Source organism: Vibrio jasicida CAIM 1864 = LMG 25398, assembly GCF_000400365.1.
Lineage (GTDB): Bacteria > Pseudomonadota > Gammaproteobacteria > Enterobacterales > Vibrionaceae > Vibrio > Vibrio jasicida.
The window spans coordinates 1-230,686 of the sequence record NZ_BAOG01000025.1 but is presented as its reverse complement, the minus strand read 5'-3'; the positions used below and the strand labels follow the sequence as shown (position 1 = coordinate 230,686).

The 230,686-nt window shown below is 44.8% G+C and carries 226 protein-coding genes and 1 pseudogene (1 of these 227 cut by a window edge); 138 read left to right on the top strand and 89 right to left on the bottom strand.

The features are described 5' to 3' along the window. Positions 1–679, bottom strand: the 5' end (the start) of a protein-coding gene (locus tag VJL_RS08165) for a hypothetical protein (protein ID WP_038869943.1). It extends 797 nt beyond the left edge of the window; only the first 679 of its 1,476 coding nucleotides appear in the window; the start codon lies at positions 677–679; its stop codon lies beyond the left edge, outside the window. 25 nt (positions 680–704) lie between these two features. Next, positions 705–2,063 carry a serine/threonine-protein kinase gene (locus VJL_RS08160; protein ID WP_038877066.1) on the bottom strand — a complete coding sequence of 453 codons (1,359 nt, stop codon included), beginning with the start codon at positions 2,061–2,063 and terminating at the stop codon, positions 705–707. Positions 2,064–2,294: 231 nt separating this feature from the next. On the opposite strand from VJL_RS08160, the gene VJL_RS08155 reads away from it, so the two are divergent. The 4 genes from VJL_RS08155 to VJL_RS08140 all read left to right on the top strand — a co-directional run bounded on the left by VJL_RS08155 (position 2,295) and on the right by VJL_RS08140 (position 5,179). Further along, positions 2,295–3,302 carry a LacI family DNA-binding transcriptional regulator gene (locus VJL_RS08155; protein WP_038877063.1) on the top strand — a complete coding sequence of 336 codons (1,008 nt, stop codon included), beginning with the start codon at positions 2,295–2,297 and terminating at the stop codon, positions 3,300–3,302. A 37-nt stretch (positions 3,303–3,339) separates the two neighbouring features. After that, positions 3,340–4,266: a LysR family transcriptional regulator gene (locus tag VJL_RS08150; protein ID WP_038877062.1), complete on the top strand. Its 927-nt coding sequence runs from the start codon at positions 3,340–3,342 to the stop codon at positions 4,264–4,266. Between the two features lie 203 nt (positions 4,267–4,469). After that, on the top strand, positions 4,470–4,847 hold the full coding sequence (locus VJL_RS08145; RefSeq protein ID WP_038877060.1) for an SMR family transporter: 378 nt from the start codon (positions 4,470–4,472) through the stop codon (positions 4,845–4,847). Between the two features lie 2 nt (positions 4,848–4,849). After that, positions 4,850–5,179, top strand: a complete 330-nt coding sequence (locus VJL_RS08140; RefSeq protein WP_005429986.1) for an SMR family transporter — start codon at positions 4,850–4,852, stop codon at positions 5,177–5,179. Between the two features lie 77 nt (positions 5,180–5,256). On the opposite strand, the gene edd is transcribed toward VJL_RS08140, so the two are convergent. Beyond that, entirely contained in the window at positions 5,257–7,053 is a 1,797-nt protein-coding gene (gene edd, locus VJL_RS08135) for a phosphogluconate dehydratase (protein ID WP_038877058.1), read from the bottom strand. Then, a complete protein-coding gene (locus VJL_RS08130; protein ID WP_038877056.1) occupies positions 7,050–7,571 on the bottom strand; it encodes a gluconokinase in 522 nt (173 codons plus the stop codon). The genes edd and VJL_RS08130 overlap by 4 nt, the downstream gene beginning before the upstream one ends. Positions 7,572–7,723: 152 nt before the next feature. Here VJL_RS08130 and VJL_RS08125 point away from each other — a divergent pair, with 152 nt between their 5' ends. Then, the gene (locus VJL_RS08125; protein ID WP_038877054.1) at positions 7,724–9,100 is read left to right on the top strand and encodes a GntP family permease; all 1,377 of its coding nucleotides are present in this window, start codon (positions 7,724–7,726) and stop codon (positions 9,098–9,100) included. 9 nt (positions 9,101–9,109) lie between these two features. Further along, a complete protein-coding gene (locus tag VJL_RS08120; RefSeq protein WP_005430025.1) occupies positions 9,110–9,721 on the top strand; it encodes a bifunctional 4-hydroxy-2-oxoglutarate aldolase/2-dehydro-3-deoxy-phosphogluconate aldolase in 612 nt (203 codons plus the stop codon). A gap of 84 nt (positions 9,722–9,805) precedes the next feature. Here the strand turns inward: VJL_RS08120 and VJL_RS08115 are convergent, their stop codons facing one another. The 4 genes from VJL_RS08115 to VJL_RS08100 all read right to left on the bottom strand — a co-directional run bounded on the left by VJL_RS08115 (position 9,806) and on the right by VJL_RS08100 (position 16,493). Further along, the gene (locus VJL_RS08115; protein ID WP_038877052.1) at positions 9,806–12,991 is read right to left on the bottom strand and encodes an SIR2 family protein; all 3,186 of its coding nucleotides are present in this window, start codon (positions 12,989–12,991) and stop codon (positions 9,806–9,808) included. A gap of 219 nt (positions 12,992–13,210) precedes the next feature. Further along, entirely contained in the window at positions 13,211–14,566 is a 1,356-nt protein-coding gene (gene gorA / locus VJL_RS08110) for a glutathione-disulfide reductase (RefSeq protein WP_038877049.1), read from the bottom strand. Between the two features lie 241 nt (positions 14,567–14,807). Next, entirely contained in the window at positions 14,808–15,506 is a 699-nt protein-coding gene (locus VJL_RS08105) for a glutathione S-transferase family protein (RefSeq protein ID WP_038877102.1), read from the bottom strand. 147 nt (positions 15,507–15,653) lie between these two features. Beyond that, a complete protein-coding gene (locus tag VJL_RS08100; RefSeq protein WP_038877048.1) occupies positions 15,654–16,493 on the bottom strand; it encodes a 23S rRNA (adenine(2030)-N(6))-methyltransferase RlmJ in 840 nt (279 codons plus the stop codon). A 403-nt stretch (positions 16,494–16,896) separates the two neighbouring features. On the opposite strand from VJL_RS08100, the gene prlC reads away from it, so the two are divergent. Further along, on the top strand, positions 16,897–18,939 hold the full coding sequence (gene prlC / locus VJL_RS08095) for an oligopeptidase A (protein WP_038877045.1): 2,043 nt from the start codon (positions 16,897–16,899) through the stop codon (positions 18,937–18,939). An 83-nt stretch (positions 18,940–19,022) separates the two neighbouring features. On the opposite strand, the gene asnC is transcribed toward prlC, so the two are convergent. After that, a complete protein-coding gene (gene asnC, locus VJL_RS08090; protein ID WP_038869962.1) occupies positions 19,023–19,487 on the bottom strand; it encodes a transcriptional regulator AsnC in 465 nt (154 codons plus the stop codon). A gap of 115 nt (positions 19,488–19,602) precedes the next feature. Between asnC and VJL_RS08085 the strand changes: the two genes are divergently transcribed. The 3 genes from VJL_RS08085 to VJL_RS08075 all read left to right on the top strand — a co-directional run bounded on the left by VJL_RS08085 (position 19,603) and on the right by VJL_RS08075 (position 24,412). Then, a complete protein-coding gene (locus VJL_RS08085) occupies positions 19,603–22,728 on the top strand; it encodes an EAL domain-containing protein (protein WP_038877043.1) in 3,126 nt (1,041 codons plus the stop codon). 105 nt (positions 22,729–22,833) lie between these two features. After that, the gene (locus VJL_RS08080) at positions 22,834–23,613 is read left to right on the top strand and encodes a class I SAM-dependent methyltransferase (RefSeq protein ID WP_038877041.1); all 780 of its coding nucleotides are present in this window, start codon (positions 22,834–22,836) and stop codon (positions 23,611–23,613) included. 205 nt (positions 23,614–23,818) lie between these two features. After that, entirely contained in the window at positions 23,819–24,412 is a 594-nt protein-coding gene (locus VJL_RS08075; RefSeq protein WP_038877039.1) for a hypothetical protein, read from the top strand. A gap of 76 nt (positions 24,413–24,488) precedes the next feature. Here VJL_RS08075 and VJL_RS08070 read toward each other — a convergent pair whose 3' ends face one another. Both VJL_RS08070 and uspA read right to left on the bottom strand, forming a co-directional pair. Then, positions 24,489–25,367, bottom strand: coding sequence for a carboxylate/amino acid/amine transporter (locus VJL_RS08070; RefSeq protein WP_038877037.1), 879 nt, complete (start codon positions 25,365–25,367; stop codon positions 24,489–24,491). A 73-nt stretch (positions 25,368–25,440) separates the two neighbouring features. Beyond that, positions 25,441–25,866, bottom strand: coding sequence for a universal stress protein UspA (gene uspA / locus VJL_RS08065; RefSeq protein WP_038869971.1), 426 nt, complete (start codon positions 25,864–25,866; stop codon positions 25,441–25,443). A gap of 219 nt (positions 25,867–26,085) precedes the next feature. Between uspA and ftnA the strand changes: the two genes are divergently transcribed. From ftnA to VJL_RS08050, 3 genes are all read left to right on the top strand, one after another. After that, positions 26,086–26,613 carry a non-heme ferritin gene (ftnA, locus tag VJL_RS08060; protein WP_038869973.1) on the top strand — a complete coding sequence of 176 codons (528 nt, stop codon included), beginning with the start codon at positions 26,086–26,088 and terminating at the stop codon, positions 26,611–26,613. Positions 26,614–26,703: 90 nt separating this feature from the next. Beyond that, positions 26,704–27,027: a universal stress protein UspB gene (gene uspB, locus VJL_RS08055; RefSeq protein ID WP_038869975.1), complete on the top strand. Its 324-nt coding sequence runs from the start codon at positions 26,704–26,706 to the stop codon at positions 27,025–27,027. Positions 27,028–27,443: 416 nt separating this feature from the next. Beyond that, positions 27,444–28,637: a BaiN/RdsA family NAD(P)/FAD-dependent oxidoreductase gene (locus tag VJL_RS08050; RefSeq protein ID WP_038877035.1), complete on the top strand. Its 1,194-nt coding sequence runs from the start codon at positions 27,444–27,446 to the stop codon at positions 28,635–28,637. 51 nt (positions 28,638–28,688) lie between these two features. Here the strand turns inward: VJL_RS08050 and VJL_RS08045 are convergent, their stop codons facing one another. The 4 genes from VJL_RS08045 to VJL_RS08030 all read right to left on the bottom strand — a co-directional run bounded on the left by VJL_RS08045 (position 28,689) and on the right by VJL_RS08030 (position 33,265). Then, positions 28,689–29,129, bottom strand: coding sequence for a hypothetical protein (locus VJL_RS08045; protein ID WP_038877032.1), 441 nt, complete (start codon positions 29,127–29,129; stop codon positions 28,689–28,691). Between the two features lie 2 nt (positions 29,130–29,131). Next, on the bottom strand, positions 29,132–29,575 hold the full coding sequence (locus tag VJL_RS08040; protein WP_038877030.1) for a hypothetical protein: 444 nt from the start codon (positions 29,573–29,575) through the stop codon (positions 29,132–29,134). 138 nt (positions 29,576–29,713) lie between these two features. Further along, positions 29,714–32,161 carry a sensor domain-containing protein gene (locus VJL_RS08035; RefSeq protein ID WP_038877028.1) on the bottom strand — a complete coding sequence of 816 codons (2,448 nt, stop codon included), beginning with the start codon at positions 32,159–32,161 and terminating at the stop codon, positions 29,714–29,716. Between the two features lie 195 nt (positions 32,162–32,356). After that, entirely contained in the window at positions 32,357–33,265 is a 909-nt protein-coding gene (locus VJL_RS08030) for a DMT family transporter (RefSeq protein ID WP_038877026.1), read from the bottom strand. Between the two features lie 169 nt (positions 33,266–33,434). Between VJL_RS08030 and rmuC the strand changes: the two genes are divergently transcribed. From rmuC to tatC, 7 genes are all read left to right on the top strand, one after another. Next, positions 33,435–34,967 carry a DNA recombination protein RmuC gene (gene rmuC / locus VJL_RS08025; RefSeq protein WP_038877024.1) on the top strand — a complete coding sequence of 511 codons (1,533 nt, stop codon included), beginning with the start codon at positions 33,435–33,437 and terminating at the stop codon, positions 34,965–34,967. A 78-nt stretch (positions 34,968–35,045) separates the two neighbouring features. After that, positions 35,046–35,825: a bifunctional demethylmenaquinone methyltransferase/2-methoxy-6-polyprenyl-1,4-benzoquinol methylase UbiE gene (gene ubiE, locus VJL_RS08020; RefSeq protein WP_038869997.1), complete on the top strand. Its 780-nt coding sequence runs from the start codon at positions 35,046–35,048 to the stop codon at positions 35,823–35,825. A gap of 11 nt (positions 35,826–35,836) precedes the next feature. Continuing rightward, positions 35,837–36,472, top strand: a complete 636-nt coding sequence (locus tag VJL_RS08015) for a ubiquinone biosynthesis accessory factor UbiJ (protein WP_038877021.1) — start codon at positions 35,837–35,839, stop codon at positions 36,470–36,472. Continuing rightward, on the top strand, positions 36,469–38,103 hold the full coding sequence (gene ubiB, locus VJL_RS08010; protein WP_038877019.1) for a ubiquinone biosynthesis regulatory protein kinase UbiB: 1,635 nt from the start codon (positions 36,469–36,471) through the stop codon (positions 38,101–38,103). The genes VJL_RS08015 and ubiB overlap by 4 nt, the downstream gene beginning before the upstream one ends. 48 nt (positions 38,104–38,151) lie before the next feature. Next, on the top strand, positions 38,152–38,400 hold the full coding sequence (tatA, locus tag VJL_RS08005) for a Sec-independent protein translocase subunit TatA (protein ID WP_038877017.1): 249 nt from the start codon (positions 38,152–38,154) through the stop codon (positions 38,398–38,400). Between the two features lie 3 nt (positions 38,401–38,403). After that, a complete protein-coding gene (tatB, locus tag VJL_RS08000) occupies positions 38,404–38,802 on the top strand; it encodes a Sec-independent protein translocase protein TatB (RefSeq protein WP_038870003.1) in 399 nt (132 codons plus the stop codon). 68 nt (positions 38,803–38,870) lie between these two features. Then, on the top strand, positions 38,871–39,623 hold the full coding sequence (tatC, locus tag VJL_RS07995; RefSeq protein ID WP_038870004.1) for a twin-arginine translocase subunit TatC: 753 nt from the start codon (positions 38,871–38,873) through the stop codon (positions 39,621–39,623). Positions 39,624–40,706: 1,083 nt separating this feature from the next. On the opposite strand, the gene VJL_RS07990 is transcribed toward tatC, so the two are convergent. Continuing rightward, positions 40,707–41,471, bottom strand: coding sequence for a TatD family hydrolase (locus VJL_RS07990; protein WP_038877015.1), 765 nt, complete (start codon positions 41,469–41,471; stop codon positions 40,707–40,709). Between the two features lie 185 nt (positions 41,472–41,656). On the opposite strand from VJL_RS07990, the gene hemB reads away from it, so the two are divergent. The 4 genes from hemB (at position 41,657) to spfP (ending at position 46,918) form a co-directional block, all read left to right on the top strand. Then, positions 41,657–42,718 (top strand): porphobilinogen synthase, encoded by a 1,062-nt coding sequence (hemB, locus tag VJL_RS07985; protein WP_038877013.1) that lies wholly within the window; start codon positions 41,657–41,659, stop codon positions 42,716–42,718. 125 nt (positions 42,719–42,843) lie between these two features. Beyond that, positions 42,844–43,278, top strand: a complete 435-nt coding sequence (locus VJL_RS07980) for a GNAT family N-acetyltransferase (protein ID WP_038877011.1) — start codon at positions 42,844–42,846, stop codon at positions 43,276–43,278. A gap of 606 nt (positions 43,279–43,884) precedes the next feature. Continuing rightward, on the top strand, positions 43,885–46,677 hold the full coding sequence (polA, locus tag VJL_RS07975) for a DNA polymerase I (RefSeq protein ID WP_038877009.1): 2,793 nt from the start codon (positions 43,885–43,887) through the stop codon (positions 46,675–46,677). Between the two features lie 193 nt (positions 46,678–46,870). Continuing rightward, a complete protein-coding gene (gene spfP, locus VJL_RS30540; RefSeq protein WP_438356636.1) occupies positions 46,871–46,918 on the top strand; it encodes a small protein SpfP in 48 nt (15 codons plus the stop codon). A 515-nt stretch (positions 46,919–47,433) separates the two neighbouring features. Here the strand turns inward: spfP and yihA are convergent. Beyond that, the gene (gene yihA, locus VJL_RS07970; RefSeq protein ID WP_038870014.1) at positions 47,434–48,096 is read right to left on the bottom strand and encodes a ribosome biogenesis GTP-binding protein YihA/YsxC; all 663 of its coding nucleotides are present in this window, start codon (positions 48,094–48,096) and stop codon (positions 47,434–47,436) included. 159 nt (positions 48,097–48,255) lie between these two features. Here yihA and VJL_RS07965 point away from each other — a divergent pair, with 159 nt between their 5' ends. The 5 genes from VJL_RS07965 to hemN all read left to right on the top strand — a co-directional run bounded on the left by VJL_RS07965 (position 48,256) and on the right by hemN (position 52,884). Continuing rightward, a complete protein-coding gene (locus tag VJL_RS07965) occupies positions 48,256–48,873 on the top strand; it encodes a c-type cytochrome (RefSeq protein WP_038877007.1) in 618 nt (205 codons plus the stop codon). A 757-nt stretch (positions 48,874–49,630) separates the two neighbouring features. Then, positions 49,631–50,269, top strand: a complete 639-nt coding sequence (locus tag VJL_RS07960; protein WP_038877099.1) for a class I SAM-dependent methyltransferase — start codon at positions 49,631–49,633, stop codon at positions 50,267–50,269. Then, positions 50,269–50,811 (top strand): Der GTPase-activating protein YihI, encoded by a 543-nt coding sequence (gene yihI, locus VJL_RS07955; protein WP_038870017.1) that lies wholly within the window; start codon positions 50,269–50,271, stop codon positions 50,809–50,811. The genes VJL_RS07960 and yihI overlap by 1 nt, the downstream gene beginning before the upstream one ends. A 7-nt stretch (positions 50,812–50,818) precedes the next feature. After that, complete coding sequence (locus tag VJL_RS07950) at positions 50,819–51,307, top strand: DUF2489 domain-containing protein (RefSeq protein ID WP_038870019.1); 489 nt, start codon at positions 50,819–50,821, stop codon at positions 51,305–51,307. Between the two features lie 185 nt (positions 51,308–51,492). Continuing rightward, positions 51,493–52,884 carry an oxygen-independent coproporphyrinogen III oxidase gene (hemN, locus tag VJL_RS07945; protein ID WP_038870022.1) on the top strand — a complete coding sequence of 464 codons (1,392 nt, stop codon included), beginning with the start codon at positions 51,493–51,495 and terminating at the stop codon, positions 52,882–52,884. Between the two features lie 68 nt (positions 52,885–52,952). Here the strand turns inward: hemN and add are convergent, their stop codons facing one another. The 6 genes from add to glnA all read right to left on the bottom strand — a co-directional run bounded on the left by add (position 52,953) and on the right by glnA (position 61,595). Then, a complete protein-coding gene (gene add / locus VJL_RS07940; protein WP_038870023.1) occupies positions 52,953–53,957 on the bottom strand; it encodes an adenosine deaminase in 1,005 nt (334 codons plus the stop codon). A gap of 151 nt (positions 53,958–54,108) precedes the next feature. Beyond that, positions 54,109–56,655, bottom strand: a complete 2,547-nt coding sequence (gene gepA / locus VJL_RS07935) for a phosphodiesterase GepA (RefSeq protein WP_038877004.1) — start codon at positions 56,653–56,655, stop codon at positions 54,109–54,111. 112 nt (positions 56,656–56,767) lie between these two features. Further along, the gene (gene glnG, locus VJL_RS07930; protein WP_038870027.1) at positions 56,768–58,171 is read right to left on the bottom strand and encodes a nitrogen regulation protein NR(I); all 1,404 of its coding nucleotides are present in this window, start codon (positions 58,169–58,171) and stop codon (positions 56,768–56,770) included. A gap of 59 nt (positions 58,172–58,230) precedes the next feature. Next, on the bottom strand, positions 58,231–59,277 hold the full coding sequence (gene glnL, locus VJL_RS07925; protein ID WP_038877002.1) for a nitrogen regulation protein NR(II): 1,047 nt from the start codon (positions 59,275–59,277) through the stop codon (positions 58,231–58,233). Positions 59,278–59,406: 129 nt separating this feature from the next. Continuing rightward, positions 59,407–59,988 carry a DUF4124 domain-containing protein gene (locus VJL_RS07920; protein ID WP_038877001.1) on the bottom strand — a complete coding sequence of 194 codons (582 nt, stop codon included), beginning with the start codon at positions 59,986–59,988 and terminating at the stop codon, positions 59,407–59,409. Between the two features lie 197 nt (positions 59,989–60,185). After that, a complete protein-coding gene (gene glnA, locus VJL_RS07915) occupies positions 60,186–61,595 on the bottom strand; it encodes a glutamate--ammonia ligase (RefSeq protein WP_038870033.1) in 1,410 nt (469 codons plus the stop codon). A gap of 529 nt (positions 61,596–62,124) precedes the next feature. On the opposite strand from glnA, the gene typA reads away from it, so the two are divergent. Beyond that, positions 62,125–63,954 carry a translational GTPase TypA gene (typA, locus tag VJL_RS07910; RefSeq protein ID WP_038870035.1) on the top strand — a complete coding sequence of 610 codons (1,830 nt, stop codon included), beginning with the start codon at positions 62,125–62,127 and terminating at the stop codon, positions 63,952–63,954. A 77-nt stretch (positions 63,955–64,031) separates the two neighbouring features. Then, on the top strand, positions 64,032–64,574 hold the full coding sequence (locus VJL_RS07905; protein WP_038876999.1) for an AAA family ATPase: 543 nt from the start codon (positions 64,032–64,034) through the stop codon (positions 64,572–64,574). A 31-nt stretch (positions 64,575–64,605) separates the two neighbouring features. On the opposite strand, the gene VJL_RS07900 is transcribed toward VJL_RS07905, so the two are convergent. Beyond that, the gene (locus tag VJL_RS07900) at positions 64,606–65,247 is read right to left on the bottom strand and encodes a DUF2959 domain-containing protein (protein ID WP_005434517.1); all 642 of its coding nucleotides are present in this window, start codon (positions 65,245–65,247) and stop codon (positions 64,606–64,608) included. Between the two features lie 35 nt (positions 65,248–65,282). On the opposite strand from VJL_RS07900, the gene VJL_RS07895 reads away from it, so the two are divergent. The 3 genes from VJL_RS07895 (at position 65,283) to VJL_RS07885 (ending at position 67,658) form a co-directional block, all read left to right on the top strand. Continuing rightward, positions 65,283–66,227, top strand: coding sequence for a virulence factor BrkB family protein (locus VJL_RS07895; RefSeq protein ID WP_038870039.1), 945 nt, complete (start codon positions 65,283–65,285; stop codon positions 66,225–66,227). Continuing rightward, complete coding sequence (gene dtd / locus VJL_RS07890) at positions 66,199–66,633, top strand: D-aminoacyl-tRNA deacylase (RefSeq protein ID WP_038870041.1); 435 nt, start codon at positions 66,199–66,201, stop codon at positions 66,631–66,633. The genes VJL_RS07895 and dtd overlap by 29 nt, the downstream gene beginning before the upstream one ends. A gap of 107 nt (positions 66,634–66,740) precedes the next feature. Continuing rightward, the gene (locus VJL_RS07885; protein WP_038870043.1) at positions 66,741–67,658 is read left to right on the top strand and encodes a bifunctional GNAT family N-acetyltransferase/hotdog fold thioesterase; all 918 of its coding nucleotides are present in this window, start codon (positions 66,741–66,743) and stop codon (positions 67,656–67,658) included. Here VJL_RS07885 and VJL_RS07880 read toward each other — a convergent pair. From VJL_RS07880 to hslR, 4 genes are all read right to left on the bottom strand, one after another. Continuing rightward, on the bottom strand, positions 67,644–69,821 hold the full coding sequence (locus VJL_RS07880; protein WP_038876997.1) for an AsmA family protein: 2,178 nt from the start codon (positions 69,819–69,821) through the stop codon (positions 67,644–67,646). The two genes, VJL_RS07885 and VJL_RS07880, sit on opposite strands and share 15 nt — an antisense overlap. 174 nt (positions 69,822–69,995) lie before the next feature. After that, on the bottom strand, positions 69,996–71,624 hold the full coding sequence (gene pckA, locus VJL_RS07875) for a phosphoenolpyruvate carboxykinase (ATP) (RefSeq protein WP_038870046.1): 1,629 nt from the start codon (positions 71,622–71,624) through the stop codon (positions 69,996–69,998). Positions 71,625–71,961: 337 nt separating this feature from the next. Next, complete coding sequence (gene hslO / locus VJL_RS07870; protein WP_038870048.1) at positions 71,962–72,837, bottom strand: Hsp33 family molecular chaperone HslO; 876 nt, start codon at positions 72,835–72,837, stop codon at positions 71,962–71,964. Positions 72,838–72,868: 31 nt separating this feature from the next. Beyond that, positions 72,869–73,255 carry a ribosome-associated heat shock protein Hsp15 gene (gene hslR, locus VJL_RS07865; RefSeq protein WP_038870051.1) on the bottom strand — a complete coding sequence of 129 codons (387 nt, stop codon included), beginning with the start codon at positions 73,253–73,255 and terminating at the stop codon, positions 72,869–72,871. A gap of 253 nt (positions 73,256–73,508) precedes the next feature. Here hslR and gspC point away from each other — a divergent pair, with 253 nt between their 5' ends. The 12 genes from gspC to VJL_RS07805 are packed head-to-tail and all read left to right on the top strand — an operon-like array spanning position 73,509 to position 84,849. Next, positions 73,509–74,432: a type II secretion system protein GspC gene (gene gspC / locus VJL_RS07860; protein WP_038876995.1), complete on the top strand. Its 924-nt coding sequence runs from the start codon at positions 73,509–73,511 to the stop codon at positions 74,430–74,432. Positions 74,433–74,468: 36 nt separating this feature from the next. Continuing rightward, a complete protein-coding gene (gene gspD, locus VJL_RS07855) occupies positions 74,469–76,496 on the top strand; it encodes a type II secretion system secretin GspD (RefSeq protein WP_038870055.1) in 2,028 nt (675 codons plus the stop codon). After that, the gene (gene gspE / locus VJL_RS07850; protein ID WP_038870057.1) at positions 76,489–77,991 is read left to right on the top strand and encodes a type II secretion system ATPase GspE; all 1,503 of its coding nucleotides are present in this window, start codon (positions 76,489–76,491) and stop codon (positions 77,989–77,991) included. Before gspD ends, gspE begins: the two co-directional genes overlap by 8 nt. Further along, positions 77,991–79,211, top strand: coding sequence for a type II secretion system inner membrane protein GspF (gspF, locus tag VJL_RS07845; RefSeq protein WP_038870059.1), 1,221 nt, complete (start codon positions 77,991–77,993; stop codon positions 79,209–79,211). Before gspE ends, gspF begins: the two co-directional genes overlap by 1 nt. A 60-nt stretch (positions 79,212–79,271) precedes the next feature. After that, positions 79,272–79,715, top strand: a complete 444-nt coding sequence (gene gspG / locus VJL_RS07840; protein WP_005430189.1) for a type II secretion system major pseudopilin GspG — start codon at positions 79,272–79,274, stop codon at positions 79,713–79,715. A gap of 31 nt (positions 79,716–79,746) precedes the next feature. Further along, positions 79,747–80,352, top strand: a complete 606-nt coding sequence (gene gspH / locus VJL_RS07835) for a type II secretion system minor pseudopilin GspH (protein WP_038876993.1) — start codon at positions 79,747–79,749, stop codon at positions 80,350–80,352. Beyond that, positions 80,339–80,728 (top strand): type II secretion system minor pseudopilin GspI, encoded by a 390-nt coding sequence (gene gspI, locus VJL_RS07830; protein WP_258070277.1) that lies wholly within the window; start codon positions 80,339–80,341, stop codon positions 80,726–80,728. Before gspH ends, gspI begins: the two co-directional genes overlap by 14 nt. 22 nt (positions 80,729–80,750) lie before the next feature. Further along, entirely contained in the window at positions 80,751–81,413 is a 663-nt protein-coding gene (gspJ, locus tag VJL_RS07825) for a type II secretion system minor pseudopilin GspJ (protein ID WP_095760558.1), read from the top strand. Then, complete coding sequence (gspK, locus tag VJL_RS07820) at positions 81,406–82,416, top strand: type II secretion system minor pseudopilin GspK (RefSeq protein WP_038870065.1); 1,011 nt, start codon at positions 81,406–81,408, stop codon at positions 82,414–82,416. Before gspJ ends, gspK begins: the two co-directional genes overlap by 8 nt. Beyond that, the gene (gene gspL / locus VJL_RS07815) at positions 82,385–83,587 is read left to right on the top strand and encodes a type II secretion system protein GspL (protein ID WP_038870067.1); all 1,203 of its coding nucleotides are present in this window, start codon (positions 82,385–82,387) and stop codon (positions 83,585–83,587) included. Before gspK ends, gspL begins: the two co-directional genes overlap by 32 nt. 7 nt (positions 83,588–83,594) lie before the next feature. Then, the gene (locus tag VJL_RS07810) at positions 83,595–84,086 is read left to right on the top strand and encodes a type II secretion system protein M (protein WP_038870069.1); all 492 of its coding nucleotides are present in this window, start codon (positions 83,595–83,597) and stop codon (positions 84,084–84,086) included. Position 84,087: 1 nt separating this feature from the next. Then, the gene (locus tag VJL_RS07805) at positions 84,088–84,849 is read left to right on the top strand and encodes a type II secretion system protein N (RefSeq protein WP_038876991.1); all 762 of its coding nucleotides are present in this window, start codon (positions 84,088–84,090) and stop codon (positions 84,847–84,849) included. 288 nt (positions 84,850–85,137) lie between these two features. On the opposite strand, the gene cysQ is transcribed toward VJL_RS07805, so the two are convergent. From cysQ to VJL_RS07785, 4 genes are all read right to left on the bottom strand, one after another. Then, on the bottom strand, positions 85,138–85,965 hold the full coding sequence (cysQ, locus tag VJL_RS07800) for a 3'(2'),5'-bisphosphate nucleotidase CysQ (RefSeq protein WP_038870073.1): 828 nt from the start codon (positions 85,963–85,965) through the stop codon (positions 85,138–85,140). A gap of 44 nt (positions 85,966–86,009) precedes the next feature. Then, complete coding sequence (gene nudE / locus VJL_RS07795) at positions 86,010–86,579, bottom strand: ADP compounds hydrolase NudE (protein WP_038876989.1); 570 nt, start codon at positions 86,577–86,579, stop codon at positions 86,010–86,012. A gap of 190 nt (positions 86,580–86,769) precedes the next feature. After that, on the bottom strand, positions 86,770–87,354 hold the full coding sequence (gene nfuA, locus VJL_RS07790; protein ID WP_038870077.1) for a Fe-S biogenesis protein NfuA: 585 nt from the start codon (positions 87,352–87,354) through the stop codon (positions 86,770–86,772). A 97-nt stretch (positions 87,355–87,451) separates the two neighbouring features. Next, complete coding sequence (locus VJL_RS07785) at positions 87,452–88,177, bottom strand: amidophosphoribosyltransferase (protein WP_038876988.1); 726 nt, start codon at positions 88,175–88,177, stop codon at positions 87,452–87,454. Between the two features lie 84 nt (positions 88,178–88,261). On the opposite strand from VJL_RS07785, the gene bioH reads away from it, so the two are divergent. After that, a complete protein-coding gene (gene bioH, locus VJL_RS07780; RefSeq protein ID WP_038870125.1) occupies positions 88,262–89,026 on the top strand; it encodes a pimeloyl-ACP methyl ester esterase BioH in 765 nt (254 codons plus the stop codon). Positions 89,027–89,161: 135 nt separating this feature from the next. Continuing rightward, positions 89,162–89,626: a hypothetical protein gene (locus VJL_RS07775; protein WP_038876986.1), complete on the top strand. Its 465-nt coding sequence runs from the start codon at positions 89,162–89,164 to the stop codon at positions 89,624–89,626. Between the two features lie 124 nt (positions 89,627–89,750). Here the strand turns inward: VJL_RS07775 and VJL_RS07770 are convergent, their stop codons facing one another. After that, entirely contained in the window at positions 89,751–92,072 is a 2,322-nt protein-coding gene (locus VJL_RS07770; RefSeq protein ID WP_038876983.1) for a Tex family protein, read from the bottom strand. A gap of 210 nt (positions 92,073–92,282) precedes the next feature. On the opposite strand from VJL_RS07770, the gene VJL_RS07765 reads away from it, so the two are divergent. Continuing rightward, on the top strand, positions 92,283–94,166 hold the full coding sequence (locus VJL_RS07765; protein ID WP_152436635.1) for a putative ATP-dependent zinc protease: 1,884 nt from the start codon (positions 92,283–92,285) through the stop codon (positions 94,164–94,166). A gap of 72 nt (positions 94,167–94,238) precedes the next feature. On the opposite strand, the gene greB is transcribed toward VJL_RS07765, so the two are convergent. Continuing rightward, on the bottom strand, positions 94,239–94,724 hold the full coding sequence (greB, locus tag VJL_RS07760; protein ID WP_038870087.1) for a transcription elongation factor GreB: 486 nt from the start codon (positions 94,722–94,724) through the stop codon (positions 94,239–94,241). A gap of 524 nt (positions 94,725–95,248) precedes the next feature. Between greB and ompR the strand changes: the two genes are divergently transcribed. Beyond that, on the top strand, positions 95,249–95,968 hold the full coding sequence (gene ompR, locus VJL_RS07755; RefSeq protein ID WP_038870089.1) for an osmolarity response regulator transcription factor OmpR: 720 nt from the start codon (positions 95,249–95,251) through the stop codon (positions 95,966–95,968). Between the two features lie 124 nt (positions 95,969–96,092). After that, positions 96,093–97,385 (top strand): two-component system sensor histidine kinase EnvZ, encoded by a 1,293-nt coding sequence (gene envZ / locus VJL_RS07750; RefSeq protein WP_038876979.1) that lies wholly within the window; start codon positions 96,093–96,095, stop codon positions 97,383–97,385. Positions 97,386–97,462: 77 nt separating this feature from the next. Here the strand turns inward: envZ and VJL_RS07745 are convergent, their stop codons facing one another. The 14 genes from VJL_RS07745 to VJL_RS07680 all read right to left on the bottom strand — a co-directional run bounded on the left by VJL_RS07745 (position 97,463) and on the right by VJL_RS07680 (position 115,577). Continuing rightward, positions 97,463–98,854 carry a uracil-xanthine permease family protein gene (locus VJL_RS07745; protein WP_038876977.1) on the bottom strand — a complete coding sequence of 464 codons (1,392 nt, stop codon included), beginning with the start codon at positions 98,852–98,854 and terminating at the stop codon, positions 97,463–97,465. A gap of 252 nt (positions 98,855–99,106) precedes the next feature. After that, positions 99,107–101,092, bottom strand: a complete 1,986-nt coding sequence (locus VJL_RS07740) for a S9 family peptidase (RefSeq protein WP_038876975.1) — start codon at positions 101,090–101,092, stop codon at positions 99,107–99,109. Positions 101,093–101,325: 233 nt separating this feature from the next. Further along, the gene (gene recG / locus VJL_RS07735) at positions 101,326–103,407 is read right to left on the bottom strand and encodes an ATP-dependent DNA helicase RecG (RefSeq protein ID WP_038876973.1); all 2,082 of its coding nucleotides are present in this window, start codon (positions 103,405–103,407) and stop codon (positions 101,326–101,328) included. 211 nt (positions 103,408–103,618) lie between these two features. Then, a complete protein-coding gene (gene trmH / locus VJL_RS07730) occupies positions 103,619–104,302 on the bottom strand; it encodes a tRNA (guanosine(18)-2'-O)-methyltransferase TrmH (protein ID WP_038876971.1) in 684 nt (227 codons plus the stop codon). A 52-nt stretch (positions 104,303–104,354) separates the two neighbouring features. Next, entirely contained in the window at positions 104,355–106,475 is a 2,121-nt protein-coding gene (spoT, locus tag VJL_RS07725; protein ID WP_038870099.1) for a bifunctional GTP diphosphokinase/guanosine-3',5'-bis pyrophosphate 3'-pyrophosphohydrolase, read from the bottom strand. 39 nt (positions 106,476–106,514) lie between these two features. Then, on the bottom strand, positions 106,515–106,787 hold the full coding sequence (gene rpoZ, locus VJL_RS07720) for a DNA-directed RNA polymerase subunit omega (protein ID WP_005379346.1): 273 nt from the start codon (positions 106,785–106,787) through the stop codon (positions 106,515–106,517). 163 nt (positions 106,788–106,950) lie between these two features. Then, positions 106,951–107,574, bottom strand: coding sequence for a guanylate kinase (gmk, locus tag VJL_RS07715; protein WP_038870100.1), 624 nt, complete (start codon positions 107,572–107,574; stop codon positions 106,951–106,953). A gap of 363 nt (positions 107,575–107,937) precedes the next feature. Then, the gene (locus VJL_RS07710; RefSeq protein WP_038876967.1) at positions 107,938–109,152 is read right to left on the bottom strand and encodes a tetratricopeptide repeat protein; all 1,215 of its coding nucleotides are present in this window, start codon (positions 109,150–109,152) and stop codon (positions 107,938–107,940) included. 11 nt (positions 109,153–109,163) lie between these two features. Continuing rightward, positions 109,164–109,796: an energy transducer TonB gene (locus tag VJL_RS07705; RefSeq protein WP_005529132.1), complete on the bottom strand. Its 633-nt coding sequence runs from the start codon at positions 109,794–109,796 to the stop codon at positions 109,164–109,166. A 4-nt stretch (positions 109,797–109,800) separates the two neighbouring features. Beyond that, positions 109,801–110,208 carry an ExbD/TolR family protein gene (locus tag VJL_RS07700; RefSeq protein WP_005430119.1) on the bottom strand — a complete coding sequence of 136 codons (408 nt, stop codon included), beginning with the start codon at positions 110,206–110,208 and terminating at the stop codon, positions 109,801–109,803. 25 nt (positions 110,209–110,233) lie between these two features. Further along, positions 110,234–110,761: a MotA/TolQ/ExbB proton channel family protein gene (locus tag VJL_RS07695; protein ID WP_038870102.1), complete on the bottom strand. Its 528-nt coding sequence runs from the start codon at positions 110,759–110,761 to the stop codon at positions 110,234–110,236. A gap of 9 nt (positions 110,762–110,770) precedes the next feature. Next, positions 110,771–112,132, bottom strand: a complete 1,362-nt coding sequence (locus VJL_RS07690) for a MotA/TolQ/ExbB proton channel family protein (RefSeq protein WP_038870104.1) — start codon at positions 112,130–112,132, stop codon at positions 110,771–110,773. A gap of 3 nt (positions 112,133–112,135) precedes the next feature. Further along, entirely contained in the window at positions 112,136–112,900 is a 765-nt protein-coding gene (locus VJL_RS07685) for a DUF3450 domain-containing protein (RefSeq protein WP_038870106.1), read from the bottom strand. A gap of 73 nt (positions 112,901–112,973) precedes the next feature. Then, complete coding sequence (locus tag VJL_RS07680) at positions 112,974–115,577, bottom strand: TonB-dependent receptor plug domain-containing protein (protein WP_038876964.1); 2,604 nt, start codon at positions 115,575–115,577, stop codon at positions 112,974–112,976. Positions 115,578–116,397: 820 nt separating this feature from the next. On the opposite strand from VJL_RS07680, the gene VJL_RS07675 reads away from it, so the two are divergent. The 8 genes from VJL_RS07675 to VJL_RS07640 all read left to right on the top strand — a co-directional run bounded on the left by VJL_RS07675 (position 116,398) and on the right by VJL_RS07640 (position 124,337). Continuing rightward, a complete protein-coding gene (locus VJL_RS07675; protein WP_005434432.1) occupies positions 116,398–117,423 on the top strand; it encodes an ABC transporter permease subunit in 1,026 nt (341 codons plus the stop codon). 1 nt (position 117,424) lies between these two features. After that, a complete protein-coding gene (locus tag VJL_RS07670; RefSeq protein ID WP_038870110.1) occupies positions 117,425–118,468 on the top strand; it encodes an ABC transporter permease in 1,044 nt (347 codons plus the stop codon). Between the two features lie 37 nt (positions 118,469–118,505). Continuing rightward, positions 118,506–120,332: an extracellular solute-binding protein gene (locus VJL_RS07665; RefSeq protein WP_038876962.1), complete on the top strand. Its 1,827-nt coding sequence runs from the start codon at positions 118,506–118,508 to the stop codon at positions 120,330–120,332. 9 nt (positions 120,333–120,341) lie between these two features. After that, a complete protein-coding gene (locus VJL_RS07660; protein WP_050566714.1) occupies positions 120,342–121,199 on the top strand; it encodes an ABC transporter ATP-binding protein in 858 nt (285 codons plus the stop codon). Between the two features lie 36 nt (positions 121,200–121,235). Continuing rightward, complete coding sequence (locus tag VJL_RS07655) at positions 121,236–122,075, top strand: ABC transporter ATP-binding protein (RefSeq protein WP_080774273.1); 840 nt, start codon at positions 121,236–121,238, stop codon at positions 122,073–122,075. 141 nt (positions 122,076–122,216) lie between these two features. Continuing rightward, positions 122,217–122,642 carry a phosphate-starvation-inducible protein PsiE gene (locus tag VJL_RS07650; RefSeq protein ID WP_038870113.1) on the top strand — a complete coding sequence of 142 codons (426 nt, stop codon included), beginning with the start codon at positions 122,217–122,219 and terminating at the stop codon, positions 122,640–122,642. 166 nt (positions 122,643–122,808) lie between these two features. After that, positions 122,809–123,183 carry a hypothetical protein gene (locus tag VJL_RS07645; RefSeq protein WP_038876960.1) on the top strand — a complete coding sequence of 125 codons (375 nt, stop codon included), beginning with the start codon at positions 122,809–122,811 and terminating at the stop codon, positions 123,181–123,183. Positions 123,184–123,383: 200 nt separating this feature from the next. Next, the gene (locus VJL_RS07640) at positions 123,384–124,337 is read left to right on the top strand and encodes a DMT family transporter (RefSeq protein WP_038876958.1); all 954 of its coding nucleotides are present in this window, start codon (positions 123,384–123,386) and stop codon (positions 124,335–124,337) included. Between the two features lie 54 nt (positions 124,338–124,391). On the opposite strand, the gene VJL_RS07635 is transcribed toward VJL_RS07640, so the two are convergent. The 3 genes from VJL_RS07635 to VJL_RS07625 form a co-directional block, all read right to left on the bottom strand. Next, complete coding sequence (locus VJL_RS07635; RefSeq protein WP_038876956.1) at positions 124,392–124,868, bottom strand: hypothetical protein; 477 nt, start codon at positions 124,866–124,868, stop codon at positions 124,392–124,394. 177 nt (positions 124,869–125,045) lie between these two features. Continuing rightward, positions 125,046–126,461 (bottom strand): winged helix-turn-helix domain-containing protein, encoded by a 1,416-nt coding sequence (locus VJL_RS07630; RefSeq protein WP_038876954.1) that lies wholly within the window; start codon positions 126,459–126,461, stop codon positions 125,046–125,048. A gap of 126 nt (positions 126,462–126,587) precedes the next feature. Next, positions 126,588–127,454: a YicC/YloC family endoribonuclease gene (locus VJL_RS07625; protein WP_038864819.1), complete on the bottom strand. Its 867-nt coding sequence runs from the start codon at positions 127,452–127,454 to the stop codon at positions 126,588–126,590. Between the two features lie 175 nt (positions 127,455–127,629). Between VJL_RS07625 and rph the strand changes: the two genes are divergently transcribed. After that, positions 127,630–128,346, top strand: coding sequence for a ribonuclease PH (rph, locus tag VJL_RS07620; protein ID WP_005430192.1), 717 nt, complete (start codon positions 127,630–127,632; stop codon positions 128,344–128,346). Positions 128,347–128,587: 241 nt separating this feature from the next. Next, a complete protein-coding gene (gene pyrE, locus VJL_RS07615; RefSeq protein WP_005379384.1) occupies positions 128,588–129,229 on the top strand; it encodes an orotate phosphoribosyltransferase in 642 nt (213 codons plus the stop codon). A 70-nt stretch (positions 129,230–129,299) separates the two neighbouring features. On the opposite strand, the gene VJL_RS07610 is transcribed toward pyrE, so the two are convergent. From VJL_RS07610 to coaBC, 3 genes are all read right to left on the bottom strand, one after another. Beyond that, a complete protein-coding gene (locus VJL_RS07610) occupies positions 129,300–130,250 on the bottom strand; it encodes a Kdo(2)-lipid IV(A) acyltransferase (protein ID WP_038876951.1) in 951 nt (316 codons plus the stop codon). Positions 130,251–130,255: 5 nt separating this feature from the next. Next, complete coding sequence (gene slmA, locus VJL_RS07605) at positions 130,256–130,846, bottom strand: nucleoid occlusion factor SlmA (protein ID WP_005434407.1); 591 nt, start codon at positions 130,844–130,846, stop codon at positions 130,256–130,258. A gap of 160 nt (positions 130,847–131,006) precedes the next feature. Next, positions 131,007–132,206: a bifunctional phosphopantothenoylcysteine decarboxylase/phosphopantothenate--cysteine ligase CoaBC gene (gene coaBC / locus VJL_RS07600; protein WP_038876947.1), complete on the bottom strand. Its 1,200-nt coding sequence runs from the start codon at positions 132,204–132,206 to the stop codon at positions 131,007–131,009. 341 nt (positions 132,207–132,547) lie between these two features. Between coaBC and radC the strand changes: the two genes are divergently transcribed. The 5 genes from radC (at position 132,548) to mutM (ending at position 135,511) form a co-directional block, all read left to right on the top strand. After that, the gene (radC, locus tag VJL_RS07595; protein WP_038877097.1) at positions 132,548–133,222 is read left to right on the top strand and encodes a RadC family protein; all 675 of its coding nucleotides are present in this window, start codon (positions 132,548–132,550) and stop codon (positions 133,220–133,222) included. Between the two features lie 303 nt (positions 133,223–133,525). Continuing rightward, complete coding sequence (gene rpmB / locus VJL_RS07590; RefSeq protein WP_005467944.1) at positions 133,526–133,762, top strand: 50S ribosomal protein L28; 237 nt, start codon at positions 133,526–133,528, stop codon at positions 133,760–133,762. Positions 133,763–133,775: 13 nt separating this feature from the next. Then, the gene (rpmG, locus tag VJL_RS07585) at positions 133,776–133,946 is read left to right on the top strand and encodes a 50S ribosomal protein L33 (protein WP_004410866.1); all 171 of its coding nucleotides are present in this window, start codon (positions 133,776–133,778) and stop codon (positions 133,944–133,946) included. A gap of 177 nt (positions 133,947–134,123) precedes the next feature. Beyond that, on the top strand, positions 134,124–134,600 hold the full coding sequence (locus VJL_RS07580; protein ID WP_038864824.1) for a hypothetical protein: 477 nt from the start codon (positions 134,124–134,126) through the stop codon (positions 134,598–134,600). Between the two features lie 101 nt (positions 134,601–134,701). Next, the gene (gene mutM, locus VJL_RS07575) at positions 134,702–135,511 is read left to right on the top strand and encodes a bifunctional DNA-formamidopyrimidine glycosylase/DNA-(apurinic or apyrimidinic site) lyase (protein ID WP_038876943.1); all 810 of its coding nucleotides are present in this window, start codon (positions 134,702–134,704) and stop codon (positions 135,509–135,511) included. Positions 135,512–135,535: 24 nt separating this feature from the next. On the opposite strand, the gene VJL_RS07570 is transcribed toward mutM, so the two are convergent. From VJL_RS07570 to VJL_RS07550, 5 genes are read right to left on the bottom strand one after another with little or no spacing between them, the layout of a single operon-like run. Beyond that, positions 135,536–136,462 (bottom strand): glycosyl transferase family 90, encoded by a 927-nt coding sequence (locus VJL_RS07570; protein WP_038876941.1) that lies wholly within the window; start codon positions 136,460–136,462, stop codon positions 135,536–135,538. Further along, entirely contained in the window at positions 136,459–136,938 is a 480-nt protein-coding gene (gene coaD / locus VJL_RS07565; protein ID WP_038876940.1) for a pantetheine-phosphate adenylyltransferase, read from the bottom strand. Before coaD ends, VJL_RS07570 begins: the two co-directional genes overlap by 4 nt. Beyond that, positions 136,935–137,966, bottom strand: coding sequence for a glycosyltransferase family 4 protein (locus tag VJL_RS07560; protein WP_038876937.1), 1,032 nt, complete (start codon positions 137,964–137,966; stop codon positions 136,935–136,937). The genes coaD and VJL_RS07560 overlap by 4 nt, the downstream gene beginning before the upstream one ends. A 1-nt stretch (position 137,967) precedes the next feature. After that, entirely contained in the window at positions 137,968–138,750 is a 783-nt protein-coding gene (locus VJL_RS07555; protein WP_038876934.1) for a glycosyltransferase family 2 protein, read from the bottom strand. Between the two features lie 38 nt (positions 138,751–138,788). Beyond that, a complete protein-coding gene (locus VJL_RS07550) occupies positions 138,789–139,844 on the bottom strand; it encodes a glycosyltransferase family 9 protein (RefSeq protein WP_038876931.1) in 1,056 nt (351 codons plus the stop codon). Positions 139,845–139,947: 103 nt separating this feature from the next. On the opposite strand from VJL_RS07550, the gene VJL_RS07545 reads away from it, so the two are divergent. Genes VJL_RS07545 through VJL_RS07480 form a run of 14 tightly spaced genes read left to right on the top strand, consistent with a single transcriptional unit; the run spans position 139,948 to position 151,533 of the window. Continuing rightward, on the top strand, positions 139,948–140,352 hold the full coding sequence (locus VJL_RS07545; protein WP_020195869.1) for a diacylglycerol kinase: 405 nt from the start codon (positions 139,948–139,950) through the stop codon (positions 140,350–140,352). A 27-nt stretch (positions 140,353–140,379) separates the two neighbouring features. Continuing rightward, positions 140,380–141,096 carry a 3-deoxy-D-manno-octulosonic acid kinase gene (locus VJL_RS07540; protein WP_038876927.1) on the top strand — a complete coding sequence of 239 codons (717 nt, stop codon included), beginning with the start codon at positions 140,380–140,382 and terminating at the stop codon, positions 141,094–141,096. 3 nt (positions 141,097–141,099) lie between these two features. Beyond that, the gene (locus VJL_RS07535) at positions 141,100–141,825 is read left to right on the top strand and encodes a glycosyltransferase family 25 protein (RefSeq protein ID WP_038876926.1); all 726 of its coding nucleotides are present in this window, start codon (positions 141,100–141,102) and stop codon (positions 141,823–141,825) included. 1 nt (position 141,826) lies between these two features. Beyond that, positions 141,827–142,306: a serine acetyltransferase gene (locus VJL_RS07530; RefSeq protein ID WP_038876923.1), complete on the top strand. Its 480-nt coding sequence runs from the start codon at positions 141,827–141,829 to the stop codon at positions 142,304–142,306. Positions 142,307–142,308: 2 nt separating this feature from the next. Beyond that, complete coding sequence (locus VJL_RS07525; RefSeq protein WP_038876921.1) at positions 142,309–143,499, top strand: UDP-N-acetylglucosamine 4,6-dehydratase; 1,191 nt, start codon at positions 142,309–142,311, stop codon at positions 143,497–143,499. 12 nt (positions 143,500–143,511) lie between these two features. Beyond that, on the top strand, positions 143,512–144,660 hold the full coding sequence (locus VJL_RS07520; protein ID WP_038876918.1) for a LegC family aminotransferase: 1,149 nt from the start codon (positions 143,512–143,514) through the stop codon (positions 144,658–144,660). A 2-nt stretch (positions 144,661–144,662) separates the two neighbouring features. Beyond that, complete coding sequence (locus VJL_RS07515) at positions 144,663–145,577, top strand: ATP-grasp domain-containing protein (RefSeq protein WP_038876916.1); 915 nt, start codon at positions 144,663–144,665, stop codon at positions 145,575–145,577. Then, a complete protein-coding gene (locus tag VJL_RS07510; protein WP_038876914.1) occupies positions 145,574–146,203 on the top strand; it encodes an HAD family hydrolase in 630 nt (209 codons plus the stop codon). Before VJL_RS07515 ends, VJL_RS07510 begins: the two co-directional genes overlap by 4 nt. After that, entirely contained in the window at positions 146,200–147,366 is a 1,167-nt protein-coding gene (neuC, locus tag VJL_RS07505; RefSeq protein WP_173400269.1) for a UDP-N-acetylglucosamine 2-epimerase, read from the top strand. The genes VJL_RS07510 and neuC overlap by 4 nt, the downstream gene beginning before the upstream one ends. Positions 147,367–147,386: 20 nt before the next feature. Continuing rightward, positions 147,387–148,058, top strand: a complete 672-nt coding sequence (locus VJL_RS07500; RefSeq protein ID WP_038876911.1) for a PIG-L deacetylase family protein — start codon at positions 147,387–147,389, stop codon at positions 148,056–148,058. Then, a complete protein-coding gene (gene neuB / locus VJL_RS07495; RefSeq protein WP_038876908.1) occupies positions 148,055–149,131 on the top strand; it encodes an N-acetylneuraminate synthase in 1,077 nt (358 codons plus the stop codon). Before VJL_RS07500 ends, neuB begins: the two co-directional genes overlap by 4 nt. Continuing rightward, positions 149,124–149,762, top strand: a complete 639-nt coding sequence (locus tag VJL_RS07490) for an acetyltransferase (RefSeq protein WP_038876905.1) — start codon at positions 149,124–149,126, stop codon at positions 149,760–149,762. The genes neuB and VJL_RS07490 overlap by 8 nt, the downstream gene beginning before the upstream one ends. A gap of 14 nt (positions 149,763–149,776) precedes the next feature. Continuing rightward, positions 149,777–150,838 (top strand): nucleotidyltransferase family protein, encoded by a 1,062-nt coding sequence (locus VJL_RS07485; protein WP_038876902.1) that lies wholly within the window; start codon positions 149,777–149,779, stop codon positions 150,836–150,838. Next, entirely contained in the window at positions 150,838–151,533 is a 696-nt protein-coding gene (locus tag VJL_RS07480; RefSeq protein ID WP_038876899.1) for an acylneuraminate cytidylyltransferase family protein, read from the top strand. Before VJL_RS07485 ends, VJL_RS07480 begins: the two co-directional genes overlap by 1 nt. On the opposite strand, the gene VJL_RS07475 is transcribed toward VJL_RS07480, so the two are convergent. The 9 genes from VJL_RS07475 to VJL_RS07435 all read right to left on the bottom strand — a co-directional run bounded on the left by VJL_RS07475 (position 151,511) and on the right by VJL_RS07435 (position 160,945). Continuing rightward, entirely contained in the window at positions 151,511–152,509 is a 999-nt protein-coding gene (locus VJL_RS07475) for a hypothetical protein (RefSeq protein ID WP_038876896.1), read from the bottom strand. The genes VJL_RS07480 and VJL_RS07475 overlap by 23 nt on opposite strands. 4 nt (positions 152,510–152,513) lie before the next feature. Beyond that, a complete protein-coding gene (waaA, locus tag VJL_RS07470) occupies positions 152,514–153,779 on the bottom strand; it encodes a lipid IV(A) 3-deoxy-D-manno-octulosonic acid transferase (RefSeq protein WP_038876893.1) in 1,266 nt (421 codons plus the stop codon). After that, the gene (waaF, locus tag VJL_RS07465; RefSeq protein WP_038876890.1) at positions 153,773–154,831 is read right to left on the bottom strand and encodes a lipopolysaccharide heptosyltransferase II; all 1,059 of its coding nucleotides are present in this window, start codon (positions 154,829–154,831) and stop codon (positions 153,773–153,775) included. The genes waaA and waaF overlap by 7 nt, the downstream gene beginning before the upstream one ends. Next, complete coding sequence (gene lpxM / locus VJL_RS07460) at positions 154,828–155,817, bottom strand: lauroyl-Kdo(2)-lipid IV(A) myristoyltransferase (protein ID WP_038876887.1); 990 nt, start codon at positions 155,815–155,817, stop codon at positions 154,828–154,830. The genes waaF and lpxM overlap by 4 nt, the downstream gene beginning before the upstream one ends. 115 nt (positions 155,818–155,932) lie before the next feature. After that, the gene (gene rfaD / locus VJL_RS07455) at positions 155,933–156,874 is read right to left on the bottom strand and encodes an ADP-glyceromanno-heptose 6-epimerase (protein WP_038876885.1); all 942 of its coding nucleotides are present in this window, start codon (positions 156,872–156,874) and stop codon (positions 155,933–155,935) included. A 152-nt stretch (positions 156,875–157,026) separates the two neighbouring features. Next, on the bottom strand, positions 157,027–159,225 hold the full coding sequence (locus VJL_RS07450) for a YjbH domain-containing protein (protein WP_038876882.1): 2,199 nt from the start codon (positions 159,223–159,225) through the stop codon (positions 157,027–157,029). 2 nt (positions 159,226–159,227) lie between these two features. Beyond that, positions 159,228–159,983 carry a capsule biosynthesis GfcC family protein gene (locus tag VJL_RS07445; protein ID WP_038876879.1) on the bottom strand — a complete coding sequence of 252 codons (756 nt, stop codon included), beginning with the start codon at positions 159,981–159,983 and terminating at the stop codon, positions 159,228–159,230. Next, a complete protein-coding gene (locus VJL_RS07440; RefSeq protein ID WP_038876876.1) occupies positions 159,980–160,654 on the bottom strand; it encodes a YjbF family lipoprotein in 675 nt (224 codons plus the stop codon). Before VJL_RS07440 ends, VJL_RS07445 begins: the two co-directional genes overlap by 4 nt. A gap of 69 nt (positions 160,655–160,723) precedes the next feature. Further along, positions 160,724–160,945, bottom strand: a complete 222-nt coding sequence (locus VJL_RS07435; RefSeq protein WP_038876874.1) for a hypothetical protein — start codon at positions 160,943–160,945, stop codon at positions 160,724–160,726. Between the two features lie 653 nt (positions 160,946–161,598). Between VJL_RS07435 and VJL_RS07430 the strand changes: the two genes are divergently transcribed. The 17 genes from VJL_RS07430 (at position 161,599) to VJL_RS07350 (ending at position 181,616) form a co-directional block, all read left to right on the top strand. Continuing rightward, the gene (locus VJL_RS07430; RefSeq protein WP_038876872.1) at positions 161,599–162,114 is read left to right on the top strand and encodes a porin family protein; all 516 of its coding nucleotides are present in this window, start codon (positions 161,599–161,601) and stop codon (positions 162,112–162,114) included. A gap of 68 nt (positions 162,115–162,182) precedes the next feature. Continuing rightward, a complete protein-coding gene (locus VJL_RS07425; protein ID WP_038876870.1) occupies positions 162,183–164,873 on the top strand; it encodes an SLBB domain-containing protein in 2,691 nt (896 codons plus the stop codon). A gap of 281 nt (positions 164,874–165,154) precedes the next feature. Further along, positions 165,155–166,147 (top strand): Wzz/FepE/Etk N-terminal domain-containing protein, encoded by a 993-nt coding sequence (locus tag VJL_RS07420; protein ID WP_038876869.1) that lies wholly within the window; start codon positions 165,155–165,157, stop codon positions 166,145–166,147. A 147-nt stretch (positions 166,148–166,294) separates the two neighbouring features. Then, positions 166,295–166,753 (top strand): glycerol-3-phosphate cytidylyltransferase, encoded by a 459-nt coding sequence (tagD, locus tag VJL_RS07415; RefSeq protein ID WP_038876865.1) that lies wholly within the window; start codon positions 166,295–166,297, stop codon positions 166,751–166,753. A 127-nt stretch (positions 166,754–166,880) separates the two neighbouring features. After that, the gene (locus VJL_RS07410) at positions 166,881–168,422 is read left to right on the top strand and encodes a lipopolysaccharide biosynthesis protein (RefSeq protein WP_050568828.1); all 1,542 of its coding nucleotides are present in this window, start codon (positions 166,881–166,883) and stop codon (positions 168,420–168,422) included. Continuing rightward, positions 168,422–169,480, top strand: a complete 1,059-nt coding sequence (locus VJL_RS07405) for an NAD-dependent epimerase/dehydratase family protein (RefSeq protein ID WP_038876863.1) — start codon at positions 168,422–168,424, stop codon at positions 169,478–169,480. The genes VJL_RS07410 and VJL_RS07405 overlap by 1 nt, the downstream gene beginning before the upstream one ends. A gap of 10 nt (positions 169,481–169,490) precedes the next feature. Beyond that, positions 169,491–171,224, top strand: a complete 1,734-nt coding sequence (locus VJL_RS07400) for a thiamine pyrophosphate-binding protein (protein ID WP_038876862.1) — start codon at positions 169,491–169,493, stop codon at positions 171,222–171,224. Next, positions 171,225–172,337 (top strand): polysaccharide pyruvyl transferase family protein, encoded by a 1,113-nt coding sequence (locus VJL_RS07395; RefSeq protein ID WP_038876859.1) that lies wholly within the window; start codon positions 171,225–171,227, stop codon positions 172,335–172,337. A 16-nt stretch (positions 172,338–172,353) separates the two neighbouring features. Then, positions 172,354–173,394 (top strand): glycosyltransferase family 2 protein, encoded by a 1,041-nt coding sequence (locus VJL_RS27530; RefSeq protein ID WP_081634935.1) that lies wholly within the window; start codon positions 172,354–172,356, stop codon positions 173,392–173,394. Continuing rightward, positions 173,384–174,454, top strand: a complete 1,071-nt coding sequence (locus tag VJL_RS07385) for an EpsG family protein (protein WP_038876857.1) — start codon at positions 173,384–173,386, stop codon at positions 174,452–174,454. Before VJL_RS27530 ends, VJL_RS07385 begins: the two co-directional genes overlap by 11 nt. Before the next feature lie 5 nt (positions 174,455–174,459). Then, the gene (locus tag VJL_RS07380; RefSeq protein WP_038876855.1) at positions 174,460–175,512 is read left to right on the top strand and encodes an acyltransferase family protein; all 1,053 of its coding nucleotides are present in this window, start codon (positions 174,460–174,462) and stop codon (positions 175,510–175,512) included. A gap of 7 nt (positions 175,513–175,519) precedes the next feature. Beyond that, positions 175,520–176,713 (top strand): CDP-glycerol glycerophosphotransferase family protein, encoded by a 1,194-nt coding sequence (locus VJL_RS27525; protein ID WP_081634933.1) that lies wholly within the window; start codon positions 175,520–175,522, stop codon positions 176,711–176,713. After that, positions 176,713–177,750 carry a polysaccharide biosynthesis protein gene (locus VJL_RS07370; protein ID WP_038876853.1) on the top strand — a complete coding sequence of 346 codons (1,038 nt, stop codon included), beginning with the start codon at positions 176,713–176,715 and terminating at the stop codon, positions 177,748–177,750. The genes VJL_RS27525 and VJL_RS07370 overlap by 1 nt, the downstream gene beginning before the upstream one ends. Next, positions 177,751–178,854: a UDP-2-acetamido-2,6-beta-L-arabino-hexul-4-ose reductase gene (gene wbjC, locus VJL_RS07365; protein WP_038876851.1), complete on the top strand. Its 1,104-nt coding sequence runs from the start codon at positions 177,751–177,753 to the stop codon at positions 178,852–178,854. A gap of 20 nt (positions 178,855–178,874) precedes the next feature. After that, entirely contained in the window at positions 178,875–180,005 is a 1,131-nt protein-coding gene (gene wecB, locus VJL_RS07360; RefSeq protein WP_038876849.1) for a non-hydrolyzing UDP-N-acetylglucosamine 2-epimerase, read from the top strand. Then, complete coding sequence (locus VJL_RS07355; protein ID WP_227741124.1) at positions 179,990–181,204, top strand: glycosyltransferase family 4 protein; 1,215 nt, start codon at positions 179,990–179,992, stop codon at positions 181,202–181,204. The genes wecB and VJL_RS07355 overlap by 16 nt, the downstream gene beginning before the upstream one ends. A 1-nt stretch (position 181,205) precedes the next feature. Beyond that, positions 181,206–181,616 (top strand): WbuC family cupin fold metalloprotein, encoded by a 411-nt coding sequence (locus tag VJL_RS07350; RefSeq protein ID WP_038876843.1) that lies wholly within the window; start codon positions 181,206–181,208, stop codon positions 181,614–181,616. 76 nt (positions 181,617–181,692) lie between these two features. Here VJL_RS07350 and wecA read toward each other — a convergent pair whose 3' ends face one another. After that, on the bottom strand, positions 181,693–182,766 hold the full coding sequence (gene wecA, locus VJL_RS07345) for a UDP-N-acetylglucosamine--undecaprenyl-phosphate N-acetylglucosaminephosphotransferase (protein WP_038876841.1): 1,074 nt from the start codon (positions 182,764–182,766) through the stop codon (positions 181,693–181,695). A 174-nt stretch (positions 182,767–182,940) separates the two neighbouring features. On the opposite strand from wecA, the gene VJL_RS07340 reads away from it, so the two are divergent. Beyond that, positions 182,941–184,107, top strand: a complete 1,167-nt coding sequence (locus VJL_RS07340; RefSeq protein WP_038876840.1) for a nucleotide sugar dehydrogenase — start codon at positions 182,941–182,943, stop codon at positions 184,105–184,107. Between the two features lie 68 nt (positions 184,108–184,175). On the opposite strand, the gene VJL_RS07335 is transcribed toward VJL_RS07340, so the two are convergent. Both VJL_RS07335 and tpiA read right to left on the bottom strand, forming a co-directional pair. Continuing rightward, positions 184,176–185,525 carry an MBL fold metallo-hydrolase RNA specificity domain-containing protein gene (locus tag VJL_RS07335; protein ID WP_038876838.1) on the bottom strand — a complete coding sequence of 450 codons (1,350 nt, stop codon included), beginning with the start codon at positions 185,523–185,525 and terminating at the stop codon, positions 184,176–184,178. 298 nt (positions 185,526–185,823) lie between these two features. Then, positions 185,824–186,594, bottom strand: coding sequence for a triose-phosphate isomerase (tpiA, locus tag VJL_RS07330; RefSeq protein ID WP_038876836.1), 771 nt, complete (start codon positions 186,592–186,594; stop codon positions 185,824–185,826). A gap of 515 nt (positions 186,595–187,109) precedes the next feature. Here tpiA and VJL_RS07325 point away from each other — a divergent pair. The 3 genes from VJL_RS07325 to VJL_RS27780 all read left to right on the top strand — a co-directional run bounded on the left by VJL_RS07325 (position 187,110) and on the right by VJL_RS27780 (position 188,680). Next, positions 187,110–187,457 carry a 5-carboxymethyl-2-hydroxymuconate Delta-isomerase gene (locus VJL_RS07325; RefSeq protein WP_038876834.1) on the top strand — a complete coding sequence of 116 codons (348 nt, stop codon included), beginning with the start codon at positions 187,110–187,112 and terminating at the stop codon, positions 187,455–187,457. Between the two features lie 63 nt (positions 187,458–187,520). Continuing rightward, the gene (locus VJL_RS07320; RefSeq protein WP_038876833.1) at positions 187,521–187,943 is read left to right on the top strand and encodes a DUF805 domain-containing protein; all 423 of its coding nucleotides are present in this window, start codon (positions 187,521–187,523) and stop codon (positions 187,941–187,943) included. A gap of 449 nt (positions 187,944–188,392) precedes the next feature. Beyond that, positions 188,393–188,680, top strand: a complete 288-nt coding sequence (locus VJL_RS27780; protein ID WP_081634931.1) for a GIY-YIG nuclease family protein — start codon at positions 188,393–188,395, stop codon at positions 188,678–188,680. On the opposite strand, the gene VJL_RS07315 is transcribed toward VJL_RS27780, so the two are convergent. The 3 genes from VJL_RS07315 to glpX all read right to left on the bottom strand — a co-directional run bounded on the left by VJL_RS07315 (position 188,677) and on the right by glpX (position 191,448). Next, positions 188,677–189,039, bottom strand: coding sequence for a DUF3135 domain-containing protein (locus VJL_RS07315; protein ID WP_152436633.1), 363 nt, complete (start codon positions 189,037–189,039; stop codon positions 188,677–188,679). The genes VJL_RS27780 and VJL_RS07315 overlap by 4 nt on opposite strands. Before the next feature lie 120 nt (positions 189,040–189,159). Continuing rightward, complete coding sequence (locus tag VJL_RS07310) at positions 189,160–189,774, bottom strand: helix-turn-helix transcriptional regulator (protein ID WP_038876829.1); 615 nt, start codon at positions 189,772–189,774, stop codon at positions 189,160–189,162. A 666-nt stretch (positions 189,775–190,440) separates the two neighbouring features. Next, the gene (gene glpX / locus VJL_RS07305; RefSeq protein ID WP_012126871.1) at positions 190,441–191,448 is read right to left on the bottom strand and encodes a class II fructose-bisphosphatase; all 1,008 of its coding nucleotides are present in this window, start codon (positions 191,446–191,448) and stop codon (positions 190,441–190,443) included. A 345-nt stretch (positions 191,449–191,793) separates the two neighbouring features. Between glpX and zapB the strand changes: the two genes are divergently transcribed. After that, positions 191,794–192,036, top strand: coding sequence for a cell division protein ZapB (zapB, locus tag VJL_RS07300; RefSeq protein WP_038864886.1), 243 nt, complete (start codon positions 191,794–191,796; stop codon positions 192,034–192,036). Positions 192,037–192,117: 81 nt separating this feature from the next. On the opposite strand, the gene rraA is transcribed toward zapB, so the two are convergent. From rraA to priA, 7 genes and pseudogenes are all read right to left on the bottom strand, one after another. After that, on the bottom strand, positions 192,118–192,651 hold the full coding sequence (rraA, locus tag VJL_RS07295; RefSeq protein ID WP_038876827.1) for a ribonuclease E activity regulator RraA: 534 nt from the start codon (positions 192,649–192,651) through the stop codon (positions 192,118–192,120). 75 nt (positions 192,652–192,726) lie between these two features. Then, complete coding sequence (locus tag VJL_RS07290; RefSeq protein WP_038876825.1) at positions 192,727–193,644, bottom strand: 1,4-dihydroxy-2-naphthoate polyprenyltransferase; 918 nt, start codon at positions 193,642–193,644, stop codon at positions 192,727–192,729. Between the two features lie 310 nt (positions 193,645–193,954). Beyond that, positions 193,955–195,286, bottom strand: a complete 1,332-nt coding sequence (hslU, locus tag VJL_RS07285; protein ID WP_038876823.1) for an ATP-dependent protease ATPase subunit HslU — start codon at positions 195,284–195,286, stop codon at positions 193,955–193,957. A gap of 29 nt (positions 195,287–195,315) precedes the next feature. Beyond that, on the bottom strand, positions 195,316–195,867 hold the full coding sequence (hslV, locus tag VJL_RS07280; protein ID WP_038864894.1) for an ATP-dependent protease subunit HslV: 552 nt from the start codon (positions 195,865–195,867) through the stop codon (positions 195,316–195,318). A gap of 115 nt (positions 195,868–195,982) precedes the next feature. Then, entirely contained in the window at positions 195,983–196,534 is a 552-nt protein-coding gene (locus tag VJL_RS07275; protein WP_038864896.1) for an SPOR domain-containing protein, read from the bottom strand. A 151-nt stretch (positions 196,535–196,685) separates the two neighbouring features. Continuing rightward, positions 196,686–197,696 (bottom strand): annotated as a pseudogene (gene cytR / locus VJL_RS07270) (DNA-binding transcriptional regulator CytR); the annotation flags it as partial. Positions 197,697–197,899: 203 nt separating this feature from the next. Next, positions 197,900–200,101, bottom strand: a complete 2,202-nt coding sequence (priA, locus tag VJL_RS07265; protein ID WP_038876820.1) for a primosomal protein N' — start codon at positions 200,099–200,101, stop codon at positions 197,900–197,902. A 296-nt stretch (positions 200,102–200,397) separates the two neighbouring features. Here priA and rpmE point away from each other — a divergent pair, with 296 nt between their 5' ends. The 29 genes from rpmE to rplQ all read left to right on the top strand — a co-directional run bounded on the left by rpmE (position 200,398) and on the right by rplQ (position 214,735). Continuing rightward, entirely contained in the window at positions 200,398–200,616 is a 219-nt protein-coding gene (gene rpmE, locus VJL_RS07260; protein WP_010445294.1) for a 50S ribosomal protein L31, read from the top strand. A gap of 458 nt (positions 200,617–201,074) precedes the next feature. Then, on the top strand, positions 201,075–201,386 hold the full coding sequence (gene rpsJ, locus VJL_RS07255) for a 30S ribosomal protein S10 (RefSeq protein ID WP_004410492.1): 312 nt from the start codon (positions 201,075–201,077) through the stop codon (positions 201,384–201,386). 14 nt (positions 201,387–201,400) lie between these two features. Next, positions 201,401–202,030 (top strand): 50S ribosomal protein L3, encoded by a 630-nt coding sequence (rplC, locus tag VJL_RS07250; RefSeq protein ID WP_005435072.1) that lies wholly within the window; start codon positions 201,401–201,403, stop codon positions 202,028–202,030. A 17-nt stretch (positions 202,031–202,047) separates the two neighbouring features. After that, positions 202,048–202,650 (top strand): 50S ribosomal protein L4, encoded by a 603-nt coding sequence (gene rplD, locus VJL_RS07245; protein ID WP_006878388.1) that lies wholly within the window; start codon positions 202,048–202,050, stop codon positions 202,648–202,650. Next, the gene (gene rplW, locus VJL_RS07240; protein WP_004398471.1) at positions 202,647–202,949 is read left to right on the top strand and encodes a 50S ribosomal protein L23; all 303 of its coding nucleotides are present in this window, start codon (positions 202,647–202,649) and stop codon (positions 202,947–202,949) included. The genes rplD and rplW overlap by 4 nt, the downstream gene beginning before the upstream one ends. Positions 202,950–202,964: 15 nt before the next feature. After that, on the top strand, positions 202,965–203,789 hold the full coding sequence (rplB, locus tag VJL_RS07235) for a 50S ribosomal protein L2 (protein WP_005435076.1): 825 nt from the start codon (positions 202,965–202,967) through the stop codon (positions 203,787–203,789). A 21-nt stretch (positions 203,790–203,810) separates the two neighbouring features. Next, a complete protein-coding gene (gene rpsS, locus VJL_RS07230) occupies positions 203,811–204,089 on the top strand; it encodes a 30S ribosomal protein S19 (RefSeq protein ID WP_005435078.1) in 279 nt (92 codons plus the stop codon). A 10-nt stretch (positions 204,090–204,099) separates the two neighbouring features. After that, a complete protein-coding gene (rplV, locus tag VJL_RS07225; protein ID WP_005528535.1) occupies positions 204,100–204,432 on the top strand; it encodes a 50S ribosomal protein L22 in 333 nt (110 codons plus the stop codon). Positions 204,433–204,450: 18 nt separating this feature from the next. Further along, the gene (gene rpsC, locus VJL_RS07220; protein ID WP_038864899.1) at positions 204,451–205,149 is read left to right on the top strand and encodes a 30S ribosomal protein S3; all 699 of its coding nucleotides are present in this window, start codon (positions 204,451–204,453) and stop codon (positions 205,147–205,149) included. An 11-nt stretch (positions 205,150–205,160) separates the two neighbouring features. Continuing rightward, positions 205,161–205,571 (top strand): 50S ribosomal protein L16, encoded by a 411-nt coding sequence (gene rplP, locus VJL_RS07215; RefSeq protein ID WP_005379577.1) that lies wholly within the window; start codon positions 205,161–205,163, stop codon positions 205,569–205,571. Then, on the top strand, positions 205,571–205,762 hold the full coding sequence (gene rpmC / locus VJL_RS07210) for a 50S ribosomal protein L29 (RefSeq protein ID WP_004410456.1): 192 nt from the start codon (positions 205,571–205,573) through the stop codon (positions 205,760–205,762). The genes rplP and rpmC overlap by 1 nt, the downstream gene beginning before the upstream one ends. After that, entirely contained in the window at positions 205,762–206,016 is a 255-nt protein-coding gene (gene rpsQ / locus VJL_RS07205; RefSeq protein WP_038864900.1) for a 30S ribosomal protein S17, read from the top strand. The genes rpmC and rpsQ overlap by 1 nt, the downstream gene beginning before the upstream one ends. A 162-nt stretch (positions 206,017–206,178) precedes the next feature. After that, entirely contained in the window at positions 206,179–206,550 is a 372-nt protein-coding gene (gene rplN, locus VJL_RS07200; RefSeq protein ID WP_005489425.1) for a 50S ribosomal protein L14, read from the top strand. 13 nt (positions 206,551–206,563) lie between these two features. Beyond that, complete coding sequence (gene rplX / locus VJL_RS07195; protein WP_005435084.1) at positions 206,564–206,881, top strand: 50S ribosomal protein L24; 318 nt, start codon at positions 206,564–206,566, stop codon at positions 206,879–206,881. A gap of 23 nt (positions 206,882–206,904) precedes the next feature. After that, positions 206,905–207,444, top strand: coding sequence for a 50S ribosomal protein L5 (gene rplE, locus VJL_RS07190; RefSeq protein ID WP_005528536.1), 540 nt, complete (start codon positions 206,905–206,907; stop codon positions 207,442–207,444). A 17-nt stretch (positions 207,445–207,461) separates the two neighbouring features. Beyond that, positions 207,462–207,767 (top strand): 30S ribosomal protein S14, encoded by a 306-nt coding sequence (gene rpsN, locus VJL_RS07185; RefSeq protein ID WP_004410442.1) that lies wholly within the window; start codon positions 207,462–207,464, stop codon positions 207,765–207,767. A gap of 29 nt (positions 207,768–207,796) precedes the next feature. Then, positions 207,797–208,189, top strand: coding sequence for a 30S ribosomal protein S8 (gene rpsH / locus VJL_RS07180; protein ID WP_005450567.1), 393 nt, complete (start codon positions 207,797–207,799; stop codon positions 208,187–208,189). A 12-nt stretch (positions 208,190–208,201) separates the two neighbouring features. Further along, positions 208,202–208,735: a 50S ribosomal protein L6 gene (gene rplF, locus VJL_RS07175; RefSeq protein WP_038864901.1), complete on the top strand. Its 534-nt coding sequence runs from the start codon at positions 208,202–208,204 to the stop codon at positions 208,733–208,735. A 9-nt stretch (positions 208,736–208,744) separates the two neighbouring features. After that, positions 208,745–209,098, top strand: a complete 354-nt coding sequence (gene rplR / locus VJL_RS07170) for a 50S ribosomal protein L18 (RefSeq protein ID WP_005435088.1) — start codon at positions 208,745–208,747, stop codon at positions 209,096–209,098. Positions 209,099–209,112: 14 nt separating this feature from the next. Further along, on the top strand, positions 209,113–209,616 hold the full coding sequence (gene rpsE, locus VJL_RS07165) for a 30S ribosomal protein S5 (protein ID WP_005435090.1): 504 nt from the start codon (positions 209,113–209,115) through the stop codon (positions 209,614–209,616). Positions 209,617–209,623: 7 nt separating this feature from the next. Further along, the gene (rpmD, locus tag VJL_RS07160; RefSeq protein WP_000201159.1) at positions 209,624–209,800 is read left to right on the top strand and encodes a 50S ribosomal protein L30; all 177 of its coding nucleotides are present in this window, start codon (positions 209,624–209,626) and stop codon (positions 209,798–209,800) included. 6 nt (positions 209,801–209,806) lie between these two features. Next, a complete protein-coding gene (gene rplO / locus VJL_RS07155; RefSeq protein ID WP_038876817.1) occupies positions 209,807–210,241 on the top strand; it encodes a 50S ribosomal protein L15 in 435 nt (144 codons plus the stop codon). Positions 210,242–210,261: 20 nt separating this feature from the next. Further along, positions 210,262–211,596, top strand: coding sequence for a preprotein translocase subunit SecY (secY, locus tag VJL_RS07150; RefSeq protein ID WP_005435093.1), 1,335 nt, complete (start codon positions 210,262–210,264; stop codon positions 211,594–211,596). Between the two features lie 39 nt (positions 211,597–211,635). Continuing rightward, positions 211,636–211,749, top strand: coding sequence for a 50S ribosomal protein L36 (rpmJ, locus tag VJL_RS07145; protein ID WP_000868186.1), 114 nt, complete (start codon positions 211,636–211,638; stop codon positions 211,747–211,749). Positions 211,750–211,898: 149 nt separating this feature from the next. Beyond that, entirely contained in the window at positions 211,899–212,255 is a 357-nt protein-coding gene (gene rpsM / locus VJL_RS07140) for a 30S ribosomal protein S13 (RefSeq protein ID WP_038864904.1), read from the top strand. Between the two features lie 18 nt (positions 212,256–212,273). Then, positions 212,274–212,663, top strand: a complete 390-nt coding sequence (gene rpsK, locus VJL_RS07135) for a 30S ribosomal protein S11 (protein WP_001118870.1) — start codon at positions 212,274–212,276, stop codon at positions 212,661–212,663. A 27-nt stretch (positions 212,664–212,690) separates the two neighbouring features. Beyond that, positions 212,691–213,311 carry a 30S ribosomal protein S4 gene (gene rpsD, locus VJL_RS07130; RefSeq protein WP_005383146.1) on the top strand — a complete coding sequence of 207 codons (621 nt, stop codon included), beginning with the start codon at positions 212,691–212,693 and terminating at the stop codon, positions 213,309–213,311. Between the two features lie 24 nt (positions 213,312–213,335). After that, a complete protein-coding gene (locus VJL_RS07125; protein WP_005383143.1) occupies positions 213,336–214,328 on the top strand; it encodes a DNA-directed RNA polymerase subunit alpha in 993 nt (330 codons plus the stop codon). A gap of 26 nt (positions 214,329–214,354) precedes the next feature. Further along, positions 214,355–214,735, top strand: coding sequence for a 50S ribosomal protein L17 (gene rplQ, locus VJL_RS07120; protein WP_005383141.1), 381 nt, complete (start codon positions 214,355–214,357; stop codon positions 214,733–214,735). 176 nt (positions 214,736–214,911) lie between these two features. Here the strand turns inward: rplQ and VJL_RS07115 are convergent, their stop codons facing one another. Then, positions 214,912–215,391 carry a DUF2780 domain-containing protein gene (locus VJL_RS07115; RefSeq protein WP_038864906.1) on the bottom strand — a complete coding sequence of 160 codons (480 nt, stop codon included), beginning with the start codon at positions 215,389–215,391 and terminating at the stop codon, positions 214,912–214,914. Positions 215,392–215,557: 166 nt separating this feature from the next. Beyond that, positions 215,558–216,178: a BamJ family beta-barrel-assembly machinery protein gene (bamJ, locus tag VJL_RS07110; RefSeq protein ID WP_038876815.1), complete on the bottom strand. Its 621-nt coding sequence runs from the start codon at positions 216,176–216,178 to the stop codon at positions 215,558–215,560. A 232-nt stretch (positions 216,179–216,410) separates the two neighbouring features. Here bamJ and VJL_RS07105 point away from each other — a divergent pair, with 232 nt between their 5' ends. After that, positions 216,411–217,010: a LysM-like peptidoglycan-binding domain-containing protein gene (locus VJL_RS07105; protein ID WP_038864910.1), complete on the top strand. Its 600-nt coding sequence runs from the start codon at positions 216,411–216,413 to the stop codon at positions 217,008–217,010. A gap of 104 nt (positions 217,011–217,114) precedes the next feature. Here the strand turns inward: VJL_RS07105 and VJL_RS07100 are convergent, their stop codons facing one another. Next, the gene (locus tag VJL_RS07100; RefSeq protein ID WP_038876812.1) at positions 217,115–217,960 is read right to left on the bottom strand and encodes a DMT family transporter; all 846 of its coding nucleotides are present in this window, start codon (positions 217,958–217,960) and stop codon (positions 217,115–217,117) included. Further along, positions 217,961–218,413 (bottom strand): GNAT family N-acetyltransferase, encoded by a 453-nt coding sequence (locus VJL_RS07095; protein WP_038876810.1) that lies wholly within the window; start codon positions 218,411–218,413, stop codon positions 217,961–217,963. It abuts the gene before it with no gap. A gap of 146 nt (positions 218,414–218,559) precedes the next feature. On the opposite strand from VJL_RS07095, the gene dbpA reads away from it, so the two are divergent. Next, positions 218,560–219,939 carry an ATP-dependent RNA helicase DbpA gene (dbpA, locus tag VJL_RS07090; protein WP_038864916.1) on the top strand — a complete coding sequence of 460 codons (1,380 nt, stop codon included), beginning with the start codon at positions 218,560–218,562 and terminating at the stop codon, positions 219,937–219,939. A gap of 63 nt (positions 219,940–220,002) precedes the next feature. On the opposite strand, the gene VJL_RS07085 is transcribed toward dbpA, so the two are convergent. The 3 genes from VJL_RS07085 to cpdB all read right to left on the bottom strand — a co-directional run bounded on the left by VJL_RS07085 (position 220,003) and on the right by cpdB (position 223,182). Next, positions 220,003–220,350, bottom strand: a complete 348-nt coding sequence (locus VJL_RS07085) for a hypothetical protein (protein WP_038876808.1) — start codon at positions 220,348–220,350, stop codon at positions 220,003–220,005. A gap of 205 nt (positions 220,351–220,555) precedes the next feature. Continuing rightward, complete coding sequence (locus VJL_RS07080; RefSeq protein WP_038876806.1) at positions 220,556–221,131, bottom strand: Crp/Fnr family transcriptional regulator; 576 nt, start codon at positions 221,129–221,131, stop codon at positions 220,556–220,558. 86 nt (positions 221,132–221,217) lie between these two features. Beyond that, a complete protein-coding gene (gene cpdB, locus VJL_RS07075) occupies positions 221,218–223,182 on the bottom strand; it encodes a 2',3'-cyclic-nucleotide 2'-phosphodiesterase (RefSeq protein WP_038876805.1) in 1,965 nt (654 codons plus the stop codon). Positions 223,183–223,457: 275 nt separating this feature from the next. Between cpdB and cobA the strand changes: the two genes are divergently transcribed. From cobA to cysC, 5 genes are all read left to right on the top strand, one after another. Beyond that, positions 223,458–224,333: a uroporphyrinogen-III C-methyltransferase gene (gene cobA / locus VJL_RS07070; RefSeq protein ID WP_045422181.1), complete on the top strand. Its 876-nt coding sequence runs from the start codon at positions 223,458–223,460 to the stop codon at positions 224,331–224,333. 59 nt (positions 224,334–224,392) lie between these two features. Then, positions 224,393–225,301 (top strand): sulfate adenylyltransferase subunit CysD, encoded by a 909-nt coding sequence (cysD, locus tag VJL_RS07065; RefSeq protein ID WP_038864925.1) that lies wholly within the window; start codon positions 224,393–224,395, stop codon positions 225,299–225,301. Between the two features lie 18 nt (positions 225,302–225,319). Then, positions 225,320–226,750 carry a sulfate adenylyltransferase subunit CysN gene (cysN, locus tag VJL_RS07060; protein WP_038864927.1) on the top strand — a complete coding sequence of 477 codons (1,431 nt, stop codon included), beginning with the start codon at positions 225,320–225,322 and terminating at the stop codon, positions 226,748–226,750. 209 nt (positions 226,751–226,959) lie between these two features. Further along, a complete protein-coding gene (locus tag VJL_RS07055; protein WP_038876803.1) occupies positions 226,960–228,684 on the top strand; it encodes an SLC13 family permease in 1,725 nt (574 codons plus the stop codon). Between the two features lie 24 nt (positions 228,685–228,708). Beyond that, positions 228,709–229,326 (top strand): adenylyl-sulfate kinase, encoded by a 618-nt coding sequence (gene cysC / locus VJL_RS07050; protein WP_038864931.1) that lies wholly within the window; start codon positions 228,709–228,711, stop codon positions 229,324–229,326. Between the two features lie 91 nt (positions 229,327–229,417). Here the strand turns inward: cysC and VJL_RS07045 are convergent, their stop codons facing one another. Further along, on the bottom strand, positions 229,418–230,323 hold the full coding sequence (locus tag VJL_RS07045) for a TIGR03899 family protein (protein WP_038864933.1): 906 nt from the start codon (positions 230,321–230,323) through the stop codon (positions 229,418–229,420). Positions 230,324–230,686: the final 363 nt, after the last annotated feature.

Below are 230,686 nucleotides of genomic sequence, written 5' to 3'. Positions count from 1 at the left end.
GGCGATAACGTGGATGATGTTGGTAACGAATATCAAATGCACAAGCGCGGCCTTGCCAGTCCTTTTTCTTGATGATGATGTTCTTAAAGCGCACGTTTTTGGGCTCAAAGATGATTTCATTCGAAGCAAAGTTTTTCTCAATATAGGTTTGGCTTTCATTGAGATGCTCCACCGCTTCTTCTACCGAAACCCAATCTAAGTTGAGCTGATGTTTGGCATTATCAATGACATTGAGATCGAGGCGTTTGAGTTGCGCTTGGAAGGCTGGGTCAGAGAGAACCTTGTTGGCTAACACAATCTCTTGACGATTTTCTGGTGTGCTATCGAGAGAAAGCAACAAGCGGGTCATATTGATACTGCGACTTGGCTTGGTGGTTGCCATGGTTGGAGTCAAGACTTCTTGGCTGGACATAGTCGTCAGTAGATAGCCTTTGTCGTCATTACCGAGGAAAAAGCTGATGACATCACCTGGATGATAATCAAATGCACCTTTCTGTGTAAAACCAGAAAGGTTGGAGGTCGTTTTGTAATACAGTCCCGTCACCGGAGAGTCGATGAAAAAACCTTGCTTGATGGTAGGCGTGACTGCTTCTGACACCTCGGGTGCAGAAGTCATGTTCGCCCAAGCTGGGGCCATCGCTAAAGCGGATAGCCAAATCGCCATGGAACGTGTGTACATCTTTGTGTTTAAGCCTTTTTGTGTTTTAGCCTTTCTGTTTAGTGCGAATATCAGGCGCACAATTTGGCTGACAACTTATTGCGTTTGTTAGGTGCTTCTCTGGCACCGGTGTCATCATCGCCAATAACATTTTTTGTTTTATGTGTTTGGGGATATCTGGATTAGACAGAATCCGCCTACGTGTCAGCTCCATCATGGCACTGACGGACATATGCTCGACATTTTGCCCCTTGGCATGGAAGACAAGGCGTGTTACTTCGTACATGATGTCTTCTGCAATCTTCTTCTCTTGTTGCAGTTGGATGTTCTTTTGAATCAGAGTGTTACTGAACAACAAACCAGATAACACTAAGATTGCGGACAATACCGATGGCAGCGGTCGGCGCTGTACTAGACGAAGTATGCTGTACAGCGGCCAGTGCTTCTTTTGTTCGATTGGACGGTGCTCAAGAATGTTCTCAATATCTAACCGTAAGGTGCGCACATCGCGGTAGCGTTGCTTTGCTATAGAGCGAGTTGCTCGACGGATCACCCAATACACATCAGACCAAACTGGTGTGTTTGGAAACATCAGCGCCAGAATCTTACCCAGTGAATACACATCACTTTGCTCCGTTAAGAACTGGCCTTTTTGTTGTTCGGGGCTGGCGTAATGTTCACTAAAGGCGATTAAGCCTGAATGCGATTCTTCAGAATTCGACTGTGCTTTTTGTGTTAGGTTAAAATCGAGCAGTTTTGGCCGCTTGTTGCGATCAATCAGAATGTTTTCCGGTTTGAGATCCGCATGCAAGATCTGATGCTGGTGGGCGTGTTCCATGGCCTCACAGATCTGCTTGAACAGCAGTAACTTATCGTCGCCTTCCATTGGCAGTAACGAAAGGTAATCGTCCAGGGTTTGGCCAAAAACGCGTTCCATCACGATGTAAACCGAATCATCGTGTAGACCGCCATCGAACACTTTGGCAATGTATGGGTGATTCAAGCGAGCCAGCAACTGCGCTTCATCAAACAATGCTCGTTGTCCTAAAACCTGACTCAAATTGCTTTGGATAAACTTGATTGCAAGGTCTTGCTCAAACGTCTCATCAGCGCGCTGTGCCGCATAGACTACCCCCATACCACCACGACCTAATTCATGGGTAAGGCGATATTTACTGATCACTTCTCCACTTAGATCGACTTCATGGCTCGTGGCCTGATGCGCGCAAAAACCGAGCAACTGAGTGAGTTGTTCCTGTTGTTGGTCGATAGCCAAAAGAGGGGCGATTTGGAGGTAAAGCTCAGGTTGACTCTTCTGCAATGTTGCTAGGTATTGCTGTTGTTGAGAGTCGTCCAGATCAAGCAGGTGATAGTAAATCTGGGTTTTGCTGGAGCCTAACTGCACTATACTTTTTATCTTATTTTTTTAGGTACGGCAGTTTATAAGAAACTTAATATTAATGTCATTTATTTATTCGGCTTTGAATCACAATTATGAGAGCGCAATTTGGTTACTGTGTTTTTATTAAGCTTATGATTTTGTTGATTATATGGTGAATAATCTCTACTTGGCTTGTCGCGAGCGGGCGTATTGGTCATAATGTTACTAGTAACATTACTGATAAATTAGATATTTATGGCTCAACATAATAAAAAATCACGAACGACATTGCAGGATGTCGCAGACAAAGTTGGCGTAACTAAGATGACGGTATCGCGTTATATGCGTAATCCGGAATCTGTGGCAGAAAAGACTCGAGTAAAGATTGCCGCAGCGATTGAAGAGATGGGCTATATCGAAAACCGTGCTCCGGCGATGTTATCTAAGTCTTCCAGTAAAGCGATTGGTATCTTACTGCCTTCACTGTCCAACCAAATTTTTGCTTCTTTTGTTCAGGGCATTGAAACGGTCACTAAAGCTAATGGTTACGAAACACTGCTCGCACACTTTAGTTATGACGAATTGGAAGAAGAACGCAAAATCGCGTCGCTGCTCTCTTACCAAGTTGATGGCTTAATCCTAACCGAAAGCCACCATACCCAACGCACTTTACAGATGATCAAGAACGCCGGTGTGCCCGTGGTCGAAACCATGGAACTGCCAGAGCAGCCGATTGATATGGCGGTCGGCATGGATCACGAAGATGCCTCTTACAGCGTCGTAAAGCGTATGTTGGAATCTGGCAAGCGCACCATCGTTTACTTCGGCGCTCGCTTGGATACGCGAACAAAATTGCGTATGCAGGGCTATGACCGCGCAATGACTGAAGCGGGTTTGGAGCCAAAACACGTCCTAACGGGTGATCACTCAAGCTTTTCGCTAGCGCATGATTTATTAGAGCGTGCACTTGCAACCTACCCTGCTCTTGATGGCGTTTTCTGTACCAACGATGATATTGCTATTGGTACCTTGTTGAGTGCTCAACAACGTGGCATCAAAGTACCAGAACAACTTGCGGTCGTTGGCTACAACGCTTTAGACATTGGCCAAAGCATCAGTCCAAAACTGACCAGCGTGGATACGCCGCGTTTTGAAATTGGTGAAAAGAGTGCAGAGTTGTTGATTGCGCGTCTAAAAGGGGAAACTCAAGAAGACAAAATGGTCGATATGGGTTACCGAATTACCGCAGGCGAGAGCGTTTAGTCCGCCATTATTTCAGTTTCATCACTAGGGTGCCGTTATGCCACATCAACTTGATGCGCTAGACCTCAATTTAATGCGCTTACTCAAAGCCGTGGTGGATAACCGCAGCATCAAGTTGGCGGCGATGCAGCTTGGTATTTCGCAACCCAGTGCCAGCCGTGGTGTGATGAAGCTGAAAGACGTGTTTGATGATCCATTGTTTGTGCGTAAAGCGCACGGGGTGGAGCCATCCCCAATGGCAATTAGCTTAGCTGCGGAGTTTGATAACATGCTGTCGCCGCTAGAAAAAGTGGTCCAGGAGTTTTCGGACTTTGACCCGCTCGAATACCAAGGTCAGATTGCGATTGTGACCGACCCCTATTTGATGGATGAACAAGGTCAGCGTTTATTGCGCGGTTGCCATCAAGCCTTTCCTCAAGCTTCGTTTGTCTTCTCTAGTTGGAATATATATTCCCAAGACGAGATGTTAGAGGGTGAGCATGACTACTGTATTCTCGACCAAGAAACTGAGTTGTCGAAAGACATCTACATGCGTCCATTGTTTGTCGAAAAACGGGTGATTTTGGCTCGTAAAGACCATCCAACCTTATCTCAAATCAGCAATGACTGGGATACGGTGTCGGAATTGCCACTGGTCTCTCTGCCTGCTCCTGCGTCTTACAATCCACTTTGTACAGTTGAATCTGAGTATCGCCGTATGGGTTACGAGCCTGTCGTACTACTTAAATCCTACAATTTGCGCGTCGCTTGCCAAATGCTGCTTGAGACCGATGCCATCATGTATGCCAGCCAAAGTACTGCACATTTGATGCACGAGCTTGCCTCTTATCCAATGCCGATGGTCAACCGAGAGTTCAGCCAGTTTGTTGTTTCGGGGGGGTATTTACAGACCTACCGTAACCACCCATTGCACCGCCATTTGCACCAAGTGGTGCAGCAAACCCTCAATACGCCATTAACGTGATCGGATAAGCAAACTGTCCTTTGAGATATTCAAAAATGAATATCTCAATTACCTGTCTGTTTTACTGAAGAAGGGCTAATCTGACTGCAAATAGTCAGGAGAAGCGGCTCTTTTTATATAATCAATTCTTTGAATGTCTGATTCTTAAAGGACATTCACCATTCTCCGTTATGCAGTTTTTTAATTTCTGGGGAGGATGAATCATGCTCATTGCACGTCTATTTTTATTGCTTGCCATTGTTGCCGAAGTTGCTGGCACCAGCACCATGTCGTATATCGGCGAAAGTAATGCGTGGGAAGGCTATCTGGTGATGTACGTTCTGATCGCCATTTCCTATTACTTCCTGTCGAAAGCAGCAAAGAAAATCTCTATCGGTGTCGCGTACGCAACGTGGGAAGGCTTGGGTATCGCCTTGATTACCCTAGTTTCTATCGTTTTATTTGATGCCAACTTAAGCGCGCAGCAGTTGCTTGGTTTGGCGTTGGCAGTGGTCGGTATCGTGTGTGTGACGCTCGGTGAATCACACGGTCAGCCTCAACAAAAAGATGAGTTGTCACGCTCATCGAATGCGAAGTGTTAATCATGAGCCAATTTTTTACTGTTTCATTTGGATTTGTTGTTATGGCGGCGTTGGTCGACATCATGGCGAACATGGCGCTGACTCGTTCTAAAGGCTTTAAGCACAAAGGGTGGGGCATCACTGCGATTGTATTGGTGATGGCGGCGTTTACGTTGCTTGCTCAAGCGGTAAAAGAGATTGACCTTGCGATCGCATACGCCTCTTGGGGCGCGATAGGTATCTTAGGTACCGCGATTGGTGGCGCTTTGCTGTTCAAACAAAAGCTTAAGCCAATTGGCTGGTTTGGTATCTTTGTGGTGATTGCAGCAGTTGTGGTGATGAAGACGGCTTGATGATTGAAAGTTATCTACGAAGCAAAAAGCGGAGTGCACAACACTCCGCTTTTTCTGTTTTTGAGGGGCTTCCCACCCTACACAATAAAGCTTGCGCCTTCTTCTGCGCTCGAAACGCTCTGACGAATCACGCTAAAGAAACCACGACCCCAAGTCTGTTGTTTCGCTTCAGTGTCCATCTCTAACAGTTCACGACCCGCAACGTCGCTTAGGTTATTCAACTCGCCAGTTTGGCAATCAACGCGGATGATGTCGCCATTGCGCACCAAGCCAATCGCGCCGCCACGAATCGCTTCTGGAGATACGTGGATTGCCGATGGAATCTTACCGGATGCACCCGACAGTCGACCGTCTGTCACTAGCGCGACTTTAAAGCCCGCTTTCTGCACGTTGCCGAGAATTGGCATCAGTTTATGCAGCTCTGGCATGCCGTTCGCTGCAGGACCGTTGTGCGTCACGACCACGATGCAATCTTGGTTTAGCTCACCGCGTTTGTACGCTGCTTCCACTTCGTGTTGGCATTGGAATACGATTGCTGGTGCTTCGATGATGCGCTGATCTTCTTTCACCGCAGACACCTTCACTACTGCTTTACCCAAGTTACCGTTGAGTACGCGAGTACCACCGGTGTTTTGGAAAGCTTGCGTTGGCGCAGCAATCACTTCGCCGTCTTGGCTGCCATCACATGGTGTCCAAGTCAGTTTGCCGTCAACTAGCGTAGGTAGCGTCATTTGGTCTTCGAATTCGCCGAATACCGGTTTCACGTCACGATGAAGCAAGCCCGACTCGTCCAAACGATGCAATAGCGCAGGTACGCCGCCCGCTTCTTGGAATGCGTTCATGTCAGCTGGACCATTCGGGTAAACGCGCGCCAACAGTGGCACGACTTCAGATAGGTCACTGATGTCTTGCCATGTCAGAATCAAACCTGCTGCACGCGCCACTGCCAACATGTGGATAGTGTGGTTGGTGCTACCGCCCGATGCCAACAGCGCAATAATGCCGTTGATTAGGCTCTTTTCTGTGACCACTTCAGACAATGGACGGAAGTTGGCTGAACCCGCATTCATTGCCGCGACTTTCAGAGCTGTATGATCGGTTAGCGCCTTGCGTAGCTCAGTATGTGGATGGATGAAGGCCGAACCTGGTAGCATCAAACCCATTGCCTCAAACACAAGCTGGTTGGTGTTTGCGGTGCCGTAGAAAGTACACGTGCCCGCTGAGTGGTAAGCGCGACACTCCATATCAAGCAGTGCGTCTTTGCCAACTTCGCCCGCCGCGTATTTTTGGCGAACGTCGACTTTCTCTTCATTGCTGATGCCCGTTGCCATCAAACCTGCTGGCACAAATGCCGTTGGTAGATGTGCGTAAGACAGCGCGCCCATCAATTGTCCTGGTGCGATTTTGTCGCAGATCCCCAGAAGCAAAGTCGCATCGAACACGTTGTGGCTCAGTGAAAGTGCCGTAGATTGGGCAATTAAGTCACGAGAAAACAGCGACATGTCCATGCCAGCTTGACCTTGAGTCACGCCATCACACATTGCTGGAACGCAGCCAGCAACTTGCGCAGTGTGACCGTAGCCAGACAGCACTTGTTTGATTTGATCAGGGTAGTGTTGGTAAGGCTGGTGGGCACTCAGCATATCGTTGTAAGCACTGATCAGCGCCACATTCGAATGAGTGAAATCCAGAATGCTTTTCTTTTCTGAAGAACAAGATGCCGCAACGGCGTGCGCCAAGTTACCGCAAGACAGACCGACACGACCTTTGCCGGCTTCTGCTTGGACTTCAGTGCGAGCAAGAAACGCCGCACGCGCCTCTTGGCTGCGCTCTACTAAGCGTTGAGTAACATCTAAAATTACTTGATGAGTCATACGGTCACCTCATTTTGAGCTCGAATGAGTTCAGCTGCGTTAGCTACCACTTCTTCGATCGTGGCATCAATATCAACAAAAATGGTACGAGGTTCGTTCTCTGGGCGCTCAAGCGTTTCAAACTGGCTGTTGACCATGTTCTCTTTCATGAAGTGACCTTGGCGAGCACGCATGCGTTCAAGGATCAATTCTTTGCTGCCGTCTAGGAATAGGAAACTAACGTTTTCGTTACCGTCGCGGATTTGGTCACGGTAAATCTTTTTTAGTGCCGAGCAGACAATAATGCCGTGCTCGTTTTTGCTTTCTAAGCTATAAGCAGCGTCGCGGATACGTTCTAGCCATGGTTTGCGGTCGTCGTCATTCAGAGGCTGACCTGATGCCATTTTCTGAATGTTTGCTCGTGGGTGAAGGTTGTCTCCATCAATGAATTTACGTCCTAGCTTTTCTGCTAAGTGCTCACCAATTGTGGTTTTGCCACTCGCACAAACGCCCATAACGACGACACTACTACCAGCCATAACTTATCCTCATAACAAATTTGCGCGTGATCTCAATTTTTGAATTCACTTTAAAATATGGGTTTATCTTATTCATGTTATCGGTAACATGTTACCGGTAACTCAAATAAATGTGAACCACGACACAAACAATAATTCTTAAAGGTGAACCCATGGAACAGCTAACCCAAGCTCCAGACCCTACGTTCCTACTAACGATTGCCGTCCTCGCGATTGCAGCGTTACTTGTATTGATTATTAAGCTAAAAGTGCATGCTTTCGCTTCCCTAACTATGGTGAGTTTAGGTACTGCGATTGCCACTGGCGTTTCTTCTGATCAAGTTGTCCCAACCATGATGAGTGGTTTTGGTGGCACACTGGCATCAGTTGCATTGCTGGTTGGTCTTGGCGCAATGATCGGTAAGATTTTGGAAGTGACTGGCGGTGCAAAAGTACTGGCAGACACTTTGATTGGACGCTTCGGTAAAGAGCGCGCACCGTTAGCATTAGGTGTGGCATCATTACTGTTTGGTTTCCCAATCTTCTTTGATGCTGGCCTAGTGGTTATGATGCCAATCATCCTAAGTGTGGCTGCACGCTTTGGTGGTTCGCCAATCAAATACGCGCTACCAGCGGCGGGTGCATTTGCTGTAATGCACGGTTTTGTTCCTCCGCACCCAGGTCCTGTTGCAGCCGCTGAATTCCTAGGCGCAAACATTGGCCTACTGCTTGTTGTTGGTATTCTAGTCGCTATCCCAACTTGGTACCTAGGCGCTTACCTATTTGGTTTGTACGCAGGTAAGAAATTCGATATTCCACTATCAAAAGCGTTCTTCAACGGTGAAACACAAGTTGATGAATCTAAGCTGCCAAAATTTGGCACAGTAATGACCATCCTAGTACTGCCTGTACTGCTAATCTGTCTAGACACAGTACTGAACACGCTAGCGGTTGCGGGTGTGATTGATGGCAAAACAGCTCTGGTTGAGTTCCTACGTATGCTAGGTAAAACACCAGTAGCACTTCTGATTACGCTGCTTGTAGCTCTTGCGATATTCGCAAAAGACTACGGCATGGCAAAACTTGAGAAGCTGTGTGGCGACTCATTAGCTCCAATCTGTGGCGTTATCCTAGTGACAGGTGCGGGTGGTATGTTCGGTGGCGTATTGCGTGCAAGTGGCATCGGTGATGCGCTAGCAGACGTTCTGACTGATACAGGTATGCCAGTAATCGTAGCAGCGTTTGTTATCTCTACCTGTCTACGCGTTGCTCAAGGCTCAGCAACCGTAGCACTAACGACAACCGCAGCACTTATCGCGCCGGTCGTAGCAGCATCAACAGGTTTGAGCGAGCTAGACCTATGCTTTATCGTTATCGCGATTGCAGGTGGTGCAACAGTGCTTTCTCACTTCAACGACTCTGGTTTCTGGCTAGTTTCTCGTCTACTAGAGATGGATGAGAAAACAACGCTAAAAACTTGGACGGTAATGGAAACGTTACTTGGTAGTATCGCGTTTATTATCGTAGCAACATTAAGCTTTATTCTTTAGAGGTTACCCATGACAACACTTGAACAACGATTAAGAGAAATCAAAATCGTCCCAGTTATCGCAATCAACGATGTAGCACACGCTCTGCCACTGGCAAAAGTGTTGGTAGAAAACGGTTTACCATGTGCGGAAGTGACATTCCGCACTGAAGCGGCGGCTGAGTCGATCCGCATTATGCGTGAAGCGTACCCAGAGCTGTTGATTGGTGCTGGTACCGTGCTGACAACAGAGCAAGTGGACATCGCGATTGAAGCGGGCGTGGACTTTATCGTGAGCCCAGGCTTCAACCCAACGACAGTGAAATACTGTCAGCAACGTAACGTGACAATCGTACCGGGCGTGAACAACCCAAGCTTGGTTGAACAAGCGATGGAAATGGGTCTACGTACTCTGAAGTTCTTCCCTGCTGAGCCATCAGGTGGCGTAAACATGCTTAAAGCACTAACGGCAGTTTACCCAGTGGAGTTCATGCCAACAGGTGGTGTAAGCCCATCTAACGTGGAAGATTACCTAGCGCTGAAATCGGTTGTCGCTTGTGGCGGTACTTGGATGGTGCCAACCGCTATGATGGACAACGGCGATTGGGAAGGTATTGCTGAATTGGTTCGCGCAGTTAAGTAAAACGCGCAAGCGGCTCCGAAATACCCCCGAACGTTTTAAAACGTGAATAGAAAAAGGGTCATCAAGTAATTGATGACCCTTTTTTTATATTGCTTCACTAGTCGCTTTTGAGGATATTTGTCTTACTCTAAACGTAACATATTTGTATTTTGATAAATCTATAGTTCGAGGTAATAATCCCGAGATTATCGGAGATAATAAAGAACTATATTTATTTTCTTTTTCTGAATTATCATAGATTCTCCAGAATAGAGAGCTTTGTTGAAACAACTTCATTAAAACAGGGTAATTGCCCAAATTTTGATAGTAAGCCCATAATTCTTTGTGAGATGAGTTGAATAATGATGTCATTTTTTGAGAAAAACTATATACGTAACTGGAATGTAATAGTTTTAATTCAACTTGATTAAGTTTATCGATATCATTACTTCTGTCTAATAGACTACCTTTTCTAGTCACAGCGCGGAATTTGTTATACTGATCATCTTTGCTTTGTAATACCTTGTTCAACCATTTCATTTTTTCTTTTGAAGATTTTTCTAAGTCATATAATTTTATACATATGTTATTTGCAGTAATGGTATTATTGGTATTCCTAAAGTGCTCTTCCAGTTCTTTGAGTTCTTGAATGCTAGTATGTTCTGATGTTGATGCAACTATATACCTAGCTCCAACATGATTCTTATCTATTGCTAATAGTTCATTCGCGAATTTATTAGCGTTATCATAATCTTTATTAAACTCATATAGTAATGCTATGCTATCCAGTAATGATTTTAATAATCTTTTTTGTGGATGTTCTTTTTCTTTTAACCTCTCATATGCATAAAGAAGGGTTTCTTCTGCTTTTTCATCCTGATCTAACATTCTAAGCGCTTCACCTAAATTAACATCCATTTGTATTGATGTTTTTGCTTTTTCATTTTCTTTTATGATCGCTTTTATTTGCTCAGTAAATTTAATTAATTCTCTATGTCTGTTATTTCTTGACAAATACTCTCCATAAGCTTCACTTATAACTAAGGCAGAGTTAAATCCACGAGTATTGTTCAATTCAATTGAGCATCTTAATAAGTGCAAAATTATAATGTGAGTACTTCCAATATTAGTAAGCATATCTTTAGATATTGCACATAAATTAAGGTTTCCACTTTGCCACTTTTTACCAAGGTGCACGTTAGCAAGTTGCTTTACAATGCTGTATACTTCTTTAGTCGTCAATTGACCATAAACATAATGTCGAACTATTGGTGGAAGTGAGTGTATTTTTTCATCACCTAAATATGATGTTGTTTTTAAAAAGTTCTTGCTTACATTTACAGATTCTACCAATTCTAAACTATATAATTCCTTTAAGTGGGAAGCTTTGAAGTTAAACTCAGAATTTGCTTGTTTTAGATTTGTAAATGAATCTCCATTTTCTAAAACAGAAAGTATTTTAACTAACTCATAACTACGTAAAGAATGAGTCTCATCACTAGATAATAAAGACTCTATACGTTTTCTTAGCTCGTTGGGGACTGATCTATCCGGGTCATTTTTGTATGTTTCTGGGGAAAAGTGGGCATCATAGAGCTCATCTATTGATAAAATTTCTAATTCACCTATGTATTTATCTAGGAGAGCAGGAATGCCCTGAGATAGCTCTAGCAAAGACTCATATACATGTTCATCTGGTTTAGAATGGATTGCTGGGTGATGGCTTATATATGAGCGAACGTCAAACTCCTCTAGTGCGTATAATTTTACTGCTGGAGTTTTAGAGTTTAAAAAGCTTTTACTACAAATTATAATCTTACAATCTAAGTTAAACTCAGTAACAACATTAATAAGCCATTCAATAGTAATTAATAACTTGGCTTTATCGCCATCTCTTAATGTTGAGTCAAAATTATCTAAACATAGAACTGATGGAGAAGAACTCATGCCACTAATAAAGTCTTGTAGGCCAAAGCCATAGCTTAACTCTATTCTATCTAAAAGATCTTCTTTTGTTTGTACGTCCTCTAAATCTATTCGATATAGATGTGAATTTAATATCGGTGAATACGTGTCATTAATTAGTGATAATATAAATTCATCTTTTCCTAAACCCCAATCACAAACAAGATTTAATACTCTAGATGTTTGAATTATCTCAAAGCAACTTGCTCTTTCTACTTCTCTTATATGCTGATGAGCATTGTTAAAATTAACATCCCAAGTAGGTGTTGTAATTAAAATATCTCTAAATAATATATTATCATCGGAAGAGTTAGATATAGAAGTTTCTTTTTTATTTATATTGCATATGGTTTTGTTACTTTTTTCTGAATTTAATATATAATTAGATAGTTCTGGAATGAATTCATGGCAATTAATTCCACCATAAATTCTAAATCTATTTCTCCCTATAGCTGGCTGTACTGATTTTATTAGCTTTTCATATCTGTTATTTATAATGCTTTCCTCATTTTCAAAGAAAGCCCAAATAACATTGAAATTCGCACTATCATCATCCATTAAGTCTCTTAGTGCTTGCATAAATATATCATCCCAACCACCATAACCTATTACAAATAGAGTCTTATTTTTTAGTATGTTGGATAATGAAGTTTTTAGCTTAGGTCTATTTAACCTGAGTTGGCTCTGTGTATGCATAGTATCTGATTTTATCCAGTCACCATGCATATGAACTATGTTAATTATATCGGATTGAAATTGTTCTAAACTACCATCACCATGCAATACAACCTTGTTTGACTCACAAGATATTTTTCTTAACGCTATTGATATCAAAGGATCAAAGTTTGTGGTAAGAACTGGCCCTGATTTGAATTTTTGCGATGTTAATATTTTTGCCAATGACTCTATAGTTTCTGAAATATGCCAAGATGAAGAGTCATTTTGTAAGGATAGTAAATTTTCATGATCTAATAAATCATAGTCTTCTGAATTAGAATAGTTTGCCTGCAGTACTGCTTTTCTGACGATTAAGTTTAATGTGTCGGGATCTGTATAATCAGCGAGAAATTCAAATGCTTTCTGGTATTGAATAGTATCATCTTGATATTTATCTATGACTTCATCGACATATTCATCTTTAAGATCTAACTCTTTGTCGACGTAACTTTCAATTATATCGAGTACCCCTTTTACACCAGGGACACCTTTTTGACCTTGCTTGGCTGGAGATGATAAAGGTGCACCAACTAGCAGGGCTATTTCTTTCCTGCTTTGTTTCAGAGCACTCATCAGAGCTTTTTTGCTCGCTACACGAAAACTACTCACTAGAAACCTCACTACGTATTGCGATATCTCAAATAGTTATCGCGATTTTTATGCAATTAGTTATCTAATATACTACTACGTGCATTTAGAGAGATCTTTGAAGTTAACGTGGTTTATTGAGCTATCTGTTTTATCTTGGTTCGCAGGTTAAATTTATTGATTTGCAAAAACCGATTAGAGATAACTCTAATCGGTTTACTCTTTTTAGAACTTATACTTTTAACGCATTGTCACGAACTCTTCTGAGCCCGTTGGGTGGATAGCCACAACAGAGTCGAAGTCTGCTTTGGTTGCGCCCATCTTCATTGCTACGCCGAAGCCTTGAATCATTTCATCAACCGTGAAGCCGATGCCGTGTAGACCAACAACCGTTTCTTCTTCGCCAGCACATACTAGCTTCATCTTACATGGTTGACGGTGCTTAGTAACCGCTGTGTACATCGCAGTAAAGCCAGACGTGTAGACTTTGATGTTGTCTTTGCCGTATTTCTCTTCTGCTTCTTGAGTCGTTAGACCGATTGTGCCGATTGGTGGGTGGCTGAATACCACGGTTGGTACCAATTCGTAATCCATCTTCGCGTTAGTTTTGCCATTAAATAGGCGTTCAGAAAGTTGACGACCCGCTTTAACAGCCACTGGCGTTAGCTCAATACCACCTTCCATGATGTCACCCACACAGTAGATGCCAGGAACGTTAGTTGTTTGGTATTCGTCTACCTTAATGTAGCCACGGTCGTTCGTTGCAACGCCAGTTGATGCTAGGTTGATAGCATCTGTAGCTGGGTGGCGACCGATTGCCCAGATTAGGGTATCTACGTTTTGGCTTTCACCGTTTTCTAGGTGCAGAGTTAGGCTGCCGTCTGCTTCTTTCACCACTTCTTTTGGTACAGAGTGGGTGTGCAGCGTTGGGCCTTCCGCTTCCATTACTTCTACTAGCGTTTCGATGATCATTGGGTCGAAGCTACGTAGCGGTGATTCTTTACGGCAGAACAGGTGTGTTTCTGTGCCTAGTGCATGCAGAACGCCCGCGATTTCAACCGCGATGTAACCCGCGCCGATCACTGCAACGCGTTTTGGTTGCTCAGCAAGCTCGAAGAAGCCGTTTGAATCGATGCCGTATTCTGCACCTGGAATGTTTGGAATTGTTGGACGGCCACCCACTGCGATCAGGATATGATCCGCTGTGTAGTGTTCACCGTTTACTTCAACTGTTTTCTCGTCAACGAACTTAGCAAAACCTTTGATAACGTTTACTTTGTTGTTGCCAAGAACACGGTCGTAAGATTGGTGGATACGACCAATGTAAGCCTGACGACTCTCAACCAGTTTGCTCCAGTCGAAACCTTTTACATCTACATCGAAGCCGTAGTCTTCTGCGTACAGGTTCATTGCTTCTGCAACTTGCGCGCCGTGCCACATGACTTTCTTAGGCACACAACCAACGTTTACACAGGTGCCGCCAAGGTCTTGAGCTTCGATAAGCGCTACTTTAGCACCGTACATTGCCGCACGGTTTGCTGATGCGATACCGCCGCTGCCGCCGCCGATACAGATATAATCAAAATGAGTCGCCATTACTTTCTCCAAGAGCTTATTAATTTTGTCTGACAATAATTACATTGGGGTGCTGGGTGATGAACTCAACAGCCCAACGGAATTGTTGTTAATTCCATGCCCCTATCATAAATCGAGTCTAGCAATTTCCTAAATGGGAAAAAGTGACATTGCTTATGACAAATAGCGATGAAAGGATAGCAAAGCGGAATAAGGCGCTATTCCGCTTGGTGTTTTTCATCCTCAGGGGAGGGGAAAACCATTAACCGCAGCAGCTTGATGTGCCATAGCCTGACTGGGTTTGCACGTCTTTACCATCCGCTAGGTAAGTGTTGGTTAGGTAGAAATCGCTAAACAGCTGCACGAAGTCTTCCGATACTGTCTTCTCTACTAATCCTGATTCTAGGATGTGCTTTTGCCATGCCTGCATTTTTGGCAGACCACAGAAGAAGTCGTAACCAGAGTGCGCTTTGACGATGGCAGCGCGGTGTAGAAGTGGCAACCACGCCATGTCTACATTGCTTAGTTCATCGGATTTGAAGAACTTGGTTTCACCAGACAGTTGGTTTTCTGCTTTTTGGAAAGCTTTGATCAGCTTCTCTACTCGCTCTTCAAAGGTTGCTTGGTCTTTGCTGCCCATGGTGCCGCACTGAGGCAAGTAGTGTTTAGAACCTAGGTAGCTCCATGCTCGGTCGAGTGCGCGTTGTTCGTTTGTCACGCCTTGCTCTAACGGACCGTATTCGTCTTCGATGTATTCGATGATTGCATCCGACTCAAACAGTGCCGTGCCAGATTCTGTCACCATCATCGGCACTTGACCGTTTGGTGAGATATCTAGGAACCATTGTGGCTTGTCTTTTAAACTGATGTATTCAATCTCGTAAGGGATCTGTTTTGCTTCTAGTGCCGCGGTTACGCGCTGAACAAATGGGCAAATTTTAAAACTGATAACTTTAAGCATGGTCATTTCTCTCTATGTTTTAGCTTGTTTACATCCCTAAGACGCAGGCAAAAAAGAAAAGACGAAGCGCAGACGAAAATTTTTAGAAAATAAAAAAGCGCAACGAGGTCATCGTTGCGCTTAAAGATTCTTGAATTCAGTGTTTTTTTATTCTGGAACGATCCAGTCAACTTTCCAGTGGCCGGTTGCTGGCGCGATCGCTTCTTGTAGGAATGGCAGAATCTCTTTCATCTGGCTTTCCAGTTTCCACGGCGGGTTAATCACGATCATACCCGATGCGGTCATGCCGCGTTCGTTGGTGTCGGGAGAGACACCAAGCTCGATTTGCAGGATTTTAGTGATCCCCAAGCCTTCTAGGCCTTCAATCATATCTTCGATATCGCAGCGGTTTACCACTGGGTACCAAATTGCGTAGATACCCGTCGCCCAACGTTTATGGCTTTGGAAAATCGCTTGTACTACGTCACGGTACTCTTTTGCGAGCTCGTATGGAGGATCAATCAGCACCAAACCACGGCGTTCTTGCGGTGGCAAACTGCCTTTCAGACGCTTAAAGCCATCTTCTTTGTAGATGCTCACTTGGCGATCGCGGTGGAACTCTTGCTCAAGCAATGGGTGATCGGCTGGGTGCAATTCAGTTAGAACCATGCGGTCTTGCGGGCGGATTTGCGCACGTGCAACGCGTGGTGAACCTGGGTAGTAACGCAGGGTCTCACCGTTGTTCAATGTTTTGATTGAATCGATGTAGCTTGCGATCTCTTCAGGGATGTTTGGGTTGTCCCAAATGCGTGCGATGCCTTGTTTGTATTCGCCCGTTTTCTCAGACCATTCGTGAGTCAGATCGTAACGTCCCACACCCGAGTGGGTATCGTGATAAACAAACGGCTTATCTTTCTGCTTTAGTGCATCAAGAATGAGGCTTTGAACGATGTGTTTTACCACGTCAGCATGGTTGCCAGCGTGGAAGCTGTGGCGGTAACTTAACAAATTAAACTCTCGAAACACTCTTTGACTGAGTGTGGTCTGTGATTTTTGCGCGATGGCGGTATTATACTCAAGTAACTTGAAGATGTAGAACTTCGATTCAAATCAGTTGAACTGATAGAAGGATGGTATTGAAATTTCTTTAAGTCACCCATACTTAGTATGAGTAAACAAATTAAACCTAAGTCGAATTGCCATGCTCCAACAGAGTGCTTAGCTTGACTTAGGCATAACAACACTCAAGGACAGAGTAAGCTCTCTTTGGCCCCTTCGGTCATCGCAGCATAGAGAAAGGGAACGGAAATCCCCCCATCCATGTTGTTGGCTTGCCTGTGCATTGGGTGCGCTTATTTTTATGCAAATACGAATAGGCAATTACAGAGCCAAAACACAAAAGGAATTATTCATGTCTAATCCACTTCTTACGTTTACGGATCTTCCTCCGTTTTCGCAAATCAAACCAGAACATATTAAACCTGCAGTCGAGCAGGTGATTGCGGATTGTCGTGCCAAGATTGACGAGGTACTGAAAGACAACGCCAACCCAAGCTGGGTAAGTGTTATTGCTCCTATTGAAGAAGCTGATGATCGTTTGAGTCGTGTTTGGTCCCCAGTCGGCCATATGAACTCGGTCGTAAACAGTGAAGCGTTACGTGAAGCGTATGAAAGTTGTCTCCCCATTTTGTCTGAATACGGCACTTGGGTTGGTCAGCACAAAGGTCTGTACGAAGCGTATAAAGCGATCAAAGCCAGTGAAGAGTACACGACGCTGACGCGTGCACAGCAGAAGACTATTTCTGATTCACTGCGTGACTTCGAGCTTTCAGGCATCGGTTTACCATCAGACGAGCAACATCGCTACGGTGAAATTAGCAAGCGTATGTCTGAGTTGAGCTCAAAATTCTCTAACAATGTGCTGGATGCCACCATGGGATGGACTAAGCACGTTGCCGACGAAAAAGATCTTGCGGGTATGCCAGAGTCAGCGCTTGCTGCAGCGAAAGCCGCAGCAGAAGCGAAAGAGCTCGACGGCTACCTAATTACTTTAGATATCCCTTCTTACCTGCCAGTCATGACGTACTGTGACAACCAAGAACTACGTCGAGAGTTGTACGAAGCATACGTAACGCGCGCTTCTGATCGTGGCCCTAACGCAGGCAAATGGGACAACTCAGAAATCATCACAGAGCAGCTAAAACTGCGTCATGAAATCTCTCGCATGTTGGGTTTCAACACTTACAGCGAAAAGTCACTGGCAACCAAAATGGCCGAGAATCCTTCGCAGGTACTTGGCTTCCTAAACGATTTAGCGACCAAAGCGAAACCACAAGGCGAACGTGAAGTGGAAGAATTGCGTCAGTTTGCTGAGAGTGAATTCGGTGTGACTGAGCTAAACGTATGGGACATTGCCTATTACAGCGAGAAGCAAAAGCAGCACTTGTTCCAAATCTCGGATGAAGAACTGCGCCCTTACTTCCCCGAATCAAAGGCAGTAAGTGGTTTGTTTGAAGTGCTAAACCGCGTATTCGGTATGACTGTGACTGAGCGCGAAGGTGTGGACACTTGGCACGAGTCAGTACGCTTTTTCGATATTTTTGATAGTGAAGGCACATTACGAGGCAGTTTCTACCTAGACCTTTACGCACGTGAGCACAAGCGTGGTGGTGCATGGATGGATGATTGTCGTGGTCGTCGAGTGACACTATCTGGCGAGCTACAAACGCCGGTTGCTTACCTAACGTGTAACTTCAACCGCCCTGTAGGTGACAAGCCAGCGCTGTTTACGCACGATGAAGTGGTGACTTTGTTCCACGAGTTCGGTCACGGCATCCATCACATGCTGACGCAAGTAGAAACAGGTGCGGTATCGGGTATCAATGGTGTGCCTTGGGATGCGGTTGAGCTACCAAGTCAGTTCTTAGAAAACTGGTGTTGGGAAGAAGGTGCGCTGGCGTTCATTTCTGGCCACTACGAGACTGGCGAGCCTCTACCAAAAGCGATGTTAGATAAGATGCTTGCGGCGAAGAACTTCCAGTCGGCGATGGGCATCCTACGTCAACTTGAGTTCGGCTTATTCGATTTCACTCTGCACACAGAGTACGACCCAGAAGTGGGTGCTCGCGTTCTTGAAACCTTGGCAGATGTGAAGCAGAAAGTTGCGGTACTGCCTGCGGTTGAGTGGGCTCGATTCTCACACAGCTTTGGTCATATTTTTGCTGGTGGTTATAGCGCGGGTTACTACAGCTACCTATGGGCAGAAGTATTGTCTTCAGACGCGTTCTCTCGTTTCGAAGAAGAAGGTATCTTCAACAAAGAAACGGGTATGAGCTTCCTGAACAACATCTTAGAAATGGGAGGCAGTGAAGAGCCAATGGAGCTATTTAAACGCTTCCGAGGTCGTGAGCCAGAAATCGATGCACTACTGCGTCATTCCGGTATCGCAGCATAATCTCGATTGAGAATGAAAAAGGGCAGCCAAGTGGCTACCCTTTTTATTTTTTGATTCGGCTTTTATTTTATGGATTCAGCGTTTTATGGATTTACGTTGCGATTAATTGGGTTTTGCAGCGAAATCAGGGTTTCTGTAGATTGGACTTCATCAATAGCCTGCAGCTTATCAATCAATACAAACTGCAGTTCTTCAATCGATTTGCACATCAATTTGACGAATATGTTATACGCGCCCGTGGTGTAGTAAGCTTCCACCACTTCATCGAGGGCGTTGAGTTTTTCCAACGCAGAGTGATAGTCACGTGCGGCATTGAGATTAATGCCAATAAAGCAACACACGTCATATCCTAGCTTTTTGGTGTTGACGATCACCTCAGTACCTTCGATGATGTCCGCCGCTTTCATTTTCTCGATACGAACGTGGATCGTTGCAGGGCTAACATCAAATTGTTTTGCCATTTCTGCATAAGGCGTTCGAGCATCGGCCATCAGCGTTTTTAGAATGGCACGATCAAGATCGTCGAGTTTCGGCAGCGTCGCATTCATACAATGTTTTCCGTTGGGTATGAGGTGTAAAATTCATTTTATACGCACAGCGGGCCGGATTCACAAGGTTTTAGCAGGGATAACCGCGAGGTAGCTCTGATGTCATGGAGTTGATGTGCCACTTTTTCTGTTTTTTATCGCGATGTTGTTCAGTGCGATCGTATCGGCGCAAGAGCAAAAAGTACTTGTTGTACATTCCTACCACCAAGGTTTCTTTTGGACCGACTCTATTCAGCGCGGTTTTGCCCAGCAACTTGAAGATTACCCACTCGATATTCGAGTTTTGTACCTTGACTCTAAGCGCAGCCAAAGCCAGCACTTCTTCAATCAACTCGAATCACTTTATCGCACCAAGCTGAGCGAAGAGCATTTCGATGCGATTGTCGTCAGTGATAACAATGCACTTGCTCTGATGCAGCGTTTGTCAGACGTATTGCAAAATACGCCAGTCATTTTTAGTGGCATCAACAATTACATTCCTACTTTGCATCAGGGACTAAAAGCCACAGGCGTGATCGAAGATATTGATTTGCTTGCCAACCTTACGCTTATCGAGCGATTACACCCAAAGCATAAGCAGATTCTTGTCGTTAGTGATCATTCGGTCACTGGATTAGCGCTTCGAGCTCAAATAGAAGAATTTCTTGATAAAAACCCGCAATATCGCGACAAAGTTCGTCATCTTGTTCCTGACAATGTCGATATGTTGAAACAGGAAGTTTCGCGACTGAACATTGAGAATGTGGTGCTATTTTGGACTTACTACCGCGATATTAATGGCAATGTTGCCACGGACAAGGATTGGCGAGACATCAATCAAGCATCGAACGCGCCTTTATTTATGGTGCACGATATTGGGTTGGGTCATGGTGCTGTGGGTGGTGTGATTCAAAGTGGTTATCGTCAAGGTTTTGAGGCGGCAAAGTTATTGGCCTATGTGCTGGGTAACCCAACGCAGCCGTTGCCAGCGGTAGTGCGCGCGGAATCGGACATTAAACTCGATTACCAATCGGTCGTCCGCTGGGGATTGGGGGCTGAACAAGAGGCATCGTCGGTGTTCTTCAATAAGCCCGCAGAATTTACCGAGCGCTATGCAAAAGAGATCAAATTGTTTGGTAGCCTATTTATCGTCATGGTGATGGTGATTGTGCTGCTGAGTTACTACTTGCAGCGTATTCGCCGTAGCGAGAGTATTGCCCGTGAAAGCCAAGCGATTTTGGAGTCGGTATTCGACCAGAGCATGCAGTATATGGGGATTCTCGACCACCATGGTTTGCTCAACTCGGGCAACGATCGTCTGCAGTCTTTGCTTTATCATCAGGATATACGTCTCGATCGTCCACTTTGGCATCATAAACACTGGAGTGAAGACGCACGTCAGTTGCTCGCAAACTATTTTCAGTCTCAGAATCGTAATGTGGCGACCTTTGAAGCTGAAATCTGGAGCACAGAACATGGCGCGATGGTACTGGAAGTGTCGTTAAAGCCGTTTTCTCAACAAGTGGGTGACCAAGAACAATACTTGTTTGAAGCGCGTGATATCACTAGCCGAAAAGCAATGGAAGACAAGCTTTATCAGCGTGAGTCGAGCTTGCGTAGTTACTACGAACAGCAACCTGTGATGATGGTGACATTAGATAATAATAATCGGATTCAAGAGGTGAACCGCTTTGCTCAGCAGCTTTTAGGTTATCAACCGTTGGATATGCTGGGTCATCACTTGTGTGCATTCTACTCTGACGAAAAAGCACTGTACCCCCGCCAAGTGCTACTTCAACCACAGCAAGTGATGCATGGGGTTTGGCGTCGTGAAATTGAGTATCGTCATGCCGATGGTCATTCTGTTTGGGTTCGTGAAAATATCCGTCCATTGAGGGATTCTGACCAATTGCTGATCGTCGGTGAAGACATCACGGAAACCAAAAAGCTTGCTAAACAACTGGAATATCAAGCAAGTTACGATCTGCTGACCGATACCTACAACCGCAACTATTTTGAACTCGAACTGCAAACGGCGTTACGAGAAGTGGAAAGCCATCGTCGTGTGCATGCCATGCTTTATCTCGACCTCGATCAGTTAAAAGTCTTGAACGATACGGTGGGACATGACGCAGGCGATGCGGCCATTCAGTTTTGCGCTAGCATGCTTGAAGAAGTGCTGCCTCATAACGCGGTGCTTGCGCGCATGGGTGGTGATGAATTTGCCGTATTGCTCAAGGATTGCGATGAATATGGCGCGATCAGCGTTGCTAAACACATTATCTCAACATTAAGCGAGCAGCTATTTCGTTGGGAAGACACGCGTTTGTTCATGAGTTGCTCGGTGGGCATTCGTATTATTGACCACACCGCCGAGACGCCACAAATGGTTCACGCTCAGGCAGACTCTGCGTGTCACGTCGCCAAAGAGCAGGGTCGTAATCGCTATAACCTGTTCAGTTTAGACAATGAAGAGCTGCAGCGTCGCCAGCTCGAAATGCAGAGCGTTAACTTAGTGCATGAGGCATTGTCGAATAAGCGTTTGGAATTGTTTGCTCAACAAATACTGAATTTGCGTGGTGAAGGTTCGCCGCTGTGCTTTGAGATTCTAGTACGTATCCGTGATGCTCAAGGCAACTACTTGTCTCCAGGTATTTTTATGCCAGCTTCAGAGCGCTACAACATCGCGCACTGGATTGATAAGCAAGTTATCACCCAAACACTTGAGTGGTTTGAAGCGCGTCCCGAGGTGGTGGAAAAGCTCGGTCGCTGCGCGATTAACTTGTCCGGCCAATCGATGGGTAATCAAGAGTTTATCGACTTCTTATTGGAGCGTTTGCAGCTGTCTTCTATTCCTTGTGAGAAGATTTGTTTAGAGATCACCGAGACCGCTGCTATGAGCAATATTGATCAAGCGCTTGGCTTCTTCACTCGGGTTAAAGCGTTGGGATGCTTGATTGCATTGGACGATTTTGGTTCTGGTCTATCTTCTTTTGGCTACTTGAAGCAACTTCCTGTCGATATCGTGAAAATTGATGGCCTTTTCGTGCGAGATATCAACACGAACGAAATGGATCGTGTCATGGTGCGCTCGATTAACGACCTTGCGAAGCAATTAGGTAAGGTCACAGTTGCTGAGTTTGTGGAAAACGACCAAATTACCGAACACTTAAAAGCACTGGGTGTGGATTACGGACAAGGCTATGCGATTGGTCACCCTCAGCCATTGGCTGAATTGGTCGAAGCACTTCAACCACTTTAAACGGACGACACTATTCTCTACCTAGATTGTCCTCAACCTAGCAATTGGAGGCGGGTTGGGTATACACTCAGCGCCAGTTAAACCGATTTTTACTGGAGCCTCCTTTTGCAACTGCAATTGATTTGTGAAGACCCATCTCAACAGTCTCACCTTGATGAACTCGCTGCGCGTTGGCAGCTTTCTCACACAGACGACAGTGACTTTGCTTTAGTTCTAACGACAGATCGTTTAGAGCTACGTAAAGTGGACGAGCCAAAGCTGGGTGCGATCTTTGTTGATTTGATTGGCGGTGCAGTGGGGCATCGTCGTAAGTTCGGTGGCGGTAAAGGGCAAGCGATCGCAAAAGCGGCGGGTCTAAATAAAGGAGCAACACCAACCATTCTAGATGGCACGGCCGGTTTGGGTCGTGATGCATTCGTTTTGGCGTCATTAGGTTGCAAAGTCCAAATGGTGGAACGTCACCCTGTGGTAGCAGCGTTGCTGGATGATGGCTTGGCTCGCGCGAAGCACGATCCAGAAATTGGTGCTTGGGTGTCAGAGCGTATGTCGCTGATCCACGCTTCTAGTCATGACGCCCTCGACCAATTAGCGCAAGATAAAGACTTCGTGCAGCCAGATGTAGTCTACCTTGATCCAATGTACCCTCATCCTGAGAACAAAAAGAAATCGGCACTCGTGAAGAAAGAGATGCGTGTGTTTCAATCGTTGGTGGGTGCCGACCTTGATGCAGATGGCTTGCTGGCACCAGCAATGGCATTGGCGAGTAAACGTGTGGTGGTGAAGCGCCCTGATTACGCCAACTGGCTAGCTGAACAAAAACCAAGCATGGCGATTGAGACCAAAAAGAATCGTTTCGATGTCTATGTGAAGGCGTCTATGGCGTAATTCGACTAAACGACTGACAATAAAAAACTTCTTCTCACAGCGCCCGATTTGGCGCTGTATTTGTATCTGGCATTTGCTCAGCTTATTGATACTTTTCTCTTGCTAATTCGGCACTCTGACTGTATATCTAACTAAGAATTATTATTATTACACTTTGTTTGATGCAGTCGCTGATAGTCAGAAATTAGATAGCTGGAGTAGTAGCATGGCGAAACGTTTATGTAAGATGAGCCGAAAGCAAATCGCTGAGAGTTTGGGTGATATTCACCGCTTGGTGGTTGCGCCTAAATTCGTTTGTCGTTCTTGTGCCCGCTCTTCTGCATCAAAAGATTCTTTGTGTAAGCCTGCTGCTATTCCTCCTCAGAGTTGCCAAGATAAACCAATTGCCGAACAACAAGCTTGTGGGTTATTGGCAGAAGCGTTGCCAAGTCATTCTCTTGCTCAAGAGGCACCTATTATGATGACGGCTGAGCAAAATATTGAAAAAGCGGCGATCGTTAAGCGCGTAGTGGAACGAGTTAAAGAGAAAAAATTGGCAGCGAAAGTAGCAGCCGCAACTACCCAGCTAGAGACGCCAGCTATGTTTGATTTGTCAGATAAAAAAGCGCTGAAAAAGGCGAAGAAAGCGGTTAAGAAACACTATAAGCAGCAAAAGAAGTTGCTTAAGTTAGCCAAAAAGCAGCAAAAATTGCTCAAACGTCAGCGCAAGCTTGAAGCGCGTAATGCCAAGCTAGAAGTATTGTTACCAACGCCATCCACTGCGTTGGTGAGTGCAAGCTCGCAAGCCAAAATGCATTAATCGAATCGACAAATAAAAAACGCTCTCCAGTTGGAGAGCGTTTTTTATTGTTGGAATGTTTGTTGGGATCGATGTGTTACTTATTGGCGTAACTCATCTCTACGCGCTTCTTCACCCAAGTCTCGTTAATCCACAGCGACAGCATGATGATTGCGCCGCCAATGGCGAGTCGCATTACATCAACATCACGGTTCCAAATGACAATGTTCACTATCAAACCTGCTGGAACTAACGCATTGTTCATTACCGCAAGTGCACCTGCGTTGACCATGGTTGCCCCTTTGTTCCACGCAAAGTAACCAAAGCCTGATGCAATCAAACCAAGGTAAGTCAAAATGCTCCATTGCGTTGCTGTTGTCGGCATCTTGTCTAAGTTACCCATCAAAGCAAAGGCGACGGTCGCTACGCACAATGCCCCTAAATAGAAGTAACCAAATACTGTGTGCTGTGGCAATTCCACAGGTTCGGTTTCCATAATGTATTTATAACCTACCTGGCCAATAGCAAAGCACAAATTGGCGCCCTGTACGACCAAGAAGCCGATCAAGAAGTTCTCATTGATGCCTGCAAATTTAATCCACGCAGCGCCCAGTACTGCAATTGCTGCTGTGACCAAATACCAAGGCGAGAAACGGCCTTTCAAAAAGTCATAAATCAAGGTGACGTAAATAGGGGTAAATACGGTGAACAACAGCACTTCTGGTACAGAAAGGAGTAAGAAAGATTGGTAGTAGAAGCAATACATTAACCCGAGTTGGAAGCCACCAACGATCATCAATTTCGCGATCAGAGATTTGCTTACGCCACGGAATTTTAAGAAAGGTATGAACACGACGCTCGCCAGTGCGACACGCATGAAGACAGAAAACCAAGAATCGACCTGACCGGCAAGGTAAACGCCGATCAGGCTAAATGAGAATGCCCAAAGTAGGGTAACTGCGGATAGATAAGCCATAATAGATGAGAATCTTTATCAACAACAAAGGTGCCCGCAGTCTAACCAAGTTTTATCGTTGCGCCAATCCAAATTAGTCTTTTAGCGGTACGACCAGCATATCGACAGGCGAGCAGTTAATAAGTTGACGCGTCGAGGACAGAATCTTGCTCCAGAAATCTTGGTGGTGCCCACAAACGACCAAATCGATGTTGTAGTCTTGAATGGTATCGCACAGCTCATTATTCAGATCCCCACTACCCACTAAAGTATGCGTAATTGGATATTCTGCGAACTCTTCAAAATTGGCCAGCTGTGTACGGGATGCTTCCATCGCTTGATGTTGTGCCTCGGCCATATTGATATCGATAAGACCCGTGTAAAGCTCGGCGTAATTCACATCGATATGAATGAAAGAGACTTTCGCATCAAGAGGCTTAGCCAGTGATACGGCTTTCTTAATCAATACTTTACTGTCGTCTGAAAGGTCGACTGCCACAAGTATGTGTTTATAACTCATATTGATATCTCCTTGATAAGGTCATAGTGTCAGATTAGCACTAAGTGTCAGATAATTTTGCTGAAGTGATCTCATATCAATATCGTGGGTACAAACTCTTGCCTCAGTAATCATGTTATAGTGGGTTATACCCAAGTGACTTTAGACCAATCATCCTCGCTGAGCCTGCTCAGCTCGAGGTTACTTGGGTATATTGCATGCACATTAATAGGAGTTAACATGCTGTCTCAAACTATGGTTGAACAATTGAATGAGCAAATTAACCTAGAATTTTTCTCATCCAATCTATACTTACAAATGAGTGCTTGGTGTGAAGACAAAGGTTTTGAAGGTGCGGCTGAATTTTTACGTGCACACGCCGTAGAAGAAATGGAGCACATGCAACGTCTTTTCACTTATGTAAGCGAAACCGGCTCAATGCCAATCCTAGGTGCAATTGAAGCTCCTAAGCATGATTTCGCAAGCCTAGGCGATGTTTTCCGTGAAACCTACGAACATGAGCAAATGATCACGGAAAGAATCAACAAATTGGCGCATGTTGCATTTACAAGCCAAGACTACTCAACGTTTAACTTCCTGCAGTGGTACGTGGCTGAACAGCACGAAGAAGAGAAGTTGTTTAAAGGGATTTTAGATAAGATCGAATTGGTAGGTGAAGACGGCAAAGCATTGTTCTTCATTGACAAAGATCTGGCACAAATGGCAAAAGAAGGTTCATCTTCAATTATGGATGCTCCAGCTGCATAACGCGTTCTCAACGCGCTAAGTAGCGGGTAAAGGACGAAGCATTGATCGTCTTTTTCTCTTGAGCATCATTGAAGATGTAGGGAGGAAAAGATGATCAGTGGAGACACAATCTTATTTGCGCTAATGGTGGTGACGGGAGTTAATATGGTCCGTTATCTCACCGCTCTTCGTTCTCTTATTTACATCATGCGTGAAGCGCATCCTTTGCTTTATCAGCAGGTGGATGGCAATGGATTTTTCACCACCCATGGCAATGTCACTAAACAAGTGAGGTTGTTCCATTACATCAAAAGTAAAGAGTACGACCATCATCATGACGAAGTCTTTACTGGCAAGTGTGAAAGGGTTCGCGGATTATTCATTTTATCGACCGCTTTACTCGGTGTGACCCTACTGGGGGCCTTTATTCTCTAGGTCATCAAGCAGTGCTTGGAATTTAAGCGCTTTTCCCATTCGACATTTGTCGTTAGAATAGCGCCCGCAGAAAGCAAGGATGTGCAATGAGCACATCCTTTTTTATTTGTGGACTTATATACCCAAGTGACTTCAAGATGCAGAGTTCAGAGCATTGTCATTGATTTGACTTCAAGGAAAACAACGCAGCGTAATAGCCAGCTCTTTCCAAGTTGTTTGACGTAGAAATCGGGTCAATGACACGCTCCCGAAGGGCGAGTTGCCTTGGTTTGTATACTTTGTTGTCGATTTTTGATTTAGACCCACTAAACCTTTAAATCGCCGCCGCGTCTACAAACCAAGTCATCCTCGCTGAACCAAGCATCTCGAGGTTACTTGGGTATAAACCAATTTAAATAAGTAATTGAGCGTTACCAATGAGTAAGAAATTTGATGTTGTTGTAATTGGCGCAGGTGCGGCAGGTTTGATGTGTGCGGCAGAAGCCGGCAAACGTGGACGCAATGTGCTCGTGCTGGATCATGCAAAAAAGCCAGGACGTAAAATCCTTATCTCAGGTGGTGGTCGTTGTAACTTCACTAACTACGACGTCTCAGCGAGCAACTACTTATGTCAAAACCCACATTTCGTGAAATCGGCGCTATCGCAGTACACCAACTGGGACTTTATCTCGATGGTCAGCAAGCATGGCATCGAGTTTGAAGAGCGCGATCACGGACAGCTGTTCTGTGTTGATGCATTTACCGCAAAAGACATCGTTAAGATGCTACTGGCAGAATGCGACATGCCAAATATTCAGCAGCGTTACCAATGTGATGTACATTCAATTGAGAAAACCGATGCAGGCTTTCGTCTACATGCCGGTACTGAAAACATCGAATGTGAATCTTTGGTGGTGGCTACCGGCGGTCTGTCGATGCCCAAGCTTGGCGCGACGCCATTTGGCTACAAGATTGCTGAGCAGTTTGAGCTTCCGGTGATTACGACTACGGCAGGTCTGGTGCCATTTACGCTGCACAAAGAAGACAAAGAAGATTTTGCTGAACTATCGGGCATTGCGATTCCAGCAGAAATCACGGCGCAAGACGGTGCTATGTTCAAAGAAGCGTTGCTGTTTACTCACCGTGGCTTGTCGGGCCCTTCGGTACTACAAATCTCTTCGTTCTGGAGAGCGGGTCAAAAGGTGACGATTAACCTCGTTCCAAACGACGACATCGCTGAACTACTAGAACGCAGTCGCGAGAAGCATCCGAACCAATCCCTAAAGAACACGCTAGCAAAAGTGCTACCAAAGCGTTTGGTTGAAGTGTTGATTGAACGTAAAGAATTAGCAGACAAACCACTTAAGCAGTTCAACCAGAAAGAGATGACGACCATCGTTGAGCGTTTAGAGAGCTGGGCAGTAGCACCAAACGGTACAGAAGGTTACCGCACTGCAGAAGTGACCCTAGGCGGCGTAGATACTGATCACCTGTCTTCAAAAACCATGGAATGTAAGAACATCAAAGGCTTGTACTTCATCGGTGAAGTGATGGACGTAACCGGCTGGTTAGGTGGCTATAACTTCCAATGGTGTTGGTCGAGCGGCTTTGTCGCTGGGCAGTGGGTTTAAGCAAAATTTTCTGCAGGCTGAGCGTCGTCTCAGCTCAGCCTATCCTTCACTTCAAAACACCATATAGTCTCGTGGGCATGTCGCTTTGGTTGGGAACTCTTTTTCTGAGTTATGCAGCTGCACATCGATGTGCGATATCAATGCTTGGCTATTTTCTATCTCATATTCAATATTGAACGTGATGTGCTCATCGTTTGAGTTTTTGCCATTCACGCTAAGGCAGCCATAGTCGTTGAAATGCACCTCATAGACACTGCTTGTAGACCTCATCAAGTGTTTGAACAGTAACTGTTCTTTTGTTGTTGGAGAGCTTACCTCAATATCTGTGAGTGCCTCCTCCGAGAAATACTGCCAATAAGTCTCTGAGATATTTTCCTCTGATGCGTTTGCCAAATAGTTAGCATAGGTTGCGAGTAATGAGGGCGGGGTTGGTTTGCTAATTGCAGTGAAACTCCATAGCAACGTAGCAGCGAGCAAAAAGAAATTCTTCATTTCTACATTCCCATTGCTGTAGCTAGTTGGCGCTCTATCTGAGCTGGTCTGTTCTTGTAAGCCCTTGCCGCTCTGCAAAGTAATCCAGAGCAAGACAGGATAAGCTCTTCTGCATTAAAAATACCTTTAACGGAGACGCTGAAGAACCCCCATGTCATCGTCCCTGAGTATTCAACGTTTCCATCTTCGGCAATTTTAAAACTTACCCCAATCCTTTTTACTTCGACGCCAAGCTCTTCCAGAACACCTTTGCCTTTGAAGGTAACAATTCCTGCTTTACCAGAAAGGACGCAATCACCGTTTTGATTGACAGTTAGTTTTGCATTTCCGGCTTTCAACATGATAGATGTCGTTATTCCTTTTTTGGACGAGTAAGCCACTTCAATGAGCTTGGCTATGGTGATTTTGAACTCAGTTTGAGAGACAGAGCTTTTTTTGACAGTCATAATTCTTCCCCTACTTAATTTGAAGTGAGGGTGCTCTCATATGCATTCGTGTGTCTAATAAGTTGGTAGAAGTTTTGAGTTACCCCCCATGAAATAAGATTCCGTTTCATTGGAGGGTATATTTTTTGCGAACGATCTCTAACGAAACAACTTCTCTGCGCGAACTGGGGCGCTAAAACGGAAGCCTTGCCCGTAGATACAGCCGTGCTCATATAGGTATTGTGCTTGTTCGTCGGTTTCGATGCCTTCCGCGACTACCTTAAGTGATAGGGTTTGGCCCATGGCGATGATGGCATTCACAATCGCGTTGCTGTCGGTGTTGCTTGGTAGATCGCTAACAAAAGAACGGTCGATTTTCAGCTTATTGATTGGTAAGCCTTTCAAGTACGACAATGACGAATAACCAGTACCAAAGTCATCCAAAGAAATCTCAATACCTAACTCGCGTAGTAAGTTAAGTGATGCGATCGCTTGTTGTGGATCTATTAATAAGAAGCTTTCGGTGATTTCTAACTCTAAACGATGAGCTGGGAATTTTGTCTCTTTAAGAATGACGCCCAGCTTAGTAATAAAATCGGATTGCTGAAGTTGGAGTGCCGATACGTTAACCGCGAGCTTACCAAAATCAATGCCGCTATCTAGCCAAGCTCGCCCTTGTAAACATGCTTGTTCAAGTACCCATTTCCCAATGCTTTGAATAAGGCCTGTTTTTTCTGCAATTGGAATGAAGTCTGCCGGAGAAATAACCCCAAGCTCTGGGTGCTGCCAGCGCAGTAATGCTTCGACGCCAACCAACTCGTTCTCACTAAGGTTGTACTGCGGTTGGTATGCCAAATGCAGTTGGTTTTTCTCGATGGCTTCATGCAAGGCCGATTGCATTCTGACATGAGTGACCGACTTATCTGTTAAGTCTGGAGAGTAAAATGCGTAGCCATTTCGACCGTTTTTCTTCGCCAAGTACATAGCGGTGTCTGCATTCTTCAACAAGGTTTCGCTGTCTTGGCCATCTTGCGGGTAACGTGCTACGCCAACGCTGGTGGAGATGCGTAACGCTTCGTTTTTACTGACTTCAAAAGGTCGATTGAATAAGCTAAGAATGTCTTCAATGGTGTCGATAAGTTGTGATTCAGAGTCGATATTCGGCAATATGATGACAAACTCATCACCGCCTATTCGTGCAATGTGCGCGCGTAAATGTAGGACTTCTTGAAAGCGTTCTGCGAGTTTCGTTAGTAATTGATCACCACAGAAGTGCCCCATGCTGTCGTTGATGTGTTTGAAATGGTCAATGTCGAGGAATAACGTTGCAAAGGCGTGGTCGTGCTTTTGTCCACTTTCAATGTGTTGCTCGAGAAGGCTAATCAGATGTGTTCGGTTGGGAAGGTTTGTTAGTGGGTCATAAAATGCCATGCGTTGCAGCTTTTCTTCGTGCGCTTTACGTACTGAGATGTCTTCGAACACGCAGATGTAGTTTATCAGATGATTTTTATCGTCCATCACCGCACTGATAGTGGCTAATTGCGGGTAAATGCTGCCATCTTTTTTGCGGTTGATGAATTCGCCTTTCCATTGGCCTTTGGTTTCCAACTGGTGCCAAAGTGTCTTGTAAAAGGCTCCATCATGATGCCCTGACCGCAGAATATTAGGGTTCTTACCAATCACTTCTTCGGCTGCATAGCCTGTAATATGAGTAAAGGCACTGTTTACATCGAGGATGTTCGCTTTGCGATCAGTAATCACCATTCCTTCATGGGAGTTGTCGAAGATTTTCGATGCGAGTGAGAGCTGAGTTTCGACCATTTTTCGGCGTGTGACGTTTCTTGTCATCCCCAAAATACCAATTAATTCACCACTGTGATCTCGGATCGGCGATTTGATGGTTTCAAGCCAGGTGGGGTTGTTGTTGTCATCTATCAGGGTGCATTCTTCAACGGTGTTTTGGCTGCCAGTCGCGATCACTAATTGGTCGGTGTCGATGAACTTCTTAGCTCGTTTGCTGCTGAACAATTCAAAGTCATTCTTACCAACAATGTCGCTGCCGGTCATTTGCCATGAGTTTTCCACGCTGCGATTGGTCATGGCATAGCGACCGTCGGTACTCTTTATCCACGTATGATCTTCTAAACAATCGATGAACTCTTGCAGGGTCGGCAGCGATTCTGGCAATTGAACTTGATGGCGCTGTTGTTCTTTAAGGTAGGTTTGGCTTATGTCAAAGCTAATTCGTCCAGCGATGGCGCTTAACCAAGCCGCCACCGTTTGCTTCTGTTGGTTTGGATGAACCAAAGCCAGAGCTGCAAACAATTTTCCGTTGGGCAACCAAACAGGGCAGTAGCTTAATGTTTGTGACTCAAAGGAAACTTGTTCAGCATCGAAGTGAGCAGGTTGGAATCGGTCGGTCGCGATATCTAAAATCGCTACAATTTCGCGGTGGTGCTGCGGTGATGTGGCGACTTCACTCAGTCGCCATTGATGAGTGTAGCTAAATTTATAGAGCTGACCGTGCGCCTTAGTGGCATCACAGCACTGTTGCAGAGCGAGTTTCCAGTCTGTCATCAATGCAGGAGAGATAGCGAAGCGAAACATAGTTAATAAAGCATCCTGAGCGCCCTTGGATTTGTGTTGTTAACATCTGATTAGACGTTCATATCGGGCTTTGGCTATATCGTATCCAAAGCCCGAACAAATCCAAGCAAGGAACACTTCATTAATCGAGTAAACTGTTAGCTAGCTCTCTTTTTTATAAATCGCGTCTCATTTTTGCAATGGTTTCGGACGTCATCATTGAACGGTGTTCGCCTGTTTTTGCTTTTTGCCGAACTTCACTTGTTGAATCACCAAGCCACTGATGATCAGCACTAAGCCAATCAAAGTGGATGGGTGAATCTCTTCACCAATGATGGTCGCAAGCAGCATGAGCGAGATGAATGGTGAAGCAAAAATCAGGTTGCTGATGCGTGCGGTGTTCTCGGTGAGCTTGAGTGCCGTTAGCCACAATACAAAGGTGATGCCCATTTCAAACAAGCCGACATAAGTCACTGCTGCCCAGCCTTTGGCTGTGATTTGGCCCCAATTCGCGCCTTCATAAATACTTAAACCAATCGCAAATGGAATCGCAACCAAGAAGCCAAGTAAGACACCTACCACAGGGTCGGCTTTGTTTTTGGTATTAAGAATCCAGTAGCTTGCCCAAAGCAGGGTCGAAAGTAATGCCAAGCCAACACCAAGCGGACTTTCGAATTCCATTCCTAACACGTTACCTTTAGTGGCAATCACGATGACGCCCAAATAACTAAAACCACAAGCAATCCAGTCTTTATTGCGGATCTTCTGACCCAAGAAAACCGCCGCCATCAAGGTGAGCGTGATCGCCCAACTGTAGTTGATCGCCTGCGCTTGAGAGGCTGGCAGTAAGTCGTATGCTTTAAACAAGATAAGGTAATACGCCAGTGGGTTAATCAATCCGAGCAGTAAGTAGTACCAAGGATTGGCAAGAAACGTTGAGCTGAGCTGATTCAACTTGCCCTGCACGCCACATACCGTGATAAGTGCGATAGCCGAAACAATACTCGCTATGGTAAGCATCTGAATCGGTGAGAATTCCGCCAAAGTCAATTTAAATGCGGTCGCTACTGTTGACCAAAGTAATACCGCTGATAGCCCAAATCCTAGGGCGCGACGCTCGTTCATGATGCCTCTGTGTGATGATGTACCGCTCATCGCTATTGGTTTGAGCAGGTGTGAGTATGTTGTACGGAGCGCCTAGTGTATGCGAGGATTTTTCATCCAACAAACTGGACATTTATCCAGTATGTAAATACCATTATTAAAGATACAAAACACAGGCTAACTCGCTATTATGCAATGGATTCTTGAGCATCAATCTCTCATTCTGTCTTCTCTTTTTACCGCGACCATCAGCGGTGTTGCAGTGGGTTGGTGGGTTAAACAACGCTTTGCCACGCAAACTCAATTGCTCGAACAACAGCTCTCCTCTGAAAAACAGCTTCATCAACAACAACTTGAACAGGTGAAGCAAAGCCTCGCCGATGCGCAGCAAGAACTAGATGAACTTGATGACGAGCGCGACAAAGCAGCATTCGAAGTGCGCCAAACTCACGGTAAATTGATGGCCGCGATGGAAAAGCTGCGCTATTTCGAAGCAGTGAAGCAAGAGCGTCAGCAGTATTTTGATGAACTAGGGCAGATGCGAGAGCATAAATCGCGTCTTGAAACCCAACTTGGTGAGCAGCAAGCGCGACACGAACAAATCAGCCAAACCAATGCTGAAAAACTGCAAATTCTTGAGCAAGCAGAAGTGCGTTTGAAGCAGCAATTTGAACACCTAGCGAATCAGTTGTTTGAAGAGAAAACCGCCAAAGTCGACATGCAAAACCGTCAGAGTTTGGAAGGTTTGCTGTCTCCACTCAAAGAGCAACTGGAAGGGTTCAAGAAACAAGTCAACGACAGCTTTAGCCAAGAAGCCAAAGAGCGTCACACCTTGGTGCATGAGTTGAAGAACCTGCAACGTTTGAATGAGCATATGACCCGAGAAGCGGTCAATCTGACTCAAGCTCTGAAAGGTGACAACAAGCAGCAAGGCAACTGGGGTGAAGTGGTTCTGGCTCGTGTGTTGGCAGAATCTGGTTTGCGTGAAGGGCACGAGTACCAAACTCAGGTGAGCTTGCAAAACGAAGCAGGCAAACGCTATCAGCCGGATGTGATAGTTCACTTACCGCAAAACAAACAAGTGGTGGTCGATTCGAAAATGGCGCTGGTGGCGTACGAGCGCTACTTCAACGCAGAGAACGACATTCAACGAGAGCAAGCGCTGAGCGATCACCTAGCCGCGCTGCGCGCGCACATCAAAGGCTTGAGCCTTAAAGATTACCATCAGCTAAAAGGCATTCAAAGCCTAGACTACGTACTGATGTTTATTCCGGTGGAACCTGCATTTCAAGTGGCGATACAAGCTGACCCGAGCTTGGTCAAAGACGCGATGGAGCAAAACATTATTTTGGTCAGCCCGACCACTTTGCTGGTGGCGCTACGTACGATAGATAACTTGTGGCGTAACGAACGCCAAAATGAAAACGCTCAGTTGATCGCTGAACGAGCGGCAAAATTGTACGACAAACTGCGTTTGTTTGTTGATGATATGGAAGGGCTGGGCGGTGCACTAGACAAAGCCAACCAAACGTACCAAGGCGCAATGAATAAGCTAGCAACAGGGCGAGGCAACGTGATCCGTCAAGCGGAAAGCTTTAAGCAACTAGGAGTGGAAGTAAAACGTCCAATCTCGCCAGATCTTGCTCAGTTGGCGCAGACAGAGTCATTTTCGGAAAATGCTTCTTTAGTAGAAAGACATCCGGCTGAGGATAAAGTAAACTAATCGCCCGCAGTACAGTGGGCGACCCTATTTGTTATCAACCGCCCCGAAGTGAAAAAGTGCTGCCCAAGAGGAATCAGAATGACGGACACAAGTGTGCAATCAAATACAGCGTTAGATAACGACACTACCCACTTTGGTTTTACCACAGTGGCAAAAGACGAAAAAGTGACCAAAGTTGCCGAAGTTTTCCACTCAGTGGCAGCAAAATACGACATCATGAATGACTTGATGTCAGGTGGTGTTCACCGCCTTTGGAAGCGTTTTACTATTGATTGCAGTGGCGCTCGTCCGGGACAACGCGTTCTCGATCTAGGTGGTGGTACAGGCGATTTAACAGCGAAATTCTCACGCATTGTTGGCGACCAAGGTCACGTGATCCTTGCGGACATCAACAACTCAATGCTGAATGTCGGTCGTGACAAACTGCGTGATAACGGCATTGTGGGTAACGTGCATTACGTTCAAGCGAACGCAGAAGAACTGCCGTTCCCAGATGACTACTTTGACGTGATCACTATCAGTTTCTGTCTACGTAACGTCACTGATAAAGACAAAGCGCTGCGCTCTATGTTCCGCGTATTGAAGCCAGGTGGTCGTTTGTTGGTACTTGAGTTCTCAAAACCAATCCTAGACCCACTATCAAAAGTGTACGACGCGTACTCGTTCCACCTATTGCCAAAAATGGGTGAGCTAGTGGCAAATGACGCAGACAGCTACCGTTACCTAGCAGAATCTATCCGTATGCACCCAGACCAAGAAACACTGGAAGGCATGATGAAAGAAGCGGGCTTCGAAAACACCAAATACTACAACCTAACGGGTGGTATTGTGGCGCTGCACCGCGGCTACAAGTTCTAAGGATAAGCGGTATGCCATTTGAACCTCTTATCACTGCCGTTATTGAAACGACACTAAATACGCTGATTAAAGATGACCCTGGATTGGGTCGTCGTTTGTCACGTCTTAAAGGTCAGGTGATTCAAATTCACCTCAAAGAAATCAATAAGACGCTGACGTTCATCTTCAGCCAGCAAATCGATGTTTTGGGCAATTACGAAGGTCAGCCAGATTGTTATCTGTCGCTGAATCTAAGCGTACTTCCTGAGCTGCGCGATCAAGCCAACATCACTCGCCTTATCAAGCAAGACAAACTTGAGCTTGAAGGTGACATCCAACTTGCACAGAAATTCTCTCAATTGATGGTCGATTGCAAGCCAGATATTGAAGAGTGGCTGTCTCGAGTGACGGGGGATGTCGTGGCACATACCTTTGTGCAAGGCACCAAAAACATCGGTGGTTTCTTTGCTTCTCAAGCGGAAAAACACCAACGCCACCTTGCTCAAGTGGTAACAGAAGAATGGAAATTGGCGCCAGCACCGCTGGAAATCGCCCACTTCTGTGACCAAGTAGATGACGTTCGCAGTCAAGCTTCTCGTGTCGAAGCGCGCCTAAACGTACTACTAAATAAGTTCGACTCGGATAAGCCTGCGCTGGAGAACTCATGACGCCAGCAGAAATAAAGCGCTTATATCAAATCATTAAAGTTCAGCTAGAATACGGCTTGGATGAGTTGTTGCCAGATCATCAACTGACCAAAGCGCCGCTTTTGATGCGCAAAAGCTTATTCTGGATTAAGAACAAGCACCCAGAGAAACCGTTAGGTGAGCGTCTTCGTCTCGCTCTGCAAGAACTAGGTCCGGTTTGGATTAAGTTTGGTCAGATGATGTCGACCCGCCGTGACCTTTTCCCTCCACATATCGCTGATCCTCTTGCGCTTTTGCAAGACCAAGTTGCGCCATTTGATGGGCAGTTAGCGAAAGAACAAATGGAACTCGCTCTGGGCGGTCCATTAGAAAACTGGTTTACTGAATTTGATATCAAACCGTTAGCGTCTGCGTCGATTGCTCAGGTGCATACCGCGCGATTAAAAGACACTAACCAAGAAGTGGTATTAAAGGTCATCCGTCCAGATATTCGTCCGGTCATTGATTCAGATCTAAAACTGATGCACCGAATGGCGCGTATAGTCGCCGGAGCGATGCCTGAAGCACGTCGTTTGAAACCAGTTGAAGTGGTTCGCGAGTACGAAAAAACCTTACTTGATGAACTCGATTTGCGTCGTGAAGCGGCGAACGCGATTCAACTGCGTCGCAACTTCGAAGGCAGTGAAGAGCTTTACGTACCAGAAGTTTTTCCTGACTTTAGTAATGAAACTGTCATGGTTTCTGAGCGAATATATGGCATCCAAGTCTCTGATATTGAAGGCTTGGAAGCGAATGGCACCAATATGAAATTGCTCGCGGAACGCGGTGTGAGAGTATTCTTCACTCAGGTGTTCCGAGACAGCTTTTTCCATGCCGACATGCACCCGGGCAACGTCTTCGTTAAACCGGAGCATCCAGATAATCCGATGTGGATTGGGCTGGATTGCGGGATCGTTGGTACACTTAACACTGAAGACAAACGCTATCTGGCGGAAAACTTCCTCGCTTTCTTCAATCGTGATTACCGCCGCGTAGCGGAATTGCACGTTGATTCGGGGTGGGTACCTGCCGATACCAATGTCGATGAATTTGAATTTGCGATTCGCATCGTGTGTGAACCAATCTTTGCTAAACCACTGTGTGAAATCTCTTTCGGTCACGTATTGTTGAATTTGTTCAACACTGCGCGTCGATTCAATATGGAAGTGCAACCGCAGCTTGTATTGCTACAAAAAACGCTGTTGTACGTCGAAGGACTGGGCCGCCAGTTGTACCCACAACTTGATTTGTGGGAGACCGCGAAGCCTTTCCTTGAAGAATGGATGATGAACCAAGTCGGTCCGCAAGCTTTAGTGAATGCCATTAAAGACCGCGCGCCGTTTTGGGCAGAGAAGTTACCGGAACTGCCGGAGCTGCTTTACGATAGCCTTAAACAAGGTAAAGCCATGAATCAACGCATGGATCAGCTTTATCAAGGTTACCGTCACAGCAAGCGTCAGCAGGCGACAGGAAAGTTTTTATTTGGTGTTGGAGCCACTTTAGTCGTATGCTCGGCAATATTGGTGGATAACGCTTATGAGCAGCTATCGATGGCCAGCGGTATCGCAGGTGTCACATTTTGGCTGCTTAGTTGGCGAGCTTATCGTCGATAGACGTTAAACTCTTGAAATAATTTTGTTTAAAGACCCGAGGTAAAAAGAATGGGTGGTATCAGTGTTTGGCAACTTTTAATCATTGCTGTAATTGTTGTATTGCTATTCGGAACTAAGAAACTGCGCGGTATCGGTGGCGATCTGGGTGGTGCCGTTAAGGGCTTCAAGAAAGCGATGAGCGAAGATGATTCTGCGAAGAAAGAAGACAAAGACGCAGACTTCGAGCCAAAAAGTTTAGAAGAGCAGCAAAAGAAAGAATCTGCTCCTGAAACGAAAAAAGACAAAGAGCAGGCGTAAAACGTGTTTGATATCGGTTTTTGGGAACTGGTATTAATATCTGTTGTTGGTCTGGTTGTTCTTGGTCCCGAGCGTTTGCCACATGCCATCCGCAGTGTCTCTCGTTTTGTCGGAGCAGCGAAGAGTATGGCAAATAGCGTCAAAGACGAATTGTCACACGAGCTAAAAGTCCAAGAACTGCAAGAAAACTTGCGTAAAGCTGAGCAAATGGGGATGGATGATCTGTCTCCTGAGCTAAAGTCTTCTGTTGAAGAACTGAAGAAAGCCGCGCAATCTGTAAACCGCCCTTACGCGGAACCAACCAAATCAGACGCAGAGCCGCAAGAAGCTGCAAAAGCGACTGAAACCGTTGAGAAAGCGGAAGAGATTAAGGTTACAGCGGCAGATAAGAAAGCCGAATAGTCTCATTAGGAGGAGCTACTAGACATTGGTAGCTCCTTTTTGATCTGGTTTTTAAAAAGAGGTTTGCCATGTCTACCGTCGAGCAGACACAACCTTTAATTAGTCATCTATTAGAACTTCGCAATCGACTGCTAAAAGCAATTGCCGCAGTATTGGTCGTGTTTGTTGGGCTAATTTATTTCTCCAACCACATTTATGAATTTGTTTCTGCACCTTTGGTAGAGCGTTTACCTGAAGGCGCGACGATGATCGCAACCGATGTGGCTTCACCCTTCTTTACACCGCTGAAGCTAACGCTTATCGCATCGGTGTTTGTCGCGGTGCCGTTTATTTTGTACCAAGTTTGGGCATTTGTGGCGCCCGGGTTGTACAAGCATGAACGTCGTTTGATCATGCCATTGTTGTTCTCGAGCTCACTGTTGTTCTATTGCGGCGTGGCGTTTGCCTACTTCGTGGTATTCCCGCTGGTGTTTGGCTTCTTTACTGCTATCTCTCTTGGTGGGGTAGAGTTCGCAACCGACATCTCGAGTTACCTTGATTTTGTTCTGGCGCTGTTTATGGCGTTTGGTATTGCGTTTGAAGTGCCTGTAGCGATTATCTTGCTATGTTGGACTGGCGCAACCACACCACAAGATCTGAAAGAGAAGCGCCCATACATTATTGTTTGTGCGTTTATTGTCGGCATGCTATTGACGCCGCCGGATATGATCTCGCAAACCCTTTTAGCAATCCCAATGTGTTTGCTGTTTGAGGTAGGCTTGTTCTTCGCACGTTTCTACACTCGCAAAGATGAAACGGAAGAGGCGGAAGCAGAAGAGTAATCTCTCCTTCTCAATAGAGAAAAGCGGCTTTTTCGAGCCGCTTTTTCGTTTTCTAAACCTAGCCAAACTATCTCACTCGCTTGATGTATCCACATCGTGAGCAAACATATACCTCTTTAATCCCCACTAATTTCTCCCAAAGCCTGCGCTGACGACGCTGTAAGTAACCCCCATGTTTGCACATACATATCCCTATTTTTATTGTTGTTTATTTGGGGAACTTTATGTGATGTTAGTTCCATTGTTAAATAAAGATTCTGTATTTGATTCAGTAGGTTATCTATCAAATCAATACAGTCACATTTAACGGAATAAAGTTCTAATTATCTGAGATGGAAGTATGGTGCACGTTTGAAACGAGTTTAAAGGTTATTAGGTGAAGTGAGTTTGACTGTGTAACGACTTGTAATGGTTGAAAGCGGGAAAGGCGACCCATGAAGAGCCACCTTATTGCGGTTGGATTGGACTGAGCCAATTATCTCAGCTTAAGGACATAACCGCATTTAGAACAGACATAAAGTTCTTTAATGCCGATTAGTTTTTGAATCCAACTGCGCTGCTGACGTTGCAAGTATACTCCATGATTACACATTATGAGTCCCATCTATTTTGATTTTATAAGCCGTCGGGCATTTTATGTGAAATTATTTCCATACTGCAATGATGTGAATAATATAGTTATCCATCTCAAATATATGATTTTTCTATACCATACGTAAAGATCCCATACGAGCTCAAAGTCAGACGGAGGTTCATAACGTTTTCGTCCAAGTTGTTCGCTTTGAAGTCGGGATAAAAAGTGTGACAAGTAGAGAAGAAATTATTTAACTCTGAGCATATATCCACATCGTGAACAGACGTAGACTTCTTTAATTCCGATCAGTTTTTGCCAAAAAGTTCGTCTGTGGCGCTGTAGGTAAATATTGTGTTTGCACTGTTCCATAAATTGCCCAACTCAATAAGTGTATGAGCAATATTAGGAATCTTAATGGCTCTGTCTCAATAGCACGGATTTTTGAATTTATCAGCCGGTGCTATAGAAATAGAGTAAGGTGACTGAATGTGAGGTCTATAACCCTGAGGCTATTTGAGGTTAAACAGCGCTTCTGCGTTTTTAGTCGTTCGGGTGTCGATAGCTTCAAGGCTTTCCCCACGAAGTTCGGCCACGCGCGCCGCCACTAGAGAAGTATAAGCTGGCTCGTTGCGTTTACCACGATGTGGTACAGGTGCAAGGTAAGGACAGTCTGTCTCTAGAATCACCCAATTCATGTCCAGGTGCGGGATAACTTTATCCATGCCGCCGTTTTTAAACGTAGAGACACCACCTAGACCTAAGTGGAATCCTAGCTCATTGATCGCTTGCGCTTCTTCTGCGCTGCCACCGAAACAGTGGAATACGCCACGCAAGCGGCCGTCTTGTTCTTGACGCAGTAAGGTCAGCGTTTCTTCAATCGAGTCACGTGTGTGGATAACGACAGGCAAATCCATCTCTTTTGCCCAGTTTAACTGAGTCACAAACGCCATTTCTTGTTCCGCGCGGAAGGTTTTATCCCAGTACAGGTCGATACCGATTTCACCCACTGCAATGAAGTTGTGCTTTTCAAACCAACCACGAATGATTTCTAGTGTTTGCTCAATATTGCCATCTACATAACATGGATGCAGACCCATCATTGAGCGACAAACCTCAGGATAAGCCGCCTCGGTTTTTAGCATCGGCTCAATAGATTCAAGATCGATGTTTGGTAGCAGAATTCTATCAATGCCTTGTTCTAAAGCACGTTTCACCACCTCGTCGCGGTCGTTATCAAATTCGCTAGCGTAAATATGAGCGTGAGTATCGATCATGGTTGGTCTCTATGGTTCATCGGTGTATGGAATTAGTGAGAAGTATACTTGAGTGTGAGTGCTGGGTCATTTTCGGTTTTTTCATGCCGTTTTTCCATATTGCTGCTCGCAAGGTGCATCAAGAGTGATATGATTTTGCCACCAGATGATTTGATCATCGTAACCTTCCAGACAAGGAGAAAGTGGTGTCTGTATCAATTCAAGGTCCATTCCCTGCACGCCGTATGCGTCGTATGCGTAAGCACGATTTTAGTCGTCGTCTGATGGCTGAAAACCAAGTTTCAGTAAACGATCTGATTTACCCAATGTTCATTTTGATGGGCAAAGATCGTCGTGAAAGTGTTGAATCGATGCCGGGTGTAGAACGTTTGTCGATTGATTTAATGCTAGAAGAAGCACAATACCTAGCAAACCTAGGCGTACCAGCAATCGCGCTTTTCCCTGTCGTAAACCAAGACGCTAAAAGCTTATGTGCTGCTGAAGCTTACAACCCTGAAGGTTTGGTTCAGCGCGCAGTACGTGCATTAAAAGAGCACGTGCCTCAAATCGGTGTGATCACAGATGTGGCACTCGACCCGTTCACTACTCACGGCCAAGACGGCATCATCGATGAAGATGGCTACGTGATGAATGATGAGACAACCGAAGTTCTCGTAAAACAAGCGCTTTCTCACGCAGAAGCAGGCGCTGACGTGGTTGCACCATCAGACATGATGGATGGTCGTATCGGCAAAATCCGTGAAGCACTAGAAGAAGCGGGTCACATCCATACTCAAATCATGGCTTACTCTGCGAAATACGCATCAAACTACTACGGTCCATTCCGTGATGCCGTTGGTTCATCAGCGAACCTAAAAGGCGGCAACAAGAAAAACTACCAAATGGACCCTGCGAATACAGATGAAGCGCTACATGAAGTGGCTCTTGATATCAATGAAGGCGCTGACATGGTGATGGTTAAGCCAGGCATGCCTTACCTTGATGTGGTTCGCCGTGTTAAGGCTGAGCTTCAAGTTCCAACGTTCGCTTACCAAGTTTCGGGTGAGTACGCGATGCATAAAGCAGCCATCATGAATGGTTGGCTGAAAGAGCGCGAGACTGTGATGGAATCGCTACTTTGCTTCAAACGTGCAGGCGCAGATGGCATCCTGACTTACTTCGCGAAAGATGTAGCAGAGTGGCTAGCGGAAGAAAATGCACAACCTGCAGAGCACCTAGTCAAAGCGCAAGAAGCGACAGACGAGTAATTATCGCTCAATGAGAAAAGCCAGACCGACAATTGTTGTCGGTCTGAATATACCCAAGTAACCTCAAGACGGAATACACACGGCTTGAAGTTACTTGGGTATATTTATTTCTGGAGAGTAAGACAATGACAATGCTGATTCGTGAAGGCACGCTGGAAGAGGCGATCCAAGTGGTAGCTCGTGTTACTGAGTTTGCACATGGTGAGACGGTTGAATCCATGGCTGAGCGCCTAGGAGATAAAAAAAGTTTAATCCTAGTGGCTGAGAAAGCGGGGACGATCCTAGGTTTCAAAATCGGCTACGAGTTAGATGAATATACCTTCTACAGTTGGTTTGGTGGCGTAGCACCAGAAGCGCGCAATGAAGGCGTGGCGCAAATGTTATTAGAAGCGCAGGAGGAATGGGTAGTAGAGCAGGGCTACAAAACTTTAAAAGTGAAATCTCGTAACCAATTTCCTGCCATGCTTCGCTTGTTGCTAAGAAATGAATACATTATTGAAAAGTTTGAAGAAAAACCGAACTTACGTGAGTCTAGAGTACGCTTCATTAAGGCGCTATAAAAAATAAATGAGATTTTTTCTCATTTAGGTATTGACTGTTAAATGAGAATCATTATTATTAAACCTGTCTTAGGGAATGAGGAAAGTTCACAAGGACGTTGAATTGCTAATTAACCGAGTGTTGAGAAGGTAATGAAACATTTTCCCCAGAACTTGCACTAATTCTTTTTGACACGACATTGCTCACATTGCTTCCAGTGTAATTTATAGCTTCTTGGTTAAGCTGCCATACAAATGGAAATAGCTTTACCACTTCTGCTAGGCGACCCAATTGGGTCGCTTTTTTCTTTTCTGTGATTTCTAATTGACGCCTCCATCGGCAACTTTTCCACATGTCATGATCATTTCAGGATCGTTGATCTTGTCTTTTGTTTTAAAATAATTACCACTAAAACAATAGTTTATGTTTGTTTTTTTCTGTCTTTATTTCCATGGGATAACCAGTGGATAATTTCTATAAACAGAGTTATCCACAGTGAGAGGTGTTTTTCGTGAATAACATCGGAAAATTTCCGCGAACTTGATCGAGCGAACAAGATAGATTCGGATCAGCAGTCATGGCATTCTAAGCAGATCTATTAAGTACTGATTTGGATACAGACAATTATGGCAAGTATTCCTGAAAATCCGTTGATTCTGATCGACGGTTCTTCTTATCTATATCGCGCTTTTCACGCTTACCCAGGCACGATGAGTAACGGTGAAATTCCAACTAACGCAGTTTACGGTGTGGTGAACATGTTACGCAGTATGATGCGTCAGTTTGCTTCGGATCGCATTGCGGTGGTTTTCGATGCGAAGGGTAAAACCTTCCGAGACGATATGTACCCAGAATACAAAGCGAACCGTCCACCAATGCCGGATGATCTTCGTTGCCAAATTGAGCCACTGCATAACGTCATTCGAGCAATGGGCCTGCCACTGATCTGTATTCCTGGCGTAGAAGCTGATGATGTTATCGGAACTTTGGCTTATCAAGCATCACAACAGGGCATGCCGGTTTTGATCAGTACAGGCGATAAAGACATGGCCCAACTTGTCGATGATAACGTCACCTTGATCAATACCATGACTAACGTCGTGATGGATCGTGAAGGGGTGATTGAGAAGTTTGGTATTCCACCAGAGCTGATCATCGATTACCTAGCGTTGATGGGCGATAAAGTCGACAACATCCCCGGCGTTCCGGGTGTTGGTGATAAAACTGCAACTGCACTTCTGCAGGGGATCGGCGGTCTAACTAAGCTGTATGAAAACCTCGACGATATCGCTGCGCTTGGTTTCCGTGGTTCCAAAACCATGGCGAAGAAGCTTGTGGACAACAAAGACGATGCGATGATGTCTTATGAGTTGGCAACCATCAAGTTGGATGTGGAGCTGGAAGAGACGCCAGAATCATTGCTAAAAGCAGAGCCAAGCACAGATGAGCTGATCAAACTGTACGGTCAGTTGACGTTCAAGTCTTGGTTGAATGAGTTATTAGAAGGCGGCACAGGTGTCGTAGAAGCGGATGAATCAACCGGCGCAGTGCGTGGTGGTTCTGCTTCATCTAAAGCAGATATGGACACCTCAGCAGTAAAAATCGACCGTAGCCAATACGAAACCATCCTGGATGAAGCTTTATTTAATGCTTGGTTAGATAAACTAAAAGCGTCTGAGTTATTTGCGTTTGATACCGAAACCGACAGCCTAGATTACATGGTGGCAAACCTAGTAGGTCTATCATTTGCGACCGATGAAGGCATTGCGGCTTATGTACCAGTGGCCCATGACTATCTAGATGCGCCTCAGCAACTTGATCGTGATTGGGTACTCGAACAGCTTAAGCCAATTCTTGAAGATGAAGCTCAATCGAAAGTTGGTCAAAACTTAAAATACGACGCATCTGTGCTAGCTCGCTACGGCATTGAGATGAAAGGTATCAAGCACGACACTATGTTAGCGTCTTACGTTTACAACAGCGTAGGTGGCAAACACGATATGGACAGCTTGGCACTGCGCTTTCTACAACACAGCTGCATTTCATTCGAGCAAATCGCAGGTAAAGGTAAGAATCAACTGACCTTCAACCAAATCGATCTGGATGAAGCTTCACCATACGCAGCGGAAGATGCGGACGTGACACTTCGTCTACATAACCGTTTGTTTGCCAACATCGAGCAAGATGAGAAGCTAAAAACCGTATACGAAGAAATCGAAATGCCACTTGTACCAGTGCTGTCTCGCATTGAACGCACAGGTGTACTGATTGATGACATGAAGCTTAGTGCGCAGTCGGTAGAGATCGCCGCACGTCTGGATGAGCTTGAGCAGAAAGCCTATGAGATTGCAGAGCAAGAGTTCAACATGAACTCACCGAAGCAGTTGCAAGCACTTCTGTTTGAGAAAATGGGTCTGCCAGTCATCAAGAAGACACCATCAGGGACGCCTTCTACTAATGAAGAAGTGCTGCAAGAACTGGCTCTGGATTACCCACTACCAAAACTGATTTTGGAATACCGTGGTCTGGCGAAGTTAAAATCAACGTACACCGACAAATTACCGAAGATGATTAACCCATCAACGGGCCGTGTGCATACTTCTTACCACCAAGCGGTTACTGCAACGGGACGTCTATCTTCAACCGATCCTAACTTGCAGAACATTCCAATTCGTAACGAAGAAGGTCGTCGTATTCGTCAGGCATTTATTGCACCGACGGGATATAAGATCTTGGCAGTCGACTACTCTCAAATTGAATTGCGTATTATGGCGCACCTGTCAGGTGACCAAGCGCTGCTTGATGCGTTCCGCGATGGTAAAGATATCCATGCAGCAACGGCGGCAGAAATCATGGGTGTTTCTATCGACCAAGTCTCAAGTGAACAGCGTCGTCGTGCAAAAGCGGTTAACTTTGGTTTGATTTACGGCATGAGCGCATTTGGCTTAGCAAAACAGCTCGGTATTCCGCGTGGTGAAGCGCAGGCTTACATGGACAAGTACTTCGAACGTTACCCTGGTGTAATGCAGTACATGGAAGACACGCGTAGTACTGCTTCTGCACAAGGTTACGTAGAGACGATTTTTGGTCGTCGTCTGCATCTTCCAGAAATTCAATCTCGTAACGGTATGCGTCGTAAAGCTGCTGAGCGTGCCGCGATTAACGCGCCGATGCAGGGTACCGCTGCGGATATCATCAAGAAAGCGATGTTATTAGTGGATGAGTGGATTCAGCAAGAAGGTAATGGTCGAGTGAAACTTCTCATGCAAGTGCACGATGAATTGGTTTTTGAAGTTGAAGAGTCTTCTTTGTCCGAAATTGAAAATAAAGTACAGAATTTGATGGAATCTGCAGCAGAACTGAAAGTTCCTCTAGTGGCAGAAGCAGGTCACGGTGATAACTGGGACCAAGCACACTAGTCACTTTTAAATCAATTTTACTAATTAAACATGAGCCAGCGCACAAACGCTGGCTTTTTTGTGCTAATAAAAAAGCAATTCAATTGTGAGAATTATTGTTGCTTAATAAAACTTTCATGAAAAAAAATTACAAAAATTCTTTGCAAATCTGACCAATTGTTGTACATTATCTCTCGTAGGGTACAGAGGTAAGATGTTCTATCTTTCAGACCTTTTGTTTCACGTTATTGGATTAGGCTGATTCAGCCGCCCCAGTCAGTTTTTGACTGGGGCGTTTTTTATTGGGCGAAAGAAAATTTTTCTTTTTGATCAATAAGTTAAAATAGTCCACAAAAATGCACTTTTTTAGACCTCTCTAAGTTACTGTCAAATCTAGCTTTTTCACTCCAATTTATTGCGTTATTCATGCTGTAAATTTACGCCAGTCACACTATTATTTTTTCTCGAAAGAAACTAAGTTACGTCTTTTTGATGTTCTGCTTAACTTAACTATATGAATAATAGGGCTATTGTGTCGTGTGGGTGAGGGTGTTTGGTTTGAGGTAGAAGATAAGATTGCTTTTTAACCTATTGAAATCGAATCTCAGTTCAGTAATGCTTCGCCTCATAACAATAATTACCAATTTTTCTCTCCCGTTATCCCTGCCAGGAAGGTGGGGATTTTTATTGCCTGAAATTCACCTTTCTTGCCCCACATAAGCAAAAGCCCCACCAAAAGGCAGGGCTGTGTCGAAAAAATTTAACAAATTTTGTTAATTATTCTTCGTTGCTCTCTTGAGCGTCATCTTGTTCGTCTTCTTCAAGAAGGTGTGCGATTGCCGGTGCAAACCAAACGTCCAGTTTGGCACGAAGCTGATCAACTCCCAGACCTTTCAATGAAGAGAACACATCAACCGATACATCGCCACCAAACGTCTCTGCTTGTTTGCGAATTTTCAGTAGTACCTGTTTACGAGCGCCGCTTTTTAGCTTGTCAGCTTTAGTCAGCAGTACTTGCACAGGGATGCGGCTGTCGATTGCCCAGAAAATCATTTGCTGGTCGAGATCTTTCATTGGGTGACGAATGTCCATTAGAACCACGAGACCTTTTAGACACTCACGTTTCTGTAGGTATTCACCTAATGACTTTTGCCATTTGTTCTTCATCTCAACCGGTACTTGAGCGAAGCCGTATCCTGGCAAATCGACGATATGACAACCTTCTTGTACTTTGAAAAGGTTGATCAATTGAGTACGACCTGGGGTCTTTGATGTCTTCGCTAGACTTTTTTGGTTAGTCAGGCGATTCAGTGCACTCGATTTACCAGCGTTTGAGCGTCCTGCAAACGCAATTTCGACACCTTCGTCCTCCGGTAAGTGACGAATATCGGGTGCGCTGGTGATGAAATGCGTGTTTTGGTAATGAATTTTTACGCTCACTGTTAACTCCATCTCGACTTTGTGTAGTCGATTGATTACTTTTTTGTGAAATTGTGTAAAATAACCGTGCTCGGCATAAGGTCGCCTATTGTACCATGAGTGTACGCGGTATGTTCACATTCCGTGGTACTGGAAGCTTGATAATTATAATGGAATGTCATGAAGAAATTAGCGCTAATTTTGAGTCTTTTAGCCAGTTGCTCAGTATGGGCCCAAGGTAATATTGAAGCTGGTAAAGCAAAATCACAAACCTGTGTCGCCTGTCACGGAGCAGATGGTAACAGTGCACTAGCAATGTACCCGAATCTTGCAGGCCAACACGCTAAGTATCTTGAGAAGCAATTAAAAGATCTAAAACTAGGTATGACTAGTGGTGGTAAACAAGGTCGTTACGATCCTGTAATGAGTGGTATGGCTATGCCACTAAGTGATGAAGACATCGCGGATCTATCTGCTTACTATGCCTCTTTACCTATTGCAGAGAGCTCAACCCCCGAAAATGTGGTCGAGCAAGGTAAGGTACTTTACACCGCTGGTGATGCAGAGCGTGGTCTAACCGCATGTATTGCGTGTCACGGTCCTCGTGGTAACGGCACTGAGCTTTCAGGTTTCCCTAAAATTTCTGGTCAGCAAGCTGACTACATCAAAGCTCAGTTAGAGAAGTTCCGTGATGGTGCTCGTGGTAATGATATGAATGCCATGATGCGTGACATCGCAAAGAAAATGACAGACGAAGACATCGAAGTTCTGTCGAAATACGTTGGCGGTCTGCACTAAGCCCCCTACACCGCGTTCGAGCAAAGTTATACAGGAATGCCCCAACTATTGGTTGGGGCATTTTTGTTTGTGGCTTTGTGTGATCTCGATCTTATTCAATGTTAAACATAAAAGTGATAGATAGCTTGAAGCCTTGTGAGACATTTGCCATACGTGATCGATGCGATTTCTCTCTATAACTTTTAAGTTATTGATAAAATGGGTTATTTATTTATGGCAAAAAATTAGTGTCATTAATTGCTTTTGGTGACTTGTTGGTTTTTACGAAACCCGTAAAGTAGACGGTGTTCACAAGGAGTGAACCTCAGGAATTTAGACCATGGATATAAGGTCTCCAAGGACGCAAGCGAAGGACGTTTGGTAGTCGGAAAAGGGACTTAGATAGGCAAGGAGCCTATCAGATATGGATGGTCATCTAGTCTAACGGTTAAGACAGCGAAACGGATCAGGCTTCAGGAAGTAGCTCAGTAAACAGGAAGTGAAAGGATAGCCAAAACTCATCAGGAAGATGAAGAACAACACTTTTTGGCAGGGAAAGCTTGAAAAACAAAAGGATTCTTGGTGCACCAGATGTGTGCAACACAGTTTCGCCACTTATTGGTGGCATTCAGAAAGCGACAGTCTCACTGTCGCTTTTTTTATATTCATTTTTGCCAATCAAAGTTTTTTAACAAAAACTGCTGAAAAAGTATCCAGCAACACTCCAATCTGTGTCCACTTTCTGGTATGTTTCGCATCCCTGTTTGAGGAAGTCAGCATGCACACCTGTCCTTTATGCCAGAATCAGCGCACTCACCACTTTTTTGAAGATAAGCGACGCGAGTATCTTCAGTGTGAACAGTGCAGTTTGGTATTCGTCAATCCAGACCAACGTTTGGATGCGAAAACTGAAAAAGCTCACTATGATCTGCATGAGAACAATCCTGAAGATATGGGATATCGACATTTTTTGTCGCGAATTGCTGACCCAATCGCAGAGCGAATTTCACCACAATCGAACGGAATCGACTTTGGTTGTGGTCCAGGCCCTACGCTTTCATTAATGTTAGAAGAAGCAGGGCACAACATGGCGTTGTATGATCTTTACTATCACCCTAATACATCGGTGTTAGAAAAGCAGTATGACTTCATGACAGCAACAGAGGTGATCGAACACCTCTACCACCCCGATGTGGTGTGGAAGCAATGGTTGAATTTAGTTAAGCCAGGTGGCTGGATAGGCCTGATGACAAAAATGGTCATCGATGTAGAAGCCTTTCAATCATGGCATTATAAGAACGATCCTACTCACGTGGTGTTCTTTAGCCGTGAAACGTTCCAGTTCCTAGCTGAGCGGGATAAGCTCGAACTCGAATTTATTGGTAATGATGTAATTTTACTGAGGAAAGCCCAGTAATGAGCCGTAGTAAAAAATCTAGAAAGCCAGGTGCAGCAGGCGCACCTGAATTTGTTGTCACTCGTAACCGCACAGAATCTGACGTTGAAGGCCGTCTACGCAAGCGCGCTAAAAAGCGTAAAGGCTTGAAGACAGGTAACCGTAACTCAGAAGTGAATGAACAGAAGAAGCAATCGGCTGCCCAAAATCGTGATCCACGTTTAGGTAGTAAGAAGAAAATTCCTCTGATCGTTGAGCCAGCGAAGAAGATGACAAAACAAGAGCGTCGCCTATCGGCTGAGCAAGAGCTAGAGATGCTAGAAAACGATGCGCAATTGAACGTGTTGTTGGATCGCATTGAAGCGGGTGAGAACCTAGGCACGGGTCTACAGAAGTTCGTAGATGAGAAGCTAGATCGCATCGAAAAACTGATGGACCAACTTGGTCTACTTGAGCCGGAAGAAGAGGAAGACTTCACCGCTCCTGCTGCTAAAGGTACTCGCAACGACGATGACCTACTAGCGGATTTCGATGATATCAACTTCGACGACTACAAAGGATAAGTAATTCATGAACGTAACCTTATTAGCGATTGCGGGTGCTGTGATCATTATCGCGCTGGCTTCATATGCAGGTTACCTTCTGCTTCAATTGAAAAAGCAAAAGGAATTGCAGCTGAAGCATAAAAAATTGGCGATCGATAAACGTAACGCCAACATTTTTGAGAACGTGCATACTTTGTGTCAGGCTGGCATTCAAGGCCAGTGTGATTTATCTGAAATCAGCATTCGTGTATACAACATCATGGACTATGTTCAGGGTGAAGACCGGGTGGATTTTGATAAAACGTACCCAGCGATTTCTGAGCTTTACCATATTGTGAAAGATATGGCGCGTGGTGAAGACCGACAGCAACTTGCGAAGAAAGAGCGTATGCAACAAAACTTGGATCGCCATAAAGCAGAGCAGCGCTTGACGGATACGATCGTAGAAGAACTCAAAGTGTTGCAAAAAAACGTCCAGCCACTGAATAACCAAATCAATATTCAGATGATCTAGTTTGTATCCCCAATGGCTTTCTTATTGCTATTGGGGGTATCGTGATCACGCTAGCACTTCTTTGGTTTTATACTTAAAAAGCCACCTGCGGTTACCGTTGTTGCCTTTGTCATATGGCAAAATAACGACCTCTGAATATTGGGTAACGATTTTCGTTGCCCTCGCATTTAACGGAAAGTACCACCATGTCGAATCAACATACTGAATCGAAGCAGCAAATTGTCTGGGATCAAGCGGTATTGGATAAGTACAACTATTCCGGTCCTCGCTATACGTCGTACCCAACGGCGCTGGAGTTTCATGAAGCATTTACCATTTCAGACTACGATATGGCATGCACTCAATACCCAGATCGTCCGTTATCTTTGTACGTTCATATTCCGTTTTGCCACAAGCTTTGCTACTACTGCGGCTGTAACAAGGTCATTACTCGTCATTCGCACAAAGCAGACGAATACCTAGACGTACTGGAGCATGAAATTCGTCAACGCGCATCGTTGCTTGGTGAGCGTACAGTCACTCAACTGCACTTTGGTGGTGGTACACCAACTTTCTTGTCTGAAAAACAAATCACTCGTGTGATGGATTTATTGCGCCAAGAATTTATCTTTAATGCGGACGCTGAAATCAGTATTGAGGTGGACCCGCGTGAAATCGAACTAACCATGCTGGATCATCTGCGCAGTGAAGGTTTCAATCGTCTGAGCATTGGTGTTCAGGACTTCAATAAAGAAGTTCAGCAGCTTGTGAATCGCGAGCAAGATGAAGAATTTATCTTTGCGATGGTCGCACGCGCCAAAGAGCTTGGCTTTCGTTCAACGAACCTCGATCTAATTTACGGCTTACCGAAGCAAACGAAGGTGTCCTTTGCTAAAACACTTGAGCAAGTGTTAGAAATGCAGCCGGGTCGTTTATCTGTGTTTAACTACGCGCATATGCCTCAGCTATTTGCTGCGCAGCGTAAGATTAAAGACGAGGATTTGCCGAAAGCTGAAGAGAAGATGGCGATTCTGCAAGACACGATCGCGACACTTACGGGAGCTGGTTACCAATTCATCGGTATGGACCACTTTGCGATGCCAGATGATGAACTTGCCGTCGCCCAGCGTGAAGGTATTTTGCACCGCAACTTCCAAGGCTACACCACGCAAGGTGAGTGTGATTTGGTCGGCTTTGGTGTTTCTGCGATTTCCATGATTGGTGATGCGTACGCGCAAAACCAAAAAGAGTTGAAGAAGTACTATGCTCAAGTGAATGACTTGCGTCATGCACTCTGGAAAGGGGTTTCTTTAGACTCAGATGATTTGCTACGCCGTGAGGTGATTAAGCAGCTTATCTGTAACTTTAAACTGGATAAGAAAGCGATTGAGTCTGAGTTTGCAGTGAAGTTCGAACAGTACTTCAAAGAAGATCTACAGCTTCTACAAACTTTCGTTGATGACAAGTTGGTAGAAGTGGATGAGCGTGAAATTCAGGTGACACTTCGTGGTCGCTTATTGATTCGTAATATCTGTATGTGCTTCGACAAGTACCTACGAGCGAAAGCGCGTCAGCAGCAATTCTCTCGCGTTATCTAAGCTCTCAATAGATTCCGGATATAAAAAAATGCCAGCAAATGCTGGCATTTTTATGTCCTTCGCGGCAATTAAACGCGATCTTTCACTTTCTCTTTCAGTTCAGTTTTTTCTGCATCTGATAGGAAAGCGATGTCTAGACCGTTGATTTGCGCTTGGCGAATTTGCTCTTTAGTCAGACCTGCTGCTGGGGCTGCCACTTCGTATTCGTATGGCAGTTCAATACCTTCAACTGCTGGGTCGTCCGTGTTCAGACACGCCAGCACACCGTGCTCTAGGAATTGCTTAAGCGGGTGGTTAGCTAGCGATTCAACCGTACTCGTTTGGAAGTTTGACGTCAGGCAAGATTCAATACCAATGCGGTTTTCTGCTAGGTAATCCATTAGTTTAGGATCGTGAATCGCTTTTACACCATGACCGATACGAGTTGCACCTAACTCTTGAATTGCCTGCCACATGCTTTCTGCGCCCGCCGCTTCACCCGCGTGAACAGTAACACTTAGGCCTGCATCACGGACTTGCTTGAAGTGAGAGACAAAACGGTCACCTGGTTGGCCAAGCTCATCACCTGCTAGGTCAACGGCTACGATGTGATCTTTTTGGCTCAGGATACCATCCAGCTCTTGCTGACAAGCATCAGTACCAAATGTACGGCTCATAATGCCAATCAGGTTCGCCTTGACACCGAAATCACGCATACCCGCTTGCACACCATCAACCACGGCTTCCACAACGCCTGCCACTGGCAGTTTGTGTTTCATCGCCATGTAGTATGGTGAGAAGCGAAGTTCAGTGTAGTCGATTTGTGCGTTTAGAGCGTCTTCTACGTTTTCATAAGCGACACGACGACATGCGTCTAGATCGCCCAGTACTGCCACACCCCAGTCAAGCTTAGAAAGGAAAGCAACAAGAGATGGCTCAGCTTCAACAATTTGAACGTGTGGAGTAAGAGACTCAATATCATAAGCTGGTAGCGCAATACCAAACTGCTGACCAAGCTCAAGAATAGTCTTAGTGCGAATGTTACCGTCAAGGTGACGGTGCAAATCAGTCAGGGGAAGATTCTTAGTTATCATTATGTCGATCCGGGTTGTATGTTGTGAACAGGAACTCAGCCCAAACATTATCGATGACAATACATGGGGAAGATTTGCAGTTAAGTATAAATAACAGTTAGGTAGATTGTCAGTAGATGATGACTAGGAAATCAACGATTTCAGCTCTTTTCTACTTCATGTTAACCAAATGTGTTGGCCAGTCTTCCAGCGGTAATGGGCGGCTATAGTAAAAACCTTGTACTTGGTTACAACCTAATGCGCTAAGCAGCTTTGCCTGCGTGGCTGTCTCTACGCCTTCTGCAACGACATTGGTTTTCATGCCTTTGGTGATGTTAACTATCGCGGCAACAACAGAGCTGTCGAGGTCTTCTTCAGTGAGTCGGTTGATAAAGGTGCGATCTATCTTCAAGCATGTAAATGGTAGCGCATGAAGGTACGCTAAAGATGAGTAACCAGTACCAAAATCATCAATGGCAATCCCTAATCCCATTTGACGCAGTTTGATCAGGTTATCCAATGTTGTTGGTGCACTATCAATGATACGAGACTCAGTAATTTCTAATGTGACATTATTGGCTGGCAATTGAGTCGTTTTCAGGACGCTGCTGACGGTGTCGACAAAGTCAGGACAAGAGAGTTGGTTTACTGAGACATTCACATGCAATTGGAAGTTCTCAGGCCACTGTTTTTTGTCGATGGCTTTACGTGTGTCACGGCATGCTTGGAAGAGTATTTGTTGCCCTATTGCTTTGATCATGCTGCTTTCTTCTGCAATCGGGATGAAATCTAATGGAGAAACCATTCCTGATTCACTGTGCCAACGAGCTAAAGCTTCTGCGCCACAAATGTTGCCGCTTGCCAGATCGACGATAGGTTGATAGTAGGGCACGAATTCACGATTATCGATGCCCGTCTGAATCTTGGCCTGCATTTGAGTGCGGAACTTTGAGGCGCTGGCCATTTCTGGACTGTAGTGACAAACGCTAGCTAGCGAATCTTGCTTCGCATAGCTTAAGGCGATGCTTGCGTTGCGTAGCCACAGTGACATCGATTGCTCTGATTTTGTTCTGACTACCCCTATCGAAACCTTGATTACTACTGTTTCACCATCGAGTATGAAAGGCGCAGCAAGCAATTGCTGTAAGCGTCTTTCCATTAAACGAATATCACCGTCGCTGTGCATGTTTGGCATAAAGACCGCAAACTCATCACCACCAATACGAGCTAGCGTCGCTTCTTCTTTCAACTGTTGCTTAAGGCGCTCTGCAACATGGATCAGGAGCTGATCACCATTGTGATGGCCGACACTGTCGTTGATATCCCTAAATTTGTTGATCCCAATAAGATACAAACTGCCTTGCTCTGCATGTGAGTTGTTTTCACTGACTTCAATGAGTCCTTGGCGGCTGTAGAGACGGGTTAATGAGTCGAATTCGAGCTGCTCTCGCAACGCTTTGAATGACGCTTTTAGATTACTGGCCATTTCATTAAAGGCTTGTACAAGGATGGTGGTTTCGTAGACATAGCCAGGGCGAGGCATCGTACTGTCCCAATCCCCTTTAGCCAGATGCTGCGCTGCTGTAGCGGTAGCATTGATAGGACGAGTGACGCGATTGAAGATCAGTAGACTGACAACGATGCCAAATAGACTCACTAAAAAGCCAACCATCCAGCTCCTTTGTTGGCTCTTGGGCAAGGTGCCGAGTAATTCACTCTCAGAGATGGAGGTGCCGATAAACCAAGTTAAGCCATTGCTGTCATGATAAGGCGTGATACGACTAAAAGTGCGCTGACCATTAAAGTCGAATTCGAACGTATAGGGTTTATCAGTGTAATTCAACACCTGTCGGCTAACTTGAGCAGCACTCATTTTTATGATTGGGTCGGCACTCTCTGATGCAAGCAAACGCTGGCCCTTATCGGAGAACTTAGTACCCCATGAAATAACACTGCCTTGTCCTGAGTGAGCAACTAAACGATGCTGTTGGTCCATGATATAGACGGAAGCATTGGTCTCTTGCTTTAACTCTTGTAAGAACTGATTGAAAGTGTTGATGCGTATATCTGTGACCAAGACGCCAGCAAATGTACCCATTTCGTAAACCGGTGTCATCGCAGAAAGAGTGATGTCTTGACGCTCATCAGCATTGGCATAAATCGATGACCAATGGGCTTTATGGTCTTGTGCTACGGGTTGATACCAAGGGCGAGTTCTTGGGTCATAAGGGGCGATGATAGTACGAATATCATCACTGACTTCTTCACTACCATAAATCACCAAACTGCCTTTGGTTCGGTAGTCTTGCACCATCAGGGTATATGCATCGGCTGACTCGCGGCGAAAACCGGTAAAGTCACCCGTTTCTGAGCCAAAAGCGATCACATCGAGTTGCGGTATCGAGTGGTACAGATCTTTAAATGCGCTGAGCAAATAGGATTGAATGTCTTTCGTGTCATTCGGGTGGTAAAGGTTGTGATAACTGACGTTGTGGCCGAGTGCAGCGACGGCGGTAAAAGGTTTGCGTAAGTAATCATTCAAATGGTCGTGAACACTTTCTGTGAGTACAGAAAGTTGTTTATCACTGATGTCGGTAACAACTTCTTCGTAGCTCTGCTTTTGGACGTAAACAATCACACCGATAGCCAGCAAAAAAATCATCACAAAGGGGATGAGAACAGCAGTACGTAGTGTAATTTGAGTCGTCGCGTTAGACATTGCCTAGTCACAAAAGGGATGGTGTGCCGTAATTGTACTGACATTTAGGTTATCAAGCGAGATGAAAAATTTGCGCTTGATAACCATGCTCTAACGTCGTGACCGCTCGAAATCAGTACAGCTCTTTTAACTTTCTGGTTAAGGTATTGCGTCCCCAACCTAGTACTTTAGCGGCATCTTGCTTGTGACCTTTAGTATGTTCTAACGCAGCTTCCAATAAAATGCGTTCAAATTCTGGTAAAGCGAAGGAAAGTAGTTCTTTATCCCCAGCTTCTAACGCATGGCGTGCCCAGTCCGCTAATTGTTCTTGCCAACTGCCACTGCTTGTCTCGGTGATGATTTTTTTCTCTTCCAATAATTCTGCGGGCAGATCGCTTGGTAGCACTTCACTACCACTTGCCATTACGGTTAACCAACGACAAATGTTTTCTAATTGGCGCACGTTACCCGGCCAATCAAGACGATTAAGAATGTCGACAGAAGAAGGGTGCAAGGCTTTGGTTTCGACACCGAGCTCATCAGCCGCACGAACCAAGAAGTGTTGCGTTAACTTTTCGATGTCTTGTTTACGCTCTCTTAGCGCGGGGATTTGAACTCGAATAACGTTCAAGCGGTGGAATAAATCCTCACGGAAATCGCCTTCGTGGACTAATTTTTCTAGGTTTTGGTGGGTAGCGGCGACAATACGAACGTCGACTTGAATGGGTGAGTGGCCACCCACTCGATAAAACTGACCGTCGGCTAAAACACGTAATAAGCGAGTTTGAATATCTAATGGCATATCACCAATTTCATCCAAAAACAGCGTGCCACCATTGGCTTGCTCAAAGCGACCTTGGCGAACACTGTTTGCGCCAGTAAATGCGCCTTTTTCATGGCCAAACAATTCCGACTCAATTAAGTCTTTTGGAATCGCGGCCATATTGAGAGCAATAAAAGGTTTGTTAGCGCGCGGACTATGGCGGTGCAGAGCATGAGCTACCAGTTCTTTACCTGTACCCGATTCGCCGTTGATCAAAACGGAAATGGAAGAGCGAGATAGGCGACCGATGGCGCGAAACACTTCTTGCATCGCCGGTGCTTCACCGATGATTTCTGGTGTGTCGGTTGGAATCTCTTCTGGGAGCAATTGCTCACGTTTGTTTTCTTGGCTGTGGGCTATTGCACGTTCAACCAGAGTGAGGGTTTCATCAATATCAAATGGTTTTGGCAGATATTCGAATGCGCCTTTTTGGTAAGCATTTACAGCGGCGTCTAAATCCGAATGTGCCGTCATGATGATGACAGGTAGATCAGGATAGTCATGCTGAACTTGCTTTAGTAGCTCTAGTCCGTCGATACCCGGCATACGGATATCCGAAACCAACACGTCTGGTACTTCGCGCTCTAGCGCCATCAGTACACTTTCCCCGTCCGCGTAGGTTTCGCATTTAATGTTGGCTGATGAGAGTGTTTTCTCCATCACCCAGCGAATCGAACTGTCGTCATCGACGACCCAAACATATCCTTTACTCATGTATAAATCCTTGCAGCGAAAGCCTAAAAACTGACGAATACCAAAACCATTTAGCGTGGTCAGATTGGCAAATAAATCGTAAAAGTGGTGTGACCTGGCCAGCTTTCGACATCAATCTTGCCGTTGTGCTGGTCGATCAGGTTTTGTGAGATAGACAGTCCGAGCCCTGTTCCACCTTCACGGCCACTGACCATGGGATAGAACAACGTATCTTGTAATTCTGGTGGGATACCCGGACCGTTATCGGTGATTTCTATGCGAGCAGCGAGCTTGCAGCGTTGGCCGTGAATATTGGCTTGGTGCACCGTTCTGGTGCGTATGGTGATTTTACCGTGTTCCTGGTGAGACAGTATTTGTGCGGCATTACTAACAATATTGAGCATCGCTTGCTCAATTTGGTCTGCATCCATTAGCAACTCTGGCAAGCTTGGATCGTAATCGCGTTCAACTACCACCGAATGCTGAGATTCCAGCTCAACCAATTGGCGTACCTTCTCCAACACTTGGTGAAGGTTCTCTTGCGTTTTCTTACCTGGTTTTTGTGGCCCAAGTAGGCGGTCTACCAAGGCTCTCAGGCGATCTGCTTGTTCAATGATGATATGCGTATATTCGGTTAGAGACGGATCGGGCAGCATTTTCTCCAATAGCTGTGCCGCGCCGCGTAGACCGCCCAGTGGATTCTTGATCTCATGTGCTAAGCCTCGCACCAACAACTTAGCCGCTTGTTGTTGAGCGTGTTGATTAAGCTCTTGAGTGAGTCGGCGTTGTTGATCTATCTTGCGCATCTCAACCAACAGCATTAATTGTTTTTGCCATGTGATTGGGCTGACGGTGACCTCTAACATTAAAGGCCGACCATCGACAACAAAGGTAACGTCGCTGTCGGTAATACTTTGACCGCTTTGTAGTGGCTGGGTCAGTAAAGCCAGATCCAAAGACGCATGTTGAATCAATTGAGACAGTGATTGCTCGACAATGCGCTTAGCGCTTTGTGAAAACAGCAACTCAGCCGAAGGGTTGGCATAACGTACCGCCAATCCATCATCGAGAATCAACGTCGCTGTCACCATGTTATTGAGGATGGCACTGGAGAGACTAGTATCCACATTACGTCCTTGTTTGCGTTGTGATTGTGCGCTGCACCATGTTGGTGCAATAGAACGTAAGTATGGCGAATAAATCTCAGAAGAAAAAGTGAAAAGCAGCGCGAGCGTGCGTTTTTCTCACTTAATATTCTACTTTGCCCCTTTAATGGTCGGCTTGATACTCGCTCTATGTAAATGCACCGTTATAGGGCTAGTAGATGCAATAAGCTTGCCGCTTCTTTTCGCTTGTACCGCAAGGGTGTGAGTACCACGGTCAATGTTGCTGAGTTGCCAAGTGAGGCGGCTTTGGGGGGCTCCATAAGGCTTGCCATCAAGGATGAGTTGCAGTTGCTCTCCAATCCCTAGTTTGCGGTTGGCATCCAGTTGGATGTTGATTAACCCATTGTTACTTCTTATGGTTTCGTCATGTTGAGGTGTGAGCATGGTTAGGGAAAGCGGCACAGGTTTTTCGGTTTTTGCTTTCGGTGTATCAGCAGTCTCTTTTGGTACGCTGGCTTGAGGTGTTAAAGACTCCGTACTTTGTACCCGGGGAGCAGGTGCACTAGCCTCTAGGTTGGGAAGTGAAATGGTTTTTGCACCTTGATTGGGGGTGTCACTAAAGTGGATGACCCCGTCCTTATCTACCCAAGTGTAAGCGACTTGGGCACCAGCGGTCGACGCCATCAGCAAGGTACTGAGCGCGTACAGGGTTGGTAAAAGCTGAACTTTCATTGCTCACCTTCTTTTGATCGATGATTTCACGTTTCGGTTGCCTAGAACCTTGATCCATAAAGATAAAAGATTCAGGCGTATTTTTGTTATCTCTCCATGTTAAACGGGCAACTTAGTTGAGCGTATACAAAAAAGGCCCGCCTGCGAGGCGAGCCTAATATTTTGTAACTGTGTTTACATTTTACACAGCTTAGACCTTATACAGAGTAGTAAAGTTCGAACTCAAGTGGGTGAGTTGTCATGTTTACTTTCTCAACATCTTGCGCTTTCAGGCTGATGTAAGAATCGATGAAGTCATCAGAGAATACGCCGCCAGCTGTTAGGAACTCACGGTCTGCATCTAGTTCTTCTAGAGCGTCTTTTAGTGAGTAAGCCACTGTTGGGATTTCTGCTGCTTCTTCCGCTGGAAGGTCGTACAGGTCTTTATCCATAGCTTCGCCTGGGTGGATCTTGTTCTTAATACCGTCAAGACCAGCCATTAGCATTGCTGCGAAACATAGGTATGGGTTTGCTGCTGGGTCACCAAAGCGAACTTCAATACGACGTGCTTTAGGGCTTGGTACCACTGGGATACGGATAGAAGCAGAACGGTTACGCGCTGAGTAAGCTAGCATAACTGGTGCTTCGAAGCCTGGTACAAGACGCTTGTACGAGTTCGTTGATGGGTTAGCGAATGCGTTGATTGCACGAGCGTGTTTGATGATACCGCCAATGTAGTAAAGCGCCATTTCAGATAGGCCGCCGTACTTATCACCAGCAAATAGGTTAACGCCATCTTTTGCTAGAGATTGGTGAACGTGCATACCAGAACCGTTGTCACCAACTAGTGGCTTAGGCATGAATGTCGCTGTCTTACCAAATGCGTGTGCAACGTTGTGTACAACGTACTTGTAGATTTGGATTTCGTCTGCTTTTGTTGTTAGCGTGTTGAAGCGAGTTGCGATTTCGTTTTGACCCGCAGTTGCTACTTCGTGGTGGTGCGCTTCAACAACTAGGCCCATCTCTTCCATTACTAGACACATTGCAGAACGGATGTCTTGAGATGAATCCACAGGAGCTACTGGGAAGTAACCACCTTTAACGCCTGGACGGTGACCTTTGTTACCTTCTTCGTAATCAGAACCTGTGTTCCATGCTGCTTCTACGTCATCAATCTTGAAGAAAGAACCAGACATGTCAGTTGCGAACTTAACGTCGTCAAATAGGAAGAACTCTGGCTCAGGACCGATAAGTACTGTGTCAGCAACGCCTGTAGAGCGCATGAAGTCTTCAGCGCGTTTAGCAATAGAGCGTGGGTCGCGATCGTAGCCTTGCATTGTTGCAGGCTCAAGGATGTCACAACGGATGTTTAGCGTTGCATCTTCAGTGAATGGGTCAAGCACTGCAGAAGATGCATCTGGCATCATAACCATGTCTGATTCGTTAATGCCTTTCCAGCCAGCAACTGACGAACCATCGAACATTTTACCTTCTTCGAAGAAGTCTGTGTCGATCTGGTGAGCAGGGATAGAGATGTGCTGCTCTTTACCTTTTGTATCAGTGAAGCGTAGGTCAACAAACTTAACTTCGTTCTCTTGGATCAGTGATAAAACGTTTTCTACTGACATCGTGGATAACCTCCAGTGTTAATAAAGCGGTAAAGCTCGATTTATGAAATCTTGATTAAATCCAGCATTGATTAATCTGTTTGACATTTTATTAATCGATGCTGGTTTCTCTAAAGCCAAAACCGTGCCAAAAAAAATATTCCATTAATTTCAAGGGATTATGTTTTTAGATCCTAGTTTGGTGCAAACGATTGCACCAAAATGATCTGACTTTGCACTAAAATGGTGCGCATTTAAATTATTGCACCACAATGTGACAAACACGTTGCTTATTTAGTCCAGTTTTTGAGCGAGAGTCAATTTGTATTACGCAACGATTGGAATAAAATTGCGTTGAATCAATTCGCTTTAATAAGGAAAGTGGGCATTAAGCGTAAATTTCGCAGAAAAGCTCGGGAGTAGATCACATATTTCTATGCTTTTTGCTAAAATCTGGTACATTATGGCCGTTTTTTTAATCAGCAAATGTCACCAGAGAGCACCCGTTCTCAGCGTGGGGGCATTTCATCTATCTAAGTGAATCAAATCCATGGCTACTCCACAGATTGATAAATTAAGAAATATCGCGATCATCGCGCACGTTGACCACGGTAAAACAACACTGGTTGATAAACTACTGCAACAATCAGGTACTCTAGAGTCTCGCGGCGAAGCTGAAGAGCGAGTCATGGACTCAAACGACATCGAAAAAGAACGTGGTATTACCATTCTTGCTAAAAACACAGCAATTAACTGGAATGATTACCGCATCAACATCGTAGATACTCCGGGACACGCGGACTTCGGTGGTGAAGTAGAACGTATTATGTCGATGGTAGACTCAGTACTACTTATCGTTGACGCTGTTGATGGCCCGATGCCTCAAACGCGTTTCGTAACACAAAAAGCATTTGCACACGGCCTTAAGCCAATCGTTGTAATCAACAAGATTGACCGTCCAGGTGCTCGTCCTGATTGGGTTATGGACCAAGTATTCGACCTATTCGACAACCTAGGTGCAACTGATGAACAGCTAGACTTTAAAGTTGTTTACGCTTCAGCACTAAACGGTTGGGCTACTCTAGAAGAGGGCGAAACTGGCGAAAACATGGAACCGCTATTCCAAACTATCGTTGATGAAGTAGCCGCTCCAGAAGTTGACCTAGACGGTCCACTACAGATGCAAGTTTCTCAGCTAGACTACAGCTCTTACGTTGGTGTTATCGGTGTTGCTCGTGTAACTCGTGGTAGCGTTAAGCCAAACCAACAAGTAACAGTTATCGGTGCTGACGGTAAAACGCGCAACGGTAAAGTGGGTACGGTAATGGGCTACCTTGGTCTAGAGCGTCACGAAGTTGAGCAAGCGAACGCTGGTGATATCATTGCAATCACTGGTCTTGGTGAGCTGAAAATCTCTGACACTATTTGTGCTCAAAACCAAGTTGAAGCGCTACCAGCACTTTCTGTTGATGAACCAACAGTAACGATGACGTTCCAAGTAAACACGTCTCCATTCGCGGGTAAAGAAGGTAAATTCGTAACTTCACGTAACATCCTTGAGCGTCTAGAGAAAGAATTGGTACACAACGTAGCACTGCGCGTTGAGCAAACAGACGATCCAGACAAATTCCGCGTTTCAGGCCGTGGTGAACTTCACCTATCTATCCTGATCGAAAACATGCGTCGCGAAGGCTTTGAGCTTGCTGTATCTCGTCCAGAAGTAATCATCAAAGAAGAAGATGGTCAGCTAATGGAACCGTTTGAAACAGTAACGATTGATGTTCTTGAAGAGCACCAAGGCGGCATCATGGAAAACATCGGCCTACGTAAAGGTGAGCTGAAAGACATGGCACCAGACGGTAAAGGCCGTGTGCGCATGGACTTCGATATGCCTTCTCGTGGCTTGATCGGTTTCCAAACTGAATTCATGACGCTAACGTCAGGTTCTGGTCTTCTTTACCATACGTTTGATCACTACGGTCCACACAAAGGCGGTAACATCGGTCAGCGTATCAACGGCGTACTAATCGCTAACGCAATGGGTAAAGCACTGACTAACGCACTGTTTAACCTTCAAGAACGTGGTCGCCTATTTATCGGTCACGGTGTAGAAGTTTACGAAGGCATGGTTATCGGTATTCATAGCCGCGATAACGACCTAACAGTAAACGCTCTGAAAGGTAAGCAGCTAACCAACGTTCGTGCATCTGGTACTGATGACGCTCAGGTTCTAACTCCACCAATCAAGCACACTCTTGAGCAAGCTCTAGAGTTTATTGATGAAGATGAACTAGTAGAAGTAACGCCAGAAAGCATCCGTATCCGTAAGAAATTCCTAACAGAAAGCGACCGTAAACGCGCTTCTCGTGCAGGTAAATAATCTGTTTTAACGGATTCGATTAAGAAGAAACCCCGAGTTATGCTCGGGGTTTTTTGTATCTGAAGGGAAAAGAGTACATGAGGCCAATTGTGATTACGGGTGGCCCAGGCGCCGGCAAAACGACCTTGTTGAATGCGCTCGGTCATTTAGGGTATGCGACGTTTGCTGAAGGCTCACGTATTTTGATAGAGCAACAAAGTCAGTTAGAAAATGGCATCTTGCCTTGGAGTAACCTACCCGAGTTTGCCAACTTATGTCTTGAGTTTATGGGTAAGCAAAAGTGTGAGTCGCTGAGTCATCAGGTGGCTTTTATGGATCGCGCGATTCCCGATATTGTGGCTTATCTGCAAGTTGGAGGGTGTCTCGTTGAGCAAGCCTTCTTAACGGAGAGTGCTGGGTACCATAGTCAGGTGCTAACTTGTCGACCTGAAGCATTAATCTATGTTCAAGATGAAGTACGCCCACACAGCTTTGAAGAAGCGCTTCAGATTCATCACGCCCTTGTCGAGACGTATGCTGAGCTGGGTTATGAAGTGGTTGAAGTACCATGGGGAACAATACCAGAAAGGGTCGAGTTTGTTCGAAGAGTCACAGGCTTAGTGGTCGAGAGCACAAACTAAAAGCTCCTCACGAAGAGGAGCTTGTAAAGGCTTACTTTTGATTCAGCTGTTGCAGGAACTTATCTGATTCTGCGATCGCGGCATTCATTTGTTTGATTGCGTATTGGATGTCTTTCTCTAGGCTAGAAAATTCACCTTTTAGAGAGCCAATCGCGCTCGCGTTTAGGTTGTGTTTTAAGTAAAGCGTGTTGTCGCGGAGTGTGTTGAGTACTGGCGTCATCTTGTCTTCAGCACGCTTCATCGCACTGAGCATGGTTTTGTAAGATGCTTTGGTCTCACGCAGCTTTTGTTCACTTGAGCGACGTAGCTTCGCGCTGGTGTACAAGTCTAGTTCGCCCTGCCACTCATCAAACAGCGCATCGGACACGTCTTCAATTGCAGCAATACGATCGCGCACGTCTTGTGCTGCTTTTTCGCTGTCTTCGTATTTATCGTTTATGTTGTTATAGACGCTTTCCAGTTCACCACCATCAAAATTGGTTAAGGCAGAAAGTGCTTCGAGTGCACTGGTAAATTCTTCTTGTGCGTCTTGTTGTGATTCTTTGGCGTCTTCAACGCGATCAACCATGATGTCACGCTTGTGGTATCCCACTTGCTCCATCGCTGAATAATAAGCGGACTGACATCCTGTTAAAGTGAAAATTGATAGTACAATTGCTAATAAATAAGGCATTCTTATGTCCTCGACGCTAATTTATGGGATGAACTATGAACCAGTTATCAGAGAGTTACAAGGTGAGATTGACTAGGCTTGTGCCGGGGAGCGTCGCGTTTTCCAAATATCTTCTCAAACGAATGACGCACGATCGCGTCAACGTCAATGCTGGCTATCTAGCTTATATTACTTTGCTGTCTATTGTGCCGATGTTGACGGTACTTTTGTCGATATTGTCGAAGTTTCCGGTGTTTGAGAATGTGGGTGAAACCTTGCAAGGTTACATCATTGATAACTTTGTCCCAGCTTCTGGTGATGCAGTAAGAACGGCGCTGCAAGAATTCGTTTCGAATACAGGAAAAATGACTGCCGTGGGCGGTGCTTTTCTATTTGTTGCGGCTTTGATGTTGATTTCAAATATCGATAAGAACTTAAACTACATTTGGCGAGTAAAAGACAAACGCCGCCCTGTCTTTTCTTTCTCAATGTATTGGATGGTGTTGACCCTTGGTCCGATTTTGGTCGGCGCAAGTATTGCTGCGACGTCTTACGTGACGTCCCTTAAGTTGATTGAGAACGAAACGCTATCGGGCGCTTACAACCTGTTTTTGCGTTGGCTGCCTTTGTTGTTGTCCTTCTTTGCGTTTATGGGCTTGTACTTTTTAGTGCCAAACAAAAAGGTATACCTATCCCATGGTGCAGTTGGCGCTGCTATTGCTGCTGTGCTGTTTGAATTGAGTAAGAAAGGCTTTGCTTTCTACATTACCCAGTTTCCTTCTTATCAGTTGATTTATGGCGCGTTAGCGGCCATTCCAATCTTGTTTGTGTGGGTGTATTTGTGTTGGCTCATTGTTTTGATTGGTGCGGAAGTCACCGCGGCTTTGGGAGAAAGAGAGCACTGGAGTGATGACCTAGAAATGATACACTCGACCGCTGAATTGCAATTAACAGATGAAGGAAGCGAGAGTCGTGATAGCGCTAATCCAACGAGTCAGTGAAGCCGCCGTTCGCGTGGACGGTGAAGTTGTCGGTGAAATCGACCAAGGTCTACTTGTTCTACTTGGTGTAGAGAAGGACGATGATGAAGCAAAAGCAAAACGTTTGATGGAGCGCGTAACCACTTATCGAGTGTTTGAAGACGATGACGGTAAAATGAATCTCAACGTCAAACAAGTGAACGGTAAGGTGTTGGTGGTGTCTCAATTTACGTTACCAGCAGACACCAAAAAAGGCACTCGCGCAGGCTTTTCTCGTGGTGCACACCCTGCGGATGCAGAACGTCTGTATGATTACTTTTCTGATTTGTGTGAGCAAGAGCTACCGACGCAACGTGGCCGCTTTGCTGCTGATATGAAAGTGTCATTAATTAATGACGGCCCGGTGACTTTCTGGCTACAGGTCTAATCTGGTAACTCCAATATCATGGTCTAAGCTTTAAGCCCAAGCGAATTGAATTTGCTTGGGTGTTTTCTCCTAAGGCTTTCATTTGATTTGTACTTTCAAGGATTGATATGTTCAAACTCATAACTCCAAAAACAGAAAATCAGCTCAATAAGTACTATCAATTTCGCTGGCAATTGCTACGTGAACCTTGGCGTATGCCGATAGGATCAGAGCGTGATGAGTACGATGGCATGAGCCATCATCGCATGATTACTGACAGTCGTGGCCGCCCTATGGCAATTGGTCGTTTGTACATTACCCCAGATAATGATGGTCAGATCCGCTACATGGCAGTGAAAAATAACCGTCGTAGCAAAGGCATGGGCTCATTAGTGCTCGTGGCGTTGGAATCTCTGGCGCGTCAAGAAGGCGCGAAGCGTTTGGTGTGTAATGCGCGTGAAGATGCGATTGCCTTCTACGAAAAGAACGGTTTTGAGCGAAGAGGTGAACTGACCGATGAACGTGGACCGGTGCGCCACCAACAGATGGTCAAACACCTTGACCCAATGGCTGATGTACTTCGCCGTCCCGACTGGTGTACCGAGCTACAAGAACGCTGGGAAGCGCAGATCCCAATTGCAGATAAGATGGGGATCAAAATCAATCAATACACGGGTTACCAGTTTGAGTGTAGCGCACAGCTCAATCCAAACTTGAATCCGCATAACACCATGTTTGCAGGCTCTGCCTTTACTCTGGCGACATTGACGGGGTGGGGTATGACGTGGTTGTTGATGAAAGAGCGTGGTTTGCACGGCGATATCGTGTTGGCAGACAGTTCGATTCGCTATCGCCATCCGGTTGAGCAGAATCCTGTGGCGAGTACCTCACTTGATGGTATTAGTGGTGATTTGGACAGGCTTGCGTCAGGACGTAAAGCGCGCATTGTTATTCATGTGGTGATTTACAGTGGTGACGTACCAGCAGTGGACTTTGTTGGTACTTACATGCTGCTACCGAATTACTCTAAGTTACTCAGCTGTTAGTGTTTCTTGTGGCGCGTCTGTGTTTGTAGATGCGCCTTTTTCAGATGTTAGGTCACGGCCTTGCGGGGCAGCGTTAGTTTCTGCCGCGCTTTCTTTAACTGGACCTTTAGTCGAGTCTTCTTGATTAGAGATAAGTTGCTCTTCTGAGTGCACCGTTGCGTGAGGCTCTTCCTCTTCGACCACTTCTTCGCTCAGTTCTTCTTCATGGTGCTCTAGATTAATTGCGTCAATCGTTTTGCTGCTTGTTACTTTCGATGAAGGCTTTTCTGATTCGATTGACTCAGTCTTCTTTGGCTTAATTGCACATTCATTGGTTTCGACGTCGCCACTCAATATGTCACCTTGAACTTTTCCACACACTTCTTTGAGCTGATAAATCACACCGCTCAGTGGGTTATTCGCCATATCAAACTCACCCGATAGGTTACCCGAAATGGCTTTGCCGGAAATGGTCACTGGTTGAAGCTTTACTTCGCCTCGCTGAGCTTGCAGTCGTAATGGGCTGAAAGTGACTGACTTTAGTGAATCGTCCGCTTGCGATTTCAAGGTGGTATCACGCAAGTTGGCTTCGACTTCTCCCGATAAGCTGTAAGAAAGCATGTTTTGATCGCCCGCCAATCCTTTTAAATCGAGACTTAAGTCAGAGAAGCCATTGACCGCAAGTGCTGTTGGTAAGTATGAGTGAAGTAATTGCAGGGGAATACCATCTGCATTGAGGTTTAGTGCCCATGGTTGACTGGTGGTACTGAGATCGATTTGCCCCAAGCCTTCGATATAGCCTTGCTCTAATGGCGCAAACAAACGTGTTAGCTGCCAGAAGCCATTTTCACTTTGGGTTGCGATCGCAGCATGCGAGGAAAGGACTTGATCGTAACTGGCATTCACGACGCTTGCATCAAGCTTGCCATTCCAAATACCCCAGTGACCATTGCTGTGTTTGACTTCGAGCTGGTCACCCTCCAAATTCAAGCCAGAAAGCTGCCAGTAAGGTTGTTTGGATAACTGGATTACTTGACTGCGTTCAATCTCTAACTGCTTAACATCGACTTGCTGAAGCTTCTCTGTCGTTGTTTGCCACCAATCGGTTTTATCTCCTGGATGGATTGCCCATTTTAATCCAGTGATGGTGGCGTTGTTAATTTTCCAATGCTCTGGCTCAAACTCGCCTGATATCTGAACGGTACCCTGTTGCCAATCTAAGCTTAGTTCTTGCAGTTGAATGGATCCTGGCTTGAATTGAGCATTCAAGCGAGGCTCAACCGCGGTTTGATCTTGGAAACTGACGCTGTCAGCTTGCAGAGATATTTGTGCTGTTGTATTCCACAATGACAATGGGAGAGATGCATCTTCTACCGACAATTCTAAATTCTGCCAATGCCAATCTCCGTATTCCACGTCTGCATTCAGTAGGTCGAGGCTGTTAATGTGACTTATGTTAATCGGTAGAGCATGCCATTGTTTCGCTAACAAGGATTGTAACTGAGTGTTGTTGATTTTGAGCCTGTCAACAGTGACATTCACCAGCGACCAACCTTGTGGATAGTGCTCACCTTGGCCTGAAATCTCACTGTCTCGCCAATTAAACGACGCGCCGTAAAGGGTGCTGTCCTGTGCTTTATAATCGACATCGACCAAAACATTGTTAAAGGTCTCACCATTCCAGTACCACTGCTCGGCAGACAGTTGGATTGCACCGAAAGGAACGAGTTGGTCCTTGCCATTCCATTGTGGATCTTGGATTTGTAGACTTAAACCATTAATACTGAATGCGTCATCCGCATAATCGAGGTTTTTTAGCGCCACCTGATGAAATTGGACATTTGTTAATTGAGGGAGAGTCGGCATGCCTTGTTGCAAGCTCAGACCATCAATAAGCAAACTATCGACAACCCACTTTCCATTGTGACGAACATCGGGGTTGAGCCAGACATCAACTTGTTCGATATAAGGCCATTGTTTATCTTTTGATGTGACGCCTTGCAGTTTCAGGTGGTAAGGAAATTCGTATTGGACACTTTCTGCTTGCAAAGGGAGCTCAGTCGACTCTGACAGCAGGTTCCAGGTTTGTTTGGAGTACGAGGTCGTCAGTAAGGCGATAAAAGCAGTTGGTACCGCGATCGCCAATACGAATATAAGAATTAGAATTCGACCTGCTGTTTTCATCCTTGCCAAAACCTGTGCGCAAAATAATGGTTAACCCGATGAAGATATGTCTCTTGAGCAACCTAGATAGGCTTAAGCTTGTATCAATCTGGGGTGGGATTCAATAAAAAGCCCCTCAAAAGAGGGGCTTGACGATTATTTTTGTAGCTAAGTCACGCAGACTTCGTTGATGGTTTAATCCAACTGAGGTCCTGCTGCCACCAAAGATTGGCCTTCAGCATTGTCAGTGTACTTATCAAAGTTGTTGATGAAGCGTTCTGCCAAATCTTTCGCTTTGCTTTCCCATTGAAGTGGATCAACGTAAGTCTCACGTGGGTCAAGGATGCTTGGATCGACACCTGGAAGTGAAGTTGGCACCTCTAGGTTGAAGATAGGAATATGCTTGGTTTTCGCATCTTCAATTGAGCCGTCAAGGATTGCATCGATAATGCCGCGTGTATCTTGGATAGAAATACGCTTGCCGCTGCCGTTCCAACCAGTGTTGACTAGGTAAGCTTCTGCGCCAGCTGCTTCCATGCGTTTAACCAGTACTTCTGCGTACTTAGTTGGGTGTAGGGTTAAGAACGCTGCCCCGAAACATGCCGAGAAGGTTGGTGTTGGTTCAGTGATGCCACGTTCTGTACCGGCTAGTTTAGCGGTAAAGCCAGACAAGAAGTGGTACTTAGTTTGCTCAGGAGTCAGTTTAGAAACCGGAGGTAGTACGCCGAATGCGTCTGCTGATAGGAAGATCACCTTATTCGCGTGACCGCCTTTTGATACTGGCTTAACAATGTTGTCGATGTGATGCAGTGGGTAAGAAACACGAGTGTTCTCTGTCTTAGACCCATCATCAAAGTCGATAGAACCATCACTACGAACTGTAACGTTCTCTAATAGTGCATCGCGGCGGATTGCGTTGTAGATATCAGGCTCAGCTTCTTTCGATAGTTTGATGGTTTTCGCGTAACAGCCACCTTCGAAGTTGAATACGCCGTCGTCATCCCAACCGTGCTCATCATCACCAATCAGTGCACGTTTAGGGTCTGTAGATAGCGTTGTTTTACCTGTGCCAGATAGACCGAAGAAAATTGCTACATCGCCTTCTTCGCCCATGTTTGCACTACAGTGCATTGATGCGATGTCTTTCAGCGGAAGGAAGTAGTTCATCATGGCGAACATGCCTTTCTTCATTTCACCGCCGTACCAAGTACCACCGATCAGTTGCATACGCTCTGTTAGGTTGAACACCGTGAAGTTTTCAGAGTTCAGACCTTGTTCTTCCCACTTGTCGTTCGTGCACTTCGCACCGTTCATTACGACGAAATCAGGTTCAAACGTTGCCAACTCTTCTTCTGTTGGACGGATAAACATGTTTTTCACGAAGTGCGCTTGCCATGCGACTTCTGTAATCACTCGAATACTCAAACGAGTGTCTGGGTTTGCACCACAATAACCGTCAATCACAAATAGGCGTTTACCAGAAAGCTGGTTGGTCACGAGCTCTTTTAGATCGTCCCACACTTCTTTGTTGATGGCTTTGTTGTCGTTTTTTACTGCATCAGAAGTCCACCACATGTGCTCTTCTGTGGTTGCATCTTTTACGATGTACTTATCTTTTGGTGAGCGACCAGTGAAGATACCAGTGTCTACGGCAACCGCGCCGAGTTCCGTAACGACACCACGTTCATAACCTGTCAGGTCAGCACGGGTCTCTTCCTCGAATAGCATTTCGTAGCTTGGGTTGCGAACAACCTCTTTAACGTTGTGCAGTCCGTGTTTGGTTAGATCAAGTGTTGCAGCCTTTGTATGTTCCATAACGGTCATAGGTGCTCCTTATAAGGATTTTTGTAGGGATTTTGTAATAATGTTTTAATTTTTATCTGCTCACCATGCTAGCAACGGGGCGGGGAGAAAACAGGGATGTAGCTCAAAAATTATCCATGATTTCAGTAAGGTTTTAGGTAACCCGTCACATATCGGTACGAATAGTTTATCGTGCGCGCAAACCTTTGCGCTAGGCCAAAAGAATTATTAATTACTTAAAATTAAGCGGTTGCTTTATTACGTGTGAGGCTAGGTATTACGAGGGTTAGATCACAAAAAGGCCAGCGTGATGCTGGCCTTTTGAAAGGTAAATTACAGGCTTGCTAAGCTATGAAAATTAATGCAGGGTTTTCTTTTCAGGAGCCGCTTGCGCATAGAGTTCGGTAATCTCTGATTCATCAAACGAGTATGACGTGCCACAGTAATCACAATGTAAAGAAACTGATCCTTCTTCGGCCAAAATGTCATTAATTTCAGCACGGTCTACGGTAATGATTGCTGCACCACTGCGCTCACGAGAACAACCACAATGGAATTCGACTGGTTGAGGTTCGTAAAGACGAACGGTGTCTTGGTTATATAGACGGTATAGCAGTTCGTTCGCAGGTAGCGTGAACAGCTCTTCGTTCTTCACTGTGTCTGTCAGTTGCTCTAGGTGATCGAAATCTTCTGGTGCACCAGTGCCGTCTGGCATGATTTGAATCATCATACCAGCAGCGTGTGCTTTACCTTCGTGTTCACCAGTGCGGATCCATAGACGCGTTTTTAGCTGTTCAGAGTTTGCGAAGTAGCCTTCGATAACTTCAGCTAATGTGTCACCTTCTAGGCCAACGACACCTTGGTAACGCTCGCCTTTTTTCGGTTCGATGGTGATCACTAGGTAACCTTTACCCATCATCTCGTGCAGTGTCGCGTTGTCAGCGATATCGCCTTCCCAACGTGCAACGCCGCGGATCTTTTGATCATGATCGCCATTGATGACTGCTAGAGAGACAGGGCCGTCACCTTGCAGCTGGATCGTGATTGAGCCTTCGAATTTCAAAGTTGCCGTTAAAAGTGTGGTTGAAACGAGTAGCTCACCCAACAGTTTTTGCAGCGCTGCCGGATATTCCTTGCTGGAGATAATACGTTGGTATGCTTCATCCAATTGTACCAACTCGCCACGAACTGAAAGGTCTTCAAATAGGTAGCGGTGTAAAACATTATTTGCCATGGAGTGCTTTCCTCGTCGGTAATTCCGGCGTTTATTGATGTTTGAACTTAATGATGTCGCGGCGCTGCTTTTTATCTGGGCGGCGTTCCGGACTAGGGTTGTGGGCGTTGAGTTTACGTTGTTTCGCGAACTCTTCGCGTTGATTAACACTGTCTTCAGTTTCGCGGTAGAGCGTTTGAGCGATGGGTGCGCCCATGCGACGATCAGAGATTTTTTCGATGATCACCGTTTTTTCTTCATTACCTTGACGAAGACGAATCTCAGCGCCCAACTCAACGATTTTACTTGGTTTGCTTCGTTGCCCATTATAGTGGACTTTACCGCCATCGACCATATTACGTGCGATAGAGCGGGTTTTATAGAATCTGGCAGCCCACAACCATTTATCTAGCCTTACGGCTTCATTTTCGGAACTCATAGAACTCGATGCTATCTAATCACTGCACTGATAGCGCAATGCTGGTGGATTATTCACCTACAGATGGTGCCAAGGCGTATTTTTTTCAAGGGAGTTGGCAAAAACTGCATAAGAAAAAGGTATGAAATATAAGTTGTGATATAGTTCACTGCTCTTTGTTGAGTAGTAATTTTATTGCAATTTTAGCAAGATAGAGTCGGCTGTCTTTATTTAGATTCAGGCTGACAGACGTAAGAATAAAGGAATCAATTCAGTGAAGCGTTTAGAGCTAAGTGCAGGATTATCAAGCAGCCCGCTACTGGCTCAGATCAAGTCCAACAATCATACCATTCAAGCGAAACTTAGTTTGCTACTTACTTGTCTATTTATAGCAATGACAGGTTGGATACTCGGTAAAGTGGTGTGGTTAGCAATGCCTCAAACTTCTGATGTGACTCAATGGAGACCGTCAGCAAGTGCTGTTGTGTCTGGTAATAAAAAAGACGCGATTGATTTCAATGCCCTCCAAAATGCCAACTTATTCGGAAAGTACACCGAGCAAAAGCCGGTCGTAGTAGAACAACCTGTCGTGCAAGATGCGCCTAAAACACGCTTAAACCTAACGTTAGTTGGCGCGGTTGCGAGTAGTAACGCAAAAACCAGCTTGGCGGTGATTGCCAACCGAGGCAAACAAGCGACTTATGGCATCGGCGAAGAAATTGATGGAACGCGAGCAGAATTAAAAGCGGTGTTGGTGGATCGAGTCATTATTGACAACCAAGGCCGAGATGAAACCCTTATGCTTGAAGGGATTGAATACAAAAAGCTGTCTGAAACTCGTCAGGCAACTAGACCACAAGCGGCGAAGGCAAACCAACCTTCTGCTGTGGGTGAAAAGTTAGATCAAATTCGAGCGGAAATCGCAAAAGATCCGCAGAGCGTATTTAAGTACATCAACATTTCTCCGGTTAAGAAAGACGGCGGAATTGTCGGCTATCGCGTCTCACCAGGTCGTGATGCGGCTTTGTTTAATGATGTCGGTCTAAAACCTGGTGATATTGCGGTGCAACTAAATGGGATCGATTTAAGTGACCCTTCATCTTCAGTACAACTGATGCAAGTGATGAACGACCCGCAAGAACTGAATTTGACTGTGGACCGTGATGGTCAGCAGTACGACATCTACATCCAATTGTAATACTTAGGCAACCAGCGTAAGTTCAGGGAGACATACGTGAAACATTGGTTTAGCAAAAGTGCTTGGTTACTTGCAGGGACTCTTCTCTGCGCACCGGGTGCGATGGCGAACGATTTTAGTGCTAGCTTCAAAGGCACTGACATTCAAGAATTCATCAACATTGTTGGTCGTAACCTAGAAAAGACCATCATCGTTGACCCGTCAGTACGCGGCAAAATCGACGTACGCAGCTATGACGTTCTTAATGAAGAGCAATACTACAGCTTCTTCCTTAACGTGCTAGAGGTGTATGGCTATGCGGTTGTAGAAATGGACAACGGCGTACTTAAAGTCATTAAAGCAAAAGACTCAAAAACATCTGCCATTCCAGTCTTAGGCGACGGCAGTGCGAAAGGCGATAGTGTCATTACTCGCGTGGTCGCGGTTCGTAACGTATCGGTTCGCGAACTTTCTCCACTACTGCGTCAGCTGATTGATAACGCGGGTGCCGGTAACGTAGTGCACTATGACCCTGCTAACATCATTTTGATCACAGGTCGTGCCGCGGTCGTAAACCGCCTTGCGGAAATCATTAAACGGGTTGACCAAGCGGGTGATAAAGAAATCGAATTAGTCGAGCTACGCAATGCTTCTGCTGCTGAGATGGTTCGTATCGTTGAGGCCCTGAACAAAACGACGAATCAAAAAAGTACGCCTGAATTCCTTGAACCTAAAATCGTTGCTGATGAGCGTACCAACTCAATCCTGATTTCTGGTGATCCCAAAGTGCGAGCACGCCTTAAACGATTGATTCGTCAACTTGACGTTGAAATGGCGACGAAAGGTAATAACCGCGTGGTTTACCTCAAGTATGCGAAAGCCGAAGACTTGGTTGACGTATTAAAAGGGGTGTCTGACAACTTACAAGCTGAGAAGCAAGCGGGTCAAAAAGGCGCATCAAGTTCACAACGTGGCGAAGTGGTGATTGCCGCTCACGAAGCGACTAACTCTTTGGTGCTGACTGCGCCGCCAGATATCATGATGGCGCTACAAGACGTGATTTCTCAACTGGATATCCGTCGTGCACAAGTTCTGATTGAAGCGTTGATCGTTGAAATGTCTGAAGGCGACGGCATCAATCTTGGCGTTCAATGGGGTAACCTAGAAACAGGTGCGGTTATTCAATACGGCAACTCTGGAGCGTCAATTGGTAGCGTAATGGTTGGTCTTGAAGAAGCAAAAGATCAAACACGAACTGAATACTACACAAACTCAGATGGTGAACGTACGCCATATGACGTTACTGAATCTGGTGACTACTCAACTCTGGCATCTGCACTTAGCGGTGTAAATGGTGCAGCGATGAGTATTGTCATGGGTGACTGGACTGCGTTGATCAGTGCCGTCTCATCAGATTCAAACTCAAACATTCTATCATCCCCAAGCATTACAGTGATGGATAACGGTGAAGCGTCCTTCATCGTTGGTGAAGAAGTGCCTGTGATTACAGGCTCGACAGCCGGATCGAATAACGACAACCCATTCCAAACGGTTGACCGTAAAGAAGTTGGCATCAAACTTAAAGTCGTACCTCAAATCAACGAAGGTGATTCAGTACAACTGACTATTGAGCAGGAAGTGTCAAACGTTCTGGGCGCGAATGGTGCGGTGGACGTACGTTTCGCGAAGCGTCAGTTGAATACCTCTGTGATGATTCAAGATGGTCAGATGCTAGTTCTGGGTGGTTTGGTTGATGAGCGTGCGTTAGAAAGTGAATCGAAAGTGCCGCTACTGGGTGATATTCCTGTAATAGGTCAACTGTTCAAGTCGACTAGTACTCAAACAGAAAAACGTAACCTTATGGTATTTATCAAGCCAACCATCATCCGCGATGGTATGACGGCAGATGGCATCACTCAGCGTAAGTACAACTTCATTCGTGCAGAGCAACTTTATAAAGCGCAAGAAGGCTTGAAGTTGATGGATGACTCTAAGATTCCAGTCATGCCTGAATTTGGTGAAGATCGTAAACACCCTGCTGAAATTCAAGCGTTCATCGATCAGATGGTAAAGAATAATGGTTGATATGTTAGACACAGCGCCAAGCATGCGCCGTCTGCCATTCAGTTTTGCCAACCGCTTTAAACTGGTATTGGAGACGGAGCACCCTGAGCGCCCTCCAATCCTGTATTACGTCGAGCCGCTCAATCCTGCGGCTTTGGTTGAAGTACGCCGTGTACTGAAACAAAACTTTATTCCTCAACCGATGGACAAGGAAGCGTTCGATAAAAAGCTAACTGAAGCTTACCAGCGCGACTCTTCCGAAGCCCGTCAGTTGATGGAAGACATTGGTGCAGACAGTGATGACTTTTTCTCATTGGCAGAAGAGCTGCCGCATGATGAGGACTTGCTAGAGTCTGAAGATGATGCGCCGATCATCAAATTGATCAATGCCATGCTCGGTGAAGCGATCAAAGAAGGGGCATCGGATATTCATATCGAAACGTTCGAGAAAACCCTGTCAATTCGTTTCCGTGTCGATGGTGTATTGCGTGAAGTCTTAACCCCAAGCCGTAAACTCGCGCCTTTGCTGGTTTCTCGTGTGAAGGTAATGGCAAAACTAGATATCGCAGAAAAACGTGTTCCTCAAGATGGTCGTATTTCTCTGCGTATCGGTGGTCGAGCAGTAGACGTTCGTGTTTCTACCATGCCTTCATCGCATGGTGAGCGTGTGGTAATGCGTCTATTGGACAAAAACGCAACGCGTCTAGATTTACACAGTTTGGGTATGACGCCATCGGTGCACGATAACTTTGGTCGCTTGATTCAACGTCCACACGGTATCATCTTGGTGACCGGTCCGACAGGTTCGGGCAAATCAACGACCTTGTACGCGGGCTTGCAAGAGATCAACAGCAACGAACGTAATATTCTGACGGTAGAAGACCCAATCGAATTCGATATCGATGGTATCGGCCAGACGCAGGTTAACCCGAAAGTCGACATGACGTTTGCGCGCGGCTTACGTGCCATTCTTCGTCAGGACCCGGACGTGGTGATGGTCGGTGAGATCCGTGACTTAGAGACTGCACAGATTGCAGTGCAAGCGTCTCTGACTGGTCACTTGGTAATGTCGACGCTGCACACCAATACGGCAGTGGGTGCTATTACGCGTCTACGTGATATGGGCATCGAACCTTTCCTCATTTCATCTTCATTGCTTGGTGTGCTTGCTCAACGTCTGGTTCGTACCTTGTGTTCGGACTGTAAAGAGCCTTATGAAGCTGATAAAGAACAGAAAAAACTGTTTGGTTTGGAAGAGCATGAATCTCTGGTTTTACATCGTGCGACAGGATGTGAAGTCTGCAATCAGAAGGGCTATCGTGGTCGTACTGGTATTCATGAACTTCTGATGGTGGATGAGCAAGTTCAGGAGTTAATTCACAGCGAAGCAGGTGAACAAGAAATTGAAAAAGCTGTCCGTCAGCATACACCAAGTATTCGTAGTGATGGCCTAAGCAAAGTGAGCCGCGGCATTACCTCACTTGAAGAAGTCATGCGAGTGACCAAGGAAGCGTAATGGCAGCATTTGAATACAAAGCGCTGGATGCGAAAGGCAAGCAGAAGAAAGGCACAATTGAAGGGGATAATGCTCGTCAGGTGCGCCAACGCCTAAAAGAACAGGGCATGATTCCTGTCGAGGTGATGGAAGCTAAAGCAAAAGCGGCTAAGTCTTCAGGCGGGTCAGTCGGATTCAAGCGTGGTATCAAAACCGCAGAACTTGCACTGATCACACGCCAACTTTCAACGCTCGTTCAATCGGGTATGCCATTAGAAGAGTGTTTGAAAGCGGTATCAGAACAAGCAGAAAAGCCGCGTATTCGTACTATGATTGCCGCCGTGCGTTCAAAAGTCACGGAAGGCTATCCTCTGGCAGATAGCCTGGGGGATTACCCGCATGTTTTCGACGAACTTTACCTATCAATGGTTGCCGCGGGTGAAAAATCCGGTCACTTGGACACGGTGTTAGAGCGCTTGGCAGACTACGTAGAAAACCGTCAGAAAATGCGTTCTAAATTGCTGCAAGCCATGATTTACCCGGTGGTATTGGTGGTGTTTGCCGTTGGTATCGTCTCTCTGTTGCTCTCTTCTGTTGTTCCGAAGATCATCGAACCTATCATTCAGATGGGACAAGAGTTACCTCAATCAACGCAATTTCTTTTGTCTGCGAGTGAGTTTGTCCAAGAGTGGGGGCTGATCATCTTTATCGTGGTGGTGGTGCTCTTTTACGGGCTTAAACTGGCACTACAAAAACCGAACTTTCGTTTAGCGTGGGATAGAAAAATCCTTAGCCTACCGCTGATTGGTAAGATTTCTCGTGGCTTAAATACGTCGCGATTTGCGCGTACGCTATCGATTTGTACATCCAGTGCTATTCCGATTCTGGAAGGCATGCGAGTCGCGGTTGATGTTATGTCCAATCGTTACGTGAAACAGCAAGTTTTGGTCGCGGCAGATAACGTAAGAGAAGGGGCAAGCTTACGTAAAGCATTGGATCAAACTCGTTTGTTTCCACCAATGATGCTGCACATGATTTCTAGTGGTGAGCAGAGTGGTGAGCTTGAGAGTATGTTGACTCGTGCTGCGGATAACCAAGATCAAAACTTTGAATCTACGGTCAACATTGCACTTGGCATTTTCACTCCAGTATTGATTGCATTGATGGCAGGCTTGGTACTTTTCATCGTAATGGCGACATTGATGCCAATGTTGGAAATGAATAACTTAATGAGTGGATAAAATTCGAGTTAAGCTGTGTCTACTGATGATATAGCTTGAATCTAACTTTCGGAGATAATAATGAAATTTAAGCGTAGTAAACAACAAGGCTTTACACTTTTAGAAGTGATGGTTGTTGTGGTTATCCTAGGTATTTTGGCGAGTGTTGTTGTTCCTAACTTACTTGGTAACAAAGAAAAAGCAGACCAACAAAAAGCGATCACCGATATTGTTGCATTAGAAAATGCACTGGATATGTACAAGTTGGATAACAGCGTTTACCCAACAACAGACCAAGGTCTTGATGCGTTAGTAAACAAACCATCGAACCCAGAACCACGCAACTACCGCGATGGTGGCTACATTAAGCGTCTACCGTCTGATCCATGGGGCAATGAGTACCAATACCTAAGCCCTGGTGATAACGGTACGATTGATATCTTTACTCTAGGTGCAGATGGCCAAGAGGGCGGTGAAGGCCCTGCGTCGGATATCGGCAACTGGAACATGCAAGATTTCCAATAAGATAAAGTTCAAACCAGCACTAATGAAGCAAATGCAAAAACATCGTGGTTTTACATTAATAGAAATTCTATTGGTGCTGGTTTTGTTATCTCTTACCGCAGTCGCCGTAATAGCGACCCTGCCTACCAGTCAGAAAGATCTTTCCAAACAATATGCTCAAAGCTTTTTCCAGCGCTTACAGCTACTGAATGAAGAAGCCGTACTGAGCGGCAAAGACTTTGGTCTACGTGTTGATGATGTGAAATCCACTTACGTATTGCTCAGCTTGACTCAAGATGGATGGCAACCATTGGAATTGAAACAGATTCCTAGTGAGACCAAATTGGAAGGCGATATTTCGCTGCAATTGGATCTTGGTGGTGGCGCATGGGACGATGACGACCGACTATTTGAACCTGGTTCTTTGTTTGATGAGGACATGTTTGCGGAAGAAGATGACAAAGAAAAAAAGAAAGTGAAGCCACCTCAAGTATTCATTTTCTCTAGTGCGGAAGTCACGCCATTTAGTTTGTCTTTCTTTCCCGAAGATGGCGACGCATTTAACGATGGTTGGCGCGTTATTGGCAAAGAAACTGGCGAAATCTTGTTACTAGAGCCTGGTGAAGAATTGGAAGACGACAACAATGCGACATTCTAAGCAAAGCCGTATCGGTTCTTCTTCGCTTCATACTAGAGGCATGACGTTGTTGGAAGTGTTGGTCGCATTGGCGATTTTTGCGACGGCGGCAATCAGTGTGATTCGCTCGGTGAGCCAACACATTAATACTGTCAGTTATTTAGAAGAAAAAATGTTTGCAGCCATGGTTGTGGATAACCAAATGGCCAATGTGATGCTCTCGACTGAAAAACTCAAAGCCAAAAAAGGTACTGAAGAGTTAGCGGGGCGAACTTGGTATTGGAAGGTAACTCCTGTTGCCACCGCGCAGCCATTGCTGAAAGCATTTGATGTCAGTGTCGCAACTGAAAAAGAAGCGAGTCCTGTTGTGACGGTGAGAAGCTATGTTGCGGAGTAATAAGCGATATAAGGCATCAAGTATGAAATCGAATCGAGGTTTTACCTTGATCGAAGTGCTCGTCTCGATTGCTATTTTTGCGAGCTTAAGCGTTGCTGCCTATCAAGTGGTCTCGCAGGTGCAACGCAGTAATGTGTTATCGCAAGAACGTACGCAGCGTTTGAACGAGTTGCAACGTGCAATGGTGATGATGGATAACGATTTCCGCCAAATGGCCATGCGTCAGATGCGAACCAATGGCGAAGAGCCATCAAAGCAGTTGTTGTTTTGGTCGGAATACCTGCTTGATTCGGATGCGAAAGGCGTGATGTTTGCGCGTTTGGGGTGGCACAACCCTCAGCAGCAATTCCCACGTGGTGAAGTCACGAAAGTTGGCTATCGCATTAAAGATGAAGTTCTACAGCGTATATGGTGGCGTTACCCAGATACACCCGTTGGACAAGAAGGTATTGTGACACCGCTTCTGACTCAGGTCGAAGAATTTGATATGCGTTTCTACGATGGCAAAGCGTGGAAAAAAACATGGGAAAGTAAGCAAGAGTTACCGAAAGCGGTTTCTGTTGTTTTGAAACTCAAAGACTACGGTGAGATCAGCCGTACTTACTTAACCTCTGGAGGCAAGATCAGCGCCTCTGGGCAAGATGACTCATCCAATGATGAATCCTCCGGAGGCAATAATGGCTAAGCGACAACGTGGTGTAGCGCTTATTATTGTTTTAATGCTACTGGCGATTATGACGACCGTTGCAGCAAGTATGTCTGAACGATTGTTTTTGCAGTTTCAGCGAGGCGCGAATCAGATCAATTACCAACAGGCGTATTGGTATAGTTTGGGGGTTGAGGCGTTGGCTGAAATTGGTATTGAGCAGAGCTACGAAGACAGCGATACCATTAATATGAGCCAGCCCTGGGCAATTAAAGAACAAGTGTATCCGCTAGATTATGGTCAAGCGGCCGGACGCATCGTAGACAAACAAGCTTGCTTTAATATGAATGTATTAGCGAGTGTTCAGCCATCGGGTGACTCGACAAATCGTCCTTATTTGGTGCAAGTGTTCCAGCGCTTGATGGAAGAGATGGACGTGGAACCATACCAAGCGGAAGTGATTGCTGATTCGACTTGGGAATACGTCGATAGCGACAGCACAGTGCGCTCCGCTGCCGGTGTAGAAGACAGCACTTATGAGGCAATGAAGCCTGCGTATTTACCACCCAATGGCCTGATGGCTGATGCCAGCGAACTGAGAGCGGTATATCAAGTCACGGGGGACATTTATCAGAAGATCGCACCGATGATTTGTGCTATTCCCACAGACGATTGGCGTTTGAATGTAAATACTATTGAAGTCGAACAAGCGCCGATCTTAGTCGCGATGTTTACTCCAGGCTTGAGTTCTAGTGATGCGGTGCAGTTAATTGAAAAGCGCCCTTTCGATGGTTGGGATAGTGTTGATGAATTTTTAGCTGAGTCAGAATTAGCTGGCTTGAGCGATGATGTAAAGAAAAATGCTAAAGGCTACTTAGGAGTCGATAGCTCCTTTTTTGAATTGGACGCACAAGTACTGGTGGATGAATCCCGAGTACGTATCCGTAGTCTTTTACAAAGTACAGATAGAGAAACGGTGACTGTCGTTCGCCGTCGTTTTGGAGGAATCAGTGAGCGAGTTTCTGACCGTTCGGCTGAGTAGCGAACAACAAAGTACCATTCCATGGTTGGTGTGGTCGACACAACAGCAAGACGTGATTGCCAGTGGTGAACTCGCCGGATGGGAACATCTGGATGAGTTGGCGTCTTACGCTGATCAGCGACAAGTGATAGCCTTGTTAGCCAGTAATGATGTTGTGCTGACAGAAGTAGATATCCCGCCGGGTGCTGCTCGTCAGTTTGATAGCATGCTGCCTTATTTGGTGGAAGATGAAGTCGCACAAGACGTGGATAACCTGCATTTCACAGTATTAGACAAGCAAGCAGAGAAAGCGCAAATTTGTGCTGTTGAGCGTGCTTGGGTTCAAACCATTTTGCAGCGTTTTTCCAGTCAAGGTATTGTAATTAAGCGTATCCTTCCTGATGTGCTGGCGTTGCCTGTGCATGAAGAAAACAGCTCTGCGGTGGCGTTGGGTGAGCAATGGCTAATTCGTCATTCTAATACTCAAGGTGCGGTGGTCGATGCGTCGTGGCTAGATTTATACCTTTCTGCTTATCTGCAAGCGAATGAAGGATGGAAACTTGATTGTTACAGTTCGATTCCTGAATCTTCACTCCCAGAGGCTTGGGTCGCAAAGCCTGAAGAAATGGCGATGGCACTACTTGCTAAAGGTGTTTCTGAAAGCAAGGTCAACCTATTAACGGGTAGCTTCAAGCCAAAATCGTCTTGGGGTAAGTACGTAAAAGTCTGGCAAAAAGCTGCTATCGCTGCGGGTGTGCTATTGGTTGTTCTTGTGGGGCAGCAATTGCTGGTGGTCCATAAATATGAGGCGCAAGCGCAAGCCTATCGTGAAGAAAGTGAACGCATTTTCCGCCAAATTTTCCCGAACAAGAAGCGAATTCCAACGGTCAGTTACCTGAAGCGTCAGATGACCGATGAAGAGCGTCGTCTTTCTGGTGGTACAAGTGAAACTGCAATGCTGTCTTGGATAGCGGCACTGCCAACGACACTGGGTCAGGTTAAAGATCTGGAGATAACCAGCTTTAAATACGATGGCCAACGCGGTGAAGTACGCATTCAAGCAAGCAGTTCAGATTTCCAACCGTTTGAGCAAGCGCGTGTGAAATTGGCAGAAAAGTTCACTGTTGAACAAGGTCAGCTGAATCGCAACGGAAATGTTGTGATAGGCAGCTTTGTACTAAAACGTTTGTGAGGTGATGATGAAGAATTTAATCGCTCAGGCTCAAGCTTGGTGGAATAGCATCTCACAACGTGAGCAACGTTTGGTGATGGGTGGTGGTGTGATTGCCATTATCGGAATGATTTATTGGGGGCTACTACAGCCAATGAATCAACGAGCTGAACTCGCTCAGACTCGAATTCAGTCAGAAAAACAGTTGTTGAATTGGGTGCAAGACAAGGCTGATGATATTACTGCTCTACGCAAAAGTGGTGGAGTCAGCTTCTCTAATCAACCTCTGAACCAATTAGTTTCTTCTTCTGCTCGTCGTTACAAAGTGGAGCTGATTCGAGTTCAACCACGTAATGAAAGTGTTCAAGTTTGGATTAAGCCATTGGCATTTAACCAGATGGTAGATTGGCTGCGTTACCTAAAAGAACAACAAGGTATTGAGGTGGAATTTCTCGATATCGATCGTACAGACCAAGCAGGCATGATTGATGTGAATCGCCTGCAATTTAAGCGAGGTTAAGGTGAAGCGAGCAATACTTTACGTTGTTATATTCATAGCCTTTTTCTCCACAAGTTTGATTGTTGGTTTGCCTGTTTCTTGGATGCTTCAACAAGTACCGACGGTAAGAGGGTTAGAAATTCAAGATGCCCAAGGCTCTGTGTGGCAAGGCCGTGCTTCTAACATCAGCTGGCAGCGTCAAAATCTCGGTGAGGTAAATTGGGATTTCCAACTATCAAGCTTATTCACTGGTAAAGCGGAATTCGCCGTACGTTTTGGCCGTGGAAGTGATATGGACGTTCGTGGTCGTGGTTTGGTTGGCTATAGCCTAACTGGTGGTCCATACGCTGAAAATTTGGTTGCATCGATTCCGGCTGCCAAAGTAGTGGAGCAAGCGCGTATTCCTGTGCCAGTTGGCGTTGATGGTCAGCTTGAGCTCAATATCCGTCATGCGACTTACGCAGCGCCTTGGTGTAAAACGGGTGAAGGTACACTAGTTTGGAGTGCAAGTGGCATTCAAAGCCCGCTCGGTAGCCTTGAACTTGGCCCTGTGATTGCCGATCTGAACTGTAAAGACAGCGTACTATCGGCATCAGGTGAGCAAAAGAGCAAGCAAGTGTCCGCAGCGTTTTCTGCCGAGTTGATGCCAAATCAGCGCTACTCTACTAAAGCGTGGTTTAAACCTGGGGCGGAGTTCCCATCAGGGATGAGTGACCAACTGAAATGGTTGGGCAACCCGAACGCTCAAGGCCAATACGAGTTTGATTACAAAGGGCGTTTCTAGTCAGTTTTAGAAACCATCCCATTATTGAAGAGCTGCTAATGTGCAGCTCTTTTTGCTTTTAGATCATACTAGGCCAAACCTGTTATTCGCTGTACAGGAAATTCAGTTGGTTATTTGCTGTTTATCTAACCTTCTGATTTTTAAGTAAATGGTATGAATGTGTACAGCTGGGTGAGTATTTGGAACATGGTAGGCTAAATACTCCTATCGCTGTACAAGAGATAAAAAGAAAGGCCACGAAGTCGATTCGTGGCCTTTTAAAATCTAGCTATGCAGTTTGGATTGTGATCAATCTTTGCGTTGTAGAATCTCGTCCCAAGGTAAGTCAGCATCGCCCAGTACGATGAAGTTCGGATTTTCTAACGTCTCGCGCTCGTTGTAAGACAGCGGCTCAAGTTGTGTGCTGAGAATACGTCCGCCCGCTTCTTCAACAATACACTGCGTAGCCGCAGTATCCCACTCGCCAGTTGGACCTAGACGTAAGTAACAGTCCACAGCACCTTCAGCGACAAGGCATGCTTTAAGTGCGGCAGAGCCGAGTGGAATTAAATCGTAGTTCCAAGCACTGCTCATACGACTGGTAATGCGGTTGATGTCTTGACGACGACTGATTGCGATTGCGATGTTTTGTCCCGGTTGTTCATGTTTGTGGGTATGAATTTTCACACTCTCTGACATGTCTGGGATCTTCCATGCACCTTTGCCATTGTAAGCATAGTAAGTTACGCCAGAAACTGGACCGTAAACTACTCCCATGGTTGGCTTGTTGTTGTCGATCAGAGCAATGATGGTCGCGAAGTCACCACTGCGTGCGATGAATTCTTGTGTACCATCAAGAGGGTCAACTAACCAGTAACGTTCCCACTGTGCGCGTTGTTCTAAGCTAATGTCCGCTGCTTCTTCTGAAAGCACTGGGATATCAGGTGTCAGCTCGCTTAGGCGTTCTGTAATTAGCTTATGTGCTGCAATGTCGGCACTGGTGACCGGTGTCTCATCACTTTTGATGTAGGCTTCGTACTGCTTTTTTTCGTAGATATCTAAAATCAATTGTCCTGCACTACGCGCGATCTCGATGACTTGCGGGAGCAGGTGAGATAAATCTTTTGTCATTGGCATAAGTAATGGTCCTTTCTCACAATTATGGCTCGGCTCTTTGACCGTTATTGGTTTTGGTTGTGAGTGGTGTTTTGTAAGTGTTTTAGTGCCAACATCAACGCCGTGATGCTTCTTGCTTCACAAAAATCCAAGTGCGTTAATAATTCTTCGGCTTGAGCAAGTGGCCAGCGAACAATTTCTAATGGCTCTGGCTCGTCACCTTCTTGTTTTTCAGGGTAAAGGCTTTGTCCTAAGAACAAGGTCATCTTGCTGGAGAAATAAGAAGGAGCAAGAATGACTTGTTTGAGTGGTGTTAGCGCGTTAGAGCCAAAACCAATTTCTTCTTTAAGCTCACGATTTGCCGCTTGATGCGGAGTCTCCCCTGGGTCAATCAAACCTTTCGGAAAGCCGAGCTCGTAGCGTTCTGTGCCTGCTGCGTATTCGCGTACGAGCAGTAAATCGCCTTGCTCCGTAACAGGAACAACCATTACAGCATCGCGCCCACTGGGTTTCATACGCTCGTAGGTACGCAACTCACCATTAGAGAAGCGAAGGTCTAGGGCTTCCACTGCAAACAGTTTAGATTGTGCGACCGTCTGACAAGAGAGTATCTCTGGTGGGGTCCTTTTCGACATAACGCCGGCTCCTATGTGTCGTTGACTCTTTAAAGCTAATGAGATTTCTTAATATATGAGAAGAAGGCTCGAGTTTCTAGCGTGATGATTCAGCTTCGTTCGATTGAAAACAAAAATGGGAAGCAAACGCCTCCCATTTTTCGTCAATGTACACTTTTACTGGCTCTCAAAGCCGAGTTCTTTTGAACGTTTAGTAGTAAGAGTGATCACCACGGTCATGTTCTGTTGCGTCGCGAACCGCTGTCAATTCACCAATGAATTGGTTCAATAGTTCTTTCTCGATGCCTTCTTTTAGTGTCACATCAACCATTGAACAGCCGTTACAGCCGCCACCGAATGCAACGATAGCGATACCGTCGTCAGTGATTTCAACAAGGTTTACGTGACCACCATGACCTGCTAGCTGAGGGTTCACTTGAGTTTGGATTACGTACTCTACACGCTCTACTAGAGGTGCGTCGTCAGACACTTTGCGCATTTTTGCGTTAGGTGCTTTTAGCGTCAGTTGAGAACCCATTTTGTCTGTTACGAAATCGATTTCAGCATCTTCCAGGAAAGGTAGGCTTAGCTCGTCAACGAAAGCAGAGAAACCGCTGTAAGGGATTTCGGTGTCAGTGCCTTCAATGGCTTCTGGTGGGCAGTAAGACACGCCACACTCTGCGTTTTGTGTTCCTGGGTTTACAACGAAAACTCGAATGTTAGTACCTTCAGGTTGTTGGCCTAAAAGGTTGGCGAAATGCGTTTGCGCAGTTTCTGTAATAGTAATATTTGACACGACGAATACCTGAGTAAATTTGTAGGCTATTGCTGCTATTCTACTCCTGTTACCGCCTTGGTCTAGTCTTTTTGATACTAAGGCATTGCCAAGCGATCTAGCCTGAACCAGGGGCAGGAGTTCTGCAGATGCAGTAAATATCGATGCTTTCTACGCCAACTTCAAGTAGTAAATGACATAATTGTCGGACGGTACTGCCTGTTGTGACAACATCGTCCACGATAGCAATGTGGGAAAAGTTTACCTCACCGTGTAGGGCAAATGCTGCTTTCAAATTTTGCTCGCGACCGGCTTTTTTATTTCCACGTTGGGATTGTGCGCTTTTGACGCGTTTAAAAACGCGATTGCGATAGTTGCTATTCAAGTGGTGCGCTAAATGTGTCGCCAAGACATGACTCTGATTAAATCCTCGCTTTAAGTAACGTTGCCAATGCAAAGGGACACTAGTAATGATAGGAGCAGGATGCTCGATTCGTTCCGCTAACAATTGAGTTAGGGCGGTAACATGCCAAGATTCACCATTATCCTTAAAACGTTGTACTTGATGAGAAAGGGGGAAATCATAATCTCCCAACGTATACAAACGTTGCCAAGGCGGTGGCTCTTTCAGGCACTCACCGCACTCCGTGGAGGTTTGTGACGCCTCCTCTGTCATCTTTAAACCACAGCGAGTGCACCGTTTGATGGGTGTAAGGTGTTCAAAACAATGGTCGCACCAACGCATTGGGTTTGGTTTCTGTTCAGCGGAAATCGGAAATCGACACAAACCGCATTGATTGCCAAGTACACGGTGCATGATGTTTTGCCATTGATCAGATAACATACAATCCATCCAAGGTGAGCGAGTCATCAGATTAAAGCTTGGAATGTCTAGTAAGGAATAAGATAAGTGGGAGAGAACGAGAACATGAGCACGAATTTACACTGGCAGTCGTTTGGTCAAGGACCAGATTTAGTGTTGCTTCATGGATGGGGCATGAATGGTGCGGTATGGCAGCAGACGGTCGAGTCTCTTCAACCTTATTTCCGAGTGCATGTGGTCGATCTTCCGGGGTACGGACACAGCGCAGAATCTCACGCCGAAGACTTAGCAAAAATCGCTGACCTTGTTCTGCAAGACGCGCCAGAAAAAGCAGTGTGGCTTGGCTGGTCACTAGGTGGCTTGGTGGCAACCCACATTGCACTTAATGCACCTCACCGTGTGAGCAAATTAATCACGGTAGCCAGTTCACCAAAATTTTCTGCTGAACGTCCTTGGCGTGGCATTCAACCTAACGTATTGACCGCATTCACCGATCAATTGCTGGAAGACTTCTCGGTCACTATCGAGCGCTTTATGGCGCTGCAAGCGATGGGCAGTCCGTCTGCGCGCAAAGACGTAAAACAACTCAAGCAAGCCGTACTATCACGTCCACAACCAAACCCTGATTCATTGTTGGTTGGTTTGAACATTCTTGCCGATGTGGATTTGCGCGATGCTTTGGCTTCCCTTTCTATGCCGATGCTACGCCTTTATGGTCGACTTGATGGTTTAGTGCCAATCAAAGTGGCAAGTGACTTGAGTGAACAGTTGCCAAGTTCTCAGCAGTTTGTTTTCAACCAATCTTCCCACGCGCCGTTCATGACCGAACATGAAGCGTTTTGTCTCCAAGTGCGAGAATTTGCCGCTTAATTAGCGAGTCTACAAATCTAAGCGAATAAAACCCTAAAGCTGTTTAAAAATTGGTCGATATAAGTTTTGGTAAACTCTTCCTGTAGGAGGAGTTTGCTGTATTGACGAGTTGGGCGACTCTGAGGAGGGTTCGCAATGATTGTGTCACCGGCTAACGTAAGCGTGCCACTGATCGCCCCATCCGTTAATGTGCAGACGGAACAAGCTGCTCGTGACAATAAAGTCCGAGAACCTGTCACGCCAACAGTCGCACTGGCAAAAACCAATGCGGAGCGCAAAGTAAAAAGTGATGAGAAGCGGCGACGCCAATCCTCGTGGGACCCATCGGAGCATCCAGGTTACGAAGTAGAACCTGAGGTGGATACCCGTTATCACGAAGAACCTGAAGACACGCTAGAGCGTCTCTTCGGTTTGCTTGCGCTCAAGAGTTACAGCGAAGATCAGGGTAAGGGCTACGCGATACGCTTTCGATTACCTAAGCGCATTTTGGATGCTGCGGTCAAAGAGGGATTGATGGAAAAGCGCAGGAAGGTGATTAAGTTTCATTATGGTCACTCGGTCGTGCCCCATACACCGTCAGAAGTGATAGCAGTATTATGACGACTCAATATCCTACTCAAACAAAAACGCTCCAAGCAGATTCACTGATTGGAGCGTTTTCTTTTTAGTTGTGAAAATTCGTTAGTGGTGAAGTCTCGTTATTAGTAGTGAAGCCTTGGCGAGATTACTTTTTCGCTTTAGCAAACGCTGCGGCAAAAGCACCGCCCATCGCGTTGTTAGATGACGAGTCATCACGGCGAGGTTGACGACGCTGCGGTTGGTCATTACGACGCGGCGCTGCTGATGAGCGTTGGCTACGGTTGTCTTGACCCGGTTCGTCGTTCATACGCATTGAGAGACCAATACGCTTACGCTGCACGTCCACTTCCATTACTTTCACTTTAACGATGTCGCCCGCTTTGACCACTTCACGTGGATCCGATACATAACGATCTGTCAGTGCCGATATATGCACAAGGCCATCTTGGTGAACGCCGATATCAACGAAGGCACCGAAGTTGGCTACGTTAGACACCACACCTTCTAGAATCATGCCCGGTTCCAAGTCTGATACCGAGTTTACGCCCTCTGCAAACGTCGCCGTTTTGAATTCTGGACGTGGGTCGCGACCCGGCTTATCGAGCTCTTTGATGATGTCTGTAATGGTTGGCACACCGAAGTTATCGTCAGTGTAATCGACAGCATGCAGACCTTTTAAGAAGCTTGAATCACCAATCAGTGCTTTGATGTCTTTGCTGTTCTTTTCAGAAATCGCTTTTACCACTGGGTACGCTTCTGGGTGAACTGCAGATGCATCAAGTGGGTTCTTACCATCCATGATTCGTAGGAAGCCAGCACACTGTTCGAATGCCTTAGGACCCAAGCGAGGCACTTTCTTCAAGGTCGTGCGAGCTTCGAAACGACCGTTTTCATCACGGAAGTCGACAATGTTCTGCGCGATGGTGCTAGATAAACCCGCTACGCGTGTCAGTAGCGCTGCAGAGGCGGTATTCACATCAACACCCACCGCGTTTACACAGTCTTCCACAATCGCATCTAGGCGTTTTGCCAGCATAGATTGGCTAACGTCGTGCTGGTACTGACCCACACCGATCGACTTAGGATCAATTTTCACTAGTTCAGCCAGTGGGTCTTGCAGACGACGAGCAATCGACACCGCACCACGCAGAGACACGTCCATATTCGGAAATTCTTTCGCTGCAAGCTCAGACGCAGAGTAAACTGATGCCCCCGCTTCACTCACGATAATTTTCTGAACTTTCAGGTTGCCACGTTTGATGACGTCTGCGACAAAACTGTCGGTTTCACGTGAAGCCGTGCCGTTGCCGATAGCGATCAAATCCACGTTGTACTTGCGCACCAACTGATCAACGACTTGCGCTGATTTGTCGTATTGCTTTTGTGGTGGGTGAGGGTAGATGGTTTCGGTTGCAAGCACCTTACCAGTCGGATCGACAATAGCGATTTTAGAGCCCGTGCGCAGGCCAGGATCGAGACCAAGTGTTGCACGAGGACCTGCCGGTGCTGCCATCAATAAGTCTTTTAGGTTGGTGGCAAATACTTCAATCGCTTCGATTTCTGCGCGCTCTTTCATTGCGCCCATTAGCTCGGTTTCCATGTGCATCGATACTTTGATGCGCCATGTCCAGCTAATTACTTGCTTACGCCACGTATCCGCAGGTGCGCTGCTAAGCGTGACGCCGTAGTGGTCAGCGATAATTGTTTCGCAGTAAGACTGGCGAACGCCTTCTTCCTGTTCTGGATCGGCATTCATTGCCAATGTCAGGAAGCCTTCGTTACGACCACGTAGCATCGCCAGTGCGCGGTGTGATGGCACTTTGCTTAGGGCCTCGTTGTGGTTGAAGTAATCTTTGAACTTCTCACCTTCTTGCTCTTTGCCTTCTACGACACGAGCTCCCATTTCCGCATTGCGGTTTAGGTGACCACGGATTTTCTCCAGTAGGTTTGCGTCTTCCGCGATGCGTTCCATGATGATTGCGCGAGCGCCATCCAGTGCGGCTTTGGTGTCTGCCACGCCTTTGTCTGCATCAAGGTATTTGCTTGCTTCGCTTTCTGGCTCAGTTTGCGGATGATTCCAAAGCAGGTCTGCAAGTGGCTCAAGACCGGCTTCAATCGCGATCTGACCTTTGGTACGACGCTTTGGTTTGTAAGGTAGATACAAGTCTTCAAGACGAGTCTTGCTGTCTGCCTGAGTGATTTCTTGTTCTAGCTCTGGCGTAAGTTTGCCTTGCTCTTGAATCGATTTCAGGATGGTTTGACGGCGGTCATCCAGCTCACGAAGGTAAGACAGACGGCTGTCTAGAGTACGCAGTTGGGTGTCATCAAGGCCGCCCGTCACCTCTTTACGGTAACGTGCAATAAATGGGACCGTGTTACCGTCATCAATAAGGGTTACAGCAGCGTTGACTTGCTCAGGGCGAACATTCAGCTCTTGAGCAATCATGCGACAGATAGCTTGGCTCATCCGTGTATTCTCTTTAATTCTGTTTGGGTATTGGTTGTGTATAGAACATTGGGGCCATTCATGGAATTTGCAATGTTTTAAACTAGTAACGCAAAAATTTACCGAGCGCTGGTGGACATCAGTCAGATTTGTGTCAAAACTGTAATTAAATTGAGAACTTATACGTTTGGTTATCGACTAACCCCTGTACCTTAGCTCACACGGAAAACAATGATGAAGAAAATGTCTTTGGCTCTGGCGCTCTCAGGTGCCTTATTAGCGGCACCGCTCGCGTGGTCACAATCTCTCTCTGCAACAACCCAAGATCCAATCTATCAACTTGATGACAAACTGGTACTAGGCCGTGTTGAAAGCGTGTATTACAGCGACATTCCAGAGCTAAGCGATGTGCCGTTCATCGGTAAAATTGATACCGGTGCCGATACGACATCGATGCACGCAGAAAACATCCATGTAAGCAGTACCAACCCAGAATACAAAAACTTAAAAGATAGCAAGTTGATGTGGGCAATCATCGATGACCTTGGAGGAACTAAAGCGAAGTGGGATGCAGACAGCTTCAAGCCTTATCAAGTGAAAGTGACGTTCACTCTTCATCACCCATACACCGGTAAAGAAATTAAGATCACCGATGATCTTGAGCGTATCAGTGCGATCCGTAGCCGTACCAGTGAAAAACCAATTTTGCGCCCGACGGTAAAAATGCCGATGACCATTGCAGGGCATACTGTGGACACCGTGGTGAACCTAACCAAGCGTACTCAATTTTCAGCGCCGATTTTGATTGGTAAAACTTACCTTGATAACAATGCGTGGGTGTTTGCTGGCTACGATTATCTTCAAGAGCAACCTAAAGCCCAGATGATTGGTAAAAAAGAAACGGTTGAAGTCGAAGGTGTGCCATACAAAATTAGCATCTCAACCACCAGTCGTTACACCAATGTGCATGCTTTGAATATCAAAGTGGACGAGAAGAAAAAACAGGTTTCGTTCACCTTAGAAGGTGAAAACGGTAAACGTCATCCAATGACTCTGCCATTAGTGCGTATGCTTAAAACAAGTAAAAGCGAGCGCCCTTTGGTTTATTTACCTGTCAAAGTGAGCGAAACCGAGACTCAGCAATGGTTGGTGTACCTACGTGACCGCAGTGGTTTCAGTTCGCAAATTCGCTTGGGTAAGGATGTTGCAAGCCAGCACTTTGTGATTGATACCGATAAAGAAAACCTTCTCGGCGGGGTTGAGAAGTCGTTTAAGAGTGCATTGAAATCGAAACCGCTGGTTATCTCGCCAGAGGAATCCGTCAATATTGATGGCTACGTCTTGTCTGCGTATCCCACTTTTGCGGTGAAGACACCACTGATGCGTGTGGATGGTTTTGAATTGACCGAAAAAGACAAGAAAGAAGTCGTGACCTTCTATCTCCCGAATGCAGAAGGCAAAGAAGAGAAAATCACTAAACGCGTATTGAAGAAGCTCAAGGTAGGTGACTCAGTACGCCCAGTAGTGGAAGGTGAGTTCCTATTTGGTGACGAAGAGAAGACCATTGATTTCGCCATTGATGTGTTAGAGCAGGACGACCAAGAGCAACCATTTTTTGTCTTTGGCCACAACATGGCAAAAGGTGGTGTGCTTCTGAATACTCGTGCGGATCATTTGCTGGATGCAAAACCGCTGTTCAAAGCGGGCCATATTGAAGTGGCGGAAGTGGAAGGTATGTCATTCCCTGTGAAGTTGGATACAGGTGCGGATGTGAGCTCGATTAATGCCAAGAACATCAAACAGTTCAAGAAAGATGGCAAAGACATGGTGAGCTTTACCTACGAGAATGACAGCGGCATGAAGAAAGAATTTACCAAGCCTGTTGTCGACGTGATGCGCATTAAAGCCAAGAAAGGCGAGAAGGCCAACGTACGCCCTGTAGTGGAAATGCACGTCAAGTTGGGTGAGTTAGAGAAGAAGATTCGCGTTAACCTGCAAGACCGCAGCCGCTTCCATTACAGCATGATTCTGGGTAAGAACTTCTTGAAGCACGGTGCGATTGTTGCCAGCGATACCAACTACATTGTGACCGAGAAGCCTGACTACGAAGAGTAACCTTCAAGGTTGATATCCAAAACGTAAAAGCCGCACTCTTAAGTGCGGCTTTCTTTTTATCGTGTAACTCAATCAGTTTTCTTCGGCTTGGTAGCGAATGCTGTTAATAAACCACTCTTTGTAGCCTTCCGGCGTTCTCACTGCGAATTCGTCATCGACTTCTTTTTTTAGTAGCGCACGAGCCATTGGGGAATCAATCGAGATATAACCTTTTGCATCGCCATAGATTTCATCGGGACCAACGATGCGGAAACTCTTCACATCGCCCGCTTCGTTCTCAATTTCCACCCAAGCACCAAAGAACACTTTGCCTTCTTGCTGAGGTGAGTAATCCACCACTTTGACTTGCTCTAGACGCTTGCGTAAGTATCTGACGCGGCGGTCAATTTCACGCAAGCGTTTTTTGTTGTACTGATAATCTGCGTTTTCGCTTCGGTCGCCTAAGCTTGCTGCCCAAGTTACCTTTTTGGTGACCTCTGGGCGATCTTCTCTCCAAAGAAAGTCGAGTTCTGTTTTTAGGCGATTGTAGCCTTCACGGGTAATTAAATTGGTTTTCATTAGAAGTAAATCAGCCGTTATTGGATTCTGTTGATCATATACCCAAGTAACCTCAAGATGCTAGGTTCAGCGAGAATGACTTGGTTTGTAGACGCGGCGGCGATTTAAAGGTCTAGTGGGCCTAAATCAAGAATCGGCAACAAAGTATACAAGCCAAGAGCCTTACCATTTGTAAAGAGTGCCCTTCGGGAGCGTGTAATTGACCCGCTTTTTTATTAAACCAATGGCTGTGTCAAACAACTTGGAAAGAGCTGGCTATTACGCTGCGTTGTTTTCCTTGCTTACTTTCGATAAACAGGGAATCAATGACAGCGCTCTGAATCCTGCATCTTGAAGTCACTTGGGTATAGCCGCCTTGATTTTGTCTGACTGTAAATTGTTGTGAAGGGAAGAAAAACAAGGTGAAACATGGGAATAATCCATCAAAATCGTGGCTAAGATAAAAAGAGTAACAATTTGCACAAGCACGTTTGAAAAAACAGTGATACATTTTTGACTATAGATGCCTCTGAAAGGATGTTTCAATGCAGGAAAATCATAAAATATTAGTGGTTGATGACGATGCTCGTTTGCGTGCTCTTTTGGAGCGTTACCTTTCTGAGCAAGGTTTTCAGGTGAGAAGTGTCGCTAACGGCGAGCAAATGGATCGTCTTCTGACCCGTGAAAACTTCCACCTTATGGTGCTGGATTTAATGTTGCCGGGCGAAGATGGCTTATCGATTTGTCGTCGTTTACGTCATGCCAACAACATGCTACCTATCCTAATGCTGACGGCGAAAGGCGATGAAGTTGATCGTATCGTTGGTCTAGAAGTGGGAGCAGACGATTACTTACCAAAACCGTTTAACCCGCGTGAACTGCTGGCTCGAATTAAAGCAGTACTTCGCCGCCAAACGGTTGAACTACCTGGTGCGCCAAGCACGGAAGAGAAAGTCGTTGAGTTTGGTGACTTCCGTCTTAACCTAGGAACGCGCGAAATGTTCCGTGGTGAAGAGGCGATGCCACTGACTTCAGGTGAGTTTGCGGTGCTGAAAGCACTTGTGACCAACGCTCGTGAGCCGATGTCACGTGATAAGCTGATGAACATGGCCCGTGGTCGTGAATACTCGGCAATGGAGCGTTCTATCGACGTTCAAATTTCGCGTCTACGCCGCATGCTTGAGGATGATCCAAGCAAGCCGCGCTACATCCAGACGGTGTGGGGTTTAGGCTACGTGTTCGTTCCAGACGGTAAAGAAGCGTAATCTGCTATAAAAGGTTTGCCGATACTCGGCTGCTCATATTCCACCCTCAAGCCTCCTTCCTGTTTGAGGGCTGGAAACTCGCAATTAATGTTGTTCACTAGGAACAGTCCATTAGGGATCCTCCATGCGAATCCGAAGTTCATTTACACAATCCATTTTACTGTTCATTTCTTTGCTTCTCGCTAGCCAAGTCTTTTCTTACTACGCCGTTTTTAATTACGCGTTGATGCCAAGTTTGCAACAGTTCAACAAAATTCTCGCTCATGAATTGAATTTGGTTCTTGATGAAGATGGTTTACTCAAGTCTGATGCACCTCTGCGTCACCAATTGCTAGAAAATCTTGGAGTAACAGTACATAGCGTTGATAGCGAGATGATGAATGAGTTCAATCATGCGATGTCGATTGACTTGATGTCAGAAGAAATGTCGCAAGAGCTTGGCTCACCAACGGAAGTTCGTTTGCTACTTGGCAGTGAGAGCTACATTCTGTGGATGCGCATCGATCAGTTGCCGAACTCCATCATTCGTATTCCGCTCTCTGAACTGCAAGAAGAAGATTTTGCTCCGCTGTTCCGTAACAGCTTGATCATGGCGCTTCTTATCATTGCTGGTGGCTGGTTGTTTATCCGTTTGCAAAACCGACCTTTGATTGCGTTAGAAAAAGCCGCGAAAGGAGTAGGTCGAGGTGAAATTCCGCCGCCATTGCCAGAGAAAGGTGCTTCAGAAATCCGCTCTGTAACTCGCGCATTCAACCAGATGTCGAAAGGTATTCAAGAGCTGGAAGAAGATCGTGCGCTACTAATGGCAGGCATTAGTCACGACTTACGCACGCCACTGACGCGTATTCGCCTCGCGACAGAAATGATGTCACCTGAAGACAGTTACTTAGCCGAAGGCATCATCAGTGATACCGAAGAGTGTAACGAGATCATCAGTCAGTTTATGGACTACCTCAAGCCAGTAAATAAAGAGTCGTTTGAGCAGGTGGACATCAATACCATTACCAGCGATGTAGCAACGTCGGAAGGGGGTTATGAAGTCGAAATCGAAACTGACCTCAACCCTACGATGCCAACCGCGAAAGGCAGTCCAATCGCGATTAAACGCGCGGTGAGTAACCTTGTGGTTAATGCTCTACGATACGGCAATGGCTGGGTGAAAATCAGTACGGGCGTCACGGCCGACAAACAGTTGGTGTGGGTTTGCGTTGAAGACAATGGCCCGGGTATCGAGCAGTCGCAAATTGCCAAGTTGTTTGAACCTTTTACTCGTGGTGATACCGCGCGAGGTAGTGAGGGGACCGGATTGGGCTTAGCCATTGTGAAGCGTATCGTTAGCCAACATTCTGGCTCGGTTGTGGTACGTAACCGCAGTGAAGGCGGGTTAAGCGCACAAATCAGTTTCCCAACCAAGTAAGCTTTCTTGCTCAATCGATTCCAATAAAAAAGCCCAACCTATGACTAGGTTGGGCTCCCCGATCATCCTAGGCAAGGTTAGGATTCTTTTACCTCTTGAGCAACCAGCTCATCCTCCTCTTCCAGTTTCTCTGGAAGCAGTAGGTTCAATACGATAGCGGTGATGCCGCCTGCCGCCACGCCTGTTGAGAAAATACTCTTAATGAACTCCGGCATGAATTGCAGAATTTCTGGTTTTTGTGCAATGCCCAAACCCATTGAGAATGACAGCGCCATAATTAGGATTGCGCGGCGATCGAGATCGACACGAGAGATGATGCGCACACCTGCAGCGGCAATGGTACCGAACATCACGATAGTCGCGCCGCCCAGTACTGGCTCAGGAATCAGTTGAACAAAGCTTGCCACACCCGGGAACAGACCCAGAATCACCAACATGCCTGAAATGAAGTAACCCACGTAACGGCTTGCTACACCAGTGAGCATTATGATGCCGTTGTTTTGGCTAAAGGTAGAGTTCGGGAAGCTGTTGAATACTGCTGCAATCGCTGAGTTCAGACCGTCAGCTAATACGCCGCCTTTGATGCGCTTCATGTAAACCGGGCCTTTCACTGGCTCTCCAGAAACTTCAGACGTTGCGGTAATGTCACCAATTGCTTCTAGTGCTGTGATGAAGAAAATCAGAACCAGTGGAATAAACAGCGACCAGTCGAAGCTTAAGCCGTATTGCATTGGGATTGGCAGCGCGATGAGTTCAGTTTCGCCCAGTGTTGAAGTGTCGACCATGCCCATGAAGTACGCCATGACGTAGCCAACCAACATTGCAATCACGATAGAAGCTACGCGTAGGTATGGGTTCTTTGAACGGTTAAGGATTACGATCAAGCCAAGTACCGTACCAGCGAGAGCTAACTTGTCTAGGCTACCGAAAGAGCCATCGCTCATTGCCGCGTAGCCACCGCCCATTGATACCAAACCCACTTGGATAAGTGTTAGACCGATAAGCGTCACGACAATGCCAGATACCAATGGCGTAATGATGCGGCGTGCGTGTTCTAGGACGCGAGATAGCAGGATTTCAGCAAAAGACGCCACCAAGATAGTACCGAAAATCGCTGCCATCATGGTGCTAAGATCAGCGCCGCCAGCTTTAAGAGAAAGACCCGCACCTATGATTGGACCTAAGAAGTTAAAGCTGGTGCCTTGCACTGAAAGCAAACCAGAGCCGATAGGACCAAAGGTACGAATTTGAATAAAGGAAGACACGCCTGACGCAAACAGTGACATGCTGATGATGGTATTGGTTTGGTCTGCAGGCACACCCAAAGACTGACAAATGATCAGAGAAGGAGTAATAACGGCTACGAACATCGCCAATAAGTGCTGAAGTGCAGCAAAAATGGTCTGAGGTAGTGGTGGACGATCGTTTAACTGATAGACCAGTTCCGAAGTTCGGTTTGAAGTTGTCATTTTTGTCTCGCTAGTCGCAATAATTCTTGGCCCAGAGCTCGCTGAATGGGAGTGCTGGGTGGAGTTGACGTTATGACCTGTGATTGCTGTTAATCAGTGTCAACTCAGGTTGGTTTGATGTGACAAGGTGCACACCATAAATTTTGAGCGCGATTATAGAGGGATTTATTCAAAAAGCAAACGTTTGCTTTGGGCTAAAAAGAAAAGGCGATAACGGAATGGTTATCGCCTTTAAGGTTTTACATTGGGTGGTTAGTTTTTTAAGTGCTTATCGAAGAAGCCCAACACATGAGCGTAATATTTAGCTCGGTGTTCGTCTTTGTAAAAGCCATGTCCTTCATCGTCTAACACAAAAGATTCGTATGGATAGTTGAGCTTGTCGAGTGCTTTAGCCATTGCCTCATAATGTTCAATAGGCGCACGTTGATCTTTTCCACCATGCACGAGAAGAATAGAAGCTTTTAACTTGTCTGCATTATGAGTTGGAGACATGGCTTTCCAGACTTTAGGATCGGTTCCCAGTACTTCTTTCAAATAGCTTAACCCCATGCGACTATCGGGCACATCACCTTCGGTGAACATCAACTCAAGGTCATAAACACCGGCACTGCCCACTGCGCACTGGAATAACTCAGGTGCAAGGGTGGCGGATTGCAATGCACTGTATCCACCAAAGCTTCCGCCAGAAATACAGATGCGTTCTTTATCTGCGATGCCTTCTGCGACAATGTGTTTGGTGGCGTCGATGATGTCATATTGAATGTTCGTTCCCCATTTACGATAGCCAGCCTCTTCAAACTGCTTACCGAAACCACCACTGCCACGGAAATTTACTTGCATCACAGCATAGCCATTGTTAGCGAGAAACTGATTCTCCTCGGTAAAACGCCACCAATCTCGTGGACCATGAGGACCGCCATGCGGATTGACGATAAGAGGGAGATTTTTTGCTTCAGTATTTGGAGGCAATGTCAGATAGCCTGAGATGGTTTTCCCGTCTCGACTGGTGAACTCAAAAGGCTTCACTTCGGCCATTTTCTCTGGGTCTAACCACTCTCGTGCCGAGAACAGATAACGGATTTCTTTTGGCTCGGTGGTAAATAAGTAGTAATCCCCAGGATTTCTATCGTTAAAGGCCATGATGACGTAAGCGTCACCAGCTTCTGTCTCACTGACTAGGCGAACTTGATGACCAGGCAGAGAAGTGAGGATTTGCTTTAAGTATTCGCTGCGTTTGTTTTTTGGATCAACAAAGGCATAAGTAGGGTAATCACTTTCAAACTCGACCGCGTAAAGTTGCTTTGAGTCTGGATCTAACCAATATTCCTTCGGATCGACGGTATCATCCGAAGCAACTTTTGTACTTTTACCGGTTTTTAAGTTGAGGTGATGGATTGCTCTTGGCTCACCTGACTGACTTATCGCGGCATAAACGGAATCTTGATTCTCTGCAAAAGAGATGGGATAGAACTCTTCGAAGTTTTTTAAAGCCGCCAATTTATCGGAGCTTTTCCATTGATCGTTGACGCGATAATAAAGCTCGACTTTGTTATTGCTATTCAAGCCTGAAACAAAGCGAACTTCACCATCATGGTCGGTGAGAAACCGACTAAACGGGATGGGTGCTGTCGTTATCTTTGAGCGTCTACCGGTGTATACGTTGACGCGGTACACCTCTCTTGGCGCTTCTAAGTTGAAACTGTATTCACCGAGAGGAAGAGCAGAAACTAAGATATGGCGGTCGTCTTCAGGCAGAATATCTAGGACATCACCGTAAGCTCTTACGATAGAGGATGCTCGCACTAGGCGGCTAGTTTGAGGAGGGTTATAACCAAATATATAAGCGTATTTGTTTCCATCCACATTGGCCGAGACGAGTTCGCCGTAGTAGCGAGGGGCGGTAGACCAACTCTTTAAATATTCTTTGGATGCGACAACACGTTCATTATTGACCCAATAATAATCACCCACTTGCTCGTTACCTGAGAAGCGCAGCACACTGCTCGGCTGCATGGTTTTACTGTCGAGTATAACCAAAGCATCTTTACCATCGATACTGGATTCAAAGGCTAAGTGCTTGCCGTCAGGTGATATTTTTGGATTAAAGTAAGCCGAACTTTTGGCAAAAAGCTCAGCCGACTGAAGAATCGCGCTCTGTTTATCTTGCGCTGCTATGGGGGCGGAGTGTACAGAACCAACTAATGCTGCTGTGACCGCAAGCAAGGTACGTTTTTTCATGCATCTATCCTTGATGACATTGTGTATTTATGATGTTTTTATATCCGCTTGGATCATTAACTTTATGTAGAGTTTGCTTGCTCTAACTTGTCGTAATTATTGAATAAAGTCGAGTTGGCTTTTATTAAATGAGATATTCATTGGCGCAATGAATGTATGCGAAACCTACCTTACAGAGCAGTGTCTGTAAGGTAGGTTTATTAATGGAGCGAGGGTAGGTGAGAAAAAAGAGCTTACGCCTTAGAGTAAATGTCACGCTCACCTAACCAACGGTCAATAATTGCGGTCGCATTCGTTGGGTAGTTGTCATGAATGTAACGCGCGATGCGTTGAACTTCCGGAATTAAGCGCTGATCTCGCACTAAGTCGGCAATTTTAAAATCGGCCAAGCCAGTTTGTTTGGTGCCAAGAAGCTCACCCGGTCCACGAATCTCTAAGTCTTTCTGTGCAATCACAAAGCCGTCATTGCTTTCACGTAATACGCCTAAACGTTTTTGGGCGGTTTTTGATAGTGGCGAGTGATACAGCAACACACAATGGCTCGCCACTGAACCTCGACCAACACGACCTCTAAGCTGGTGCAACTGAGCTAAACCCAAGCGCTCTGGGTTCTCGATGATCATCAGGCTGGAATTGGGCACGTCCACGCCAACTTCAATCACTGTCGTTGCAACCAGTAAATGCAGCTTATTGTCTTTGAAATCCTGCATCACCGCTTGCTTCTCGGCGGGCTTCATTCGTCCGTGCACGAGACCAATTTTTACGTCAGGCAGTTTACGTTGCAGCTCTTCAGCGGTATCAGCGGCGGCTTGAGCTTCCAAGACTTCAGATTCATCAATTAAGGTACATACCCAATACGCTTGTTTGCCTTCGTTTAAGCAAGCATTGCGCACTCGTTCGACGATATCATCGCGTTTGGTGTCTGGAATCGCGACGGTCTGGATTGGTGTTCGACCTGGCGGTAGCTCATCAATCACCGATGTTTCTAAGTCGGCATAAGCAGTCATGGCTAATGTTCGCGGAATCGGCGTTGCTGTCATGATGAGCTGATGTGGATAAGCGCCTTGTTTCGCGCCTTTCTCACGCAGCTCTAAGCGCTGGTGGACACCAAAGCGGTGCTGTTCATCAATAATGACTAACGCAAGATGATGGAACTCAACATGCTCTTGGAAAAGGGCGTGAGTGCCCACTACCATTTTCGCTTCACCGCTGGCAATGCGCGCCAATTCGGCTTCTTTGGCTTTACCTTTCAATTTACCCGCAAGCCAACCGACCTGAATGCCCATTTTCTCGAACCAATTAGCGAAGTTAATCGCGTGCTGTTCGGCGAGCAGTTCGGTGGGTGCCATTAAAGCGACTTGATAGCTGTGTTCAATGGCTCTGACGGCAGCAAGCGCAGCAACTAAAGTTTTCCCCGAGCCTACGTCACCTTGAACAAGGCGCATCATTGGGTGCGTTTTTTCTAAGTCAGCTTCAATTTCTTTAACGACTCGTGCTTGAGCATTGGTCGGCGAGAAGGGCAATTGAGCCAGTAGCTGTTTTTTTAGTGAGTCACACGGCGCCAAAGGCAATGCAACGTCCTGTTGCCCTTTGCTGCGCACTGCCAACATAGAGAGATTCTGCGCCAGTAACTCTTCCATGATCAAACGAATTTGAGCTGGGTGTTTACCTTCATCAAACTCATCCAAATTAATGGTTGGAGGCGGTCGATGAATCGTATGCAGCGCTTGCGACATGGTGATCTGGTGATCGTACAAACCGGAAGGTAGCAACTCTTGTACTGCGGCTTTATCTAGGAGTGATAAGGCTTGTTCCGTCAGGTTACGCAAAGTGATTTGGCGCAACCCATCGGTGGTTGGATAAACGGGGGTTAAGCTTTGTTCCACATCCGGTTTTTGTTCACTTACATAAAACTTGTAGTCAGGGTGGACAATTTCTAAGCCCATACCGCCACGCTTAATTTCACCGTAAGCGTGTACTAACTTACCATTCGAGAAGTTGTTCTTCATCGCAGCAGTAAAGTTAAAAAAGCGTAGGGTAATCGTGCCATTGCCGTCGCTGATTTTTACCGTCAGCATTTTGCGTTTGCCGAAAGTAGTATCGACAGCCATGACTTTGCCCTGTACCGCCGCCCAAAGTCCGGCATGCAGTTTGGCGATTGGATAAATGCGAGTGCGATCTTCGTAACGAAGAGGAAGATGAAACAGTAGATCTTGAACGCTATGCAAACCAACTTTGGCGAGTTTTTCTGCGACTTTAGCGCCAACTCCAGACAGAGAAGTTAAAGGAACAGCAGATAACATTTGGGCAGACATAGTGGGCTCAAGAAAATAGTTAACATAGCAGTATGTTAACCACTAAGCTGTGTTTTTGTACAGGATTAAGTTAGAGAAAGGGATATGGGAACGCTTACGCTCCGAGATTCGAGAACGCGGAAATAAACTAACCAGTGAGGCGAGAAAGAGCCATATCGGTTGACGATATGAGGTTATCCCGAAGCGAAGCGTTCTCGCCTCTCGAGTCTATTTATTTCTTCTGCATCTCTTTCCACCATGATTCGTCAGCCACAATTTGGCCTTCGTCATCAAGTTGTGGGTATTCTAGCCCTTTGCGCTTCGCTACCTTTGCTAAGACCGGATGCCCACGTTCGAACAAAATGCGGTTGATGGTTTCTTTTGGTAGAGCGCTCTCTTCACGTTCGTACATGCCAGCGGCTTCACGCTGACGCTGCGCTTCATAAAGAATCACAGCGCTGGCGACTGAGACATTCAGAGACTGCACCATACCGATCATTGGAATAATGATGTCTTGGTCTGCGAGTTTTTTCGCTTGCTCTGAAGCGCCGATTTTTTCGCTACCCAGAATAATTGCCGTTGGCTTGGTGTAGTCGATTTCACGAAAATCGACCGCGGTGTCCGAAAGGTTCGTGACCAAAACCTGCATGCCTTGCGCTTTGAGCTCGGTAATCGCGGTTTCAATCGAATTGTGAGTATCTACTTCTACCCAGTTACGTGCGCCTGCTGAGGTGTGAGTGAGGGTACGCATTTTGTCTGGCCAAATCGCATGAACTTTGTGTAAGCCTGTTGCGTCAGCAGTACGGATCACAGCGGATACGTTGTTTGGCTTATGAACTTCTTCAAGGCACAGAGTGAGGTCGGTTTGGCGTGCTTTTAGCACCTGATGAATGCGGTTGTAACGTTCTAAATTCATAATTAATAGGGATATAAAAAATCGCCACCCAGTGATTGGATGGCGATGAAGTTTAGTTCTTTCTTCGTCTGACTCGAGTCGCCTGTGGCATGGTCTTAATTTTACGCATGATGCCAGCAAGGTGAACACGATCTTTGGTGGTTAGCAGAACGGTAACGGTGTACAAGCGACCGTCGCGCTCTTCGGTCGAGAGACCGTGAATGTTCGAACCGGTTTTCGAAATCACATTGGTCAATTCCGCTAACGCACCTTGGTTGTTAAGCATATCGACTTTTAGTTCAGCGATGAATTCTTTGTCGTACTCTTCAGACCAAGCAACAGCCATGTATTTGTCTGGTTCTTTTTGATAACCGCGTACGTTTGGACACGTTTCACGGTGTACCACAAGACCACGACCTGGTGATACGTGAGCGATAATGTGGTCATCCGGGATAGGGTGACAACAATTTGCGAAAGTCAGTAGCAGGCCTTCAGCCCCACGGATTGGCAGTTTCTTTTTAGATTCGTTTGGAATCGAACTTGTTGTGGTCAACTCATCGGTGTCACCTAGTAGGCGACGAGCGATGACGATACTCATCAATTCACCCAAACCAATTGCTGCAAGCAGATCATCAACGCTTTCTAAACGTAGATCCGTGAGCACTTCTTGGATGTTTTCTGGGTAGATTGAATCAATCGAGTGGCGACCTAAGGCGTGATTCAGAAGGCGACGACCCAAGGTAATCGACTCTTCGCGACGCATGGTTTTCAATACTTGACGAATCTTAGTGCGGGCACGCGATGTCACGACATAGTTTAACCAAGCCGCGTTTGGACGAGCGCCTGGTGCACTGATGATTTCTACCGTCTGACCGTTCTTCAGTGCCTTACTCAATGGGTAAGGGTTGCGATCAACACGAGTACCAACGCAAGAGTTGCCAACATCAGTATGCACTGCATAAGCAAAGTCGACCGCTGTAGCACCTAACGGCAATTCAACGATACGACCTTTTGGCGTGAAGACGTAAATTTCGTCTGGGAACAGATCCGATTTTACGTTTTCAATGAATTCGAATGAGTTACCTGCACTTTGCTGTAGCTCAAGTAGGCTTTGCATCCAACGCTGAGCTTTCACTTGCGCTGTTGTGCCAGACTTGTCGCCCTTGTCTTTGTATGACCAGTGTGCTGCAACACCTTTATCCGCCATTTGATCCATATCTTCGGTACGGATCTGAACTTCTACTGGTACACCGTGTGGGCCGACCATAGAAGTGTGTAGCGATTGGTAGCCGTTCGCTTTTGGTACTGCGATGTAATCTTTCATGCGACTAGGGCGCGGCTTATACAAGCTGTGTACTTGGCCTAGGACGCGATAACAAGTATCGGCAGTATCAACAACCACTCGGAAAGCGTAGATATCCATGATGGTGTGGAAACGCTGTTCTTTGGTTTTCATCTTGTTGTAGATGGAGAACAGGTTCTTTTCACGACCTAACACGCGCGCATTTAAGCCTACATCTTCGAGTCGGCCTTCAATTTCGCTGTGAATACGTTGGATCATCTCTTTTCGATTACCACGTGCCGCTCGCACCACTTCTTTTAGAACGCGGTAGCGGTTAGGGTAAAGCGCTTCGAAGCCAAGCTCCTCGAGTTCCGTTTTGATATTGTGAATACCAAGTCGGTGAGCCAGCGGCGCGTAGATTTCCAGTGTTTCACGAGCAATACGGCGTTTTTTGTCAGGGCGCAGGGCACCTAGCGTGCGCATATTGTGCGTACGGTCGGCCAGTTTGATCAGGATAACGCGGATGTCTTGCACCATCGCCAGAACCATCTTACGGAAGTTCTCGGCTTGAGCCTCTTTCCTATCGCGGAATTTGAGTTTGTCCAGTTTAGATACACCATCAACCAGCTCAGCGACGGTATTGCCGAATTTCTCTTCGAGATCTTCTTTTGTAACGTCACAGTCTTCGATGACGTCATGCAGCAAAGCAGCTTGGAGGGTTTCGATATCGAGGCGCATTTCGGCCAAGATTCGAGCCACAGCGACTGGGTGGATGATGTATGGTTCACCGCTTGAGCGGGTTTGCCCTTCATGGGCATCTCTTGCTACCACATAAGATTGACGCAGAGCCTCAATTTGAGGCTCTGTTAGGTATTCTTGGGCAACGTCTTTGAGGCTATCGAATAGATACAAATTATAGGCCCGGGAGGTTGTTGAATTCTAAAGTCAGAATTAACGGTTGTGAGCGATGCTGCTTACTGCCGCTAGCTCTGCCGCTTCTTGCTCTTGCTGTTCTTGACGTTCACGAGCGTCTAGAACTTCTTTAGTAATTAAACCTTCTTCGATTTCGCGTAGAGCGATAACCGTTGGCTTATCGTTCTCTTCTGGCACTAGTGCATCTTTACCGCCAGTTTGCATTTGACGAGCGCGGCGAGCCGCAATCAGTACTAGGTCGAAACGGTTGCCAACTTTTTCAACAGCGTCTTGAACAGTTACGCGTGCCATGAGGACTCCAAATAGTTAACTAAATTTTGAATGACGAGAAAGTATACAGTCTCAGCGTAATATTTACTAGCGATAAGACGTGCAACAACAATGACTTTCTATATAAACAATATAAGCTTCCTTACCGTAATAAAGAAGCGAAAATTTGTGTTTCCGAACAGAATTACTCTGCTAGAAGCGCATCAAGCATACCTTTATATTTAGCAGCTTGCTTTTCTTCCTTCAATCTTTCCGCACGTAGAATGGCTTTAAAGTCCATTAATGCAGTGTCGAAATCATCGTTTACGATTACGTAATCGTACTCGTTGTAGTGTGAGATTTCAGACTTTGCTTCTGCCATGCGTTTTGCGATTACTTCTTCACTGTCTTGACCACGAGTGTTTAGACGGCGCTCTAGCTCACCATTTGATGGTGGCAGGATAAAGATGCTTTTCGCTTCTGGCATTTGCTCACGGATTTGGCGTGCGCCTTGCCAATCGATGTCTAGGAATACGTCGATGCCTTTATTTAGCGTTTCTTCAATCCATACGCGTGATGTGCCGTAGTAGTTACCGAACACTTCTGCATATTCTAGGAAGTCGCCTTTAGCAATTAGAGTTTCAAACTCTTCTTTTGCTACGAAGTGGTAGTGCGTACCATTTTCTTCGCCAGGGCGCATGCTACGAGTAGTATGAGACACAGACACTTTCATTGCGTATGTTGGGTTGCGTTCCAACATTGCTGAGATCAAGCTAGATTTACCTGCGCCGCTAGGTGCCGATACGATATAGAGAGTACCTTTGCCCATTGTACTGTTCCACTTTTGGTTGGATTGAGTGAATGCCGAAAGAGTATCGACCTTGTGTCATGCTAATAACGCTTATTGGCGAAATTGGTATAACGATAGCACTGACGTTGATGATTTTCTCACCAAACCGCTTGAGATTGGTGATAAACCCGCCAGAAAAATGGAGGCGAAGAGTATCATGATCTCTTTGCGGTGGCTAGCCGATCTTTTGGATCTTTGAGGCTCAGTATAAATTCATATCTTTGTATACAGAAACGAAAAAAGGGGAAGCTTTCACTTCCCCAGGCGTGCGACTGACTCACACTTAATTTTCGGAGCAACCATAACCACTTTGGTTACTACTTTACAGGTGTTGGTGGCCTGTTAGCCTTGAGACTCTAAGAAGTTGATCCAAGGGCTAGCGACAGGCTTCATATCAGGCGATTGCGCTGCACTCTTCATTGCTTTTAATGCATTGCTTGGCTGATTTAATTCGAAGTACGCCATACCTCGAATGTAGTTCAGCTCACCTTTATCATCACGTTTGGCGTCTGGTGCGGCATTCTTAGCAAACTTAGTTGCTGCTGAGTACTGCTTGTCGAGAATCATCAAACGAGCAATCTTGATCTGCGTTTTTACTTTTGGCGCTAACTTGTAGGCCGCTACATAAGTCTCAATCGACTTATCTAGTTCCTGTGCTTGTTGCCAGAAAGACGCTAGTTTTTCTAAGTTTTCAGCAGTACGCGCAACATGACCTTCTTCCATCGACGTTTGCATTGTTTTAGCCGCGCGGAAAGGTACACCTTGATAAGCTTGGAAGTTCACTAAGCGTAGATACTCTTTCTCTCCCTCTAAAAGACCCATTTTATGGGCCATTTCTAAGGTTGAAAGGGCATTACGCTCTTGTTTGAGTTCCATGTAAATACCAGACAATTGTGTCCAGTAACGCTTATTTTGCGGGTACTTGGTAGTCAAGATTTTTAGCACGCCAGCAACACTTTTGAATTGCTTTAATTCATAGTGAGCAGACATCAACAGCTGATACCAAGATTCACTAGGATTCTTCGTCATTGCAATTGCCTTTTTGGTTGGCGGAATTGCGTTGCGGTAATCTTCTAGTTGAATGTAAGCACTTGCCAATGTGATGTAAGCATGTGCTTGAGGTTTTTCCTCTGTTGTTTCAGCAATCTTGAACCACTCGTTCATCGTATTAACTGATTGCTTAAATTTGCCTTCTGCTAGATAAAGCTGTGCGAGGCTATAACGAACCTGTTGAGCTACGGGTACTGGTAAAGCATCTAACTTGAGTGCTTCAGCAAAGTACTTCGCTGCTTTTGGGTAATCGTCCTTTAAAGAATATAGAAAGCCCATCTGTTGTAGTAACACGGCGCGGTCGTATTTCTTTTTCTTGGTACTTCCCAAGGCAGAGTTCAGTTTAGAGATAGCATCCGAGTATTTTTCAGTTGCAATCAGTTCCTGAACTTTGTTCACAGTTCGGAATGTTCTGTCAGACAACTCTGGTGTTTTTGCTAGGGCAGGTGCGCTGTACGCACCTGCAATAACCAATAGAGAAGCTAACAATTTTGTATATGTTTTCATGTTGCGACTCCTTAGTTAGTAGAGAACTCGATTTCTTGCGATAAGCGCGAAGTTACCGGCTTTCCATCAACCATTTTTGGTTTAAAGGTCCACTTTGATACGGTTTTTCTTGCTGCTTTACCCAAGCCTAACTTACGTGGTGTTTCTTTTAAGACTTTGACATCTTGAACACTGCCACGCTCGTTAACAGTAAACTCTACTAAAACGATACCTTTCTCAATCCCAGCTCGTGCCGCTTTACGTGGCATTTGAGGTTGGAATGTCGCAAGAGGAACTGGGCCTCCGCTTCCAGCCAGTTGAGCGCCACCACCTTGCGAGTAGTGACCGAGTACTGAACCACCTGTAACGTTCACTGGTAGGTCGAGTTTCGGCATATCCATTGGGATTTGATCCATCACCGGTTTGACCGTTGCTGTTACCTTCATTTCAGGTGGCGGCGGTGGGCGCTTCGGTGGTGGTGGTTTCGGGAGTTCGCGCTTTTTCTCCTGTATTTTTTCGTCCGGTTTAATGCGAATGAATTCCACCATACGGAGATCATCATTCGACACTAGCTCGTGGCGCTCTTTGTTTACTAGCTTGTCCATCCCCCAGAACAATCCAAGGGAGACAATGAGCGCCAGTGCAATTGAGGCCAGATACCGCATAGGCTTAATCCTTATTGGTTGCGGCAATGGAGATGCTTTCAACACCTGCCATCTTAATCTGGTCCATCACCTTCACGACTACGCCAGCATTTGCTTCTGTATCCGCTTGGATTACAACCGCACCGTCTGGGCTTTCAGCACGTAGACGCTCGATGTTGGCACGAACTGCATCGACTTCAATACGACGCTTATCTACCCACACATCGCCTGCTGCACCGATAGCAACCATGATGTTACCTTTCTTCACGGTTTGCGCTGAACTTGCCGTAGGACGATTTACTTCTAGACCTGCTTCCTTAACAAACGACGTTGTTACGATAAAGAAGATCAACATGATGAATACGATGTCTAGCATCGGAGTCATATCGATAGCAGCCTCGTCGCTGCTGTCATTGCTATAGCGTCTCTTCATGACCTATACCTCTAATTCCGTTTACTCAGGCAATGTGCTTCAGCTTGTCTTCAAGCTTCTGCGTGGTGACTTTGGCTAAATGATCAAGACGAGTACTAAAGAAAAGTCCTGATAGAGAAGCCACCATTCCCGCTAATGTTGGGATTGTTGCCTTTGAGATCCCCGAGGCCATTGCTCGGGGGCTTCCTGTTCCTGTTACCGCTAAGATGTCGAATACTTGAATCATACCGACAACAGTGCCGAGCAGACCAAGTAGGGGACAAAGTGCAATCAGTACTTTAACGATTGGCAGTCCCTTTCTATTCTCAATATCCTGACGAGAAACCATTTCTTGTCGGATCATCTTTGCGTTCCAGCTTTTATGTTCTGAACGCTCTTCCCAAAAGCTCACCGCTTTTTTCATTGCTTTGGGAGCGACAGCAGCGAAGTAAAACCAACGTTCTAACAAGACTGCCCATAACATAAAGCTGAGGATAAAGATGGCGACAAGTACATCGCCACCCATTCCCAAGAAGCGCCTAATTGATTCAAGTTCTCCAACTAACCACCACATAATGCCTCCTTAGCTTTCGGCTTTATGCAGTTTTTCCTGATAGCGAGCGATGAAGCCTGCACTCTGTTCTTCAAGAGTTTGAACCAAACGGCGACCTTTACTGTGTACGATGGTGTACAGGAACAGTAGAGGAATTGCGACAACTAGACCAAGCATCGTAGTAACAAGTGCTTCTGAGATACCGCCAGCCATTAGCTTCGGATCACCTGTACCAAATAGTGTGATTGCTTGGAATGTACCGATCATACCCATAACGGTACCTAGTAGACCCAGAAGAGGAGCTACCGAAGCAAACAGCTTGATTGAACTGATAAAACGTTCAATGCTCGGTGCGTTGCGTAGGATGATTTCATCCAGTTTCGCTTCAAGATCCTCAAGGTTGTCACCTTTGTGGTCTTGGTAAGCTTGGATTACTTCACCCAGAGGGTTACCTGGAATAACAGTGTCTGATTTCGCTTGCTTACGCATTTTGCCACCAATAACCAATAGGCGTAGGTAACAGATAAGCGCGATAAGTGCACCGATAGCACCCATGCCTAGGATGACGTAACCCACGATACCACCTTGGTCAATACGCTCCTGAACAGTAGGGCTTTGTACAAGTAGAGACAGAATCACACCACGAGATGGGTCGATAAACAAAGGTTCGTATGTGCCTTCTGCTGCTTCAAAACCACCAACTAGGCCAGTAATGTTTTTGCGTGGTTGGCGTGATAGTTCTTCAAACTTAGCGGTTTGAGGTACGTAAGTAACGTACTTACCATCTGCGATTGCGTTAAACTCACCGACAAGAGTGACGTCACGTACCGCTTCTTTACCTTCGCCGTATACAACTGTTGCTTGTGCTGTTGTTGTCTCGCCTGATGCCACTACCTGTTGTAGGATCGTGTGCCAAAATGCTTCAAGTTCTTGCGTTGATGGAAGTTCTTTACTTTCTGCTAGTTTCGTAAGAAGTGCGTCACGCTCTGGGAAAAGAACAGCATTTTGTGAAGCGGCAAATAGGCCTTTAAATTCACCTGCATACTGACGAACCACACCAAACATTTCACCTAACGTACCTGAACGAACACGTAATGTTTCTGTTAGGTCAGTTAGCTGTTTGTCGTTTTCATCAAATGTTGCTTTTAATTCGTCACCAAGAGCTTGCTGTGCTGCAAGTTCTGCACGTGCTTTTTCAAGAAGTGCAGCTTGTTGGTCACGGTTGTTTTTGAACTCAGCTTCACGAGCCTTGTTCTCTTTTGATTCAACGATACTTTCTGATTTTACGTTTTTCAGTAGCTCAGATAAGTTCTTAGGTGCTTCAGCTTGCGCACCGGAAATCATGAATAAGCTCGCTAGCAAACCAGCGGCTAGAGTTTTGAATCCTTTCATTTCTTATTCCTCCCCAGCAAATACAGGCAGTTTGATCAGCGCTGGTGGCGCTTGTTTCTTAGCGATACGAAGGCCTTGCTGTACAGCGATACGGTAGTTTTCTGGTAGTGATTCCCATTGACGGGTTTGTTGATTCCACATACCTGTTTCACCGCCATCCGGAGATTGGAATAGAAGCGCAGTACGACCAATACGTAGGAAGTCGTAAGTCACGGTCTCACCGTTACGCTCTAGGCTAGCTTTGTAAGATTCGATTGAGCGAGAGAAGCCTTCTTCAATTTGATACGCTTCCATCACTTTACGGAATTTCTCAGAAGTTGTTACGTCTGCACGATCCATCAGGTCACGCAATTCGTTAACGCGCTTTGCGCGTTCTTCCTTTTGGAAAGGAAGATCAAGCACAACGAACTCATCAAGAGCGTCGATCATTTTCAATGTAAGAGGCACAACCTCAGTCGCGGTTTGATCGATTTGAGCAATCTGGCTGTTTAATGAATCCAATTCGCCTTGCTGCGATTGAACCATACGATTGATTTGCTCGTTGTAGATTTTCATGCTGTCGATCTGACGCAGAAGGCCTTTGTATTCAGCCAACATGCCTTCAGTGCTTTCAGCATAGGTGTCGATTTTTTGTTGTGAAGCCTGAGAAGACTTCGTCGTTTTTGCTTGGTTAGCGACGACGGTACCAGAGTCTGCAGCGACGGCTGCTCCGCTTACCGATAAAATCGCGGCAGTAACTGCACTTACGCCAAATTCCTTTAACGTCATAGTTGCATCCTTGTCAGTGTATAAAAGTCAGTCGAGTGGGGCGCAGGAAAAGCTCCTGCGCCAAAGGTTTTAATTAAAAGTTTTGAGAGTATTTCACGAAGTAAACGCGGCCTTGAATGCTGTATAGGTCAGCATCGTAAGTCACACCATCAGACTCAAATGCTGGGTCTTCATCGGTAAGGTTACGTACACCTGCAGTGAACTTCGCATCCCATGGAGCTAGGTAGTTGTATGCTACGTTCCAGATGGTTTGTGATGGGATGTTGCCTGTCTTGTTGTAGTTCTCATCAACGTCTTGTGCTTGTGACGCGATGTAGTCTGCTGATAGGTAAACATCGTGCTCTTCTAGGAAGTTAAGGCCAACACCTGTGTTGAAACGGTACTCAGGTAGACCATTACGGCCAACTTGGTTGTTCACTGGACCATTCACGTATTCAGGTGCGCTGTAGTCAAGAACATAGCTACCCATGAAGTCGTAACGTAGAACAGCTGAGTCGAAGTCGTAACGGTAGCCAACTTTCAGGTCAAGACCAGAAGTATCTAGAGTACCTAAGTTTTCTAGGCCTGCTGTTGCGTGCGTAATACGGCCTGTTGCATCACGGTCGATGTTCGGGTTAGCAACACCACTGCTACGCTCTTGGTCGATCATGCTTTGTAGAGAGTTAAGCGTGATTACGTCATCGATACTGATGTTGTAGTAATCAAGTGTCAGGTCTAGATCTTCGATTGGTGAGTAGCTTACACCGAAGTTAAATGACACAGATGTTTCAGCATCTAGATCTTCGTTTGATGTACGAGTTACGTCGTACTGAGTTTCTGGACAGTCTGCGTCAGAGATGCCGTTTGCTTGACAGTAAACGTAATCTTTTGCGCTATCTGCAGAGAAGCTATCCGCACCGTAAAGGTTTGCTAATGTTGGCGCACGGAAGCCCATGCCCGCACCTGTACGGAACATTAGGTTATCAAGAGGTTGGTAACGGAATGATGCTTTTGGTGAAATCTCACTACCGAAGTCACTGTAGTGGTCGTAACGTGCCGCAATATTCATCTCTAGCTCATCGGTAAACGCGATCAGAGACTCTGCGTAAAGCGCGTAAGTTTCACGGTCACCACCTGCTGAGTTACCAGAACTACCGATGATGTTACCTGCTTCACTTTGTGGATCGTATTTGTCAAAGTAATCGTAAGTTGTGAACTCTGCACCAACATACACAGGAATGGTAACGTCACCGATTTCTGCTAGGTCAAACTGAAGACCACCGTAGAAGTTGTGCATTTCCATTTGCGTTTCGCGGCTTGTTCCGGCTGCTAGGTCACTCGTTGCATCAGCACTGAACTCGCCATCAACAAACTCGCCAGAGTTCGCTAGCTGTTCAGCCGGTGAGCGGAACACGTAACCTGTACCAATTTCGTTACTGTTCGAGAAGTTAAGCTGGTAACCCGTTTCCCAAACCACATCACCGAAGCTATCTGTGTAAAGTGTGCCGTCTAGGCCTGCTTTCAAATCAGCTTGGAAGTCAGTTACGTTATTGTCACGTGTACCTACGTTGTTGAAACGGTAGTAAACACGAGCAGGGCCCGCTGCTGGATCGAGACCATTCTCTGTGAAGAAGTCAGAACCACCAGATGTTGTTGGGTCAACTTCAAACCAACCTGCTGCAGGAGCATAACGACCGAAGCTTTCGTTGCGGTTCAAAAGCACTTGTGCATTGAACGTTGTGTCGTCATTCAGGAAAATATTACCGTTAACAAAAACAGTATTACGCTCTAGAGAAGCAGTTTGCGCAGCATCAGCTGTGTAGTCGTAACCACAGATATCACCCAGACCAGGGTAGTTGGTTAGACCAACAAAGCCTTTTGATGAATCACAAGTTGCGTCTGTGTCGTAACCTTTCAGCGCTTTAAGCTCACCATTATGGTAAACGTTTCGGCCGTAGATACTCACACCAGACATATCAAAGTAGTTGTCCGCACCAGTATTGGTTGAGCTTAGGTAGTCACGATCGCGTTGGTAGATTTCGTCTTTACTATCATGCTCAAACGAGAACATGATGTTGCCTTTCTCACCACTTGTACCCATCACGAAAGCAACATTCTGTTCATCGCCGCCTTCTTGACTAGGGATACCTGAACCAACTGTGACGTTGATGCCGTCGAACTCATCTTTCAAGATGATGTTCACTACACCCGCAACAGCATCTGAACCGTATACAGCGGAACCACCGTCGGCCATTACTTCAACACGTTCTACGATTGCAGAAGGGATTACGTTGATGTTGGCAGCACCGCCACCCATAGCTGCTGAGCCGGGAAGGCGTTTGCCGTTAATTAGAACTAGAGTACGTTCAGAACCTAGACCTCGTAGAGAGATGGTTGCTTGGCTTTGTGCCGAGCTGCCTGAACGTTCGCTGTGTGAACCAAAAGAGTTAAATGAAGATTTACGTAGTACATCAGCGATAGATACATCACCGGCACGTTCAATTTCTGCACGGCCGATTACTGCTACTGGAGTGCTTCCTTCCATAGACGCACGTGTTAAACGTGAACCAGTAACTTTCATCTTTTGAAGTTTTTCAACTTGCTGCTCTTCTGCCTGTGCTGCTAGTGGGGCCACTGCCGCCGCCGTTCCCAGTGCAAGGCTGATCGCAACAGATAAAGCGGTTGTGTTTTTATACATCCTTGTTGCTCCGATTATTATTATTTCCTATGTATGGTCACTTAAAGACCAATTGTGACGTTAAGATTTCGTTAACGCTTGCCACATGTATACCTGAGGTGAAAAAAGGAAGTCAAACCAGTGGTAAACAGAGATAGGGAAATGTAAAAAAGATGTAAAATTCCAAAAGTGATGCAAATCACAGAATAAATGGCTGTGTTAGGAAGGGTGGGTGAGATTAAATATTAATAAAACACCGTATTTTGTGTTTCTTGTAAAGACTAATGACTTATGTGGCCTTTGGTTTTTAACTAGGCGATTGGTACTGAAAATGGATGCTTATCTAGAGAATTATTCTGATTTGTTTTTTTTATGGAATGGTCTCTATGTTAACTCGATCGCAAGGAGTGGTATCAGAATATGATACCCACCATTATAAAAGGGCTCACTCGTATTTCAGGGTCAAATAGTAATGGGCGTTTTCGTCTAATTATTCTCTATATATGCATGTTTATATAGGGTTTTGGCTCTAAAGTGCCCAGATTGATATTCTGTATGAATTGGTTTTGTGGTTTTTTATAATTTTTTACAAAAACATTTCTATTTTTCGACCTCGAGGGAAGTTTGTCATGTTTTGGGTTCAAACACTTGAAGCTTCAGTGGATTCAAGATAAATATGACGCTGAAATTATTGCAGTAGTGGAAAAAACTGGCTTTTGAAATTCAGGGAGTGTGTTTCAACAGCTTTAGTTACTACGGGATAGAGATGCACCATTTTGGGCCGGATTCCTCCTCTCCAATTCCGCCTAATAATGGACAGTAGACAAGGAGCAAGTTGTATATGCTGTCGTACTTTTTACGCCGTTTGGCGTTGGTTATCCCAACGTTTCTCGGGATTACCATTCTTATCTTTGCTATCACGCGATTCGTACCTGGTGGTCCGGTTGAGCGCATGCTTTCTCAAATGCAAGCGCAAGGTGATGGCGCCGCGTCAATGACATCTGCTGGCGGTAATACCGCTCTCTCCGATGATCAAATCGCTGAGCTGAATGCGTTTTATGGCTTAGATAAACCAGTGATGGAAGCCTATGTTGAGTGGTTGAGTCGCTTGGTGACGCTTGATTTAGGTGAATCTACTCGTTATTACGAACCTGTGTCTGACATGATTGCAGAGCGCTTACCTGTTTCTTTGTTTTATGGCGGAATGACCTTTTTTATCAGTTATTTTATTTCGATTCCGCTCGGCTATTATAAAGCGCTTAAACACGGCTCCGTATTTGATTCCGCTTCTTCTATTCTCATCTTTGTCGGGTACGCACTACCCGGATACGTGGTTGGTGTCCTACTTATCACCTTGTTCAGTTATCACCTAGAGTGGTTCCCGATGGGAGGCTTTGTCGGAGACGACTTTGATGACTATGAAACCTTCTTTGAGCGCGCAAAAGACATCATGTGGCATGCGGTACTACCTCTTATCTGTTACCTGATTGGTGACTTTGCAACGCTAACGATGACAATGAAAAATAACCTGATGGAAAACTTGTCATCCGATTACATTCGTACTGCGATTGCAAAAGGTTTGCCATTTAAGAAAGCAGTACGCAAGCACGCGCTGCGCAATAGTTTGATTCCAATCGCCTCTCACTTTGGTAATTCATTGTTGTTCTTTATGACAGGTGCATTCCTTATTGAAGTAATTTTCAATATTGATGGCATCGGCCTGCTTGGTTATGAGTCCATCATGGAGCGCGATTATCCTGTAGTTATGGGCATCGTAGCTATCAATGCGGTATTGCTACTGATCGGTAATATCATTTCAGATATCTGTGTTGCTTTAGTCGACCCACGTGTGAAGTTTGGAGCGTAATATGATTAAAGTTAGCCCATTAACTCAAAAGAAGTTCCGTCACTTTAAAGAAATCAAACGCGGTTATTGGTCATTTTTGATCTTATCAACCATGCTGATCCTTTCATTGTTTTCGGAGCTGTTGATCAACAGTAAGGCACTGGTCGTTAAGTACGATGGTAGTTTTTACTTTCCTGTCGTCAGTGATGTCCGCTTGGGTTCTGAGTTTGGCCAAGCTTCTTCTAGTGAAGCAGACTACCGAGAGCTACAAAAGGTATTCGAATTAGAAGGTGGCGATAACTTCGTTGTATTACCTATTGTACCTTGGAACCCATACGAGCAAGACTTTAGCGGCGATTTCCCACCGACAGCGCCAAGCGCGGAAGATAAGCACTACCTAGGCACTGATGTGATTGGTCGAGACATTTTAGCTCGATTGGTTTATGGCTTTCGAACGGCAATGGGCTTTGCGTTGCTAACCATGGCCATCTCGTATGCGATTGGTACTGCCGTGGGTTGTGCGATGGGCTTCTGGGGCGGAAAATTTGACTTATTTGTTCAGCGTTTGATCGAGGTCTGGTCAATGGTTCCGTTTTTGTACGTCATCATGATCCTCGTCTCGATAGTGCAACCAACCTTTACTCTGTTCGTCGGTATTAACGTACTCTTTGGGTGGATGGGAATGACTTGGTACATGCGTACCATGACCTATAAAGAGTCGGCTCGTGAATACGTAATGGCAGCACGTGCATTAGGTGCGTCAACCGGCCGTATCCTGTTCAACCACATCCTGCCAAATACCATGGTAATGATTGTGACGCTGGCACCATTTACTATCGCAGCGAACATCACAGCACTGACAGCACTAGATTACCTAGGCCTTGGCCTGATGCCTCCGACACCAAGTTGGGGTGAGTTATTGCAACAAGGTAAGTCGAACCTAGACTCGCCATGGATCGTTGCTTCTGTTGTTAGCTCTATCGTACTGGTGCTAGTGATGGTGACCTTTATTGGTGAAGCTATCCGAGCTGCATTCGACCCGAAAAAATTCACGCGCTACGTTTAAGTAAGCATTGTGAGCAAAACATAAAAAGGGAAGTTTTATGAAAAAATTATTATTAGCGTCAACGCTGAGCGCCCTGAGTTTTGGTGCGATGTCAGCAACGCTTCCGACTGACTTAAACTGGCAAACAAACTGGGATGAGCCTCAATATGGCTCTCCTGAAGCAAAACGTGGTGGTACCTTCCGAGCGTATATGTCGAGCTTTCCTCAGACTTTGCGTAGTGTTGGCCCCGATGCCAACTCAGGTTTGCGTTCTTATATCCTGGATGAAACACCGGGATTGGTTGTACGTCACCCTGATACTCTCGAATTTATTCCGGAGTTAGCTAATGAGTGGGCGTTAGCGGGTGATAACAAAACCGTTTATTTTAAACTGAACCCAGAAGCAAAATGGTCAGATGGTAAACCTGTCACTGCCGACGATTTTGTATTTATGCTGAAGTTCTATCGCTCGAAAGACATTCTTGAGCCATGGTATAACGATTACTATAACAAGACTGTTGAAGATGTGATTAAGTTCGATGATTTAACGTTCGCGGTTAAAGCCGCGAAAGAACTCAATCCTGAAGAGTTGTTGTTAAGAATGGGCGCACTGCGTCCTCGTCCTGCTCATTTCTATGCGAATCCAAAGAAAGATGAGAATGGTGATGGTATTCACGACAACTTTGTTCGCTATTACAACTTTAAGAGTGAACCAACTACGAGTGCTTACTACCTAGCGGATATCAAAAAAGGTAAAAGCGTTACCTTTAAACACGTAGGCGAAGACTGGTGGGGTTACTCGAACAGGTACTACCAAAACCGTTATAACGTCGACAAGATTCGCATCACCGTCATCCGTGATAACGATATTGCCAAGAAGCACTTTGAGAAAGGTAGTTTAGATGCATTTGGTCTGGTTCTACCAAGCTTATGGCATGACAAATCCAATACCGCACCTTACCAAAAAGGCTACATTCAGAAGTTCTGGGGTTACAACCAATACCCTGTAGGGGCTGGCGGTGTTTGGATGAATACTGCAATGCCATTATTGGATGATTTAAACATCCGCAAAGGCATTACTCACGCGATCGACTTTGATGGCATGATCGAAAACATCATGCGTGGTGACTACAGTCGTAAACCAAACCCAACAGGTTACGGCCACGGCAAATACACGTTGCCAGATGCTAAAGCTCCGAAATTTGACCCAGAAAAAGCGGCACAAGCGTTTGCTGCAGCGGGTTTTGATAAGATTGGTTCGGACGGTATCCGTATCAATGACAAAGGCCAACGCTTGAGCTTCGAATTGACGTACGCGACACCAGTACACACGCCTCGTATCGCCTTTGTGCGCGAACAGGCTAAATTGGCTGGTTTAGACATTGAGCTTAAGCTGATCGATGGCTCGTCGATGTTCAAATATGTGCGTGAGAAGAAACATGATTTAGCGTTCCTTGATATGGGTACTTCTGAGATACCAACCTATTGGGAATACTTCCACTCAGTGAACGCGAATAAGCCTCAAACCAACTCGTTCACAAACTACAGCACGCCTGAACTTGATGCGAAGATCATCGATTATCGCTTCAATATGGAAATGGACAAAAAGATCCAACTTGGTCATGAAATCCAGCGTGACATTATTGATGCGCACGTGATTGTTCCTGGTTATATGGTGCCTTACGTTCGTTATGGCCACTGGCGTTGGTTAAAGCTGCCAGAGAAGCCAATGAACCGCATGACGGAAGCACTGTTTAGCGGTGGCATCATTGGTGATGGCACTTACTGGATTGATACTGATGTGAAGAAAGAAACTCAGAAGGCGATGAAATCGGGTAAAACTTTTGAACCGGTTGTTGTCGTTGATGACACTTATAAGCTGTAAGGATGTGTTATGGAAAACGATGTAATCCTAAGTGTTAAAGATCTTGAGGTTGAATTCATTACGGATGATGGACCTGTCAAAGTACTGCATGGCGTAAACTTTGATGTTCGTGCTGGGCGTACCCTTGGTCTAGTTGGTGAGTCGGGCAGTGGTAAGAGTGTCACGTCGATGTCGATAATGGGTCTGTTGCCAAAACCATACGGTAATATCGTCAATGGTGAGGTCAATTACCGCGGTACAGACCTTGCCACATTACCAGCAGAAGAAATGTACGCCATGCGCGGTGACCGCATTTCTATTATTTTCCAAGACCCGATGACGGCTTTGAATCCCGTACATAGTATCGGGCGCCAACTGTGCGAAGTCTTGGAGTTGCACCGTCCTGAATTGGATAAGAGGCAAAGAGAGTCTTACGCGCTAGAAATGCTGGCCAAAGTAAAAATCCCAATGCCGGAAAAGCGTCTGAATGAATACCCACACAACCTATCGGGTGGCATGCGTCAGCGTGTGATGATCGCGATGGCATTAGCGTGTAAACCAGACATTCTTATCTGTGATGAACCAACCACAGCACTGGATGTAACCGTGCAGGCGTCTATTCTTGAACTAATGAATGAGCTTCAAGAAGAAACGGGCATGGCGATGATTTTTATCACTCATGATCTTGGTGTGGTTGCGGAAGTGTGTGATGACGTAGCCGTGATGTACGGTGGTCGTATTGTGGAAAAAGCCGAGATTTTCGAGCTGTTTGATAACCCACAGCACCCTTATACAGAACGTTTAATGGGTTTGATGCCGAGTTTAGATAACGAACCTAAACAGATGATCGATATTAAACCGATAGATACCAGTATGTTTGCTAGCTAACTGGTGCAAAGTGAACAAGTCATAAAAGAGGATGTTATGGCAAAAGAAGTATTAAGAATTGAAGATCTTAAGCAGCACTTTGTATCAGGTAAAGGACTGTTTAAGAAAGGCTACACCATTAAAGCCGTTGATGGCGTGTCGTTATCAGTAGGTGAGGGTGAAACTCTTGGCCTAGTAGGTGAATCTGGCTGTGGTAAAAGTACCCTAGGTCGTACTATTTTGAAATTGTACGAGCCAACAGAAGGTAAGATTTTCTTTGAAGGCAAAGACATCACCAAATTGTCTGTGAAACAAATGCGCTCATTGCGTAAAGACATGCAAATTGTCTTTCAAGACCCGATGGAATCGCTTAACCAACGTCATACGATTGGAATGATTCTCGAAGAGCCGTACGTGATTCACAACATCGGTACGTCTTCGGAGCGTAAGCAGTGGGTGAAAGAGCTGTTGGTCAAAGTCGGTTTGCCAGAAACGGCAGTGAACCGTTATCCACATGAATTCTCTGGTGGTCAACGTCAGCGTATTGGTATTGCTCGTGCGATCGCTCTTAAACCGAAGTTGTTGATTTGTGATGAGTCAGTCTCTGCGTTAGACGTATCGGTTCAGGCTCAGATCTTGAATTTGTTACTGCAACTTCAGCAAGAGATGAATCTGGCCATCATCTTCATCTCTCATGATTTGTCTGTAGTGAAACATGTGTCCGATAAAGTGGCGGTGATGTACTTTGGCAAAGTGGTGGAAGCGGGCAACGCGAAAGAAATTTACGCGAACCCTCAAAATGACTACACCAAAAAACTTCTATCCGCGATTCCTATCACGCACCCTAAATACCGCAAGAAAAAGCGCGTGGCAGAAAAAAAGCAGCAAGTGGCGTAAAGTCACCTTCTAGGTAAAATGAAACGCTCCTATTAATTGGAGCGTTTTTTCTTTTTGCCGGTGAGGTTTGTCAGTTCAGCTTATTCAACTCTGCGTGCTACACTGCAAACTTACTCCTTTGATTTGTTTGGATAGTTGGCCATGCCGTCGCATTTACCTAAATCATTCAGTCGTCCTTTTCTGAAAATCTTTCATCTGCTTGAAGCTGTGCTTTTGGTTGCCATTACTCTGGCGACTGTTTGGGCTATGGTCGAAGAGTTTGTCCATATTTACGTGCAGAAGCGTGTTGCACTCGATGATATCTTATTGATGTTCATCTATCTGGAAGTGCTTGCTATGGTTGGGCAGTTTGTGATGAACGGTAAGATACCAGTCCGTTACCCAATTTACATTGCCATGATGGCCATCGCTCGCTATATCACTCTCGGAATGAAAGAGCTCGACTCCGTGATGATAGTGTGGTTGTCTTTGGCCGCGTTTATTCTGGCTGCTGCTACTTTGGTTATTCGAGTCGGTCATCATTATTGGCCGTATATTGATAATCAAACCGCCGAAAAAGATGAATAATGTTAAGCCTCGCCAAGTGCGAGGCTTTGCTTTTGTGTGAAGGGGAGTCACATCTACACGACTTTGGGGTAAAAAAGTGTAAAGTCATCTCAAGCACTATTGTTTCTTGTCTGTTTGACAGTTATCTTCACGCTATCCCGTATTCTCCTTTTTATGAGACATTGTGATGCTGATGAAAAGCACATCCACAATTTGCTTCCTGCTCTCTGCTTTGATGGCTTTTATGCTGTCGAGTGGCGTAGCTCGTGCAGAGGTCTCACCCGGTTACTCAGATAACACTCCCAATGCAGAAGTGATACACTTTAGCTATTGTGATATCGAGTTTAATACCGTCAACAAGGAAGAACCGGGTTGTTGTGAACCGAGCGGAACATGCTTCGAAAAACAATGTTGTTCCCATGGTCATGCTTCAGGCACGGCAGTTGTCGAAACCCAGCAACGTTCATATGAGGCACCATATCGTCATGAGCTTGCGACTAGCCAAACTTCTATCTATACCAGTGCAGATATGCACTCTCACTATCGTCCTCCGATAGCTTAATTCCTATCTCGCAGCATATCGCTGCCAACAATGTCACTGCACGCATTACCGTGCGAATTTGTTACGCGTGTAAATAGCTTTTTTATTTACACCGCCCTGTGATGGGAACTAAAAAATGAAAACCACTTTAATTGCTCGTAACGAGCGCCTTGCTGCGTATCTGCCAAACCTTGTTAATGCTCAACAAGCGGGAGGTCGTCATGACGTATAAGCATCTACCAATTATCTTGTTCGTGTCTGTGTGTTTGATTTGGGGCACCACGTGGTTTGCGATGGAAGTAGCGGTACAAACTATTCCACCTATCTTTGCTACTGGACTGCGTTTTCTGATTGCCGCACCGCTATTAATCATGTTGGCGAAACACCTCAAACAACCTCTGTTTTTCCCTAAAGGTAAAGTGTTCTGGATGTTCGTCGTTGCGATTTTCTATTTCGCGATTCCGTTTACCTTGATGATTTTTGGGGAACAATACATTTCATCGGGCCTTGCTTCGATCATCTTCGCCAATATGCCGATAGCGGTGATGGTGACATCGAGTCTGTTTCTTGGGCTTAGGTTACGTAAATCCCAGATTGCCGGCCTTTTGGTCGCGGTTCTGAGCTTAATTCTGATTCTGGCGAAAGAAATGAGTCTAGGTGGGGAGGATTACCTGCTGGGCTTTCTCGCTCTAGGTGGAGCGGTCGCGATTCATGCAGTGATGTATGTGTTTGTTGAAAAGTTCTGTAAAGGCATTCCAGTACTGACTTACAACGCCTTTCCAAGCTTTGTTGCTTCTGTGCTGTTGTTTATCACCTCATTGATCGTCGAGCGACCAGATATTTCTCAGTTCTCGGTGGACTCGATTAGCGCTGTGATTTATCTCGGTATGTTTGCTAGCGTAGGTGGCATTGTGGCGTACTTTAAGCTTGGACAAGTGTCGACGCCGTTTACTGCCTCGATCTGTTTTCTGTTTTTCCCGTTGATTGCGCTGAGTCTTTCTACATGGATTGCGGGTAACAGTTTGTCGTTGGTTTCTGTCGCTCTGCTGCTGCCATTATTGGGCGGTATTTTTGTCACTAAAGCTGAACCTACTTTCTGGCAGCGTTTTCGCCTCAAGTCTGCAGAGCAAAAGCCTGTGCTATGTGAACATTGTATGAAGAACATCAATGCCTAAAACAGACTAAACGTCATGAAGAAGCCCCATTGGATTGGGGCTTTTGATGTGACTTTATTTACCTTGTTCGTTACGCAGATACATGATGGCAACCATGCTAAAACCAATAAATTGCCATAGGTATTGCCCATCACTCGCACCCGTAATGGTTTGGGTGAAAGCCATACAACCTGTCACGAATAGAGATGCAAAAGCCGCATAAAGTAGCCATGGACGCTCTTTTCCAGCCATAAACTCACCTGCCAGCACCGAGCGAATCACCAATAAAAACGGTAAGCACTGCAAAGCAATGAGGATCGGGAACATAAAGTCAAACGTTGGACTTAGCAGTGCATGACCGACTTGGCTTTTATCCCAAGTCCCAACGATATAGCCTTTCCAGCCTGCCCAAGTATCGCCTGCATAGGCAGTATCAGGCGTAATGATGCCAAGTAGAATGCCCATCACTTTATCGATAAAGCCATTTTTGAACCAAAAGACGAACAGAAAGATCTGGATTGGAATGATCTGAAAAGCAAACTTCTTCAACATGTGTGTATCCCAAGAAATGAATGATTTGGTTTACAAGTATGTGGAAGGCGCGTTTTTTACGCTTGATGCAAGGCAAGCGAGTTGAACTCCAAACAAAAATCAAACATCCAGAATACCCATCAACGTTGGAGATGCCGACTTAACAATCGGTGAGAGCAGCGGTTTTCCGTTCTGAGGCTATTTGGCTGTTTGGAATAGGTTTGCTTTTTGTGAAGATTCAATAAGATCAAACAGTTGCCCGTTATGTTCTTTTTTCATCTCAGTATAGCGTTGGTAATTGTATTGCGAGCCTTTCGGGTTATCTGCGAGTTTGTCAGCCACACTGAGTAAGTAAAAACTGATTGGACTTGGCGTGCTTTCTGCTGCGTAAAACAAGTATGGGAAGGCTTGATCAGGATGCTGGTTGATAAGTAAAGCAAGCCCCAAAGTGAGGTTGGCAATATCACAACGTGGGTTTAGTTCGAACGCTTGCTTGGCTGAGTGAAGCGCTTGCTCTCTGTCTTCTTGTTTGTGCTCGCGTAAGTAAGCTAAAGATTCAGAGTAAGACAACAAAGCGCTGACCAAATAGCTGTCTCGCCCTTGCTGTTGAATCGTATTTAGCTGCTGAACAATATCCGAAAAAGCGGGACCACCTTTACCTTGATAGAAAAGAGAAATCCCTTCAGAGATCACTTTCCAATCGTCATAGTTACTGATGGACGTCACGCGATGGCTAGCCACTTCGTAATCGGAACTCATTGGGGCAATGATGGCTTTGATTTCTAAAATCACATCGCCAATAGCATCGAAGAAGTTATCTTGGTTAAATGTCTTCTCTACCTTTTGGCTCTGGTTGGGTTGATGGTTGTTTTGCACCAAGACGCTAAGCACATAATTGCCTTCTACTTTCTTAATCCAACTTTTGAGCTCAACACCGTGGTTGGCAAGAGACTGCTTACTTTGTTGGGATAACTGAGAATAGTGATAACCGGATAGGTTTTTGGCTGAATTTAGACCATAGAAGAGATAGTTATATACGCTTTCTGCCATTTCAAAGTTGCTGCTGGAATCGAGCGTAATATCATGAATATAAACGGGCACTACGTCACTTTGTTGTGCTGTTATCACCGTTGTTTCATCTGTGGTGTCACCATTTACTACCCAAGCCATAATAAGCCCAACCGTCAGGATTGCCGCTACAGCTAAAACCATACGTTTGTTTTTAGGCTTTGCGGTACGAGTAAGGGGAACCGCTTCTTCAGTGATAGGAGGGCGCGTTATGCTTGGCTCAGTCACTTCGATATCAAATAAGTAACCTTGCTTAGGAATGGTCTGAATGATGCGATACGGACGCGTTTTGTCCTGAAGCTGACTGCGCAGTAGACTAATGACTTGTCTCACCAAGTTGTCGGAAACTTGCGTCCTTTGCCAGACATCATCGGCGATTTGCTGGGTACTCAGTACGTTCCCACGGTTCTCGATAAAGCAGCTGAGCAATCTTGCTTGCAATGGCTCTAAATGAATCTCCTCACCATCAATCATCAACTGATTTTTATCAGGATAGAAAGAAATAGGGGAGTCATGTTGCAGGACGAAGCAATGCGGACGAGTCATGGCGATTCAATGGTTTAGGAGTAACCACACAAGACTATTGGTTTTATATATAGGAAGCAAGTGAAGCATCAGCAAATAAAAAGCCCCGCAGTGCGAGGCTCTTTAGATATCTCATCGAGGTCTTTATTACTCGATGTTCTGAATTTGTTCGCGCATTTGCTCAATCAGAACTTTCAGTTCAACACCTGATGCAGTGATGTCTGTGCTGATTGATTTTGACGCTAGCGTGTTCGATTCACGGTTGAACTCTTGCATCATGAAATCTAAACGACGACCGACTGCGCCACCTTTCTTCAGGATGTTTGTGGTTTCTTTCACGTGAGAATCAAGACGATCTAGCTCTTCTGCTACGTCTGATTTCTGCGCCAGAAGGATAAGCTCTTGCTCAACGCGAGATGGGTCTAGCTCTACTTTCGCATCTTCAAACTTCGAGAACAGACGCTCACGTTGCCACTCTAGGATTTCTGGCATGCGTGCGCGCACTTTCACGACTTCTGATGTGATCGCTTCTAGGCGTTGTTCGATAAGCGCTTTCATGTTGTCGCCTTCACGGCCACGCGCTTCGATGAACTCACCAATTGCTTCATCAAATGCAGCAAGCAGTTCTTTGTTCACCTCATCCATATTTTGCTCAGGTGTTTCCATCACACCAGGCCATTGCATGACTTGGAATGGGTTGATGCGGCTTAGTTCGCCAGTCATGTGCATCACTTGCTCAGCAGCTTTGATCACTTGGTTTGCCAGTGCTTCGTTAATGCTAAGCTCTGCTTTTGCTGCTGGGTTTGCTTCAAAACGCAGATTACATTCTACTTTGCCGCGAGCTAGGCGCTTACGAAAACGCTCACGCAGTACTGGCTCAAGAGCACGGAACTGTTCTGGCATGCGGAAGTAAGTTTCTAGGTAGCGTTGGTTTACACTGCGGATCTCCCACACTGCGCTGCCCCAATCGCCTTTTACTTCTTTGCGCGCATACGCTGTCATACTGTAAATCATCGAATTTTCCTGTCTTTTAAATTTGCTGAAAATTACCACGCAATAGTAGCACAGCAAGATGGCAGAGGCTTTGCTATTCTGTGGCGAGATTGTCCAGATAGCTTTATTTAATCGATTCCGTTATAATCTGCGCCCAACCAAATCGTCTTCTCCTCATTACTTAAGGTAGATGCCCATGCGTCCAAACGATCGCAAGGCGGACCAAGTTCGCCCAATCAAAATTACTCGTAACTACACAGCTTACGCTGAAGGCTCAGTGTTAGTTGAGTTTGGTAACACCAAAGTGTTGTGTAATGCGACCGTTGAAGAATCTGTGCCTCGTTGGCTAAAAGGTCAAGGTAAAGGCTGGGTAACGGCTGAATACGGCATGCTACCTCGTGCGACTCACTCGCGCACTCGTCGTGAAGCGGCGAACGGTAAGCAAGGTGGTCGTACGATGGAAATCCAACGCTTGATCGCACGTAGCCTACGCGCTGTCGTTGATCTACAAGCGATGGGTGAGTTCATGATCACGGTTGACTGTGATGTTATCCAAGCAGATGGCGGTACTCGCACTGCATCTATCAGCGGCGCAAGCGTTGCAATGGCAGATGCGTTCCAACACTTAGTGGATAGCGGAAAGCTAAAAGCAAACCCAATGAAAGGTCACGTAGCGGCAGTTTCTGTTGGTTTACTAGGTGATGATGTTCTGTGTGACCTTGAGTACGTTGAAGATTCAGCGGCAGACACAGACATGAATGTAGTGATGACAGAAGAAGGCAAGATGATTGAAATTCAGGGCACCGCAGAAGGTGAACCGTTCAGTCACGAGCAGCTGATGGCTCTGCTAGAGTCGGCGAAAGTCGGCATTACGGAAATTGTCGCAGCGCAGAAGGCGGCGTTAGCCAATTGATTTTAATAGCTCCCATTATGGGGGCTATTTTTTTATCTCCGTCGTATATGAATCTACAGCGTTGTTCGCTGCGCTTTTCTACTGGAGCGCTAGTCCGACCTATTTACATAGGAAGACTATGCTCATAGGGATAGAAAAACTTGCTGCCTAGCTGTAAATCCATCTACTTAGGAGATAACGCATTAGTGTTTATTAACTGCTTGGGAATATGGATACCAAGCCTGTATTTAGAGAGAAAATAATGAAAGCATACCAGCGTGAATTTATTGAGTTTGCACTTGAGAAAGAAGTTCTTAAGTTTGGTGAGTTTACTTTGAAATCTGGCCGTAAAAGCCCGTACTTCTTTAACGCTGGTCTTTTCAATACTGGTCGTGACCTAGCGCGTCTTGGTCGTTTTTACGCTGCAGCGCTTGCGGATTCAGGCATTGAGTTTGATGTACTGTTTGGCCCTGCGTACAAAGGTATCCCAATCGCGACTACAACTGCAGTAGCGCTAGCGGATCACCACGACATCGACACGCCTTACTGCTTCAACCGTAAAGAAGCAAAAGACCACGGCGAAGGCGGCAACCTTGTAGGCTCTGCGCTTGAAGGTCGTATCATGCTAGTAGATGACGTAATCACAGCAGGTACCGCGATTCGCGAATCAATGGAAATCATCCAAGCAAACGGTGCGGACCTAGCAGGCGTGTTGGTTGCGATTGACCGTCAAGAAAAAGGCAAAGGTGAGTTGTCTGCGATTCAAGAAGTAGAGCGTGACTTTGGTTGTGCAATCATCTCAATCGTTAGCCTGACAGACCTTGTGACTTTCCTTGAAGAGAAAGGTACAGACAAAGAGCACCTAGAAGCAGTAAAAGCGTACCGCGCGGAATACGGCATTTAATTGTTCTTTCATCATTAAAGAAAAAGGGGCTGGTGGATATCCATCAGCCCCTTTCTTTTATCTTTATCACTTACTTATAGCGAATACCTTTTGGCGCAGTTTCATCAGCCATGGTCTTGTAGCGTTTGTGCAGCCACATCCACTGCTCTGGTGCGCGCAGAATAACTTCTTCTACAAAGGTGTTCATATAAGCCGCTGCCGCTACTTCGTCTTTTTTCGGATAGTCGGCTTCAATGCACTTATCAGCGATGATTTCATACTTACCATCTCCATTGCGGAAGCCAGAGCCCGGAATTATCGAGCACTTGGACGTGTAAGCCAGAATGCTGGTGCCAGTTGTAGTACAAGCGTCTTCAATTGCGAAGAAAGGGACGAATACCGATTTGTTACGACCGTAATCGTGATCCGGTAAGTAAAACAAACGTTCACCGCTGCGTAGAACACGAATCATTTGTTTAACGTCTTTGCGGTCAATGAGTTTGTTGCCGTTGTGTGTGCGTCCCCAGTACTGAATGAAGTTGTACGCTGGGTTGTTGTGCGGACGGAAAGCGCCATAGCCTGCAACACCTAACACGCCGAAAGCACGAGCGGTGATTTCAAGATTTAAAGCATGTACACAACACAGTAATACACCTTTACCTTCTGCGGCTTTCTCACGAAGTGCGACTAGGTCTTTCTCAATGATCAGAGTTTTGAAACGCCATGTCGGCCAAAACCAAGTGATACCGGTTTCGATCAGTGCCATACCGGTATTCTTGAAGTTCTCTTCAATAATGTGTTGGATCTCTTCAGGCGCTTTATCTGGAAAAGCCAGTTCAAGGTTACGTGTTGCGACATGGACACGACCTTTGCCGTAGTGCATACCGAGGTGGCCAAGTGTACGGCCTAACGACAGCAACATACGGTATGGAAGGATATTGACCACGATAGCCAAAAAGCCAAAGCCGAGCCAAACACCCCAGTTACGAGGGTGGAGAAGTGAAAGAGAAAACTCCGGCTTAGTGAATTTGTCTTTACTCATAATCTCTACTTAATTTGTGCGCTGAGAAGTGCCCAATACTCGTCAAAGTTCGCGGTTGGTTGGTATTTGAAATCACTACGAACAAAGCGGTTCAAGCTGCCTTCAACTTGTCCTAGGATTTGAGCGGCTAAAATGCGCTCTTCCACTGGGAACGATTTGCCTTCACGGATCTTACGTTCACGTAGGATCTGACGAAGCTGTGTTTCGATACGTTCAAACAGTTGGTTGATGCGATCGCGTAGGCGCTCATTTTCAAACATTAGAGCATGACCAGAAAGAATGCGTGTCAAACCTGGGTTACGTTCTGAGAATGCCAAGATAAGGTGCATTACCATACGAATGCGCTCTAGCGTGTCTTTCTCATCATCCAAAATGCGGTTGATGCGAGTCATGAGTGCTTCTTCGATGAACTCAATCAAGCCTTCAAACATGCGAGCTTTACTTGGGAAGTGGCGGTAAAGTGCCGCTTCTGAAACACCGACCTGTTTCGCCAATTTTGCCGTAGTAATGCGTGAAGCACCTTCTGTAGATTCAAGCATCTGCGCGAGAGCTTGCAAGATTTCTTCACGACGATTGGATTTTTTACTGCCGGCCATTTAGTTACTTCCTTTCAAAATACAAAGTTGAGCGGAGGGGATTATAAGACGCTCTTTGGCATCAAACTAGACCAGTGAGGAGGTAATGGGAGCTTTAACACCCTCACTTGTCATGTTTGTACCAAATTTGTGCCAGTTTTCTATGAAAAGCGAATGGCAATTACATCAATTCGTGCATTTTTTCCAAAATTCTGAAACTTAGCGCTTCTTTGGATTCTAGTGCCAACGCCTGCTCGCCTTCTGGCCAGAATAAAGTGATGGCGTTGTCGTTACTGTTAAAACCTTGGCCTTCAACAGAAACATCGTTCGCACAAATCATATCGAGGTTTTTCTTTACCAGTTTACCGCGAGCGTAGGTTTCTACGTCGTTGGTCTCTGCTGCAAAACCAACGGTGAATGGACGTTGCTCTGTCATGTTGGCGACGGTCGCTACGATATCAGGATTTTTGACCATGTTGATGGTCATCTGATCGTTGTTTTCGGTCTTTTTCAACTTTTGAGACGCCACATTTTCTGGACGGTAATCTGCTACGGCGGCGCAGCTAATGAAAGCATCGTGGTTAGGCGCGTGAGCCATTACAGCATCATGCATCTCTTGTGCACTCGCAACATTGATACGCTCAACACCTGCTGGCGTATTCAAGCTGACAGGTCCACTGACTAGCGTGACCTTCGCACCCAATTGCGCTGCGGCATTTGCTAGTGCAAAGCCCATCTTTCCTGAGCTGTGGTTAGAAATGTAACGCACTGGATCAATTGCTTCACGAGTTGGACCTGCGGTGATCAATACCGATTTTCCTGCCAACAGTTTCGGTTGGAAGAACTGCTCACATAAGCCGACAAGTTGCATTGGCTCTAGCATTCGACCAGGACCAACATCGCCACATGCTTGCTCACCGGCCGCAGGACCCCAAATGTGCATACCGCGGCGTGCCAGTGTCGCGATGTTTTCTTGAGTTGCGACATTGCGGTACATCTGTTGATTCATCGCCGGAGATACCGCTACTGGTGAATCTGTCGCAAGTACTAACGTAGTAAGCAAGTCATTACCCATGCCTGCCGACATACGTGCAATCAAATCTGCAGTTGCAGGAGCAAGAAGAACCAAATCTGCCCATTTTGCCAGTTCAATGTGACCCATCGACGCTTCTGCTGCTGGGTCTAACAAGCTATCCGACACCGGGCGTCCAGAGACTGCCTGCATGGTTAAGGGAGTAATGAACTCCTTCGCCGCTTTGGTCATCACTACTTGAACTTGCGCGCCTCTTTCTATTAGGCGACGGGTTAGCTCCGCACATTTATACGCGGCAATACCGCCACTGATGCCGAGTAGAATTTTCTTTCCTGCGAGTGTTTGCATGTGAGATCTCCAATTTTTCTGGCGACGAGTTTAGCACAACTGAATCTATCATCGCCCAAGCAAATCTGATGAGAAGCTAATCCATATCAAACTACAGAATATTAATTATTGGGATTTCTAGAGCCTCAATAATGGTTTTTTGTGTTCAAATTTTAGAGAAGAGGTCTATGCCTTTTTAGAAATCCACAGGGGAGAAAAGACGAACTGGTTGAACGCGGTACATTCTGATGGATTGCTAAATTACATAAAAAAGCTGCGGCTAACGGAAAAAACAAAAGTCAGTTTCGAATTTCTGCTTTTGTTTTGTGCAATAGGAGTTCACTAGAGAAAGAGAGCTAATGATGACCCTTAAATCCTTACCTACTGATTCTATGCCACGAGAGAAGCTGCTACACAGAGGGCCGCAAGCTTTGAGCGATGCTGAACTATTGGCGATTTTTCTTCGCACTGGCACACAAGGTATGAATGTCATCGAATTGGCTGATTTTCTTATTCAAGATTTCGGTTCACTTCGCCAGCTTTTTTCTGCAACCGAAAAAGAATTCTGCCAACACAAAGGGTTGGGACAAGCGAAATACGTGCAGTTACAAGCTGTCTTGGAAATGACGCAACGTTATTTAGCCGAAACCTTAAAGCGTGGTGATGCATTAACCAGCCCCGAACAAACTAAAATGTATCTTTCTTCTATATTGAGAGATCGACAAAGAGAGGCTTTCTACATTCTTTTCTTAGATAACCAGCATAGAGTAATAAAAGATGAGATTTTGTTTGAAGGCACACTAGATGCCGCGTCGGTTTATCCGAGAGAAGTGGTCAAGCGAGCCCTGCATCATAACGCAGCTGCTTTGATTCTGGCACACAATCACCCGTCTGGTGTTGCAGAGCCGAGCCAAGCAGACAGACGAATTACGCGACGATTAATCGATGCTTTAGCGCTGGTGGATATACGGATTTTGGACCATTTCGTTATCGGTGATGGCGAAAGCGTTTCTTTTGCAGAAAGAGGGTGGATATAACTGTGCATTTTTTAGGTTGTTAGTTGCTAAAAATCTGCTATCATCCTCGCCACTAAATTTTTAACTGAATTCAGCTTGGACTGCTAGAAAAAACCTGCTGTCTAAAAAAAGATCACGAAAACCTGTAAAAAGGATCTGTTCGGGTCTTGAGCAATGCATATCAAGTTAGTATAATGCGCGACCTTTGATAGCCTTGTATGGATTTTCCATAGCGGTTCTTAACCTCTAACTTCTTTCCGAGAAATAGAGAGGTTCGGCCACCAAGGTTGATATCGAGCTGAAACGATTTTGGAGAAGACATTCATGTCACGAGTATGCCAAGTAACTGGTAAGCGTCCAGTAACGGGTAACAACCGTTCACACGCACGAAATGCTACTAAGCGTCGTTTTCTGCCGAACCTACAAACTCATCGTTTCTGGGTAGAGAGCGAAAAACGTTTTGTTAAACTACGCCTTACTGCAAAAGGTATGCGCATCATCGACAAGAAGGGTATCGATACTGTTCTTGCTGATATCCGTGCACGTGGCGAAAACGTTTAAGAGGAAATAGGCAATGGCAAAGAAAGGCGTTCGTGAGAAAATCCGTCTAGTATCTTCAGCAGGTACTGGCCACTTCTACACAACAGATAAGAACAAGCGTAACATGCCAGGCAAATTTGAGATCAAGAAATTTGATCCAGTTGTACGCCAGCACGTTATGTACAAAGAAGCTAAAATCAAATAATTGGTTTTGTCTCTTTGACGATTTAAAAAGCCCAACTCTCGAGTTGGGCTTTTTATTACCTAAAATTCAGTAATCCTTCACTTCATCCCTTCTTTCACGTGTTTCCATACAGATGTTCTAGTCAAAATTCATACGCTTTGGTAGTTTGTTGATAACTACAGGAGATTAGGAACTGCTATGCGCGTTAGTCCGGCCCGTCGCCGTCGTTGGAACAATATTCTTATCCTAGGCATCATCGTTTTTATGGTGATCTTGAATGCGCCAACCTTGATCAAAACCTACCTTGTCGAAGAACCCGTGGATCCTTACCCCAATTTATTGCGCTCTGATCATGAAGTGAGTGCTATTTACTTCTCAGGTTGGGAATTAGAGAAACAAAATGGGCAATGGCAATCGAACATTAAAGCTAATATTCCCGTACAAGAGATTGTGACTCGTTGGCAATCTTTGGAAGGGACTGAGCTGACCTCAGAACAATACGATAATTTAAAGTCTCAGTTGTCTTCTCCAGAAAGTATTGAGATCTGGTACCAAGACTTAGAAGAACCGCAACGAGTGACCTTTTATCGGCTTGGCGACTTTTGGTTGTTTAAAAACTGGCAAGATAAATGGATTGCGATTTCTGTTGATGGCAACTACATCATGCCCAAGTAAGCCTTACGAATAACCCTTTTCAAAAGCTGTGTTTGTCTTTGTTCTTTTCGATTATGCTAGCCACCCAATATCAATGCTCTTAGCGTTTTAAGGAGAATTAAATGCCTGAATTACCAGAAGTTGAAGTAAGCCGAATGGGCATCAGTCCACACATGGTTGGCGAGACGATTGAGGCATTTGTATTCCGAACCCCGAAACTGCGTTGGGATATCCCTCAAGAGTTGAAGAAGCTAGAAGGGCAGGTGATTCGTAATATCAGTCGCCGCGCTAAGTATCTGTTGATTGAAACGGACGAAGGTACTGCGATTGTTCATTTAGGAATGTCGGGTTCACTGCGTGTGCTTGATGCTGATTTTCCTCCAGCAAAGCACGATCATGTGGATCTCAAACTTACTAATGGAAAAATACTGCGCTACAACGATCCACGCCGTTTTGGCGCATGGCTGTGGAGCGCACCAAATGAATCACATGCTGTATTAGGTCATATGGGACCAGAACCTTTGACTGAAGAGTTCAATGCTGATTACGTAGCAGAGAAAGCCAAAGGTAAGCGCGTTGCGGTTAAACAGTTCATTATGGACAATAAAGTCGTCGTCGGAGTCGGAAACATCTACGCCAACGAATCATTGTTTAAATCACGCATTCATCCCACTCGCCCTGCTGGTAAGCTAACCAAGAAAGAGTGGCAATTGCTGGTGGAGAACATTAAAGCCACGCTAGAGATCGCCATTCAGCAAGGCGGAACCACACTGAAAGACTTCGCCCAAGCAGATGGCAAACCGGGTTACTTCGCACAAGAATTATTAGTTTACGGAAAAGCCGGAGAGCCATGCCCAGAATGCGGCGAAGCTCTCCAAGAGCAAAAGATAGGTCAACGCAATACCTTCTTCTGCGGGGAATGTCAGAAGTAAAAACTTAAGAGAGGAAGGGCAAGATTACATTTGTCCTGATTTCTCGAAGTATTTCTTCGCGACTAATAATGAAATTAAACGCTCGCGTTTTTGATCTCGGAATTGAGCGACCCATGCGTGAGCATTTTTGATGACGCTTTCCGCTTCTTCTGGGTGCGCGATGTAGTACTCCATTTTCTCAATTAAATCAGAGTAGTCATCTGCAACTTCAGCATAGTGAACTCCCGCTTCGAGAAGTCCTTCCATAAACCAAGTTTCGCAAGTTGGCTTCGACATGAGCACTAGTGAATTTGAGGACATTGCCCATTTTAGGTTGGTGGCAACGTCATTTCCTTCAATGGCCAGAAGGAACTTGTAAGTAAGTTGCTCTTCTATTGACATAAACTCTTTCTCCCATGGGTTTCCATCTAGAGGTCGAGTCTGGCCAATATTGCACATTGGATGAGCATGAAATTTTTGTAACACAACCTGTCTACGTGGTTGGAATCCTACGCCACGCCAAGCCACCATATTTTTTTTGGCTTCAAATGACAATTTATCTCGAACAAAGTAAAAGTGTCGAATTGCATTTAATTTTAATATTACTGAATTGCCATTATCGTCGCTAATAGGGCGACTTTTCACAAATGTCGGCTCATCTGGGACGTGTCGAACATCACCGTTGAGGTAATGAAAAGCGAAGTTTGACGGAAAGCCTTTAATGACTTTGAGTAAGTCGAAGTAATATGTTGTCCCGCTAGTTTTCTTAAAACTACGGACTTTAGTTCCTTTATTGCCTACTTCAAATTGCTCTATGATCTTATTGTAATAGTTGACTCTAGCTTGAATATCATTTTGCTCATTCTCGTCGTATGCTCTTAGCTTTCTTTTGGCATACAGTCGAAAAAGCGAGGCAGGAATGAGCGATATTAGTGAGTTGTTGGAATAATATTTGAATTTAGTGAAACTCATTTGGCTACCTTTGTTTTGATAGCTGTATGAACACTCTTTGGCACAAATTGCTCGACATCACCGCCATGGATTGCTACTTCACGGACGATGGTAGAAGAGAGAAAAGCGTATTCTTCTGCTGGTGTCAGGAACACGCTCTCAACACCTGGTAACAGTTTGCGGTACATGCTCGTTAGGCCAAATTCGTATTCAAAGTCGACAGTTGTTCTAAGGCCGCGCACCAGTACATTTGCTTCTTGCTCACGAGCAAAATCAACCAGTAAGCCACTAAAACCAGCGGTTGATACATTGCTTAAGTGCGCTGTTGATTCTTCAACGAGTTTTACTCGTTCTTCTAGGCTAAACAGTGTTTTTTTCGAAGGACTTGCAGCGACACCGATAATAATTTGATCAAACATGTCTGCGGCACGTGTAATGATATCTAGGTGACCGTTAGTGATTGGGTCAAATGTTCCTGGGTAAATGACTTTTTTCATCGTATAACTTTCTCGTAAACATCTACGTATTGGTTAGCAGTGTAGTTGATATCAAATAACTTCAGTTTCTCTTGCCCATTGGCGATGAATTCTTGTTGAAGCTTTTCATCTTGAGCGATCTTCATTATTGCATTCGCCAACTCTTGTGCATTACCTGGTTCAACGAGTAAGCCGTTTGAATTGTGGTCGATAATGTCGGGGATACCACCTGCATTAGTACCTATAACAGGTAAACCTGCTCCCATACCTTCCAAAATGACAGAGCCCAGTCCCTCTGTGTAAGAAGGATGAACCTGCAAATCTGCCGCAGCAAACCAATCACCCATATTGCTTTGTTTGCCCTCGAAACTGATGTTAGTTAGGCCTTGCGCTTGAGACTCAAGTGCCTTTCTCTCTGAGCCATCACCTAGTAAACAAAAATAGACAAAGGGTGCGGACTTTTCTAATAGTCTTGCCGCGTCGACAGTGACATTGAAGCCTTTATGTTTCAGCATGTTTGCTCCATGTATCACTATAAATTTACCTGAGAAGCGGTCTTTAATCGCTTTTACCGTTTCAGTGTTAGCAAGGTATGTCACCGGTGAACTTGGGATTTTGTAGGTTACTGAAGTTGGGTAAGCGTCTTTCACTCTCTGAACTATTTCAGTACTTAAACCCACCACAGCGGAGGCTTTTGAATAGGCTAAGTTTGCCAACCATTTCTTTTTCAATGCGTTGTCGATTCGGCGAGTGACAATATATGGTTTGTCGTAGAGCATATGTTGGATCAGAGCCCAATAAATGGCACGTCCTTCATGCACATGGATCAGAGCACAATCCTTAGTGATAGATTTTGAGTGTGCTTTGGTAAAGTGGTTCGCTAATACCACTTTAACGCCCAACGCTTTTACCGCATCGGCGAAAGGGCTCTTAGGGTTTGCAACAACTGTCAGTTGATAGCCGAGCTTTACTTGTTGCTTAATGAGTTGCAGCGTCTGATTCTCGCCACCATGGTATCCAGAAGCTAAGTTAACGTGGCAAATGTTCATGTTATTGCTCTTTATTATGTTTTTTGACGTAATCACGCAGCCACAGGTCTGCATAGCGAGTAAAGGTTGTATTTGCACTTAGTACAGCAAGTAAAAAACCATGTCGACCATCTAAGAAGCCACGTTTGATAATATACATTTTGAAGAAACGGAAGAAGCCATGGGTAAATGCGCTAAAAAGTGAGGCTGATTTTTTACCTTCACGCTGGTCTGCCCAAGATTGCATGTACAGTTGGGTTTTTCGCGTGTACTCGCCAAGCTTTTCATAAGTAAAATGCTTCAAACGGCCATTTAACGAAACTACTTTAAAGCCATCGGGAATAACAACGCTTTCATGAACTAATGCGTCGTTATATTTCGTTTCTGATGTTTTGTATAAACGTACAACCCAATCAGGTGACCAACCTGAGTAACGAATCTCTTTTGCAAAGGCTGTCGTCAGTCGGTTCACACGATAAATGTTTTTATCGCAGTGTTGGCTGATTGCGTTGAGTATGTCTTGGCGTAATTCATCGGTAACACGCTCATCCGCATCCAACCAAAGCACGAAATCCGATTCCACATAGTCTTGAGCAAGTTGGCGTTGTTTGCCAAACCCAGGCCATTCTAAATTTGTATAAAACTTATCAGTATACTGCCTAGCGATTTCTTCAGTGGTATCAGTGCTACCTGAATCTAGAAGAACAATCTCATCGACCCAATCTTTTACTGTGTCTAGACAAGCTTTCAGGTGCTTCTCTTCATTTTTTACGATCAACGCGACGGCTAAGGTAGATTTAGACAAGGTAGTTTCCTTCTTAAACAATCTTCTACAGGTATAATTTACTGATATTGTGGATACAAATCTTCTACGACTTGCTCGAACATAGCGACGACACGGTCGCTTGTAATGCGGTTCATTGCGGCTTCATCCTTTGCTCGGGTTCGCCAACTTAATTCTTGGCTAGTCTTTCCTGTTTCTGCAAGAATCACTTCTTCATATACAGATACGGCATACTTTAAAAAGCGATAAGGGCCTACTCGAATGGGATTGTGATGGGCATATAAACCAATAATCGGTGTGTTCATTGCACTCGCCATGTGGGCTGGGCCAGTATCTGGTGCTATCACCATCTGTACAGTATCAATTAAAGCTAGCATTTGTAGGATGGAGCTTTCTCCTACTAAGTTTAAACAAGGTTCACGCAACAAAGCTTGAATCTCATTTGCTAGGTCAACTTCCACCTTTGCAGGACTGCCCGCTAGTATGACATTCCAGCCTTTCTCTCGCGCATGATTAATGACATCCACATAACCCTTCGCGTTCCAGTTCTTGTAGGCTTTACTTGCTCCGGGAACCAATAACAAGTTTGGTTGCACCGTACCTAGTTTTGCCTTAGCCCAAGTACTATCCTCTTCTGAGTAAGATAAAGACCAAGATAGTTCCGATTGAGGTACTCCAATCTGATTGGCAAACGCCATTAAACCATCCGCAACATGCAAAGAGCTTGGTGAAGGGACTTTGACATTGGTGAACAAAGTTTGAAAGTCTTGGCTACGGTCAGAAGAGAAACCAAGTTTGTATTTCGCTTTAATACCCAACGTCGCCACGCTCGCTCGAATGGCATATTGCATATGAAGCAAGGCATCAAACTCGCGTCCTTTGAGTTGCTTCCACAATGACTTGTAGCCATCAAGTCCTGCTTTTTTATCAAAAACAATCACTTCAACGTCATCTATCGCTTGTAGCAATTGAGCTTCAAGTTTGCCAGTAATCCAAGTGATATGGGTCTCAGGCCATTGTTTTTGAATCGCTTGAACCGTCGCGATAGTATTGCAAACGTCACCAATTGCAGATAAACGCAATATACAGAGTGAAGAAGGGGCAGAAGTGAACATAGTTATTGTCTGATCAGATAAATAGATGCAGGTAAATTATGCAGACATCCCCAATAAATGTAAAATACACCGCTTCTATACTGAGCACTGACGAGTCTTCGCAATGTCAAATAGCCAACAACATCAATCTCCAAATTCGGGTAAACCTGGAAACACTGGTTTAAAGCGCATCATCAAAGCTACGGGATATTCTGCGAAAGGCTTAAGGGCGGCGTTTAAACACGAAGCAGCGATTAGACAAGAGCTTGTGATGCTAGCCATTGCTATCGTTTTGGTGTGTGTTTTTGACTTGAGTGTCATAGAACGCATTTTGATGCTTGGTGTCGTCGTTCTTGTTTTGATTGTTGAGTTGATCAATTCCGCGATAGAGGCGGTAGTGGATCGCGTAGGCGTCGAACATCATGAATTGAGTGGGCGAGCAAAAGATATAGGGTCAGCGGCAGTTATGGTGGCATTAGCGTTCGCTGGATTCACATGGCTGTATATCTTGCTTAGTCTTTATCTCTAGATCACTTTAGCTGTGGGTATTAAAGATATGATTCAAACTTCACAACAAGGTAATTGCACGATTTGGTTTGATGATGAAATCATTTCAGACCCAACATTGCCATTGTTTGATGCCGGCTATTGGCAAGAACAAGGTAAAATCTTGGGCAGTGCTTCTGGTCGGGGTACTACCTGGTTTGTTCAACTAGACTCTATGCAAGCTGCCCTTCGACATTATCGCCGAGGTGGTCTATTCGGCAAACTTGTGAAAGACCAATACTGGTTTTCTGGTTGGGAACAAACTCGTAGTGCTCAGGAGTTAAACCTTTTGCAGATTTTGATAGATGCCGGCGTTAATGTTCCTCGCCCGATTGCCGCGCGAGCAGTTAAAACAGGTTTGATTTACCAAGCGGATCTTCTCAGCGAAAGAATCCCAAATGCCAGAGACTTGGTCAGTATTTTGCAAGAAAAACCATTACCGAAAGTGATGTACCAAAAGATTGGGCAAGAAATTGCCAAGATGCATAAAGTTAATGTGAACCATACCGACTTGAACATTCATAACATCTTAATTGATGATCAAGACAAGGTCTGGATTATCGACTTTGATAAGTGCTTTTCATCTACAGATACTAAGGTTTCTAAAGAGAATTTAGAGCGACTATTGCGCTCATTTAAGAAAGAAAAAGGTAAATGCGCGATTGCGTGGAGCCTCCAAGACTTTGACTGTTTGCTAAGCGGTTACCACCAAAGTAATAAAGGATAGAGAATGCGTACGTTTGTGATTAGTTTGGAAAGCGCAGTTGAGCGCCGCGCGCATATCGAAGCTCAATTTGCTGGTGTAGAGCAAGACTTTGAGTTTTTTGATGCAATAGATGGACGTAAAGGCGAGCATCCTCTGTTTAGCAAGTACAACGTTGAGAAAAGACTTAGAGTGAAAGGCTATGGAATGACGCCAGGTGAATTGGGGTGCTTCGCCAGTCACTATTTGCTTTGGGAAAAGTGCCTAGAGTTAAATGAGCCGATAGTTGTCATTGAGGATGATGCTCAACTAGAAGAATGTTTTGATGATTCGATGAAAAACATCAACGAGCTCCAACCATATGGTTATGTTCGTTTATTTGTTAATGGACGCAAACGGCCATTCGTCAAAATTGGTTCATATAGATCTCATGATGTCGTCGAGTATTTACGAGGCCCAGGCGCAACTCGATCTTACTTCGTCACTCCAATGGCTGCAAAAAGGTTCATTGAATCTGCTCAAGAATGGCTACTGCCTGTTGATGATTACATGGACCAGTTTTGGTCAAATGAAGTTTCATGCCGAGGCATAATGCCAGGTATCGTTAAGAATGAAACAGATTTTGATTCTAGTGTCGGTAAGCTCGAGAAGAGTAATAAAATGAATCGATTTACGCGGGAGTTGTATTCTATTCAGTGTGCTCTTTGGCGTAAATGGTATTTATTTCGAAACCCACCGAAGAAGGTCGAATAGTATGCTTAAACTATTGATAAAATGGCTTTCTACGTCTGAACCCTCAAAAAAGTTTCGTGCCGAATTAGATCTAATGTTTTGGGGTACGCAACACTCTCGTTTTATACGCAAGCGTTTTCAACGACGTATTTTTTATGTTTACAACTGTGATGTTAGCCATTTAGCCGATATTCATCCAACGGTATTGTTTCCTCACCCTTGTGGAATTGTTATCGGTTCGCAAGCAAAAGTGGAAAAAGGATGTCGAATTTATCAACAAGTCACGATTGGCAGCAACTTTGACTCCGATAACTCAATGGCCCACGTGTCAGAAAATACTTACATTGGCAGTGGAGCAAAGGTTATTGGCGGGATTTCAATTGGTAAGAATTGTTACGTTGGAGCAAATGCGGTCATCACAAAAAACGTGGCTGATAACAGCTCGATAGTGGGCAATAATAAAAGTATTACGGCTAGAAAGCCTCAATTAGAGAAAGAATAGCAATGACTTCAATATTAAACCTGATTGGCCGAACTGAGGCTTTGTTTGATCAAGACATTCAGCATCATGAATCTGAACTGTCACGCATTGTTTCTGCGTCAAGTTTCCTTGTTCTGGGTGGAGCTGGCTCTATCGGACAAGCGGTAACTAAAGAGATTTTTAAACGTAACCCTAAGAAGCTACATGTTGTCGATATTAGTGAAAACAATATGGTAGAGCTTGTTCGAGATATCCGTAGCTCATTTGGTTATATTGATGGTGACTTCCAAACATTTGCTTTGGACATTGGTTCTCTGGAGTACGATGCATTCATTAAAGCCGATGGTAAGTTCGATTATGTATTGAACCTATCTGCGCTTAAGCATGTTAGAAGTGAAAAAGATCCTTATACACTGATGCGCATGATCGATGTGAATGTTTTTAATACCGACAAAACGATCCAGCAGTCTATTGATGCTGGTGCGAAAAAGTACTTCTGTGTTTCAACTGATAAAGCTGCAAACCCAGTCAATATGATGGGAGCATCCAAACGTATTATGGAAATGTTCCTGATGCGTAAAAGCGAGCAAATGGCAATCTCAACTGCTCGATTTGCAAATGTGGCATTCTCTGATGGCTCGCTACTTCACGGATTTAACCAACGTATCCAAAAGCGCCAACCTATCGTGGCTCCAAACGACATCAAGCGTTACTTTGTTACTCCTCAAGAGTCGGGAGAACTATGTTTAATGTCTTGTATCTTTGGCGAAAACCGAGACATTTTCTTCCCGAAACTAAGTGAAGCTCTACATCTTATTTCGTTTGCAGATATCGCGGTGAAATACCTAGAGCAACTTGGTTTTGAACCTCACCTATGTGAAACAGAAGAAGAAGCTCGTCAACTTGCACATACGCTTCCAGAGCAGGGTAAGTGGCCATGTTTGTTTACTGCAAGTGATACAACGGGTGAAAAAGACTTCGAAGAGTTTTTTACAGATAAAGAAGAGCTGGATATGTCTCGATTCGAAAATCTGGGCATCATCAAAAATGAACCTCTTTATGAGCAAGAGCTTCTTACTTTGTTTGAAAACAGCATCTCTGAGATGAAAGATGAGCGAGCTTGGACTAAAGAGCAGATTGTGAAACTGTTCTTTACCATGATCCCTGATTTTGGGCACAAAGAAACGGGTAAATACCTCGATAGCAAGATGTAAGTGGAGCATTCAATGAAAGCGACATCTATTGTTGAATTTGTGAGAGATACTTACAAAACTGACGAATTTATTCCCTTACATGCACCGACTTTCGATGGCAACGAAAAAGCGTACGTAATGGAAACGATTGAAAGTACATTTGTTTCTAGCGTCGGTAAGTTTGTTGATGATTTTGAGAAAAAAATTGAAGCTTACACTGGTACCGCCAAAGCAGTAGCGACAGTGAATGGCACTGCAGCATTGCATGCTGCATTGTACATGGCTGATGTTCAAAGAGGTGACCTGGTTATTACGCAAGCTTTGACTTTTGTTGCAACTTGCAATGCTCTTTATCATATGGGGGCTGAGCCTGTTTTTCTGGATGTATCTCCAGTGAGTTTAGGGTTGTGCCCTAAGGCTGTGGATACATTTTTAGAAGAGAATGCTGAAGTTACAGATGCGGGGTGTATCCATAAAAAAACAGGTCGAAGAATCAAAGCCGTTGTACCAATGCACACGTTTGGTCACCCTGTAGAGCTTGATGAACTGGTTGTCGTTTGCTTGAAATGGAACATTACGTTGGTTGAAGATGCCGCAGAAAGCCTAGGCTCGTTCTATAAGGGCAAGCACACCGGTACTATTGGTGATTTTGGTGCTGTCAGCTTCAATGGTAATAAGATCATCACCACAGGCGGTGGCGGCATGGTGTTATGTAAGACTCAAGAATTAGGTGCGCGAACTAAGCATGTCACTACGACAGCAAAAGTTCCTCATCCGTATGAGTTCTTCCATGATGAACCTGGTTTCAACTATCGTATGCCAAACCTGAATGCAGCTCTAGGATGTGCTCAGATGGAAGTTATCGAGCAGTACCTAAAACAAAAGAGATTGCTTGCCGAAGGTTACAAGGACTTTTTTAAAGGTTCAGACACCAAGTTTGTCACTGAACCTGAGTATGCGCAGTCAAACTATTGGTTAAATGCGATCATTTGCACGGATAAAGAAAGCCGCGAAGAGATCCTCAGTGTCACAAATGATTCTGGAGTGATGACTCGGCCAATTTGGCAACTTATGCATAGATTGCCTATGTTTGAGAATTCAATACGTGGTGACCTAACGTATTCTGAATTTATTGAGGCTCACTTAGTTAACTTGCCTAGTACTCCAATAATAAGTGAATAAGTATGAAGAAACGAATTCTTACAGAAGCAGCTGGTAGCCCGGTTAGTGCCTATATGATTAAGGCTATTCAACAGTCTGGTCATATTGCTGTGGCATCGGATATCTCAGTAAATTGTGCTGCAAAAGTGTTGGCAGATGATTTTGTTATTTTTCCAAAGAAAAATGACCCAAATTTATGGGACAAAGTTGAGCAATGTTTGGTTGAGAGCAAAATAGATGTTGTTATTCCCTCCTTCGATGAAATGCTTAATGGTTGGGCAGAGCGAAAAACAAAGCTCGAGGCTTTAGGTATAAAAGTACTTATTTCACCAGTAGAAACTATACGAGTCTTTCAAGATAAGTGGAAAACAGCAGAATTTTTTGCGAGTAATGACTTACCATGTGCTAAGTCATCTCTTGAACCAATTTATCCTTTAGTCAAACCCCGCTTTGGTAGAGGTAGCGTTGGTATTTTTATCGAACACGATGAAGAAAAACGACGTTCTAAGTTCACTGAAGATGATATATCTCAAACTGTACTTCAGGGAGAGGAATACACAGTTGACTGTCTATTTGATGCGGATAACAAACCAGTATACATCGTCCCGAGGAAACGGCTTGGAGTTATAAATGGCAAATCAACCGGTGGGGTTGTAGTACAAAACTCGATCATAGAGAGAGAAGTTACTCGTTTGGCAAAATGCATTGAGTTTATTGGCCCCATTAATATTCAGTGTTTTCTTGATGGTGAAGAACTTTATTTTGTCGAAGTGAACCCAAGAATCGCTGGTGGCATGGCTCTAGGCTTTGCTGCGACAACAAACTGGATTCCTCACTTTATCAATATATTACAAGGTAATAGCGTTTCGGAATGTGATTTGAATGTTAAGTGGGGAATGAAAATGTTCCGTGCTTATGAGGAGTTTTTTACTCAATGAAACAGTTAGTGATCTTGGATCTTGATGACACGATTTATAGTGAAAGAGATTACTTCTCTGGTGTTTTTTCGTCCTATGAGCAAGCTAACGAATTAGATAGCGGCTCTCTGCTTCGAGCATTTGACTCTATAAATAGGAAAGAAAGTCGAGATATATTGAGAGAAGCGTTAACAATGGCTTCTAGCTATACTCCACAAAATCATGACTTACTCTTTTTACTCTATAGCACAGCTGAATTCGCAATAAATTTGCCACAATCCTCTTCCCGCTTTTTAGAAATATTAAAAAGCAATCAAATTAGCACCGCAGTCCTCACTAATGGTGTAGTGGATGTTCAGAAGAATAAAGTTCGTAATTTAGGGCTTGAAGCGCATGTAGATAAAGTGTTTTATGCTAGGGAGAACTCTGAGAAGTATGAAAAGCCAGATATTAGATGCTTCCAGAATGTATTGGAGTTTTTTGATTGTAAACCAGAAAATGCATTAATGATTGGCGATAGTTATAACAATGACTATTTAGGGGGGCGAAATGCTCAGATCGCCTCATTATGGTTGCACGGAAATAACTCAGAATCAATTCAGGTATTAGAGGAAGCAATTCCCTTTATTTTTGGAACAAAACAATGAAGAAAATTAAGCGTATTTTAGCGGTAACTGGTATTCGTTCAGAATACGATATTCTTTACCCTGTAATTAAGCGGTTCGCTGATAGTGATGATTTTGAGCTAAAAGTCGTAGTTTCTGGCGCTCACCTCTCCGATTGGCATGGTAGTACCATTGACCGTGTTGAAAGTGATGGTTTTGAAATTGCAGATCGTATTGATACTTTGTTTACCACTAACCGTTCGACACAACGTAGCAAAGCGGTTGCCCAGTTAATTTCAGGCCTAACTCAGACTGTAGAGAGAGAGAAACCAGATCTACTTCTTGTGGTTGGAGATCGAGAAGAAAGCATTGCTACCGCAATTGTAGGGAACTATATGGATGTAGTTGTTGCTCATATAGGAGGTGGAGACCCTGTCTGGGGAAATGCGGATGATCCTATTCGTATGGCAGTGAGTAAACTCGCACATATTCATTTTACAACTGCTCAACCATACTCAAAAAATTTGGTAAGTATGGGGGAAGATGAGTGGCGAATTTCTTTCTGCGGTACGCCGGGGCTAGATAATATCACTAATGAGCCTCAACTTAGTATGGCCGATGTTTCTAATTTTATCGGCTCCGAGCTATCTGACTATATTGTTGTTTTGAAACACCCGTTATCTTCTGAGCATGAGAGTGCTTATGAGCAAATGACGTCTACGTTAAAGGCTATTGATAAAGTGTGTCAAGATAAGGGGTTAAAAGCAGTTTGTATTACACCTAATAGTGATCCAGGTTCGTATGAGATTATTCAGGCATACAAAGAGTTTGAATCTGACAGAATTTTGCTTCAACAAACGTTGCCTCGCTCGATATTTGTCAATCTTCTACGAAATGCGAAAGCTCTTGTCGGCAATTCAAGCATGGGAATTCTTGAAGCTCCAATGTATAAACTTCCAGTAGTGAATGTAGGGCATAGACAACGAGGACGCTTGAATGCTGGTAATGTTAAATTTGTTAGTTATCAAGAAAGTGACATCGTTTCTGCTATCGAACAAGCTGTCTTTGACATCAAATATCGCAACTATATTGCCAATCTAGACAATCCATATGGTAGTGGTCAAGCTGCTGATATTATTGAAAATTTCATTAGGGATGTTGACCTTTCGGATACTAAGTGGTTAGTGAAAGAGAAGCTTGTTTAGTTAAAACTGAAAGGTAAAAGATGAATAAATCTGTGCTAATTGTTGCTCCTCATGCTGATGACGAGACATTGGGATGTGGAGGGACGATCTTAAGACTTGTTGAAGAAGGCTATCAAGTTCATTGGTTACTAGTTACGGGCATGAGCGAAGAATCTGGCTTTTCACAAGAACAAATTAAGAAACGTAATGAAGAAATACATTCTGTTTTTCATGAGTACCAATTTTCAAGTGTCCATCAGTTAAATTTTCCGCCGGCTAAACTAGAAACAATACCCAAAGGGGAGTTAGTTGGTGCTATCTGTAAAGTGGTAGGAAAGGTTAGGCCGGAGCAAGTATTTACAGTGTATCGCAATGATGCCCACAGTGACCATGAGATTGTTTTTGATGCGGTGGCGTCTGCAACGAAAACCTTCCGCTATCCGTTTGTAAAGAAAGTTTATGCTTACGAAACGATATCTGAAACAGATTTTGGCATGAAACCTGAGGATGGCGGCTTTCGTCCAAATGTTTTCATTAATATTGAAAAGCATTTGGATAGAAAGCTCGATATTTTAGATATATTTGAATCGGAAGTGGGGGCTTTTCCATTTCCAAGAAGCCGAAAGGCATTGAATGCACTTGCGACTATTCGTGGAGTACAAGCTGGTTCTCAGGCTGCAGAGGCATTCATGTTATTAAAAGAGGTTATATGAAAACTCTTATTATTGCAGAAGCTGGCGTGAATCATAATGGTGATGAGGCTCTTGCGTTTAAACTCGTTGATGCAGCTCACGAGGCAGGTGCAGATGTAGTCAAATTTCAAACGTTTAAAGCTAAAAATTTGGTGACGGAAACAGCAAAGCAAGCTGAATATCAAGTGAACAATATGAAGTCTGAAGAGTCGCAATTATCGATGCTTAGTCGCTTGGAACTTTCCTATGAAGCGCATCATGCTTTGATAGCTCATAGTGAAAAGCTTGGTATTGAGTTTCTTTCCACTGCTTTTGATAGTGAAAGTTTGAGCTTTCTGACTAATGACTTGAAGCTTAAGAAGTTAAAAATTCCTTCTGGTGAAATCACCAATGCTCCCTTAGTTCTAGAGCATGCTCGTACTGGTTGCGATCTTATCGTATCGACAGGGTTAGCGACTTTAGCTGAAGTGGAAGCGACCTTAGGTGTTATTGCTTTTGGTTATACCGCTGCTGCTAATGCAGAGCCATCGCAGCAAGCTTTCAGCGAAGCCTATGCGTCTCCGGAAGGTCAAGCAGCATTGCAAAGCAAAGTAACCTTATTGCACTGTACCACAGAATATCCTGCGCCATTTGATGAAATTAATTTGAGAGCTATGGATACATTGGGCCGAAGTTTTGGTGTTCTCGCCGGTTACTCGGATCATAGTGAAGGTATTGCTATTCCTATTGCTGCTGTCGCAAAGGGGGCCGTTATAGTTGAGAAGCACTTTACACTAGATAAGGAAATGGAAGGGCCGGATCATAAAGCGTCCCTAAACCCTAAAGAGTTGAAGGCAATGGTCTCAGCTATCAGACAAGTTGAGCAAGCGCTAGGTAATGGTGTAAAGGTACCGACGGCGTCTGAATTGAAAAATAAAACTGTAGCTCGAAAGAGCTTAGTTGCACAGAGGGATATTCAGCAAGGTGAAACCTTTGATAACGATAACCTCAGTGTAAAAAGACCGGGGGAAGGTATGAGTCCTTATGAGTATTGGAGCGTTCTTGGGAAAATAGCACATCGAAGTTATAAGGCGGGAGAGCTCATCCGTGAGTAAACTGTGCCCACTAATCATTATTGGTGGTGGAGGTCATGCTAGTGTCTTAGTGGATATCCTTATAAGACAAAATAGGACAATTAAAGCGGTTATCAGTCCAGATTGTATTAGAAGTCGACGAGTCTTTCGCGAGATTTTGCGACTAAAATCTGATTCTGATATTGAATCATATGCTCCTAGAGATGTGTTGTTGGTTAACGGCATAGGCCCTAGTCCGCGTCTCAATGTTAGGCAAGAAATAAATAACTACTTTATTGAAAAAGGCTATCAGTTTGAAACTGTAATATCTGATAGTGCCCAAGTTTCATCCCATGCTGTATTAAGTGAAGGTGTTCAAATACTGCAGGGAGCGATTGTACAAGCAGGGGTGCTTATTGGTGAGCACTCAATTATAAATACTGGTGCAATTGTTGAGCATGATAGCTGTCTTGGTTCTTACAATCATGTTGCACCTAATGCTACATTGTGCGGACAGGTGGCGACGGGGCAAAATGTATACGTCGGTGCTGGAGCTGTAGTTATCAATAACATGACCATTGGGACTAATTCGGTAGTGGGGGCTGGGGCAACTTTGACTAGTTCATTAGGTGCTGGGCGAACATGCTACCCCTCTCGGGCGTTAATTAAATAAATATCAGGTGTGTTATGAGTCATTGTTGGAAGAGCGTGTTAATTGAACCGTCAGCAACACTATTAGAGGCGTTGGAAGTTATCAATAAGGAGGCCCTACGAATAGCGATTGTTGTTGGTGATAAAAATAAGTTGCTTGGAGTTTTGACTGATGGTGATATTCGAAGAGGGCTATTACAAAATTTACCTCTAACGACAAGTGTCGTTGAAGTCATGAGTGTATCTCCAATAACGGCGAGAATAGGGACTTCTGGTGAAGAGTTAGCCGAGTTGATGGAGTCCAAGGGAATCTTATCTATTCCCCTTATAGATAGTAATGGTGCGGTCGTGGGGCTCGAAACGCTCCAACATGCTTTGAGTAAGCCTAAAAGAAATAATCCCGTATTCATTATGGCAGGCGGCTTTGGAACGCGTCTACGGCCTTTAACAGATAAATGCCCTAAACCTATGTTGAAAATAGGTGACAAGCCTATTTTGGAGACGGTAATTCGAAGTTTTATTAAAGCTGGCTTCGTTAACTTCTATATTTCGACGCATTACATGCCAGAACAAATTAAAGCCCATTTTGGTGATGGTCAGTCATTTGGAGTCTCTATCAGTTATGTTCATGAAGATGAACCATTGGGTACCGGGGGAGCTCTCGGCTTGCTGCCGAAAGATTTACCTAAAGATCTGCCTTTGATTATGATGAATGGTGATGTGTTAACGAAAGTTGACTTCCAACGACTGCTGGATTTTCACATCGAAAATGATGCAGATGCGACAATGTGTGTTCGGGAGTATGACTACCAGATTCCCTATGGTGTAATTAATGGCGAGGGGAATAAAATCACGAGTATGATCGAGAAGCCAATCCAAAGGTTTTTTGTTAATGCGGGTATATATGTCGTTTCACCTCGCGTGATTCGCTCTGTTCCAAAAAACTATCATATTGATATGCCTACTTTACTCGAAGAGCACATGCGCCAGAGAGAAAAGGTGTTAATGTTCCCCATTCATGAGTATTGGTTAGATATAGGCCGCATGGATGATTTTAATCGAGCACAAGCAGACATACATAGCTTAGGAATGTTCTAATGATTCATGGAAAAAAAGTTGTTGCGTTTATTCCAGCCAGAGGTGGTAGTAAGCGCCTCCCTAGAAAGAATGTACTTCATTTGGCCAATAAACCATTGATTGAATGGTCTATAAATGCGGCTCAAAATAGTAGTTTTGTTGATGAAATTTTGGTCAGTACTGACGATGAAGAAATTGCGAGTATTAGCTCAAAAGTAGGTGCTACAGTTCCAGGGCTTAGACCTTCAGAGCTAGCGTCAGATACGGCCAAAACTGAATCAGCTTTATTTTATACACTTGAAAGCTTTGCACAAGATGCTGATATTGTTGTTGTATTGCAACCAACGTCGCCTTTGCGAACATCGGAACACATAGATCAAGCATTAGACCTGTTCTGCACTAAAAAAGCATTTTCGGTCGTATCTGTAACGCCATGCGAGCATCCTCCACTTTGGGCTAATACCCTACCAGAGGACTACTCTATGGAAAACTTTTTACGCCCAGAAGCCTTACAACGTTCTCAAGACCTCGGTGCATATTATCGGTTGAATGGTGCTATTTATATATTTGATGTCAGCAAGCTAAAAGCATTTGGTGATATTCGTTATACCTCTGAATCCTACGCCTATATCATGGATAACTACGACTCTGTAGATATAGATAATAAAATTGATTTTGAGATTGCAGAGTTTTTTATGAAGAAGCGTAATGAGTAAAGTTTTTTACGTTGATTTTTTTTAGCTGCTTTCTTAGCTCAGTCTGAAAAATTTTGTCCGGATGTGTATCTGATAGAGTGTAAATCGGCATATCCGGATAAAGTAATCTACATGTAAACATTACTGTTGAAAATGTTCCGATAAGTGCGGAGAGCTTTATATTTTTGTCTATAAGTTCAATCTCCAAAGGGTACTCACCACGATGATAAGTAATATAGTCTAAATTCATCAGTGCTTCTTTTACCTCATTTCTTTCTGTGCGATGAGGGAAATAAATGATTTTGGAATTAGCTAGCTTAGCTAGAGTTTCAAGCTCTTCAAGATATTCCCTGACAGACTTCTGGTTTTTATCGCCAACAGCCCCTTGACCTATAAAGCCTAATGCAGCCGAAGTGTCAAAAAGAGCGGGGTGTCCATAAGAGTGTTTTAATCTGACCAAATCATTCTTATGTATGGGTACATGCGCTCGTTCTAAATTAAATAGTGTGAATACCTCTAACGATCTCGATTGCGGTAGGTGCCCAACAGGTTTCAGTCCATGAAGTCTTATAATGAAATCTTGGATTAATCTTGGCCTATGGAAGCTCGCTTTGGGTAAGATGAATTTATTATACTCAGATAGGGTAAGAGTGCCATCATCAAAGTAAACTTCTTTTTTAATTAGTAAGTTACGAGATAAGAGCTTGGTCCACCAGGCGTTATATTCTGCATAAAAAAATCTTTCTAAGTATGCTCCTTTTGGCATTAACTCTTTTATTTTTTTGATTGCTTTTGGAACACTAAAGCTACGATTGTTACGTTCAATTTCGATAACTGCGGCCCAATCTTCTTTTTTAACGAGTTTGTTCTGTTGCTCTAAGCCATGTTTACTTTTTTGATTTACTAATAGAAGTATTGATTCTTTACAAGAAAAATATTCTTTAGCTTCTAAAGCACAAACATATTGTAGTGGTGAGGTGACTAGAAATAAATTCATGGAACTACCGCGTAATGAGATTTAATGATTTACTGATCACATTCTTGTTGTTTTTCAAGGTAAGAGCAGCGTTTTCTAACATTGTAACTCGCTCTTCTTCACAATCTATCAAATTTACCACTTGAATCGATAGGGAGAGTCCTGCGTTGGCGAGCTTTATTGCTTTTTTTTCAATTAGATCTTCAACAATTTCTTTAAAATTATAGTAGCTCGGCCCAGTGATGACCGGCACACCTAAAGCCGCAGGCTCTAGAACATTATGCCCACCAACTTTATCGCCAATCAAACTACCACCCATAAAGCAAATGTCGGCTGATCCAATCAAGGTAAGCATCTCACCCATGGTGTCTCCAAGGTAAACTTGGGTCGACTCCGTTATTTCTGTTCGGCTTGTGCGTCGAGCGGCTTCAAAACCTAGCTTTTGGCACAGCTCAAATACATTATCGAATCGCTCCGGATGGCGAGGAACAAGGATTAAAAGTGCGTTCGGGTGAGATTCTAAGATTTTCTTGTGAGCTTCTAGCATTTGCTCATCTTCGCCTTTATGAGTGCTGGCAGCTATCCAAATCGGGCGCTCTAATCCAAGGGCATCTCTTAGCGCTTTAGCTTTTTCTTTTACGTCGTCCGATATTTGGATATCAAACTTTATCGAGCCAGTAACAAAAAGTTTGTTTTTCTCGATACCTAAACGTTCGAAACGCCCAGCATCTGACTCCGTCTGGCAAAGGAGTTTATCTATGCATGGATGTAGGAGGTCAAACAGTGGCTGCACTTTTGCGTAGTTCCTACACGACTTTTCAGAGAGGCGAGCGTTGACCACTATGATAGGGATTCCTGCATCGTGGACAGTATTAAGCGTGTTTGGCCAAAGCTCGGTTTCGATTATCAACATTTGCTTTGGGCGTATTGCCTTTATAAAGCCTTTCACGGCAAAACCAAAATCGATAGGCATATAGCGGTGTTCCACTAAGTCGCCCAACTTAGCAATTTGTTCCGCACCAGTACTGGTTGTGGTGGTGACCAAAATAGGTTGGGTTGGTTTTTGCTTTTTCAACTCTTTAATGAGTGGGATAGCGGCGATGCTTTCACCTACCGAAACCGCATGAATCCAAATAGGGCGCTCAGTTGTCTCTAGCTTTGGGGTTATACCAAAATGCTCTTTCCATCGTTGACCAAATTTGGGCTTGTTCGGTTTACTTTTATATAAACCAAACAATAGGAAAGGGGAGGCAAGGGCAAGCAGCAATGTGTAAAAAATGCGAATTAGCATGAACTTACCGTTATCGCTTCAAGTTTTTGGATGCTGTCTAGCACCTGTTTTGGTGATAAGTCAGTTAAACACTTAAGGTGCTTGAACTCACACTCACGCTTAAAGCATGGGCGGCAGTCAATATCGGTGTGAACAATTTCTACCTTTTCCGCAAGCGGTGGTGTGTACTTTGGTGAGGTTGAGCCATAGACTGCAACAACATTACAGCCAACAGCTGCCGCTACGTGCATAAGACCAGAGTCATTAGCTACAACAGTCTGACATGCCGCCAGCAGATCAACGGCTTCAATCAAGCTGGTTTGACCAGCGAGAACGTGAATTCTCTGTTGAAGCTCAGCCGGCACGAGCTGCTTGATGTTATTACAGGTATCAAGGTCCTTTTGAGAACCAAACAGCCATACTTGATGGCCGCTAGCCGCCATTTGAGTAGCGACTTCAGCATAATGTGTTTCTGGCCACTTTTTAGCAGGGCCAAATTCGGCACCTGGACACAACCCTATGACAGGGAGCGTTTGGTCCAGAGAGAATTTGTTAAGCGTCTCTTGCTGAGTCTTTTTATCGATAGACAAGCTAGGTCTAGGAAGTGTTTCTAAGCCTCCCAGAGAGGACGAATCCAACATTTCAGCCTTAGGGTAGGCTAACGCGACATAACGCTCTACCATGTATTGGAAAGACTTTTTGTTAGGGCGAAGATCATTGAGTAGCCCATAACGCATTTCACCTTTCCAACCTGTACGCTGTGGGATGTTTGCAAACCAAGGCATCAAAGCAGACTTAGCTGAATTTGGCAGTACGTAAGCATGATCGTATTGCTTTTCACGCAGTGACTTACCAATCTCTCTGCGGCCAAGAAGATTGAACTCACCATGACCAAGAGGCATCTCAATCGCTTGATGGATCTCAGGCATACGCTCGAGGATCGGTTTACACCAGCCTGGAGCAATCACATCAATTTGGCTTTCTGGATGTTGTCGCTTTAAAACGATGTACAGTGATTGTGACATCACCATATCGCCAACCCAAGACGGGCCGATAATTAAGATTTTTTTCATTTGCTTATTTGCCAGTCAGTGTTGTATCTCGGCTTGAATAGGTTGTAATAGTTATTGCCGTCTTCTTGAGAGTGCAGAAGTTGTAGCACCCACATGTATTGTTCTGGTTTATTTGCGACAAAGTACTCGATTGCTTGATTACAAGTGCGAGCGTCTTGTTCTTCGCCTTTATCTAGCTCAAACGCCGGTAAGATTTCGATATCAAACGTACCATCTTCTGTGTTCATAGAAGCAAACATAGGTAACACTTTAGCGCGTGATAGTTTGGCAATTTTACCTAAACCAGGAAGCGTTGCTTTTCTGGTGGCAAAGAAATCGACAAAAACGCTGTGTTCAGGACCATGATCCTGATCGGGTAAGTAATAGCCAATGTAACCGTCACGAACTGATCTCAAAAACGGCTTAACACCAGCAGAGCGCTCATAAACGCGACCGCCATATTGCACACGTTGTTCGTGCATTAGCCAATCTGCCACTTCATTTTTCTGCTTTTTTGCCATCGCAGAGACGGGCATTCCCATCGAAGCAAGCAATACCGCGGGAATATCAATTGCCCATGAGTGTGGAACCATCAAAATGACTTTCTCATCATTGTCGATGTGTTTTTGAAGGATGTCTAAACCTCGGATCTGGCAACGCTGCTGTAACCATTTAGATGAACGTAAGCTAAGTAAGCTGAAACGGAAAAAGAACAATGCCGCGGTATAAAGCGTTTTTTCAATCAGTGCTTCGCGCTCTTCAAATGATTTCTCTGGGAAGCACAGTTCGAAGTTGACACGAGCTCGGTGAGCCGGACCTTTGTGCGATTTAGCCAGTTTCTTTGCGATAGTTTTTGCTAGCCATTTTTGAACCGCTAAAGGTAATAAAGCAAGCGGCAAAGAAAGGACAACGCCTATCCACGTACCCCAATACTTCGGCGCTAAAAAGTGGCGCTCAAATTCAGGGTTATAAGCTTTAGGATCGAAATCATCACGTTGATTAGTCATGAAGTTTTAAGTACCTATATTTTTGGAGAGAGGCGAGTGGAGGTATGTAGAAATGATACTAGTAATAATATCAGAGTAAAGGTGGTAGAGAGTTAACTACCACCTTTGTGGGGCATTAACGGTTTTGAATCGCTAGGTATTCAGCAACACCTTTTGCTACCGTTTTGAATTCTACATCACAGCCGGCAGCACGAAGCTTAGTCAGGTCGGCTTGCGTGAATTCTTGGTAAGCGCCTTTTAGGTGCTCAGGGAACGGAATATTCTCAACCTCACCTTTACCGTGGTGTTTGATAGCTGCCTGTGCGACTTCGTTGAAAGACTCCGCGCGGCCAGTACCGCAGTTGAAGATGCCAGAAACACCATTTTCAAGGAACCAAAGGTTTACTTTGCATACATCGCCAACGTAAACGAAATCACGTTTAAAGTGACCACTACCTTCAAATAACTTAGGGTTTTCACCAGCGTTGATTTGGTTGTTCAGGTGGAAAGCTACCGATGCCATGCTACCTTTGTGATCTTCACGTGGACCGTACACATTGAAGTAGCGGAAACCAGTGATTTGAGAAAGCTGCTCGCCATGATCCTCTGCGTCTTTCCATAGACGGCGTACATAGTTATCAAACTGTTGTTTTGAATAACCGTATACGTTAAGTGCACCTTCGTATTCACGCTCTTCAACAAACGTTTCTGTCTCACCGTATGTCGCAGCTGATGACGCGTATAGGAATGGAATTTCACGATCTAGACAGTAATGAAGCAACTCTTTTGAGTACTCATAGTTGTTTAGCATCATGTACTTGCCGTCCCACTCAGTTGTTGCAGAACAAGCACCTTCATGGAAGATTGCTTCGATAGGGCCGAAGTCATCACCCGCCATGATTTGGGTAAGGAAGTCATCACGATCCATGTAATCAGTGATATCAAGATCAACTAAGTTTTTAAACTTCTTGCCATTTTTTAGGTTGTCGACAACCAGAATATCGTTAATACCTGCTTCGTTCAGAGCTTTAACAATGTTGCTGCCGATCATGCCAGCACCACCAGTTACGATGATCATAAGACTTCCACCATAGATTAAAATTTTCTCAGGAAGTTTAGCAGAGTTAAGCCTTTAGGTGCTAGTACTAGGGGAAGTCGTTGTCACTAGGCAAACAAAAAGGAAGCCGAAGCTTCCTTTGTATTAGTTAGGTAATCTAATGAGTGATTAGATTACTTTTCATCTGATGTATTCGGGCGTTGATACCATGGGTTACGTTCATCCGTCAGTTCAATTAGGCTGTATTTACGACCTAGCTTCTGCCCGCCATCGCGAGTCAATGGCTGCCAGCTAAAGTTCGCACGGTTGTTGCTTGGTTTCACCGTCATGATGTCGAATGGAATCGAGATGTAGAAGCCTTTCGTAAAGCTACCTTCGCCGAACTCATCTGCAGACAAGTCACTAATTGATGCAAACGCCCCAGCGATCACGCCACTCTTGAATTGCTTAGAGACGTTCACTTGCGTACCGACATCACCTGCTAGGAACTGGCCTACATCGACTTGAATCATCAAATCTTGTAGGAAATCCCATTGAGGGTAGTAGTAACCCGATACAAAGCCAGTAAAGCCTTTATCTACCACTTGGAATGGACGGCCGTATTCAGGGATATGCTGCCACTTCTCATCATAAACACCAAAGTAGCTTTCAGGATCACGTTGAGAAACTAAGTTAACATCAGCACCAAGCGCCCAGTTTGCGCCTTTTGGACGGTATAAGAACTCTGTACCTACACCCGCAAACATACTTTCTAGATAACCAGCGTAAAACTGCTGGTCCATGGTATCGGAGTACTCTTGGAACCAAGTCAATTGAAGGTTCGACATAGTTACCGCGTGTTCATTCTGATAAGCACGGAACATAGTACGTACACGAGGAACACTTGTGCCATCTGGTGGTGTTACGTAGTTAAACTTGTCGTAGTTGTTGTACCAATCCCAGTACAGCGAACCGCCGATTTCTAAATTGTCCGTTAGCCAGTAAGAAGCGTTGCCGCTCAAACCAACACTAAACAAGTAGAAGTCTTCTGGGTTACCCAAGGTTTGAGCAAGTTTTGGTGCAAAGCCCCAATCAAAACGCTCAAATCCATCGTAAGCAGGTTTGCCCTGAGGCTTATTGCTTGATGTAGACGTCGCATCTTCAATATTCGGGTTGATGTAGTTCACTTCAGCAAAGTCACGGTACTTATCTTTTGAGATAACCGTTTGATCGCCGAGCAAACCACGGCTGCGTTCATTGATAGTAAAGGTATCAATGTTGTCTGGCATCTCGTTGTAAAGAACTGCAGCTGCTTTTTCATGCGCTTCGTTGCGGTCGCGATACTTCTTCTGTTCACCAACAACGGAGACAGTATTGGCTTCAACATAGAGCTGGGTATTTTGGTAGCCAGCGACTTTATCCAGCTCCTCGGTAACGCGATCCCAATCGACATCAGACAGTTGCTCTGGTTGCTTGTCTTCAACTTCTGGCGTTGGTGTATCACGCCAGAAAGACGGCATGTCATTGAAGTTTGTGTCAAGGCTCACGCCTGCAACCAACGTGTCGCCACGTTCATAACTCAAACGCAAATCCGCCATGTGACCTAAACGATAAAGTACACCAAAGTTCCAAGGTGTGTGGGGCGTCATGTCTATGCCACCGCGTACCACTGGGAAATCTTCACTGTAGTCATTACTGTCGTATTCAAGCTTGAAGCGTAGTGGGGCATGAAGTGTCTGATATTCCACACCACCGAATAGGGCTGCGGGACCTTTAAACCAACGCTCAAAGTCTACGCTACCGCCATTGCCTTTAAAGTCGGAAGGGCGTTCACAGAAACTGTCTGACAATTTACAAGCCGGGTTACTGATATTGTCACGTGTTCCAAGGTAACCCCAGCCCATACCTAAGGTGAAATCAAAGGTACCAAGGTTCGGGTTAGAGTAGCGTTTTGTTGCAGCAACAAACTCACCATCAAATAGGCCAGTACCCGCAAAGTCACGAATACCAACAGAAAGCTCTGGTAAGTATTCAGACTCTTCTAATAAACGAACTTTAAAATCGATGCCTTTGTCGGTGTACTTGGTATCACCAGAGAAGCTTGGGTCGTCGCTATAGAAAAGGTCGTTCACCATGGTGTAACGAATAGTCGTTTCTAGCCAAGGCATCACTTGCAGGGTCACATTGTAAAATAGGTACTCATCGCTACCAGTGACCGCAAAGTTAAACTCACCTTCAGGAGCCATACGGCCAGTTGGCATTTGCATTAAACCCACACCACCAAAGTCCATCTGTGAAGGTTGCAGTGGTGGTGCCTCGAAAGGCATATCTTGAGCCCAAACCAACGCTGGACCCATTAAAGAAAGCGATAAACTGGTTCTTATCAGGTTCATATTTAATTCTTCGACGATGTTGGTTTACGTTGTGACAGCAGTTTGACGATATCTTGATCCATTGGCGACTGTTCAAAATCGTCAAATGGGATATAGACCATGGTCAAAGGTGGTAAATAATATTGTTTGGTTAACCAACTGCCATGATGAGGGGTAACCACCTCACCATTTGGATAGATTAAAATAGGCGGCTGAGCCAGTTCACCAACCTCACTGCTTTTTAGGCTATCGATCTGTTCATGCAGAGGGATACCAGCTAGATTTTTGATGGCATAAACCTTGCCCACATTGCCCACATACAACACTTTTTCTGCTCGCTGAGGCGCACTTAAGGCAAACTGACCTTTTAAAAGCGGGTTATCAAATTTGTCTAAGCGAATTTGATCAACATCGACGGCGGAAAGAACGCGAGGCGCAAACTGACTTTGCTGGATAAAATTGTAAAATGGATGACTAACGAGGTTGTATTGAATCATTTGGTTCAACACGGCGTTTTTTAACGCCAGACTCTCTTGCTGTGCCTGTTCTGAATCATCAAACAAACTAATCGCAAGAGGATATTGCAAGACAACGTTCTGCTCTTGTGCGAGCTTCAGGATGTTGTCTAAACGAGTTGGCTGTTCAAATTGTAAGGCTTTTCCAGTACCCACTAATTCAACTTGTAATGGCGGTAAACTTTGGTTCTGGGCTAAAGCAGGTACGGCGGTAATACCGACAACACCCACTAAGCTTAGTAAAGAGAGCAGTCGCTTACTCATGATTTGCTGTACCCTTTCAAAATGGTCAATTCAACTGGCACCATGTTTGGTCCCAAGTGCTGACGTGTTTTCACCACTTGTCCATTACTGTCTACCCAGTAGGTGTTCTCTATGCTTTCCTCTAGGCTTGGAAAAGTGACGAGCTCAGTATAAACGTCGGTTTCTGTCGATGAAATAGGAGTGGTTATCGTCTCTTTGCCTTGACGTGATCGCTCTACCTGAGCTTGAAAGCCGTAACGGTATTGCTCAGACCAATCGTAAGACAGCGCATATTGAACAGATGATTTTGAGTAAGCAGGCACATCACCGTAGACACCGGCTAGGTTAGTGGTTTGTAATCCAATGGTTTTAACAATATGGCCATTCTCTGTTACCACCATCGCTTTATCGGCACTGACCCATTTGAGTTGGGTTTGTCCCGTTAGTGGGTTTGATTCTGCAAAGGCTAGAACAACAAAGACTTGCTTTTGGCTGCCGATTTTTAGATAAGCGCTGGCATAAGGAACGGCTTCAATTTCTTCTGGTGTCAGTTCAACATCGATGTAGTTGCCATAAGCTTCTTGAACGGTCGCCGAGACATCATTGAATTTCTGAGTACACCCAAAAGTGAGGCTTAATACAGATAAAACAACAAGTAAGCGCATCCATTTTTGCGATAGAAAGGTATTCATTATTCCCTCGTACAAATAAAATCGCCCTGAAATAGTTCAGGGCGATTTATCTAGTTCAACTTAAACGAATTAGTTCGTAGAAGTAGAAGTAGAAGTAGAAGTAGACGTTGAAGTTGAATCGCTGTCTGACGCTGCAACTGCTACTACAGTTACTGCTGCTGCTGCACCTATTGCTACTGCAGTTGTACCAGTTGCAGATGCTGCTGCTGTGCCAGTAGTACCAGCTTCAGTCGCTGCGAATGCAGTTGATGCGCTTAGAGCCATAAGAATAGCTAGAGCTGTGTTCTTCATTATTAATCCTTGTATTTCAGATTTTAAAACATCGATGTTTGGTCTGTTTAGAACATACCATCTGTCATTTTAGTTAAAAAACAATCAGCATGTAAATAGTTTCCTATGGAATTTTACCAAGTTCTAAAGAATGCGTCTCATTGAAAAGACAATTTATTTGCAGGCGGTTTTAGTGATTTTAACTAGAGCTTACTGGTGTAATGACGGATAACTCGGCCATAAGTAACACTAACCTGTCAATATCGAAGTAAGTAGCGACTTGACATTCGAGATAAGTACAGTGTTACGTTTTGTTACACTTAGGCGACTAATGCCCAGAGTGTCATTGCTCTCAAAAACAAGAATGCCTATTCTCAAACGTTAGAGTGAGCCCCTTGCCGTTTTGCGCTAATCCATGCATAATTTGCCAGCTTTTATGCCGTGCTTATCAAGTATAATTTTTTTTGATTTTCTTGTCACAAAAGCGACGCTTTAAAAAAGCACTTATATCAATAAGCCGAGCAGCTCGGTAATCAGCGAACAGTGGCTACGCGTAATGCCGCAGGGCGGTAGCGTGAAAACGCACAAGCAAACAGACTAAAGAGTTAACAGACATTCACTGCGTGCGTCATTCATGTGCAGCGGTCAGTCAATACCCAAGGAACACTTACGTGATGAACAAACGACCATGGCTAGGGGCGTTGAGTGCAATCAGCTTAGGCTTGTGCTCATTTACGGCCTCAGCAGATTTTTATGCAGGTGCGTTAGTGAGCTACTCTAATGCCGAATATCACCACTCTTCTATTTCTTCCGTAACCGAAGGCAATCCATTCCTTCTTCAAGCGCAAGCAGGCTATTTCTTTAACGATTATGTCGCGTTAGAAGCACGTTACGGCACCTCAGTACAGCGCGACAGCGGACTTGCAGTAGACAGCTTAGCAAGTGGTTTTGTTAAGTTGAACATGCCGGTTTCTGAACGTTTCGCACTTTACGGACTGGCGGGTTACTCCAGTGTCCAAATTGATCAACAGAACATTGGTTCTAATAAAGATCAAGGTTTTAGCTTTGGTTTAGGTATGCATTACGCCTTAGATAAGCACAATGCGGTTGTTTTCGAGTTTGTTGACAATACATCAGAAGACCAAGTTCGTTTGAACGCCCTGACACTCGGCTTTCAGCACCGATTTTAATTAAAAGACCTAGTGCCTAGTTTTAGTAACTAGGATTTTTTAACTCTCGATTTAAATAGCGAATTATCATGCTTAAAGGATATTTCTCGATTGCCGCTTGTGTTTTGGCAAGTGTTTTTGCTTCATTCAGTCATGCACAAACTCCAACCCCGGAACAAATGCAAATGTTCCAAAGCCTACCTGCTGACCAACAACAAGCACTAGCAAGTAAGTACGGCATTTCTCTCCCTTCTGGCTCTTCTTCTCAGCCGAGTAACTATCAAAACCCTCAAGTGATTGATCCTCGTCCAGAGGTGAGTAATGCCAATCAAACAGATAAAATGAATTTAGCGAAAGACGAAGAGTTAAAACGCTTCGGCTTGGATCTGTTTGCGGGTTCACCAACAACATTTGCCCCAGTGAGTGATGTGCCTGTTCCTACGGATTACACAGTCGGTGCTGGTGACGAAATTGTTATTCAGCTGTTTGGTAAAGAGAACACTACCCACCGTTTACGAGTAAATCGTGCGGGTACCATCAACTTTCCATCTCTTGGTCCAGTTCAAGTTGCAGGCATGAGCTTTTCCGATGTTCGTGACTCACTAAACCAACGTGTAAAAGAGCAAATGATAGGTGTGCGTAGTGATATTTCGCTAGGTGAAATGCGAACTATGCAAGTGTTTGTAATGGGTGATGCTTACAAACCAGGTGCTTACACCGTCAGTGCTCTAACTACCATTTCTCAAGCCATTTATTACAGTGGTGGTTTTGGTGAGAGCGGTGCACTACGTAACGTGCAGTTAAAGCGCAATGGTCAGGTAATTCGCAAGCTTGATATGTATGACCTATTGCTGAAAGGTGACGCGCGCAACGATGTTCGACTGTTACCTGGCGATGTGGTCTTTATTGGTGCTGTCGGTAATACCATCGCTATTGATGGTGAAGTAAACCGCCCTGCAATCTATGAAGTGAAATCAGGTGAAACCTACAAGCAAGCCATTCAAATGGCAGGTGGTTTTACTGCCAACGCTTATAGTGACCAAATTGAAGTCAAACGTTATGCAGCAAAGGGTGCTCGCGATGCATTAACCTTGAACTTCAGCCAGTCACACGATCAACAAACTAAAGTCAAAGATGGCGACGCCGTTAATGTACTGAAGAAGAGTGAGGAGCTAACCCGTTACGTGCAAATTGAAGGTGATGTTCGCCATCCTGGATTTATCGAATGGAAGAGCGGTTTGCGCGTCGCTGATTTGTTCCAATCAGTAGATACATCATTTAACTCCACTGCCGATGTTAACTATGCAGTTGTTGTCCGCGAGATTAACCCACAACGTGACATCGAGGTTTATCAAGTTAACCTCGCTAACGCGATTCTTTCTCCAAGCAGTGAAGATAACCTAAAGCTGAACTCGCGTGACCGAGTACTGGTATTTAACCGTTTCAATAATGAAGATTTAGATACCCTTGCAGATCAAGACACGGTGACTAAAGCGAAAACGCTTGAGCAGGCTCAATTTAAAGCCGAGATGGATCAACAAAAAGAGCAAGAAGTGATGAGCTCTTCTGTTGCAATATCCTCAGCGACAGACAATATGTCTATGGGACGATCTTCAACTGAAGAATCAGAACAACCGAAAATCATATTCCGTGGCAAAAAAATTACCAAAGAAGACTTTGATGCGTTGAAGCAAAACACTCGTCGAACTTTACTTGCTCCGGTACTTTTGCAGCTCCAGCAGCAATCTCGTTTAGGTTTAGCGCCACAAATCACCGAAGTATTTGGTGAGGTTAAACACCCAGGTCGCTACCCACTCACACCACGCATGTCAGTTTCTACTCTAATCGAAGCAGCTGGTGGTCTAACGTACAATGCATTTACCATCAATGCCGAACTGTCGCGTACTGTGATTAGCAGCAAGGACGAGCGCGCGTCTATCGACGTAGAACGCATTGACTTACGTAAAGCGATTCAAGGCAATACAACTGCTGACGCAATTCTTGTTGGCCGTGACCGTCTAAATATTCTTGAAAAACCGAATGTTAAACTACAAAGCACAGTAACTCTGCAAGGCGAAGTTCGTTTCCCTGGCTCGTACACGGTTCGTCAGGGTGAGACCTTAGGTGAGTTACTTGAACGTGCTGGTGGTTTGACAGAATTTGCTCATCCTCAAGGCGCAATCTTCACGCGCGAGGCACTTCGCCTACAAGAGCAGAAGCTACTAAACCAATACGCTGCAGATATGCGTGCAGAAACTGCGAAGAAAACCTTCCGAGCAGACAGCAATATGAGCTCGGTGATTTCTGATCCGGATAAAACGTTGAAGTTTGTTGAAGAAGCTAGCCGTAGCAAAGCGCTTGGCCGTATGGTAGTGCAGCTTAATCGCATCTTGAAGGACGAGCGCTCAGCTGACTTTATGTTGGAAGACGGCGACTTCTTATTTGTGCCGACATACCGCAATACAGTATCGATCATGGGCGAAGTTCAGGTGCCAATCACGTACTTGTTGGATAACAAGCTAGACGTGAATGACTACCTAAACAAAGCTGGTGGCGCGAAAAAACAAGCAGATGAAGACCGTATCTTTGTCGTGCGTGCTGACGGCTCAGTTTACAAACCAGCGTCTGGTTACTGGTTTGGTAACAACCATGAAGAGCTAAAAGCGGGCGATACCATTGTAGTGCCAATTGATACTGACTACCGTGACGCATTGAGCACCTGGACGGCAGCAACGCAGATCCTTTACCAAACAGGTGTAGCGATCAACGCGTTGAAGTAACGAATTACAAAGCCATACAATTCAGCTTAAACAGGATTAGAAATTTAACTTTAGCAAGAGCTTATGTAATGATTGGAGTTACATAAGCTCGGCTTTGTTAATATTAATAATCTAGTGTGGAAATGAGACTGGACATTCTTTGACAGGATAATATTCAGTATTCCGTCATTCCAGCGAGCCTAAGCGAGACTAGGAATCTAGTCGCAGTATGGTGGCTGAAATCAATTTTACCAATCTCTGAATTCCACATAACGAACCTCAGAGCTTAGGATTAAAGACCCATGGAACAACAAAAAGAATCCAACCCAAACTACCTACCGTATCCACCTCAATCTCAGTCCACAGATGATGAAATCGACTTGCGTGAACTGTTCGGCACATTGTGGAAAGGAAAGTGGATCATCATTGCGACTACATTTGTTTTTACAGTTGGTGCGGTACTTTATGCACTAAGCTTGCCAAATATCTACAAATCGGACGCATTACTTGCACCAGCAGAAAGCTCAAGTGGTGGAGGTCTTTCAAAAATGGCTGGTCAACTCGGCGGATTAGCAGCACTAGCAGGTGTTAACCTTGGTGCCGGTGAATCTTCTCAAACGGATTTAGCTGTGCAAGTAATGAAGTCACGCCAATTTGTTGAAGCATTCATCAATAAACATGATTTACTTGTACCATTAATGGCGGCAAAAGATTGGGATTTAGCTAATAACAAACTCATTTTTGATGAAGAACTCTATAACCCAACTACAGGTGAATGGCTGCGTGAACCCGATGGACTGCGCGGTGTAACTCCAACGGCACAAGAAGCGTTTGAAGTATTCAATAAAGAAACGTTGAGCATTACTCAAGATAAAGAAAGCGGCTTATACACGGTATCGGTAAAACACTACTCACCCTATATTGCTCAGCAATGGGTTAACTGGCTGATTGAAGACATCAACAAAGTAATGCGTGAACGTACAATATCGGAAACTTCGCAAAACTTAGCTTACTTAAATACTCAGCTACAAAAAACCGCCGTAGCCGATATGCAAAGCACCTTTTATAAGCTGATAGAAGAACAAACCAAAAGTCTAATGCTTGCAGAGGTACAAGAAGAGTTTATCTTCAAAGTTGTTGATCCGGCAGTGGTACCAGAACTAAAAGACGGCCCGAAACGTGCTCTAATCTGTGTGTTAGGTACATTGCTTGGTGGCATGCTGGGCGTAGCAATTGTATTGATACGTTTTGCTTTTCGGAAAGAAGATACAGAGGAACTAAGATCTAGGACTTAGCCCTTGGTGTTACCTACTGGACCAGTTTGGTAAGATAGGTGAAATCAAGGAATTACAATGAGATAGTAAAATTTGGTTGTCTCATTTTGAATAAAATGTGTCTCAGATGTAAATAACTCTCTGAGACAAAGAGTGTTGTTAACGAGAATGAAAACAGTAATTACTTACGGAACGTTCGACCTTTTTCATGTTGGGCATGTGCGCTTACTCAAGCGTTTGAGTCAGCTAGGTGACAGGTTGGTTGTTGGGATATCTTCAGATGAGTTTAACGAGCTTAAAGGGAAAAAGTCCTTTTTCTCATACGCTGAGCGAGCCGAGATTGTTGCCGCATGCCAGTATGTTAATGAAGTGTTTCCAGAGCACGACTGGGAGCAAAAACAAAGTGACGTGCAACGCTTTAATGCAGATATCTTTGCCATGGGTGACGACTGGGAAGGCAAGTTTGACTTTCTGAGCGAGTACTGTGAAGTTGTTTACTTACCTCGCACTGAGAATGTGTCTACTACAGATATCAAGAAAAAGCTGTCGTCTTTGAAGAAGACCGATTTGGATAAAATTGAGAGCTCATTGCACAATGTAATTGAGATTGTGAAAGCAATGACATAAATCCGGGTGTTAGAAGTGCGAAGAAAGGCTCTTCCACCTAACTTAATAACATATAGAACGAACAAAGGTAGGTCGATTTTCACAATGTCTAAGGCATAGAAAAATCTTGTGTACCTATGATTGAACGATGACTTACAAAACTGACAAAAGCACAATTGCCAAGAACACGATCTATTTATATGTTCGTCAAATAGTGATCGTACTGATCACTCTATTTAGTATTAGAGTTGTTCTCAATAATCTTGGCGTTGTTGACTATGGTATTTACAGCGTTGTCGCAGGTGTAGTGACTTTGTGCTCGTTTTTAACTACGAGCATGGCGTCTGCGACTCAGCGTTATTTTTCGTTTGCATTAGGTAAGGATGACGACAGCACACTTAAACAGACATTTTGTGTGAATTTGGTCATTTATGTCGCTATTGGTGCGTTGGCGTTACTTGCCCTTGAGTCTATTGGCTTGTGGTTCGTACAAGAGCATTTAAGCCTCCCTCCAGAAAAGTACGCTACAGCCCAAGCTCTATACCAATATTCTATTGTCACGCTGATTTTTGGGATATTTTCTGCCCCGTTTCTGGCGATTATCATTTCTCATGAGAGGATGCAGTATTTTGCAGCAATCTCTATTATGGAGGCGATATTGAAGCTTGTGGCAGCGATATCGTTGAGTGTTTACGGTGGTGATCGGCTCGAATTCTATGGGCTATTGCTATTGGCAGTTTCTATATTTGTCTTTTTGGCTTACTTTGTCGTTTGTATAAAAAGCTTTAAAGAGTGCCAGTTTAAACAGTGGTACTGGAACCAAAAGCTGTTTTCAGACATTATCGCTTTTACTGGTTGGACTCTATTTGGTCAATTCACTACGGTCGTCAGGATGCAGGGAGTGACCATTCTCGTCAATCAGTTCTTCTCTCCTGCGACAGCGGCCGCCCGTGCTATTGCTATTTCAGTTTCTTCGCAAGTTAGTGCGTTCTCAAACGCATTTAACACTGGTCTTTACCCTTCAATAATTAAAAACCATGCGGCGGGGAACACCAAAGAGCTACATGATATCGTCTTTGTTGGCTCAAAGTTTACCTTTTTCTTAATGTGGGTGTTTACTCTACCGCTGATTGTGGGAATGGAGTTGGTTTTGTCGCTGTGGTTAGGAGATCCCCCGCAGTTCGCCGTGTTGTTCACTCAACTGGCTATGGTTGAGATGTTGATCATGTCCATCAGTTTACCTCTAGCCACGGCTGCTAGAGCGCCCGGTAAAATGCGTGGCTACGAGCTAACACTGGGAATAATGCAGCTACTGATTATTGTGATTGCTTATTTCACCTTAAAACTTGGTTATCCAGCTTACAGCGTTTTTGTCATTGCTATCGTGATGAACCTACTGATGTTTTTAGTGAGACTGCTCATAGTTTCTCGCCTCATAGCTCTCTCTACTTTGAACTACGTTCGTGTCGTACTCAAGCCAGTATTTTGGGCTGTGATATTTCCTACTTCGCTGGTTATTATGGTCGGCGACTATTGCAAAGGTAGCGACATACTTCAGTTTGCTTACCTGATCTTAGTTTTTTTCGCAGCTGTAACCTCTGTTATTTACTTGGGGATGAATACAAGTACTCGACGTGAGTTTTTCAATGTCATCAACAATAAGCTACGAACTAAGTTAGGTGCAAAATAATGAAGATATTAATTATGGGCGGCACCGGAGCCATGGGGGCGCACCTCGTCAGTAAGTTAGCAGAGGGCTCTAACCAAGTATACGTAACGTCTCGTCGCAGTAGAGCTAACAATGGGAATATTCAGTATCTTACTGGAAATGCCAAAGACGACGGTTTCATGAAGCCTCTTTTGGAGTCAAAGTGGGATGTTATTGTAGACTTCATGATCTACAAGACAGACGAGTTTGCCTCGCGTGTTGAGCGACTGCTTGTAGCCACCGAACAATATGTTTTCATTAGCTCAGCAAGAGTATATGCAGATAGTACGGGCTTAATCTGTGAGGACTCACCTAGGTTGGTTGATGTATCCGATGATTCTACTTACCTAGCCACGGATGAGTACGCATTAAGTAAAGCAAGGCAAGAAGACTTGCTGTTTAATTCGGGACTTAGCAATTGGACGATCATTCGCCCCTATGTTACCTACAGTGAGCAACGACTTCAACTGGGGGCTCTAGAGAAAGAAGGGTGGCTTTATCGGGCGGTTAAAAATAGACCCGTAGTCATTAATCAGGAAATGTTAAATAAGACAACGACTTTGACGTATGGAAAAGACGTCGCTAACTCGATGGCTGCGCTGTTGGGGCATAAAGGTGCTCTGGGTGAAGCTTTTCACATTACCAGCTCTGAGTCGCTGACTTGGCAAGCAGTGTTAAAGGTTTACTCTCGTGTCTTGCAAAATGATGTCGGTATGGAACTAAAAGCTTGCTCAAGAGAGCTAGAAGACATCAAACGCTGGCATAGTGCTCAGTATCAAATCGACTATGACCGCATGTATAATCGGCAATTTGATAATACTAAGATTAACCAGTTTGTTAGCACCTGCGATTTTGTTAAGCCCACAGATGGGTTAGAGTGCTGTCTTAGTGAGTTTTTGAAAGTACCCAAGTTTGGCTACGTTGATTGGTGTGCCGAGGCAAAAAAAGACAAGCAAGTAGGTTGTGATACATCTTTAACTGAGCCGAAAGGATTAAAGAATAAATTGAAGTACGTTATTTTTAGGTACTTTTTGAAATAGGTATAACTCTATGTTTACAAGAGAAAAAAATGCTCAAATTGTCATGTCGTTGTTAAAGCAACATGGAATCAAAAAGGTAGTTGCTTCCCCAGGAAACACTAATGTCGCATTTATTGGTAGCATTCAAAATGACCCTTACTTCGAAATGTACTCGGCTGTTGACGAGCGCTCGGCGGCTTATATGGCGTGTGGGTTAGCGGCAGAATCAGAGGAACCGGTTGTCATCAGTTGTACTGGCGCTACAGCCTCCAGAAACTATTTGCCCGGCTTGACTGAAGCTTACTATCGCAAACTACCAGTGTTGGCGATTACCTCTACTCAGGATACATCAAAAGTGGGTCACTTGGTTGCACAGGTCATTGATCGAAGCAGTCTGCAAAATGACGTCACAAAAGTCAGCGTGTCTATGCCAATTGTTAAAGATGCCGACGATGTCTGGGCTTGCGAAGTCAGTGCTAATAAGGCCATTCTAGAACTATATCGCGATGGCGGTGGCCCTGCTCATATTAATCTGTTTACAAATTATAACCTTCCGTTTGATTGTAAAGTCTTACCTACTTCGCGAGCTATTCATCGTCACTTTATCGATAGTGGCAACCTACCTGAACTCAAGGGTAAGGTAGCCGTATTTATTGGTTCACATCCTAAGTGGGAACAAAAACAAACTGAGGCATTAGACGCCTTTTGTGAAGCGAATGATGCTGTTGTCTTTTGTGATCACACAAGTGGCTATAAGGGTAAGTATCGCTTGCTGTTCTCTTTGGCGGCAGGACAAGAGTATATGGATAACTCGGCGTTAAGGCCTGATATCTCTATTCACATTGGTGAAATAAGCGGCGACTATCCAAGTCTAAGAATGTCAGGAAAGCAAGTTTGGCGTGTCAGTCGAGATGGTGAGTTACGTGATACTTTCCGCAAGTTGAAGCATGTATTCGAAATGCCAGAGTCGCTATTTTTCAAGAAGTATACTCAGTCGAACTCCCCGAACAACAGCTATTATCTTACCTGCAAGGATTATCTGTCTTCATTACGCGAGAGCATGCCAGAGCTGCCGTATTCTAATATTTGGGTCGCTTCACAACTTGCTACTCACCTACCACCGCACTCAAACTTGCATTTAGGGATCCTAAATAGCTTACGTTCTTGGAACTTCTTTGAAGTTCCCGAAACTGTCGATGTATGCAGTAACGTGGGGGGATTTGGTATTGACGGAATTCTATCTTCTTTGTTAGGTGCGTCGCTAAATAATGAAAGCAAACCTTATTTTTGTGTACTTGGTGACCTTGCGTTCTTCTACGATATGAACACGCTTGGGAATAGACATGTTGGCAAGAACCTTAGAATCCTGATGATCAACAATGGTAAAGGCACTGAATTTAAGCAGTACAACCATCACGCAGCTTATTTTGATGATGCTGCGGATGAGTATATTGCGGCGGCCAATCACTTTGGGAACAAATCGAAAACTTTGGTTAAGAATTTCGCTCAGGATCTCGGCCTCCAATATTTGAGTGCTTCGACGAAAGAAGAATTCATCAAAGCCAAAGAGCAGTTTTTATCGGTTGAACCAATGAAGCAATCGGTGGTGTTTGAAGTTTTCACCGACAGCAGACTTGAAAGCAAGGCATTGGAAAAGGTGCTTAATATCAAGCAAGACTCAAAGCTTTTACTTAAAGGTAAAACCAAAAAAATGATTGGTCATAAAGGGATGAGCACAATTCGAAAAATCGTTAAAGGTAGCTAAATGAAGGTTTGCATTCTTACTCAGCCATTGCATAAGAACTATGGTGGTTTACTTCAGGCATACGCGCTGCAGAAAGTTATTCGTGACAATGGTCATGATGTATACACTGCTGATATTCCGTTTCGAAAGCCAAGGCTTTTTGGCATACCTTCATTTGCTAAAGCCTGTGTAAATCGTTATCTGCGAAATAAGCCTGTGGCTAGACTTTGGCCTTTATCTAACCAGGAAAAGGCGCGAATTCAAAAAGAGACCGATAGATTCATCGCAGAAAAGCTAACGCTTACAAAGCCCGTTGATTCGGTAAGTAAAATCCAGCAGTTGGATGAATACCAGTTTGATGCCTTCGTTGTAGGGAGCGACCAGGTTTGGAGGCCGTTATACTCTCCTGGGATCATGACTTATTTCTTCGATTTTTTGGAAGGGAAGCAAAACGTCAAACGTATGTCCTATGCTGCTTCATTTGGTATAGATAATGCGGCTGAGTATTCACCAGAGCAAATCAAACAAGTGTCACACCTGTTGAGTAAATTCGATGAGATCACCGTGCGTGAAAGCTCGGCAGTCGATTTGTGTAGTAATGTTTTTGGTGCTTCAGCGACGCACGTTGTTGATCCTACGCTACTACTCGACAAAGAGACTTATATCAATTTAGTTGAGCAAGATAACCCCCCTCACTCCACAGGCGACCTGTTCGTATACGTGCTTGACCAACGAGAAGATAAAAGAAAAGTCATCGACTTTGTGTTAGAGCTGACTCAATTAACCGAGTTTACCGTGCTACCCGAAACACCTTACGAGACTTACCCTGCAGTAACGCAGTGGATTCGTGGCTTTATGGACGCCAATTATGTGGTGACCGACTCATTCCATGGCGTCGCGTTTTGCATTATTTTCAATATTCCATTTATTGCAATAGGCAACGAGTCGCGTGGCCTTGCTCGGTTTACCTCAGTATTATCTAAGTTTGGTTTACTTGACCGATTAGTGACATCTGTCGATGATATTTCAGCCGAACTTGTTGCAAAAGAGATAGATTTTGCCGCGGTTAATATAATCAGAGAGCAAGAGAAAAAAAGCGCTAAAGATATCCTAGCGTCTGTTTTAACTAATTAGGGCTACTCGATTGTTAATGAAAATTTCCATCATTATCCCTGTATATAATGGCGAGCGATTCATAGAAGAGTGTATCCGTTCGGCCATGAATCAAGACCTAGACCTATTTGAGGTCATTTGCATTAATGACGGTTCAAATGATAATACTCAAAACATCTTAGCCCAACTCGAGAACGAGTACGCATCTCTTCGAGTGATCAATAAGGTTAATGAGGGGCCTGCAAAGGCTAGAGAAATAGGCGCTGAAAAAGCGACAGGGGAATATCTTGTCTTTTTAGATGGTGATGATCTCTTGGCACCTAACGCTTTAGGTGAAATCTACACTGTCGCTTCTAAAAATGACTTGGATATGGCTGTTTATGACTATGTCATTTTTTCTGACCAGCCAAGGTTTTCGAAAGACTCTGCTCACACACTCAAGCCTGTGAGCGTGTACACCGGTAAGGAGTACATTAACCAGTTTATGTATACCGCATACAATTGGGACAAATTGTGGCGCCGTGATTTTTACATTAGCAAGGTGATATCTGGCGTTGGTGGGTTTTATTATGAAGACCAACTTCCAACTTTAAAAGGCATCTACTCATCCAATCGTATAGCTAGACTCAACATTGTTTGTGTTGGATACAGAGATAATGCGAGCTCAACCACTCGTAGAGCGATTACGAAAGAACATTTTCAAGATCTTCGTTCGGTGATTCTAAGTTATTCTAAGGTGCTAAAAGATAACGATTTATGTCGTAGTCGTTGTGCGCTCATGAAGCTAGCGCATATGCTGGCTTTGTTAGATGAACACCGACATCAGCTGAGACTTGAATTTGATAAAGAAATCTTATCGGTGTACAGCGAGGTTAGAGCGTTCATTGTTTCCCAAAATGGTGGCTTTGTTAACCTTTGTCAAAAAGTCGGTGTAGTTTATGGTTTTTACTACAAGCTAGAAACGATGTGCCTTGCGCGTGTATTTGGATTTATAGGTAAGTTGAGTCGCATCAAACGAATATTAAAAGAAAAAAAGTTGGTAGTAAGTAAAAATCAGGGGCTAGATAATGGCAGTTAATGTACTGTATCCATTAATTTGTTCAGTGTATGTATTATTTATATATCCCATTATCTATTCTAAAATATTGAATAAAAATAAAATATTATCGCTAGCTTTCTTACTGATTCCGTTGTTCATAACAACAGCAACACAGGTTAATATAGGGACGGATTACCCTTCATATATTGGATTATACAAAGGAGAGTTTCCGTTCGATGCATCAAAAGGAGTAATATTTAACTTTCTTTTTGATAACCTTAACTTGATAAGTAATGATCCTAGGCTATTATTTGTTACGGTATCGGCTCTTCAGGTTTTATTTCAGTTTCTTATTTATAAAAAAGTAATTGAGCTTTATGGTAAGACTACATTTTTAATTTTTTTGATTGTCTATTTTTGTTTGACATTTACAAGTAGCTTCAATATTTTAAGATCATCTTTAGCCTCTTTAGTCTTAGCGTATTCCTTCCTTAGTCATTTGCCATACGGAAAGATCAAAAAATATACTTTCAGTACATTATTAGCCGCGTTATTTCACCCTACTGCGATTTTATTTGTTTTTATTCCTATTTTCTTGCCCATCATTAAGAGGAATATCCCCACAATCATATTGATTTCTATAGCTGTAATCGGTTTTATTTTAGGTCAAATTAAATTTGTGGCTGTATTAGCAGATTGGTTATATCACTCATTACCTCCTAGTACCCCATATCGCTTTTATTTGGTCTCCGAGCATATGAATTCATATATTGGAGGGTTAGGGCTGGGAATGTTTGTTAATTTGATCTTCTGCTTGGTTGGTGCGTATTTGGTGAGGCATGAAAGACGTGATGATATGATTCTTTTTTACAATTTATCAATAATAACATATTCGCTAGGCATGGTTTTTTACTATAACCCAATCTTTAATAGGGTACTATATTACTTGGTGTTTTTTCAAGCTATGTTTTTATCATCTCTAATTGTTAAATTATCTCGAGATAGATATTTATATTCTGGTTTTTTAGTTTTAGTGAATTCGTTGCTTTATTTTTATTTTGGGTATTACTCTGTTCAAGTCTTTAATGGAAATATTTAAAGTTTATGAAGTTTTCAAAAATAAATAACTTTGATTTAATACGTTTGTTTGCTGCTATACAAGTGGTTATAGGGCACAGTGTCCATCATTTGGGTGTGGAACTAGTTTTGTATGACTACTTTCTTCGCTATTTTCCAGGTGTGCCAATTTTCTTTTTTGTTAGTGGGTACTTAATTTCATCTGCTTATAAAAGAAGCCCTGATATTAGAAGTTATGCTTTTAATCGAATTGTACGGATATACCCAGCACTTTTAGTATGCTTGTTAGTAACGCTAGCGTTTGTTTTGTTCAACCAGCAAATTGATTTTAGCTTATTGGCGTTGTCAAAGTGGCTAGTGGCACAAGCTACTGTAGGACAGTTTTACAATCCTGACTTTCTTCGTGGTTATGGTGTGGGTGTGATCAATGGTAGTCTCTGGACTATACCCGTGGAATTACAGTTCTATATACTTGCCCCGCTAATCTATCTCTTTGTTGAGCGTTTTAAGGCCAACAGGAAGTGGTTTATTCTGTTAGTTTTGATTAGCTTTGTAGTAGTTAACCAAGTCTATGGGCTTTATTTCACTACCGTGGAGCATAGAGGGGTAATCAATAAGCTTTTCGGGGTGACCTTTTTACCTTTTGTCTATTACTTCATTTTGGGGGTGATAGTTCAAACTTATAGTGAGCAAGTGATAAGCTGGGTTAAGGGGCGATTCGTTACATTTTTACTGTTGCACTTAGTGTTAGCGAATGTAATGGAGGTAAGCGGATTCATTACCTATGGGTCTTATCTAACCCCGATTCTGGTGGTGACTTTATCATTGTTAGTTATTAGTGCGGCTTATTCGATGCCGAGTTTGTCTGAAAAGATGCTAAACAGAAACGATATATCGTATGGGGTATACATATACCACATGCTTTGGGTTAACTTTGTTATCGATTTAGACTTATCGTCAATCTATAAGTTTTCATTGGTGATAGTGTTAACTTTGCTTTCAGGAATATTGTCTTGGCGTTTGATTGAACGTCCATCTCTATCTTTTAAGAGAAAGGCTTTCGCAGAGAATAAAGTGTGATTTTGTAATGAGTGTAATTTTAAAATTAAGTTATTTAATATACTACTTAATCTTTCCTAAAAAGGTTAATCGAGTTGTTTTCTATTCAGCATCGGGAGCGAGTTTTAATCAAAACTCAAAACACCTTTTTGAGTTCTGTATCGCAAACACTGACCTCGAGTGCAAATTTGTTGTGAATAATAACAGACTTCGAGAGCAGTTAAATCAGGAGTTTGGGGGCGGATTTATCTCCAATCAAGGAGTAGAAAACATCCGTTGGATTATGTCTGCTGGAATCTGGGTGACCTCGACTGGGCTTCCGATCAAGGTCCCTTTCTTTGACGTCGGTAGGTTGTGTGTCAATCTTTGGCATGGTATTCCGCTCAAGAAAGTTCTCTATAAAGACGTCAGCATCAATGCTCTGAAGCGCTTGTTGTTCTCGTTTGTGTATCCTAAATATGACATTGTGACTAGCACCTCAGATACTGTCTCCGATGTGCTTGTCGACAGTTTTCGATGCAAGCCGAGTAGTGTCGTTGTTACTGGACAAGCATGGAACGATGCCGTTTTTACCAAAGACAATGCTGCGCAAGTACGAGCACTCGATGCTCGTATCACTGAACAATCGAAATTGGTGTTGTATGCCCCTACCTGGAGAAATGCTCCAGCAAAAGCGTTCAGTCTTAACCCATTTAAAACCTACCCGGATGAGCGTCCTTCCACGGTCTTTTTTCCATTTGAAGATCTCAAGCTCGAGGAGCTACAATCTTATCTCGAAAGCGAGGATATCTTTGTTTTTGTGCGAGCGCACTTGCTTGATGCTCAGAACAACCAAGAAATCCTCAAATTGCCCAATGTTGTTTCTTTTGAGCAAGACGCCTTTCCAGATGTTATGGAGTACATCAATGCATTCGACATGCTGATCACTGATTACTCAAGTATTTACTTCGACTTTTTACATCTAGATAGACCGATGCTGTTTCTTCCATACGACATTGAAGAATACACGAAGAACCCAGGGTTTAACTTTGATTATCACGTAGTCACTCCTGGGCCAAAACCAAGTTCATTTGCAGAGTTTAAAACAGTGCTCTCTAACTCGTTGTCTGGTGACTTTGATCGTGAGCTATTGCTCAGTACCAAACGAAAGTTCCACAAGTTTGATGGGGACAACTGCAAACGTATTTATGAATTAATGAAAGACTATAGAGACAGCAAATAATGTTTAAAGACAGAATTCTTCTCATTACTGGTGGTACAGGCTCATTCGGTAATGCCGTTCTTGATCGCTTCTTAGAAACCGATATCAAAGAGATTCGTATTTTTTCTCGTGATGAGAAAAAACAAGATGATATGAGAAAGAAGTACAACAACGATAAGCTTAAGTTCTATATCGGTGACGTTCGAGACTACCAAAGCATTCTCAATGCAACTCGGGGAGTGGATTACATTTACCATGCGGCAGCGTTAAAACAAGTACCTTCTTGTGAGTTTTACCCTCTAGAAGCAGTAAAAACCAACGTATTGGGTACTGAGAACGTACTCGAAGCGGCGATTGCAAATAATGTTGAGCGCGTGGTTTGCCTGAGTACCGACAAAGCGGTTTATCCTATCAACGCGATGGGCATTTCAAAAGCGATGATGGAAAAAGTCATTGTTGCTAAGAGCCGTAACCTAGAGCACACCAACACAACTATTTGTGCGACTCGTTACGGTAACGTGATGGCTTCTCGCGGTTCAGTGATTCCACTGTTTTTGCGTCAGATCATCAACGGCCAGCCAATCACCATCACTGACCCGAACATGACTCGTTTCATGATGACCCTCAACGATGCGGTTGACCTTGTGTTGCATGCTTTCGTTAACGGAACCAATGGCGATATCTTCGTACAGAAAGCGCCTGCAGCGACTATTAATGTATTAGTTCAAGCACTATTACGCCTTACTCATAAGGATGAGCACCAGATTAACGTTATTGGTACTCGTCACGGCGAGAAGTTGTATGAAGCACTGTGTAGCCGTGAAGAAATGTTTGTAACAGAGGACCAAGGCAACTACTACTGCATCCCATCAGACAATCGAGATCTTAACTACTCAAAATACAATGAAGAAGGTGAGAAAGACCTATCCCTTATCGAAGATTACAACTCTCACAATACTGAGCGTTTGGATGTCGAGGGTATGGTTGAGCTATTACGTAAGCTTGATTTCATTGTCGATATTGAAGCTGGAAGTTTGGTTGTACCAGAGGGCGTATAGATGAAGATTGTTGTAACAGGTGCAAAAGGTTTCATTGGAAAAAACCTCTGTGTCATGCTTCGTGAGCATGGCTATGAAGACCTTGTTGAAATTGACCGTGATACCACAAGTGAGCAAACGATTCATGCGTTAGCTGAGGCTGACTTTGTTTATCACTTAGCTGGAATTAATCGCCCAAAAACAGAAGCGGAATTCCAAGAGGGCAACGCCGATTTTACTGATTTCGTTGTCGAACAGCTTAAAGCTAGTGGTCGAAAGATTCCCCTTGTGGTGAGTTCTTCCACTCAAGCTCTTCAAGACAACGCATATGGACAGAGCAAACGCTCTGCCGAGCAGAGTGTTGAGCAATATGGGCAAGAAAGCGGTGCGTCATTTTATATCTATCGTTTTCCTAATGTGTTTGGAAAATGGTGTCGCCCAAACTACAACTCATTTGTTGCCACTTTCTGTTACAACACACTCAATGACCTAGATATTACCATCAACGACCCTAAAGCTCCGGTAACGCTTGTTTATATCGATGACGTTTGTCGTAGCTTAATTGCTTTACTTGATGGTACTGAGCCGAGTGGGGCCAAAGCTGTTTCACCGGAGTATCCAACCACAGTTGGTGAGGTGGCGGATTTACTGCGAGCGTTTAAAGAGAGTCGAGATAACTTAGTTACGGAAGATGTGGGTACAGGGTTGGTTCGTGCATTGTACTCGACTTACTTAAGCTATATGTCACCTGAGCAATTTAGCTATAGCATCCCTAGTTATGGTGATGAGCGTGGTGTGTTTAGCGAGATGCTAAAAACAAAGCAAGCAGGCCAATTTTCTTTCTTTACCGCGCACCCTGGTATAACTCGAGGTGGGCACTATCATCATAGCAAGAATGAAAAGTTCCTTGTCTTAAAGGGTAAAGCTCGCTTTAAGTTTGAACACATTGGGACGGGGGAGCGCTATGAGCTGGAGACAGAAGGCTGCGCTCCTCAAATCGTCGAGACTGTGCCAGGTTGGTCACATGACATCACGAATATTGGCGATGAAGAGATGATCGTTATGCTTTGGGCAAATGAGATTTTTGACCGAGAAGCGCCAGATACCTTTGCGTTCCCACTGTAAACTTGGAAGAGAAAACAAAAATGAAGAAATTAAAAGTCATGTCGGTGGTTGGCACGCGTCCTGAGATTATTCGTCTGTCCCGTGTGTTGGCAAAATTGGATGAGCATTGTGAGCATATTCTAGTGCACACCGGTCAGAACTATGACTTCGAGCTTAACGAAGTCTTCTTTAATGACTTAGGGGTCCGTAAGCCGGATTACTTTCTTAATGCAGCAGGCAAGAACGCGGCTGAAACTATTGGTCAGGTCATCATCAAAGTGGATGAAGTGCTGGAAGAGATAAAGCCGGAAGCTATGCTGGTTCTAGGTGATACCAACTCTTGCATTTCTGCTATTCCAGCGAAACGTCGTAAGGTGCCTATCTTTCATATGGAGGCGGGCAATCGCTGTTTCGACCAACGAGTTCCTGAAGAGACCAATCGCCGTATTGTCGATCATACCGCAGACATTAACCTTACTTACAGCACGATTGCTCGTGATTACTTGTTAGCGGAAGGGCTTCCAGCCGACCGCGTTATTAAAACGGGCAGTCCAATGTTTGAGGTGCTGAACCACTACATGCCTCAAATCGATAACTCAGACGTTCTTGAGCGTCTTGGTTTGGTGAAAGGTGAGTTCTTTGTGGTGAGTGCTCACCGAGAAGAGAATGTCGATTCACCAAAGCAGCTTGCTAAATTGGCGGAGAGCTTAAATGCAGTAGCGGCGAAGTATGAATACCCAGTTATCGTATCGACTCACCCTCGCACACGAAACCGCATAGAAGCACAAGGTATTGAGTTTCATGCCAACATTCAGCTTCTGAAGCCGTTAGGTTTCCATGACTACAACCATCTTCAGAAAAACGCGAAAGCGGTGCTTTCAGACAGTGGCACAATCAATGAAGAGTCATCGATTATGAATTTTCCGGCGTTGAACTTACGAGAAGCGCACGAGCGTCCAGAGGGAATGGAAGAAGCCGCGGTGATGATGGTGGGTCTAGAAGTTGAGCGCATCATACAGGGCTTGCAGATACTGGAAAGCCAGCCAAGTGGCGAGACTCGTTTATTAAGAAGAGTGGAAGATTACAGCATGCCGAATGTGTCAGATAAGGTCGTTCGTATTGTTCACTCGTACACTGATTACGTGAATCGTGTCGTTTGGAAAAAGTATTAATGCGCTTAGCTTTAATTATTGATGACTACTTGCCCCGCAGTACCCGTGTTGGGGCAAAAATGTTTCATGAATTGGCTTGCCACTACGCAGCTCTAGGACATGATGTTATTGTTATTACCCCCGAACAAGGGCAACAAACAAAGTTAGTAAAAAGTGTTATAGATAACGTAAAAGTTTGGCGATTCTCCAGTGGTGCAATTAAAGATGTACCCAAAGTAAAGCGAGCTGTTAATGAAACGTTGTTGTCAACTCGTGCCTGGAATGCCATTTCTCATGAAGTTAAGCCAGATACGTTTGATGGCATTGTTTACTACTCACCATCGATTTTCTTTGGGGGACTTGTTTCAAAAATTAAAGTACGTTGCCAATGTAAAGCGTACTTGGTTTTGCGAGACTTATTTCCTCAATGGGTTATCGATGCCGGCATGATAAAGCAAGGTTCATTGATTGAAAGATATTTTCGATTCTTTGAAAAACTTTCTTATGAGCAAGCCGATACCATTGGTTTAATGTCTGAAAAAAATCAATTGCTTTTTAACGAGATCACAGGCCATCGTTATACTTCCGAAATATTAAGAAATTGGGCAGAGCTTACCCCGCATATACTGTCTTCTCAGAAAGACAGTATTCGTCGCCAACTAAATTTGGAAGGCAAGGTCATTTACTTCTATGGAGGCAATATTGGTCATGCTCAAGACATGGCGAATTTGATGCGCCTAGCTAGAGCGATGAGTTCATATAGAAAAGCACATTTTCTTTTTGTTGGCCAAGGTGATGAGGTTGCTCTTATTAACCAGTTGGCTAAAGAATGGGGGCTTAATAATTTCACTTACCTGCCATCAGTAGATCAGAATGAGTTTAAGGATCTCCTCGCGGATATTGATATTGGCCTTTTTTCGCTTTCCGCTCAGCATACTGCCCATAACTTTCCAGGTAAACTCCTAGGATATATGGTTCAGTCCATTCCAATTTTAGGTAGTGTGAATCGCGGTAATGATTTACTCGACATTATTAATGACAATAATGCGGGGATGATTTCTGTCAATGGTGAAGACGACGTACTTTATAAGAATGCGTTATCACTGTATGAAAACGTGGAATTGAGAGCGCAAATAGGATGTAGGGCATATTCTCTGCTTGAGCAAGAGTTTTCTGTTCAGGCGGCAGGAGCAACTATTATCGAAGCATTGAAGGAATAGTATGAACACTTATAATGATGAGAGCTTATCTGTACTTTTTGAAAGAGCGCAAACCTCATCAAGAAAAAGGGCACACCATAATTTACATGCTGATTATGGTGAAAAGGTTCAGAGGCTATTCATCGCTTTAATAAAGGGAAGTTATGTTGAACCTCATTATCACGAACTTTCACATCAATGGGAGATGTTTATCGTCGTAAGTGGTGTGATTAGAGTGTGTCAGTATAACTTTGACGGGAGTGTTGCTTCAGAGCTCCTTGTCGGCGATGGTCAGAGGGTAAGGGTTATCGAGTTTCTACCGAAAGACATCCACAGTGTGGAATGTCTTTCCGATAAAGCTCTGTTACTGGAAGTTAAAGAAGGCCCATTTAATCCTCAATTCGCTAAAGTACCTGTGATGATAGCCAAGTAAGTAATGTTATACAGAAATGCACCTAAATGATAAAAAAGACGTTTTTTCCTGAAATCAAGTAACAATGGATGAGTACTTATACTTCTTGTGTTGGAGACTCTTTATTTAACTTCTTACGTAGGAAGCTAGTTATGCGCCAGATATAGGTAAGAATTAATGAGTAAACAACAAAACATCCAATAAATAAACTGAACATGACTGATTCTGGGATATCTCTTGCCTCTCCATAAATGCCTACGCTTGCATAAAGTGAAGCAATAAAGCAAATTGAAATAAGAGTTTGTTTTGGCCCTAACCCTAATCTTTGGAATATATGGTGCAGGTGCTCACGATCTGGTTTGAATGGTGAATCTCCACGGCGTATGCGGCGGATCATTATTGCAGCCATATCCATTAGTGGGACTGCGATTAGCCAAAGAGCCGTGACTGGGCGCATCAAAGGTTCTGAATTTTCAACCTGGCTGACACCTAATAATAGCCAAATGACAGTAAAGCCGATCATCATGCTTCCAGCATCGCCCATGAAAACTTTTCTCTCTCTCCCCAAAACGCCAAGGTTCATGCAAATGTAAGGTAGCATCGCTACTATAATTACGACACATAAATAGGCAAGGCCATGCTGGCTATCGACTTGAAGTAAAAATGCTAACGCGCCAAAGGTTACAATAGATAATCCACCTAGCAGGCCGTCAATCCCATCAACCATATTAAAGGCATTTATTGCTCCAATTACAGCTAGGATCGTCACCAAACTGCCAGCCCAGCCAAGGGATATCTCACCAAAACCAAACATGTCACCTAGGCTATGTAGCTCAATACCCGCTACTTTCATCATTACTATAGATAACGCTGCTTGAATGCCCATTCTAACTTTGAAGTTGAGGTCGATCTTATCATCAACGGCTCCGACAGCTGTTAACACGCAGATGCAAAGTAGATAAAGCCAGCTATGTTCGATAATTTCTGGTTTAAAAGTGAGGTATTGTGTAAGAACTAAACAAATAGAGATTCCACCAACTAAAGGGACTGCACCATTGTGTAGTTTACGAGCGTTGGGCTTGTCAACTAAGCCTACTTTCTTTGCTACTTTTCGCATTAAAAAGAGCGTGGCAAAAGAAGAGAAAAAGATAAAACTGAGTTCGAGGAACATACATTAGCCAACTGTATTATTAAATTTAATCTATGCGATTCTAACGTAAATTAAAGACATGAAAAAGTTAGTAATAGGATATTTATAGCTAACTGTGTTCACAGAAGTGCCTCTAGAGTTGATGTCATTTACGAGGAGGAGTATTCTTAGCTTGATAGTTTTAAGGGGATATTCATGAAAATTGCTGTCGTTGGCACTGGTTATGTCGGCCTTTCAAACGCCATGTTGTTAGCTCAAAACCATGGAGTTGTTGCACTAGATATCGTTCCTGAAAAGGTTGAATTACTCAATAAAAAACAGTCTCCAATTGTTGATGCTGAGATTGAAGATTTCCTTAAGAATAAGGAACTAAACTTTACTGCAACAACGGATAAGCATAAAGCCTATCTAGGCGCAGACTATGTTGTGATTGCAACGCCCACTGACTACGATGCCGTTACGCATTACTTTAACACTTCTTCAGTTGAGGCAGTTATTAAAGATGTGATGGCAATTAACCCTGATGCGGTGATGGTGATTAAGTCTACCGTACCAGTGGGATACACGGCTCGCATTAAAGAAGAGCTTGGTTGTGAGAATGTAATCTTCTCTCCAGAATTTCTTCGTGAGGGTAAGGCGCTTTACGATAACCTTCACCCATCACGTATCATCGTCGGTGAGCGAAGTGAGCGTGCCGAAGTATTCGCTAGCTTGCTGGTTGAGGGGGCTGTAAAAGAAAATATTCAAGTCCTATTTACTGATTCGACAGAAGCTGAAGCCGTAAAACTGTTTTCAAACACCTACCTTGCTATGCGTGTCGCGTACTTCAATGAGCTAGATTCTTACGCAGAAGCGCATGGTTTGGATGCGCGTCAGATCATTGAAGGTGTTGGTCTAGACCCTCGTATTGGTAATCACTACAACAACCCATCCTTTGGTTACGGCGGTTACTGCCTTCCAAAAGACACCAAGCAGTTGCTTGCGAACTACCAAGAAGTGCCAAACAACATTATCGGTGCGATTGTCGATGCGAACCGCACTCGCAAAGACTTCGTAGCGGAATCTATTCTTAAACGCGAACCAAAAGTTGTCGGTATTTACCGTTTAATTATGAAGGCGGGATCTGATAACTTCCGAGCTTCTTCTATTCAAGGCATCATGAAACGTATCAAGGCAAAAGGTGTTGAGGTCGTAGTTTACGAACCAGTACTCAAAGAAGAAGATTTCTTTAATTCTCGAGTAATTAAAGATTTGAATGAGTTCAAGCAAAGTGCGGATGTGATTGTTTCTAACCGTATGGTGGAAGAGTTAGCAGACGTAGCGGATAAAGTTTACACGCGTGACTTGTTTGGTAGTGACTAATCAATATCCGGTAAGGTCCTAGTTTGCTAGGGCCTTCTTTCTTTGCTCTTACCCCTAACCAGCTCCAATTAATTAACCACCTCAATCCCCTCTGCTTCCAACTTCTCTCCTAACTCTTTTTTTGCTTCTTTCTCTCCATGTATCAAATGCACGGCTTTTGGTTGTGTTGGAATCCCAGTAACAAACTTCAATAAATCGCTTTGGTCTGCGTGTGCAGAATAACCAGAGATGGTATGGACCTGTGCGTTGGCTTCGATTGGTTGATTATCGATATCTACCGTGTGGCAGCCTGATTGGATTTCTCGACCTAAGGTTCCTTGCGCTTGATAGCCCGCAAACAACACATCATTTCTTTCGTCTGGTAAGAGTGCTTTTAAGTAATTGACGATTCTTCCTCCTTCGCACATACCGGATGCCGCGACGACAATTGCAGGCTCATCGGTGGAGGCTAGTCGATTCACTAATGCTTGATGTTCTCTATGGCTTTTCACAGTAATGCATTGTTCAAAGGCGAGGGGATGACGATGATTGTTGAGCTTTCGCTTTGCTTCTTTTCCCCACAGTTTTTTGAAACGGTGGTAGGTTTTCGTGACTCTTTTCGCAAGCGGTGAGTCTAGGATAATTGGCAAAGAAGACGACAAGTCGCGTTGGTGAATCAGTTGCTCAATATCGAATAACAGTTCCTGCGTACGTCCTACGCTGAAAGCTGGGATCAGAATTACACCACCGTCTTGCAGTGCGTGATCGATAATGGCGTTCAAGCGTTCAGTTCGAGTGGCAATGTCTTCATGCTCTTTGTTGCCGTATGTGGACTCGATGAACAAATAGTCGGCACGCTTTGGCGGCTTTGGATCGGGCAAGAGCGGGGTATTGGACGGACCTAGATCTCCGGAAAACACGATGATTTCATGATTAGAGAGTTTGAATTCCACATAAGCGGAACCAAGAATGTGTCCAGCAGGTTGAAAGCGCAGGTAACATTGTTTGCCAAGTGGCAGCCATTGTTGGTAGTCATGGGGTCTTATCTGTTTTTTAATGACGTTGAGGACTTGTTGACGCTGATGAAAGTTCAAACCCAGTTGCAGCTTTAATCCATCTTCTAGCATGAGCGGTACCAGTTCGGCTGTTGCTTTGGTGCAGTAAATGGGGCCGTTAAATCCAGCTGCAAACAACCAAGGTAGGCGTCCAATATGGTCGATGTGAGCATGAGTTAGGACTAATGCTTTGATGTGTTTTACCGGAAACTCAATATCCAGTGACGCCTTGCGGTTGCCAAAATGGATGTCTTTGCCTTGGAAGAGTCCACAATCGATCAAGATGCTGCCGTGCGGCAGCCTCAACTCATGACAAGAGCCAGTGACGGTATGTTTCCCACCATGGTGAATCACACTGACGATGTCTGATATTGGTGTTGTCATGTCGATTGCTCCTCCTTGAACAGGCGTAGGTCAATAGTAGATCTTGAGAGCAGGGTAAGTGAATAGAGTTCGTTGGTTGGATGGAATTGAGTGGGAATAACTGGAAGTGCGATTTAGTTCTTTGTTTTGATGTAAGTCGTTTTTCGTTACTTAACTTTAGGTTTGACACATGTGGTTAGTAGATTCCTGATGTCGCTTAGGTTCTTCGGAATGACAGAATTTACTGAGTCGGTCGTAAGCAAACAAAAAGGGATGCGTAATGCATCCCTTTGCTATTTCTGCTTAGTAAAAAGCGAAATTAAGCTTTAGCTGCTGCCGCTGCTTTAGCGATAGCTACGAAGCTCTTAGCGTCTAGAGAAGCGCCGCCAACTAGAGCACCGTCGATGTCTGGTTGTGAGAAGTAAGCTTCAGCGTTTTCTGGCTTAACAGAGCCGCCGTATTGGATGATTACTTGTTCTGCAACTGCTTCGTCTTTCGCTGCGATCAGTGCGCGGATAGAAGCGTGGATGCGTTGTGCATCTTCAGCTGTTGCTGCTTTACCAGTACCGATAGCCCAGATTGGTTCGTAAGCGATGATTGCGCCGTTTAGAGCTTCAACACCGTAAGTGTCGATAACTGCGTTGATTTGACGTGCACATACTGCTTCAGTTTCGCCAGCTTCATTTTGAGCTTCAGATTCACCGATACAGAAAACAGGCGTTAGACCGTTTTCTTTTAGGAAGTTGAATTTCTTCGCGATGAACTCGTCAGATTCGTTGTGGTATTCACGACGCTCTGAGTGACCGATGATGATGTGAGAAGCACCGAAGTCTTTCAGCATTTCTGGAGACATATCGCCAGTGAAAGCACCGCTGTTGTTTAGGTCAGTGTTTTGTGCGCCTAGGATAACTTTGTTATCACCTTCTGCGATTACACACTCAGCTAGACCGATGTAAAGAGCTGGTGGAGCTACTGCTACGTCAACACCTTCAACGCCTTCAAGTTCAGCGTTAATACCAGCTAGCAGCTCAGTTACCATTGCTTTGCTACCGTTTAGTTTCCAGTTACCCATCACTACAGGACGACGCATAGGAATATCTCCCTTATCTTTAATGTAAATAGTCTATTAATGTAAAAAATCTACGTAGGAATATAACAGAATAATGTGAACAGATCATGATTGGCGTCATGTCTTATTCGGCTTTCTTCATCTGGTCGGTGCTGCATTTGTTCTATACCCAAGTAACCTCGAGATGCTAGGTTCAGCGAGAATGGCTTGGTTTGCAGGCGAGGCAACAATTTGAAGATCTAGTGGTTCTAAATTAAAAATTGTTAACAAAGTATGCAGACCAAGGCAGCTCGCCCTTCGGGAGCGTGTCATTGAACCGATGCTGCGTTGTTTTCCTAGCTTGCTTTTTCGGTAAACAGAGAATCAATGACAACGCTCTGGACCCTGTATCTTGAGGTCACTTGGGTCTATCCATTTTGTCAAAAGCAATCGATTGGTGATCGCGTAGACAGAATGATAGTCCATTCCTCGGAAATTGCCGCTTAGATTGGTATTACTACGGGTTAAAAGTTAGCCGTAATAAGAAAGGAATCAAAATGCCAAACTTAGTTTTAGAATATTCCAACTCGGTCGATGAGCGTGTGAATGTTCAAGGCCTATTAGAAGACCTACACAAAGTGACTTTAGACAGTGGTTTGTTCGAGTTGGCGTCCGTCAAATCTCGTGCGCTTCGTTGCCACAACTGGCTGGTAGGGGAAGAGGGCGATAGTGTTGACTTCATCCATATCAACTTTGATTTGCTCGCAGGAAGAAGCTCAGAACAGAAGCGGGAATTATCAAGAGCACTGATGGTGGTGTTGCAAGAACAAGCGAGCCATGTTCGCAGTTTGACTGTGAATGTTCGAGATATGGATATTGATTGCTTCCAGAAGGTGGTAAATTAGACACACTAGATTTACTTAGTGCGGCCAAGGAGTTGTCGCACTTTCAATATGTTGAGTGTTTCGATGTCGATTAAAGAACTACTGTTTTCTTTCCAAGGGCGTATAGGCCGTAAAACTTACTGGGTGTGGAATATCATTTACTACATCATGATCTTGGGCTTCGGTGCTGGCATCAGTAAGTTATTCCCTGCGTTTTCTTATATTCTTCTGCCTATCTTCTTGTTGATTCTTCTTATCCCAGATTTGGCGATCACCACTAAGCGCTGGCATGACCGTAATAAGTCGATTTACTGGCTAGCGTTGAATATCCCGTTGATCATTGGGCGAGTTGCAACGCCAATGACGAACCCAGTAGCGCAAGACCCATCAACACCGCAAATGATGGTCGCTTCGATTTCTCTGATTTGTGGTCTGTGGATTCTGGTTGAGTGTGGTTTCTTGAAAGGTACAGCAGGTCAGAACAACTACGGTCCTGAGCCGAAGTAAGGCCTTTGGGTAGCGAACTTGTCGAAAGTAGATTCTTAGTCTCGCTGGAGCTCGCGAGAATGACAGATTTCTTTTATTTAAGAGTGGCTTAAAGTAGCTGCGAGAAGGAGTCTTTTTAAGGCGTCGTACTGGCTGAAAGTAGATTCTTAGTCTCGCTGAAGCTCGCTAGAATGACGGATTTCTTTATTTAATAGTGACTTAAAGTAGCTGCGAGAAGGAGTCTTTTTTAAGGTATCGTACTGGCTGAAAGCAGATTCTTAGTCTCGCTGGGGCTCGCGAGAATGACGGATTTAATTTATTTAATAGTAAGTTAAATTAACCGTCATTCTGAACAGCGAGGGACGAGCGTGATTCAGAATCTACTCACCGAGTGCTCCGAGTTTGAAGTAAGCTTATTGCTGGTGAATCACAATAAGAAACTAACAATAAGTCATTAAGGAGAGTGAACCATCGACAAAACACCTTGCGTTTACATCCTAACTTCAAAAAATAACTCTGTTCTCTACATTGGTGTTACCAGTCAACTGCCCCAAAGAATATGGCAACATAAAAACGGAGTCGTTGAGAGTTTTACCAAGAAGTATAACGTTCATAAGCTCGTTTACTTTGAACTGTTCGAAGACATGGTTGCAGCCATAAACCGAGAAAAGCAGCTGAAACAATGGAAGCGAGAGTGGAAGTTAGATTTAGTGAGAAAAACGAATCCTGACTTTCTCGATTTATCCAATGAGTTTTAGTAAAAATCATCTCTACCTTTCAACGCCTTCAACTCAACTACATCGGCTTTTTGAGTTGGTGCCGCTTCCCCTTGTAATGCCTCTCTGAATTTTACGACTTGTTTCTGTAGTTCATTCATCAACACGACATTAGTGTGATTGGGGTTTTTACAGTTATGGATGACTCTGTCTATATGGCTTTGTTGCGCCCATAACCTTGGCTGCATCTGCTCTGAGGCACCTTCGATCATCTCTTTTGCCATATCATGACGGAACTGCTCAAAGGCTTCGGGATCGCGTTCCGCCATTTTTACCATTTCATCGAATGAGGGTAAAACTTGTGGTTTGTAGGTGCTTGGCATGGCTATCTCCAAATCCATTGGATGTTGCTCCTAGTTACTAAAAGCTTAATCCATGTAGAAACGGAGATAGAAGGAATTACAACGTCGTCTCATTAATAAGAGTGCATGTTCATAATAAAGTGGAAGAGAGTCGAGATATTAGGCTTGAATGCGGTACACGCAGCGACGCTGGCCACTGATGATGTGCTCATCGCGCTTTATTTTTGTGTCACTGCCGAGAAGTGACTGGAAGACGTTGAGCTCAGATTGGCACAAGCTTGGGCAGCGAGTCGCGGCTTTGCAAATAGGGCAGTGGTTTTCGATGAGGATAAAACCATGTTCATCTTGTTCTAGTTCTGCCATGTAGCCTTCTTGTTCACGCAGAGTAACCAATGTCTTTAGTTTGCTCTCTAGAGAGTCACACTGCTCTAGATGCTGTTGATAGTTTTGTAAGGTGAGTTTCTCGCGCTCTGACGTGACTTTTTCCAACCCATCTTTACCGAAGATGTGCTCTACGGCTTCGATAAACTGAATGGTCAACTCACCATGGCGATCTGCAAACTGCTCATGACCTTTTTGGGTCAGAGACCAATGGCGGGCAGGGCGACCCACTTTGACTTTTACATCATGAATCGACAGGATGCCGTCATCTTCCAAACCTTGCAGATGCTGACGCGCACCCATGGTTGTCATACCCAGTTCAGAAGAGAGCAGTTTTGCGGTGACAGAGCCATCACGCTTAACGATTTGCAAAATCCTATCTACGGTCTTCATATACCCACCATTTATACGTCAGTACATATTATGCGCGATAGGGTTAGTAAAGAAAAGTGTTGACTTAATTTGTGTGTGGATTTGTTGGGTCTGTGCTCATGCGAACAAATATATGTCGTCATTCTGAACAACGAGGGACGAGGTGATTCAGAATCTATCGTCCGTTTGTGTTTTGACTTAAGGTGAATGAGGAAGAGTTGGGGCGCTGTTATTAGATCCTTAGTCTCGCTTGAGCTCGCTAGGATGACGAACTCTTTTGGTTTAGAGCTTCTAAAAGTCACCGTCATTCTGAACAACGAGGGACGAGGTGATTCAGAATCTGTTGTCAGTTTGTATTTTGACTTAAGGTGAATGAGGAAGAGTTGGAGGTTGTTACTAGATCCTTAGTCTCGTTTGAGCTCGCTAGGATGACGAATTCTTTTGGTTTATAGCTTGCTAAAGTAATCGTCATTCTGAACAACGAGGAACGAGTGTGATTCAGAATCTGTTGTCAGTTTGTGCTGTGGTTTAAGGTGAGTAGGAAAGAATAGGGGCTGCTGTTACTAGATCCTTAGCCTCGTTAGTGCTCGCTAGAATAACGCACTCTTATGATGACAGAGGAAGCGTAAATGACTTACAAGGAAAGAAAAGCTCCAGCTCTGGGTGAGCGGGAGCCTCGAACAATGCCTAAAGAATAATATCGCGCACTTCTGGATCTTTACGCTCTAGGTAGTGCGTAGACTTGATGCGACGGATAGTACGACAACGGCCACGAATCAGTAGGGTTTCTGTTGTTGCGATATTACCTTGACGAGAGATGCCTTCTAGCAGGTCACCTTTAGTAATCCCAGTTGCAGAGAAGACTACGTTGTCGCTGCGCGCCATGTCTTCCATCTTCAATACTACGTTTGCTTTTACACCCATCTCTTCACAGCGTTGTAGCTCTGCTGAGCCGTAGATACGGTTTTCTTCCGTATCGCCTTTTACTTCATGACGAGGAAGAAGACGACCATGCATGTCACCGTCTAGTGCACGAATCACCGCTGCCGATACCACGCCCTCTGGTGCACCACCGATGCAGTACATCATGTCGACTTCACTGTCTGGCATACAAGTTAGGATTGAAGCGGCTACATCACCGTCTGGTACAGCGAATACGCGAACGCCCATGGCTTGCATCTCTGCGATCACTTCATCGTGACGAGGCTTCGCAAGCGTAATAACGACTAGCGTATCAAGAGGTTTATTCAGTGCTTTTGCTACGTTTTCTAGGTTTTCTTTAAGTGGCTTACCTAGGTCGATAACACCTTTAGCGCCAGGACCAACAACCAGCTTTTCCATGTACATGTCTGGTGCTTTAAGGAAGCTGCCTTTCTCACCCGCGGCCAATACTGCCAGTGCGTTAGATTGACCCATTGCGGTCATGCGAGTACCTTCGATTGGGTCTACAGCGATATCGACTTCGTCGCCACCAATACCCACTTGTTCACCGATGTACAGCATTGGTGCATCATCGATCTCACCTTCACCAATAACGATTTCACCACTGATGTCTGTTTTGTTCAGCAGGGTGCGCATTACTTCAACAGCAGCACCATCCGCTGCGTTTTTGTCGCCACGGCCAAGCCATTTGTAACCAGCCAAAGCGGCACCTTCAGTAACACGGGAAAATGCCATTGCTAAATCGCGTTTCATGATGTCTCCAAGTAACAAGAGGGAAGAATAATTTGCGCGGCGATTTTATCACATCGTCAGTTAAACGTTTGCCTTTTTGCTGAGCTTTTACTTTAACTAAGTTGAATTTGATCAATACTTGGGTGAGTTTATGGGGTAGTGATGGGAAAATACATTGCTCAAAAATGCTTCTAGGATAAGAAAAGTCAGCGTTTAGTGAGATTGCGCCGATTTTTTAACCGAATGATGCAAAATATCGAATATAGTAAGTGTTTCTCATCGCTACGCTGAGTAGAATGAACCTCATAGGTAAGGTGCAAGCGAACGCTCGCCATCGTCCCACGGAATAACAATAGGTAGGCCAAGATGTCTTTTGAAGTACTAGAAAAACTAGAAGCGAAAATTCAAACTGCAGTTGACACAATCACTCTTCTTCAGATGGAAGTAGAAGAGCTGAAAGAAGACAAAGTGAAATTAGAAGCTGAAGCTAACGAAATGCGTTCTCAACGTGAAGAGCTTGAGCAAAAATCTCAGCAAGCTCAACAAGAGCACGCTCAGTGGCAAGAGCGCATTCGTGCACTACTTGGCAAGATGGACGAAGTGGAATAATCCACTTAAGTATCCAGAATCAAAAACACCCGCTTCGGCGGGTGTTTGCGTATTTGGCTAGTAGCCGTAAATGGCGTTAGGTTAGTTTAACCTTTCCTCATCTTCTTCCTCTTCATCCTTATCCAACTCGAGGTCGATATTGAGCGGTTCTGGAGAAAGAATGATGCCAGTGCTATCTGCATAGATGTAATCTTCCGGTAGGAAGCTAACACCGCCAAAGTTTACTGGAACATCGATTTCACCAACGCCTTGATTAGCAGCACCAACAGGAATAGAGGCGAGCGCTTGAATGCCAAGGTTCATGTCTTCTAGTTCATCCACTTCGCGGACGCAACCGTAAACGACAATGCCTTCCCATTCATTTTCTTCTGCAAGGGTTGCGATTTCTGCATCGATTAAGGCTCTGCGTAGGGACCCACCGCCGTCGATCAACAATACTCGCCCGATTCCGTCTTGTTCTAGTGTTTCGCGGATCAGTGCGTTGTCTTCAAAGCACTTAACCGTCGTCACTTGCCCGGCAAACGACGCGCGGCCGCCAAAGTTACTGAACATCGGTTCAACTACATCTACCTGATCAAGATAGATATCACAGAGTGCTGAGGTATTGTATTCCATAGCGTACCTTTCTAAACAGAAACTGTTGTCTTTGAGTATATCTAGGCATTAAGTCAATGCAATGACAATCCCTTTTTAACTCATCAGAGTTTGAGCTACCACAACTGTTGCAAATAAAACGTTAGTAACGAGCGAGCACTTCACAACAACGGGCATCATTGGGGCAATTTGTGCGGGTTTTTCGGTATCCCAAACCGCTTTGCCATGATTCGCTACTACGTAGATGCTTAGCAGGAAGGGTAAGCTGAGCCAAACCGGCTTGTCTTGAATAAGTAAATAAGCCGCAAAGGCGAGTAGGGCGCCACCGAGTAAGATGAAGTGGTATTGCTTTGCTTTACGTTGACCAAGTCGAACTGCCATCGTGCGTTTACCACATTCGCTGTCGTTCTCAATGTCACGCATGTTGTTGATGTTCAGCACTGCTACGGCTAACAAACCGCAGCCTAATGCTGGTAAGAACAATGTCGCATCCACATGACCGGTATGCAGGAAGTAGGTACCGGATACGCCAAGTAAACCAAAGAAGATGAAGACAGACAGGTCGCCTAGGCCGACGTAGCCGTAAGGCTTACTACCCATTGTGTAAGCAATCGCCGCGATAATGGCAAGAATGCCTAGGCCGATAAAAGTAATGATGCTTTCAAAAGAACTCAGTGCGTAAAACACCAGAGTTAAGCCAGCAATTGCGGTCAGAATGATATTAAAGATGATCGCCATTTTCATCTGAGCGGCAGTGACGGCGCCAGACTGCATCGCGCGCTGAGGTCCCAAGCGGTTGTCATTATCTGTACCTTGGACTGCATCGCCATAATCATTGGCAAGGTTAGATAGTATTTGCAGTAACGTAGCTGTGACGAAAGCCATGATGGCAATGGTCAGAGAAAAGTGTCCCGCTGAATAGGCGAGTACGCTACCGGTCAAAATTGATACCAGTGCAAGCGGTAATGTTTTAGGACGCGCGGCTTCAAGCCAGATCTTTAGAGATTGTTTCATGGATATTTCGTGCTAGTAACCAATGTGCCCAGTATAAGCACAAAGCGACAGATACGCTATTGACCTAAAGCAAGTCAATTAAGAGTCAAAGGGTTACAAGTAAGGAACACAGTTTTCATATTTGAGGGAATAAAGCGGGGCTCTTTTAAAAACAGAATGGTGTAGTGCGCGCTGCTATTAGATCCTCAGTCTCGCCAAAGCTCGCTAGGATGACGAACTTTTTTGGTTTAGAGCTTGCTAAAGTAACCGTTATTCGAAACGAAAAAGCCCAGAAGCATAGTTCTGGGCTTTGGTCTCTATACTGGGCTTATTACAGAATGAAGCGGCTTAGATCTTCATCTTCAATCGTGTCGCCTAGGCGGTTTTTCACGTAAGCCGCATCAATGACGAACTTCTCACCCGCTTTTTCAGTCGCGTCGTAAGAAATCTCATCCATCAAACGCTCCATCACGGTATGCAGACGACGAGCACCGATGTTCTCAGTAGTTTCGTTCACGGTCCATGCCGCTTCTGCGATTTGAGTGATGCCGTCTTCAGTGAATTCTACATCCACGCTTTCTGTTTTCATTAGCGCAACGTATTGTTCAGTCAGAGATGCTTTTGGCTCAGTAAGGATACGTTTGAAATCGTTACTGGTTAGTGCTTCTAGCTCTACACGAATAGGCAGACGACCTTGCAGTTCTGGAATCAAGTCAGAAGGCTTCGCTACTTGGAATGCACCAGATGCCACAAATAGGATGTGGTCTGTTTTCACCATGCCGTGCTTCGTTGATACGGTGCTACCTTCGATTAACGGTAATAGGTCACGCTGAACACCTTCACGAGATACGTCAGGGCCAGAGCTTTCGCCGCGCTTACAAATCTTGTCGATTTCGTCGATGAACACGATACCGTTGTTCTCGACGTTGAAAATCGCAGACTCTTTCAGCTCTTCTTGGTTTACCAGCTTCGCTGCTTCCTCTTCTGCCAACGCTTTCATTGCGTCTTTGATTTTCAGTTTGCGTTTCTTCTTCGTGTCGCCAGCAAGGTTTTGGAACATACCTTGTAGCTGGTTGGTCATTTCTTCCATACCAGGAGGTGCCATGATCTCCACACCCATTTGCGGTGCTGCTACGTCGATGTCGATTTCTTTGTCATCTAACTGGCCTTCACGCAGTTTTTTACGGAAGACTTGGCGGGTGTTCGATGTGTCTTCTTTCTGCTCTGATTGACCCCAAGCATCACGTGCTGGTGGCAATAGGGCATCTAGAACGCGCTCTTCTGCTTGCTCTTCAGCGCGGAATTTTACTTTTTCCATCGCTTGCTGGTGTGTCATCTTCACTGCAACATCGGTAAGATCGCGGATGATGGTTTCGACTTCTTTACCAACATAACCCACTTCGGTGAATTTGGTTGCTTCGACTTTGATGAATGGTGCATTAGCCAGTTTGGCAAGACGGCGAGCAATCTCCGTTTTACCTACACCAGTAGGACCAATCATTAGGATATTTTTGGGAGTCACTTCTACACGCAAGCTTTCTTCAAGCTGCATGCGACGCCAGCGGTTACGTAGGGCAATCGCAACCGAACGTTTTGCTTTCTCTTGACCAATGATGTGGCGGTTCAGTTCATGAACGATTTCGCGAGGAGTCATTTCAGACATATTCTTTCCTTACTTCGTTACGATTACGCTTAAGCCGTTGGCTTAGGAAGCTCCACTGTAGATTCTAGTTCTTCTACAGTGTGATTATGGTTGGTGAATACACAGATGTCGCCAGCGATGTTCAGTGCTTTCTCTGCAATTTCGCGTGCGTCTAGGTCTGTGTTTTCTAATAGTGCGGTTGCTGCTGCTTGTGCGTATGCGCCACCGGAGCCAATGGCAATCAGGTCGTTCTCTGGCTGAACTACGTCACCGTTACCTGTGATGATAAGTGAAGCCGTTTCATCCGCTACAGCTAGCAGCGCTTCTAGTTTGCGAAGTGCACGGTCGCTACGCCAGTCTTTTGCAAGTTCCACTGCTGCCTTAGTTAGGTGGCCTTGGTGCATTTGCAGTTTGCTTTCGAAGCGTTCGAATAGGGTGAAGGCATCCGCGGTACCGCCAGCAAAACCGGCAAGTACTTGGTTGTTGTATAGGCGGCGAACTTTACGCGCATTGCCTTTCATTACGGTATTGCCTAGCGACACTTGGCCATCACCCGCGATGACGACTTTATTGTTTCGACGTACAGATACAATGGTAGTCACAGTCGACCTCTTAATTATTTCTCTTTGGACTTAATTAAGTATATGGGGTAAGTGAGTGGGGGATTCAAGGGGGCGAAAAGAAAGGCCCTAGGATCTTAGCTCCTAGGGCCAGTGTTTAAAGGTTCTCTTTCCAAATCGCACAAGGCTCGATCTTCGCACGTTGCAATTTGTGGCGATCTTTCTCTGCTTCACGTTTGAACTTGTATGGGCCAAGTACAACACGGTACCAAGAGCTGCCGTCTTTTTTGATTACTCGGCTTGTCATGCCTTGGAAGGCGATCGCTAACTTACGCTCTTCTGCTTGGCTTTGGTTCTTGTAAGCGCCGCATTGCATAACGTAAGGGACTTTGGATACCTGAATTTCTTTGGCGACGACTTCGACTTCACGTTTTGGAAGCGTATCGACGTATTCCCACTTCTCTTCCGGTGGAGGTGGAATGTCTTTCTTCGGCTTTGGCTTGCTGGTGGTATTTGTTGTTGGTGTTTCAACAACCACTGTTTTTTCCGGCTCAGGATCTGAACTTAATAAATACAGCCCATAGCCAAAACCGCCCACGAGCAAAATTGCCAGTAGACCACTACGCCAAGGTTTTTTTCTTGAAGGTTGTTTTTTTGCAGACTTTTTCGGAGCGCCGCGTCCGCGTCTTACATAATCTCTATTTGCCACGGTTACTTCAGGTCATCAAGGATTCTGGCAAATATGTTAATCCAGATTGAAAAGATAAAACACCCTATTCGTGTAATCTTGTTAGTTATGTGCAGGAAAGTAGAGAATAATAAGCGACGCTAAATGCGTCGCTTGGGGAGTCTTGCATTGCTTATCGTAATGGTGGGGGCGCAGCACTACCTCGCACGACAAGCTTAGTGTCGAGCAGTCGAGAGCCAGCATGTACATCATGGCCTTTCAGTAGCTCTAGCATCATCAGCATCGCTTGGCGACCAATCTCGTAACGAGGTTGAGAAATGGTGGTCAGTGGTGGATCGCAGTATTGCGCGAACTGAATGTCATCAAAGCCGACAATAGACAAATCTTGAGGGATACGCAGACCAAGACGCTTTGCTTCTTGAATGGCTCCAATCGCCATGGTGTCACAGTGACAGAAGAGTGCCGTTGGGGGCTCTGGTAATTCAAGCAGTTTGCGAACGGCTTGTACGCCACCTTCAAAGGAGAAGTCTGCAATCACACTGTATTGTGGTTCTTTATTGATGCCTGCGCGACGCAACGCTTGTTGATAACCTTGCTGACGGAATTGGCAAAGTACTGCAGTGTCCGGGCCAGAGATTTGCGCGATGCGTTTATGACCAAGTTGCGTTAGGTAGTTCACCGCTTCAAACGCTGAAGTCAGGTTATCGATATGAACAGTTGGTAACTCCAACTCTGGGGCAAACTCACAGGCCATCACCATAGGTGGTAGGTTCTTTTGCTCAGGCTTGCTGACGTCAAAGGGTAAGTCTGTACCCAACAGCAACATACCGTCGGCTTGTTTGGTGAAGACCAAGTTTACAAATGAGCTCTCACGTTTCTTTTGTTGACCGCTATCGCCAAGCAGAACCAGATAGCCATGTTCCATCGCTGCATCTTCGATACCGCGAATGATCTCTGAGAAGTACGGATCGCAAATATCCGGAACGATAGTGACAATGGTTTTTGATTCATTTCTTCGTAAGTTACGAGCTAATGAATTTGGTGAATAACCAGCTTCTAGTACGGCATCTTCCACTCTCTTTCTTGTTGAAGAAGAGACTTTTTCTGGATTCATTAATGCTCGTGACACTGTCGCAGTAGATACCCCTGCAAGCTGGGCAACATCCTTCATTGTCGCCATAGTTTTTACCCTCTTAAAATATTCGCCAAGGTGACGTTTGTCATTGTTCTAATTGAAGCCTATGTGACTGATCCACTTTAGACTTTACTAATTTGAATAGTCTATTCATTTCTAAAGGTAAAGTTACGGTCTGTTTAACAAAAATTGCAATCCTATTGTGATTTTACTCACATTAAAAGGCAATTCATTACATGGTTAAACGTTTGCTAGCTGAGATCTTGTGGCTCTATGTCTAAATTCCAGCGAACTTTCTTGGCATTTGGCAACAACTCAATAGCAGGTTTGGCACTGGTTAATAACTTTTGCATCAATGAGCGATGCTGAGTTTGCAAAAGTAACTGCCAGCGATACTTACCTGCACGTTTAGCAAGTGGTGAAGGCGTTGGCCCTAGCACCATGCAGGAATCATCGAATAGCGGATGTGATTCAAGAGTAAAACGCACCTGACGAAGGAAACCCTCGACAATTTCACTTTGGTTCGCTTCGGCTTTAAACAGCGTTAAAAAGCTATATGGTGGCAGTTGAGCTAATTTGCGTTCTTCCAATGCTGTCATAGCAAAGTGTCGGTAGTCTTTATGTAGAAGGGCTTGCAACAAGCTGTGCTCGGGGTGGTGAGTTTGAAGTATCACTTCACCAGGCTTGCTAGCTCGGCCAGCTCGGCCTGCAACCTGAATAAATAGCTGAGCCAGTCTTTCAGAAGCACGGAAATCACTACTATAAAGAGAGCCATCGACATCTAATAGTGCAACAAGGGTGACGTTAGGGAAGTGGTGACCTTTCGCCAACATCTGCGTTCCAATCAGAATTTGGTATTCGCCTTTGCGAATTGACTCAAGCGCATCTTCTAAACTGCCTTTGCGGCGCGTGCTGTCTCTATCTATACGAATAGCTTTGTATTCAGGGAAAAGATCGGCCAGTTGCAACTCAAGTTGTTCGGTTCCCACGCCAACTGTCACAAGCTGGGTCGAACCACAGCCCTGACATTGATGAATTACAGGTTGTTGTGAGCCGCAATGATGGCAGCGAATCTCGTTACTGTATTGATGGAAGGTATAGTACGCATCGCAACGTTTACATTCCGCAATCCAACCACACTCATGACACATGAGTGCAGGCGAGAAGCCACGACGGTTCAAGAACAACATCACTTGGTTGCCTGCTTTTAGGTGCTTGCGCATTTCAGCAATTAGAGGAGCCGATAAGCCGCTGTCCAAATACAGCCCTTTGACATCGAGGACTTTATTTGTGGTCGGAACCGCTGAACCAGCACGTTGTGTCAGGGTCAGGTGATGATATTTCCCCGTAAGTGCGTTGTGCAGCGTTTCCAAAGCAGGGGTTGCAGAACCAAGCACAATAGGTACTTGCTCTTTATGGGCGCGCATCACGGCGACATCACGAGCGTGGTAACGCAGACTGTCTTGTTGCTTGTAAGATGCATCGTGCTCTTCATCGACGATAATAATACCGAGATCGGCAAAAGGTGTGAGCAGGGCCGAGCGGGTTCCAATAATGATGCCGGCGGCTTTGTCTCTTGCAGAAAGCCACGCATTGAGCCGCTCGGTATCATTCAATCCAGAATGAATCACATCAACAGGAACATTAAAACGGTGTTTAAAGCGGTTAATGGTTTGTGGTGTTAGACCAATCTCAGGTACGAGAACGAGTGCCTGCTTGCCTTTCTCGAGTACAGGTTTGATCAGGTTCAGGTAAACTTCAGTCTTACCAGATCCCGTTACCCCTTCTAATAAATAGCAAGCAAACCCGGTTTGGCTATTCACACTGGCAATCGCAAGCGCCTGTTCATGATTAACCTTGGGCTTTTCAACATCGCGCTCAACGTGATTACCCCATTTGGTGATAGTCGGCTTTTTCTCTATGCGCTCAACCCAGCCTTTTTCTTCCAAGGTCTTTAGCACTGTTGAGGGAATTTCTTGGTCGATGAACTCTTGATGCGGAACTGCGCCATCAACCAACATCTGCAATGCGCGCTGTTGTTTAACCGCTCTTCCCAAGCCTTGCATTAATTTATTTTTACCTGATTCGGTGATCTGCCATTCTTGCAGGGTTGCGAAGTCCGCTGGTTTCCCTTTACGTAGCGCAGCCGGCATTGCATTGTGTAAGGTATCGCCGAGAGGGTATTGATAAAAGTAACTGCACCACGTGAGCAAGGAATATAAATTCTCTGGCCATAGCGGTTGAGCATCTAATACGGCTTTGATTGGCTTAAGTTGCTCTTTAGGAAAGTCAGAATGGTTCACCATCGCTGTGACTACACCAACAAGGGTCTGTCGGCCAAAAGGAACAGATACTCTTCCCCCAATGAGCGGAAAGAGATGCCCAGGAATGACGTAATCGAACTGTTTGTCGAGTGGGACCGGCAGTGCCACTCTAGCGATGGATGGGCGCATAGAATCTTAACTATATAAAAGAGGGAAGAAGAGGGTATAGTCTATTAAAACCCTCGGCGAAATTCGAGTAAACCTCAAATAAGGCGGCAGAAAGCCTTCAGTACATACGTACTGGTGAAAAAAGTGGCGAAAAAGTTGCCAAATGTGTTGATCCCAGCAAAGTGATTCATTACTATACTGCGCCTTGAGATATGGCTTCGGCAATTGGCCGATGCGGTACTCATTTCCATTATTAATTACGTGTGGTGTGCGGCTTAGACTCGTATAGCGACACGGCCTACTATTGAGGTTATCCCATGAAAGCTGGTATCCACCCAGAATACAAAGCAGTAACTGCTACTTGTTCTTGCGGCAACTCTTTTGAGTTCAAATCTACTCTAGCGAAGGAATCTATCCACCTAGACGTATGTGACAAGTGTCACCCATTCTACACTGGTAAGCAACGTATCGTTGATACAGGCGGCCGTGTTGATCGCTTCAACAAGCGTTTCGGTGCACTATCAAGCAAGAAGTAATAGCCAGCGCTATTATCATTCCTGTTTAAAAAAGGACGCTACGGCGTCCTTTTTTGTTTATGGCGAAAGCAAAAACTGAAGGATAAATCGAGCGGTTAAAGTTTGTTCGATTATTTTTCACTCAGGTCTTGCATCCTAAAGTGTGATCTGTATAATGCGTCGCACTGGTTAAGCCAGTTGTGAACCAATGAGCAATGAGGAGCGAGTAAATCTTCGGATTTACGAGGTAATGTAGACTCAGCTTATGTTCGCGGTTAATACAATTAGCTATCTTTTCTTCGGAAAAACTATCCCCAGACGTGACTCTGGTATGTAGGGGTAGTTAATCGAAAATTAACTGACAATGTGTCCTAATCTTGGACGCTACGGTTTCACATAAATCAATCGGCATTCTCTCGTCTTAACGAGTTTGAGTGGCGATATTGTTTGTGTAATTTTTAATATTGGAGCTCTGTCTCATGCAGAACCAACGTATCCGTATCCGCCTAAAAGCATTCGATTACAAACTAATCGACGCTTCTACAGCGGAAATCGTTGAAACAGCTAAGCGCACTGGCGCACAGGTTCGTGGTCCAATCCCACTGCCAACTCGTAAAGAGCGTTTCACAGTTCTTATCTCTCCACACGTTAACAAGAAAGCACGTGACCAGTACGAAATTCGTACTCACAAGCGTCTAATCGACATCGTTGAGCCAACAGACAAAACTGTTGATGCTCTAATGCGTCTAGACCTTGCTGCGGGCGTTGACGTTCAAATTAGCCTAGGTTAAGGGAGATTAGAAGAATGATTGGTCTAATCGGTCGTAAAGTGGGCATGACCCGCGTATTTACTGAAGACGGCGTTTCTATCCCAGTAACAGTTGTTGAAGTTGAAGCAAACCGTGTTTCTCAAGTTAAAACTCTTGAGACAGACGGCTACGCAGCAATTCAGGTAACTGCTGGTTCTAAGAAAGCTAACCGTGTAAACAAAGCTGAAGCAGGTCACTTTGCTAAAGCTGGCGTTGAAGCTGGTCGCGGTCTTTGGGAATTCCGTTTGGAAAACGGTGAAGAGTTCGCAGTTGGCGCTGAGCTAACAGTTGAACTATTCAACGAAACTAAGAAAGTAGACGTTACTGGTACATCTAAAGGTAAGGGCTTCCAAGGCGCTGTTAAGCGTTGGAACTTCCGTACTCAAGATATGACTCACGGTAACTCATTGTCTCACCGTGCACCGGGTTCAATTGGCCAATGTCAAACTCCAGGTCGCGTATTTAAAGGCAAGAAAATGGCAGGTCACATGGGTGCTGAGCGTGTAACGACTCAAAACCTAGAGATCGTACGTGTTGACGCTGAGCGCAATCTGCTTCTTATTAAAGGTGCAGTACCAGGCTCAACAGGTGGCAACGTGATCGTTAAACCAGCTGTTAAAGCATAACGTCTCAGGAGTAAGTAATGGAACTAATGGTTAAAGGTGCTGATGCACTAACTGTTTCCGAAACTACTTTCGGACGTGAGTTTAACGAAGCTCTTGTACACCAAGTAGTTGTTGCGTTTGCAGCAGGTGCTCGTCAAGGTACTCGTGCTCAAAAAACACGTTCAGAAGTTTCTGGCGGTGGCGCTAAGCCATGGCGTCAAAAAGGTACTGGCCGTGCGCGTGCTGGTACAATCCGTAGCCCAATCTGGCGTACAGGTGGTGTTACTTTTGCTGCGAAACCACAAGATCACAGCCAAAAAGTAAACAAAAAAATGTACCGCGGTGCTATGAAGAGCATTCTTTCTGAGCTAGTTCGTCAAGAGCGTCTAATCGTTGTTGATAACTTCTCAGTTGAAGCGCCAAAGACTAAAGAGCTAGTTGCTAAGCTTAAAGAGCTTGAGCTAACTGACGCTCTAATCGTGACTAGCGAAGTAGATGAGAATCTATTCCTAGCGGCTCGTAACCTATACAAAGTTGACGCACGTGATGTTGCTGGTATCGATCCAGTTTCACTAATCGCGTTCGACAAAGTTGTAATGACTGCTGACGCAGTTAAACAAGTTGAGGAGATGCTAGCATGATCACTGAAGAGCGTATCCTAAAAGTTCTACGTGCTCCGCACATCTCTGAAAAAGCAACTATGGCAGCTGAGAAAGCGAACACTATCGTTTTCAAAGTAGCTAAAGATGCAACTAAAAAAGAGATCAAAGCAGCTGTAGAAAAGCTTTTTGAAGTTGAAGTTAAGTCTGTAAATACTCTTATCACTAAGGGTAAGACCAAACGTCAAGGTCTACGCCAAGGTCGCCGCAGCGACGTTAAGAAAGCGTACGTTACTTTGAAAGAAGGTCAAGATCTTGACTTTGTTGGCGGCGCGGAATAACAGGAGTAGTTAAGAATGGCTATTGTTAAATGTAAGCCGACTTCCCCTGGTCGTCGTCACGTTGTTAAAGTTGTTAACGCTGACCTACACAAGGGCAAGCCATACGCACCTCTTCTAGAGAAAAACTCTAAGAACGGTGGTCGTAACAACAACGGTCGTATCACAGTACGTCACATCGGCGGTGGTCACAAGCACCACTACCGTGTAGTTGACTTCAAACGTACTAAAGATGGCATCCCAGCGAAAGTTGAGCGTCTAGAATACGATCCAAACCGTAGCGCAAACATTGCTCTAGTTCTTTACAAAGACGGTGAGCGTCGCTACATCCTAGCACCTAAAGGTGTTAACGCGGGTGATGTTATCCAATCTGGTGTTGATGCACCGATTAAAGCTGGTAACACTCTTCCAATGCGTAACATCCCAGTAGGTTCAACTGTACACAACGTTGAACTAAAACCTGGTAAAGGTGGTCAGCTAGCTCGTTCGGCTGGTGCTTACGCTCAAATCGTTGCTCGCGACGGTGCGTACGTAACTATCCGTCTACGTTCTGGCGAAATGCGCAAAGTTCTTTCTGAAGGCCGTGCAACAATCGGTGAAGTTGGTAACTCTGAGCACATGCTACGTGAACTTGGTAAAGCTGGTGCTTCACGCTGGCGCGGCGTACGTCCAACCGTACGTGGTGTAGTAATGAACCCGGTTGATCACCCACACGGTGGTGGTGAAGGTCGTACTTCTGGTGGCCGTCATCCAGTATCTCCTTGGGGTATGCCAACTAAAGGCTTCAAGACTCGTAAGAACAAACGCACTGACAAGTACATCGTACGTCGTCGTAACAAGTAATCTATATAAAGAGGAATCGCCATGCCACGTTCTCTCAAGAAAGGTCCTTTTATTGACCTACACTTGCTGAAGAAGGTAGAGAAAGCGGTGGAAAGCGGAGACAAAAAGCCTATTAAGACTTGGTCCCGTCGTTCAATGATCATCCCTACGATGATCGGTTTGACCATCGCTGTCCATAATGGTCGTCAGCACGTACCAGTATTTGTAACTGAAGAAATGATCGGTCACAAACTGGGTGAATTCGCACCAACACGTACTTACCGCGGTCACGCTGCGGATAAGAAAGCTAAGAAGCGTTAAGGAGTAAATGATGGAAGCTATTGCTAAACATAACTTTGCTCGCATTTCGCCTCAGAAAGCTCGCTTAGTTGCGGATCTAATTCGTGGTAAATCTGTTGACCAAGCTCTAGAAATCCTAACTTTCAGCAACAAAAAAGCTGCTGTTCTAGTTAAGAAAGTTCTAGAGTCTGCTATCGCTAACGCGGAGCACAACGAAGGTGCAGATATTGACGATCTGAATGTCGCAAAAATCTTTGTAGATGAAGGCCCAACCATGAAGCGTATTATGCCTCGTGCTAAAGGTCGTGCGGATCGTATCTTGAAGCGTTCAAGCCACATCACTGTTGTTGTAGCAGATCGCTAGAGACTAGGAGAGTAAGCAATGGGTCAAAAAGTACATCCTAATGGTATTCGTCTTGGCATCGTTAAGCCTTGGAATGCTACATGGTTTGCTAACACCAAAGATTTCGCTGACAACCTAGACGGCGACTTCAAGGTACGTCAGTTCCTTACTAAGGAACTACAAAAAGCATCTCTTTCACGCATCGTTATCGAGCGCCCTGCTAAGAGCATCCGTGTGACTATTCACACTGCTCGTCCAGGCGTTGTAATCGGTAAGAAAGGTGAAGACGTTGAGAAACTACGCACAGCTGTAGCAAAAATTGCAGGTGTACCAGCGCAAATTAATATCGCTGAAGTACGTAAACCTGAACTTGATGCACAACTTGTTGGCGATAGCATCGCGTCTCAACTAGAGCGTCGTGTTATGTTCCGTCGTGCTATGAAGCGCGCGGTACAAAACGCAATGCGTCTAGGTGCTAAAGGCATCAAAGTGGAAGTAAGCGGTCGTCTAGGCGGCGCTGAAATCGCACGTTCTGAGTGGTACCGTGAAGGTCGTGTGCCTCTACACACTCTACGTGCAGACATTGATTACGCAACTTCTTCGGCTCACACTCAATACGGTGTGATCGGCATTAAAACTTGGATCTTCAAAGGTGAGATTCTAGGTGGTATGCCAGCAGCTAACGCTGTAGAGCCTAAAGGCGATAAGCCTAAGAAGCAGCGTAAAGGCCGTAAGTAAGGAGTCGACAGATGCTACAACCTAAACGTACTAAGTTCCGTAAGGTTCAGACAGGTCGTAACCGTGGTCTAGCTAAAGGTACTGATGTAAGCTTCGGCGAATTCGGTCTTAAAGCTGTTGGCCGTGGTCGTCTAACTGCTCGTCAAATCGAAGCGGCACGTCGTGCAATGACACGTCACGTTAAGCGTCAAGGTAAAATCTGGATCCGTGTGTTCCCAGACAAACCAATCACAGAAAAACCACTTGAAGTTCGTCAAGGTAAGGGTAAAGGTAACGTTGAGTACTGGGTAGCCCAAATCCAACCTGGTAAGGTTATGTACGAAATGGGTGGTGTACCTGAAGAATTGGCGCGTGAAGCGTTCCGCCTAGCGGCTCGTAAACTGCCATTCAAAACTACATTTGTAACTAAGCAGGTGATGTGATGAAAGCACAAGATCTACGCGAGAAAAGCGTTGAAGAGCTTAACGCTGAGCTATTGAATTTGCTACGCGAACAGTTCAACTTGCGCATGCAAGCTGCAACTGGTCAGCTACAGCAAACTCATACTCTGAAAGCTGTACGCCGTGATATCGCACGTGTGAAAACTGTTTTGACTGAGAAGGCAGGCGCATAATGAGCGAAGTAAAACGTACTCAACAAGGTCGTGTAGTTAGCGACAAGATGGACAAGTCTATCGTTGTTGCTATCGAACGCATGGTGAAACACCCAATTTACGGTAAATACGTAAAGCGTACGACTAAAGTACACGCACATGACGAAAACAACACTTGTGGCCTAGGCGACAAAGTTGAAATCGCAGAGTGTCGTCCACTGTCTAAGACTAAGTCTTGGACATTGGTAAAAGTCCTAGAAAAGGCGAAGATGTAATCTTCACTATTCTATAGGTAGGAAAGCGGCTCCAAAAAATTTTTGGGGCCGTTTATTTTTTGACTACCCAATCACAAAAAAGGGTGGTACAATCCGCGTCTCTTTTAAGAGGCAGCCCGACCCGTGATGGGTCTAGTTATTAATATTTAGCGGAGCACTAACATGATCCAAATGCAAAGTATGCTGGACGCAGCTGATAACTCAGGCGCACGCAGCGTAATGTGTATTAAGGTTCTGGGTGGCTCACACCGCCGTTATGCACATATCGGTGACGTCATCAAAGTTACTGTTAAGGAAGCAATTCCTCGCGGTAAAGTAAAGAAAGGTGACGTTATGAAGGCGGTTGTAGTGCGCACCCGTAAAGGCGTACGTCGTCCTGACGGTTCTGTCATTCGCTTCGACCGAAATGCTTGCGTACTGTTGAATAACACTACTGAGCAACCAATCGGTACACGTATCTTTGGTCCTGTGACACGCGAACTTCGTGGCGATAAGTTCATGAAGATCGTTTCACTGGCTCCAGAAGTTCTGTAAGGAGCACGTAGAAATGGCAGCTAAAATCCGTCGTAATGACGAAGTAATCGTTCTTGCTGGTAAAGACAAAGGCAAGAAAGGTAAAGTAACTAAGGTCCTAGCAACTGGTAAAGTTATCGTTGAAGGTATCAACCTTGTTAAGAAACACCAGAAACCTGTTCCTGCACTAGGTATCCAAGGCGGTATCGTAGAGCAAGAAGCAGCTATCGATGTTTCTAACGTGGCGATCTTTAACGCAGCTACTGGTAAAGCTGACCGTATCGGTTTCCGTTTTGAAGATGGTAAGAAAGTTCGTTTCTTTAAATCTAACAACGAAATCGTTTCTAACTAATAGAAGTAATTTGGAGTTCTACTATGGCGAAACTGCATGATTACTACAAGTCGTCTGTAGTCGCTGAACTGACCAAACAGTTTAGCTACACAAGCGTCATGCAAGTCCCTAGAATCGAGAAAATCACCCTAAACATGGGTGTTGGTGAAGCAATCAACGATAAGAAACTGCTAGAAAACGCAGCTGCTGATATGGCAACGATCTCTGGTCAAAAGCCACTTATCACTAAAGCTCGTAAATCTGTTGCAGGTTTCAAAATCCGTGAAGGCTACCCTATCGGTTGTAAAGTAACCTTGCGTGGCGAACGTATGTGGGAATTTTTAGAGCGTTTAATCTCTATCGCACTTCCACGTGTACGTGACTTCCGTGGTGTTAGCGCTAAGTCTTTTGACGGTCGCGGTAACTACAGCATGGGCGTTCGCGAGCAAATCATCTTCCCGGAAATCGACTTTGATAAAGTTGATCGAGTACGCGGTCTAGACATCACTATTACGACGTCTGCTGGTACTGATGAGGAAGGCCGTGCTCTGCTGGCTGCCTTTAACTTCCCATTCCGTAAGTAAGGTGAAGGGTTACTGTTATGGCTAAAAATTCAATGAAAGCACGTGAAGCAAAACGTGCGAAGCTAGTAGCTAAGTTCGCTGAAAAGCGTGCAGCGCTAAAAGCTATCATCAGCGATGTAAACGCATCTGAAGAAGATCGTTGGAATGCGGTTCTTACACTGCAATCTCTTCCACGTGATTCAAGTGCATCACGTCAGCGCAACCGTTGTAACCAAACTGGTCGTCCACACGGTTACCTACGTAAGTTCGGTCTAAGCCGTATTAAGGTTCGTGAAGCTTGCATGAAAGGCGAGATTCCGGGTCTTCGTAAGGCTAGCTGGTAATTGCCACTTAATCATTTGGAGTAAATCATATGAGCATGCAAGATCCGATTTCGGATATGCTGACCCGCGTTCGTAACGGTCAGGCAGCAAACAAAGTTGCTGTTAAAATGCCTTCTTCAAAGCTTAAAGTTGCAATTGCTGCACTACTAAAAGCTGAAGGTTACATCGTTGACTTCGCTGTTGAAGGCGAAGCAAAACCTGAGCTAGAAGTTACACTTAAGTACTTCCAAGCAAAACCAGTAATCGAGCAACTTAAACGTGTTTCTCGTCCAGGTCTACGTGTTTACAAGAAGAAAGATCAACTTCCTTCTGTAATGGGTGGTCTTGGTATTGCTATCGTTTCAACTTCCAAGGGTCTTATGTCAGACCGCGCTGCACGTAAAGCAGGTCTTGGTGGTGAAATCATCTGCTACGTAGCTTAATAGGAGTAGAATATGTCTCGTGTTGCTAAGGCACCTGTCGCTATTCCAGCTGGCGTAGAGGTGAAACTAAACGGCCAAGAAATCACTGTAAAAGGTGCGAAGGGCGAACTAACACGCGTTGTTAACAATGCAGTTGTTGTTGCTCAGGAAGAAAACAACCTAACTTTCGGTCCTAAAGAAGGTTTTGCTAACGCATGGGCACAAGCTGGTACAGCTCGCGCTCTAGTTAACAACATGGTTGTTGGTGTTACTGAAGGCTTTACTAAGAAGCTAACTCTTAAAGGTGTTGGTTACCGTGCTGCTATTAAAGGCAACGCTGTAGGTCTAACACTAGGCTTCTCTCACCCAGTTGAGCACGAGTTGCCAGCGGGTATTAAAGCTGAATGTCCAAGCCAAACTGAAATCATCATTACTGGTTGTGATAAGCAACTAGTTGGTCAAGTTGCGGCTGACATTCGTTCTTACCGTCAACCTGAGCCTTACAAAGGTAAAGGTGTTCGTTACGCAGATGAAAATGTGCGTACTAAAGAAGCTAAGAAGAAGTAAGGTAACACTATGGATAAGAAAGCATCTCGCATCCGTCGTGCTACACGCGCACGTCGTAAGATTGCAGAACTGGGTGCGACTCGCCTAGTTGTACACCGTACTCCTCGTCACGTGTACGCACAGGTTATCGCGGCTAATGGCTCTGAGGTTATCGCAGCAGCTTCTACTGTAGAAAAAGCGATCCGTGAGCAAGTGAAATACACTGGTAACGTTGATGCAGCTAAAGCAGTAGGTAAAGCTGTTGCTGAGCGCGCTCTTGAAAAAGGCGTAACTGCAGTTGCATTTGATCGTTCTGGTTTCCAATACCACGGTCGAGTAGCGGCGCTAGCAGAATCTGCTCGCGAAGCTGGTCTGAAATTCTAAGGTAGGGTTGGAAGATGGCTAAAGAACAACAAGTTCAAGCGAATGATTTGCAAGAAAAATTAATCGCAGTTAACCGTGTTTCTAAAACGGTTAAAGGCGGTCGAATCATGAGCTTCACTGCACTAACAGTAGTTGGTGACGGTAACGGTCGTGTAGGTTTCGGTTACGGCAAAGCTCGTGAAGTACCTGCAGCGATTCAAAAAGCAATGGAAAAAGCGCGTCGTAACATGACTACTATCGCGCTAAACGAAGGCACTCTTCACCACCCAGTGAAAGGTCGCCATTCGGGCTCTAAAGTTTACATGCAGCCTGCTGCTGAAGGTACTGGTGTTATCGCAGGTGGTGCGATGCGTGCAGTACTAGAAGTTGCTGGTGTACACAACGTACTATCTAAAGCATACGGTTCTACGAACCCTATCAACATCGTTCGTGCAACGATCGATGCACTAGGTAGCATGAAGTCGCCAGAAATGGTTGCTGCTAAACGTGGTCTAACTGTTGAAGCTATTTCGGAGTAAGAACACCATGGCAACTATTAAAGTAACTCAAACTAAAAGCTCAATTGGTCGCCTGCCAAAGCACAAAGCTACTTTGCGCGGTCTAGGCCTTCGTAAAATCAACCACACAGTAGAACTTGAAGATACTCCGTGCGTGCGCGGTATGATCAACAAGGTTTACTACATGGTTAAAGTTGAGGAGTAATCAGAAATGCGTTTGAATACTCTATCACCGGCTGCTGGCTCGAAAACTTCTCCGAAGCGTGTAGGTCGTGGTATCGGTTCTGGCCTAGGTAAAACTGGTGGCCGTGGTCACAAAGGTCAAAAGTCACGTTCTGGCGGCTCTGTTCGTCCAGGTTTTGAAGGCGGTCAAATGCCTCTAAAACAACGTCTACCTAAATTCGGTTTCACTTCTCGCAAGAGCCTAGTGTCTGCTGAAGTTCGTCTAGCTGAGCTAGCGAAAGTAACAGGTGACGTAGTTGATCTTAACAGCCTAAAAGCTGCTAACGTTATCACTAAGAACATCGAGTTTGTTAAAGTTGTTCTTTCTGGTGACCTAAGCAAAGCTGTGACTGTTAAAGGTCTACGCGTGACTAAAGGCGCTAAAGCTGCAATCGAAGCTGCAGGCGGTAAAATCGAGGAATAATCTCGAGGAACGAGGTACAGATGGCTAAGAAACCAGGACAAGATTTTCGTAGTGCTCAGAGCGGCTTAAGTGAACTAAAGTCGCGCTTGTTATTCGTAATTGGTGCACTTTTAGTATTCCGAGCCGGCTCATTTGTGCCGATTCCTGGTATTGACGCTGCTGTACTTGCCGATTTGTTCGAACAGCAAAAAGGTACCATCGTAGAAATGTTTAACATGTTCTCCGGTGGTGCACTTGAGCGTGCATCTATATTAGCATTGGGCATCATGCCGTATATTTCGGCATCTATTGTTGTCCAATTGCTAACTGTAGTTCATCCAGCGTTAGCGGAACTCAAGAAAGAGGGTGAAGCAGGCCGTCGTAAGATCAGCCAATATACACGCTACGGCACGCTTGTACTTGCAACATTCCAAGCTATTGGTATTGCAACTGGCTTACCAAACATGGTCGACAATCTGGTTGTAATGAACCAAACCATGTTTACGCTAATTGCTACCGTAAGTTTAGTAACCGGTACCATGTTCCTAATGTGGTTAGGTGAACAAATTACAGAGCGAGGAATCGGTAATGGTATTTCCATTCTGATTTTTGCAGGTATTGTTGCTGGATTGCCTTCTGCAATCGGTCAAACAATCGAGCAAGCGCGTCAAGGTGAATTGCATGTACTTCTTCTACTGTTAATCGCGGTATTAGCTTTCGCAGTAATTTACTTCGTTGTTTTCATGGAACGTGGTCAACGCCGAATCGTCGTTAACTACGCTAAGCGTCAACAAGGTCGTAAAGTATTTGCTGCACAGAGCTCGCATCTGCCACTTAAAATTAATATGGCAGGTGTTATTCCAGCGATTTTCGCATCAAGCATTATCCTGTTCCCAGGAACACTGGCTCAGTGGTTTGGTCAGAACGGTGAGAGCAGCGCGTTCGGTTGGTTAACTGACGTGTCTTTGGCTCTTAGCCCAGGTCAGCCTCTGTATGTAATGCTTTATGCAGCAGCGATTATCTTCTTCTGTTTCTTTTACACGGCGTTGGTTTTCAACCCGCGTGAAACAGCGGATAACTTGAAGAAGTCCGGTGCATTCGTACCCGGTATCCGCCCAGGTGAGCAGACAGCGAAGTACATCGATAAAGTAATGACACGTTTAACCCTAGCGGGCGCACTGTACATTACCTTTATCTGTCTGATTCCCGAGTTCATGATGGTCGCGTGGAACGTACGTTTCTACTTCGGCGGTACATCACTACTTATCGTAGTCGTTGTTATCATGGACTTTATGGCACAGGTACAGACTCATCTGATGTCTCAACAGTATGATTCTGTGTTGAAGAAAGCGAATCTGAAAGGCTACGGTCGTTAATAGCGACGGTAGACTCAGTTTCAATTACGGAGTTTAGCAATGAAAGTTCGTGCTTCCGTTAAAAAAATCTGCCGTAACTGTAAAGTAATCAAGCGTAACGGTGTCGTTCGCGTGATTTGCAGTGAGCCAAAGCACAAACAGCGCCAAGGCTAATTAGCAGAAATTTTTACTTGAAAACGAAGGTTAGGTCGAGTATATTCCTCGGCCTACCTTTTGCGTGCAAAAGAAGTAGTATCCCGCAGCGTATCCATAACGGGCTTTGCTGCGGCTAATTCTTTTATAGAACCACTTAGGAGTGAATAATGGCCCGTATAGCAGGCATTAACATTCCTGATCAGAAACACGCTGTAATCGCTCTAACAGCGATCTACGGCATCGGTAAAACTCGCTCTCAAGCTATCCTAGCTGAAGTGGGTATTGCTGAAGATGTTAAGATCAGTGAACTAACTGAAGATCAGATCGATCAACTGCGTGATGGTGTAGCTAAGTACACTGTAGAAGGTGATCTACGTCGTGAAGTATCTATGAACATCAAGCGTCTTATGGACCTTGGCTGTTACCGTGGTCTTCGTCATCGTCGCAGTCTACCACTACGTGGACAGCGTACTAAAACCAACGCTCGCACCCGTAAGGGTCCGCGTAAGCCGATCAAGAAATAATCGGGAAGGTAGAGTACAATGGCTAAACAACCAACTCGCGCTCGTAAGCGCGTACGCAAGCAAGTTGCAGATGGCGTTGCGCACATCCATGCTTCTTTCAATAACACAATCGTAACCATTACTGACCGTCAAGGTAACGCTCTAGCTTGGGCTACTGCAGGTGGTTCTGGTTTCCGCGGTTCTCGTAAGTCTACTCCGTTCGCTGCACAGGTTGCTGCTGAGCGTTGTGCTGAAATGGCTAAAGAATACGGTCTAAAGAACTTGGAAGTTATGGTTAAGGGTCCTGGTCCAGGTCGTGAATCTACTGTTCGCGCTCTGAACGCTGCTGGTTTCCGCATCACAAACATCGTTGATGCTACACCAATCCCTCATAACGGTTGTCGTCCACCTAAGAAACGTCGTGTATAACGTTTTTTAGATTACTGGAGAAAGATCATGGCAAGATATTTGGGTCCTAAGCTGAAGCTTAGCCGTCGTGAAGGCACTGACTTATTCCTTAAGTCTGGTGTTCGCGCGATCGATACCAAGTGTAAAATTGATAACGCACCAGGTGTACACGGCGCTCGTCGCGGTCGTCTATCTGAGTATGGCGTTCAGCTTCGTGAGAAGCAAAAAGTTCGTCGTATGTACGGCGTTCTAGAAAAACAATTCCGTAACTACTACAAAGAAGCTGCACGCCTTAAAGGCAACACAGGTGAGAACCTGCTTCAGCTTCTTGAAGGTCGTCTTGATAACGTAGTTTACCGCATGGGCTTTGGCGCAACTCGCGCAGAAGCACGTCAGCTAGTTAGCCACAAAGCTATCCTAGTTAACGGTAAAGTTGTAAACGTTCCTTCTTTCAAAGTAGCGGCTAATGACGTTGTTTCTATTCGCGAGAAAGCTAAACAGCAAGCTCGTATTAAAGCGGCTCTAGAAGTTGCTGAACAACGTGAAAAACCAACTTGGATTGAAGTAGATGGTGGCAAGATGGAAGGTACATTCAAGCGTATGCCTGAGCGTTCTGATCTATCAGCTGACATCAACGAACAATTGATCGTCGAGCTTTACTCTAAGTAAGGTTTAAACTAAAGAGAGGACACAATGCAGGGTTCTGTAACAGAATTTCTTAAGCCACGTCTAGTTGACATCGAACAAATCAGCTCGACTCACGCAAAAGTAACTCTTGAGCCATTAGAGCGTGGCTTTGGTCATACTCTGGGTAATGCACTTCGCCGTATCCTTCTATCTTCTATGCCAGGTTGTGCTGTGACAGAAGTAGAAATCGAAGGCGTACTTCATGAGTACAGCACTAAAGAAGGCGTACAAGAAGATATTCTTGAAATCCTTCTAAACCTTAAAGGTTTGGCTGTACGCGTTGCCGAAGGCAAAGATGAAGTGTTCATTACTTTGAACAAATCAGGCTCGGGCCCTGTGGTTGCAGGTGACATCACCCATGATGGTGATGTAGAGATCGCTAACCCTGAACACGTTATTTGTCACCTAACGGATGACAATGCTGAAATCGCAATGCGTATTAAAGTAGAACGTGGTCGTGGTTATGTTCCAGCTTCTGCGCGTATCCATAACGAAGAAGACGAGCGTCCAATCGGTCGCCTACTAGTAGATGCTACTTACAGCCCTGTAGACAAAATTGCCTACGCTGTAGAAGCAGCTCGTGTAGAACAGCGCACTGATTTAGACAAGCTAGTTATCGATATGGAAACAAACGGTACTCTAGAACCTGAGGAAGCAATCCGTCGTGCAGCTACTATCCTAGCTGAACAATTGGATGCGTTCGTAGATCTTCGTGATGTACGTGTACCTGAGGAGAAGGAAGAGAAGCCAGAATTCGATCCGATCCTACTGCGTCCTGTAGACGATCTTGAACTAACAGTTCGCTCTGCTAACTGTCTGAAAGCAGAAGCGATTCACTACATCGGTGATCTAGTACAACGTACTGAGGTTGAGCTACTTAAAACGCCTAACCTTGGTAAAAAATCTCTTACTGAGATTAAAGACGTACTTGCGTCACGTGGTCTGTCTCTGGGCATGCGCCTAGAAAACTGGCCACCTGCATCAATCGCTGAAGATTAATCGATACTAGTTAGAAGGATTAGGTCATGCGCCATCGTAAGAGTGGTCGTCAACTCAACCGCAACAGCTCACATCGTAAAGCGATGTTTAGCAACATGGCTAGCTCTCTAGTACGTCATGAAGTTATCAAGACTACTTTGCCAAAAGCAAAAGAGCTACGTCGCGTAGTTGAGCCTTTGATTACACTAGCTAAGACTGACAGTGTTGCTAACCGTCGTCTAGCATTTGCACGTACTCGTGATAACGAAGTAGTTGCAAAACTGTTTAACGAACTAGGTCCACGTTTTGCTGCTCGTCAGGGCGGTTACACTCGTATCCTAAAAGCTGGCTTCCGTGCTGGTGATAAAGCTCCAATGGCTTACATTGAGCTTGTAGATCGCCCAGCTGCTGAAGAAGCTGCTGAGTAATCTCAGTTCGTAAGAACAAAAAAAGCCGAGCAATAGCTCGGCTTTTTTGTGTCTGAAATTTGTTTCCTAGAGATAATCGAGTATCGAAATTTTCTCTTTACCTTTAGCGGACTCACTCCCTTATCTCACATTTAAAATCACTACTGCTGGTTTTAAGTTTCCTGATTTTACGTTTTTTAGCTTTCCGCTCCCCAAAGTCCACTAAGGGAATTTAGCAACCCCTCACTTGCACCTTGGTCGCCTAAGTATCCTAAAATGACTGGAGCAAACTGGCTGATCATCGATGGGTCTAAGCCTAGTTTGTCGAAAGTGCTTTGGACAGCGCCTAAGTTTTCAATGCTCCCAAGTAGACTTTGAGCCCCTTGTAAATTTTCCATTCCCGGAATGAGCGATTGAAGCTCACTGCTATTCTGATCCGATAATTGGCCTTGCGCTAGAGCTAACAGTGCACCTGTGCCGCCGGCAGCTTGCTCAGTCGAGACGGGAAGTTGGCTCGTCAATAAATCCGTCAGCGGTGAAGATTCCACACCCATTCCCTCACTGACCATATCCATCAAACCACTTTGGGTATCTTTATCGGTAACGGCATCGAGAAAAGCGTGGGCAGTGCCAATGCTCATTGAGAGCAAGGTTAAGGTGAGAAGAGTTTTACGCATAATACCTCCGTGTGGCTTGCGATTATTATTGTTGTTTCTTAGCCCAAGCATTTAGAGGTTACTTGGGAGACTACTCAAGATCGTTGAGCTCAAGTCTGTTTATTCTAGACAAAAAAAGCGGCGCTAGTGAGCGCCGCTTCGAATTTGTTATTGAGAGAGGTCTCAATTATAGGATGTCTAGTAGTTCTACTTCGAATACTAGAGCTGCAAATGGAGGGATTGCAGCACCTGCGCCACGCTCACCATATGCAAGGTCTTGTGGGATGTATAGTTTCCACTTAGAACCAACAGGCATTAGTTGAAGTGCTTCAACCCAGCCTTTGATTACGCCAGTTACTGGGAACTCAGCTGGTTGGCCACGAGAAACAGAGCTGTCGAATACAGTACCGTCAGTTAACTCACCGTGGTAGTGAACGCGAACTTGAGCTGCAGCTGCTGGGATTTCACCAGTACCTTCAGTGATGATTTCGTACTGAAGACCAGATTCAAGAACGTTTACTTCCGGACGTAGAGCGTTGTCTTTTAGGAAAGCTTCGCCGTCAGCTGCTGCTGCTTTTGCTGCTTCTTGACGAACGGCTTCTGCGCGAGTGTGAAGCTCTTGCAGTGCGTTGTTGATTTCGTCAATTTCGATTGATGGCATGTCGCCAGTTAGTGCTGTAGCGATACCTGCTGCGATAGCGTCAACGCTTAGACCTTCTAGACCAGAACCAGCAAGTTGCTGACCCATTTGCAGACCAATACCGTAACTTGCTTTCTGCTCTGCAGTTTCAAATTTAATTTCAGACATGAATGTCGCTCTTATTAGGAGTGATAAAGGTAACAGGATAGCAGTTTCGCGCTTAGGTTTAAATGATTGCGCATCAATGTGTCGATGTGAGGTTTAGGGTGTGACTTATCTCTTACTCCAAGTGAAATTTCTGCTAATTTACGCCAAATTACATTTTACTTTGGCGAAAAACATATACTCTCCGCGCTGGTATTTTTATACTGACACTAGAAGTATTAAGGGACTCATCAGAATGAATCGTCGCAGAAAGAAAAAGCAGCAAGTCGACCAAGTCGAGTTGATGAAGCAGAAATTCGCTGCTATCGACTGGAAGCAGCCTTTCAATAAAGAAAAGTGGCAAGAGCGAATGCAACCTGTCACCGAATTTTGGCATCGTCTTCCAAAGCTACATCAGCGAGCTTTAATGGTATTGGTACCTGTGGTGCTGGTACTTCTGATTATTCCAGTACCTAAAGATACTGAGCAGCTGATCGAGCCCCAAGCTGAGAAAGAGACTCAACGTGTGGCGATTCAACTTAACGCGCAAAGCTTGAGTGAGCAACGCTCTGCACAAAACGCAGAGCAAAAATCGGAACAGTGGAAAGAATACACGGTGAAAAATGGTGATACTCTTGCTCAAGTGTTCCGTAGTAATCAGCTTTCGATGGGCGATTTGAATGCCTTGGTAAAAATTGAAGGCAGCGACAAGCCGCTAAGTCGAATCAAGCAAGGACAATTAGTCCGCTTTAAGCTCGCCGATGATGGTAAGCTAGACATGCTGCAACTAGAAAAAAGTGGTGAGTCGGTGATGTTTTTCCGTTTATCTGATGGCACATTCGGTCGCAATAAGTAACGTTAAAGAAGAACTCCTAGAAGGCGCGATGATTCGCGCCTTTTTTGTTTCTAACTACTCGTTGCTTGTTCTCTGCCATTTACTATCCTTTTGTCTTGTTCCTGTTAAGAGGTTAGTTTCTTTTTCTTATTCCAAGGAAGAAGAGGCAACACGATCATCAAAATTCCCACTGCAGTGAGCCAGTCTGGAATCTCATCAAACCACCATATTCCAAAGAGTGTCACGAATACGAGCCCTGAGTATTCCGCCAAGGCAACCTCTCCGGCGGGGGCTTTTTGATATGCCAATACTGCCAGACCGTTATAGCTCAAAATACAGATCGCACTCGCGATTACCAGCGTTAGTTCCTGCCAAGTCATAGGTTGCCAATAAACCCCAGCTAATAGCGTCGACACAGGCAGGGAGAATAAGGTTGTCCACCAAAGCGTCGTGACGACAGATTGTTCGCTAGGCAGTTTTCTTACCAATATATTGAACATCGCCAGCGTGGTTGCTGTACCGAGTGCAAACAACGCAGCCCAATGGAAGTGATTTGGTCGGAGTACCACTAAGACACCAAAGAAACCAAAACCAGTCAGTAATACTTTTCTTAATGGTGGATGTTCTTTGAGAAACAGTACTGACAGTGGCAACATTAGAATTGGTGCGGCGTAAAAGACGGCGTTGGCGGTTGCGAGTGGTAGGTAAGTGACTGCGACCATCATGCACCCGCTACCAATCAATATTAGGTGCGCTCGCAACAAAGTAATAGGAACTTGCTTGAGGCTGCGTTTACTTGAGTTTTGTTTGAGGTAAAAAGGTAAGAGGATCAACAGTGAAGCCAATTGGCGCACAAACATGTATTGGAAGGGGGAAATTCCGCCTTCGATCAGTTTAACGGCAACATCGGAAAGTGATGCTGCCAAGTTACCGATAACCAGTAAGAATAGCGCCAAATGATGAGGTGACATTTAGTTTACTCGGCGCATATCCACATGAGGAATACCATCCTCAAGGTAGCTTTCAGAAATAACTTCAAAGCCATGAGTCGCATAGAAAGCCACCAGGTGTTCTTGTGCGCCGATATCTATCGTTTGACCTGCCCAAAGCAGTTGGCACCGTTGTAAGGCTTGCTCAAGTAGCTCATGTCCCAGACCTCCGCCTCGTGCACTTTGTTTTGTTACCACACGACCAATACTCACATTGTCGTAAGTGGTGCCTGCAGGTAATAAACGAGCACAAGCGACGAGTTCATCTCCGTTGTAACCCAACAAGTGATAGACACCATCAAGCATATCTTTGCCATCGAGCTCTGGGTAGGGACAAGTTTGTTCTACGACAAAGACATCCACACGCAAACGCAGCATTTCATACAGTTGAGTCGTGGTCAGTTGAGTAAAAGGGAGAGCTGTCCAGTTGATCATTTCCAGTATCCATTAATAAGCGAATGCAGCTGACTTTACGTCGTTTTCTGCTATTACTCATTAACAATGGTTAATTTTAACTGGTCTTCGTGACAAATCTGGCGATAATGTGCCCTCTTTTCCATCCTACCTGAGGATATTTCCCTGTGAGCAAACAAACTTTTGACCAAGTAGGGCTTAATCCAGCGCTACTAGAGACGCTTGAATCATTGAACTACACCCATATGACGCCAATTCAAGCGTTGAGCTTACCTGCGATTTTGAATCAGCGCGATGTGATTGGTCAGGGTAAAACAGGCTCAGGTAAAACAGCGGCATTTGGTCTCGGCGTATTATCAAACCTCAACGTAAAGCGTTTTCGCGTGCAGTCGTTGGTGCTATGCCCAACCCGTGAGTTGGCTGATCAGGTGGCGAAAGAGATCCGTACACTAGGTCGCGGTATTCACAACATTAAAGTTTTGACCTTGTGTGGCGGTATGCCAATGGGGCCTCAAATTGGTTCTCTAGAGCATGGTGCACACATCTTAGTAGGTACACCTGGACGTATCCTTGATCATCTAGATAAAGGCCGCATCAACCTTGAAGAGTTAAATACGCTCGTGTTGGATGAAGCGGATCGCATGCTCGATATGGGGTTCCAAGATGCGTTGGATGCGATCATTGATGCAGCACCTAAACAGCGCCAAACTTTATTGTTTAGTGCGACATTCCCAGAAAAAATTGAGCAGATTGCTCAACGTATCATGCAATCGCCAGAAATGATTAAAGTGGAAGCGACACACGATACATCAAGTATCGCGCAATACTTTTACAAGGTAGAAGGCTCGGAAGCTCGCGATGAAGCGCTGGCTAACCTGTTACTGACTCACCAACCGGAATCAGCTGTTGTGTTCTGTAACACCAAAAAAGAAGTGCAGAACGTGACCGATGAGTTGCATCATAAAGGGTTCAGTGTAATTGACCTTCATGGTGACCTTGAACAGCGTGAGCGTGACCAAGCATTGGTTCAGTTTGCGAACAAGAGTGTTTCTATCCTGGTCGCAACCGATGTTGCCGCTCGTGGTCTTGATGTAGATAACCTTGATGCGGTATTTAACTTTGAATTGTCTCGTGATCCTGAGGTTCACGTGCACCGCATCGGGCGTACAGGTCGAGCGGGCAGTAAAGGCTTAGCATTTAGCTTCTTTGGTGAGAAAGATGGCTTGCGCGTAGCTCGTATCGAAGAATACTTGGATATGGATGTGATGCCAGCAACATTGCCAGCAAAGTCAAACCAGCAACCATATCAGGCGAAAATGGTGACTATTAATATCGATGGTGGTAAGAAACAGAAAGTACGTGCTGGCGATATTCTCGGTTGCTTAACGGGCAAAGGCGGCATTACTGGTGCGCAAGTAGGTAAAATTCAATTGATGGCGATGCGTTCTTATGTGGCTGTTGAGAAGTCTGCCGCGAAGAAAGCATTGCAAACCATCAGCAACGGCAAGATGAAAGGTCGTCAATTTAGAGCTCGAATTCTGAAGTAGAGCGTTATTTTTAAAATAAAAGCGGCTACTTAGGTAGCCGTTTTTATTCGTTCTTCTTCTATGCTACAGCTTTAATCCTTCCATTACGGCCGTTGGTAGCTGTTGCTTAAAGTCGGCGATGAGTTCGACTTTGTCTTCCGATAATTCAAGTAGTTCACTACGAAGGTGGAACATACAGGTCCCAAATTTCTCATCAAAGTTAGGCACCATAGAGGTTACGCCGGACGATGCGGCCTGTAGAGCAACTAAAGTCGGTTCAATGACGTGGCTTTGATACGTGTCGTCTTCCATAATGATGGTCGGAGAGAACCCTTGAATTTCCTCCATAACGGGTTCTACATGTGCAGTGATCAATGTTGCTGCTTTATTGGTGGCGGCATCACCAGCTGCTGCTTTTAGTTTTCCAAACATAATCCTCTTCCTTTATTCGTATTGGTTCACTCGCGTATAAAATCGGCGAGTGAGGTAAAAATATGGTTAAGGAGGGTGTGGTATATTTGGGTGTATATCTAGGTGGTAAATTTAATTTTTGCTTATACTTCAAAGTAATAGCTTTGCTTAGTAATAAGACTATGACTATTTGTTTCGATTGTTTTCTGTCAATATTATTTTAGTTTTACTTTTCGTGATGTGTTTTTAATCGAGATTTAATACGACTCAAACTGATGGCGGTAATTCCCAAATAAGCCGCGATTTGACTATCAGTAATGCGCTGTTCTAGATCTGGATAGTGCTGGCAAAATAATTGGTAGCGCTCTTCTGGAGAGTAGAGCAACATAAAGCGTTCTTTGTTTTCTTTATGCATTAATTGAGCTTCGAGCAGCTTGAGGTAAATAGGGTGCTTCTCTGCTCGCCATTGATGTAGTACCTCTATGGGCAAGCAAAATAAATCACAAGGCGTTAGCGTTTCTAATAAATAAGGGGAAGGCTGGCTCTTAATGAGTCCCTCAAAACCAATCACCCAATCTTTTTCCCAGTAGAACTCTTTACTGAATTCCTTACCTTTGTCGGTCAGGTAACTCGCGTGGCATAACCCCGCTAAAACAAAGTAAATATGAGAGCTGAATTCACCTTGGTGGTTAAGAATATGACGTGTCGGAAGTTCGAGTTGCTGACCGTGTTCAATAAGTTGGTTTGCTTCGCTTTCGAAGAAGCCGTGATTGATTAGGTCAGAAAAAAGATCGTTGTGCATGTGATGACTCAGAAGCGGTTTTCTATATTCTAGCGGAACAAAAAAGCGGCTCACAAGAGCCGCTTAACATCATTGCCAAATAAGACTTATTTTTGGTTTAAGTCGATTTGGTAAATCGCGAAACCTACCTCGTCAGTTGCTACACGTTTCATCGGGTATTGTCCTTTTTCTTTGATGAATTGCGCGGCTTTGTCACTTGGTGACGTTTCAAAGCGAACATCGAGTTTGTTGTTTGATTTAATTGGCGCGAAAGACCAGTTGTTGTCTGCACTCGGTGTTACTTCCCCTTGCTCTTTACTAATGCGAGAGATGTATGCGGCAACCACAGAACGGTTCTCGTCTGGAGAATCAAATGCGATGAAGTCCGGGCCAGTACCAGGGAAGGTTGCACTGTAAGCGCGGTAGTTGTTGGTTGCGATGATGAAGTCTTGCTTCGGATCAACCGGTTGACCGTTGTAAGTCAGGTTCAAGATACGCTGTGAGTCAGGGTTAATCACTTTACAATCGGCATCGTATTTTGGAGGTTGAGTCAAGTCGATCTGGTAACTAACACCATCGATCACGTCGAAGTTATACGTACGGAAACTATCCCAGTTGATCAAAGACTGAGGTTTAGTGCTATTCACATCAATATGGTTGAACTGACCCGCACTACACTCTAGCCACTCGTGTACTTCTTTACCTTTAACCTTCATTGCAACAAGCGTGTTCGGGTACAGATAAAGGTCTGCGGCGTTACGGAAAGTCAGCTGACCAGACTCTACTTCAGTGAAACCGTTTGGATCGTCTTTGCGTCCACCTACTTTAAATGGTGCCGCTGCACTCAATACCGGAATGTCAGCAAGATCTGGGTCACCTTGGATAAAGCGTTCCACGTAATCTTTCTGCGCTAGGTTGACGATTTGAATCGTTGGGTCATCTTGCACGAGTGCCAGGAAGCTGTACATCACGTCATTTGCTTTGCCAATTGGTTGGTTAACAAACTCGCGCGTGCCTTTGTGGTCCTCTACCAATGCATCCACAATGCCTTTATCCGCTTTAGCCAGAGACTTCTTGTTTGCTTTGTCAAAGATAGGACGAGCTTCTGATTGACCCTCTACGACCTGCCACTTGCCGTCTTTCTCTTTCAGCATCAAGTCCATTACACCAACGTGGCTACCCCAGCGACCCGGCATCACAGCCGTTACGCCATTGATAGTACCTTTTGCGTTGTCAACGCCTTGTAGGTTGGCAAAGTCTCTACCCGGGAATACCGCATGAGAGTGACCAAACGCAATGGCATCAATGCCTTCTACTTCCGTTAAGTAGTAGACTGAGTTTTCTGCGCCTAACTTGTATGGGTCAGTGGAAATGCCAGAGTGAGGTATAGCAACAATCACGTCCGCGCCTGCTTTTTTCATCTCAGGGACCAGTTTTTTCGCTGTCTCTGTGATGTCTTTTGCAAAGACTTTGCCTTCTAGGTTGTTTTTGTCCCATACCATGATTTGTGGTGGTACGAAGCCAATGTAACCCACTTTGATTTCATGGCTTTGACCGTCGGTATCTTTGAACGTATGCGTTTTGATTAGATAAGGCTTGAAGTAGTGCTCGCCAGTCTTTTTGTCGAAAACATTCGCACTAATATAAGGGAAGTTCGCACCATCAATTGTTTTCTTCAGGAAGTCGAGACCGTAATTGAATTCATGGTTACCTATATTACCCACATCGTAGTTGAGTTGGTTCATTGCTTTGTAAACAGGGTGAACTTCGCCAGTCTTAATCCCTTTCGCTGCCATGTAATCGCCCATTGGGCTACCTTGAATCAAGTCTCCATTGTCGACTAAAACACTGTTCACTGCTTCTTCACGAGCTTGTTTAACCAGTGTTGCAGCGCGGCTTAAACCAATTTGTTGTGAAGGTTGGTCTTTGTAGTAATCATAATCCATCACATTGGTGTGAATATCGGTGGTTTCGATGATTCGAAGCTTGATGGTATCGGCCATTGCTGGGCCAGCAAGCGTCAACATACCGCTCAAAACTGCGACGGATACGGGATTAACTGCCATTTTCATGAGGTGCTCCAATTAAATGGGATAGAGGGGTCGTACAGCGTAATGTAACAAATATTAGTGCAAGCTCAGGCTAAGATGCAGAAAACTGTGAACATTAGGCAATTAAATGCGGAGGAATGTGTAAAATTGATGCCTTTTTCACCATTTTGAATGAGACCTAACAAAAGCTTCTTAGCAGTTTTTTGAATAAAAAATGAAATTTTAGAATTTCCGGTAATATAAACCCACCGCCATAATGCCTTGCATAACGATATCAATGGATGATGAGCAAGCACATGGCAGTTAAAGATTCAGTAACGACTTTCCCAATCAATAGGCCTCGGCTGGTTTCGGATAACCAAGCTGCCGATCTTCCGCGTTTCAGCAAACAATCTCTTCAATCTGGTGAAGTCGCCCTTGTAGGTGCAGGTCCGGGTGACCCTGAACTATTGACGTTAAAAGCACTTAACTGCCTGCAACAAGCTGAAGTCATACTTTACGATTATCTGGTTTCTGACGAGATCATGGCGCTAATTCCAAGCGAAACCATTTTGGTTTGCGTGGGTAAACGTGCAGGTCATCACAGCGTGCCGCAAGAGAAGACCAATCAACTATTGGTGGATTTTGCTAAGCAAGGTTACAAAGTGGTGCGCATTAAAGGTGGCGATCCATTTGTGTTCGGGCGTGGTGGCGAAGAGTTAGAAGTCTTGGCTGATGCGGGCGTGCGTTTTCAAGTTGTGCCAGGTATTACAGCTGCTGCGGGTGCGACGGCTTATGCTGGGATTCCATTGACTCATCGCGATTACGCGCAATCGGCCTTATTTGTTACCGGCCATCTCAAAGAAGAAAGTGACGATATGGATTGGTCGACACTTGCACGCGGTAATCAAACTTTAGTGATCTACATGGGTTTGATGAAATCACACTATATTCAGAATCAGCTAATCAAACATGGTAGGGCGGCCTCAACACCTATCGCAATCATTGAACGTGGCACTCAAATTCAACAAAAAGTTTTCTCGGGAGATTTGTCCCAACTGTCTGAATTATCTAAAAAAGCTCAGGCTCCTTCTTTGATCGTTGTCGGTGAAGTTGTGCGTCTGTCTCAAAAGTTGGACTGGTTTTTGTCTAGTACTGAAATCAACAAAAGTGCTATTGCCAGATCCATATAATTTCAGACCAAAGATTAGGGACGTAATGAGCCTTCAAGCTTAAAAAGGAAATACTAAACATGGACCAACAACGTTTAACTCACCTTAAACAACTCGAAGCGGAAAGTATTCATATTATCCGTGAAGTTGCTGCTGAGTTTGATAACCCAGTCATGATGTATTCGATTGGTAAAGACTCCTCAGTCATGCTGCATCTTGCACGCAAAGCCTTTTATCCGGGCAAAATTCCATTCCCTTTACTGCACGTAGACACGGATTGGAAGTTCCGCGAGATGATTGAGTTTCGTGATCGTACCGCAGAAAAATATGGCTTCGAGCTTTTGGTTCATAAGAACCCAGAAGGTCTTGCAATGGGGTGTAGCCCTTTTGTACACGGGTCTTCCAAGCATACAGATATCATGAAAACTCAAGGTCTTAAACAAGCTCTGAATAAGTACGGTTTTGATGCGGCATTCGGTGGAGCGCGTCGTGATGAAGAAAAATCTCGTGCTAAAGAGCGTGTTTATTCTTTCCGCGATAAGAACCATACCTGGGATCCTAAAAACCAGCGTCCTGAACTTTGGAAGACATACAACGGTCAGGTGAACAAAGGGGAAAGTATTCGCGTATTCCCGCTTTCAAACTGGACTGAGCTAGATATCTGGCAATACATCTATCTAGAGAACATTGAGATTGTCCCACTTTACCTTGCTGACAAGCGTCCAGTTGTTGAACGTGATGGCATGTTGATCATGGTGGACGATGAACGTATGGAGCTTCAACCTGGTGAAGTGATTGAAGAGAAGAGTGTTCGTTTCCGTACTCTTGGCTGTTACCCACTGACGGGGGCCATTGAATCTGAGGCAAATACGTTGACGGGCATTATTGAAGAGATGTTGGTGGCAACCTCAAGTGAACGTCAAGGGCGAGCGATCGACCACGATCAGTCTGGATCGATGGAGCTTAAGAAACGCCAGGGTTACTTCTAAAGGATCTAAGGAAAGATAATGAACAGTGCAGTTGAAGCTCAATTAGCCGAGCTTGGAATTGAAGGCTATTTAACACAACACCAGTACAAGTCTCTGCTTAGATTCCTGACTTGTGGCTCGGTAGATGATGGCAAAAGTACGTTGATTGGACGTTTGCTCCATGACTCAAAACAAATTTATGAAGATCAATTAGCAGCGGTTCACTCAGACAGCCAACGAGTGGGCACGACAGGTGAGAAGCCTGATTTGGCATTACTAGTTGATGGACTGCAAGCTGAGCGTGAACAAGGCATCACCATTGATGTCGCTTACCGTTACTTCTCGACTCAGAAGCGTAAGTTCATCATTGCAGATACGCCGGGACACGAGCAGTACACGCGTAACATGGCAACTGGTGCATCGACCTGTGATCTTGCCGTGATCTTGGTTGATGCGCGTAAAGGTGTATTAGATCAGACTCGTCGTCACTCATTCATTTCTAATCTATTGGGTTTGAAGCACTTTATTGTTGCGATCAACAAGATGGATTTGGTGGATTACTCACAAGAACGTTTTGAAGAAATTCGCGACGAGTATTTAGAGTTTTCTGAGAACCTTGAAGGTGAAACGGACATTCAAATCATTCCAATCTCCGCATTGGAAGGCGATAACGTGGTAGACAAGGGGCAGAACCTGAGTTGGTTTGAAGGCCCGTCGCTACTAGAGTTGCTTGAGAATGTGGATGTTGACCAAGAGAAAGGCGCAGGTGATTTCCGTTTTCCTGTCCAGTATGTGAATCGCCCTAATCTCGACTTCCGTGGCTTCGCTGGCACGATTTCATCGGGCTCGGTGAAAGTTGGTGATGCCATTAAAGCACTGCCGTCTGGGAAAACATCGACCGTTGAACGTATTGTGACTTTTGATGGTGATGTACAAGAGGCGCAGGCTGGTTTAGCGGTAACTCTGACGCTCAACGATGAGATTGATATCAGTCGTGGCGATTTGATTGTGCTGGAAAACGCGCAAGTTGAATCGACAAACCACTTACTTGCTGATGTGGTATGGATGACAGAGCAACCTCTGCAACCGGGTCGTGACTATGACATTAAGATTGCCGGTAAGAAGACCGTTGGTCACGTTGAGGCGATTCGCCACCAATACGATATTAACAACCTTTCAACTCATAGCGCACCAGAGTTACCTCTCAATGGTATTGGCTTGTGTGAGTGGTCACTCAACGAATCCGTTGCGATTGATAACTATCAAGAATGTGCTGATACCGGTGGTTTCATCATCATTGACCGTCTGACTAACGTTACCGTTGGTGCTGGCATGGTGAAAGAGAGTCTCGCGGCAGTTGAGCGAGACTTAACCGATGTCTCTGCGTTTGAACTTGAGCTAAATGCACTGGTTCGTAAGCACTTCCCACATTGGGAAGCCAAAGACCTGAGCCAGTTACTGAAGAAGTAATGAGTTCATTGAGCCTGACCGAATTGCGAATGCAGTCAGGCTTATTTCCCCCCGAACCCAGAATGCTAGGAAGCCCAAGAAACCAAGCATTCTGGCGTTCTTTTTCGCTTGCTTTGCTTTTTTATATTGTGACTCATTTGTCACTCTGTGCAGCCAGTATGCACATGTCGTTGTTATGCCCGAATCGGGCTTGTTGGTAAGGAAAGGCTATGTGGGAACAAGGATTTGTATTAGCGATATTGCTTGGCATTATCACTTGTTTACTTGTAACCAAACTGAAGCCGAGTTATGTGTTTGCTGGCGCTGCCTTTATTGCGTTTATGGCGGGCATGTTAGAGCTCAATACCATTGCGGCTAACTTTACTAACTCTTCTCTTCTGACGCTGGTCTTGTTGATTCTCGCATCGAGCGCATTAGAAAAAACCTTATTGATCAGTTGGGTAAGTCGCAGTATTTCAGAGGGCAATCTTGGTAGCGTGATTGCCAAGTTAGGCTTTTCTACCGCGCTGCTTTCTTCTTTTACTAATAATACCGCGGTTGTGGTGTCGTTAATTGGTGCGATCAAACGTAATCAGCAGCACGCACCCTCTAAGCTATTGATCCCGCTTTCTTATGCCGCGATTTTTGGTGGCACACTGACACTTATTGGCACCTCTACCAACTTAATAATCAACAGCTTTGTTGAGGATGCGGGCTTACCAAGTCTCAACTTTTTTACACCGACCATGATTGGTTTAGCCGTGCTGGTTGGGGGCGTGCTTATTTTGATCCCGTTGAGTTATTTGTTGCCTAATTATGATGATCAAAGCCAAGAAGATTTACCTTATTTCTTAGAGTCTCGAGTTGAGCCGGGCTCACCTTTGGTTGGGCGCACTATCACGGAAAATAATTTACGAGCATTAAGAAAGCTGTTCCTTGCCGAAGTCGTTCGTGATGGCGTGACCGTACCGTCAGTTGGGCCTGATTTTGTTCTCAACGCAAAAGACCGATTGTTGTTTTGTGGTGATGTTGAAAGCGTTGCTACGTTGCAAGAGATCCCTGGACTGACGCTCTTTGGTCATCAGCATCTCAATGGCCAAAACTTTATCGAGGTGGTAGTAAGCTCTTCAGCCACGTTCTGTCACAAAACATTGAAAGAGAGTCGATTTCGGGACCGATTCGATGCTGTAGTCGTGGCGATTCGCCGTGGTCACGAACGACTTGAAGGTGGTTTGGGTAACATTACCCTAGCGGCAGGAGATACGCTGGTTTTGGTACCCGGAAAGCGTTTTGAAACTGAACGTCGAGCCCATCGTAAAGAGTTTGTTCTGGTTAACGATTTGGATTCCAGCGCACGTTTGGATGCCAATAAATCGGCATTAGTGCTTATTGGCTTTTCCGCTGTGATTGCCTTTGCTCTATTGGAGTTGGTGCCAATTATTAAAGGTTTGGCGGTTTATCTTATTGCTCTGCTCGCGTTTGGTGTCATTCAGCTTTCTGAGCTGCGTCGTCGTTTCCCAATCGATATTGTGGTGATTGTTGGTTCTGCGTTATCTATCGCTCAACTGATGATTTCCTCTGGACTGTCCGTACGAATGGGCGACATGTTTATTGAAGCGTTCAATGGTTGGGGTGTGTTTGGTGCGCTGGTGGCAACCTACATCATGACCTTAGTATTGACTGAGCTTGTAACGAACAATGCGGCAGCGGCGCTGTCTTTCCCTATTGGCTATAGCATGGCGGTAGGTTATGGCGTTGACCCTATGCCTTTTATCATGGCGGTGTTATTTGGTGCTAGCGCAAGTTTTATTTCTCCTTACGGATACCAAACCAATTTGTTGGTGTACAGCGTAGGGAATTACAAATTGACCGATTATGTGCGAATTGGCGTGCCGATTTCCATCGTGTATTCAGTGTTAGTACTGACGCTGATTCCGGTCTTTTTTCCGTTTTAATCTGTAAATTTACAAGGATACGTTATGACTGCCGAAACTCCGGTAAAAGATGAAAACATCGTTTGGCATCAGCACTCGGTTGATAAACAGTTTCGTGCTGGATTAAAAAAACAGAAGCCAGCGGTACTTTGGTTTACCGGGCTATCTGGTGCGGGTAAATCAACGGTGGCAGGCGCCTTGGAAAATCGCTTAGCTGAACTGGGTTACCACACTTATTTGCTGGATGGCGACAATGTGCGCCACGGTTTATGTAGCGATTTAGGCTTTTCTGAACAAGACCGTAGAGAAAATATTCGTCGCATTGGTGAGCTCGCTAAGCTGATGGCAGACGCAGGGCTAATCGTATTGTCTGCGTTTATTTCTCCTCATCGTGCTGAGCGCCAGTTAGTGCGTGATTTAGTTCCTGAGGGCGAGTTTATTGAAGTGTTTGTCAACGCCTCTCTTGATGTGTGTGAAAGTCGCGATCCTAAAGGTTTATACAAAAAAGCGCGTGCAGGTGAAATTCCTAACTTCACGGGAATTGATTCGGAATATCAAGCGCCAGCAAATCCAGAAATTGATTTGCCTGCGGGTGAGAAGAGCGTCGAAGAGCTTGTTGAGTTGTGCTTAATTGACCTCAAACAGCGCGGAGTGATCCGATAAAAAAGCATTTGGATCATCGGTGACCAAAAAGTCATTGTACTGCTCAGAGAGCTTTTGGACCATAGGTGGCCAAAAGCTCTTTTGACATCGTTTAGACGGTGTAATTAACATGACTTTTGGTGTCGCTATGTACACTAAACTTATGATTTAAAAGCGATAACATTTGGTCGTAATATTGATTGTTTGGTTTGTTTCCGAGTAATTTACACAACTCATTGCCCGTCGGTGTAAAACGGTAATACAAAAGTCGTACACCTTTAGTATTCACTTGCAGTGATAAATTCTTACCTTGATAGTTGAGCATCAATGGTGTCTCAATGCCAATCTCTCCAGACTCTAATTCAGTACTGTGAAGTAAGCCCAATTCAATCAACACTAATAAGCTGGAATAGGGAAGTTGGAAACTCCCCATATTGAGATTGCTGGTGGTGTCACGTTTACCAAAGCTGAACATTCCGCCATGTGCTTTGTAGCCAATCAGTAGCTTTCTACTGGTATCTCCCCCAAAGCTGCATGCTAACGTCGCGGCTCTTTGTAGGGTTTGGGCTTCCCGTGGTGACATGTCTTTCAGCACTTTTAACGCTTTCATGGAAGTCGAACCAGGGTTGGTAACTTCTCGCTTCATGACTTGCGCCCAAAGTTTTTGCATTGAGCTGTTGTGGATGTCTTGCGCCATATCGAAAAATCGATACAACCAATCTTGATCAGGCTCTCCGGCGGTTTCATCACGGCATGAGCTGTGCGCGAGTTTAAGGATTTGTTCGAGGTTTTTTTGTCTTTGTTCTTGGCGACGTTGTTCGCGTAAATGTGCCCGTTCTAATGCAGGTTTTGCTGGAGGTTCGTTTTGCAGCAAAGCATCGAGCCCATAGATCTGAGCAATGCTTTGAACACGACTTGCGCTGTCTTTGATATAACCAGACTTTTTCTCGTGATGTGTTTGTTTTTGTGTATTCGATTCGTGTTCGATGACAACGGGTTGCTTTGTCGGTTCTGCCATTTGTTTTCCTGCCAAGAGCTTGCGGTTAACGCTTGCTTAAATTTACACCTTTCTGCTTTTTGCGACTAGAGAGGCACGTCCGGATTTTGACAGAATAAAGGCTATTCAAAATGATAATGAGTTGTTAAAATTGTTATCGTTATTTTGGAGGAGCGATGAAATATTCAGACGCGAGTAAACTGAAAAAGCACCTGTCGATAGCGCTTCTTTTGGTTCTTTATGTTGGTGTATTAGCGTATTTATCTCGCTATATAGTCTAACTGACAGGCATAAAAAAGGCGCCAAATTGACGCCTTGGTGTGAAATCAAAACAAACTACATATCGTCGTAGGCTTCAATACTCGTGCCTTCGATCTCGTATGC

Coding starts and splice junctions, on each gene's coding strand:
- VJL_RS08155 (WP_038877063.1), top strand. CDS start 2,295: ATGGCTCAACATAATAAAAAATCACGAACGACATTGCAGGATGTCGCA.
- VJL_RS08150 (WP_038877062.1), top strand. CDS start 3,340: ATGCCACATCAACTTGATGCGCTAGACCTCAATTTAATGCGCTTACTC.
- VJL_RS08145 (WP_038877060.1), top strand. CDS start 4,470: ATGCTCATTGCACGTCTATTTTTATTGCTTGCCATTGTTGCCGAAGTT.
- VJL_RS08140 (WP_005429986.1), top strand. CDS start 4,850: ATGAGCCAATTTTTTACTGTTTCATTTGGATTTGTTGTTATGGCGGCG.
- edd (WP_038877058.1), bottom strand. CDS start 7,053: ATGACTCATCAAGTAATTTTAGATGTTACTCAACGCTTAGTAGAGCGC.
- VJL_RS08130 (WP_038877056.1), bottom strand. CDS start 7,571: ATGGCTGGTAGTAGTGTCGTCGTTATGGGCGTTTGTGCGAGTGGCAAA.
- VJL_RS08125 (WP_038877054.1), top strand. CDS start 7,724: ATGGAACAGCTAACCCAAGCTCCAGACCCTACGTTCCTACTAACGATT.
- VJL_RS08120 (WP_005430025.1), top strand. CDS start 9,110: ATGACAACACTTGAACAACGATTAAGAGAAATCAAAATCGTCCCAGTT.
- gorA (WP_038877049.1), bottom strand. CDS start 14,566: ATGGCGACTCATTTTGATTATATCTGTATCGGCGGCGGCAGCGGCGGT.
- VJL_RS08105 (WP_038877102.1), bottom strand. CDS start 15,506: ATGCTTAAAGTTATCAGTTTTAAAATTTGCCCATTTGTTCAGCGCGTA.
- prlC (WP_038877045.1), top strand. CDS start 16,897: ATGTCTAATCCACTTCTTACGTTTACGGATCTTCCTCCGTTTTCGCAA.
- asnC (WP_038869962.1), bottom strand. CDS start 19,487: ATGAATGCGACGCTGCCGAAACTCGACGATCTTGATCGTGCCATTCTA.
- VJL_RS08075 (WP_038877039.1), top strand. CDS start 23,819: ATGGCGAAACGTTTATGTAAGATGAGCCGAAAGCAAATCGCTGAGAGT.
- VJL_RS08070 (WP_038877037.1), bottom strand. CDS start 25,367: ATGGCTTATCTATCCGCAGTTACCCTACTTTGGGCATTCTCATTTAGC.
- uspA (WP_038869971.1), bottom strand. CDS start 25,866: ATGAGTTATAAACACATACTTGTGGCAGTCGACCTTTCAGACGACAGT.
- ftnA (WP_038869973.1), top strand. CDS start 26,086: ATGCTGTCTCAAACTATGGTTGAACAATTGAATGAGCAAATTAACCTA.
- uspB (WP_038869975.1), top strand. CDS start 26,704: ATGATCAGTGGAGACACAATCTTATTTGCGCTAATGGTGGTGACGGGA.
- VJL_RS08050 (WP_038877035.1), top strand. CDS start 27,444: ATGAGTAAGAAATTTGATGTTGTTGTAATTGGCGCAGGTGCGGCAGGT.
- VJL_RS08045 (WP_038877032.1), bottom strand. CDS start 29,129: ATGAAGAATTTCTTTTTGCTCGCTGCTACGTTGCTATGGAGTTTCACT.
- VJL_RS08040 (WP_038877030.1), bottom strand. CDS start 29,575: ATGACTGTCAAAAAAAGCTCTGTCTCTCAAACTGAGTTCAAAATCACC.
- VJL_RS08035 (WP_038877028.1), bottom strand. CDS start 32,161: ATGTTTCGCTTCGCTATCTCTCCTGCATTGATGACAGACTGGAAACTC.
- VJL_RS08030 (WP_038877026.1), bottom strand. CDS start 33,265: ATGAACGAGCGTCGCGCCCTAGGATTTGGGCTATCAGCGGTATTACTT.
- rmuC (WP_038877024.1), top strand. CDS start 33,435: ATGCAATGGATTCTTGAGCATCAATCTCTCATTCTGTCTTCTCTTTTT.
- ubiE (WP_038869997.1), top strand. CDS start 35,046: ATGACGGACACAAGTGTGCAATCAAATACAGCGTTAGATAACGACACT.
- VJL_RS08015 (WP_038877021.1), top strand. CDS start 35,837: ATGCCATTTGAACCTCTTATCACTGCCGTTATTGAAACGACACTAAAT.
- ubiB (WP_038877019.1), top strand. CDS start 36,469: ATGACGCCAGCAGAAATAAAGCGCTTATATCAAATCATTAAAGTTCAG.
- tatA (WP_038877017.1), top strand. CDS start 38,152: ATGGGTGGTATCAGTGTTTGGCAACTTTTAATCATTGCTGTAATTGTT.
- tatC (WP_038870004.1), top strand. CDS start 38,871: ATGTCTACCGTCGAGCAGACACAACCTTTAATTAGTCATCTATTAGAA.
- VJL_RS07990 (WP_038877015.1), bottom strand. CDS start 41,471: ATGATCGATACTCACGCTCATATTTACGCTAGCGAATTTGATAACGAC.
- VJL_RS07980 (WP_038877011.1), top strand. CDS start 42,844: ATGACAATGCTGATTCGTGAAGGCACGCTGGAAGAGGCGATCCAAGTG.
- polA (WP_038877009.1), top strand. CDS start 43,885: ATGGCAAGTATTCCTGAAAATCCGTTGATTCTGATCGACGGTTCTTCT.
- VJL_RS07965 (WP_038877007.1), top strand. CDS start 48,256: ATGAAGAAATTAGCGCTAATTTTGAGTCTTTTAGCCAGTTGCTCAGTA.
- VJL_RS07960 (WP_038877099.1), top strand. CDS start 49,631: ATGCACACCTGTCCTTTATGCCAGAATCAGCGCACTCACCACTTTTTT.
- yihI (WP_038870017.1), top strand. CDS start 50,269: ATGAGCCGTAGTAAAAAATCTAGAAAGCCAGGTGCAGCAGGCGCACCT.
- VJL_RS07950 (WP_038870019.1), top strand. CDS start 50,819: ATGAACGTAACCTTATTAGCGATTGCGGGTGCTGTGATCATTATCGCG.
- hemN (WP_038870022.1), top strand. CDS start 51,493: ATGTCGAATCAACATACTGAATCGAAGCAGCAAATTGTCTGGGATCAA.
- add (WP_038870023.1), bottom strand. CDS start 53,957: ATGATAACTAAGAATCTTCCCCTGACTGATTTGCACCGTCACCTTGAC.
- gepA (WP_038877004.1), bottom strand. CDS start 56,655: ATGTCTAACGCGACGACTCAAATTACACTACGTACTGCTGTTCTCATC.
- glnG (WP_038870027.1), bottom strand. CDS start 58,171: ATGAGTAAAGGATATGTTTGGGTCGTCGATGACGACAGTTCGATTCGC.
- VJL_RS07920 (WP_038877001.1), bottom strand. CDS start 59,988: ATGAAAGTTCAGCTTTTACCAACCCTGTACGCGCTCAGTACCTTGCTG.
- glnA (WP_038870033.1), bottom strand. CDS start 61,595: ATGTCAGTAGAAAACGTTTTATCACTGATCCAAGAGAACGAAGTTAAG.
- typA (WP_038870035.1), top strand. CDS start 62,125: ATGGCTACTCCACAGATTGATAAATTAAGAAATATCGCGATCATCGCG.
- VJL_RS07905 (WP_038876999.1), top strand. CDS start 64,032: ATGAGGCCAATTGTGATTACGGGTGGCCCAGGCGCCGGCAAAACGACC.
- VJL_RS07900 (WP_005434517.1), bottom strand. CDS start 65,247: ATGCCTTATTTATTAGCAATTGTACTATCAATTTTCACTTTAACAGGA.
- VJL_RS07895 (WP_038870039.1), top strand. CDS start 65,283: ATGAACCAGTTATCAGAGAGTTACAAGGTGAGATTGACTAGGCTTGTG.
- VJL_RS07885 (WP_038870043.1), top strand. CDS start 66,741: ATGTTCAAACTCATAACTCCAAAAACAGAAAATCAGCTCAATAAGTAC.
- VJL_RS07880 (WP_038876997.1), bottom strand. CDS start 69,821: ATGAAAACAGCAGGTCGAATTCTAATTCTTATATTCGTATTGGCGATC.
- pckA (WP_038870046.1), bottom strand. CDS start 71,624: ATGACCGTTATGGAACATACAAAGGCTGCAACACTTGATCTAACCAAA.
- hslO (WP_038870048.1), bottom strand. CDS start 72,837: ATGGCAAATAATGTTTTACACCGCTACCTATTTGAAGACCTTTCAGTT.
- hslR (WP_038870051.1), bottom strand. CDS start 73,255: ATGAGTTCCGAAAATGAAGCCGTAAGGCTAGATAAATGGTTGTGGGCT.
- gspE (WP_038870057.1), top strand. CDS start 76,489: ATGGTTGATATGTTAGACACAGCGCCAAGCATGCGCCGTCTGCCATTC.
- gspF (WP_038870059.1), top strand. CDS start 77,991: ATGGCAGCATTTGAATACAAAGCGCTGGATGCGAAAGGCAAGCAGAAG.
- gspG (WP_005430189.1), top strand. CDS start 79,272: ATGAAATTTAAGCGTAGTAAACAACAAGGCTTTACACTTTTAGAAGTG.
- gspH (WP_038876993.1), top strand. CDS start 79,747: ATGCAAAAACATCGTGGTTTTACATTAATAGAAATTCTATTGGTGCTG.
- gspI (WP_258070277.1), top strand. CDS start 80,339: ATGCGACATTCTAAGCAAAGCCGTATCGGTTCTTCTTCGCTTCATACT.
- gspJ (WP_095760558.1), top strand. CDS start 80,751: ATGAAATCGAATCGAGGTTTTACCTTGATCGAAGTGCTCGTCTCGATT.
- gspK (WP_038870065.1), top strand. CDS start 81,406: ATGGCTAAGCGACAACGTGGTGTAGCGCTTATTATTGTTTTAATGCTA.
- VJL_RS07810 (WP_038870069.1), top strand. CDS start 83,595: ATGAAGAATTTAATCGCTCAGGCTCAAGCTTGGTGGAATAGCATCTCA.
- cysQ (WP_038870073.1), bottom strand. CDS start 85,965: ATGCCAATGACAAAAGATTTATCTCACCTGCTCCCGCAAGTCATCGAG.
- nudE (WP_038876989.1), bottom strand. CDS start 86,579: ATGTCGAAAAGGACCCCACCAGAGATACTCTCTTGTCAGACGGTCGCA.
- VJL_RS07785 (WP_038876988.1), bottom strand. CDS start 88,177: ATGTTATCTGATCAATGGCAAAACATCATGCACCGTGTACTTGGCAAT.
- bioH (WP_038870125.1), top strand. CDS start 88,262: ATGAGCACGAATTTACACTGGCAGTCGTTTGGTCAAGGACCAGATTTA.
- VJL_RS07775 (WP_038876986.1), top strand. CDS start 89,162: ATGATTGTGTCACCGGCTAACGTAAGCGTGCCACTGATCGCCCCATCC.
- VJL_RS07770 (WP_038876983.1), bottom strand. CDS start 92,072: ATGAGCCAAGCTATCTGTCGCATGATTGCTCAAGAGCTGAATGTTCGC.
- VJL_RS07765 (WP_152436635.1), top strand. CDS start 92,283: ATGATGAAGAAAATGTCTTTGGCTCTGGCGCTCTCAGGTGCCTTATTA.
- greB (WP_038870087.1), bottom strand. CDS start 94,724: ATGAAAACCAATTTAATTACCCGTGAAGGCTACAATCGCCTAAAAACA.
- ompR (WP_038870089.1), top strand. CDS start 95,249: ATGCAGGAAAATCATAAAATATTAGTGGTTGATGACGATGCTCGTTTG.
- envZ (WP_038876979.1), top strand. CDS start 96,093: ATGCGAATCCGAAGTTCATTTACACAATCCATTTTACTGTTCATTTCT.
- VJL_RS07745 (WP_038876977.1), bottom strand. CDS start 98,854: ATGACAACTTCAAACCGAACTTCGGAACTGGTCTATCAGTTAAACGAT.
- VJL_RS07740 (WP_038876975.1), bottom strand. CDS start 101,092: ATGAAAAAACGTACCTTGCTTGCGGTCACAGCAGCATTAGTTGGTTCT.
- recG (WP_038876973.1), bottom strand. CDS start 103,407: ATGTCTGCCCAAATGTTATCTGCTGTTCCTTTAACTTCTCTGTCTGGA.
- trmH (WP_038876971.1), bottom strand. CDS start 104,302: ATGAATTTAGAACGTTACAACCGCATTCATCAGGTGCTAAAAGCACGC.
- rpoZ (WP_005379346.1), bottom strand. CDS start 106,787: ATGGCACGCGTAACTGTTCAAGACGCTGTTGAAAAAGTTGGCAACCGT.
- gmk (WP_038870100.1), bottom strand. CDS start 107,574: ATGGGCAAAGGTACTCTCTATATCGTATCGGCACCTAGCGGCGCAGGT.
- VJL_RS07710 (WP_038876967.1), bottom strand. CDS start 109,152: ATGAAAACATATACAAAATTGTTAGCTTCTCTATTGGTTATTGCAGGT.
- VJL_RS07705 (WP_005529132.1), bottom strand. CDS start 109,796: ATGCGGTATCTGGCCTCAATTGCACTGGCGCTCATTGTCTCCCTTGGA.
- VJL_RS07700 (WP_005430119.1), bottom strand. CDS start 110,208: ATGAAGAGACGCTATAGCAATGACAGCAGCGACGAGGCTGCTATCGAT.
- VJL_RS07695 (WP_038870102.1), bottom strand. CDS start 110,761: ATGTGGTGGTTAGTTGGAGAACTTGAATCAATTAGGCGCTTCTTGGGA.
- VJL_RS07690 (WP_038870104.1), bottom strand. CDS start 112,132: ATGAAAGGATTCAAAACTCTAGCCGCTGGTTTGCTAGCGAGCTTATTC.
- VJL_RS07685 (WP_038870106.1), bottom strand. CDS start 112,900: ATGACGTTAAAGGAATTTGGCGTAAGTGCAGTTACTGCCGCGATTTTA.
- VJL_RS07680 (WP_038876964.1), bottom strand. CDS start 115,577: ATGTATAAAAACACAACCGCTTTATCTGTTGCGATCAGCCTTGCACTG.
- VJL_RS07675 (WP_005434432.1), top strand. CDS start 116,398: ATGCTGTCGTACTTTTTACGCCGTTTGGCGTTGGTTATCCCAACGTTT.
- VJL_RS07670 (WP_038870110.1), top strand. CDS start 117,425: ATGATTAAAGTTAGCCCATTAACTCAAAAGAAGTTCCGTCACTTTAAA.
- VJL_RS07665 (WP_038876962.1), top strand. CDS start 118,506: ATGAAAAAATTATTATTAGCGTCAACGCTGAGCGCCCTGAGTTTTGGT.
- VJL_RS07660 (WP_050566714.1), top strand. CDS start 120,342: ATGGAAAACGATGTAATCCTAAGTGTTAAAGATCTTGAGGTTGAATTC.
- VJL_RS07655 (WP_080774273.1), top strand. CDS start 121,236: ATGGCAAAAGAAGTATTAAGAATTGAAGATCTTAAGCAGCACTTTGTA.
- VJL_RS07650 (WP_038870113.1), top strand. CDS start 122,217: ATGCCGTCGCATTTACCTAAATCATTCAGTCGTCCTTTTCTGAAAATC.
- VJL_RS07645 (WP_038876960.1), top strand. CDS start 122,809: ATGCTGATGAAAAGCACATCCACAATTTGCTTCCTGCTCTCTGCTTTG.
- VJL_RS07640 (WP_038876958.1), top strand. CDS start 123,384: ATGACGTATAAGCATCTACCAATTATCTTGTTCGTGTCTGTGTGTTTG.
- VJL_RS07635 (WP_038876956.1), bottom strand. CDS start 124,868: ATGTTGAAGAAGTTTGCTTTTCAGATCATTCCAATCCAGATCTTTCTG.
- VJL_RS07630 (WP_038876954.1), bottom strand. CDS start 126,461: ATGACTCGTCCGCATTGCTTCGTCCTGCAACATGACTCCCCTATTTCT.
- VJL_RS07625 (WP_038864819.1), bottom strand. CDS start 127,454: ATGATTTACAGTATGACAGCGTATGCGCGCAAAGAAGTAAAAGGCGAT.
- rph (WP_005430192.1), top strand. CDS start 127,630: ATGCGTCCAAACGATCGCAAGGCGGACCAAGTTCGCCCAATCAAAATT.
- pyrE (WP_005379384.1), top strand. CDS start 128,588: ATGAAAGCATACCAGCGTGAATTTATTGAGTTTGCACTTGAGAAAGAA.
- VJL_RS07610 (WP_038876951.1), bottom strand. CDS start 130,250: ATGAGTAAAGACAAATTCACTAAGCCGGAGTTTTCTCTTTCACTTCTC.
- slmA (WP_005434407.1), bottom strand. CDS start 130,846: ATGGCCGGCAGTAAAAAATCCAATCGTCGTGAAGAAATCTTGCAAGCT.
- coaBC (WP_038876947.1), bottom strand. CDS start 132,206: ATGCAAACACTCGCAGGAAAGAAAATTCTACTCGGCATCAGTGGCGGT.
- radC (WP_038877097.1), top strand. CDS start 132,548: ATGACCCTTAAATCCTTACCTACTGATTCTATGCCACGAGAGAAGCTG.
- rpmB (WP_005467944.1), top strand. CDS start 133,526: ATGTCACGAGTATGCCAAGTAACTGGTAAGCGTCCAGTAACGGGTAAC.
- rpmG (WP_004410866.1), top strand. CDS start 133,776: ATGGCAAAGAAAGGCGTTCGTGAGAAAATCCGTCTAGTATCTTCAGCA.
- VJL_RS07580 (WP_038864824.1), top strand. CDS start 134,124: ATGCGCGTTAGTCCGGCCCGTCGCCGTCGTTGGAACAATATTCTTATC.
- mutM (WP_038876943.1), top strand. CDS start 134,702: ATGCCTGAATTACCAGAAGTTGAAGTAAGCCGAATGGGCATCAGTCCA.
- VJL_RS07570 (WP_038876941.1), bottom strand. CDS start 136,462: ATGAGTTTCACTAAATTCAAATATTATTCCAACAACTCACTAATATCG.
- coaD (WP_038876940.1), bottom strand. CDS start 136,938: ATGAAAAAAGTCATTTACCCAGGAACATTTGACCCAATCACTAACGGT.
- VJL_RS07560 (WP_038876937.1), bottom strand. CDS start 137,966: ATGAACATTTGCCACGTTAACTTAGCTTCTGGATACCATGGTGGCGAG.
- VJL_RS07550 (WP_038876931.1), bottom strand. CDS start 139,844: ATGTTCACTTCTGCCCCTTCTTCACTCTGTATATTGCGTTTATCTGCA.
- VJL_RS07545 (WP_020195869.1), top strand. CDS start 139,948: ATGTCAAATAGCCAACAACATCAATCTCCAAATTCGGGTAAACCTGGA.
- VJL_RS07540 (WP_038876927.1), top strand. CDS start 140,380: ATGATTCAAACTTCACAACAAGGTAATTGCACGATTTGGTTTGATGAT.
- VJL_RS07535 (WP_038876926.1), top strand. CDS start 141,100: ATGCGTACGTTTGTGATTAGTTTGGAAAGCGCAGTTGAGCGCCGCGCG.
- VJL_RS07530 (WP_038876923.1), top strand. CDS start 141,827: ATGCTTAAACTATTGATAAAATGGCTTTCTACGTCTGAACCCTCAAAA.
- VJL_RS07525 (WP_038876921.1), top strand. CDS start 142,309: ATGACTTCAATATTAAACCTGATTGGCCGAACTGAGGCTTTGTTTGAT.
- VJL_RS07520 (WP_038876918.1), top strand. CDS start 143,512: ATGAAAGCGACATCTATTGTTGAATTTGTGAGAGATACTTACAAAACT.
- VJL_RS07515 (WP_038876916.1), top strand. CDS start 144,663: ATGAAGAAACGAATTCTTACAGAAGCAGCTGGTAGCCCGGTTAGTGCC.
- VJL_RS07510 (WP_038876914.1), top strand. CDS start 145,574: ATGAAACAGTTAGTGATCTTGGATCTTGATGACACGATTTATAGTGAA.
- neuC (WP_173400269.1), top strand. CDS start 146,200: ATGAAGAAAATTAAGCGTATTTTAGCGGTAACTGGTATTCGTTCAGAA.
- VJL_RS07500 (WP_038876911.1), top strand. CDS start 147,387: ATGAATAAATCTGTGCTAATTGTTGCTCCTCATGCTGATGACGAGACA.
- neuB (WP_038876908.1), top strand. CDS start 148,055: ATGAAAACTCTTATTATTGCAGAAGCTGGCGTGAATCATAATGGTGAT.
- VJL_RS07485 (WP_038876902.1), top strand. CDS start 149,777: ATGAGTCATTGTTGGAAGAGCGTGTTAATTGAACCGTCAGCAACACTA.
- VJL_RS07480 (WP_038876899.1), top strand. CDS start 150,838: ATGATTCATGGAAAAAAAGTTGTTGCGTTTATTCCAGCCAGAGGTGGT.
- VJL_RS07475 (WP_038876896.1), bottom strand. CDS start 152,509: ATGAATTTATTTCTAGTCACCTCACCACTACAATATGTTTGTGCTTTA.
- waaA (WP_038876893.1), bottom strand. CDS start 153,779: ATGCTAATTCGCATTTTTTACACATTGCTGCTTGCCCTTGCCTCCCCT.
- waaF (WP_038876890.1), bottom strand. CDS start 154,831: ATGAAAAAAATCTTAATTATCGGCCCGTCTTGGGTTGGCGATATGGTG.
- lpxM (WP_038876887.1), bottom strand. CDS start 155,817: ATGACTAATCAACGTGATGATTTCGATCCTAAAGCTTATAACCCTGAA.
- rfaD (WP_038876885.1), bottom strand. CDS start 156,874: ATGATCATCGTAACTGGTGGTGCTGGCATGATCGGCAGCAACATTGTT.
- VJL_RS07450 (WP_038876882.1), bottom strand. CDS start 159,225: ATGAACCTGATAAGAACCAGTTTATCGCTTTCTTTAATGGGTCCAGCG.
- VJL_RS07445 (WP_038876879.1), bottom strand. CDS start 159,983: ATGAGTAAGCGACTGCTCTCTTTACTAAGCTTAGTGGGTGTTGTCGGT.
- VJL_RS07440 (WP_038876876.1), bottom strand. CDS start 160,654: ATGAATACCTTTCTATCGCAAAAATGGATGCGCTTACTTGTTGTTTTA.
- VJL_RS07435 (WP_038876874.1), bottom strand. CDS start 160,945: ATGAAGAACACAGCTCTAGCTATTCTTATGGCTCTAAGCGCATCAACT.
- VJL_RS07430 (WP_038876872.1), top strand. CDS start 161,599: ATGAACAAACGACCATGGCTAGGGGCGTTGAGTGCAATCAGCTTAGGC.
- VJL_RS07425 (WP_038876870.1), top strand. CDS start 162,183: ATGCTTAAAGGATATTTCTCGATTGCCGCTTGTGTTTTGGCAAGTGTT.
- VJL_RS07420 (WP_038876869.1), top strand. CDS start 165,155: ATGGAACAACAAAAAGAATCCAACCCAAACTACCTACCGTATCCACCT.
- tagD (WP_038876865.1), top strand. CDS start 166,295: ATGAAAACAGTAATTACTTACGGAACGTTCGACCTTTTTCATGTTGGG.
- VJL_RS07410 (WP_050568828.1), top strand. CDS start 166,881: ATGACTTACAAAACTGACAAAAGCACAATTGCCAAGAACACGATCTAT.
- VJL_RS07405 (WP_038876863.1), top strand. CDS start 168,422: ATGAAGATATTAATTATGGGCGGCACCGGAGCCATGGGGGCGCACCTC.
- VJL_RS07400 (WP_038876862.1), top strand. CDS start 169,491: ATGTTTACAAGAGAAAAAAATGCTCAAATTGTCATGTCGTTGTTAAAG.
- VJL_RS07395 (WP_038876859.1), top strand. CDS start 171,225: ATGAAGGTTTGCATTCTTACTCAGCCATTGCATAAGAACTATGGTGGT.
- VJL_RS27530 (WP_081634935.1), top strand. CDS start 172,354: ATGAAAATTTCCATCATTATCCCTGTATATAATGGCGAGCGATTCATA.
- VJL_RS07385 (WP_038876857.1), top strand. CDS start 173,384: ATGGCAGTTAATGTACTGTATCCATTAATTTGTTCAGTGTATGTATTA.
- VJL_RS07380 (WP_038876855.1), top strand. CDS start 174,460: ATGAAGTTTTCAAAAATAAATAACTTTGATTTAATACGTTTGTTTGCT.
- VJL_RS27525 (WP_081634933.1), top strand. CDS start 175,520: ATGAGTGTAATTTTAAAATTAAGTTATTTAATATACTACTTAATCTTT.
- VJL_RS07370 (WP_038876853.1), top strand. CDS start 176,713: ATGTTTAAAGACAGAATTCTTCTCATTACTGGTGGTACAGGCTCATTC.
- wbjC (WP_038876851.1), top strand. CDS start 177,751: ATGAAGATTGTTGTAACAGGTGCAAAAGGTTTCATTGGAAAAAACCTC.
- wecB (WP_038876849.1), top strand. CDS start 178,875: ATGAAGAAATTAAAAGTCATGTCGGTGGTTGGCACGCGTCCTGAGATT.
- VJL_RS07350 (WP_038876843.1), top strand. CDS start 181,206: ATGAACACTTATAATGATGAGAGCTTATCTGTACTTTTTGAAAGAGCG.
- wecA (WP_038876841.1), bottom strand. CDS start 182,766: ATGTTCCTCGAACTCAGTTTTATCTTTTTCTCTTCTTTTGCCACGCTC.
- VJL_RS07340 (WP_038876840.1), top strand. CDS start 182,941: ATGAAAATTGCTGTCGTTGGCACTGGTTATGTCGGCCTTTCAAACGCC.
- VJL_RS07335 (WP_038876838.1), bottom strand. CDS start 185,525: ATGACAACACCAATATCAGACATCGTCAGTGTGATTCACCATGGTGGG.
- tpiA (WP_038876836.1), bottom strand. CDS start 186,594: ATGCGTCGTCCTGTAGTGATGGGTAACTGGAAACTAAACGGTAGCAAA.
- VJL_RS07325 (WP_038876834.1), top strand. CDS start 187,110: ATGCCAAACTTAGTTTTAGAATATTCCAACTCGGTCGATGAGCGTGTG.
- VJL_RS07320 (WP_038876833.1), top strand. CDS start 187,521: ATGTCGATTAAAGAACTACTGTTTTCTTTCCAAGGGCGTATAGGCCGT.
- VJL_RS07315 (WP_152436633.1), bottom strand. CDS start 189,039: ATGGATTTGGAGATAGCCATGCCAAGCACCTACAAACCACAAGTTTTA.
- VJL_RS07310 (WP_038876829.1), bottom strand. CDS start 189,774: ATGAAGACCGTAGATAGGATTTTGCAAATCGTTAAGCGTGATGGCTCT.
- glpX (WP_012126871.1), bottom strand. CDS start 191,448: ATGAAACGCGATTTAGCAATGGCATTTTCCCGTGTTACTGAAGGTGCC.
- zapB (WP_038864886.1), top strand. CDS start 191,794: ATGTCTTTTGAAGTACTAGAAAAACTAGAAGCGAAAATTCAAACTGCA.
- rraA (WP_038876827.1), bottom strand. CDS start 192,651: ATGGAATACAATACCTCAGCACTCTGTGATATCTATCTTGATCAGGTA.
- VJL_RS07290 (WP_038876825.1), bottom strand. CDS start 193,644: ATGAAACAATCTCTAAAGATCTGGCTTGAAGCCGCGCGTCCTAAAACA.
- hslU (WP_038876823.1), bottom strand. CDS start 195,286: ATGTCTGAAATGACTCCTCGCGAAATCGTTCATGAACTGAACCGCCAC.
- priA (WP_038876820.1), bottom strand. CDS start 200,101: ATGCGCCCATCCATCGCTAGAGTGGCACTGCCGGTCCCACTCGACAAA.
- rpmE (WP_010445294.1), top strand. CDS start 200,398: ATGAAAGCTGGTATCCACCCAGAATACAAAGCAGTAACTGCTACTTGT.
- rpsJ (WP_004410492.1), top strand. CDS start 201,075: ATGCAGAACCAACGTATCCGTATCCGCCTAAAAGCATTCGATTACAAA.
- rplC (WP_005435072.1), top strand. CDS start 201,401: ATGATTGGTCTAATCGGTCGTAAAGTGGGCATGACCCGCGTATTTACT.
- rplD (WP_006878388.1), top strand. CDS start 202,048: ATGGAACTAATGGTTAAAGGTGCTGATGCACTAACTGTTTCCGAAACT.
- rplW (WP_004398471.1), top strand. CDS start 202,647: ATGATCACTGAAGAGCGTATCCTAAAAGTTCTACGTGCTCCGCACATC.
- rplB (WP_005435076.1), top strand. CDS start 202,965: ATGGCTATTGTTAAATGTAAGCCGACTTCCCCTGGTCGTCGTCACGTT.
- rpsS (WP_005435078.1), top strand. CDS start 203,811: ATGCCACGTTCTCTCAAGAAAGGTCCTTTTATTGACCTACACTTGCTG.
- rplV (WP_005528535.1), top strand. CDS start 204,100: ATGGAAGCTATTGCTAAACATAACTTTGCTCGCATTTCGCCTCAGAAA.
- rpsC (WP_038864899.1), top strand. CDS start 204,451: ATGGGTCAAAAAGTACATCCTAATGGTATTCGTCTTGGCATCGTTAAG.
- rplP (WP_005379577.1), top strand. CDS start 205,161: ATGCTACAACCTAAACGTACTAAGTTCCGTAAGGTTCAGACAGGTCGT.
- rpmC (WP_004410456.1), top strand. CDS start 205,571: ATGAAAGCACAAGATCTACGCGAGAAAAGCGTTGAAGAGCTTAACGCT.
- rpsQ (WP_038864900.1), top strand. CDS start 205,762: ATGAGCGAAGTAAAACGTACTCAACAAGGTCGTGTAGTTAGCGACAAG.
- rplN (WP_005489425.1), top strand. CDS start 206,179: ATGATCCAAATGCAAAGTATGCTGGACGCAGCTGATAACTCAGGCGCA.
- rplX (WP_005435084.1), top strand. CDS start 206,564: ATGGCAGCTAAAATCCGTCGTAATGACGAAGTAATCGTTCTTGCTGGT.
- rplE (WP_005528536.1), top strand. CDS start 206,905: ATGGCGAAACTGCATGATTACTACAAGTCGTCTGTAGTCGCTGAACTG.
- rpsN (WP_004410442.1), top strand. CDS start 207,462: ATGGCTAAAAATTCAATGAAAGCACGTGAAGCAAAACGTGCGAAGCTA.
- rpsH (WP_005450567.1), top strand. CDS start 207,797: ATGAGCATGCAAGATCCGATTTCGGATATGCTGACCCGCGTTCGTAAC.
- rplF (WP_038864901.1), top strand. CDS start 208,202: ATGTCTCGTGTTGCTAAGGCACCTGTCGCTATTCCAGCTGGCGTAGAG.
- rplR (WP_005435088.1), top strand. CDS start 208,745: ATGGATAAGAAAGCATCTCGCATCCGTCGTGCTACACGCGCACGTCGT.
- rpsE (WP_005435090.1), top strand. CDS start 209,113: ATGGCTAAAGAACAACAAGTTCAAGCGAATGATTTGCAAGAAAAATTA.
- rpmD (WP_000201159.1), top strand. CDS start 209,624: ATGGCAACTATTAAAGTAACTCAAACTAAAAGCTCAATTGGTCGCCTG.
- rplO (WP_038876817.1), top strand. CDS start 209,807: ATGCGTTTGAATACTCTATCACCGGCTGCTGGCTCGAAAACTTCTCCG.
- secY (WP_005435093.1), top strand. CDS start 210,262: ATGGCTAAGAAACCAGGACAAGATTTTCGTAGTGCTCAGAGCGGCTTA.
- rpmJ (WP_000868186.1), top strand. CDS start 211,636: ATGAAAGTTCGTGCTTCCGTTAAAAAAATCTGCCGTAACTGTAAAGTA.
- rpsM (WP_038864904.1), top strand. CDS start 211,899: ATGGCCCGTATAGCAGGCATTAACATTCCTGATCAGAAACACGCTGTA.
- rpsK (WP_001118870.1), top strand. CDS start 212,274: ATGGCTAAACAACCAACTCGCGCTCGTAAGCGCGTACGCAAGCAAGTT.
- rpsD (WP_005383146.1), top strand. CDS start 212,691: ATGGCAAGATATTTGGGTCCTAAGCTGAAGCTTAGCCGTCGTGAAGGC.
- VJL_RS07125 (WP_005383143.1), top strand. CDS start 213,336: ATGCAGGGTTCTGTAACAGAATTTCTTAAGCCACGTCTAGTTGACATC.
- rplQ (WP_005383141.1), top strand. CDS start 214,355: ATGCGCCATCGTAAGAGTGGTCGTCAACTCAACCGCAACAGCTCACAT.
- VJL_RS07115 (WP_038864906.1), bottom strand. CDS start 215,391: ATGCGTAAAACTCTTCTCACCTTAACCTTGCTCTCAATGAGCATTGGC.
- bamJ (WP_038876815.1), bottom strand. CDS start 216,178: ATGTCTGAAATTAAATTTGAAACTGCAGAGCAGAAAGCAAGTTACGGT.
- VJL_RS07105 (WP_038864910.1), top strand. CDS start 216,411: ATGAATCGTCGCAGAAAGAAAAAGCAGCAAGTCGACCAAGTCGAGTTG.
- VJL_RS07100 (WP_038876812.1), bottom strand. CDS start 217,960: ATGTCACCTCATCATTTGGCGCTATTCTTACTGGTTATCGGTAACTTG.
- VJL_RS07095 (WP_038876810.1), bottom strand. CDS start 218,413: ATGATCAACTGGACAGCTCTCCCTTTTACTCAACTGACCACGACTCAA.
- VJL_RS07085 (WP_038876808.1), bottom strand. CDS start 220,350: ATGTTTGGAAAACTAAAAGCAGCAGCTGGTGATGCCGCCACCAATAAA.
- VJL_RS07080 (WP_038876806.1), bottom strand. CDS start 221,131: ATGCACAACGATCTTTTTTCTGACCTAATCAATCACGGCTTCTTCGAA.
- cpdB (WP_038876805.1), bottom strand. CDS start 223,182: ATGAAAATGGCAGTTAATCCCGTATCCGTCGCAGTTTTGAGCGGTATG.
- cobA (WP_045422181.1), top strand. CDS start 223,458: ATGGCAGTTAAAGATTCAGTAACGACTTTCCCAATCAATAGGCCTCGG.
- cysD (WP_038864925.1), top strand. CDS start 224,393: ATGGACCAACAACGTTTAACTCACCTTAAACAACTCGAAGCGGAAAGT.
- cysN (WP_038864927.1), top strand. CDS start 225,320: ATGAACAGTGCAGTTGAAGCTCAATTAGCCGAGCTTGGAATTGAAGGC.
- VJL_RS07055 (WP_038876803.1), top strand. CDS start 226,960: ATGTGGGAACAAGGATTTGTATTAGCGATATTGCTTGGCATTATCACT.
- cysC (WP_038864931.1), top strand. CDS start 228,709: ATGACTGCCGAAACTCCGGTAAAAGATGAAAACATCGTTTGGCATCAG.
- VJL_RS07045 (WP_038864933.1), bottom strand. CDS start 230,323: ATGGCAGAACCGACAAAGCAACCCGTTGTCATCGAACACGAATCGAAT.